This is a genomic window from Thermostichus sp. OS-CIW-32 (assembly GCF_054060415.1).
In genome coordinates this window covers 1-186,151 of sequence record NZ_JBSSDD010000006.1, presented here as the reverse complement: position 1 = coordinate 186,151, position 186,151 = coordinate 1, and the positions used below count along the sequence as shown (strand labels likewise).

Annotated in this window: 166 protein-coding genes, 2 tRNA genes, 1 other RNA gene, 2 pseudogenes and 1 CRISPR repeat array; of the genes and pseudogenes, 101 read left to right on the top strand and 70 right to left on the bottom strand. The window is 58.2% G+C overall.

Going from position 1 to position 186,151, the window contains the following annotated elements; translation table 11 throughout:
• Window positions 1-191: 191 nt before the first annotated feature.
• Window positions 192-665: pseudogene (locus ACVWY8_RS09320) on the top strand (amidohydrolase family protein); the annotation flags it as partial.
• An 80-nt stretch (window positions 666-745) separates the two neighbouring features.
• Complete coding sequence (locus ACVWY8_RS09315; protein ID WP_457397034.1) at window positions 746-955, top strand: amidohydrolase family protein; 210 nt, start codon at window positions 746-748, stop codon at window positions 953-955.
• A 210-nt stretch (window positions 956-1,165) separates the two neighbouring features.
• Here the strand turns inward: ACVWY8_RS09315 and ACVWY8_RS09310 are convergent, their stop codons facing one another.
• The 3 genes from ACVWY8_RS09310 to ACVWY8_RS09300 all read right to left on the bottom strand — a co-directional run bounded on the left by ACVWY8_RS09310 (window position 1,166) and on the right by ACVWY8_RS09300 (window position 4,428).
• Entirely contained in the window at window positions 1,166-1,969 is an 804-nt protein-coding gene (locus tag ACVWY8_RS09310) for a hypothetical protein (RefSeq protein WP_414328720.1), read from the bottom strand.
• 263 nt (window positions 1,970-2,232) lie between these two features.
• Window positions 2,233-2,775 (bottom strand): transcriptional regulator NrdR, encoded by a 543-nt coding sequence (gene nrdR, locus ACVWY8_RS09305; protein ID WP_414374563.1) that lies wholly within the window; start codon window positions 2,773-2,775, stop codon window positions 2,233-2,235.
• Between the two features lie 75 nt (window positions 2,776-2,850).
• A complete protein-coding gene (locus ACVWY8_RS09300) occupies window positions 2,851-4,428 on the bottom strand; it encodes a cryptochrome/photolyase family protein (protein ID WP_457393840.1) in 1,578 nt (525 codons plus the stop codon).
• Between the two features lie 129 nt (window positions 4,429-4,557).
• Here ACVWY8_RS09300 and ACVWY8_RS09295 point away from each other — a divergent pair, with 129 nt between their 5' ends.
• The gene (locus tag ACVWY8_RS09295) at window positions 4,558-6,972 is read left to right on the top strand and encodes an ArnT family glycosyltransferase (protein WP_457393843.1); all 2,415 of its coding nucleotides are present in this window, start codon (window positions 4,558-4,560) and stop codon (window positions 6,970-6,972) included.
• Here ACVWY8_RS09295 and ACVWY8_RS09290 read toward each other — a convergent pair.
• On the bottom strand, window positions 6,854-7,882 hold the full coding sequence (locus ACVWY8_RS09290; protein WP_457393846.1) for a LysR substrate-binding domain-containing protein: 1,029 nt from the start codon (window positions 7,880-7,882) through the stop codon (window positions 6,854-6,856). The two genes, ACVWY8_RS09295 and ACVWY8_RS09290, sit on opposite strands and share 119 nt — an antisense overlap.
• 567 nt (window positions 7,883-8,449) lie before the next feature.
• Here ACVWY8_RS09290 and ACVWY8_RS09285 point away from each other — a divergent pair.
• Both ACVWY8_RS09285 and ACVWY8_RS09280 read left to right on the top strand, forming a co-directional pair.
• Entirely contained in the window at window positions 8,450-10,126 is a 1,677-nt protein-coding gene (locus ACVWY8_RS09285) for a hypothetical protein (RefSeq protein ID WP_457393849.1), read from the top strand.
• Window positions 10,127-10,163: 37 nt separating this feature from the next.
• On the top strand, window positions 10,164-10,529 hold the full coding sequence (locus ACVWY8_RS09280) for a hypothetical protein (protein WP_011433539.1): 366 nt from the start codon (window positions 10,164-10,166) through the stop codon (window positions 10,527-10,529).
• A 283-nt stretch (window positions 10,530-10,812) separates the two neighbouring features.
• On the opposite strand, the gene argS is transcribed toward ACVWY8_RS09280, so the two are convergent.
• A complete protein-coding gene (argS, locus tag ACVWY8_RS09275; RefSeq protein WP_011433538.1) occupies window positions 10,813-12,609 on the bottom strand; it encodes an arginine--tRNA ligase in 1,797 nt (598 codons plus the stop codon).
• A 320-nt stretch (window positions 12,610-12,929) separates the two neighbouring features.
• Between argS and ACVWY8_RS09270 the strand changes: the two genes are divergently transcribed.
• The 3 genes from ACVWY8_RS09270 (at window position 12,930) to ACVWY8_RS09260 (ending at window position 16,637) form a co-directional block, all read left to right on the top strand.
• The gene (locus ACVWY8_RS09270) at window positions 12,930-14,012 is read left to right on the top strand and encodes an ABC transporter substrate-binding protein (RefSeq protein ID WP_457393851.1); all 1,083 of its coding nucleotides are present in this window, start codon (window positions 12,930-12,932) and stop codon (window positions 14,010-14,012) included.
• Between the two features lie 479 nt (window positions 14,013-14,491).
• Window positions 14,492-15,316 carry an electron transfer flavoprotein subunit beta/FixA family protein gene (locus ACVWY8_RS09265; protein ID WP_414390166.1) on the top strand — a complete coding sequence of 275 codons (825 nt, stop codon included), beginning with the start codon at window positions 14,492-14,494 and terminating at the stop codon, window positions 15,314-15,316.
• A gap of 202 nt (window positions 15,317-15,518) precedes the next feature.
• Entirely contained in the window at window positions 15,519-16,637 is a 1,119-nt protein-coding gene (locus ACVWY8_RS09260) for an electron transfer flavoprotein subunit alpha/FixB family protein (RefSeq protein WP_457393854.1), read from the top strand.
• Between the two features lie 22 nt (window positions 16,638-16,659).
• Here ACVWY8_RS09260 and ACVWY8_RS09255 read toward each other — a convergent pair whose 3' ends face one another.
• Window positions 16,660-16,944 carry a YggT family protein gene (locus tag ACVWY8_RS09255; protein WP_011433534.1) on the bottom strand — a complete coding sequence of 95 codons (285 nt, stop codon included), beginning with the start codon at window positions 16,942-16,944 and terminating at the stop codon, window positions 16,660-16,662.
• Between the two features lie 233 nt (window positions 16,945-17,177).
• Between ACVWY8_RS09255 and ACVWY8_RS09250 the strand changes: the two genes are divergently transcribed.
• The 6 genes from ACVWY8_RS09250 to ACVWY8_RS09225 all read left to right on the top strand — a co-directional run bounded on the left by ACVWY8_RS09250 (window position 17,178) and on the right by ACVWY8_RS09225 (window position 28,291).
• Window positions 17,178-18,320 carry a response regulator gene (locus tag ACVWY8_RS09250; RefSeq protein WP_414375292.1) on the top strand — a complete coding sequence of 381 codons (1,143 nt, stop codon included), beginning with the start codon at window positions 17,178-17,180 and terminating at the stop codon, window positions 18,318-18,320.
• A 188-nt stretch (window positions 18,321-18,508) separates the two neighbouring features.
• Window positions 18,509-18,886, top strand: coding sequence for a response regulator (locus ACVWY8_RS09245; protein WP_414375291.1), 378 nt, complete (start codon window positions 18,509-18,511; stop codon window positions 18,884-18,886).
• On the top strand, window positions 18,883-19,248 hold the full coding sequence (locus ACVWY8_RS09240) for a response regulator transcription factor (protein WP_414375290.1): 366 nt from the start codon (window positions 18,883-18,885) through the stop codon (window positions 19,246-19,248). Before ACVWY8_RS09245 ends, ACVWY8_RS09240 begins: the two co-directional genes overlap by 4 nt.
• 115 nt (window positions 19,249-19,363) lie before the next feature.
• A complete protein-coding gene (locus tag ACVWY8_RS09235; RefSeq protein WP_011433530.1) occupies window positions 19,364-19,882 on the top strand; it encodes a CheW domain-containing protein in 519 nt (172 codons plus the stop codon).
• A gap of 291 nt (window positions 19,883-20,173) precedes the next feature.
• Window positions 20,174-22,666: a methyl-accepting chemotaxis protein gene (locus ACVWY8_RS09230; RefSeq protein ID WP_457393857.1), complete on the top strand. Its 2,493-nt coding sequence runs from the start codon at window positions 20,174-20,176 to the stop codon at window positions 22,664-22,666.
• 192 nt (window positions 22,667-22,858) lie between these two features.
• Window positions 22,859-28,291, top strand: a complete 5,433-nt coding sequence (locus tag ACVWY8_RS09225) for a response regulator (protein ID WP_457393859.1) — start codon at window positions 22,859-22,861, stop codon at window positions 28,289-28,291.
• Between the two features lie 72 nt (window positions 28,292-28,363).
• Here ACVWY8_RS09225 and upp read toward each other — a convergent pair whose 3' ends face one another.
• Window positions 28,364-28,999, bottom strand: coding sequence for a uracil phosphoribosyltransferase (upp, locus tag ACVWY8_RS09220; RefSeq protein ID WP_457393862.1), 636 nt, complete (start codon window positions 28,997-28,999; stop codon window positions 28,364-28,366).
• 114 nt (window positions 29,000-29,113) lie between these two features.
• On the opposite strand from upp, the pseudogene ACVWY8_RS09215 reads away from it, so the two are divergent.
• A pseudogene (locus ACVWY8_RS09215) lies at window positions 29,114-29,767 on the top strand (metallophosphoesterase family protein); the annotation flags it as partial.
• Window positions 29,768-30,207: 440 nt separating this feature from the next.
• Window positions 30,208-32,697: a CRISPR direct-repeat array (repeat unit 36 nt; unit sequence GTTTCCAATTTCTAGGGATCCCCCCGAAGGGGGAAC).
• A gap of 271 nt (window positions 32,698-32,968) precedes the next feature.
• On the opposite strand, the gene ACVWY8_RS09210 reads toward ACVWY8_RS09215, so the two are convergent.
• Entirely contained in the window at window positions 32,969-33,874 is a 906-nt protein-coding gene (locus tag ACVWY8_RS09210) for a cation diffusion facilitator family transporter (protein ID WP_457393865.1), read from the bottom strand.
• A 135-nt stretch (window positions 33,875-34,009) separates the two neighbouring features.
• On the opposite strand from ACVWY8_RS09210, the gene ACVWY8_RS09205 reads away from it, so the two are divergent.
• Together ACVWY8_RS09205 and ACVWY8_RS09200 are read left to right on the top strand one after the other, a co-directional pair.
• Window positions 34,010-35,416, top strand: coding sequence for a UDP-glucose dehydrogenase family protein (locus tag ACVWY8_RS09205; protein WP_457393868.1), 1,407 nt, complete (start codon window positions 34,010-34,012; stop codon window positions 35,414-35,416).
• Between the two features lie 24 nt (window positions 35,417-35,440).
• Complete coding sequence (locus ACVWY8_RS09200; RefSeq protein ID WP_457393871.1) at window positions 35,441-36,388, top strand: UDP-glucuronic acid decarboxylase family protein; 948 nt, start codon at window positions 35,441-35,443, stop codon at window positions 36,386-36,388.
• 48 nt (window positions 36,389-36,436) lie between these two features.
• Here the strand turns inward: ACVWY8_RS09200 and ACVWY8_RS09195 are convergent, their stop codons facing one another.
• The gene (locus ACVWY8_RS09195; protein ID WP_457397025.1) at window positions 36,437-36,802 is read right to left on the bottom strand and encodes an ArsR/SmtB family transcription factor; all 366 of its coding nucleotides are present in this window, start codon (window positions 36,800-36,802) and stop codon (window positions 36,437-36,439) included.
• A gap of 144 nt (window positions 36,803-36,946) precedes the next feature.
• On the opposite strand from ACVWY8_RS09195, the gene ACVWY8_RS09190 reads away from it, so the two are divergent.
• From ACVWY8_RS09190 to ACVWY8_RS09175, 4 genes are all read left to right on the top strand, one after another.
• Window positions 36,947-37,663, top strand: coding sequence for an MBL fold metallo-hydrolase (locus tag ACVWY8_RS09190; RefSeq protein ID WP_457393874.1), 717 nt, complete (start codon window positions 36,947-36,949; stop codon window positions 37,661-37,663).
• Between the two features lie 116 nt (window positions 37,664-37,779).
• Window positions 37,780-38,262, top strand: a complete 483-nt coding sequence (locus ACVWY8_RS09185; protein ID WP_414352140.1) for a DUF29 domain-containing protein — start codon at window positions 37,780-37,782, stop codon at window positions 38,260-38,262.
• A gap of 56 nt (window positions 38,263-38,318) precedes the next feature.
• Window positions 38,319-38,900, top strand: a complete 582-nt coding sequence (locus tag ACVWY8_RS09180) for a rhodanese-like domain-containing protein (RefSeq protein ID WP_414344471.1) — start codon at window positions 38,319-38,321, stop codon at window positions 38,898-38,900.
• Window positions 38,897-40,711 (top strand): SulP family inorganic anion transporter, encoded by a 1,815-nt coding sequence (locus ACVWY8_RS09175; RefSeq protein ID WP_457393877.1) that lies wholly within the window; start codon window positions 38,897-38,899, stop codon window positions 40,709-40,711. Before ACVWY8_RS09180 ends, ACVWY8_RS09175 begins: the two co-directional genes overlap by 4 nt.
• On the opposite strand, the gene ACVWY8_RS09170 is transcribed toward ACVWY8_RS09175, so the two are convergent.
• Window positions 40,689-41,948: a hypothetical protein gene (locus ACVWY8_RS09170; protein WP_457393879.1), complete on the bottom strand. Its 1,260-nt coding sequence runs from the start codon at window positions 41,946-41,948 to the stop codon at window positions 40,689-40,691. The two genes, ACVWY8_RS09175 and ACVWY8_RS09170, sit on opposite strands and share 23 nt — an antisense overlap.
• A 227-nt stretch (window positions 41,949-42,175) precedes the next feature.
• Here ACVWY8_RS09170 and trxA point away from each other — a divergent pair, with 227 nt between their 5' ends.
• Both trxA and lipB read left to right on the top strand, forming a co-directional pair.
• On the top strand, window positions 42,176-42,508 hold the full coding sequence (gene trxA / locus ACVWY8_RS09165; protein ID WP_457393881.1) for a thioredoxin: 333 nt from the start codon (window positions 42,176-42,178) through the stop codon (window positions 42,506-42,508).
• Window positions 42,509-42,584: 76 nt separating this feature from the next.
• Window positions 42,585-43,379 (top strand): lipoyl(octanoyl) transferase LipB, encoded by a 795-nt coding sequence (gene lipB / locus ACVWY8_RS09160; RefSeq protein ID WP_457394081.1) that lies wholly within the window; start codon window positions 42,585-42,587, stop codon window positions 43,377-43,379.
• Window positions 43,380-43,439: 60 nt separating this feature from the next.
• Here the strand turns inward: lipB and ACVWY8_RS09155 are convergent, their stop codons facing one another.
• Entirely contained in the window at window positions 43,440-43,889 is a 450-nt protein-coding gene (locus ACVWY8_RS09155) for a tetratricopeptide repeat protein (protein WP_457393883.1), read from the bottom strand.
• A 291-nt stretch (window positions 43,890-44,180) separates the two neighbouring features.
• Complete coding sequence (locus tag ACVWY8_RS09150; RefSeq protein WP_457393886.1) at window positions 44,181-44,762, bottom strand: Uma2 family endonuclease; 582 nt, start codon at window positions 44,760-44,762, stop codon at window positions 44,181-44,183.
• Window positions 44,763-44,895: 133 nt separating this feature from the next.
• On the opposite strand from ACVWY8_RS09150, the gene purB reads away from it, so the two are divergent.
• From purB to ACVWY8_RS09110, 8 genes are all read left to right on the top strand, one after another.
• Window positions 44,896-46,191, top strand: coding sequence for an adenylosuccinate lyase (gene purB, locus ACVWY8_RS09145; protein ID WP_457393889.1), 1,296 nt, complete (start codon window positions 44,896-44,898; stop codon window positions 46,189-46,191).
• Window positions 46,192-46,200: 9 nt separating this feature from the next.
• Window positions 46,201-47,181, top strand: a complete 981-nt coding sequence (locus ACVWY8_RS09140; RefSeq protein ID WP_457393892.1) for an aspartate carbamoyltransferase catalytic subunit — start codon at window positions 46,201-46,203, stop codon at window positions 47,179-47,181.
• Window positions 47,182-47,689: 508 nt separating this feature from the next.
• Window positions 47,690-48,751, top strand: coding sequence for a phosphate ABC transporter substrate-binding protein PstS (gene pstS, locus ACVWY8_RS09135; protein ID WP_457393895.1), 1,062 nt, complete (start codon window positions 47,690-47,692; stop codon window positions 48,749-48,751).
• Between the two features lie 147 nt (window positions 48,752-48,898).
• Window positions 48,899-49,882 carry a phosphate ABC transporter permease subunit PstC gene (pstC, locus tag ACVWY8_RS09130; RefSeq protein WP_457393898.1) on the top strand — a complete coding sequence of 328 codons (984 nt, stop codon included), beginning with the start codon at window positions 48,899-48,901 and terminating at the stop codon, window positions 49,880-49,882.
• 38 nt (window positions 49,883-49,920) lie between these two features.
• Window positions 49,921-50,814, top strand: coding sequence for a phosphate ABC transporter permease PstA (gene pstA, locus ACVWY8_RS09125; RefSeq protein ID WP_414399765.1), 894 nt, complete (start codon window positions 49,921-49,923; stop codon window positions 50,812-50,814).
• Between the two features lie 70 nt (window positions 50,815-50,884).
• Complete coding sequence (gene pstB / locus ACVWY8_RS09120) at window positions 50,885-51,682, top strand: phosphate ABC transporter ATP-binding protein PstB (RefSeq protein WP_099883872.1); 798 nt, start codon at window positions 50,885-50,887, stop codon at window positions 51,680-51,682.
• A 112-nt stretch (window positions 51,683-51,794) separates the two neighbouring features.
• Window positions 51,795-53,162 (top strand): FAD-binding oxidoreductase, encoded by a 1,368-nt coding sequence (locus ACVWY8_RS09115; RefSeq protein ID WP_457393901.1) that lies wholly within the window; start codon window positions 51,795-51,797, stop codon window positions 53,160-53,162.
• Between the two features lie 191 nt (window positions 53,163-53,353).
• A complete protein-coding gene (locus ACVWY8_RS09110) occupies window positions 53,354-54,547 on the top strand; it encodes an RNA-guided endonuclease InsQ/TnpB family protein (protein WP_457394083.1) in 1,194 nt (397 codons plus the stop codon).
• Between the two features lie 69 nt (window positions 54,548-54,616).
• Here ACVWY8_RS09110 and ACVWY8_RS09105 read toward each other — a convergent pair whose 3' ends face one another.
• The 3 genes from ACVWY8_RS09105 to ACVWY8_RS09095 all read right to left on the bottom strand — a co-directional run bounded on the left by ACVWY8_RS09105 (window position 54,617) and on the right by ACVWY8_RS09095 (window position 57,678).
• The gene (locus ACVWY8_RS09105; protein ID WP_011433505.1) at window positions 54,617-55,051 is read right to left on the bottom strand and encodes a DUF29 domain-containing protein; all 435 of its coding nucleotides are present in this window, start codon (window positions 55,049-55,051) and stop codon (window positions 54,617-54,619) included.
• A 355-nt stretch (window positions 55,052-55,406) separates the two neighbouring features.
• Window positions 55,407-56,462, bottom strand: a complete 1,056-nt coding sequence (locus ACVWY8_RS09100; protein WP_457394086.1) for a permease — start codon at window positions 56,460-56,462, stop codon at window positions 55,407-55,409.
• Between the two features lie 79 nt (window positions 56,463-56,541).
• A complete protein-coding gene (locus tag ACVWY8_RS09095) occupies window positions 56,542-57,678 on the bottom strand; it encodes a citrate synthase (protein WP_457393904.1) in 1,137 nt (378 codons plus the stop codon).
• A 694-nt stretch (window positions 57,679-58,372) separates the two neighbouring features.
• On the opposite strand from ACVWY8_RS09095, the gene ACVWY8_RS09090 reads away from it, so the two are divergent.
• Window positions 58,373-58,864 (top strand): hypothetical protein, encoded by a 492-nt coding sequence (locus tag ACVWY8_RS09090; RefSeq protein WP_457393907.1) that lies wholly within the window; start codon window positions 58,373-58,375, stop codon window positions 58,862-58,864.
• Window positions 58,865-59,130: 266 nt separating this feature from the next.
• On the opposite strand, the gene ACVWY8_RS09085 is transcribed toward ACVWY8_RS09090, so the two are convergent.
• Window positions 59,131-59,859: an SDR family oxidoreductase gene (locus ACVWY8_RS09085; protein WP_011433499.1), complete on the bottom strand. Its 729-nt coding sequence runs from the start codon at window positions 59,857-59,859 to the stop codon at window positions 59,131-59,133.
• Window positions 59,860-59,943: 84 nt separating this feature from the next.
• Window positions 59,944-61,179 (bottom strand): anion transporter, encoded by a 1,236-nt coding sequence (locus tag ACVWY8_RS09080; protein ID WP_457393910.1) that lies wholly within the window; start codon window positions 61,177-61,179, stop codon window positions 59,944-59,946.
• Window positions 61,180-61,480: 301 nt separating this feature from the next.
• On the opposite strand from ACVWY8_RS09080, the gene thrB reads away from it, so the two are divergent.
• Complete coding sequence (thrB, locus tag ACVWY8_RS09075; RefSeq protein ID WP_414329601.1) at window positions 61,481-62,407, top strand: homoserine kinase; 927 nt, start codon at window positions 61,481-61,483, stop codon at window positions 62,405-62,407.
• 24 nt (window positions 62,408-62,431) lie between these two features.
• On the opposite strand, the gene ACVWY8_RS09070 is transcribed toward thrB, so the two are convergent.
• Genes ACVWY8_RS09070 through eda form a run of 3 tightly spaced genes read right to left on the bottom strand, consistent with a single transcriptional unit; the run spans window position 62,432 to window position 64,197 of the window.
• Entirely contained in the window at window positions 62,432-62,977 is a 546-nt protein-coding gene (locus tag ACVWY8_RS09070; protein WP_414329599.1) for a diacylglycerol kinase family protein, read from the bottom strand.
• Complete coding sequence (ybeY, locus tag ACVWY8_RS09065; RefSeq protein WP_457393913.1) at window positions 62,961-63,458, bottom strand: rRNA maturation RNase YbeY; 498 nt, start codon at window positions 63,456-63,458, stop codon at window positions 62,961-62,963. The genes ACVWY8_RS09070 and ybeY overlap by 17 nt, the downstream gene beginning before the upstream one ends.
• A 25-nt stretch (window positions 63,459-63,483) precedes the next feature.
• Entirely contained in the window at window positions 63,484-64,197 is a 714-nt protein-coding gene (gene eda, locus ACVWY8_RS09060; RefSeq protein WP_457393916.1) for a bifunctional 4-hydroxy-2-oxoglutarate aldolase/2-dehydro-3-deoxy-phosphogluconate aldolase, read from the bottom strand.
• Between the two features lie 686 nt (window positions 64,198-64,883).
• Here eda and ACVWY8_RS09055 point away from each other — a divergent pair.
• Window positions 64,884-66,008, top strand: coding sequence for a murein hydrolase activator EnvC family protein (locus tag ACVWY8_RS09055; protein ID WP_457393919.1), 1,125 nt, complete (start codon window positions 64,884-64,886; stop codon window positions 66,006-66,008).
• Here the strand turns inward: ACVWY8_RS09055 and ACVWY8_RS09050 are convergent.
• Window positions 65,999-66,649 carry an ABC transporter ATP-binding protein gene (locus ACVWY8_RS09050; protein ID WP_011433492.1) on the bottom strand — a complete coding sequence of 217 codons (651 nt, stop codon included), beginning with the start codon at window positions 66,647-66,649 and terminating at the stop codon, window positions 65,999-66,001. The genes ACVWY8_RS09055 and ACVWY8_RS09050 overlap by 10 nt on opposite strands.
• A gap of 168 nt (window positions 66,650-66,817) precedes the next feature.
• Between ACVWY8_RS09050 and ACVWY8_RS09045 the strand changes: the two genes are divergently transcribed.
• The gene (locus tag ACVWY8_RS09045) at window positions 66,818-67,000 is read left to right on the top strand and encodes a DUF3285 domain-containing protein (protein ID WP_414409480.1); all 183 of its coding nucleotides are present in this window, start codon (window positions 66,818-66,820) and stop codon (window positions 66,998-67,000) included.
• Between the two features lie 18 nt (window positions 67,001-67,018).
• Here the strand turns inward: ACVWY8_RS09045 and ACVWY8_RS09040 are convergent, their stop codons facing one another.
• Entirely contained in the window at window positions 67,019-68,236 is a 1,218-nt protein-coding gene (locus ACVWY8_RS09040; RefSeq protein WP_457394089.1) for an RNA-guided endonuclease InsQ/TnpB family protein, read from the bottom strand.
• Window positions 68,237-68,542: 306 nt separating this feature from the next.
• Between ACVWY8_RS09040 and ACVWY8_RS09035 the strand changes: the two genes are divergently transcribed.
• The 4 genes from ACVWY8_RS09035 to ACVWY8_RS09020 all read left to right on the top strand — a co-directional run bounded on the left by ACVWY8_RS09035 (window position 68,543) and on the right by ACVWY8_RS09020 (window position 73,162).
• A complete protein-coding gene (locus ACVWY8_RS09035) occupies window positions 68,543-69,700 on the top strand; it encodes a histidine kinase (protein ID WP_457393922.1) in 1,158 nt (385 codons plus the stop codon).
• Between the two features lie 571 nt (window positions 69,701-70,271).
• On the top strand, window positions 70,272-71,384 hold the full coding sequence (locus ACVWY8_RS09030) for a serine hydrolase (protein ID WP_457393926.1): 1,113 nt from the start codon (window positions 70,272-70,274) through the stop codon (window positions 71,382-71,384).
• Between the two features lie 129 nt (window positions 71,385-71,513).
• Window positions 71,514-72,920: an NAD-dependent succinate-semialdehyde dehydrogenase gene (locus tag ACVWY8_RS09025; RefSeq protein WP_457393928.1), complete on the top strand. Its 1,407-nt coding sequence runs from the start codon at window positions 71,514-71,516 to the stop codon at window positions 72,918-72,920.
• Complete coding sequence (locus tag ACVWY8_RS09020; protein ID WP_457393931.1) at window positions 72,920-73,162, top strand: RNA-binding S4 domain-containing protein; 243 nt, start codon at window positions 72,920-72,922, stop codon at window positions 73,160-73,162. The genes ACVWY8_RS09025 and ACVWY8_RS09020 overlap by 1 nt, the downstream gene beginning before the upstream one ends.
• A gap of 2 nt (window positions 73,163-73,164) precedes the next feature.
• Here the strand turns inward: ACVWY8_RS09020 and ACVWY8_RS09015 are convergent, their stop codons facing one another.
• From ACVWY8_RS09015 to ACVWY8_RS09005, 3 genes are all read right to left on the bottom strand, one after another.
• The gene (locus ACVWY8_RS09015) at window positions 73,165-73,692 is read right to left on the bottom strand and encodes a hypothetical protein (protein ID WP_457393934.1); all 528 of its coding nucleotides are present in this window, start codon (window positions 73,690-73,692) and stop codon (window positions 73,165-73,167) included.
• A 9-nt stretch (window positions 73,693-73,701) separates the two neighbouring features.
• A complete protein-coding gene (locus tag ACVWY8_RS09010) occupies window positions 73,702-74,088 on the bottom strand; it encodes a cupredoxin domain-containing protein (RefSeq protein ID WP_457393937.1) in 387 nt (128 codons plus the stop codon).
• A 170-nt stretch (window positions 74,089-74,258) separates the two neighbouring features.
• The gene (locus tag ACVWY8_RS09005; RefSeq protein WP_414329579.1) at window positions 74,259-74,924 is read right to left on the bottom strand and encodes a DUF4439 domain-containing protein; all 666 of its coding nucleotides are present in this window, start codon (window positions 74,922-74,924) and stop codon (window positions 74,259-74,261) included.
• A gap of 247 nt (window positions 74,925-75,171) precedes the next feature.
• On the opposite strand from ACVWY8_RS09005, the gene ACVWY8_RS09000 reads away from it, so the two are divergent.
• The 9 genes from ACVWY8_RS09000 (at window position 75,172) to ACVWY8_RS08960 (ending at window position 84,833) form a co-directional block, all read left to right on the top strand.
• Complete coding sequence (locus ACVWY8_RS09000) at window positions 75,172-75,921, top strand: WecB/TagA/CpsF family glycosyltransferase (protein WP_457397017.1); 750 nt, start codon at window positions 75,172-75,174, stop codon at window positions 75,919-75,921.
• Window positions 75,922-76,114: 193 nt separating this feature from the next.
• The gene (locus ACVWY8_RS08995; protein WP_457394092.1) at window positions 76,115-76,801 is read left to right on the top strand and encodes a cell division ATP-binding protein FtsE; all 687 of its coding nucleotides are present in this window, start codon (window positions 76,115-76,117) and stop codon (window positions 76,799-76,801) included.
• 93 nt (window positions 76,802-76,894) lie between these two features.
• Complete coding sequence (locus ACVWY8_RS08990; RefSeq protein WP_414373412.1) at window positions 76,895-77,806, top strand: cell division protein FtsX; 912 nt, start codon at window positions 76,895-76,897, stop codon at window positions 77,804-77,806.
• 61 nt (window positions 77,807-77,867) lie between these two features.
• A complete protein-coding gene (locus ACVWY8_RS08985; protein ID WP_414421531.1) occupies window positions 77,868-78,470 on the top strand; it encodes a hypothetical protein in 603 nt (200 codons plus the stop codon).
• A gap of 57 nt (window positions 78,471-78,527) precedes the next feature.
• Entirely contained in the window at window positions 78,528-79,712 is a 1,185-nt protein-coding gene (locus tag ACVWY8_RS08980) for a pyridoxal phosphate-dependent aminotransferase (protein WP_414351210.1), read from the top strand.
• A 158-nt stretch (window positions 79,713-79,870) separates the two neighbouring features.
• Window positions 79,871-80,671 carry a ParA family protein gene (locus ACVWY8_RS08975; protein WP_414351212.1) on the top strand — a complete coding sequence of 267 codons (801 nt, stop codon included), beginning with the start codon at window positions 79,871-79,873 and terminating at the stop codon, window positions 80,669-80,671.
• 1 nt (window position 80,672) lies between these two features.
• On the top strand, window positions 80,673-81,506 hold the full coding sequence (locus ACVWY8_RS08970) for a hypothetical protein (protein WP_457393943.1): 834 nt from the start codon (window positions 80,673-80,675) through the stop codon (window positions 81,504-81,506).
• A 294-nt stretch (window positions 81,507-81,800) separates the two neighbouring features.
• The gene (locus ACVWY8_RS08965; RefSeq protein ID WP_457393946.1) at window positions 81,801-83,426 is read left to right on the top strand and encodes a peptide chain release factor 3; all 1,626 of its coding nucleotides are present in this window, start codon (window positions 81,801-81,803) and stop codon (window positions 83,424-83,426) included.
• 270 nt (window positions 83,427-83,696) lie between these two features.
• On the top strand, window positions 83,697-84,833 hold the full coding sequence (locus ACVWY8_RS08960; protein ID WP_457394095.1) for an aminotransferase class V-fold PLP-dependent enzyme: 1,137 nt from the start codon (window positions 83,697-83,699) through the stop codon (window positions 84,831-84,833).
• A 422-nt stretch (window positions 84,834-85,255) separates the two neighbouring features.
• On the opposite strand, the gene ACVWY8_RS08955 is transcribed toward ACVWY8_RS08960, so the two are convergent.
• Window positions 85,256-86,251: a hypothetical protein gene (locus tag ACVWY8_RS08955; RefSeq protein WP_457393948.1), complete on the bottom strand. Its 996-nt coding sequence runs from the start codon at window positions 86,249-86,251 to the stop codon at window positions 85,256-85,258.
• 336 nt (window positions 86,252-86,587) lie between these two features.
• Between ACVWY8_RS08955 and ACVWY8_RS08950 the strand changes: the two genes are divergently transcribed.
• Window positions 86,588-87,601: an ATP-binding cassette domain-containing protein gene (locus ACVWY8_RS08950; RefSeq protein WP_457393951.1), complete on the top strand. Its 1,014-nt coding sequence runs from the start codon at window positions 86,588-86,590 to the stop codon at window positions 87,599-87,601.
• A gap of 112 nt (window positions 87,602-87,713) precedes the next feature.
• Window positions 87,714-88,568: an ABC transporter permease gene (locus ACVWY8_RS08945; RefSeq protein WP_457393953.1), complete on the top strand. Its 855-nt coding sequence runs from the start codon at window positions 87,714-87,716 to the stop codon at window positions 88,566-88,568.
• 24 nt (window positions 88,569-88,592) lie between these two features.
• On the opposite strand, the gene ACVWY8_RS08940 is transcribed toward ACVWY8_RS08945, so the two are convergent.
• Complete coding sequence (locus tag ACVWY8_RS08940) at window positions 88,593-88,808, bottom strand: hypothetical protein (protein WP_011433464.1); 216 nt, start codon at window positions 88,806-88,808, stop codon at window positions 88,593-88,595.
• Between the two features lie 116 nt (window positions 88,809-88,924).
• Between ACVWY8_RS08940 and ACVWY8_RS08935 the strand changes: the two genes are divergently transcribed.
• The 4 genes from ACVWY8_RS08935 (at window position 88,925) to ACVWY8_RS08920 (ending at window position 93,120) form a co-directional block, all read left to right on the top strand.
• Entirely contained in the window at window positions 88,925-89,575 is a 651-nt protein-coding gene (locus ACVWY8_RS08935) for a class I SAM-dependent methyltransferase (RefSeq protein ID WP_457394098.1), read from the top strand.
• 114 nt (window positions 89,576-89,689) lie between these two features.
• A complete protein-coding gene (thiL, locus tag ACVWY8_RS08930; RefSeq protein ID WP_414351227.1) occupies window positions 89,690-90,712 on the top strand; it encodes a thiamine-phosphate kinase in 1,023 nt (340 codons plus the stop codon).
• A gap of 206 nt (window positions 90,713-90,918) precedes the next feature.
• Window positions 90,919-91,512: a hypothetical protein gene (locus ACVWY8_RS08925; RefSeq protein WP_457393955.1), complete on the top strand. Its 594-nt coding sequence runs from the start codon at window positions 90,919-90,921 to the stop codon at window positions 91,510-91,512.
• 84 nt (window positions 91,513-91,596) lie between these two features.
• Window positions 91,597-93,120: a S10 family peptidase gene (locus tag ACVWY8_RS08920; protein WP_414343926.1), complete on the top strand. Its 1,524-nt coding sequence runs from the start codon at window positions 91,597-91,599 to the stop codon at window positions 93,118-93,120.
• A gap of 370 nt (window positions 93,121-93,490) precedes the next feature.
• Here the strand turns inward: ACVWY8_RS08920 and ACVWY8_RS08915 are convergent, their stop codons facing one another.
• Window positions 93,491-95,431, bottom strand: a complete 1,941-nt coding sequence (locus ACVWY8_RS08915; RefSeq protein WP_457393957.1) for a protein kinase domain-containing protein — start codon at window positions 95,429-95,431, stop codon at window positions 93,491-93,493.
• Window positions 95,432-95,572: 141 nt separating this feature from the next.
• Between ACVWY8_RS08915 and ACVWY8_RS08910 the strand changes: the two genes are divergently transcribed.
• Window positions 95,573-96,454: an inositol monophosphatase family protein gene (locus ACVWY8_RS08910; RefSeq protein ID WP_011433458.1), complete on the top strand. Its 882-nt coding sequence runs from the start codon at window positions 95,573-95,575 to the stop codon at window positions 96,452-96,454.
• Here ACVWY8_RS08910 and ACVWY8_RS08905 read toward each other — a convergent pair.
• A complete protein-coding gene (locus ACVWY8_RS08905) occupies window positions 96,409-97,392 on the bottom strand; it encodes a glycosyltransferase family 2 protein (RefSeq protein ID WP_414356280.1) in 984 nt (327 codons plus the stop codon). The two genes, ACVWY8_RS08910 and ACVWY8_RS08905, sit on opposite strands and share 46 nt — an antisense overlap.
• 77 nt (window positions 97,393-97,469) lie before the next feature.
• The gene (gene hemE, locus ACVWY8_RS08900; RefSeq protein WP_457393960.1) at window positions 97,470-98,570 is read right to left on the bottom strand and encodes a uroporphyrinogen decarboxylase; all 1,101 of its coding nucleotides are present in this window, start codon (window positions 98,568-98,570) and stop codon (window positions 97,470-97,472) included.
• Between the two features lie 243 nt (window positions 98,571-98,813).
• Between hemE and crtE the strand changes: the two genes are divergently transcribed.
• The 4 genes from crtE to ACVWY8_RS08880 are packed head-to-tail and all read left to right on the top strand — an operon-like array spanning window position 98,814 to window position 101,789.
• Window positions 98,814-99,707: a geranylgeranyl diphosphate synthase CrtE gene (gene crtE / locus ACVWY8_RS08895; RefSeq protein ID WP_414350897.1), complete on the top strand. Its 894-nt coding sequence runs from the start codon at window positions 98,814-98,816 to the stop codon at window positions 99,705-99,707.
• A gap of 50 nt (window positions 99,708-99,757) precedes the next feature.
• The gene (locus tag ACVWY8_RS08890; protein ID WP_414417982.1) at window positions 99,758-100,240 is read left to right on the top strand and encodes a divergent PAP2 family protein; all 483 of its coding nucleotides are present in this window, start codon (window positions 99,758-99,760) and stop codon (window positions 100,238-100,240) included.
• A gap of 13 nt (window positions 100,241-100,253) precedes the next feature.
• On the top strand, window positions 100,254-100,901 hold the full coding sequence (locus ACVWY8_RS08885) for a hypothetical protein (RefSeq protein WP_414407302.1): 648 nt from the start codon (window positions 100,254-100,256) through the stop codon (window positions 100,899-100,901).
• Between the two features lie 45 nt (window positions 100,902-100,946).
• Window positions 100,947-101,789: a SirB1 family protein gene (locus ACVWY8_RS08880; RefSeq protein ID WP_457393967.1), complete on the top strand. Its 843-nt coding sequence runs from the start codon at window positions 100,947-100,949 to the stop codon at window positions 101,787-101,789.
• A gap of 89 nt (window positions 101,790-101,878) precedes the next feature.
• Here the strand turns inward: ACVWY8_RS08880 and ACVWY8_RS08875 are convergent, their stop codons facing one another.
• Both ACVWY8_RS08875 and ACVWY8_RS08870 read right to left on the bottom strand, forming a co-directional pair.
• Window positions 101,879-102,061, bottom strand: coding sequence for a hypothetical protein (locus ACVWY8_RS08875; protein ID WP_414342619.1), 183 nt, complete (start codon window positions 102,059-102,061; stop codon window positions 101,879-101,881).
• Window positions 102,062-102,261: 200 nt separating this feature from the next.
• Window positions 102,262-103,317 (bottom strand): TauD/TfdA family dioxygenase, encoded by a 1,056-nt coding sequence (locus ACVWY8_RS08870; RefSeq protein WP_457393969.1) that lies wholly within the window; start codon window positions 103,315-103,317, stop codon window positions 102,262-102,264.
• 318 nt (window positions 103,318-103,635) lie between these two features.
• Here ACVWY8_RS08870 and ACVWY8_RS08865 point away from each other — a divergent pair, with 318 nt between their 5' ends.
• On the top strand, window positions 103,636-104,466 hold the full coding sequence (locus tag ACVWY8_RS08865; protein ID WP_457393972.1) for a DUF1350 family protein: 831 nt from the start codon (window positions 103,636-103,638) through the stop codon (window positions 104,464-104,466).
• 326 nt (window positions 104,467-104,792) lie between these two features.
• Here ACVWY8_RS08865 and ACVWY8_RS08860 read toward each other — a convergent pair whose 3' ends face one another.
• A complete protein-coding gene (locus tag ACVWY8_RS08860) occupies window positions 104,793-105,041 on the bottom strand; it encodes a hypothetical protein (protein WP_011433446.1) in 249 nt (82 codons plus the stop codon).
• An 82-nt stretch (window positions 105,042-105,123) separates the two neighbouring features.
• Between ACVWY8_RS08860 and ACVWY8_RS08855 the strand changes: the two genes are divergently transcribed.
• Window positions 105,124-105,504: an Npun_F0494 family protein gene (locus tag ACVWY8_RS08855; protein WP_457393974.1), complete on the top strand. Its 381-nt coding sequence runs from the start codon at window positions 105,124-105,126 to the stop codon at window positions 105,502-105,504.
• Window positions 105,505-105,571: 67 nt separating this feature from the next.
• A complete protein-coding gene (locus tag ACVWY8_RS08850) occupies window positions 105,572-105,793 on the top strand; it encodes a hypothetical protein (protein ID WP_414427606.1) in 222 nt (73 codons plus the stop codon).
• A gap of 114 nt (window positions 105,794-105,907) precedes the next feature.
• Here ACVWY8_RS08850 and ACVWY8_RS08845 read toward each other — a convergent pair whose 3' ends face one another.
• The 4 genes from ACVWY8_RS08845 to ACVWY8_RS08830 form a co-directional block, all read right to left on the bottom strand.
• Window positions 105,908-106,939 (bottom strand): hypothetical protein, encoded by a 1,032-nt coding sequence (locus ACVWY8_RS08845; protein ID WP_457393977.1) that lies wholly within the window; start codon window positions 106,937-106,939, stop codon window positions 105,908-105,910.
• A 342-nt stretch (window positions 106,940-107,281) separates the two neighbouring features.
• The gene (gene ribD, locus ACVWY8_RS08840) at window positions 107,282-108,394 is read right to left on the bottom strand and encodes a bifunctional diaminohydroxyphosphoribosylaminopyrimidine deaminase/5-amino-6-(5-phosphoribosylamino)uracil reductase RibD (protein ID WP_457393980.1); all 1,113 of its coding nucleotides are present in this window, start codon (window positions 108,392-108,394) and stop codon (window positions 107,282-107,284) included.
• Window positions 108,395-108,420: 26 nt separating this feature from the next.
• Window positions 108,421-108,615 carry a hypothetical protein gene (locus ACVWY8_RS08835; RefSeq protein WP_457393983.1) on the bottom strand — a complete coding sequence of 65 codons (195 nt, stop codon included), beginning with the start codon at window positions 108,613-108,615 and terminating at the stop codon, window positions 108,421-108,423.
• Window positions 108,612-108,962, bottom strand: a complete 351-nt coding sequence (locus ACVWY8_RS08830; protein ID WP_457393986.1) for a hypothetical protein — start codon at window positions 108,960-108,962, stop codon at window positions 108,612-108,614. The genes ACVWY8_RS08835 and ACVWY8_RS08830 overlap by 4 nt, the downstream gene beginning before the upstream one ends.
• Before the next feature lie 288 nt (window positions 108,963-109,250).
• On the opposite strand from ACVWY8_RS08830, the gene ppc reads away from it, so the two are divergent.
• Entirely contained in the window at window positions 109,251-112,187 is a 2,937-nt protein-coding gene (ppc, locus tag ACVWY8_RS08825) for a phosphoenolpyruvate carboxylase (protein WP_457393991.1), read from the top strand.
• A gap of 62 nt (window positions 112,188-112,249) precedes the next feature.
• Here ppc and ACVWY8_RS08820 read toward each other — a convergent pair whose 3' ends face one another.
• On the bottom strand, window positions 112,250-113,050 hold the full coding sequence (locus tag ACVWY8_RS08820; protein WP_414350922.1) for a Ycf66 family protein: 801 nt from the start codon (window positions 113,048-113,050) through the stop codon (window positions 112,250-112,252).
• Window positions 113,051-113,231: 181 nt separating this feature from the next.
• On the opposite strand from ACVWY8_RS08820, the gene ACVWY8_RS08815 reads away from it, so the two are divergent.
• Window positions 113,232-113,633, top strand: coding sequence for a hypothetical protein (locus tag ACVWY8_RS08815; RefSeq protein WP_414330894.1), 402 nt, complete (start codon window positions 113,232-113,234; stop codon window positions 113,631-113,633).
• Between the two features lie 384 nt (window positions 113,634-114,017).
• Here the strand turns inward: ACVWY8_RS08815 and aroH are convergent, their stop codons facing one another.
• The 6 genes from aroH to ACVWY8_RS08785 all read right to left on the bottom strand — a co-directional run bounded on the left by aroH (window position 114,018) and on the right by ACVWY8_RS08785 (window position 117,522).
• The gene (gene aroH / locus ACVWY8_RS08810; RefSeq protein WP_011433434.1) at window positions 114,018-114,392 is read right to left on the bottom strand and encodes a chorismate mutase; all 375 of its coding nucleotides are present in this window, start codon (window positions 114,390-114,392) and stop codon (window positions 114,018-114,020) included.
• Between the two features lie 103 nt (window positions 114,393-114,495).
• Window positions 114,496-115,182, bottom strand: coding sequence for a V4R domain-containing protein (locus ACVWY8_RS08805; RefSeq protein ID WP_414407007.1), 687 nt, complete (start codon window positions 115,180-115,182; stop codon window positions 114,496-114,498).
• Between the two features lie 269 nt (window positions 115,183-115,451).
• Entirely contained in the window at window positions 115,452-115,910 is a 459-nt protein-coding gene (locus tag ACVWY8_RS08800; RefSeq protein ID WP_041436599.1) for a globin family protein, read from the bottom strand.
• A gap of 36 nt (window positions 115,911-115,946) precedes the next feature.
• A complete protein-coding gene (locus ACVWY8_RS08795) occupies window positions 115,947-116,198 on the bottom strand; it encodes a hypothetical protein (RefSeq protein WP_414330906.1) in 252 nt (83 codons plus the stop codon).
• Entirely contained in the window at window positions 116,195-116,878 is a 684-nt protein-coding gene (locus ACVWY8_RS08790) for a V4R domain-containing protein (RefSeq protein WP_414407497.1), read from the bottom strand. The genes ACVWY8_RS08795 and ACVWY8_RS08790 overlap by 4 nt, the downstream gene beginning before the upstream one ends.
• A 323-nt stretch (window positions 116,879-117,201) precedes the next feature.
• Window positions 117,202-117,522, bottom strand: a complete 321-nt coding sequence (locus ACVWY8_RS08785; protein ID WP_414417969.1) for an Hfq-related RNA-binding protein — start codon at window positions 117,520-117,522, stop codon at window positions 117,202-117,204.
• Between the two features lie 304 nt (window positions 117,523-117,826).
• Here ACVWY8_RS08785 and gvpA point away from each other — a divergent pair, with 304 nt between their 5' ends.
• From gvpA to msrP, 6 genes are all read left to right on the top strand, one after another.
• Window positions 117,827-118,045, top strand: coding sequence for a gas vesicle structural protein GvpA (gene gvpA, locus ACVWY8_RS08780; protein WP_011429717.1), 219 nt, complete (start codon window positions 117,827-117,829; stop codon window positions 118,043-118,045).
• Window positions 118,046-118,334: 289 nt separating this feature from the next.
• Entirely contained in the window at window positions 118,335-119,351 is a 1,017-nt protein-coding gene (gene gvpC / locus ACVWY8_RS08775) for a gas vesicle protein GvpC (protein WP_457393993.1), read from the top strand.
• Window positions 119,352-119,430: 79 nt separating this feature from the next.
• A complete protein-coding gene (gene gvpN / locus ACVWY8_RS08770; RefSeq protein ID WP_011433426.1) occupies window positions 119,431-120,315 on the top strand; it encodes a gas vesicle protein GvpN in 885 nt (294 codons plus the stop codon).
• A 41-nt stretch (window positions 120,316-120,356) separates the two neighbouring features.
• The gene (locus tag ACVWY8_RS08765) at window positions 120,357-120,692 is read left to right on the top strand and encodes a gas vesicle protein (protein WP_011433425.1); all 336 of its coding nucleotides are present in this window, start codon (window positions 120,357-120,359) and stop codon (window positions 120,690-120,692) included.
• A gap of 74 nt (window positions 120,693-120,766) precedes the next feature.
• Window positions 120,767-121,186 carry an LptA/OstA family protein gene (locus ACVWY8_RS08760; protein WP_457393995.1) on the top strand — a complete coding sequence of 140 codons (420 nt, stop codon included), beginning with the start codon at window positions 120,767-120,769 and terminating at the stop codon, window positions 121,184-121,186.
• A 324-nt stretch (window positions 121,187-121,510) separates the two neighbouring features.
• Window positions 121,511-122,467: a protein-methionine-sulfoxide reductase catalytic subunit MsrP gene (gene msrP, locus ACVWY8_RS08755; RefSeq protein WP_457393997.1), complete on the top strand. Its 957-nt coding sequence runs from the start codon at window positions 121,511-121,513 to the stop codon at window positions 122,465-122,467.
• A gap of 17 nt (window positions 122,468-122,484) precedes the next feature.
• Here the strand turns inward: msrP and ACVWY8_RS08750 are convergent.
• From ACVWY8_RS08750 to cysS, 5 genes are all read right to left on the bottom strand, one after another.
• Window positions 122,485-122,558: transfer RNA gene (locus tag ACVWY8_RS08750), tRNA-Arg, on the bottom strand.
• A 12-nt stretch (window positions 122,559-122,570) separates the two neighbouring features.
• The gene (locus tag ACVWY8_RS08745; protein WP_011433421.1) at window positions 122,571-123,212 is read right to left on the bottom strand and encodes a ribonuclease HII; all 642 of its coding nucleotides are present in this window, start codon (window positions 123,210-123,212) and stop codon (window positions 122,571-122,573) included.
• Window positions 123,213-123,247: 35 nt separating this feature from the next.
• On the bottom strand, window positions 123,248-125,419 hold the full coding sequence (locus ACVWY8_RS08740) for an Rne/Rng family ribonuclease (protein WP_457394000.1): 2,172 nt from the start codon (window positions 125,417-125,419) through the stop codon (window positions 123,248-123,250).
• Window positions 125,420-126,185: 766 nt separating this feature from the next.
• Window positions 126,186-128,849 carry a TIGR03960 family B12-binding radical SAM protein gene (locus tag ACVWY8_RS08735; RefSeq protein ID WP_457394003.1) on the bottom strand — a complete coding sequence of 888 codons (2,664 nt, stop codon included), beginning with the start codon at window positions 128,847-128,849 and terminating at the stop codon, window positions 126,186-126,188.
• A gap of 152 nt (window positions 128,850-129,001) precedes the next feature.
• The gene (cysS, locus tag ACVWY8_RS08730; protein ID WP_457394005.1) at window positions 129,002-130,585 is read right to left on the bottom strand and encodes a cysteine--tRNA ligase; all 1,584 of its coding nucleotides are present in this window, start codon (window positions 130,583-130,585) and stop codon (window positions 129,002-129,004) included.
• A 340-nt stretch (window positions 130,586-130,925) separates the two neighbouring features.
• Between cysS and ACVWY8_RS08725 the strand changes: the two genes are divergently transcribed.
• The 4 genes from ACVWY8_RS08725 (at window position 130,926) to ACVWY8_RS08710 (ending at window position 136,832) form a co-directional block, all read left to right on the top strand.
• Window positions 130,926-132,635 (top strand): LysM peptidoglycan-binding domain-containing protein, encoded by a 1,710-nt coding sequence (locus ACVWY8_RS08725; RefSeq protein WP_457394008.1) that lies wholly within the window; start codon window positions 130,926-130,928, stop codon window positions 132,633-132,635.
• 92 nt (window positions 132,636-132,727) lie between these two features.
• A complete protein-coding gene (locus tag ACVWY8_RS08720; RefSeq protein WP_011433416.1) occupies window positions 132,728-134,053 on the top strand; it encodes an FIST signal transduction protein in 1,326 nt (441 codons plus the stop codon).
• Window positions 134,054-134,134: 81 nt separating this feature from the next.
• Window positions 134,135-135,667, top strand: coding sequence for a leucyl aminopeptidase (locus ACVWY8_RS08715; protein WP_457394011.1), 1,533 nt, complete (start codon window positions 134,135-134,137; stop codon window positions 135,665-135,667).
• Between the two features lie 202 nt (window positions 135,668-135,869).
• On the top strand, window positions 135,870-136,832 hold the full coding sequence (locus tag ACVWY8_RS08710) for a J domain-containing protein (protein ID WP_457394014.1): 963 nt from the start codon (window positions 135,870-135,872) through the stop codon (window positions 136,830-136,832).
• 3 nt (window positions 136,833-136,835) lie between these two features.
• On the opposite strand, the gene ACVWY8_RS08705 is transcribed toward ACVWY8_RS08710, so the two are convergent.
• From ACVWY8_RS08705 to ACVWY8_RS08695, 3 genes are all read right to left on the bottom strand, one after another.
• Window positions 136,836-138,359: an AAA family ATPase gene (locus ACVWY8_RS08705; protein WP_414350722.1), complete on the bottom strand. Its 1,524-nt coding sequence runs from the start codon at window positions 138,357-138,359 to the stop codon at window positions 136,836-136,838.
• A gap of 219 nt (window positions 138,360-138,578) precedes the next feature.
• Window positions 138,579-139,625, bottom strand: a complete 1,047-nt coding sequence (locus ACVWY8_RS08700) for a thiamine phosphate synthase (protein ID WP_457394017.1) — start codon at window positions 139,623-139,625, stop codon at window positions 138,579-138,581.
• 117 nt (window positions 139,626-139,742) lie between these two features.
• Window positions 139,743-140,078 (bottom strand): hypothetical protein, encoded by a 336-nt coding sequence (locus ACVWY8_RS08695; RefSeq protein WP_457394019.1) that lies wholly within the window; start codon window positions 140,076-140,078, stop codon window positions 139,743-139,745.
• A gap of 101 nt (window positions 140,079-140,179) precedes the next feature.
• Here ACVWY8_RS08695 and ACVWY8_RS08690 point away from each other — a divergent pair, with 101 nt between their 5' ends.
• From ACVWY8_RS08690 to ACVWY8_RS08660, 7 genes are all read left to right on the top strand, one after another.
• The gene (locus tag ACVWY8_RS08690; RefSeq protein ID WP_457394022.1) at window positions 140,180-141,397 is read left to right on the top strand and encodes a lipid-A-disaccharide synthase-related protein; all 1,218 of its coding nucleotides are present in this window, start codon (window positions 140,180-140,182) and stop codon (window positions 141,395-141,397) included.
• A gap of 98 nt (window positions 141,398-141,495) precedes the next feature.
• Complete coding sequence (locus ACVWY8_RS08685) at window positions 141,496-143,349, top strand: NAD(P)H-quinone oxidoreductase subunit F (protein ID WP_457397005.1); 1,854 nt, start codon at window positions 141,496-141,498, stop codon at window positions 143,347-143,349.
• 12 nt (window positions 143,350-143,361) lie between these two features.
• Complete coding sequence (locus ACVWY8_RS08680) at window positions 143,362-144,870, top strand: NADH-quinone oxidoreductase subunit M (RefSeq protein ID WP_414350719.1); 1,509 nt, start codon at window positions 143,362-143,364, stop codon at window positions 144,868-144,870.
• A gap of 36 nt (window positions 144,871-144,906) precedes the next feature.
• Entirely contained in the window at window positions 144,907-146,088 is a 1,182-nt protein-coding gene (locus ACVWY8_RS08675) for a CO2 hydration protein (protein WP_457394027.1), read from the top strand.
• 82 nt (window positions 146,089-146,170) lie between these two features.
• Window positions 146,171-146,242, top strand: a tRNA-Cys gene (locus tag ACVWY8_RS08670).
• 34 nt (window positions 146,243-146,276) lie between these two features.
• Window positions 146,277-147,440 (top strand): pyridoxal-phosphate-dependent aminotransferase family protein, encoded by a 1,164-nt coding sequence (locus tag ACVWY8_RS08665; RefSeq protein ID WP_414419384.1) that lies wholly within the window; start codon window positions 146,277-146,279, stop codon window positions 147,438-147,440.
• Between the two features lie 98 nt (window positions 147,441-147,538).
• Window positions 147,539-148,207, top strand: a complete 669-nt coding sequence (locus ACVWY8_RS08660; RefSeq protein ID WP_457394029.1) for a PHP domain-containing protein — start codon at window positions 147,539-147,541, stop codon at window positions 148,205-148,207.
• Window positions 148,208-148,230: 23 nt separating this feature from the next.
• On the opposite strand, the gene ACVWY8_RS08655 is transcribed toward ACVWY8_RS08660, so the two are convergent.
• Window positions 148,231-149,280: a potassium channel family protein gene (locus ACVWY8_RS08655; protein WP_457394032.1), complete on the bottom strand. Its 1,050-nt coding sequence runs from the start codon at window positions 149,278-149,280 to the stop codon at window positions 148,231-148,233.
• 88 nt (window positions 149,281-149,368) lie between these two features.
• Here ACVWY8_RS08655 and ACVWY8_RS08650 point away from each other — a divergent pair, with 88 nt between their 5' ends.
• Window positions 149,369-149,581: a DUF2997 domain-containing protein gene (locus ACVWY8_RS08650; RefSeq protein WP_011433403.1), complete on the top strand. Its 213-nt coding sequence runs from the start codon at window positions 149,369-149,371 to the stop codon at window positions 149,579-149,581.
• 36 nt (window positions 149,582-149,617) lie between these two features.
• Here the strand turns inward: ACVWY8_RS08650 and ACVWY8_RS08645 are convergent, their stop codons facing one another.
• Window positions 149,618-149,848, bottom strand: coding sequence for a hypothetical protein (locus tag ACVWY8_RS08645; RefSeq protein WP_011433402.1), 231 nt, complete (start codon window positions 149,846-149,848; stop codon window positions 149,618-149,620).
• A gap of 183 nt (window positions 149,849-150,031) precedes the next feature.
• Window positions 150,032-150,442, bottom strand: a complete 411-nt coding sequence (gene petE, locus ACVWY8_RS08640; protein WP_011433401.1) for a plastocyanin — start codon at window positions 150,440-150,442, stop codon at window positions 150,032-150,034.
• 1,277 nt (window positions 150,443-151,719) lie between these two features.
• Between petE and ACVWY8_RS08635 the strand changes: the two genes are divergently transcribed.
• The 12 genes from ACVWY8_RS08635 (at window position 151,720) to ACVWY8_RS08580 (ending at window position 159,812) form a co-directional block, all read left to right on the top strand.
• On the top strand, window positions 151,720-152,124 hold the full coding sequence (locus ACVWY8_RS08635) for a hypothetical protein (RefSeq protein ID WP_457394035.1): 405 nt from the start codon (window positions 151,720-151,722) through the stop codon (window positions 152,122-152,124).
• Between the two features lie 129 nt (window positions 152,125-152,253).
• A complete protein-coding gene (gene ndhO / locus ACVWY8_RS08630; RefSeq protein ID WP_011433398.1) occupies window positions 152,254-152,472 on the top strand; it encodes an NAD(P)H-quinone oxidoreductase subunit O in 219 nt (72 codons plus the stop codon).
• Window positions 152,473-152,529: 57 nt separating this feature from the next.
• Window positions 152,530-153,357, top strand: a complete 828-nt coding sequence (locus tag ACVWY8_RS08625) for a cell division protein FtsQ/DivIB (protein WP_414522134.1) — start codon at window positions 152,530-152,532, stop codon at window positions 153,355-153,357.
• A 7-nt stretch (window positions 153,358-153,364) separates the two neighbouring features.
• Entirely contained in the window at window positions 153,365-154,090 is a 726-nt protein-coding gene (locus ACVWY8_RS08620; protein ID WP_414399732.1) for an energy-coupling factor ABC transporter ATP-binding protein, read from the top strand.
• A gap of 526 nt (window positions 154,091-154,616) precedes the next feature.
• Window positions 154,617-154,925, top strand: a complete 309-nt coding sequence (locus ACVWY8_RS08615) for a carbon dioxide-concentrating mechanism protein CcmK (protein WP_011430450.1) — start codon at window positions 154,617-154,619, stop codon at window positions 154,923-154,925.
• Between the two features lie 71 nt (window positions 154,926-154,996).
• Window positions 154,997-155,338: a carbon dioxide-concentrating mechanism protein CcmK gene (locus ACVWY8_RS08610; RefSeq protein ID WP_011433395.1), complete on the top strand. Its 342-nt coding sequence runs from the start codon at window positions 154,997-154,999 to the stop codon at window positions 155,336-155,338.
• The gene (locus tag ACVWY8_RS08605) at window positions 155,338-155,637 is read left to right on the top strand and encodes a EutN/CcmL family microcompartment protein (protein WP_011433394.1); all 300 of its coding nucleotides are present in this window, start codon (window positions 155,338-155,340) and stop codon (window positions 155,635-155,637) included. The genes ACVWY8_RS08610 and ACVWY8_RS08605 overlap by 1 nt, the downstream gene beginning before the upstream one ends.
• Before the next feature lie 71 nt (window positions 155,638-155,708).
• Window positions 155,709-157,670: a ribulose bisphosphate carboxylase small subunit gene (locus ACVWY8_RS08600; RefSeq protein WP_457394037.1), complete on the top strand. Its 1,962-nt coding sequence runs from the start codon at window positions 155,709-155,711 to the stop codon at window positions 157,668-157,670.
• Window positions 157,671-157,736: 66 nt separating this feature from the next.
• Window positions 157,737-158,420, top strand: coding sequence for a hypothetical protein (locus tag ACVWY8_RS08595; protein ID WP_457397002.1), 684 nt, complete (start codon window positions 157,737-157,739; stop codon window positions 158,418-158,420).
• 32 nt (window positions 158,421-158,452) lie between these two features.
• Window positions 158,453-159,169, top strand: a complete 717-nt coding sequence (locus ACVWY8_RS08590) for a carbon dioxide-concentrating mechanism protein CcmK (RefSeq protein WP_457385246.1) — start codon at window positions 158,453-158,455, stop codon at window positions 159,167-159,169.
• Between the two features lie 72 nt (window positions 159,170-159,241).
• An RNA gene (ffs, locus tag ACVWY8_RS08585) (signal recognition particle sRNA small type) lies at window positions 159,242-159,339 on the top strand.
• A gap of 68 nt (window positions 159,340-159,407) precedes the next feature.
• Window positions 159,408-159,812 carry a hypothetical protein gene (locus ACVWY8_RS08580; protein ID WP_414419086.1) on the top strand — a complete coding sequence of 135 codons (405 nt, stop codon included), beginning with the start codon at window positions 159,408-159,410 and terminating at the stop codon, window positions 159,810-159,812.
• 302 nt (window positions 159,813-160,114) lie between these two features.
• On the opposite strand, the gene serS is transcribed toward ACVWY8_RS08580, so the two are convergent.
• The 4 genes from serS to ACVWY8_RS08560 all read right to left on the bottom strand — a co-directional run bounded on the left by serS (window position 160,115) and on the right by ACVWY8_RS08560 (window position 164,643).
• Window positions 160,115-161,422: a serine--tRNA ligase gene (serS, locus tag ACVWY8_RS08575; protein WP_457394042.1), complete on the bottom strand. Its 1,308-nt coding sequence runs from the start codon at window positions 161,420-161,422 to the stop codon at window positions 160,115-160,117.
• A 34-nt stretch (window positions 161,423-161,456) separates the two neighbouring features.
• Entirely contained in the window at window positions 161,457-162,449 is a 993-nt protein-coding gene (ilvC, locus tag ACVWY8_RS08570) for a ketol-acid reductoisomerase (RefSeq protein ID WP_457394045.1), read from the bottom strand.
• Between the two features lie 63 nt (window positions 162,450-162,512).
• Window positions 162,513-163,994, bottom strand: coding sequence for a glycosyltransferase (locus ACVWY8_RS08565; protein ID WP_457394047.1), 1,482 nt, complete (start codon window positions 163,992-163,994; stop codon window positions 162,513-162,515).
• A 187-nt stretch (window positions 163,995-164,181) separates the two neighbouring features.
• Window positions 164,182-164,643 carry a YlqD family protein gene (locus tag ACVWY8_RS08560; protein WP_011433386.1) on the bottom strand — a complete coding sequence of 154 codons (462 nt, stop codon included), beginning with the start codon at window positions 164,641-164,643 and terminating at the stop codon, window positions 164,182-164,184.
• Between the two features lie 278 nt (window positions 164,644-164,921).
• On the opposite strand from ACVWY8_RS08560, the gene hemC reads away from it, so the two are divergent.
• On the top strand, window positions 164,922-165,908 hold the full coding sequence (gene hemC / locus ACVWY8_RS08555; protein ID WP_457394050.1) for a hydroxymethylbilane synthase: 987 nt from the start codon (window positions 164,922-164,924) through the stop codon (window positions 165,906-165,908).
• A 1,074-nt stretch (window positions 165,909-166,982) separates the two neighbouring features.
• Here the strand turns inward: hemC and ACVWY8_RS08550 are convergent.
• The 9 genes from ACVWY8_RS08550 to ACVWY8_RS08510 form a co-directional block, all read right to left on the bottom strand.
• Window positions 166,983-168,326, bottom strand: a complete 1,344-nt coding sequence (locus tag ACVWY8_RS08550; protein WP_457394053.1) for a DUF2157 domain-containing protein — start codon at window positions 168,324-168,326, stop codon at window positions 166,983-166,985.
• Window positions 168,327-168,491: 165 nt separating this feature from the next.
• Entirely contained in the window at window positions 168,492-169,238 is a 747-nt protein-coding gene (purC, locus tag ACVWY8_RS08545) for a phosphoribosylaminoimidazolesuccinocarboxamide synthase (RefSeq protein WP_414344193.1), read from the bottom strand.
• Between the two features lie 10 nt (window positions 169,239-169,248).
• The gene (locus tag ACVWY8_RS08540; RefSeq protein WP_457394055.1) at window positions 169,249-170,808 is read right to left on the bottom strand and encodes a sugar transferase; all 1,560 of its coding nucleotides are present in this window, start codon (window positions 170,806-170,808) and stop codon (window positions 169,249-169,251) included.
• 353 nt (window positions 170,809-171,161) lie between these two features.
• Complete coding sequence (locus tag ACVWY8_RS08535; RefSeq protein WP_041436582.1) at window positions 171,162-171,899, bottom strand: class I SAM-dependent methyltransferase; 738 nt, start codon at window positions 171,897-171,899, stop codon at window positions 171,162-171,164.
• A 77-nt stretch (window positions 171,900-171,976) separates the two neighbouring features.
• Complete coding sequence (locus tag ACVWY8_RS08530; RefSeq protein ID WP_457396999.1) at window positions 171,977-172,828, bottom strand: FAD-dependent thymidylate synthase; 852 nt, start codon at window positions 172,826-172,828, stop codon at window positions 171,977-171,979.
• Between the two features lie 174 nt (window positions 172,829-173,002).
• Window positions 173,003-173,773 carry a DUF4397 domain-containing protein gene (locus ACVWY8_RS08525; RefSeq protein ID WP_457394059.1) on the bottom strand — a complete coding sequence of 257 codons (771 nt, stop codon included), beginning with the start codon at window positions 173,771-173,773 and terminating at the stop codon, window positions 173,003-173,005.
• A 183-nt stretch (window positions 173,774-173,956) separates the two neighbouring features.
• Complete coding sequence (locus ACVWY8_RS08520) at window positions 173,957-175,276, bottom strand: bifunctional sterol desaturase/short chain dehydrogenase (protein WP_457394100.1); 1,320 nt, start codon at window positions 175,274-175,276, stop codon at window positions 173,957-173,959.
• Between the two features lie 166 nt (window positions 175,277-175,442).
• Window positions 175,443-175,967 (bottom strand): DUF192 domain-containing protein, encoded by a 525-nt coding sequence (locus tag ACVWY8_RS08515; protein WP_457394061.1) that lies wholly within the window; start codon window positions 175,965-175,967, stop codon window positions 175,443-175,445.
• Window positions 175,968-176,039: 72 nt separating this feature from the next.
• A complete protein-coding gene (locus ACVWY8_RS08510) occupies window positions 176,040-176,216 on the bottom strand; it encodes a hypothetical protein (protein ID WP_457394064.1) in 177 nt (58 codons plus the stop codon).
• A gap of 21 nt (window positions 176,217-176,237) precedes the next feature.
• Between ACVWY8_RS08510 and ACVWY8_RS08505 the strand changes: the two genes are divergently transcribed.
• The 5 genes from ACVWY8_RS08505 to ACVWY8_RS08485 all read left to right on the top strand — a co-directional run bounded on the left by ACVWY8_RS08505 (window position 176,238) and on the right by ACVWY8_RS08485 (window position 183,508).
• Window positions 176,238-177,548 (top strand): serpin family protein, encoded by a 1,311-nt coding sequence (locus tag ACVWY8_RS08505; RefSeq protein ID WP_457394067.1) that lies wholly within the window; start codon window positions 176,238-176,240, stop codon window positions 177,546-177,548.
• Window positions 177,549-177,668: 120 nt separating this feature from the next.
• Window positions 177,669-178,283 carry a Uma2 family endonuclease gene (locus ACVWY8_RS08500; protein ID WP_457394103.1) on the top strand — a complete coding sequence of 205 codons (615 nt, stop codon included), beginning with the start codon at window positions 177,669-177,671 and terminating at the stop codon, window positions 178,281-178,283.
• Window positions 178,284-178,376: 93 nt separating this feature from the next.
• Window positions 178,377-178,964: a hypothetical protein gene (locus ACVWY8_RS08495; RefSeq protein WP_457394069.1), complete on the top strand. Its 588-nt coding sequence runs from the start codon at window positions 178,377-178,379 to the stop codon at window positions 178,962-178,964.
• Window positions 178,965-179,145: 181 nt separating this feature from the next.
• On the top strand, window positions 179,146-182,868 hold the full coding sequence (locus tag ACVWY8_RS08490) for a PAS domain S-box protein (protein WP_457394072.1): 3,723 nt from the start codon (window positions 179,146-179,148) through the stop codon (window positions 182,866-182,868).
• A 67-nt stretch (window positions 182,869-182,935) separates the two neighbouring features.
• Window positions 182,936-183,508 carry a Uma2 family endonuclease gene (locus ACVWY8_RS08485; RefSeq protein WP_457394073.1) on the top strand — a complete coding sequence of 191 codons (573 nt, stop codon included), beginning with the start codon at window positions 182,936-182,938 and terminating at the stop codon, window positions 183,506-183,508.
• Here the strand turns inward: ACVWY8_RS08485 and ACVWY8_RS08480 are convergent.
• On the bottom strand, window positions 183,486-185,264 hold the full coding sequence (locus ACVWY8_RS08480) for a flavin reductase (RefSeq protein WP_457394076.1): 1,779 nt from the start codon (window positions 185,262-185,264) through the stop codon (window positions 183,486-183,488). The genes ACVWY8_RS08485 and ACVWY8_RS08480 overlap by 23 nt on opposite strands.
• Before the next feature lie 237 nt (window positions 185,265-185,501).
• Here ACVWY8_RS08480 and ACVWY8_RS08475 point away from each other — a divergent pair, with 237 nt between their 5' ends.
• Entirely contained in the window at window positions 185,502-185,732 is a 231-nt protein-coding gene (locus ACVWY8_RS08475) for a DUF2555 domain-containing protein (protein ID WP_457385214.1), read from the top strand.
• A gap of 35 nt (window positions 185,733-185,767) precedes the next feature.
• Here the strand turns inward: ACVWY8_RS08475 and ACVWY8_RS08470 are convergent, their stop codons facing one another.
• A complete protein-coding gene (locus ACVWY8_RS08470) occupies window positions 185,768-186,145 on the bottom strand; it encodes a hypothetical protein (RefSeq protein ID WP_457397031.1) in 378 nt (125 codons plus the stop codon).
• Window positions 186,146-186,151: the final 6 nt, after the last annotated feature.

Here is a 186,151-nt window from a genome sequence, read left to right as displayed (position 1 = left end):
AACTCGGACGTGAAACGCATCAGCGGCGAACCTACTGGCAGGGCGACCTGCTGGCAACCTAGCTCGGTGCCAGGCCCACCACCCTAACCCAATCAAGAGGAACCCAATCAATAGGGGGGTTGGCTTCCGTCAAGCCTCTCTACCTGAAAGCTGACACCATTGGGTGAAGGCAAGCTAGTGAGGTAACAGTTTTGTCGACCATTAGCTTGCCATGTTACCTGCTCTACACCAGTTGGCTCGTTCTGCCAGAGCGGTCTTCGTGTACGGCATGGGAGAGGGGGGGATGTAATCCAACTTCACGATCCCTATCCGTAGTTACTCTTGGCATCTATCGACATCTAGCAGCAGCAGTGAGCTTGCAGTCGGGGTTACGAGGGATCCTCAGCCCACAGGTGATCGACGAACCGAGGGGAGTGGGAGAATCCCTGGCGGACACGGAGGCTTTGATCCAGGTTTGGCATGGACGCGGGGAGGGGCAAATTTACATCTGGGTCAGGTTCCATGCTCCTTATTCTGGCCATCCTGAGAGTTTTGTCCAGGGATCCGCTCTAGCCCAAAGGTATGGAGTGGGGCTGCACACCCACTTGGCGGAAACTCGCCGGGGAGTGGAAACTCTACAGGCTCGCTATGGATTGACCCCGGTGCAGTGTTTGAAACGCTGGGGATCCCTGAGTGCTCAGACCTTGGCCGCCCACTGTGTGCATGTGGGGGCTGAAGAAATCGAATCGAGGAGATGCGGTTGGCGGTGTTTCTGCAGCGGTTGGGATCGGGGGATGGAGCTGCTCTGCCGGCGCAACAGGCTTTGTGGATGGCTACACAAGGCAGTGCCGCCTGTCTGGGTCTGGAAGGGGAAATCGGCAGCTTGGAGGTGGGCAAAAAAGCGGATTTGATCTTGCTGGATTTGCGCGTGGGCACCGCTAACCGCTATGCCAAAAAGCTCGTCACCTGCTTGTGAGAACCTGTGGGCTGCATTTTGACCGTGACTCTATTGCACAGCTCAAAGCGGCCCTCGTCGGGCATATGCTCGAAGAATGTGTTAGGCGTCAGAGGAGCAGCGACAGCCTGGATCACAGATATAACCCCTGGTCATTCGTCAGTGGTGCGGAGCGCATTGGGGGCATCCTAACCCCGCCAGCGGGCTTTTGGAGCATCCTGTGAATAGCTCTCAGGGTGCTTGCACGGGCGGTGGGTTGTTGCGCAAAAATGGCTGTACGGCTACAAATCCCAACCCAAACGATCCAATGACTAAGACGACTGCAGCGGCCATCCAAAGTACGGCAGAGCCCTGGGATCCGTGATGTTGCTCCCGTACCCGCTGATAAATGCCGGTGGAATAGGCTGAGGAGTCTGCCTCGCCGAGATAGGGATCCGGGCCGCCCCTATCCTGCATCAACTCGTCCAGGGAAGGAACCTGGTAGCCAGTGCGGGGGTAGGGCTCGGCAGAGGTGTGGGTGGAAGGGTGGCGAAGGGAATCAAAGGAGGACGGGGCAAAGCCGTTGGATGAGAAGGAGGGGGTCTCGTTGCGGGCCTGTCGGCGCTTGAGGCGATTCAAAAAATCGTAGCTGGGAGGGGCTTCCGGTTGGCCGGGATTGGCAGTCGGGCTGTTCTGTTGGAAAGAGGCTTCAGAAGCTGCAGCAACTTGGGCAGCCTGGCCATTTGCGTCAGCAAGCCGTAGGCTGATTTGCTGCAGGCGCTTCAGGGTGTGGCCCAATTGCCCCTGGAACTCTCGGGTGATGGCAGCGAGCTCTCCAGACAACTGCTGATGCAGAGCGCGCAGGTGCTGGTTTTCCGAGGAAAGCAGGCTTACCTGCTGACGGGCAGACTCCAACTCTTCGGCCACTTGTTGATACACCTGAATCGGCACCACCCCTGGCCCCGTCTCCATTGCGGCAGGGGAGCGAAAGCCACTGGGGTTACTGTTGCTGTTGCGAGCGCCAGAGGGGCTAGAACCCCGAAAACCGTATTGCATAAATTGGGATCGACTCGGAAGGACAGGGGGCTGGGACAGCTTGACACAGAGGGATCCAAGATATCAGGGATCTCCAAGGATAGTGCTGAACACCGGCAACCTAAAGGCGTGCAGCTCTAGCTTTAGTGTAAGCCGCGATTGCTACCCCAAGCATACCGCTAAGCCTTTGGAATGGGCGATCTCTTCACAGCAATTTTTCCCGCCCACAAGCGCCATTTCCCCGCTGCTTCCAGGGAGGGCCGGCTTGCGCTGTCGTTCCCACGTCACGAATACTCTCCCACCAAGTCCGGGGAGCCTGAAGATTCGGAATCTGAGGCAGAGGAGTCCCGCAGCAGCCGCTCCAGATCCCGTCGCAGAGGTGGTTCCAACTGTTCCAGCTCATTGACAAAGTCTTTTATACCCTGAAACTGGCGATAAACGGAGGCAAAGCGCACGTAGGCCACCTCACTTAGGTGTTGCAGGCGCTCCAGCACCATCTCGCCGATGCGCAGGCTGGTTACCTCTTGGGCATCTTCCAATTGCAGTTTTTCTTCGATCTCATTGACCAGCTCTTCCATCTGTCTGACGGTGACGGGGGTTTTTTGGCAGGCACGCATCACCCCTTGCAGGATCTTGTTGCGGTTGAAACTTTCGCGGGATCCATCCCGTTTAATGACCATGATGGGCATGAACTCGATGCGCTCATAGGTGGTGAAGCGGTAGCCACAGGACATGCATTCTCGCCGCCGCCGCACACTCTGGCCACCTTCTGCCGAACGAGATTCCAAAACTCGGATTTCTTGTTTGCTGCAGCGGGGACATTTCATGGCTTGCAGTCCTTACAAAGCGACAGGTGGGTAGGAGGGTGCCTCAATTTTACCGGATGCTTAATCTTCTGGTGCTTAGACAGATTGCAAATGAGATGGACTCTGTTCGTCGAGTGCAGATTGCAAGGGATCCCACCAAGCAGCGGCTTGAGTCTGGATTTGGGCCTTTAGCTCTGGTTCCATGCGATCCAGATGGGCCAATACCCATTTCATTCTGCCCAAGGGGGCTAAGAGGGATCGCTGACGCAACAGGAAGTCCCAATACAACGTATTGATGGGGCAGGCTTGTTTGCCAACCTTTTCGCTGGGATTGTAGCGGCAATGGCGGCAGTAGTCACTCATTTTGCGGATGTACTGAGCAGAGGCGGCATAGGGTTTGGTGGAGAGCATGCCCCCATCGGCAAAAAGGCCCATGCCGATGACGTTGGGCTGCATCACCCAGTCGTAGCTGTCGATAAACACATCCTGAAACCACGCTTCTACTGCCTGGGGCTGAATGCCACTGATGAGGGCGAAATTGCTGAGCACCATTAGCCGCTGGATATGGTGGGCATAGCCATGGCGGCGAATCTGATCCAGGGTGTGCCGCAGACAGGCCATGTCGGTGTCGCCGGTCCAGAAGAAGTGGGGCAGGGGTCGGCGGTGGTCAAAAAAGTTGTTCTGGGCATAGCCGTTGGGCATTTGGTATTCGTAGAAGCCGCGCATGTACTCTCGCCAGCCCAGGATCTGGCGGATGAAGCCTTCGGCGGAGGACAGGGGGATCCCACCCTGATAGTAAGCCCGTTCGGCGGCGGCAATGACTTCGTGGGGGGTGAGCAGGCCCAAGTTGAGGTAGGGAGAAAGCAGCGAGTGGAAAAGGAAGTCTTCCCCGGCTTGCATGGCGTCTTGCCAGGGGCCGAAGTGGGGCAGGCGCTCGTGGATGAAGTGATCAAGCACTTGCAGGGCTTGGGCGCGGGTGACGGCCCAGCCAAATCCTTCTAAGGATCCGAAGTGATGGCCGTAGTGTTGCCTAACTTTTGCGATGACAGCCTGGGTAATGGCATCGGGGGAAAAGGTGAGGGGCCGAGGATAGCGCATTCCCGGTTTGGGAGGATGGCGGTTCTCCCGGTCGTAGTTCCAGCGCCCCCCCAGGGGCTTGGGGCCGTCCATGAGAATGCGAAAGCGTTTGCGCCCTTCGCGGTAAAAGTCTTCCAGGAGCAGGCGCTTGCGACCTGAGGCCCAGTCGATAAATTGACGAGTACTCCAGAGGAAGTGGTTGTTTTCCACAACCAAGAGGGGGCAGGGGAGGGTGGATCTCAGCTTTTCTATTTCATCTCGGACGGGAATATCGGCGGGCTGCATGAGGCGGATCTGCTGCAGTTGATGCTGCTTGGCCCAGGTTTGCAGCGGCTCGGCATAGCTGTCGGCTTCCACGTAGGTGACTGGGTAGCCCCGCTGTTGCAGTTCTTGGGCAAAGTGGCGCATGGCCGACCAGACCAGCACCAATTTCTGCTGATGGTGGTTGCGGGAGCTGGCCCACCGGTGAGATTCGATGAGAATGACGGGAACTCGGTCTGGGGATAGGGTCGAGAGGGAAGCGAGGGCGGATTGCTGTGGGTGGAGTTGATCCGCAAGGATCCAAACCCCTTCTGGGCCGGCAGATGGAGCGATCATGGGATGCTGAAGCTCTCGGTCTATGGGAGGAGCGCTGAGAATGACACAGGTTGAGTTTAGCTCTGGGGGGCAAGGCCAGGTGGCACCCAAATGTTTGCTGAATCTCGGTGGGACAGCTGAGGAGAGAGGATGATGCGGCAGACAGGGATCCCTTGCCTGCGGTGGTGGGCCGGCCTGGGGATGGTGGCCCTGCTGCTGCTGGTGATCTGGAATTGGACGGATCCCTTGCCGCCGGCGTGGGATGAGGCGCAGCATCTGCTGCAGGCGCAGGCGTTTGGGCTTCACCTGGGACGGTTTCGCTGGGATGGGCTGTGGAGGCAGCAGTTTTTGCATTTGAACCAGCGCTACCCCCCTTTGGCCTATTGGCTGGGGATCCCCTTGGCGGCTCTGCATCCCTTCAGCCGGGCGGACGGGCAGTTGCTCAACTTGGTGTTGCTGGGGGTTCTGGTTCTGGCAACCCAGCGGCTGGGACAGCGGGTCTATCGCTCCTGGGAAGTGGGCTGGCTGGCGGCGGCGCTGCTGCTCCTCTATCCGGGGATCACGGCTTTGGCCCACGTGTACATGTTGGAGTTGCCGCTGGTGGTGGCGGTGACGCTGGCGTTTTGGGCGCTGTGGGCCTATGGGGAGAAGCCTTCCTGGTGGGGGGCGGTGGGGGTGGGGGCGGGGGTGGCGGCGGTGCTGCTCACCAAGTGGACAGGGGTGCTGTTTTTGCTGCTGCCTTTGGTGGGAGTTGCAGGTCAGGCCCTCTGGCGCTCTGGGAAAGCGGTGGGGTGGTGGAAAGGGATCCCTTGGCCGGCGCGGCTGGCCCACTTGGCCTTGGGGATGGGTGTGATGCTGCTTTTGTGCTGGCCCTGGTATGGGGCCAATTGGCTGTTTGTGCTCAGCAATGGCTGGGCTTACGCCGAGACTGCCCACTACTACATCACTTGCCCAGCGGGATCCCTGTGCTGGTGGACTGCCTACTTGCGCCTTTTGCCCCTGCAGATGAGCCCTTTTTTGTGTGGGTTGCCGCTGCTGAGCGGGTGGGGATCCCTGGACAGGCGAGAGGCAGTCTTGTGGGCCACCTACGGTTCGGGCTACCTTCTCTACACCCTGGTGGACATCAAAGATGTGCGCTTCACCCTACCCCTGCTGCCTCTCTTGGCCGTGTTATCAGCAGGCGGGATCCAAAAGGCTTGCCGGTGGTTGGAGGAACGCTGGGGTGCGTGGGCTTTGCAAAGGGGAGTCTGTGCAGGGCTAGTTCTGGGCTGCTTGGCCTTGGCCAATTTGGGTCGGCCCCTCACCCCAGGGGTGGCCCCTCTGTGGACGGGGATCCAGATGCGCTGGCAGGGGAAGCACCCCACGCAGGAGCTGACCCAGTGGATCCAATCCTTGATCCAGCCAGGTTTGACCACCACGCTGGGGGTTCTCCCCAACACAGAGCTGATCTCTTCCGAAACCCTCACCTACTTGGTGGCTCTTCAGCGCTGGCCGGTTACATTCCGCGCTGCTGGGCAAACCCCCTGGCCGGAGCTGGAGCTATCCTTGCTGGATGGGTTTGTGGATGCCGAAGGGGAACAGGGAATTATTGGCCCTTATGGCCCGACTAAGGAGCAGATCCGGCAGCACCTGCGCAGCAGCCCAGACTGGCGACAAGATCCGGCGGTGGAGTTGCCTACGGTGGGTCGGCTGCACACTTACTTCCCTCGCTTTTCAAAGGTGACGGTACAGGAGTGGCCTCTTGAAGCTGAGGAGGTGGAGCTGGTGGAGGTTGAGGCGCTGTTGGAGCTGGGGATCCCGGCCTGGAAGTTGCGCTGGCAAGGCCCAGCTCAGAACTTGGCCCAGACGCTGGTTTGGGCGCGGCTGGAAGATGGGCAAGGACGGGTTTTGGAGAAGCGGGCCTGGGTGCTGGGGCAGAATCGCCTGCAGCTCAACTCAACAGGCGGCTGGCTGGTGGAAGAGATCTTGACGCTGCCCACAACCGACTTCCCAAGAGGTGGCCTTCTCCACCTGGAATGGCAGTCGCCCAAAGGGATCCGCCATTCCCTACACCAATCCTGGAGAGGATCCCTGTCGAGCTTCCCGAAGGAGGGATCCCCCCTTGTAACGGATCCCTTGTTTCCTCTCCGCGAGGCGGCCAGAGCTGCTGCCGCTGGGGATCTGCAGGCCCTCTCCCTTTACCTCAATGCCTGGACAACCCTGCAATACCCGACTTTTTTGACGGATCCAGATCGCATCCTGGTACGGCAACTGCTGGAGGGGGAACGGCAACAGGCTGCTGCCCAAGGCCAACCGAGCCAGCAAATCCAAAGCCACTACCAACTGGGCTTGCTGTTGGCGGCGCTGTTACAACCAGAAGCAGCTCAGTTGCATTTTCAACAGATCGTCGAGCTGGATCCGGAAGACGAGTGGGCGCGGGCTTACCTGGGGTTTTTGCGAGTATTGTTCACTCACGACTTTGAGGGGATCCGGGGGTTGCGACAAGAGCTCTCGGCTGTGCTTCAGCCTCTTTGCCAGAAAACAGTTCAGGATTGGGACTTGAATTGGATTTGTGGTGCCCTTTAGCCACAAAGTCCAGCTCCATTTGCGAAACCTGGGAAAGAAGAAAGTCGGCAAAAACTTTGGCCACCACCGAAAGACGCTTAGAGCGCAAATAGACCAAATGCCAGAACCCCCGAATGGGAAACTCTTCCACATCCAAAATAGCCAGATGATGCTGCCACCCCCCCAAGGCCAACACATGCTGAGACAAAACCGAAATGCCCAATCCACCCACAATGCCCTGGCGAATGGCTTCGCTGCTGCCTATCTCCATGCGAATGTTGAGCTTTAGGTTATGCTTCTCAAAAAGCCGCTCTACAGCCATGCGGGTGCCGGAGCCGGGTTCACGGGCTAAAAAAGGTTCTTGGGCAATGCGCGCCAGAGGGATCCGCTTTTGGCCCACCAGCGGATGATGAATGGGGGCCATCACCACCAAGGGATTTTCCAGAAAAGGTTGCGCCACCACGTCCAGATCTTCTGGCGGCATCCCCATCACGTAGAGATCGTCCATGTTGTTGCTCATCCGCTCCAAAACCTGCTGGCGGTTGAGCACCTTAAGAGCTACGTCAATGCCGGGATACTGCTGACAAAATGGCCCCAGCAGACGGGGTATAAAGTATTTGGCAGTGGTGACCACTCCAATGCTCAGCCGTCCCTGCTTTAGCCCCTTCAGGTCGGCAAGGGTCATCTCGAATTGATTCAATTGTTCAAAAATCTTCTCGCAGGTTTGGTGTAAAGCTTGCCCCGCTTCGGTGAGATACAGCCGCTTGCCCACCTGTTCAAACAACGGTAACCCCACGGCTTTGCTCAATTGCTTGATCTGCATGGAAATCGTGGGCTGGGTCAGGTAAAGCTCTTCGGCAGCGCGGGTAAAGCTCAGGTGGCGGGCGGCAACCTCGAAGATTTGCAGTTGGTGCAAGGTAATGGCCTTCATGGACAATCAAGAAAAGCTAAAGGTTTACTACTAAATCATAAGCGCTAATCTATGCCTTTTGGCGAGATCCCCATGAGAGCCTGGCTGACGGTCACAGTGGCGGAAGGGGCAAAACCGAAGAGCAACCCCCTACCACTCGGACTTAAGGTAGAGATCGACCAAGGGATTGCGCCGGTCTGGGCACAGGCGGCTGTTTTTTTCCAATAGCCGCTCTCTGGGCAGGAGAAGAGTACGATCGCAGACATTCTCGTGGAGCATGCCTCTAACCCCCAAAACCCTGAACTTTGCTGAATTTACTGAGCTTTAGGCGGTTTGGCAAAAGTCATTGAGAGGGATATAGTAGACCAGGTTTCCCCCTGATCCTTGAGTCCACCGCAACGGTTGCCGGGAAGTGAAGGGGGAAAGCGCTCGGGGGGTATTCCTCAGGGCTTTGCGGGATACCGCCTTCCTGCTCAGAGATAGGCAGGATGCGATCGCTTCTTTCCTGAACCATGTTCAGGAGAGTTCAGCGTGAATGTATCAGTGCTAAGACTGCCAAAAAACAAAGGGAGCCGCTGGCTTGCGGGTGTGCTGGGCGCGCTGATGTTGCTGGGATCCGGAATCACGGCCCAGGCTCAGTTCTTGTGGCCCGGCCATTCCCTTTTCCCCAGCTCTGGTTCCGTAGACAGTGCGGAACAGAGGGGATCCCACTTGGCTGCTCGGCTCGACGCCTACTGCCGACAGCCGCCCGAGGAGGTAGCGCGCAAGGCTCAACTGCGCCAGCAGGCTGCCCAGTCGAATGCTGCTTGGGCCGAGTACACCCAAGTTTTGGCCGAACATGGCGCTGCCTTGATCGCCTGCCGCAGCCAACGCTGGCCCCAGATCCAGGCCATTTGGGTACGTCTGCACCCTTGTGATGCCAATCCGGGCGTGTTGGATCAGGTATTCGACCAAGTAGTGAACCTGGGCTACAACCGCGTCTTTATCGAGACCTTTTACGATGGCCGCTCTATTTTGCCGGATGGCGCAGGGGGGATCTGGCCCAGCTTACAGCCCAACGCCGACTTGTTGGATCTGGCTCTGAAGGCGGCACGACGCCGCGGCTTATCTGCCTATGCCTGGGTGTTTTCCCTCAATTTCGGTTACAGCTACGGACAACGGCCCGATCGACAGGTGGCCCTGGCCCGCAACGGTCGCGGCATAACCACTGTTCTGGATCCGGCAACAGCCCTTGGGGAAGATTTGGGCAGCCCGGATGAGGTGTTTGTGGATCCCTTTCATCCCCTGGCACGGCGGGATTTTGCCGAGTTGGTCCGCCGCATTCTACAGCGACAGCCAGATGGGATCCTTTTCGACTACATTCGCTATCCGCGTGGCTCAGGGGGATCCAGCGTGGCAGCCACCGTCCGAGACTTGTGGATTCATGGAGAGGCCGCCCGGAAAGCCTACCTCAATTTGGCAGAAAACCCGGCGGGTCGGGCATTGCTGGAGCGCTACCTAAGCCAGGGCTACATTGCAGTGGCAGATGTTCTCCATCTGGATGCCACCTATGCCGAAGAGCCCAGGTGGCGGCAGCCAGGGGATCCCTGGCCCAGCCCGACCGAGAAATGGGCGCTTTCCCCAGAGTTACTGGACTGGGCTGCCCAAGACATGGCCAGCAGGAATTGGCAGGGGGATCAGCTTTCCTCTGCAAAAGATTTACCAGAGAGTCTGGAGAAACCGGCGGATTCCAGTTCTGAGGCAGCAGCACCAACTCCTGCCCCTTCCCCCACCCCCAGCGCCGCCGTTCGCCAAGAACGTTGGCAGCAGCAGCTTTGGCAGCTGAGCGTCGAGTTTGCCCGCCACGGCGTTCTCGATTATCTACAGCAGGCCGCCCAACCCGCCCAGAGGCTGGGGATCCCGGTGGGGGCTGTCTTCTTCCCAGAAGGCAACCAAGCAGTAGGAGAAGGGTTTGACGCTCGTCTGCAACCCTGGGACCGCTTTGATCCGGGTATGGAATGGCACCCAATGGCCTATGCCAAGTGCGAGGATAGCTCCTGTGTGGCGCAGCAGGTGGAGCAGGTCCTGGCTGTGGCCTCTCCCCAAACCTTTGTCTGCCCGGCCATTGCCGGTCTATGGGGACAAGCCCAGCGGCAACGCCCCAGCCTGGAAACCCAAACAGCAGAGCTGGCCCGCCGCTTCCCGCAGTTGCCCTGTGTGAGTCACTTCGCCCTCTCCTGGATCGAGCCGGAGCTGGAGCGCAGCCGTCGCACCTGTCAACTCTAACGCCCATCCCAATCTGAAAGTTAGGAATTCTGAACTTATGAGCCCTGAGCAATTTGATCTGATTAACCGCCTGTTTCAACTGACCTTTCAGATCGGGGATCGCTTGGGCTGTGAATCCTCAGATCCTGCTCAATTGTTGCTGACCAACCGGCCCAGCCTGGAATCCAGTTGCACATTCTTTCCTTCCGATTTCACCTACGAAGCCTTGGATCCCCAAGTGTGGGCCGACTACATGGCGGAAGTTCCGGCCTTAGCGCAGATGGCGAATATTTTGCAACCTTATCCTTTCACCTGTGGCATTTATCGCCAAGACGAGGTTTCGTGGTGGATTTGCGCCTTTTGGGCAGCCCAAGAGGACTTGGGAACCAACTTGCTCTTGCGCGCCCACAGAGTCGAAACTTAGGCGCTTGAGCCCTATCTCCTCTCCCTCATCGAGACGGGGATCGGCGTTACCGGAATCAAAGGGGCTGATAGCAGTCGTGGTTTTTATTACCATCTATTTCAACTGATCGCGCTAGCGGGCCAGAGGCCTTAGCAGGAAGCAACCGGTCGTTTGTTTCACCTTGACGGTGAGATAAATGACTATGCGTTGTGGAACGGTTTATTGCAATTGACCTACTCGCGACCGCTATAGCTGGCTTCCGCCCAGAGCGTGAGCTGGGGGCCTTACGGCACTCCTTCGTAAATCACATAGACTCCGGCGCGCTCAGGCCGAGAATGCCGGTGAGGACGTTAAACAAAACCTGCTGCGTGGCCTGCACCAATTGGATGCGGGCTTGGGCCAAAAGGGGATCCTCTTTCAAGAGCGGCAAAATACGGCAGTTGTCGTAAAACTTGTTGAAATCGGCGGCGATGGCTTCTGCATAGCGGATGATCTTGTGGGGAGCGCGCTCTTCGGCGGCGGCGATCAGCTCATCCGGCAAGGCCAACAAGCGCAGCAGCAGGGCCCGCTCTTCTGGCTCTTTGTAGGGCAGTTTTTGTTGCTCCGTCAAAGGGACTTTGTTGGTCAGTTCAACCTTTTCTTCTTCCTGTAGCCGCCGCAGCAGAGTGCAACAGCGGGCATGGCTGTAGTGAACATACACGACCGGGTTATCGAAAGTTTGCTTGACGGCCAAATCCAAATCGAAGTTGATGGGGCTGTCCATGCTGCTGCTAAGCAAAAACCAGCGGGCTGCATCGACCCCCACGCCAATTTCTGGATCTTCGATCAGGTCATTGAGTGAGACAAAGTTGCCGGTGCGCTTGGACATGCGCACTTCGGTTTTCTCACCGGTTTGCGGGTCGGTTTTGAACAATTTGACAAATTGTCCAATCAAGATTTCCAGCTTGACATCTGGGCTGAAGGCACCCACCGCCGCCTTTAAGCGGCCGATATAGCCATGGTGATCCGAGCCAAGAATGTTGATCAGCCGGTGATATCCCCGCTGCACTTTATCCCGGTGGTAGGCAATATCGGCGGCTAGATAAGTGAACGAACCATCGGCCTTTTGCACCACCCGATCCTTGTCGTCGCCAAATTCTTGGGTTTTGAAATAGACGGCCTCTTCGGCCCCTGGCTTGGGATCCTCACCCCGCGGCGCTTTGGCTTTGTAGAGAAAGCCGCGCTCTTGCAGCTCCTGCAAAGCTTGCTGGATGGCGCTCAGGCCTGTCTGGGGATCGGGGGTATGCAGGCGGCGCTCGCTAAACCAGTGATCAAACTCGGTGCGTAGTTGTTGCAGGGTCTGCTTTTGCCAGGCCAGCATTTCCCCGTAGGCAAAATCGGTGTACTCCTCTAGGGTGGTGGGCAGAGGGCGGATCCCGGCCTTGACCTGACCCAACAGCCGCCGGGCAATATCGACCAAGTAACTGCCATGGTAGGCATCTTCGGGCAGAGCCACCTCTTCCCCCTGCAGTTGCCGCACCCGCACCTCCAGAGACTGGCCCAAGAGCCGCATCTGGTTGCCGGCATCGTTGATGTAAAACTCCCGCTCCACCTGGTGGCCCGTCCAGTGCAGCAAGTTGGCCAACGTAGAGCCAACGGCAGCCCAGCGCCCATGGCCGACGTGCAAAGGCCCCGTCGGGTTGGCGGAGACAAACTCCAGCAGAATGCGCTCAGGATGGGGAATGGCTGTTTTGCCGAAGTTTTCTCCCAGATGCAGCAGCTCTTGCAAGCGCTTGGCCAAAAAGGGATCCCCCAGCCGGAAGTTGAGATACCCTCCTCCCGCCACCTGAGTTTCGATGTCCGGCAGATCCAAGTGTTTTTGCAGGGTTTGGGCGATCTGGGCCGGTGCTAGGCGGCAGAGCTTGGCCATGCCCAGGGGGGTGGGACAGGCGTAATCGCCGTAGCGAGGGTCGCTGGGGATCTGGATCACGGGGGCAATCGCTGTGGCTTGCTGGGGGGCCAGGGATCCCAGTTGCCCCGCCTCTGAGGCCCGTCGAATGCTCTCGGCTACGGCGGCGGTGAGAAACCGAATCAGCGAGGTGGATACGGGTTGAGTGGCCATGGCTGTTCGTGTCGGCAGACGTCGAGAGAGGTTCCAGGGATGCCTGGGGCAGTAAGAGCATCATCATATCGACAGCCAACCGGCTCTGACAAAATCTGACAAAAGAATAGATGCTCCTCCAGCCAAACTTTGCTTTTGCTCGCCTGCTTTGCGAAGATGGCTCTGACAAATTGACGGGACAGAGCTTTAGGCCAAGCTTTTGGGTACAAAGTATCACCGAATACAAAAGTTTAACTCTGCTTTGCTAAGTTGTTTGGCGGTAATGCTCGCCTTCCCGCTTGCGGATTTCTGCTGAGACAGCTGCTGTGGAGTTTACTAGTATGTCCATCCGGAAATCGTCGCGTCGTCAATTCCTTCAATCTGCTGCTGCGGCTGCCTCTTGGGTTGCCGTTGGAGGGCTAAAGGCGAGGGCTCAGAGCCGCGGGCCGCTTCTGGTTTCCCAGGGACTGACGCCCCTGAAGTTTACCCTCTCTTGGTTGCCCTCTTCGATGGATACCCCCCTTGTAACGGCGATCTTGAAGGGCTACTTCGCCGAAGAGGGGCTGGAGGTCACCTACGAGCGCGGCTATGGCTCCGCCGATTCCATCACCAAGATTGCCGCTGGCCAGTACGACCTGGGGGAAGGGGATCCCTACTCCATGATCGAGTTCAATGCCAAAAATCCGGACGTGCCCTTGGTAGCGATCTATGTCCACTTCAATCGCTCTCCCTTTGGCATCTACACCTTGAAAGATAAGGGCATTGGGGAGCCGGCCCAACTGGCGGGCAAGAAGCTAGGAGCACCGGCAGGGGATGCGCCGCGTCGGCTCTGGCCGGTCTTTGCCAAGCAAGTCGGCATCGATCCGGGCTCGGTGGAGTGGGTAACTATGGAGCCGCAGTTGCGCGAACCTTTCCTCATCCAAGGTCGGGTGGATGCCATCAGCGGCTTTATGACCTCAGCCATGCCCAATCTGGTGCGGGGCGGCGTCAGCTTGGAGGACATCACGGCTTTCCTTTACAACGACTATGGCCTTGAGCTGTATGGCAATGCCGTCATCACCCGTGTGCAATTGCTGCGTGAGAAGCCTGAGCAATTCAAAGCTTTCTTGCGGGCCTATGTCAAGGGTTGGCAAGACACTATTCGTGATACCGATGGCAATATGTTGGCCCTTCTGGACAAAGCCAAGGCCGACGGACAAGTGCTGGATACGGCAATTGAGAAATTGCGCCTTACCCTGGCAATGCCGCGCCTGTTTGTTACCGATGAGGTGCGACAAATTGGTTTGGGGGATGTAGTGCCTGCTCGTATGGAAACCTCGATTGCTCAGGTGGTGGATGGCTTTGGCTTGCCCACTAAGCCCTCTCTAGAGCAAGTGTTTGATGGAAGTCTGCTCCCACCCAAGTCTGAGCGGATGATTGGATAATCTGGGTTAGGCCAGCAACGATTTTGAAGCCTCTGTCTATTGGCTTGCCGGTGCAGGCCAACTTATCCTGCTTGCTGGGAGGCTATTTCTGGCTGCAGGTGCAGTCTGCGTCCTTATTGGATCCCTCATCCGCGAAGTATCCCCAAAGCTTTTCGTGGCAGGGATCCCAGGCTGCTCCTGAAAGAGGCCGACGGGAGACCTGTTCGCGTTGGTGGATGGGAGACCGGAAGCGGCATGGAGCAGTAGGGGAGTGTCTCGAACTTTGTTTAGGGTTACCCAAGAACGCCGTAAGGCCCCTGCCTTTGGGCATGGGGAGCATGTCAATGAAATCAAACCTGAGAAACAGATGTATTGGGAAGAGTAGCTTAGGGGTGCTTGAAGTCGAGATAGCTTTTCCGATCCCGAAAAAAAGCTGAATAAGTTTGTGGTGCTCAGGGATCCCTTTTAACCTGGAGGGGATCACTAGGGAGTTTAGGCCCTTGGAAACTTTTGTTCTGATTAAGCAAGTTCCTGATCAAAACGCCAAGGCCGGCATCAACAGTGACGGCACGATCGATCGCGCCAAGGCCAAGCGGATGTTAAACCCTTTTGATCGCTATGCACTGGAAGCAGCTCTGCAAACCAAACGGCAACACGGGGCGAGAGTAACGGCAATTACAATGGGGCCACCCCCGGCCATTGAGGTGCTCTACGAGGCCATTGCCCACGGGGTGGATCGGGGCATTTTGATGACCGACCGCCGCTTGGCCGCTTCCGATACCCTAGCCACTGCCTATACTCTGGCCCAGACGGTTCGCTATGCTGGCCGGCCCGATGTGATCTTCTGCGGGCTCCAGACCACCGACGGCGATACGGCCCAGGTGGGGCCGCAGTTGGCGGAGCGGTTGGGGATCCCTCAGGTCACCTATTGCGAAGCCTTCGAGATTCGGGATGGGATCCTGGTGGCGCGGCGGGCCATCGAAGGGGGATCCCAAATCGTAATGGTGCCCCTGCCGGTTTTGATTACGGTGGCCAATTCCGCTCGGCGTTTGGCCTACCCCACTCTACGGGGTGTGCAGCGGGTGCAGCGGCTAATGCGGGATGAAATGGCACGGGCCGAGGCAATCCAGATCCTCAACTTGGACGATGTGGGGGCAGACCCGGAGCGCTGCGGTCTCAAGGGATCCCCAACCATCGTGGCTGCCACCGAAAAAGTGGGGGAAATTGGCGGCAACTGTCAGATCTTTCAAGGACAATCCGTCCCCCAACTGGTCAACCAACTGACCCAGGCCGTTGACCTCTTCCGCTACGCCGCAACCTCCTAGATCTTCTGCCTTGCATCCCTCTGGCCAATTCTTATCTCCATCACCTTTCAATCCTCATCGTCTCATCTATCGATCCCAGGGTGGCTAGCCGGCGAAAGCTCCCGGTTTTGGGCAGTGAAAAGTTAACTCAGAAAGACTCTGCTGACATCGTCGCAACCCCAACCCGATTCAATCCCGATCTCAACCCAGGAGTCACAGTTTTATGGATCGCAAGCGGATAGTGGTCTTCGCCGAGCAGGTGAACGGGGAACTGCAGCCCATTGGCTTAGAGTTGTTGGGGGCCGGGCGGCGGCTGGCCGATAAGCTGGGAGCCACCCTGAGTGCCCTTGTTCTTGGACACAACATTGCCCACTTGCCCCCAATTCTGATCGGCCACGGGGCAGATCAAGTCTTCATCGCCGATCACCCCGAGTTGGCCGAATACCGCACCCTGCCCTACCGCCGGGTGATCACAGACTTGATCAAAAGCTGGCCCCAACCACCCCACACCATCCTGCTGGGATCCACCACCACCGGGCGAGATCTGGCCCCCCGCTTGGCCGCCCACCTGGAGACCGGCCTGACGGCAGACTGCACCGAGCTGGACATTGGCCCCTTCGAGTACACCAATAGCAAAGATCCGAGCAAGTCTGGCCTCTTCCCCGACTGCCTCTACGCCATCCGGCCCAGCTTTGGCGAATCTCTCAAGGCCCGCATCCTCGGCCCGTGGAAAAACCCCCAAATGGCCACGGTGCGCCCAGGGGTGATGGTGCCTCTGCCCTGGGATGGATCCCGCCAGGGGGACGTGATCCCGGTGCCGGTCAACTTGGATCCCGGCGACCTGAGCCTGCAGATTGTGGAAACGGTGCGCAACCTGTCCCAGGCGGTGGATCTCACCCGCGCCAAGGTGATCGTTTCCGGCGGCTACGGGCTGGGATCCCCAGAGGGATTTGAGCTGTTGAGGGAGTTGGCCGCTTGTTTTCCCAACAGCGCTGTCGGCTCCTCCCGCAAGGCCGTGGATTCTGGGTGGATCCCCTATGCCCACCAGGTGGGCCAAACCGGCAAGACCGTCCGCCCCCAGCTCTACATCGCCTGCGGCATTTCTGGGGCCATTCAACATCGCGTGGGCATGGACAAATCCCAGACGATCATTGCCATCAACAAAGACAGCGCCGCTCCTATCTTCAAATTTGCCCACTACGGCATTGTCGGGGATCTCTACCAGGTGGTGCCGGAGCTGATCCGGCAACTGCGACAGAGACAGGAGGAGCTCCGAGAAGGCGCCGAGGGCCAGCCTTTCCAGAGCCTCGGCGAGCGGATCCCAATTTTGCAGAGTCGATGAGAGATGGTTGGCAAAAACGCTCTCAGTGCAGGGCCATTGTCAGCAGCCCCTGCTGCCCCAGCAACACCTCCCGCAACAGGGTAACCAGGCCCACCCAAACCACAGGGGCCATGTCCACACCTCCCAGAGGCGGGATCAGGCGACGGGTCGGGCGCAACAGAAACTCCGTCAGGCCGACCACCAACGAGTAGGGCAACCGAGAAGTATCCAGTTGCGGATACCACGACAGAAAGATGCGCAGCACAAACAGGAGGGTGTAGAGCGCCAACAGTGGGCCAAGCACCCAAGAGGTGAGAATTGGCAGCATAGGTTACTCAAAGAACAGGTTTACTGGTGGCAGTTCTCTCCATTTTGCTCTAATTGGGAGGGTCTGCTGGAGTCCAGAGATACCTCGGGGAATGCAGGCGCTCGGCCCAAGTCAAACCCCAACTTTTTTAAACTTTAACCCTCTTCCCGAAAATGGCCTTACCGGCGGGGCAGCAACAGTTAAAGACTAGCGTCATAATAGACGTATCTTGCTGGACTGCAGGCAGGGATCCCATGCAGGGAAAACTACAAGAGATCGATATCCGCAGCATCCTTCAGCTCATCGAGCTGGGCCAGCGCACCGGTGAGCTTTTCGTAGAGGCCAGCCCCTCTGCCTACTGGTTTGTCTTTTTCCTGAATGGACGAATCATCTACGCCTCTGAAGCAGAAGGGAACATCGCCCGCCTCAAAGACTACTTGCGCCGGTTCAAGGTGGAAGCTGCCCTTGAGGAAATTCAAATTCCCCACAAAGCTGCAGTCAACGCTCCCGAATACAACCGCCTCTGGTCTTTGCTGGAAAACCACAAGCTCAACCCCAACCAAGGCAAGCAAATCCTGCTGGGCATGGTGCGGGAAGTCCTCTTCGACCTGCTTAGCCTCCACCACGGCTCCTTCATTTTCGAGGCTGGATCCCCCCTGGCCCCCCAGTTGACCACCTTCCCCGTCACCCCCCTGCTCACCGAGATCGTAGCCCAAGTGCAGGAGTGGAAAAAACTGCACCCCTACATCCAAGCTCCCAACCAAGCTCCCACCATTCTCAACCCCATTCCTCTGCAGCAACACTTGCCGGCCCCCGTCTTCAAGGCCCTAAGCGAATGGTCGGATGGCAAAACCAGCATTCGCCAGATGAGCCGCTACTTGGGCCGAGATACCCTCACAGTGGCCAAGGCCATCTATCCCTACGTCCGCCAAGGGGTCATTCAACTGTCCGAGCCCGTCTTGATCGTGGAGCCCAAGCCCAGCCGTCCCCTCAAACCCAGCGATAAGCCCAGCCACATCCTTTGCATCGACGATTCTATGGCCATCCAAAAAACCGTAGAGTTCATCCTGCAAAACGAGGGCTACCAGGTCACCACCATCGGCAATCCTCTCAAAGCCTTGGGACAGGTGTTTCTCCTCAACCCAGATATGATCCTCTGTGATGTGGCCATGCCCAAATTGGATGGGTATGAGCTGTGCGCCATGTTGCGCAAGTCCAGCCAGTTTCGCGAAACCCCCATGATCATGCTGACCGGCAAGGATGGCTTCACCGATCGGATTAAGGCCCGCATGGCCGGAGCCAACGAGTTTTTGAGCAAACCCTTTGCGGAAAAGGAGTTGTTGACCATTGTTGAATCCTACGTAGGCCCTCCCCCCAAACGGGGCGGTGGCGAATAGGCGTTGGGGCAGCCAAAATGTTGGCACAGAGGACTGTGGGCGGGGTACTGGACAGAAGAGTGGCCTCACCGAAACAATAGGGGTAGCATGGCCGACTTGGAGCCATGGAGCCGGGTGAGGTTAGAAGGCGAAATCTCAGTCAAAGCAGCCCGACGGTTGCGCGGGAGTGCAAAAGGAGCAAGACGGCGATGAGCAAAGTGCTGGTGGTGGATGACAACCGTACCTACCTGGAGACCATTTCCAGCTTGCTTTCCGAGAACGGTTTGGAAGTCTCCACAGCAACAGACGGCGTAGAGGCGATGGAGCTCATTCGTCAGCAAAAGCCTGATGTGGTGGTGCTGGATATTGTCATGCCGCGCATGAACGGCTATGAGGTGTGCCGGGAAGTGAAGGGGGATGAGAGCACCAAGCACATTCGCATCGTCGTGTGTTCCACCAAAGACCAGACCTTTGATATCGAGTGGGCCAGGCGCAATCAGGCGGATGCCTATGTAACCAAGCCCTTCAAGCCCCAAGAGCTCCTGGCGACCATCAAACATCAATTGCGGGAGATGAATCGGAAATGAGTCGCGTTTTGGTGGTGGAAGACAGCCAATCCCAGCGGGAGATGATCAGCAAGCTGCTGCAGGAGAACGGCTTGGAGGTGACGGTGGTGGGGGATGGCGTGGAAGCCATCGAAGCCGTGAAGCAGAGCAAACCCGATCTGATCGTGCTGGATATTGTCATGCCGCGCATGAATGGGTATGAGGTGTGCCGCCTTCTGAAAGCCGATCCCCTCACCCAGAAAACCCCGATCGTCATGTGTTCCTCCAAGGGCGAAGAATTTGACCGCTACTGGGGGATCCGCCAGGGAGCGGATGCCTACATTGCCAAACCTTTCCAGCCCCAGGAACTGGTGGGTACGATTAAGCAATTACTGAGAGGCTGAGAGCTGCCCCTTCTGCTTCCACGCCTTTCGGTAGGTCCTGAAAACGACTCTGCGTTTTAAGCAGGGAGGGGGGCGGGATCAACAGTCCACAAGACTATCCATGCGGGGGAGCATCATGCTGGGGGATCTGGATTTATTGATGGGGGATGAGACCCAAGAGTTGCGGGAGATGGAGGCTCCCGAAGGTGAGCTATTCCTAAAGTTCAAGATTGCCACCGGGGAGGAATTTGCGCTGCCAGCGGTATCGGTTGTGGAGGTGATGAGCATTGGCCCAGAGAAAATCACCCCCATGCCCAATGTGGCCCCAGTTTTGCTGGGCACGCTGAATTTGCGGGGCGAGATCATCTGGGTTGCAGACCTGGGGCAATTTTTGGGGATCAGCCCGCCCCTGAACATCGACCGAGCCGAGATTCCTGTGGTGGCCGTGATGGATCAACAGGATTTGCTCATGGGCTTGGCTGTGGATTTAATTGTAGGCATGGAGTGGCTGAAGACTGAATTGGTGCGGCCTGCCCTCACGGCTCCTGAGTCCATGGCTCCTTTTTTGCGAGGGGAATGGGTGGTGCCCGGAACGGGATCGCGCTTGCCATTGCTGGATCAGTCGGCCATCCTGCGATCCAATCGTTGGGGTTGACAGACGGCCCCCTGGGAGCTCAGCGGGAGGAAAGTGTATAGTTCCTATCAAAGATCCAAGCTAACTCCAGCCACAATGGGGAAAGTTGGACCAAATCTATCCCCTACCGATGCGTGTCGAGGCTGTTGAGGGTAAGCCCTGAGACGGCGGCAGAAAGGCCCACTCTTGCTTGACTGAATGTGGAAAAGGGGGGATAGCCTGCATCCATGGGGTTTTGAGGTGTTGGGGGCGTTCCGTTTGCATCTGTGTTGACGCGTGAACAGAGGTAGGCAAGCAGTGAAGGGAGGATCCATGGTTCCGAGCGCGAACAGTCAGAGAGACTACACCGATGCGATGGCCGCCTTTTGGCAGGGAGACTACGTCCGGGCGGTGCGGTTGTTCAACCAAGTGGCCGCTGCTGAACCGCAAGATACTGCTGTCAAGCTGCTGCTGGCTTTGGCACAAAAACAAGCTGGGCAGTTGTTGGAAGCTCGCCAAACCTACAACACCATTTTACAAACAGCCAGTGATCCCGATGAGCTGGAGTCGGCCCGGAAGGGTCTAGAAGAGCTGTTGCAAATGGCACCGGAGCTGGCGGATCTTCCCGATTCCCCAGAAGCGGACGAGTTTCGCTCTCCAGATGAGTTTGCACCTGGGTCGGATGCCTTTTCGGAAGAGGCTTTCTCTGCTCCCGATCCCTTCTTGCAGTTCGAGGAGATGGGGGAAGAGGAGGCGGATCCCTTTGCTCAGAATCCCTTTCCACTGGAGGCAGACAGCCTTGGCAGCGATTTCATGGGGGAAGAGAGATTCAGGGATCCCTTGGAGACCGGGCTGCAAATGCCGGAGGCTGATCCGCTGGGTTTATCTCACCCGATGCCGACCCATCCTCGGGTAACACCACCGGCCCTCTCGCGACGGGTAGGCTCGGAAGAGGGCGGGCCTCAAACCGATCCGGTGGTCGAAGATGACTTTGCCTTCCTCAACGAGTTCGATCGAGAGCATCTGGAAGCCCTAGAAGGCGACTCCGACTCCATTACGCAGTTGGCCGGCGATGCCGATTTTCCCGATGAGATGGGCTTCTCCCTGCCCGGTCTTGAGGAAGAGGAGGGGGGATCCCTGGAAGAAGGCCTGCCGACCGAATTGGCTGCCCCCATGAGTGAGCCGATCCCTGCCCCCGATGAAGATACTGCCAGTCCCGGCTCTGCCCTCTTCGAGCTTGACGAGCTAGACAGCCTGGATCGCGAACTTGCCGGCATGGATGGCGGTGAGCCGGTGGGTGCCTTCCGCCCAGATGAGGGGGCGACCGGGGGGATGAGCCCAATGGCGGAGACCGGTAGCGGAGCGGCCCAAGTTCTGCTGCCCACGGCCTCCCTCCCTATTCCCAGTGTAGGTGAACAAGGGGCAAGAACCTCTGCTGGGATCGCCAACCGACCGATTGGGGATCGGCAATTGGCCATAGCGCTTATCCAAGGAGCTGTGAGTTTGGCTGCCGGCTTGGCGATTGGCCTTGGGATCCCGGCCAATGGGGGAGCTCGCTTGATTGCCGGGGTGATTGGAGGCGGGCTGATCGGCACAGGAGCAGGGGTTATCCTCGGGGCCAGCAGTGCCAAACAAATTCGCTCCACCGCCCAAGAGCTGGCCGGCCACTTTGCCGCCTTGGCCCAGGGGAATTATTCAGTACGAGCCACAGTCAACACCCACGATGAGCTGGGGCGCTTGGCCGACAGCTTTAACCAGATGGCGGCTGCCCTTGAAGCCAACTTCGCCGAACTGAGCCAGCGGGCTGCCGAGCAAGGGCAAGCTAAGGAAGATCTACAGCGCCAGGTGATTCGCCTGCTGGACGACGTGGAAGGGGCTGCCCGTGGAGACCTGACGGTGCGGGCAGAGGTGACTGCCGACGTGCTGGGGGCTGTGGCCGACTCCTTTAACCTGACCATTCGCAGTCTGCGAGACATTGTCAGCCAGGTGAAGCGGGCCGCCGCCGCCGTGAACGATGCCGCCTTGCAGAACGAGGACTTTGCCCGCAGCCTCTCTGCCGACGCCTTGCGCCAGGCGGAGGAGATTTCCAACTCCCTCAACTCCATTCAGGAGATGACGGACTCCATTCAAGAGGTGGCCAGCAACGCCCGCGAAGCGGCCAACGTGACTGCCCAAGCCACAGAAGCAGCCGCTCGGGGTGGAGAAGCTGTGGATCGCACGGTAAGTGGCATCCTGGAAATTCGCGAAACCGTGGCAGAAACCACCCGCAAAGTGAAGCGATTGGCGGAATCCTCGCAGGAAATTTCCAAAATTGTGGCTTTGATCTCTCAAATTGCCTCGCGCACCAACCTGCTTGCCCTCAACGCCAGCATCGAGGCGGCACGAGCCGGGGAATCGGGACGGGGCTTTGCCATCGTGGCCGATGAGGTGCGACAACTGGCCGACCGAGCTGCCAAAGCCTCGAAGGAGATCGAGCAGATCGTGTTGCAGATTCAATCGGAAACCGGCAACGTGATGACGGCTATGGAAGAAGGCACCCAACTGGTGATCGAGGGGACGCGGCGGGCCGAGCAGGCCAAGAACAGCCTGGACGAGATTATCGAGGTCAGTCGCCGGATCGACGAGTTGGTGCGGGCGATCTCTCAGGCCACCGTGCAACAAACGGAAACCTCTCGCTCTGTGGCGCAGGTGATGCAATCGGTGGAGTTGACCGCCAACGAGACCTCTAAGGAGGCGCAGAAGGTGGCAGCTTCGCTCCAACAGTTGGTGAGCATCGCCCGCGAGTTGCAAACTTCTGTCGGTCGCTTCCGGGTTGGGGATGAATGAGCAAATCTGCTGTTTTGAGGGCATTCTAGGGACAAGGATCCCCATGCAGGAGACGTTATCGATCCTTAGCAAATGCCACTGGGATCCCCCTGTTGCAACTGTTGGCCGGACTCTTCGCTCAGGCGAGCCTCACCCTGTCCGGTCTGTTATTACTGAATGAAAACTTGTGGGCTGTAGGAAGGGCCTCCTGCCATGAATGAAGAAGCACAGAAGCGGATCCTCAGTTATTTCATCGAAGAAGCCCGCGACCACTTGGCAACGATTGAACAAGTGCTCCTCAGCCTGCGGGACAGCATGAGCGATCCCGAGCTGATCAACGAGCTGTTCCGAGCTGCTCACTCCATCAAGGGGGGAGCTGCCATGCTGGGCCTCACCAGCATCCAACGGACGGCCCACCGCATGGAAGATTTTTTCAACATCTTTCGCTCCCGTCCAGGCGGAGTGCCTGTCGATCAGCACCTGGAAACCCTGCTGCTGCGGGCTTTTGATGGGCTTTCGATGTTGTTGGAGGAGCTGCAGAGCCCCCGCGGCCTCACCCAAGAAGTCAGCAACACCACCCTGGCGGAATTGGAGCCGGTTTTTCAAGAGACCGAAAGGCACATTCAAAATCTTCTCGGCGAGGGCCCTGTCTCAGCTCCCGTCTCGCCGCCGGCGGTTCGCACCCTACAGCAGGACATGGCGGAGGTGGTGCCGCAGCAGTTGCGCCAGATGCTGGAGCTGTTTAAACAACGGGATCAGCCAGATGTCCGAGAGCGTTTGGTGGCGGCGAACGCCGTTCTCAAGGAGATCGGGCAAGTCCATCATCTGGCGGGCTGGCAACAGTTGACGGAAACTTTCGAGCAAGCTCTGGGCAACCCCGATGCCGACCTGCGTGCTCTGGCTTTGGTCGCCCTGCGGGATTTGAAGCAGGGACAGCAGCTCATCCTAGACGGCAAGGCCGAACAGGTTGCCCCTTCTTCAGAACTGCAACAATTGGCTCGCCCTGCCGCCCCTCCTGCCCCACCGGATCCTCTTGAGGTGGTGGTGCATCAGCAGATCCCGGCCCTGCTGCGCCAGATGCTGGAGCTGTTCAAACGTCCTGACGACCCGGCCACTCGACCGGCTCTGCAAGCTCTGGCCCAATCTTTGCAGGATTTGGGGCAATCTTCGGCTCTGGAACTGGGGGGCTGGACAGATTTGACCCGCTTGATCGGCGAGATTTTGGCGGATCCCAGCCAGGATTTGCGGCAGTTGGCCCTGCCGGTGCTGCGAGATCTGAAGCAAGCCCACCAGGCTCTGGCCAATGGAGCGGCAAACACCATTCAGCCCTCGGCTGAGCTGCTGGCTTTCCGCCCTGTTCCGGCAGCCCCTGAAGAGCCAGAAGTCCCTGAGCCCTTCGACCTTGGCCTTGCTTGGGGGTCTGAGGCAGAGCCGTCATTCCCAGAACCTGGGGGTGCCCCAGAGGATTGGGCTGCGGCTGCTGGGATCCCTGCGGAGGAAGGCGCTACCCCCGATCTGAGCTGGGAAGCTGAGCCGGTGCCAGAGGCGGTAACCCTCGCCGAGACCTCTTTTGATGGAGATGAGCTCGGAGCCGACCGGTTGCCGGAGCAGGAGAGCGCAGAGACAAGCTGGGATCTGGTGGCAGAGCAGACCTCATCCCTTGGGGAAGCGGGCACTGCTGAGGACTCCGTCCCGCTGGCGGGAACAGATTCAGAGCACCGATCTGCTCCCGCGGAAGAGGGGGATCTGGATCTGAGTTGGCCAGGGATCCGAGCCGAAGCGGCTTGGGAGGAAGACTGGAGGACAGCTGCCGTGCCGGCAGAAAGCCCAGAAGAGGACGGGCAGGGAGCTGACTTGGCCTCTGTTGCGGACGACTTCGGTCGCGTTAGCGGAGCGGAGCTCTATGCCACTCCCTTGGATCTGGAGGAAGAAGCCACCTCGGCCTTTGACGAGCTGTTTGCCAACGCAGAAGCGCTATCCGATATTGAAGAATTCCCAACGGAGCTGATCCCCTCCTCTCCTGAGCCCCTCTTGCAGACCTTTGAGGATCTGAGCCCAAGGTTGGATGAGGAGAGAGCCGAGGCCGATCTGGCGGAGCTGTTTGCCGAAGTGGTGGGTGAAGGGGCAGAGGGGTTTGTCTCTGCTGAGCCTGCCTGGGATGCTGAACAGGAGCCGACTGCCCAGAGCGTTGCTGCGGAAATGGGCGAGGGATCCGGCTTTGTCCCAGACGAAGCCGCAAGTGCCGGGGTAGAGGCCCTATTTGAGCTGGAGGAACTTCCCGTAGAGAGTGCTTTCCGGCAGGAAGGGTCTCAGCTTCCGGACTTGGAGGCCGTTCCCGCTGGTGAGCCGGAGGCCGATCCTTGGGCGGCTGAACCGTCCCCACCCCTTCAGGAAGCCCTTGAGGACGGGGAAATCGCAGCAGACCTTTGGGCTGAATTTCCCGCAGATATCCAGCTAGAGGATTTTTCCATCCCAGCAGATTATCTGGCAGAGTCGGGATCCGACGAGGTGGGATCCTCAGAGTTCGCCGACTCTGCTGCCTTCGATACTGCCGAAGACAGCCTGGAGAGCTTTTTTTCCACCCCTGCGGCAGAAGCCGATCCGGCTTGGTCGATGCCGGAAGCAAGTGAACCTTCCGTATTTTTGGATCCCTCTTTTGGCCCATCCCTGGACATCGCTGAGGCTGATGCTGCCGAAGCTGAGCAACTGGGGGATCTCTTTATCGGCGAACCCTTCCCCACGTCGCCCGACATGGCCAATGAGCCGAGGGAATCGCCAATTCCAGACTTCGGAGCCGAGCTGAGCCTAGGGGATCTCTTTGCCGGTGAGACCCTCGAGGAGGCGTCCGATGGGGACTCCATCCCCCTGACCCAATCAGCAGCTGGGGACACAGCAGAAGCCCAGGAGTGGGCGCTTCTGGAGGATCTGTTCCCGGTCCAGGAGGAGTCTTTCGCAGACCTGCAACCCACGGCTGAGGAGGCAGTCGCCCCTTCCCCCGAGCTCTCCTTCGACCGTCTCGATGCCCTATTCACCCAGGAATCCGACCCAGAAGAACTGAGCCTGGGGGCCAGGGGATCCCTCTCGGCCATGGATAGCGACAGCCAGGTGGATCTGGATGAGTTGAGCCAGTTCTTTGCAGAAGGGGAAGCGCCCCAAGAAGAACCCCCCTTGGATCTTGCCACCTTCCTGGAGGACACAGAAGCTTTGCAAGCGAGCAGCCTGGCGGAAGTGCCCGTGTCTGAGCCAGAGCCGCCGGTTGCCGCACTGGAGGAAGAAAATGCCCTCCAGCCTGCGGAGGACGATCTGGAAAGCCAGTTGGCCAGCCTGTTTGCAGAGGATGAATCCTTAGCCGTTCCTGTTGGCGAGGCCGAGACCCCAGAGGAAGAGGCGCTGGAAGCTGCTCCGGCTCCCCGTTTGGACGATTTGGCCGCCCTCTTCGACGCTGCCGAGCCGGCGGTAACCCCTGAGCTAGAAAAGGCTATCGCCCCCCTTGTGGGATCCCCTGCAGCCGCGAGCGGCGAGGCTGCTGACGACTTTGCAGCCCAGCTGGAATCGCTCCTGGGCGATCTCGAGGTTCCTGCCCAAGCACCTGCCGCTGCTCCTACACCTTCACCATCTGTTGCTGCTCCCGCTCCGGCGGCAACTGGGCCGACTTCACGGCGAACTGCTGCCCTCAGCAACCCTGTGATGCGGGTGGAGGTGCGCCACCTCGACTCCATCAACAACCTGGTGGGAGAGTTGGTGGTCATCCGCAACAGCATGGAGCAAAACCAAACCCGTCTGCGCCAGTTTCTGGATGGCCTGTTGGGCCGTGTGCAACAGCTAGGGGATCTGGGCCAGCGCATGCGGGATCAGTATGACCGCTCCTTGCTGGAATCGGCTTTGTTCTCCAGCCGCAGCAGCTCAGCCTATGGCGGCACGGTAACGGTGGGCTTCGGTCGAAATGGGGAGGGGTCCAGCCGAGGAAGGCGGAGTCATTCCTCCGGCCAAGAGTTCGACAAGCTGGAGATGGATCAGTTTACGGCCTTCCACGCTCTGGCCCAGGAGATCATTGAGCTCATCGTGCGGGTGCGCGAGTCCTCCTCCGACATCGAGTTTGCCGTGGATGAGGCCGAGCAGATCACCCGCCAATTCCGGCAGGTAACCACCCAACTGCAAGAGGGCCTGAACCGGGCGCGCATGGTGCCCTTCTCGCAAGTTGCCGATCGGTTGCCCCGCGCCATTCGGGATCTCTCCATCAAAACGGGCAAGCAGGCCAGCCTGGTGGTGGAAGGCCGTGACACGCTCATCGACAAGGCCATCCTGGAGGAGCTCTATGACCCCATGACCCACTTGGTGAACAACGCCCTGGTACACGGGATCGAGACCCCTGAGGAGCGGCGGCGGGCGGGCAAGCCCCCTGAGGGCAAGATCACCGTCAAGGCCTTCTATCAGGGCAACCAAACCATCATCATCGTCTCGGACGATGGCGCCGGGATCCCGGTGGAGAAGGTCAAGGCCAAGGCCCAAAGGCTGGGGCTGCTGTCGGAGCAAGCCGACGAGGACGAAGTGTTCAACGTTCTCTTCCACCCCGGCTTCAGCGTTCGCGAGGCCAGCGAAGTGGACGATCTGGCCGGTCGGGGGGTTGGCTTGGATGTGGTGCGCCGCAACATCACCGATCTGCGCGGCAGTATCCAAGTGGATTCTGTGCGGGGCAAAGGAACCACCTTCACCATCCGTCTCCCCCTCACCCTGAGCATTTCCAAGGCCATGGTGTGTGTCAGCGACAAAGCCCTGATCGCCTTCCCCCTGGATGGCGTGGAGGAGATGCTGGATGTTCCTGCCGACGAAGTTCAGCCGGATGAGCAGGGGCGGCCCTCGATTCTCTGGCGGGATCAGCGTCTTCACTTCCAGCCCCTCTCAAATCTGCTGGCCTACAGCCGCAGCCACAGCCGCAGCCGTTCCGAGGTGTACAGCATCACCCAGGATGAGGGCATTATTCCCATTGTCATCCTGCAAAGTGCCGGCCAGTATGTTGCCCTGCAGGTGGACAGCTTCGTGGAAGAGCAGGAAATCGTGATCAAGCAACTGCGCGGGCCTGTGCCCAAGCCACTGGGCATTTCTGGGGCAACGGTGTTGGGGAACGGGCGGGTCCTGCCGATTGCCGACATCATCGAGCTGGTGGACATAGCCCACGGTCGCCGTCGGGATCTCAACCGCTTCTGGCTGGATCACCGGGATGAGGAGCCAACCCCAGAAGAGGTGCGCCAGACCACGGTGCTGATCGTGGACGACTCGATCACCGTTCGGGAGCTGCTCTCGATGTCTTTCCAGAAGGTGGGCTACCGGGTGGAACAGGCGCGGGATGGCCAGGATGCCTGGGAAAAGCTGCGCGGCGGCCTGCCCTGCGACCTCATCTTCTGCGACATCGAGATGCCGCGGATGGACGGCCTAGAACTGCTCACCCGCCTGCGGGAAGACAGCAACTTCAAGCATCTCCCGGTTGCCATGCTCACCTCGCGGGGGGCAGAACGGCACCGGCAAACAGCACGGGAGCTGGGAGCAACTGCCTACTTCACCAAGCCCTATCTGGAAGAGGAGCTGCTCAGCGCTGCTGCCCGCATGTTGAGGGGGGAACAGTTGTTGGCGCCCAACCCAACTTCCTAATCGCGACAGCGGTGCGGTTCCCGTTCAGTGTGGCGCAGCAACATAGGGTGCTGTAGGCATGGCACTCTCCCATCAGCGGGTGCCGAACAGGCGATCCCCTGCATCTCCTAGGCCGGGGAGGATGTAGCCGTGCTCGTCTAGGCCATCGTCTACAGCAGCGGTATAGATTGGCACATCTGGGTTCTGTTCGTGGAAATACCGGATCCCTTCTGGGGCGGCCACCAGGCAGATGAAGCGGATCGACTTGGGTCGGGTTTGGCGTAGGCGCGCTACAGCCGCTGCTGCCGAATGGCCGGTGGCCAACATTGGATCCACCACCAGCACCTCACGATCTTCGATATCGGTGGGCACCTTGAAGTAGTACTCGATGGGGATCAGGGTATGGGGATCCCGATATAGGCCGATATGCCCCACCCGTGCTGATGGGATCAGCTCCAGCATGCCGTCGAGGAGCCCTTGGCCGGCCCGCAGGATGGAGACAAGCACCAACTTTTTCTCTGCCGCCAACATCGGCGCCAACATTGGGGCCATCGGGGTTTGAATGGGCTGTAGCTTGAGGGGCAGATCGCGGGTCACCTCGTAGGCCATCAAGAGGCTGATCTCCCGCATCAGCGCTCGGAAGTCGGCGGTTGTAGTTTCAACACGGCGCATGAGGCTGAGCTTGTGCTGCACCAGAGGGTGATCGATGGTAATCACCTGGGCCACCATGCTGTGCTCCTGAGATAATCGGGATCCCGTGATGGATGCCAGAATAGCAGAAGCGCTTGTCCCCCCGGTGGGCCGAAGGCTCTATCTGCTTGCTGTTGTCAAGGGGAGTAATCCGTGCAGATCCGCTTTGCTGTGGTGAGCGATCCCCACGTCGCCCTCCCTTCCACCCTTTGGGATCACCCCAGCCGATTTCACCTGGTAGAGGTGAGCATTCCGGCTCTGGAACAGGTTTTGCAGCATCTGGTGCAGTTGCCTCTGGATTTTCTGCTGTTGCCGGGGGATCTGACCCAGCATGGGGAGCCGGAAAACCATGCATGGCTGGCAGAGCGGCTGGCTCGGCTGCCCTTTCCGGCTTTTGTGGTGCCCGGCAACCACGATGTGCCCCAGCCCAAGGCCAGCGGGCGCTCTATTGGTTTGGCGGATTTTCCCCGCTACTACCGAGCTTTTGGCTACGAGGATGGGCAGTCTTTGGATTACAGCCGGGTTCTGCGGCCAGGGATCCGTTTGATCGGCCTCAATTCCAACCATTTTGATGCTCAGGGTCAATTGGTGGGGTGTCTAACCCCAGAACAACTGACCTGGCTGGAGAAAGAATTGGCGGCAGCCGAGGAAGAGCTGGTGCTGCTGATGGTGCACCATAATGTGGTCGAGCATCTGCGCGGCCAGTCTCTCCATCCCTGGGGGCGTCGCTACATGCTGGAGAATGCCTCTCAGTTGCGGCGGCTGCTGCAAGCTCATGGGGTGCAACTGGTGTTCACCGGACATCTGCACATCCAGCACATCGCCCGACGAGGGGGGGTTTACGACATTACCACCGGCTCTTTGGTCAGCTTTCCCCACCCCTACCGCCTTGTCGAGATCCGGTCGGATCGAGAGACCGGAATCCAAGTCCATATCCAGAGCTACCGGGTGGGATCCCTGCCCGACTGGCCCGATTTGCAAGCGTTCTCCCGGGAGTGGATGGCCCAGCGCAGCGAACCAGCGGTGGTTAAGTTTTTAACCTCCGCACCGCTGAATCTGCCTCTGGAACAGGCACAAGCCTTGGCCCCACAATTGCGCTACTTTTGGGCAGCGGTGGCTGCCGGGGATCCAGACCTCACTTTCCCAGACTTTCCCCAGCCAGCAGGCCGATTTCTGGAGCGTTTCAGCCGTTGTTTTCGCTGCCCGCCTGATAACCAGGCCCAGTTTCGTTTGATTTCGATTTTCTCTTTTCCAGTTTCTAAGGATCCCCCCCAAGGGGGAACCCTCAACTTGAGTTCAAGGGAAAACGCCAGATCTCAAGCTGTTTCCAATTTCTAGGGATCCCCCCGAAGGGGGAACGAAGATTTGAACAGGGCTGTGGCGGAGGTTTTTGGCCGTTTCCAATTTCTAGGGATCCCCCCGAAGGGGGAACCTGACTTTCGTTGATAGGGATGAATACCTCCTAAACTGGTTTCCAATTTCTAGGGATCCCCCCGAAGGGGGAACTTTTGCTTCGCACATTTCTCTAATTTGTCGCCAGCCTACTGTTTCCAATTTCTAGGGATCCCCCCGAAGGGGGAACGATCGTTTCCGTCGAGATAGGGTTCGAAAAAGACCCGTTTCCAATTTCTAGGGATCCCCCCGAAGGGGGAACCATTCCTGGCCAAGCCCTTAGGCAGTGGGATGTGGGAGTTTCCAATTTCTAGGGATCCCCCCGAAGGGGGAACAAGATGCAGTGATTGTCTGGGGCCGAGGAAAGTGGACGGTTTCCAATTTCTAGGGATCCCCCCGAAGGGGGAACAAGAAGTTCTCTCCATCCTGGAAGAAGAGGGTAGCGTGTTTCCAATTTCTAGGGATCCCCCCGAAGGGGGAACTTGGGAATTTAGTGTAACCTTGGCCGGATAGTATCCACCCAGTTTCCAATTTCTAGGGATCCCCCCGAAGGGGGAACGTTCACGAAGTCCGACCTGATCCGCTATGCGTATGTGTTTCCAATTTCTAGGGATCCCCCCGAAGGGGGAACTGGAAGCGTCTAACACGACGCTGCCCCTACCTCTAGTTTCCAATTTCTAGGGATCCCCCCGAAGGGGGAACAGTCTCCATGTTTTCCTGCAGTGGTCTATCTACAGCTGTTTCCAATTTCTAGGGATCCCCCCGAAGGGGGAACTTTACGCAGAAGGGAGTCCGCTTAACTTACAACGACTGGGTTTCCAATTTCTAGGGATCCCCCCGAAGGGGGAACCCCGGCAATTTGCCGGATTACCAGAGGCTTGGGTTCGAGTTTCCAATTTCTAGGGATCCCCCCGAAGGGGGAACAAGTTGAATTAAACATAATCCAACTCTCGCAATTCATGTTTCCAATTTCTAGGGATCCCCCCGAAGGGGGAACTCGAAGAGAATTCAATTCATCAAGAACGGCGTCCGGTTTCCAATTTCTAGAGATCCCCCCGAAGGGGGAACACTCTCCCTTCCGACGTCGGAAGGCAGAGCTAACACCGAGTTTCCAATTTCTAGGGATCCCCCCGAAGGGGGAACAACTAGGTCCTCCCCCACCAAGACACCCAGGTATGAAGTTTCCAATTTCTAGGGATCCCCCCGAAGGGGGAACCTCATGAATGCATCGGATGTCACCCAAATGGGTGGCGATGTTTCCAATTTCTAGGGATCCCCCCGAAGGGGGAACCCGCCCATCACCTGCCAGTCGGCTGCGTTGATGTAAAGTTTCCAATTTCTAGGGATCCCCCCGAAGGGGGAACAAGTTCGAAGAAGTGCTCAAAGAGCTGGGCTTCACAGGTGCGGGTTTCCAATTTCTAGGGATCCCCCCGAAGGGGGAACGTTCTTTTAGCCCTGCAAAGGGAGGCTACCATGGAGCGTTTCCAATTTCTAGGGATCCCCCCGAAGGGGGAACAACACCGGACAGTCTTAAGTCTCTTCGTATCGAAGAAGTTTCCAATTTCTAGGGATCCCCCCGAAGGGGGAACACACCCAGGTATGAACCTGGGTGTTCTTTCTATCCCGTAGTTTCCAATTTCTAGGGATCCCCCCGAAGGGGGAACTTGAACGACAACCAAGTCGAACTTGCCAAAACCTGGTTGTTGTTTCCAATTTCTAGGGATCCCCCCGAAGGGGGAACCAGAGGTAGGTGTTCTTGACCAATGGACCACGCCTTACTGGTTTCCAATTTCTAGGGATCCCCCCGAAGGGGGAACCGAGTCTCCTAGACACCAAGGAAGGAACACGAAAAGCAGTTTCCAATTTCTAGGGATCCCCCCGAAGGGGGAACGGGCAGTCAAGGATCGGAAATGTTATTTGGCTCCTCAAGTTTCCAATTTCTAGGGATCCCCCCGAAGGGGGAACTCCGGGGAGCTCGAGGTTCACACCGAGAGCTTAAAGAGCCGGATGTTTCCAATTTCTAGGGATCCCCCCGAAGGGGGAACAGTACACTGATCGGGGGGTTCGCTACCTTTATGGTGATGTTTCCAATTTCTAGGGATCCCCCCGAAGGGGGAACAGCCCCGAGGTGGCAGCGATGGTACCCGCCATGTTCGCGGGTTTCCAATTTCTAGGGATCCCCCCGAAGGGGGAACTGGAAAAAACAGATCGAGGACGTAATCGCCGCAAAGGCGGTTTCCAATTTCTAGGGATCCCCCCGAAGGGGGAACGGTCTAGTCTAACCTCCCCCACTAAAGCACCCAGGAGATGTTTCCAATTTCTAGGGATCCCCCCGAAGGGGGAACTCCACCCCTATTAAAGCCAAGCAGGGCAAGGGATGCAAGACCCGTTTGCGAGGGATCCGGAAAAAAGGGGGCAAAAAGAGTTTCGGCGAGGGGGTTTTGGGGCCGGAAAGCCTTGTGGCACAAGGCGTCGAGGGATCCGACGAAAGAATGGGCTTTTCCGAGATTTTGAGGGACGCTCGCAGAGGCGTTGATACCGTTTTGGTGTTCTTTTGGAAACATCAGGATTCCTGAGGTTTGGCTAGGCTATCTGTTGGCAGGTGGCAAGCTCTCGCTAGGGTTGTTCGATATGGGAGCGGGGCTCCAGGTGGATGAGGATCCGCGCCGGCCCGTAGCGCCCTTGCAGGAGGTGTTCGACTTCCTCAGTGAGGCGGTGGGCGGACTCAATGTCCTGTGGCTCCACCACCAGGTGCATCTCGATAAAGACCATTTCCCCGGGGATGCCGCGGGAAGTGATGTCATGACAGTCAAGCACGCCTGGCACGCTCAGGATGAGATCCCGCAGGGCCTCGGCAGGGATCGCCACCCGGTCGGTGAGGTAGGGAAGATTCTCCTGCAGCACTTCCCAGCCGCTTCGGAGCACCAGCAGCGCCACCGGCAAAGCCAGGGCTTGATCCAACCAAGGGATCCCCCAATAATGCATGCCGGCCAACCCCAGCAACACCGTCAGCGTCACCCCAACGTCGCTGAGGGTATGGCGCGCATCGGCCAACAGCAGCGAGCTGGACAGAGCTTTGCCCCAGCGGTGCTCGTAGAGGGTGACAAAGACATTAATGCCCAGCACGCCCACCATCATCCCCAAGGTCAGCTCATCGATCTGCAGGTGGGGCTGGGGCTCCCAAAACCGCTCCACGGCTGTGCGCAGGATCTCCAGGCTGGCCATCCCCAAAAAGGCGGCGATCCCCAGCGCTCCAATGGCTTCAAACTTGCGATGGCCGTAGGGATGGTCGTCATCGGGCTCTGGCGAAGAAAAGCGCATGGCCACCAAGCCCAAAATGTTGCTGGCGCTGTCGGTGGAGCTGTGCAGGGCATCGGCAATTAGGCTTAGGGATCCCGTCGTCAGCCCCAGGATTAACTTGATCAGAAACACCAGGACATTTAGCCCTAGCGTGACGTACAGCACCCTCTGCACTTGGCGCTGACGGCGGCTGGCTATGGCAGCAGAATCCAGAAAGCTCACTGCAGCTTGGGCGGGGATCCACAGATATCCTGCTTTATTCTGTCACCGACCTCAATAGGGGTAAGGGAGGGTACCCTAAAAGCAAGCTGCTAAGGCTTAGTCAAGTGGCCGCCGATTGGGGAGCGAACTCTGAGTATGCACGTTGCTGTGGTAGGCGCTGGCTATGTGGGCCTGGTAACAGGGGCTTGCCTGGCTCACCTAGGAAATAGCGTTATCTGTGTGGACAACAACCCCGCCAAGATTGAAGGGCTGCAGCGGGGTCGCCTGCCCATCTACGAGCCCGGCCTGGAAGAGCTGGTGCGGGAGGGAACTGCGGCGGGTCGGCTGCACTTTAGCACCGATCTGGGCTCTGGGATCCAGGCCAGCGAGGTGGTGTTTATTGCCGTGGGCACCCCGGCCCTGCCCAGCGGGGATCCCGATCTGCGCTACGTGGAAGCAGTGGCGCGGGAAATTGGCCAGCATCTGGACGAGCACTATCGAGTCATTGTCAACAAATCCACTGTGCCCATTGGCTCTGGGGACTGGGTGCGCATGCTCATTTTGGACGGGGCCGCCGAAGCCGCCAAGCAGCGGCTGAGCAGCCGAGAAGTGGGGAGAGATCCAGAGGCCAGATCCCTGACCTTGGAGCTCTCGCCTTGGACGCCGCAGTTTGACGTGGTGAGCAACCCCGAGTTCCTACGGGAGGGCAGTGCCATCCAAGATACCTTCTACCCGGATCGCATTGTGATTGGCTCCAACAGCCCCCGCGCCATTGAAATCATGCGGCAGCTGTATGAACCCATCCTCAGTCGCCAGCAGGGTCTGGGCGGGGATCCCGTGCCTTTGCTGGTGACCGACCTGGCTTCTGCCGAAATGATCAAGTATGCCGCCAACGCCTTCCTGGCCACCAAGATTAGCTTCATCAACGAAATGGCCAACATCTGCGAGCGCACCGGCGCCGACATCACCCAGGTGGCAGAAGGGATCGGCCTAGATAGGCGCATTGGCCGCGCCTTTCTCAACGCCGGCATAGGGTGGGGCGGAAGCTGCTTCCCCAAAGATCTGGCGGCTCTCATTCAAACCGCTGCTGACTATGGCTATGAGGCCAAGCTGTTGCGGGCCACGGTGGAGGTCAACCGAGAACAGCGGCAACGTTTGGTGGAAAAGCTGCAGCAAGCCCTCAAGGTGCTCAAGGGAAAAACCATTGGCCTACTGGGTCTGACGTTTAAACCCCACACCGACGACCTGCGGGATGCCCCTTCCCTGACCTTAATCGAGCAGCTCCACCGCCTTGGGGCAAAGGTGAAGGCGTATGATCCCGTTGTGTCCGCTTCAGGGATGCGGGAGGGGTTGGCCCATGTGGTGGTGGAAACGGATGTGTTTCGCCTGGCCCAAGATTGCGATGCCCTGGTGCTGGTGACGGAGTGGCCGGAGTTTTTGTCGCTGGATTACCGACGGATTGCAGAGCTGATGCGGCGGCCCTTGCTCATCGATGGCCGTAACTGTCTGGATCGGGAGGCGGTGCGGCAGGCGGACATAACCCTCATTGGAGTGGGCTGGTAGGTGCTGGGGAAATCAGGGGAAATCATGAAGATCCTGGTTACGGGTGGCCTCGGATTTATCGGATCCCACTTGGTAACCCGCCTTCTGCAAGAAGGCCACTGGGTCATTTGTCTAGATAACGGCTACACGGGCCGGCAGCTGAATGTCCAAGCTCATCTGGACAACCCAGCCTTTCAGTTCATTTGGCACGACGTTGCCGAGCCCCTGCCGCCCGCTTTGGCAGAGGCCGGGATCCAGCAGATCTACCACCTGGCCTGCCCCGCTTCCCCCCCCCACTACCAAGCGGATCCCATCCGCACCATCCGCACCAGCGTCTGGGGCACCTATCACCTGCTGCAACTGGCCCAGAAAACAGGGGCTAGGTTCCTGCTGGCCTCGACTTCAGAAGTGTACGGGGATCCCCAAGTGCATCCCCAACCGGAAGACTACTGGGGCCACGTCAACCCCATCGGCCCGCGGGCCTGCTACGACGAATCCAAGCGCTTGGCAGAAACCCTCACCTTCGACTGGCAGCGGCAATACCAGACGGAGATCCGGGTGGCCCGCATCTTCAACACCTACGGCCCCGCCATGCGGGAGGACGATGGCCGCGTGGTGAGCAACTTTATCGTCCAGGCCCTGCGCGGGGATCCCTTAACAGTTTATGGGGATGGATCCCAGACCCGCAGCTTTTGCTACATCTCCGACCTGGTGGAAGGCTTGATCCGGCTGATGAACAGCCCCTACCCCGGACCCTTTAACTTGGGCAACCCAGAGGAGTTCACGATCCTGGAGCTGGCCCAGCAGGTGCTCGCCCTCACCGGCAGCCCTTCTCCCATCGTTTACCGGCCTCTGCCGACGGACGATCCCAGACAACGGCAGCCGGATATTGGCAAAGCCCGCGCCCTCTTGGGTTGGGAGCCTCGGATCCCGCTGCAAGTTGGGCTGCAACAGACCATCCCTTACTTTCGTCGGCGGCTGGGGCTGGAATAACCTTCGGGTGCTCGCGAAATCCCAACCTACTTGAGAACCCTTTCCGCCTCAGCTCGGTTGACCTGGGTGAATGGCTGCCAGCGGCTCCAGTTGGCGGGCTTGCTGTTGCAGCCGACTCACCAACTGCCGACATACCATTTCACACAGCTCAAAGCACATGGGATCCGCAATTTGGTAATAAACACTCACCCCCTTGGGCTGACGGCTGACGATCCCTGCCTGGGTCAGGATCTTGAGGTGCTTGGAAACATTGGCCTGGCCCATACCCGTAGCTTCCAAGATTTGGGTGACGTTCTTGGGCCCCGAGCGCAACTGACACAGGATCTGCAGGCGGTTGGGTTCCGCCAAAACCTTGAAGTACTCTGCCACGCTGTCGAGAACCTGCGGCGTCAGGATTGTGCGACACTCATTCACATCCGCTCTGCTCACCGACTTTTCCCCAATCAACAAACCTGCTTGCGCCGTCCATGCAACTTGATTTTAACACTAGATAGTTATATAGTGTTCCTAGAAAGTCCAAGTTCACGTCGGGCTTTCGATACCAGACAGGAGGGCACTATGCTATTTCGCCAACTGTTCGACGCAGAAACAAGCACCTACACCTATTTAATCGCGGATCCGACAACTCGCGAGGCCGCCCTGGTGGATCCAGTGCTGGAGCAGGTGGAGCGGGATTTGAAGCTGATTCGGGAATTGGGTCTAACCTTGAAGTACTGCCTGGAAACCCACGTTCACGCGGATCACATCACGGGAACCGGGAAGCTGCGGGAACTGACCGGTTGCCAAGGGGTGGTGCCAGTACAGGCCAAGGCTCAATGTGCAGATCGTTTCATCGGTCATGGGGAAACGCTGCAAGTGGGATCCGTCGTCATTGAAGCCATCGCTACCCTGGGCCACACCGACAGCCACATGACCTACCGCGTGAATGGGGATCGCGTCCTTACCGGAGATGCCCTGCTGATCCGCGGCTGTGGGCGCACGGATTTCCAAAGCGGGGATCCCGGCCTGATGTACGACCATGTTACCCAGTACTTGTTTACGCTGCCCGATGAGACGCTGGTCTATCCTGGCCACGACTATCGCGGGCACACCGTCTCCACCATTGGCGAGGAGAAGCGCTGGAACCCGCGCTTTGTGGATCCGGAAACGGGCAACCTGCGTTCCCGTGAGAGCTTCATTGCCCTGATGAACAGCCTCAACCTGCCCCAGCCGAAGAAGATCCAGGAAGCGGTGCCGGCCAACGAGCAGTGCGGCCAAGTGGCAGCAGCGGTTTAATTCCTTCTGGGCAGCGAGGTGCAGGGTAAGCCCCCGCCGGCTGGGGAGCCCATGTGAAACTCCGATGGTGAGGGCCCGCTGCTCTGGGTAACCTTCTCTCAATTGGCTTGCCAGAAATGGAGAGTTTGAGCGTGGATCGAGAAAGTCTCTATGAGAGCGATTTCTACGCTTGGATCCAGCAACAAGCTCAATTTCTGCGGGATCGGGCCTGGGAGAAGCTGGATCTGCCCAATTTAGTCGAGGAGATTGAATCGTTGGGCAGGCAACAGCGGCAGGAACTGCGAAACCGACTTGCAGTTTTGGTTGGGCATCTCCTCAAGTGGGAGTACCAGCCAGAGGGGAGATCCGCAAGCTGGCTCCTCACCCTCCAGCTGCAGCGGCAGGAAGTTCTGGAGCTTCTTGAAGAAAGCCCAAGTCTCAAGCCCTATTTGCCAGAGGCCATCTCCAAGTCTTACTTGGGGGCGCTGAAGCTGGCCCTGGAGGAGACCAAGCTGCCCAGAAAGATTTTCCCCAAAACCTGCCCTTATTCCTCAGAGCAAATCCTGGATAGCCGGTTTTACCCCGGTGAGCCCAGTCATTTGCTTGAGGAGGGGGATTAATCCCAAAAATCGCTGCATTTTGCATTTTAGACAACGCTGGAAGCAAGGAGACAACCATGACCGTAACCCAACAAAACCCTATCCCTTCCGCTTCGCAAGAACGGGATCCCCGTCTCAAGGAGATCGATGCCCTGACCTTAAAACAGTGGCTGGATCAGGGGCGAGTCCAGCTCATTGATGTGCGGGAGCCGGGAGAATATGCCGATGAGCGGATCCCGGGGGCCATCAACATGCCCCTATCTACCTTTGACCCGGCCAAAGTGCCCGCCTCTACGCCAGAAAAGCCAGTGGTGTTGCAGTGCCGCATGGGCAGCCGCTCCATCCGCGCCGGTTGCCAGTTGCTAGACCGCGGTTGGCCGGAGGTGATTAGCCTTAAGGGAGGGATCGAGGCTTGGAAAGCGGCCAAGCTGCCCGTTACCCGCACCCAAAATGCGCCCATCTCCATCATGCGGCAGGTGCAGATTGCAGCGGGATCCCTGGTGCTCACCGGAACCCTTCTGGGGGCCTTTGTCAACCCCTGGTGGCTGCTGCTGAGTGGCTTTGTGGGCGCTGGGCTGGTGTTTGCGGGTGTAACCAACACCTGTGGCATGGCTCTGCTCTTGGCTCGCATGCCCTGGAACCGAGGTCAGGCGCTATGAGTGGGATCCCTTCTGCTTCCTCTTCGGGGCAAGGGATCCTGGCACGGTACCTGCCCTTTGCTAAGGAGTCCCTTTGGGTCTTCCACTATCAGCGATCGGATTTGCCGGGAGATCTGATCGCTGGCCTTGTGGTGGCTATTCTGCTGGTGCCTCAGAGCATGGCCTATGCCCTGTTGGCGGGGTTGCCTCCCCAGGTGGGCCTATACGCCAGCATTTTGCCAGTGATCGTCTATGGGCTACTGGGATCCAGCCGTGCCCTGGCGGTAGGGCCAGTGGCCATCATCTCCCTCTTGGTGGCGGCAGGGTTAGAGCCGCTGGCCGGTCGCGTCAGCGGGACGGAGTCCTTGCCGGGCAGCCCGGAGTATGGACAGTTGGCTTTGGGGCTGGCCTTGGAGGTGGGTCTGGTCCAGGGGGCTATGGGACTGCTGCGGCTGGGATTTTTGGCTAACTTTCTCAGCCATGCAGTGGTGACTGCCTTTGGCAGCGCGGCGGCCTTGATCATCGGCTTCAGCCAGCTCCGCCACCTCCTGGGGGTCAAGATCGCCAATACGGAGTCCTTCTTGCTGTTGGTGCAGCGGCTGTGGCAGAGCCTGGATAAGGTAAACTGGGTAACCTTTGGCTTGGGGCTGCTGGCCGTATCCCTGCTGGTGTACGCTCAGCGAAAGTTGCCCCACCAACTGCGGCGTTGGGGTGTGCCTCCAGGTTGGGCCTTGATTTTGACCAAGGGGGCACCGCTAGCGGCTGTGCTCGTGACCAGCCTGTTGGTCTGGGGCCTAAACCTCTCGGAGAGGGCAGGGGTATCCGTTGTTGGCTCCATTCCTTCCGGGTTGCCCCCCTTGGGCTTTCCCTCGTTGAGCTGGGGACAGTGGACAGCGCTTCTGCCCACCGCCTTGGCCATCAGCTTGGTGGGCTTCACGGAGAGCTATGCCGTGGGGCAGTCCTTGGCCAGCCAGCGGCGGCAGAAGGTGGATCCCAACCAAGATCTGGTGGCTTTGGGGGCAGCCAACTTGGCAGCAGCCTGCAGTGGCGGCTATCCGGTAACGGGCGGCATTAGCCGGTCGGTGGTGAACTTTCAAGCGGGAGCCAACAGCGGCCTGGCCTCCCTAATCACCGGCCTGTTGGTGGCTTTGACGGTCATCTGGCTGATGCCCCTGTTCACCTTCTTGCCCCAGACCACCCTGGCGGCCATCGTTCTGGTAGCAGTGCTGGCACTGGTGGATTTTCACCCCCTGCTGCAAAGCTGGCGCTACGACCGCGGCGATGCCCTGGTTTGGTTGGTAACCTTTGCCAGTGTGCTGGGGATCGGAGTGGAGCAGGGGATCGGAATAGGGGTGTTAGTCTCCATCCTGCTCTTTCTTTGGCGGGCTAGCCGTCCTCACATTGCCATCGTGGGTCAGGTGCCCGGTACGGAGCACTACCGCAACGTGCAGCGCCATGAGGTGATTACCGATCCCCGTATCTTGGCAGTGCGGGTGGACGAGAGCCTGTTTTTTGCCAACGCAGCCTACTTGCAGGAGTATCTGCTGCGAGAGGTGGCGGCGCGACCCACAGTGGAGCAGGTGCTGCTCGTTGCCAGCGCCATCAACTTCATCGACGGCAGCGCTTTGGAAGTGCTGACCCAGTTGGTGGAACGTTTGCAGCAGGCAGGGGTGGGCTTTGCCATGGCCGAGGTGAAGGGGCCGGTAATGGATCGCCTCCAAAAGGCTGGGTTTGTGGAGAAAGTGGGCGCTGAGCGCTTCTTCCTCTCCACTCACCAGGCGATGCAAGCCCTCGGATCCCAGCAGAGCCTCAGTCAGGTGTCATCTTCCTGATCAGCACAAGGGGGGTTTGTTCAGCGGCATTGCCGGCGGGGTTCTTGCCCAGGGCTTGCTCCACCAGCTCCCGCTCTACGCCGGGGCTGGCTGCCAGGATCTTGACCTGCCCCAGATCGTTGGCATCCACGATGGCCACTTCGTAGCCCGTCTGCCGATGCAGATCCCCCACCAACTTGGCCGGATCCCGCGGCCCCAGCACGATGAACTGGTCATAGGGAGGCAGGGTGCCAGTAACGTCGTCGATGAGATCGGCCTGCTCCCCCGCCAGGACATAAAAGACCCCCGGGATCCCCAGCAGTTTGGCCAGGGATCCCACCACAAAAGCCCACACCACCCGCCAGGCCCCGGAGCAGTCAATCAAAGTCTGCATCCCGTAGCAGCTTGAAAGACTGGTCTTGGAGGGGAAGAAGTAGCACAGGGTGCGGGCCAGCCAGCCGGGCTGCACCTGCAGGGGATGGCGGAAGTTGCCCTGCACAATGGCCACGGCACTCTCGGAAATAGCCACCACATCCCCAGGCTGGACGTGAGGGCTCACGTACCGCTGCAGCACCTCGGCCAAGTCATCGCTGGGGGTCAGCAGATGGGTGGGAACGGCGGCCCAAAGGAGGGATCCCTGCTTCTGCCAGTTCAGCTCCGGCAAGGGCTCCACCTCCTGCAACGGCAGGATGAGATGGCTGGTCTTGAGGGTGCGCCGCTGCCGCCCGTACTGGATGTAGTCCAACTCCAGCCAGGCCGAGCGCAAATGGGCCAGCCCTTCCCCCTTCAGCTCGATCTCAACCTCTAGGCCAGTCTGGTTCTGGGGGGTGATGATGTAGGCCTGCCAGTAGTTGTCTTGGCGGGGGGGAAGATCCGGATGGCGAGAGCGCAGGCGTAGGCGGGTGTGAATGCCTTCTAGGGATCCGGCGCTGAGCAAATGCAGTCGCGGCTGCACCTGGGCCAAGGTGACCTCAAAGAGGGGGTTGAGGTTGCGAGCCACAAACTCCGCTTGAATGACCCAGTGCTCGGGGGTGTGGCGGCTGATGCGCCAGCCTTGGGGCTCCACCACCAGGTGATCGGCGGGGCGGGTCTTGAGCCAGTAGAGCAAGCTGCCCAAACTCAGCAGCAACCCGGCCACTACCTGAGCCCAGCCCCAGGGATCCCACAGCCAACGCCAAGCCCCCCATAGGCTGAGTCCTACCCCGGCCAGCACTGTGGCCAACACGCCACGATTCACCATGCTGCTGCTTGTTGCCATCGGGATCCCACTCCTCCAAGTCCTTAAACCCTGCTAAAGTCTGCCCCTTTGTCCACCACAACACCCTAGACTACGGGTACGCTCTAGCTCTTCTCCTGAACCCTAGCCATCCTACCGGGAAACCGAAGCAGGCTGCGGCGAGATCTCCACACCAATTTTTAATCTCAAACAGTTAGCTTACAAATAGATTTCATCTCAGGCTTTTCAGAACACCCTTGGAGTTTCCTATGGCGCACAAACAGCAATTCAAAAGCTTTGACGACATGATTCAGGGATCCAAAACCCCCATCCTGGTGGATTTTTACGCCACTTGGTGTGGTCCCTGTCAGGTGATGGCCCAGGTGCTGGAGCAGGTGAAGCCGCAGGTGGGTGACGCCATCTCTTTCGTAAAGATTGACACAGAAAAGTACCCCAATATTGCTGCCCGCTGGGGTATCTACGCCGTGCCAACCCTCATTCTGTTCAAAGATGGGAAGCCGATTGACCGCATTGAGGGGCTGTTGCAGCCGCGGGCCCTGTTGGAGCGGTTGCGGGCGCAGGTCAACCTGCCGGTAGGCTAGGTGGACGTTGCTGGGATGGGGTCTTTTGGTCATCTTCTGGTGGCACAGCGAGCTCTCCAGCAAAACCGCCTTTGAGATGTCCTCGCAGGTGTTTGAGCGCTCTTTGGGATCTCCGCCTCTGGAGGTTCACCTGGCGGGAGAGGTGCCCTATCGCACCGCTTGGGCTTGGCAGCAAGCCAGGGTGGCTCGCCTGATCTGCAATCCGCAGCTGCCAGATGGGCTCCTACTGCTCACCCACCCGCCGGTCTACACCCTGGGGGCAGGGGCGGATCCCAAGTTCCTCAAGAGCTTGGCTGGACAGATAGGATCCCCAGCTGCCCGCCCAGAATTCCTCTCTGGACAAGGGCCAGAAATCCTGCGGGTAGAGCGCGGCGGCGAAGTCACTTACCACGGGCCAGGCCAGTGGGTTGGTTATGCGATCCTCAACCTCAGGCGCCACCGTCTGGATCTCCACTGGTACCTGCGCCAACTGGAGCAGGTGCTTATTGAAACTGTGGCCCACTTTGGCCTGCGGGGGGAGCGGATCCCTGGCCTCACAGGGGTTTGGGTGGAGGGGCGCAAAGTGGCGGCCATCGGCATCAAGGTCTCCCGCTGGGTGACCTACCACGGCTTTGCCCTCAACGTCTGCCCGGATCTAGCTGCCTTCGAGGCCATCGTGCCCTGTGGGATCCCTGATCGCCCGGTGGGATCCCTGGTGCACTTTTGTCCGGAGGTAACGATGGCTGCCGTAGCTCCGGTGCTGGTGGAGTCGTTCTGTCAGGTCTTTGGGCTGCAGGCTCAGGCAGTTTCCCTGGCCGAGTGGTTGGGAGAGCCTCGGCTTTCTGACAAGTTGCTGGGAGAATCAACCGCTCAGACGCCTAAGCGCAAGTGAGGGGAAAGACCAGACAGGTTACCCAACTTCGAGGTGGCCCTAGGTTTAATCCAAGGGCGGCTACTCCACCCCCAACTGGCGCAGCAGTTGCTGCAGGATGGCCTGGTTGGCAAAGTTGCCACTCTTGGAGAAGAGAGCCAACGCCTGGCGAAAGTCGGCCATCGCCGCTTCTCGATCCCCCAACTGAAGATAGGCCACCCCGCGGCTAAAGTAGGCTTCTGGGATCCCTGCATTCAACTGAATGGCCCGCTCCGCATCGGCCAGAGCTTCTTCCGGCTGGCGCAACTGGTTGTAGACGTAGCTGCGGTTCACATAGGCCGGCGCATAGGTGGGATCCAACTGCACCGCCCGATCCAGATCCGACAGGGCAGCCACGGGATCCCCCCGCAGCAACTTGAGGGATCCCTGCCAGTTGAGCTCGGAAGCGGTGTTTGGGGCCGAGGTCTTCTCAGGAGGAGGTGGGAAGGCAGGCAAAGAGATGGCAGGGGCAGGAGCGAGGAATGCTGCCAAGAAACCTATCAGAGCTATCCTTCCCCATCGACACTTGATTGTGCTCCGCACCGCTAATGACGTCCTCTTCGGATCCCGAACTAGTTCAATATAGACCGTCGGCGAGAGGGGCAACCCCCTGCACTTAACTTGCAAGGGGTGCGGGGAGCTACAAGTTCCGCGCTCTGGCGGGAAAGTCAGGGTCGAGATACCGACTCCTCTGCCAAGTCGTTCTGTGACGCGGGGCAGGAATGCCCAATGGCAAGGTTGGGAGGCCCAAGCTCTATTGGCTAGAGTGAGGGCGGGGGGATGTTACAAGGAAAGCTTCTGGAATAGATGAGCCACCGGCAGGGCAAATCCTGGAATAACCTCTTCACCTTCTAGAAGATCAACCGATTTCAGGAGGCAGTCAGGCTCTTGAGAGCTGCGATACACCAGGACGTAGTGCTCGCTGGGGTGAACCAGCCAAACCAGGCGGCTGCCATTTTCAAAGTACTCCACCAGCTTGTCATGAATTTCTTCAACCGTATTGCGGGGGGAAAGCACTTCAACAGCCAGATCTGGAGCGCCTTCCAAAAATCCTGTGGGCAGTTCAGCCATGCCCTGCAAGCGTTCTTTAGCAAAAAAAGAGATGTCAGGGGAGCGCCAATTTCCACTCTTCATCTTAAAAGCAGTGCTGGAATCTAAAACGATCCCCAGCTTGTTGGACAAAACGTAGGGGGTCAAAGCTGCCAATAGGAGGCTGCAGACATAACCATGGAGTGCCCCCGCGCTTCCCATATCAATTGGCTTCCCATCAACAATCTCGTAGCGATGTCCCTCCCTGGACAACGCCATGAATTCTTCGGCTGTCCAAGCTCTTTTTCCCTGAGTTGGCACAGCTCCGACGGTCATCTGCAAACTCCTTGCTGCTCCTTCGACACCGCAAGCCAAGCCCGCAGGGATCCCCCAGCGGCTTTTCCTCGAGGGGGGACGCCAAAGGCTAAAATAGCCTAGCTCATCCTACTGTACCGACGGAAAAGGCACCTTGATCGAGCGCTACACTCTGCCCGAAATGGGCCAGATTTGGTCCACTGCCCACAAGCTCCAGACCTGGCTGCAGGTGGAGCTGGCTGTCTGTGAAGCGCAAGCGGAGCTGGGGCGGATCCCGCAAGAAGCCCTGCAGGAGATCAGAGCCAAAGCCGCCTTTGACCCGGCGCGGGTTTTGGAAATTGAGGCGGAAGTGAAGCACGATGTTATTGCCTTCTTAACCAACCTCAACGAGCACGTGGGCGAGGCAGGGCGCTACATCCACCTGGGCCTGACCAGCTCGGACGTGTTGGATACCGCTCTGGCCGTGCAGCTTGTGGCCTCGGTGGAGATCTTGCAAGCCCGCCTGGCCGACCTCATCGCTGCTATCCGCGACCAAGCTCGGCAGTACCGCTACACCCTCATGATCGGCCGCACCCACGGTGTTCACGCCGAGCCGATTACCTTTGGCTTTAAGCTGGCAGGGTGGCTGGCCGAGTGCCTGCGCCACCAAGAGCGCCTAGCTCGCCTGCGGGAAGTGGTGGCGGTGGGCAAGATCTCTGGCGCCGTGGGCACCTACGCCAACGTGCCTCCCCAGGTGGAGCAGTTGGCCTGCGCTCGCCTGGGCCTGAAGCCCGATACAGCCTCGACACAGGTAATCTCGCGGGATCGCCATGCGGAATATGTGCAGACTTTGGCTTTGATTGGCTCTTCGCTGGAGCGCTTTGCTACCGAGATCCGCAATCTGCAGCGGACGGACGTGCTGGAGGTGGAAGAATACTTTGCCCCCAGCCAAAAGGGATCCTCTGCCATGCCCCACAAGCGCAACCCCATCAAATCTGAACAGCTAACCGGGATTTCCCGCCTCCTGCGGGGGTATGCCCTTCCGGCTCTGGAAAACATCCCCCTTTGGCATGAGCGAGACATCTCCCACAGCTCGGTGGAGCGGGTTATCCTGCCCGATGCCTCCATTCTCTGCCACTATCTGTTGGTCAACATGGCCGACCTGGTGCGCCACCTGCAGGTTCACACCGGCAACATGGAGCGCAACCTCAACCTCTACGGCGGCGTCATCTTCAGCCAGCAGGTGCTGCTGGCTTTGGTGGAGAAGGGCCTTAGCCGCGAGGAAGCCTACCGCCTGGTGCAGGAAAATGCTCACCGCGCCTGGAACCAGCCGCAGGGGGACTTTCGCGCCAATCTGCTGGCGGATCCCCGAGTGATGGCTCACCTGAGCGAGGCAGAACTGCAGGCTTGTTTTGATCCCCAGCGCCACCTAACCCATTTGGACGAGATCTTTGCCCGCCTGGGCATTTGAGGATCCCCTATGGTTTGGCAGCGGCAGCACGTCTTGGGCTTGGCGGATTTTACTCCCGAAGAATACCAGATGGTTTTGCAGACCAGCGCCAGTTTCCAGGAGGTGTTGACGCGGCGGTTGCCCAAGGTGCCCACCTTGCAGGGGAAGGTGGTGGTGACGCTGTTCTTCGAGCCTTCCACCCGCACTCGTTCCAGTTTTGAGCTGGCGGCCAAGCGCCTTTCGGCCGATGTGCTTAACTTTTCCCCTGGCACTTCTTCCTTGGGCAAGGGGGAGACGCTTTTGGATACGGCCCGCACCTTTCTGGCCATGGGATCCGATCTCTTAATCGTTCGCCATGCCCAGGCAGGAGTGCCCCAACAATTAGCTGCCGAGATCGACCGCCGCGGATCCCCTGTGGGCGTTCTCAATGCCGGGGATGGACTGCACGAACATCCCACCCAAGGTTTGCTGGATTTGTTTACCCTCTGCAGCCATCTGGATCCCCGGCGTCCCCGTCTGGAGTTGCTGCAAGGGATCAAAATTGCCATTGTCGGCGATATTCTCCACTCGCGGGTGGCCCGCTCCGATATCTATGCCTTGGTGGCTGCCGGAGCTGAGGTTCACTTAGCCGGCCCTCCCACCCTGTTGCCCAAGGATTTTGCCCAGTTTGTACCCGGCCATACGCTCCCTGTCCATTGGCAGCTAGAGCCTGCCCTCGAAGGGTCGCGTTTTGTTATCACCCTACGCCTGCAGCAGGAGCGCATGGGCGAGTTCCTTCTCCCCAGCTTGCAGGAGTACCATCACTTCTTCGGCCTCACGCGGCAGCGGCTGCGCCTGTGCCACCCGGATGTCAAGCTTCTGCACCCCGGCCCGGTCAATCGCGGTGTGGAACTCAGCTCCGAGGTGATGGAGGATCCCGGCTTGAACCTGATTGAGCAGCAGGTCACCCACGGCGTGGCGGTGCGCATGGCCCTGCTGTACCTCATGGGGGGCGGGCGGATCCCAGCTTAGAGCCCAGATCTTTCTCTGCTCGGGGAACATGTAGAGCTGCCCCACGTCTAGAAGGTTGGAGTCTATCTTCTAACCAATTCTCTCTGCCAAAAGCCGAAAGAATCTCTGGGCGGGGCTTTTCCCGCCCTGCTGAAATCATGTCCAAGCTTGCCGAGAGGTGAGCAACATCTTTGTCTCAAATTTTACACATCTTGGATCTGGATCGAGTTTTTTTGCAGCCGTCTAAGCTTAGCTCTTATTCAAGTTGTGTCCGTTTGATTGGTTGTCAAATGAGATAGAAGTTCAGCAGTATAAGCCTTTTCGCGGATCCTGGGCTCCAGGATCCTGATTTTGCTGAAATCCAAACTGGCCAAAACCACCAGATGGAAAATCGAGGTTTGGAAACGAGCCAGCACACTCAAAAATATCGATTTTTCTCTTGACTTAACCCAAAGTTAACCTTTAGATATCCCTCCGTTAACTTTGAGGTTATAGGGTTGAAGATGTTGATTTGCCACAGATATTACCTATGCGAACCCTGCTTTCTGCTTTCTCCCTCACCGCTCTAACAGTAGGATTTCTAACAGCGACCTCGGCTCAAGCCCAAACCGTGCAAATCTCCGGGGCGGGCGCGACCTTTGCGGCTCCTTTGCTGCAACGTTGGTTTGACGCCTACAACCGCACCGTAGACCCCACTGTGCAAGTCAGCTATCAGTCTGTCGGTAGTGGTGCTGGCCTAGAGCAGGTGATCAATGGCACTGTGGACTTCGGCGCTTCCGAGGCGCCTTTCTCCGGTGCTCGCCTGGAAAGCTTCCGAGCTAAATACGGCTATGATCCCCTACAGTTGCCTCTGGCGGGAGGGGCCATCGAGTTTGCCTATAACCTGCCCGGCATTGAAGACGGAGAGCTCATCCTGAAGCGGAAAACCTACTGCGGCATCGTGACCGGCGAGATCACTCGCTGGGACGACATTCGCATCAAGGCCGAGAACCCACGTATAGCAAACAAGCTGCCACCCCTGGACATCACCTGGGTACACCGCTCTGATGGTTCTGGGACTACCTTTGTGTTCACCAACCACATCAGAACTGTCTGCCCTAATTGGACAGCCGGTGCTGGTACTTCTGTCGAGTGGCCTGTTGGCATTGGAGCCCAAGGGAATGAGGGCGTAGCCGCCACCATCAAGCAGGAGCCAGGGGCAATTGGCTACGTGAACCAGTCCTATGCCAAGCTGGAAAAGATGACCACTGCTCGCATGGAAAACAAAGCGGGCAACATTGTTGAGTTCTCGACTGAGGCAGCTACCTCGGCGCTGAATGCTCCCATTCCTGATAACTTTGCGCTGTTGGTGCCCGACCCTGAAGGGCCAAATGACTACCCAATCGTGGGCTTGTTCTGGGTGATGCTGTACCGCGAGTATCCCGATCAGCAGAAGCTGACCAAGCTGGTGGAGGCTCTGAAGTGGACCCAGGGGCCAGAGGGTCAAGCCATCACCAAGGAGCTGGACTACATCCCTATGCCTGAGGCGGCTATCCAGCGGATCTTTGCAGAGCTGGATGCCATCACCGTTAACCCCAAGGCGGTGCGATGACTGGGTTGCAGCCTGAACTCCACTAGAGTGGAGCTGGTGGCCGGCTGAGGAGGCAGATGAGGCTTTCTCGGTCGGCTGCTGGGCTTACCTTGCACGGTGGGATTTTTAGGAAAGTTTTGAACCGAAGATGATCATGGGAGAGAGGCTATGACTTCAGCGGCTACGGGTTATGGTTCACCACCAAACCCGGATATCGATGTTGACATTGAGAAAAAGGCGAGCCTGTCTCGGGCTGTTGATGTGGGCTTTGTCCGCCTGACGCTGGCCTTGGCAGGGTTTGCCGGCATTATCCTCATCTGGGTGATTCTTCAAACCACCGAAGCGGCTCTGCCGGCGATTCAGCAGTTTGGCTTGGGCTTCCTGGTTACTGCCCGCTGGAACCCGGTGGAAAACATCTACGGGGTGCTACCACAGATTTATGGCAGTTTGGTGACCTCTCTGGTGGCTTTGATTTTTGCCATCCCTCTGGGCATTGGCACTGCCATCTTCCTGACGGAAGGTTTTGCCCCCAAGTGGGTAACGGAGCCGATTAGCTTTGCCATTGAGCTGATCGTGGCCACTCCCAGTGTGGTGCTGGGGCTGTGGGGGATCTTTGTGCTGATTCCAGCAGTGCGGCCCATCTTTCGAGCCATTAACCAGACGCTGGGTTGGATCCCTTTCTTGGGTGGCCCGGCTCCGCGGGGGCCCAGCTTGTTGATAGTGGCTATGGTGCTGGGGATCATGATCTCTCCCATCATCATCTCCATTACCCGCAGTACCCTTGAATCTCTGCCACGCAGCCTAAAAGAGGGCGCTTTGGCTCTGGGGGCAACCCGCTGGGAGACCCTCTTAACGGTGATGATCCCTGCCGGCCTGTCGGGCATTGTCAGCTCGATCATGCTGGCGCTGGGGCGGGCCCTGGGAGAGACCATGGTGGCGGCCATGCTTTCCGGCAACGCCAACCGCATCAATATCTCCCTAATGCAGCCGGGATCCACCATTACTGGCTTGATTGCCTCTCAGTTTGGCGAGGCAGGACGCTTGCAGGTTTCGGCTCTCATGTATGCCGGCGTGGTGCTGATGGTGCTGACGTTATTGGTCAACATTGTTGCCGAGATCATCATCCGCAAGTTTCAAAACTTGGAGCAGTAACTTGGGAAGCAGAAAGAAGATAAAGGAGCACTGTTATCATGTCCGACTCAGCACAGCTTGCCCCTGAGAAGGTTGACATCGACATTACTCGTGCCGCCATTGCCCCTGTCCGCAATTACACAGGCATTGTCCTAACCCTGCTGAGTGGCCTCTTTGTGGCGGTGATCATAGCTTCCCTATCTTGGGTGCTGTGGGATGTGGGCAAGGAAGGCATCCAGCGGATAAATTGGGATGTCCTCACCCAGACCCGCTACCCTGCCCCTGGCCTGGCGGAAGGGGGCTTTGGTCACGCAATTGTCGGCAATTTAATGGTGCTGGCTACGGGGGCGGCTTTGAGCTTTCCCTTCGGCATCTTGGCGGCAGTGTACTTGTCTGAATTCGGTCGCGGCACCCGCTTGGCTTATCTGGTTAAGTTTTCCTGCAATGTGCTCACGGGGGTACCGGCCATTCTCTGCGGCCTGTTTGCCTATGCTGTGGTGGTGAGGGGATCCGGCTTTTCGGCTTTCTCGGGAGGGGTGGCTTTTGGCGTGCTGATGCTGCCGATTGTCATCCGCTCCACCGAGGAGGCGTTGCTGCTGGTTTCGCCCGACATGCGCTTGGCTTCCCTTGGCCTGGGCTCAAATCGCTTTCAGACCACAATGCGCGTTGTTTTGCCGGCAGCGGCACCGGCCATCGTAACCGGGCTAATCCTGGCTTTGGCCCGAGCGGCAGGCGAGGCTGCACCTCTGCTCTTTACCGCCTTCAACAACAATTTCTGGTCTACTGATCTCTTTGGCCCGGTGGCTACCTTGCCGGTGATGGTCTACTTTTTCTCCATCATTCCCTACAGGGTGCAGCAGGAGCTGGCTTGGGCGGGCGCTTTGGTTTTGTTAGCCATTGTTTTGGCGGCCAGCTTGACCGCTCGCTTTTTGGTGTACAAGACCAGGAAATAGCCTGAGGATTCTCAACAAAGTCTTGAATCGAACTCTTCGTCGAACTCTAGCTCTTTTTGTGAGTGCTGCCATGCAAACTCAATCTCTTAACCAGACCTCTTACGTTTTCAGGACCGAGAACCTGAATGTCTACTATGGCTCCAATCTGGCGGTAAAAAATGTTACTCTGGACATCCCAGCCCGACAGATTACTGCGTTTATCGGCCCTTCCGGCTGTGGCAAAAGCACGATCCTACGTTGCTTCAACCGCACCAACGATTTGATCCCCGGTGCTCGTGTAGAGGGCAAGCTCACCTACCACGGCAAGGATCTCTACGCCAAAGAAGTCGATCCGGTGGCGGTGCGGCGGCGTATCGGCATGGTCTTCCAAAAACCCAATCCCTTCCCCAAAAGCATTTACGACAACGTGGCCTACGGCCCGCGGGTGCTGGGGATGAAGGTAGACTTGGACGAGGTGGTGGAAACCTCGCTGAAACGGGCTGCCCTCTGGGATGAAGTCAAAGACAAGTTGAAAGAAAATGGTCAGTCGCTGTCGGGAGGGCAGCAGCAGCGCTTGTGTATTGCCCGCGCTCTGGCGGTACAGCCGGATGTGATTTTGATGGATGAGCCCTGTTCGGCACTGGATCCCATTTCCACCCGCCGTATCGAAGAGCTGATGAAGGAGCTGGAGGAGGAATATACCATCATCATCGTCACCCACAACATGCAGCAGGCCAGCCGCGTCTCGGATATGACGGCTTTCTTCAGCGTGGAGCTGGTGGGATCCAACCGTGTGGGCGAGCTGATTGAATTTGACAGAACTGAAGTCATCTTCAACAGCCCCACCAAGCAAGCCACAAGAGATTATGTGGAGGGCCGCTTCGGCTAATCGACCTGGCCGGACAGGGATCCTTCCCATACTGTTCTCGGCAAACCCTTTTGCAGGCAATTTCTGCCGATGATGGGGTCTGAAGAACCGTTGCACCCAAATACGGATACCTATGATCGTTGCCGCTCCTGACAAGCTGCAGGCTTTGCGTTCTGACTTAGAGGGTATTGAGATCATCACTGATCCGGCTCAGGTGGCCAAGTTGTCGTTGGATTTTTACCACTACAGCCCCGTGCTGAGCCGACAACTGAGCGACAAGCGGGGAGATTTGGTGGTGCGCCCCGCCGATGAGGCCGAGGTGATGCGGGTGGCGGCGGCCTGTGCCAGGCTGCGGATCCCGGTTACGGTGCGCGGTGCCGGTACCGGTAATTACGGCCAATGTATCCCGCTGGCCGGGGGTGTGATCCTGGACATGGGCAAGCTCAACCAGGTGCTTTGGGCAAAGCCGGGCTTGGCGCGGGTGCAGGCGGGGGCCAAGTTGATGGCCATAGACAAACACACCCGGGAGATGGGCTGGGAGATCCGCATGGCTCCTTCCACCTATCGCACGGCCACCATCGGGGGGTTCATTGCTGGCGGCAGTGGTGGCATTGGCTCTGTGACTTACGGCCAACTGCGGGATCGGGGCAACATCTTGGGGCTGCGGGTGGTCACCCTGGAGGAAGAGCCCCGGGTGCTGGAGCTGCGGGGAGATGAGGTATTCAAAGTAAGCCATGCCTGGGGCCTCAATGGGATCATCACCGAGGTGGAGATCCCGCTGGCGCCTGCTTATCCTTGGGCGGAGCTGGTGGTGGCCTTTCCCCCTGAAGTGGGCTTTATGCCCTGTGCCCATTTTGGCCAAGCCCTGGGAGATGCCGATGGGATCCTCAAGAAATTGGTCAGCCTGCACGCTTGGCCGATCCCCAGCTACTTTGCACCGCTGCGGGGTCATTTGCCAGAAGGATCCGCTGTGGCCCTGTTGATGGTGGCCGAATGCAGCCTGGAGCCGCTGTTGGAGCTTGTCCGGGAACATGGGGGCCAAGTGGTTTACAACAAAACTGCCCAGGAGGCCAGCAAAGGGATCTCGCTGGGGGAATTTTCTTGGAACCACACCACTTTGCACTGCCGCGGCGTGGATCCCAGCCTTACCTATTTACAATCGGCTTTTCCCGCCGACCGGGAGCTGAGGCTGGTGCAGCACATGTACGAGTATTTTGGCGACGAAGTGCTGATGCACCTGGAGTGGATTCGCATCAACGGGCAAGCTACCCCCGTCGGCCTGCAAATTGTCCGCTTTACCACCGAAGAGCGTCTAAACGAGATCATGCGCTACCACGAAGAGCAGGGAGTATTTATTGCCAACCCCCACACTTTCATCATCGAAGACGGCGGGCGCAAAGTGATGGATCCGCGCCAGATTCGTTTTAAAGAAGAAGTGGATCCCTATGGCCTGCTCAATCCGGGCAAGATGCGCACCTGGCAGGAGCGCGCCTCTGCTTGAGGAATAGCAACAGTAGCACAGCAATTGGCCTTGGTCTATCTGTATTGCCCATGTTTAATCCCTGATGGATTGTCTGGGCAGGACAACACCAGTCCAAAGCTCTACAGTCAGCTAGAAATCGCAGGAGCCCCGCACTGTACCCGTAGAGTCGGTGTCGGGAGGAATGCGCTTTGATGAAGTACAATGAACTTATGAGCCAAGTCCTGACCATATCCTGCAAGCTCAAGGTGTCCCCGTCGCAAGCCGCCAAATTGGACGCGACGATGGAGGCTTTTGGCCAAGCCTTGAATTGGGTCAACCAGAACACGCCGGAGAAGATCGTCAACGCGGTCAAACTGCAATCCCTTTGCTACTACGAGATTCGAGCCCGGTTTGGCTTGTCCAGTAACTTGGCTCAACAGGTGTGCAGACGGGTAGCGGGTTCCCGCAAAGTGGCTAAGCAGAAAAAGCGTCCCGTCAAGGGGTTTAAGAGCGGCTTTGTTACCTACGACGCTCGCATCTTTTCGTTCCGTCAAAAAGACTGGACGGTGTCGCTGACTACGGTGGAAGGGAGAGAACGCTTTGAACTAGCCATTGGCAACTACCAGCGTGGGATGCTGGCTGGTTCCAACCCCAAATCTGCCACCCTGGTCAAGCGCAAAGATGGCTCCTACTACATCCAGATTTGCGTAGAGAAAAAGCCACCCAAGCAACAAGATACCGACAGGGTGATCGGGGTGGACTTGGGCAGGACGGATATCGCCCATACGTCAGAGGGGGACAATTGGAATGGACAGCAGTTGAACCGAGTCCGCGACCACTACTCCCGGTTGAGGGCGGTACTCCAACGCAAAGCCAGTAAGGGCACCCGCAGTTCGCGGCGCAGATGCAGAGAACTGCTGCAACGGCTGTCTGGCAAGGAGAGACGCTTTCAGACGTGGGTCAATCATCGCATCTCTAAAGCTATTGTCTCTAGGGCAAAGACCACAAACAGCGCTATTGCCCTGGAAGACTTGACAGGGATCCGGGAAAGGGTCAATCAACAACCCCGCAGCAAAACCGAAAGGCGCAGAACCAACAGTTGGGCGTTCTACCAGCTACGCCAGTTTCTGGAATACAAGGCGAGAGTTGCAGGGGTTTCTCTGATTCTTGTTCCGCCCGCCTACACGTCGCAGACCTGTCACAAGTGTTTACACATCCATCCCGATCCTGCGCAATCCTACCGCAGTGGTAAGTCGTTCAAGTGTGGGCACTGTGGATGGGAAGGAGATGCGGACTTGAATGGTGCAAACGTAATTGCGCTCTTGGGGGCTGCCGTAAACCAGCCTGGAGGTCCGGGCTTGTTTTGTTCTCTGGTAGAGCAGAGCAGGCTCAGGGCTACTGAAAGCCCGCTCCGTACCGCTTAGCGGTCGGAGCCGGGTAGTTTACTACTGTGGGAATGCTGTCCACCGTTAAATGCTTTGTGGTGTGGACTGTCAAACTTCCGGCAGCCAGTCCTCTGCAAGCACCAACTCTGGAGAGTAGGGACAGACATCTGGAAATGTCGAGATTTCTATCCCCGTTTGCCTGGCTGCTTGGCGGCGCGCCCGTTGATAACTCTCTTCAAGTTGCTCTACCAGATAACCTTTTAGGCTAGGGCTATCTTCTATGGCCAATCCGATTTGGGTTCGTGCATCTGTAATGGAATCTAGCCAGCTATCTGAACGGCGCTGAGGTTGATATTGCCACTTGAGTAGATGCAGCAGAAGGCGAGTTAATTGACTGGTAATCCCTCGTCGTTCGCTCTTACCCAAATTCTCAACCTCTTCAATTAAGTGTGTTAGGTCAATTTCATGCCAGCGCCTTTCCCGCAATAGCCGGGTTGTTCGGTCAATCCACAAGTTAAAGTCTGTCGAGTATAGATTGCTCATAGCTTTGTCCTGCTGAAAAATAGGGTCGCGATAATTATGAAATCCAGACTACGTCCTTCTTGAGTTTACTACAATAAAACCTGTAACACCTGAGTTCTCAACCGTCTGGGAGCAGAGTCCTCTGGTGACAAACCTTATCCAGGCAACTCTTTCTATAGTCATTTCGATTTAAAGCAGGACACTGCACCCACACTTAAAGTGCACCGAGCCGGAAGGCTTTTCAAGGACTCCGTCCCGCTGGCGCGATCAGGAGCCCAGGCGTCTTACCCTAAACTGAAGCAACTATATTTGACGAATATTTGACGGAGAGTGGATGGAGAGGGTGTCCCTGTGGAGAAAGGTTCAAACAAACGCTTTAACTGCCATAGTAGTTGATGGCTAAAGCTCCCACCAGAGTAAGCTGAAAGACCAAGATCACGAAGTAGAAAATGGCGCGGGGCTTGAACAGAGTGAGCATCAAGCCTATGGCTTTCAAGTCTACTATCGGCCCAAACACCATAAAAGCCAACAGGGATCCCGGCGTAAAGGTGGCCGCAAAGGAGAGGGCGAAAAAGGCATCCACCGTCGAGCAGATGGAGATGATCCCGGCCAGGGCCATCATGATCAGGATTGAGAGCAATGCATCTTGGCCATAATCCAGCACAAACGAACGCGGGATCACCGTTTGAATCAGGGCCGCCATCGCCGAGCCCAAGATGAGCACGGATCCCAATTCGCGGATCTCCCTGGCCCAGGTCTGCAGCAGGAGAACTCCTTTTTGTTCCCTGGAGGGAGAAGGCGCAGCGGCCAGAGCAGAGCGATACACATCTTCAGCCGTTTGTAAAGTGGCCAGGGATCCGCCAGAGGCCCCTTGAGCAGGGCTCTGGGATCCAATCCAGAAGGTGCCCCCCTGCAACAACGGCGAGCGGGAGATGTTCTTCGGATCAGCTTCTTGGGAGCAATTGCGCTGCAGCTCCCGCCAGACTGACGGCTGCAACAGAGGCTGGAAATCCTTTTGCAGGCTGAAGATCAAGCCGACGACAACCGCAATGCCGAAGGAAAAGAGAACTCGGTAGATCACCAGCTCCGGCATGGAGCGAAAGGCAATCCAAGTAGAAAAGATCACCACCGGGTTAAACACCGGCGCCGCCAATAAAAAAGCCACCGCCACGTGGGGTGGGATCCCTTTGATCACCAGTTGACGGGCCACCGGCAGGTTGCCGCACTCGCACACCGGGAAAAAGAATCCTAAAGCGCCACCGGCCACCGCGCTGCCGATTTTGCCTTTGGGCAGGAAACGGGCCAACTGGGATCCCTCGACAAACACCGCCAGCAGCCCCGATAGAAACACCCCCAGCAGCAGAAATGGCATGGCCTGCACCACAAGGCTCAGAAACAGGGTGAATCCGTCTCGCCAAAGGGGAGAGTCCAAGAGGCTCAACACACCACCTCACGCACGACTTGGGCCTTACTGAGTTTGGATCTCGGCCCAGCGCCCTGTCAAACGGCTCTCAACCTCGCTCTTCTATGGGGATATAGCGTTGCTGGCGTTCACCTGTGTACACCTGGGTGGGTCGGAAAAGCCGATTATCGGACAACTGCTCCCGCCAATGGGCCAGCCAACCCGCCGCTCGGGCAATGGCAAACACCGGTGTAAACAAATCTTCTGGGATCCCCAGCTTGGCGTAGACCAACCCTGAGTAGAAGTCCACATTCGGGTAGATCCCCTTCGGCCCTAGCAACTCCTCACACACCCGCTCCACCTCCAGGGCAATGTCGTAGTACTTGTCGTGGCCGTAGCGCTCAAACAGCTCCTCAGCCAGCCGCTGCAGGATAGTGGCCCGCGGATCCTTCACCTTATAAACCCGGTGACCCATGCCCATGATGCGCTGTTTTTTGGCCAGTTTCTCCTCGATAAACGAGCGCACATTTTCCACCGAGCCAATTTGCCGCAGCAGCATCATCACCTGTTGGTTGGCCCCCCCGTGCAACAGCCCCGAAAGGGTACCCACCGCCGTGGCCAGGCTGCTGTAAGGGTTAGCCAGCGTGGAAGCGCTCACCAGAAGGGCAAACGTGGAGGCATTGACTGTGTGCTCGGCGTGCAAGATGAGACAGGTATCGAAAATGCGGGCCAACCAGGGATCCGGCTTCTTGCCCGAGAGCATGTATAGGAAATTGGCAGCATGATCCAGGTTGTCGTCCGGGGGAATGGGATCATTGCCCTGTCGCATCTGGTGGAACATGGCCACCATGGTCGGCAGCTTGGAGAGCAAGCGGGTGACGGTGCCGAATACATAGTCGGGATCCATCTCCCGCAGCGGGTAAAACAGCCCCAAGCCCGCCACACAGGTTTGCAGAGCATCCATCGGGTTGCCCGACTCTGGAAACGACTTGATCATGTCGCGGATGCGGTATTTCACCCGTCGATGACTGCGGATTGCCTGATCAAAGTTGTCCAGCTCCGATTGGGTCGGCAGCTTTCCAAAGATCAGCAAGTAGGCTGTCTCCAGAAAGGTACTGTGGGCGGTCAATTCCTCGATGGGGATGCCCCGATATTCCAGGATCCCCGCCTGGCCATCCACAAAACTAATGTTGGAGCGTGTGGCCGGAACGCCTTCCAAGCCTGGTCTGTATTCGCCATCCGCCATGGTCGGATCCTTAGAGCAAGTATTTCCTAGATAATGATGAATCAAGGGTTGCCAAAGGTGCCTGGAACCCAACCCCTTGTTCCTCTTGGGCAGCACTGACCCCGCTTTGCCCCATTGACATGCTCCCTGCTCTAGAGGGCGAGGATTCCAGTTACTGGTTCCGTGACAGCACTTACCGTAAAGGACTCCGTCTCGCTTTCGCAAGAAGGTTTCCCCTCTACGACAGCGGCGCTTGTCTCCCCAGTGGTTTTCTTTTTCAAGGCGGCTTCCCCCTGCCCTAGGGTGTTGTTGCAGACAACAAAAAACTATTACAAAACTATTTATTTATTATTTGTTTGGGTTTGACCCAGTCGTTAAACCGTTGGGCTTCTGCAGCGGTTGACTACCCTGCCGCTGCCGGCAGCATAGCACAAAGCCGCTCCCTACTGCTCCGCAAGCTGTCGCGACTGCGTCAGCGAGCCGTGAGCCTTGAGGGCCCAGTTTTTGGGTAAAGCAAAGTTTGGATCCCTGCAGCCAAGTGCCGCCCTTGCCATCCTTTACAGAGAGCTGGGCTGGGATCTGCCTTCTATCTTGCAACAGCTCCCGCTGCCCGACGCAAAAATTGTTGCTATGGTGAGAACTGCGCCCGGCTTGAGGGATCTTGGCGCCTGCCGGAGCCGTGAAAGTTCGCTCCCCCGCTTGGAGATCGGCATCGATGTCCGATACTGCTCAAACTCACCTTGGCTCCAGCCCAGTGCAAGGACCGGAGTACGTGGTGCTGGGAGTGGCCACTTGCTTCCAGCAGGATCAGGAAGGTCGCCTGGTAGAGGTTTTGGTGGCCGAGCCGGTGCCTGCTGCCGATTTGGACTGCCTGGCCCAAGAACGCCGCAGCACTTCCTATGTTCTCCTCTACGCCACAACCTACGCCGAGATCGTGAACAACGGGATCCCAACTTTGCCTGCCGAGGTTTTCCCGCCAGGGGTGTTGTTGGGAGAAGACTTCGTGGAACGGGTGCAGGCAGCGGCCCGCACCTATCGCAGCAAGCCCCAGTTTCGCCATATCCCCCTGCACCAAACCTGCACTCCAGAGCGGGGGGTGTTTAAGCTCAATCACAGCGTTGATCCCCGACGGATCCTCAACGCGGTTGTGGAGGTGAAGGATGCCGACAACATCAAACAGCACCCCCACACCCATCAACGGCTCTGACTCACTGGGTTGTACGGGTCAGACGTGCCCTGGAAAGCAGGTTGAACCGCCACTCTGGGCTAGGCTTCGGGATCCCTCTACCCTTCTGGAGCAGGTACGCAGCGGTCAGGTTTGGCTGGTTAAGGGAATGGGATCCCATGGGCTGTTGCTGGAGAAAGCTCATAATTGAGACGGGGGGAGCCCAAGAGAGAAACTCGAGCGCTTGTTTCACCAAAAGACAAGCTGCTGCCGCCTCAACCCCAGCAAAAGGACGGCAAAACACTTGGTCAAAGGAATTGGTGGCTTTCCGGCTGCAACACTATCTCGCTCGGTACAGCACCAGCGGGCGCTGTAAGGGCAAAGCAGATGGCTTCCGCAGCCGTGGCAGGGCTGAGCATCTTGTCTCGTTGCACCTTCAGGCTGATGGGATCCCAGAAGGGTGAGTCGATGCCCCCGAAGTAAAACAGCGTAAATCTGACCCCAAAGCGCTTCAGCTCATCGGCCATGCACTTGCTAAACCCGACCACCCCAAACTTGGCCGCACAGTAAGCAGAGGCCATCGCCATGGGATAACGTCCAAGGACGCCGGGAAAATTGAGGATGTGGCCGGATTTTTGCTCCCGCATGGGGTTGGCAGCCAGTTGGCTGGTGTAGAAGCTGCCCTTCAGGTTGACCGCCAGCATTCGCTCCAGGTCTGCGGGGGTTAGCTGGGGAGCAGGCTTCAGGATCCCGGCCCCGGCCAGGTTAATCAGCACGTCAATGCGCCCATGCTTTTGCACCGTTTGGTTGACCAGGGCCTCTACCTGGGCATAGTCCGTCACATCAGTGGGGATCCCCAATCCAGAGGCAGCCCCCAAAGAGGCTGATTTCTCCACTAGAGCTCGCAGGGGCTCTTCTCGCCGAGCGGCCAACACCAGATGGGATCCGGCCTGAGCCAGCATGGGCACCAGGACGCTGCCGATACCCCCTGTTGCCCCTGTGATCAAAATAACTGCCTGCGATAGCGGAGAAGACACGTTACGTTTCTTAAACTCTTTTTCCCATCATACACAGGGATCCCGACAAGCCAGTCACAGCCCCACTGGATCCCTCGACAGAGGTCATCTGAGCGATGGGGAAGACAGAAAGGGCTGGCACAGCCACAACCCACTGAACCCCAAAGTCAGCAGAGTGAGGGGCAGGCCAAAGCGCAGATGTTCCCCAAACGAGAGCACGTAGCCTTTTTTGGCCGCTGCCTCAACCGTGATCAGATTGGCCACCGCCCCAAATAGAGTCAAATTGCCCGCCAAAGTGGAGCCGGCAGCCAGCAACAGCCAAGCAGTGGTCTCCTGCCGAGGCAGGAACGATTGCAGCAACAGCACCGCCGGCACATTGGAGATGATGTTGGACAAAACGGCCACACTACTCAGCAGGGCAAGAGGGGATCCCGCCAGACTCTCTGCCAAGGATCCCAAGCTCATCCCCCAAGCAGTTACCAGCTCTCCCGTTGCCCGCGTCAGGATAAATAGCCCGGAAAACATCACCAGCAGATTCCAGTCCACCTGCCCCAAAAATCGCTCTGGCTTCAGCCTACGGGTAATCAACAACAGGGCCGCCGCCACCAAAGCCGATTCTGCCAAGGGAAGTCCGGCTACAAAGGCCACAAACAGCCCCCCCGTAATCACCACGCTCTTGCGCAACAGGGGCGGGTAGAGCCGCAGCGGCAGCCAAGGCACCCGAGCAAAGGGTTTCAACGAGCGCACCTCAGGGTAGTACAGCCACAGCAACCCCACTTCCAGCAGCAGCCCCACCACGGCAATGGGGGTCATCTGGGCAGCAAACTCCAGATAGCCGATCCCAGAGAAGGAGCCGATCAGGATATTCTGCGGGTTGCCGCTCAGGGTGGCGACGGATCCCAGGTTGGTGGCTGCCGCCAAGCCCAGCAGATAGGGAATCGGGTTTAACCCCAGCACCGTTGTGACCTGCAAAGTCAGGGGAGTAAACACCAGCGCCAGCGTGTCGTTGAGCAGGAAAGCCGAGAGCAGCCCGCTGCCGAACACCAGCATGATCAACAGACCAAAGGGGCTGCGGCTCACCCGAATCAAGCCCAGCAAAGCCAACTGAAAAGCCCCCCCATAGGACAAGCTGGCATTTACCACCATCATGCTCAGGAGAAACACAATCGTGGTCGGGTCAATGGCTTCCCAAGCCTGCCGTAGCGACAAGGTCCCCAAGCCAATCAACAGGGCGGATCCCACCAGGGCGATGGTGGCCCGGTTCATACGCAACCTAGGCAGGGATCCCAGTCCCAACCCGACATAGCTCAAACCCAACACCAACCAAGACAGCCCCTGCACCCCCCGATCCCTCCCGCACTTCTTTCAGGATCCCTGATGGGTTCAGCCAATGGCAAAGGCTGGAGTTGAAACAGGCCCAACATTCCCGATACTCAATAAGTCACAAATTAAGTCACAAGAACCAATCATGGTCAGAAACCTTTCGGGATAGTCCAAAAGCTCCGCTGGATCAGCGCGTTTGCCTCGGCGAGCTGCAGACCGAGCAGAGGTGGCGAGAATATCCAAGGTCTGGCCATCGTTCGTAGGATAATGGGAGCCCGCAGACATTGAGTTACCCACCGTTCACTGAGGAGTTGTCCCCTTGGTCAAAGAACGCGTAGAGGTCATCGTCCCGGCCACCACCGCCAACTTGGGGCCAGGGTTCGACTGCATCGGTGCAGCCCTAGAGCTCTACAATCACTTCCATTTTCGCGAGATCCCTTCCGGCCTCAGCATCCACTACCGCGGCAGCGACCACATCAGCCAAAGCAAGGACAACCTGGTGTACCGGGCTTTTTGCCGCGCCTTTGAGTTGCTGAGTAAGCCTGTGCCGGGGGTAGAAATCGAAATTACCCTCAACGTGCCCCTGGCGCGGGGGTTGGGCAGTTCTGCCACCGCCATTGTCGGCGGCTTGCTGGGGGCCAATGCCATTGGAGCACTCAACTTAGCTCCCGAAACCCTTCTACAACTGGCTATTGCCTTGGAGGGCCACCCAGACAATGTGGTGCCCGCCCTGCAGGGCAGTTGTCAGCTTTGTGTGCAGGGACAGCAGGGGCAATGGGTGTTCTGTCCGGTGGAGTGGCATGAGAGCATTGGCATCCTGGCCGTAGTGCCCAACTTTAAGCTTTCCACCCAAGCGGCCCGCGAGATCCTGCCCAAATCCGTCAGCTTGGCGGATGCGGTTTTTTCCAGCAGCCATCTGGGCCTGCTCATTCGCAGCTTGCAGTCGGGGCGGGTGGACTGGCTGAAAGTGGCTCTGCAGGATCGGCTGCACCAGCCGGCGCGTATGGAGCTGATCACCGGGTTCAAAACGGTTCAAGCTGCAGCCATGGCTGCCGGAGCCTATGGGGTGGTGATCAGCGGAGCCGGCCCCACTCTTCTGGCCCTCTGTGCTCCCGAGAATCGGGAACGGGTGGGATCCGCGATGGTCAGCGCTTGGGCGCAGTTGGATATTGAAGCGGAGGCCAAACTGCTCAACCTGGACCGGCAGGGAGGACGGGTGGTGATCCACTCCCAGCCGTCTGGATAGGAAACTCCCTCTCCAGTCGGGGAGCTACCCTGCTGCCGGGAAGCCATCTTGCAGCAGCAACACCAAGGGCGGAAGAAATAGCCAAGCCGCCACCATCAAGGACGCCACTGCCGCCATCAACACCGCTGCCGCCGCGCAATCTTTGGCGATCTCGGCCAGGAGATGGTACTTGCTGCCCAGGGTGAGATCCACCACTGCTTCCAGAGCGGTATTCACCAGCTCCAGCGCCATCACCAAACCGCTGGTTAGGCTAATCACGGCCATTTCCAGGGCGCTCAGCTGCAGGCCCAGCCCAAGGCCAAAGGCCATCACCGCCATCACCATGTGAATGCGCAAGTTGCGCTGGGTGCGGATGGCATAGACCAAGCCCTTGCCCGCGTAGTAGAAACTTTTGCCCAAGTTGTCGGCCACTTGCCAAGAGGGGGGGCGTCGCCAGGGATCCCTTCCCAAAGGCTCGGCACTGGCTGCCCGATCCGCCTCAGATGGCTGCGCTGGGTCTCTGGAATGGACGCGCCGCCGGAACACCGCCAGGCGAGAACGCTCCGGCAACCGACTAGGGCTGTTGGCCATGGGCCACCTCCCCATCCAGTTGGATGGCGGCAAGCAACTGTCGCTGTTGCTGCAACATGCGCTGTAGGGACAGTTCATCCGGGTGATCCCACCCCAGCAGATGGAGCAACCCGTGGCTGGCCAACCAGGCCAACTCTTGCGAAAGACGATGCCCCTGCGCCTTGGCTTGTGCGCGGGCGGTGGGCACCGAAATCACAATATCCCCCAGTAGGCGTACCCCCGTTACGTCTTGGATCTCAAAGGGGGCAAACATCTCCTGCGCGGCAAAGGCCAGCACGTCGGTAGGCTCGTCGAGGTGGCGAAACTCGCGGTTGAGCTGGCGGATGTGCTCATCGGAAGTGAGGCAAAGGCTGAGCTCGCATGGCTCCTGGACTCCCAGCTCTTTCAGCCAGATCTCAAACCAATGACGCCAAGTGGCTTCTTCAACCGGGCTGGGGATGTTGAATTGCAGATAGAGATCTAGATCTAGAGATCCATCCATGCGGGCCTCACTCACACCACGCCCCCTATTCTACTAGTTTGCCCGGATTGGGCCAGGTTTTGTTTCTCTGCTCCGCAAGCTGCTGCAGCACCTGTCGCAGTCGATTCTCCAACAGATGGCAGCCTGAGTCCAAATCCTCTGTCGGGAACAGATCCCCGGCAATGCCCACTGCCCAGGCCCCTGCTTGCAGGTATTCCGCTGCCCCGGCCAAGGTGACTCCCCCTGTGGGGATCAACGGCAGGGATCCCAGCACCGATTGTAGATGGCGCAGGTAGCGGGATCCCCCCATGCTCTCCACCGGAAACACCTTTACTGCCGTTGCCCCCGCCTGCCACGCCCTCCAGATCTCGCTGGGGGTGAGGGCACCGGGCACGATGGGCAGCCCCACCTCCCGACCCCAGCGGATAACTTGCTCATCGGTGAAGGGGCAAACGCAAAACTGGGCTCCTGCCTGCCAAGCCTGCTCCGCCACCTGCCGATCGAGAACAGTGCCCACCCCTATCCAACACTGCGGGTGGTCTTGCCGCAGTTGGGCAATCAACTCCAGGTATTGGGGAACTTGCGTGGTGATTTCAATGTGGCGGATCCCGGCCCGGATGGCCAGCATGGATCCCTCTAGGGCCTGGGCTGGGCTGGCACAGAGGCGGATCACGGCAATCAGCGGCTGCTGCCACAGATGGAGTAACCAGGGGTGCTGTGACCCTTTTCTAAAACTGCACTCAGCATCCTCGAATGCCATCTGTAGGAAAATACCCGCTCAGTGTTTTGCAGTTGCTTGGGTTTAGCTTAAGTTTAATTGCAATCCAAAAACGAAAAAGTCAGCCTGCCAATGAAATAATGACAAACCATAAAGCCTAAACGTCTTTTCTTTCAAGGGAAAGCCTAGCAGATGACTCAGGAACAAGCAAAGCCGGTGTTTTATAGGGGCAACTGTTTGCGCGTTCGTGGCCTTTGCCGGAGTGTTTGCTTTTCCCAGCTTTTCACGGCGTTGCTGGTTCCTGCTCTGGCCTTGTTGTCTCCCTAACCGGTGCTGAACTCAGCAGAGAAGAGGAGGAAGATTCCTCAAACCAAAGGTGCCGCAAGGTATCCCGTCTGTATGAGGCAACTTTTTGGTTGGCCTTCTAAGCGTGAGGTTTGCCAGCAGGTGAGCGGCCAGTTTATCGTCATTTCCTAGTTTTTCTAGTCCGTTGAGGTTGCTGCCGCTTGAGTTGCATGCCGTCAGGCCTGTGGGATCCGGAGGTGGAGTCGCTACTGTCTGGCTCTTCTGTTGCTGTTCGGAGTAGCCCTAAATAGCCAGCTCAGGCCCGATTCAGATCCGTGGGGATCTTTGTATCCTTAGGGTCGATGGGTCAGTCGCAGAGGGTGTGAGGAGTGACGAGTCTCAGTCGTGGGGCACACAGGCTAAAAGGGTGGATAGCGCTCGGATTGCTCACCCTCTTGCTGTTGGGGGGACTGGGGGGGGTTGCTCCGTCTCAGGCGCAGAATGTCAACCAATTGCAACAGCGGCAGCAGCAGATCCAGCAACAAATCCAGAGCACTCAGCGCCGCTTGGGAGAACTGCGCCAAGCAGAAGAAGAAGCCCGCCGCCGCATGGGATCCCTGCAGCAAAACATTCGACAGACCGAATCCAGCCTTCGCGACAATCAGTATCGTCTGGAACAAGCTCAGAAAGCGCTGGAGCAAGCTCAAAAGGAGCTACAGGAGCTGGAAGACCGCCTGAGACGGCAGAAACAGGGCACGGCTGCCCGTTTGCGCTACATGCAGCGGCAGGGGGCCGAACATTGGTGGGCTTTGCTGCTCACCAGCCGTGACTTAAACGAGTTTTTTGACCGCCGCCACCAACTGCAACTGTTGATCGAGGCGGATCGGCAGTTGATCCAAGAGCTGCAAGCAATGGCCAAGGAGGTGGATCAACAGCGCATTGCTCTGGAGATGCAGCGCAACGAGATTTCCTTGATTTTGCAGGAGCTGGCCGCCCAGAAGAATCAACTGCAGCAGCAGGCTGCCGCCCAAGAGCAACTGGTGGGCCGCTTGGCCAACGAACGCGCGGCCTATGAAGCAGCCCAACGGCGGCTGGAAGCCGATTCCCAACAGTTGACTCTCCTCATCCAGCAACTGATCGCCCAGCAGGCCCAACAGCAAGGGGGCAGGGATCCCGTTCAAGGGACGGGCCGATTCATCGCTCCGGTGCGCGGGCCGATCACCAGTGGCTTTGGCTGGCGGGTTCACCCCATCTACCGCAGTCGCCGCTTTCATGCGGGGATCGATTTTGGTGTGCCCACCGGCACTGCGGTGAGAGCCTCCGACCGGGGCACCGTCATCTACGCCGGCTGGTACGGCGGCTATGGCTACACGGTGATTGTGAATCACGGGGGCGGCATCACCACCCTGTACGCCCACAACAGCCGCGTTGCCGTTGGGGTAGGCCAGCAGGTACAGCGGGGGCAAGCAATTGCTGCTTCCGGCTCCACCGGCCTCTCCACCGGGCCCCATGTTCACTTTGAAGTGCGCGTCAATGGCCAACCGGTGGATCCCCGCCGCTACCTGTGAAGCAAAGCCTCCGTCGGCAACAGCTTCAGGGATCCCGCCTGCAATGTCCACCGCACATCGGCAATGGAGGACAGCTCCTCCGGGTCGTGGGAAACCACCAACACCGTCCAGGTGGACTTTAGCCGAGCCAACAGCTCGATCAACTGCCGTCGCACCGACCAATCCAATCCTGCCGTCGGCTCATCCAGCAACAGCAAAAACGGGCCACGGATCAACTGGACGGCCAGGGCCAAGCGCCGCTGTTGCCCGCCGCTGAGGCGGTTTGGGGAGGTATGTAGAGGGATCCCTTCCAATCCCACCTGTCTGAGGGCGTTTTCGATCTCTTTTCTCTGTAGCTCTGGATAACCAAAGCGCATTTCCTCCAGCACCGTCAAGCCGCAAAAGTGGCGCTCTGGAAACTGAAACACCAACCCCGCCATGCTGCGCAAGCGGTTGGGGGAAAGTTCTGCCCCTCCCCAGGTAATCCGTCCTTGGGTGGGCCGCGCCAAGCCAGCCAAAATCTCCAGCAGGGTGCTCTTGCCCGCCCCACTTTTGCCCACGATCAGCCCCAACTGGTTCAGGCCCAACTCAAAGGAAAGATCGTTGAGAATGGGCTGGGAAACGCCTGCCGGATGGTAGGAAAGATGCTGAACTTGCAACATGGGGGGCAAAAGAGGGGGATGCTGTCGTTATTTTGGCACCGGAAGATCCCCGCGCGACAGCTATGGCCCTTCTTCAGCGGGAAGGTCGAAGCTTGGGAAACACCTCTATCCGGAGGAGCAGATTAAGCTAGCCTGAAGGTAGGGTAAATTATCGCTCTGGTTATCCTGATGGCGCAGCCTTCTTCTGCAGATTCTCCTTCGGTTGGGGCGGGATCCCCCCCCCAGCTGAGTTACACCCGCCTGGCCATGCGCAACATGGTGCGCAAAGGCAAGACTTCCCTGCTTCACTTCACCCTGACAGCGGTGGGGTTGGTGGCCCTGCTGGTGGGGCTGGCCTACCTGTTTCAGTAAACTACCCGGCTCCGACCGCTAAGCGGTACGGAGCGGGCTTTCAGTAGCCCTGGGCCTGCTCTGCTCTACCAGAGAACAAAACAAGCCCGGACCTCCAGGCTGGTTTACGGCAGCCCCCAAGAGCGCAATCACATTCGCACCATTCAAATCCGCATCCCCTTCCCATCCACAGTGCCCACACTTGAACGACTTACCACTGCGGTAGGATTGCGCAGGATCGGGATGGATGTGCAAACACTTGTGGCAGGTCTGCGACGTGTAGGCAGGCGGCACAAGAACCAGAGAAACCCCTGCAACCCTCGCCTTGTATTCCAGAAACTGGCGTAGTTGGTAGAACGCCCAACTGTTGGCCCTGCGCCGCTCGGCTTTGCTGCGGGGTTGTTGATTGACTCTTTTCCGGATCCCTGTCAGGTCTTCCAGGGCGATAGCGCTGTTGGTAGCTTTTGCCCTAGAGACAATAGCTTTAGAGATGCGATGATTGACCCACGTTTTTGCTACGCAACGCTGACGCGACTGAAAGCGTCTCTCCTTGCCAGACAGCCGTTGCAGCAGTTGACGGCATCTGCGCCGCGAACTGCGTGTGCCCTTACTGGCTTTGCGTTGGAGTACCGCCCTCAACCGGGAGTAGTGGTCTCGGACTCTGTTCAACTGCTGTCCATTCCAATTGTCCCCGTCTGATGTATGGGCAATATCCGTCCTCCCCAAGTCCACCCCCAGCACTCTGCCCGTGCGTTGCGGTGGGGATGGCTCCGCTTCCACACAGATTTGAATGGAGTAGGAGCCGTCTTTACGCTTGACCAGAGTGGCAGATTTGGGATTGGAGCCCGCCAGCCGTTCTCTCTGGTAGCGGCCAATCGCCAGCCCAAAGCGCTCCCGACCCTCCACCGTGGTCAGCGACACCGTCCAGTCTTTCTCGCGGAACGAAAAGATACGAGCGTCGTAGGTAGCGAAGCCCCCTTTGAACGCTTTGACGGGGCGGTTTTTCTGTCGGGCAACTTTACGGGCACCGGCCAGCCGTCTGCAGACCTGTTGAGCCAAGTTACTGGACAAGCCAAACCGGGCACGGATTTCGCGGTAGCATAGAGACTGGAGCTTAACGGCGTTGACGACTTTCTCCGGCGTGTTCTGGTTCACCCAGTTCAACGCCTGCACAAAGGCATCCAAGGTCGCGTCCAACTTTGCGGCCTGCGACTGGGACACCTTGAGCTTGCAGGAAATGGTCAGGACTTGACTCATAAGTTCATTGTACTTCATCAAAGCGCATTCCTCCCGACACCGACCCTACGGGTACAGTGCGGGGCTCCTGCGATTTCTAGCTGAAAGGTCTTTCTTGTTACACCCCATGTCGCTTCTTAAGCTTTTCCCAAGATTAGGTGTTAGGAAGGAACAAGCAGCAATGGCTCCTACGGTTGGACCTACGGTCCGCTTCCGCGAACGAGCGCACGGCAATCCCGGCTGCTGAAACGCCAACCTTTGGCTTTAATGCTACGCAATGTGCTCCGCACCACTAACGTGAACGCTAACGCGACTGGACTTTGGCCTATGCAGACTTCGCCAGACCTCACCTCCGCTCGTTCTGTCATTCGCCTGCTGTTGTTTGCCAAGAGTCGAGCTGTCGTTGCCGAACTTGAGGAACATCTGCGCCAGCACATCCAGGGGTTGCCCGGCCAATACCCTGCCCAACTGGAAGTGGTGCCGCTGGAGGAGCACCCCTACCTGGCGGAGCATTACAAGCTGGTGGTGACCCCGGCTCTGGTCAAGGCTGAACCCTTGCCTGCTCAGGTTTTGGCAGGCGAAGACTTGGCGACGCAGTTGGAAGTGTGGTGGCCCCGTTGGCAAGGCCAGGCGGCTTTGGCTTCCCATGGACCTACGGTCCGCTTCCGCGAACAAGAGGGGGCAGGACAGGATCCCACCTCCCCTCCAACCACTGAGGCACTGTTGCAAATGTCGGAAGAGGTGTTTTTGCTGCGTCAGGAGCGGGCCCAATTGCGGGAGCAGTTGGACTTCAAAGATCGCGTTCTGGCCATGCTGGTGCATGATTTGCGCAGTCCCCTGACGGCCACGGCTCTGGCGGTCGAAACCCTGCAGCAGGGGCGCGAGGGATCCCTGGACAAAGCGCTGGAACGGCAGTTGTTCGACCATGCCCGCCAGCAACTGCGCAAGATGGACAGCATGATCACCGATATCCTGGAGTCGGCCCGTGGCGCTGCCTCGGAGCTGAGGATTCGAGCCGTAGAAACCCAGTTGCCCGGCTTGTGTCAGGCGGTGATCGAGGAGCTATGGCCGCGCATTCAAGGCAAGCGGCTGCAGTTTCAAGCGGATATTCCCGTGGATCTGCCCTCTGTTCACGTGGATCCCGACAAGATCCGCCAAGTTCTGTTCAACCTGCTGGACAACGCCATCAAGTACACCCCCGCCGGGGGATCCATCCGCCTCGATGTCCTCCATCGCACCAGCCAAAAGGTGCAGGTGACCGTCAGCGATACTGGCCCTGGGATCCCGGAAGCCGACCAAGAGAGCATCTTCTCCGATTCCGTCCGTCTGTCCCGGGATCAACAGCAGGAGGGCTATGGCATCGGCCTTTCCCTCTGCCGACGGATCGTGCGCGCTCACTACGGCCAGATTTGGGTGGAGTCTTCCTTGGGCAAAGGCAGCAGCTTTCATTTCACTTTGCCCGTGTATCGGCTCTGCAAGCGCTAGCCGGGAGCTGGCTCCCCATGGGTGTGAGCCCCCTCAGAGAGAACAGATCTGACGGTTTTCCTGGACTTGGCAAAAGCGCTCTGCGCCGCTTCCGCGACTATTCCCAGCCCCTCTTCCAGAGGGAAAGGAGGGTCACGGATCAACCTAAGTTTTTAAAACGACTCCGAGTGGATGCTCTGGCAACAGGGACTCATCCTGCCTTTGGCGGGGTTGTTGCTAGGCTTCGTGTCGCGAGGACGGTTTGATGGGCGTTTTGCAATCGTAGGTCAGGTTGGTCAATTTGTGGGTTTAATTAAGCCAAGCTCACCGAAGTTGAGTCGGTGAAACGGTCAGCATTGTCTGTTAGGAGCATGGCGTTAGTACTCCGCACCGCTGTCGGGAAAAGGCAATCGTTCTTATGACCAGAGCAAGGGAGAGGAAAGGCACCGATCCATCCGCGCTAGCGGGCCGTAGGCCTTTGCCAGAGAAGTCTCGGGATCCCCGCCGCCCTCCACAACCTGCCAAGAACGCCGTCCCGCCTCCAGAGGGGTCAAAGCCGCAAACAGGTTCTGGTCGCCTGCTTCCTGCCCCTATGGGATCCCTGTCGGTTTCCCCTCCTCAACCGCTGCGTCTTGCTCGCCAGAAAGCCATTGCTCGTCTGCGCCAACGGGCTGCCCGGCCTCGCCGCTTGAGACGTTCTCCATCTCTCGGGCAAGTGTTGCTCAGGGGACTGAGCTTAAGTCTCATCCTGGGCCTGACGATGGCGGGCCTCTCGCAACTGCTGCAATCGACCACCGCTGGCCGGACAGAACAGTCCACGACGCAGCTTGGGGATCCTCCCCCGCCGGCATTGCCAAGTGACATTCTGCGGGGAGAAGCGATCCCGGCTTTGCAGGAGCGCTTGGCCGCTTTGGCCGACCAACCGGGTTTGACGGCAGGAGCCCTGTTTTGGGAGGTGGAAACCGGCGCCTTTGCCGGGGTTAGGCCGGATCAGGCTTTTCCTGCCGCCAGCGTGATCAAGATCCCCATTCTCTTGGCTTTTTTCCAGGCTGTGGAAACCGGGCAGGTGCGGCTGGATGAGAGGCTCACCCTGCGGGAAGATCTCAAGGGAGGGGGGGCAGGCGTGCTGCAAACCCGCCCGCTGGGATCCCAGGTTTCTGCTTTGGAAGCGGCCACCCTGATGATCACCCTCAGCGACAACTTCGCCACCAATCTGATCATCGATCGCCTGGGTGGGCAGGAGGCTCTCAACCAAAAATTTCGCCAGTGGGGGCTACAACACACGCAAATTTCATGGTGGCTACCGGATCTGGAGGGCACCAACACCAGCAGCCCGCGCGACATGGTTTGGTTGCTCAGCCAGGTGGAACAGGGGCGCATGCTCAGCCGCCGCAGCCGCGACCGTTTTCTGGACATTCTCTGGCGCACCCAACGGCCCTCCTATTTCCGGCCCAACTTGGGTCAAGAGGTGCGCATTGCCCACAAAACGGGAACCTTGAGCTCCGTGGTGGGGGATGCCGGGATCCTGGATTTGCCCAACGGTCGGCGCTATGTGGCGGCGGTGTGGGTGAAGCGAGAAACCCCCAACGATCCCAGAGCCGAAGGGCTGATCGCCAGCTTGTCGCAAGCAGCCTATGAGTTCTGGTCTGCTCCTGGATCCGCCCCGCCATCCCGAACAGACACCACCGGCAGCCCGCAACCCTGAGTCCCCCACTCCGCAAATCTTTCCATATTGCTACGCAACGCTTACGCGAACGCAGTAGCAGTGCGGAGCACTATTCCAGGCAGAGCACAAATGCCAGAGTGGAGAAACAGGCGTTGAGGGAAAACGATATTGCTACGCAACGCTTACGCGAAGGGGCACCTGGTCAGCATCAACCCCGCCACCGGAGAGGAATTGGCTCGCTACCCCGTTTTCGACGCTGGGCAGATCCAGAGCTGTATCGCCCAAGCCCACGAGCGGTTTCAGAGCTATCGTCGGATCCCGTTTGCTCAACGATCCGCCTGGCTGAAGCGGGTGGCAGGGATCCTGGAGGGGCGCAAAGCGGAGTTTGGCCGCCTGATCAGCTTGGAGATGGGCAAAACCTTGGCCTCTGCCGTTGCGGAAGTGGAAAAATCCGCTTGGGTTTGTCGCTACTATGCCGAGGAGGCAGAGGGATTCTTGGCCGAGCGCTCCATATTGCTACGCAACGCTTACGCGAACGCCAGCGATGCCAGCCGCAGCGGGATCCGCTACCAGCCGCTGGGGGTGATTTTGGCGGTGATGCCCTGGAACTTTCCCTTTTGGCAGGTGTTTCGCTGTGCCGCCCCGGCCCTGATGGCGGGCAACACCCTCTTGCTGAAACATGCTTCCAACGTGCCCCAATCGGCTTTGACCCTAGAGCAGATCTTTCGGGAGGGGGGATTTCCGCCAGGGGTCTTTCAAACCCTGCTGATCACAGCAGCCCAGGTGGCAGAGGTGGTGGCGGATGAACGGGTGCGGGGGGCCGCCCTCACCGGGAGCGAAGCCGCCGGCTCCAGCCTGGCCCGTTTGGCCGGTCAATATCTGAAAAAAACGGTGTTGGAACTGGGAGGGAGCGATCCCTTCATCGTGCTGCCCAGCGCCGATCTGGAGGCAGCAGTCGCCACAGCGGTCACGGCCCGTCTGATCAACAACGGCCAGTCCTGCATTGCCGCCAAACGATTTATCTTGCACAGGGCTATCGCTGAACCTTTCACGGCTGCCATGACGGAGCGATTTCGCCGGCTCAAGGTAGGGGATCCCTTGGATCCGCAAACGGACGTGGGGCCTCTGGCTACCCCCAGCATCCTGCAAGAGGTGGACGGACAGGTGCAGGCTTTGGTGCAAGCAGGAGCCAAAGTCCATATCGGCGGATCCCCCTTGGGAGGGAATTTTTACCCGCCCACAATCCTGAGCGACATCCCCCCGGATCATCCGGTGGCCCACCAGGAGGTGTTCGGGCCGGTGGCGCTGCTGTTCACCGTCCCGGATGTGTCGGCAGCCATTGAGCTGGCCAACAACACGCCCTTTGGCCTGGGCGCCAGCGCCTGGACAACCGATCCAGAGGAACAAGAGCGCCTGCTGGAGGAGCTGGAGGCGGGATCCGTATTCATCAATGGTCTGGTCAAGTCCGACCCGCGCCTTCCCTTCGGTGGCATCAAACGCTCAGGATATGGACGGGAACTGAGTCGGGAAGGGATCCTGGAATTTGTAAATGTCAAAACCTTTTGGGTGAAGTGATGGCGGAGACTCCTCAAAGGGATCCCCAGCCGGCGACGGATCCTGTAATCAAGCTGGATCAATTCCTCAAGCTGGCGGGGGTTGTTCCCACCGGCGGGCAGGCCAAGCAGCTCATCCAAGCGGGGCAAGTGCGGGTGAATGGTGAGGTGGAAACCCGGCGGGGACGCAAGCTGCGCCCTGGGGATGAAGTGGCCGTGGGAGGTGGAGTTTGGCGGGTGCACCTGGGTGAGGCCCCGAAGTGAAATCAATGCAATGGGATCAAGAAAAGCATGGCCAAAGCCCCGATTCCCCCTGCCACCGCAAACTGCCATTCCAGCCCCCACAGCAGGCAGGCAACTCCGGCCAGGATCTGGATCCCACCGGTCATCCAGTAGGGGAGGCGCGGCGGATCCACCAAGCCGTTGAGCCAGTGACCCAGCCCCATTTGCCACAGCCAAAACACCCCCAGGTATGGGCTCAAAGCTGCCAAAGGGGTACGCCCGACAAAGGGCAGCACCGAGAGGATCATGCCCTGGGCGATCACCAACGTCCACACCAAACCCACAAAGTAGAGGTGGGCCAGTCCGGCTGTTCGAAACTCCGGCAAGCTAGTCTGCCGCACCATGTAGCCCAACCCAATCAGGGAAATCACCAGCCACAGCCAGTTGATGTTGGCCTCTTGGTGAAACTGGGTGGCAGCAAACCCAATCCCCAAAAGGACGGCCCAAACCAGGTACACCCGCCGACAAATGTTCCAGAAGGGAAGAGGGGATCCCAGGGGTTCCATTTGCATGGCCTTCACCTAATCGACGACGACAATGCGGCCCACCATGCTGGGGTGGATATCGCAGAAATAGTCCTGGATCCCAGCTACTTCGAACACCACCGCTTTGCTCTCGTTGCGACTTAGCCGTCCCGTCCCTTGAAACTGCGCTCCCTCCACAGGAGTAGCCGTGTGGGGGGTGGAATCCAGGTTGGTGAAGGTCACCTTGCCCCCCCGCTTGAGGGTAACCTCCGAGGGCAGGTATTGAAACCCCCGAATGATTACCTCTGCTGCCGCCTTTGCTTCGACAGGATCCCGCTCCGCAACGGAGCTGGCTTGTCGCCACCGATCCACGGCCAAGATGGCCCCCACATTGAGCAGGGATCCCAGTCCACTCAGCAACAGCAGCCGCCGCGTCATCGGCATAGGACTTTCTCCACACAGGTTTAGGAAGAGAGCAAAGGCTGAGGCGCTCAGAAGAAGGCGATTGCGACAGCAGTGCAGAGCACTTGGATCTCCAAGCCCCAAGTCCTACAGAGGACGTTGGAAGGCTTTGCAGATCATCGCCTCATCGCCGGCAGGGGTTACCAACAGCTCTACACCTTCAGGATCCAGCGCTCCCGAGTCTCGGCGCTGACAAAGGGGGCAGGCACCACCAGAATGCTGGGATCAAGGCTGTGGAACACGGCCCGGATTGCAGTGGCATGGGCAACTTCGTTGGGGCCAATGGTGCTGGCGGCAGCCACCAGGTCTTTGTTGGAAAGCTGGGTAAACGCGTCGTTGTAAGCCAAGGCTGCATCAAACTCCAGAGCCAGGGCCAGCTTGGCAATGTTGGCATCGGAGTCGAGATTGCCTTCTTTGTTGTCGATGTAGGTGGAAAGGTCGTAGCTATCCCGGGCCCGAGAGGGGATCCCCCCCAGTTGCCGCACGGCGCCCGCCAGCAGATCCCGGTGCTGTTCGTGATCCTTCAGGTTCTTGGTGGCCACTTCCAACACGATCTTGCCCACCTCGGTGTTGCTCAACTTGCCGGCAGCGGTTTTGTAGGCCCAGATTGCCTGCTGTTCCAAGTCAATGGCCGCGTTGAGGATGGCAATATCAGCAGTGTTGGACTGAGCGGCACCGGGCAGGGTGCGCAATCCAATTGCTCCACCTACGCCCGCCAGCAAACCAGCCAACAACAAGCTGCGGCGGGAGGTTGCAGGGCTGGGATCCCATTCGGCGGCCAATTGAGGCAGAGCGAAGGGAGTCTTTGCAGTCTTCATCTCAAGTCTCCTGTCTCGAAAGATGGCAACCAACCTTCAGGGGCTTGCTCTGGGTCGGGCAATTCCCTCTGGCCTGGTCTGATGGAGATACGCCGTGGATGCCGCCGCGGATGCCTGAGGGAAGAGATTTTCGTGGTCAAATAGCCATGAAATGCCTCCTCGAACTCCCCTCTCCCTCTGGGAGAAGGTCCGGGCTATCTTAAAAGCGTGTCCAACGGCTCCAGTGGGGGCCAGCATTCGGTCGGTAGTGTCGTTATCCATCCATGCGATTCTGGGCGTGAACCTGCACCTTGCTCTGCCGGAGGCCAGCCTACAGAGCTACGCCACCTGGATTGAGGCGCGTATTCGGGAGGGTCAGGGCGCTCAGGTGGTTACCTGCAACCCGGAAATGATCATGCAGGCGCAGCGGGATCTGGCCTTTGCCCAGGTGCTGCAAGCGGCGGAGCTGGTGATCCCCGATGGCATTGGGGTGGTGTGGGCCCTGCGGCGGCAGGGGATCCGCGTCCAGCGGGTGCCGGGGATCGAGCTGGCAGAGGCCCTGATCCCGTTGGCGGCAGAACGGGGGTGGCGCTTGGCCCTGGTGGGGGGAAGGCCGGAAGTCAACCGGGCAGCGATTCGATATTGGCAAGCCCAGTGTCCTGCTTTGGCCCTCTGGGGCCACCACGGCTACTTCTCTAGCGAGGAAGAAAAAGAGCTTCTGCAAGCTCTCCAGGAATTTCGACCGCAACTGGTGTGGGTGGGGCTGGGATCCCCGCGGCAGGAGCTGTGGATCCAAAAGTGGCGTCCCCTTTTGCCCCAAGCCATCTGGATGGGGGTGGGGGGCAGCTTGGACATTTGGGCCGGCCAAAAACGGCGAGCGCCCCGTTGGTGGCGTGACCATCACCTGGAATGGTTGTATCGTCTCTATCAGGAACCCTGGCGCTGGCGACGCATGTTAGCTCTGCCCAGCTTTGTCTGGCGAGTGCTGTGGGATCCCTCTTCTCGTTTGCGCCCCTAGTCTGCCGGCGCTCTCTCCCTCCTCTGTCTAGGCGCTTACTATGGTGATCGGTCAGCACATCGGCTATCCTCCTCGCTTACACCGTTGGGCGGGTACGGCTCCGACCCCTCATCCCCCTGCCCCAGCCCATCCAGAGGCCACCCTGGGCTTTTACAGCAGCACCCAATCCGGATCCCTGGAAACCCCGGCCAGCATGGTGTCCTTGCGGGGCGTGAGCAAAGTCTTTCCCAACGGCAACTTAATTTTTCAGGATGTGAACTTGGAGGTGCGCCGCGGCGAGTTCGTGTTCGTAACGGGGGTCTCCGGGGCGGGCAAGTCCACCCTGCTGCGGCTACTCTACGGGGCGGAACAGGCCACCGAGGGCACGGTCATCGTCGATCAAGTCTGTCTCTTTTCTTCTGAAGGGCGGCGGCGACCCTACCGCATCCCACCGCGTCCGCTGGCCATGTTGCGGCGGCGCTTGGGGGTGGTCTTCCAAGACTATCGCCTTTTGGCCAACCGCACCCTGGCAGAAAATGTGGCCTTCGTGCTGCGCGCCCAAGGGCTGTCCCCCGCAGAAATCCGCCGTCGCATCGGGCCGACCCTAAAGATGGTGGGGCTGACCGAAAAGCGAGATCTCTTTCCCCATGAGCTTTCGGGGGGGGAACAGCAGCGCCTCAGCCTGGCCCGTGCCATTGTCAACATGCCGGTGCTGCTGCTGGCGGACGAGCCGACGGGGAATCTGGATCCGGAAAACTCGCTCTTGGTTCTCCAGATTTTGGAGCGGCTCAATTCCTTTGGGGTGACCGTCATCATGACCAGCCATGACCCCTATCTGGTGGAGCGGGCCGGCCACCGGGTGGTGCGCATGGAGGGAGGGCGCCTGTATGATCTGCGCTGAGGGCTGCCGGGATCCCTATTTTGCTCTCCACAGGCTCTGTTGAGCTCCAGGGGGCAAGGGTCTGAGCCCATTGATTGTTGGATGGAGAACAGCATGCAATCTCTCTCCCGACTTCTCAATAAAATTCGCTATCTCCTACAGGAGACTTTTTTGGGGTTGCGGCGGGGGGGCTGGCTGAACTGGGCCGCTGTGAGCACCCTGCTGGTGTTGCTGTTCTTGGTGGGGATCGGCGTTGAGCTGTCCTGGGGCGTGGATGCCACGGTGCAGTCGCTGGGAGGACAACTGGAGATCTCCGTCTACTTGGAGCCGGAACGGCAGGGGGTGGAGCTGCAACCCCAGGTCGCCCAACTGCCTCATGTGGCCGAGGTGAAGGTCATCACCAAAGACCAGGCTTGGCGCAACCTTTTGCTGGAAATGGGGATCCAAGACGAGGCGGCCATGGAAACCCAGTTGGGGGAGAACCCCTTGGTGGATGCTCTGCGGGTTAAGGCGGATTCCACCGAAGCCTTGGGGGAAGTGGCGGAGCAGATTCGCCAACTGGAAGGGGTGGATGAGGTCTACTACGGCGACCGCATTGTGGAGCAACTGGCCCAGCTCCAGGACATGCTACGGCTGGGATCCCTGACCATTACCGGCGTGTTGGCCCTGACAGCGGTGGCGGTCATCACCACCACCATTCGCCTCATCGTCATGGCGCGGCGGCGGGAGATCGAGGTGATGCAATTGGTGGGGGCGACGGCAGCCTGGATTTACTTGCCCTTTATTTTGCAAGGGTGCCTGTTTGGGGTGATCAGCGCAGTGGGAGCTTGGGGATTGATCTTGGGATCCCAGCAGTTGCTGCAGGAGCTGCTGGAGCAGTTGATTGCCTTGCCCTTCCTCAAGGTGATGCAGGCAGATCGCAGCCAACTGGAGTTTTGGCTCTTGCCGTCGATGTTGTTGGGGATGGGGGTTTTTCTGGGCACCACCAGCAGCTTGATCGCGGTGCGCAAGTCGGCAGGGCGATGAGCTGGAGGCGATGCTGAGGAAAGCCCTGGATATTCCAATCTGAGGATCGCCATAGGATAAGATGATGGACTCTACTTCCCTGGCTTTCCAAGATCTGGCCGCCATGAACCCATTGCCTCCTCCCGCCCACCCCTACCAGTTCCGCGCTTTGGGCCTGATTAAGGGATCCCTGAAATCGATCCCCAAGACTTATGCGCAGGCAATTTTGGTTGCCTCTGACGGAGCAGAATATCCGGCTACCCCCGGACGCGCCGAGCTTCTCGGCCCCTTCGAGCACTGCATCAAGAGCGGCCATACCTACTGGTACTACGTGCAGCCGCAGCCGCGTTCAGGGGGGGCTTTGGGCTTGAGCATCATCCGCATCCTGGCCCTGCCGGAAGAGGAGCAAGACCCAGAGTGGGAAGAAGAACCGTTTTTGCCTGCCCCTGAGGACACAGAGGAAGGCTTTAACATCCGCGGCATTGTCGAGCCCCACGATGGCTTTGTTGAGGTGACCGTGCGGCGCAAGCCCCAGGGAACCAAGCAATTTGCTCCTCTGCAATTGCGCTTGGAAGGGTTCTTGCCCGGAGCTGTGGCGGGCGAGTTTTGGGATCTGTTGGCAGAGCGAGAGGGCAACAAACTGCTGTTGGTGGATGGTACCCGCCTGTTGACCGCAGTAGCCTAGCTATCTAGATTGGCCCTGCTTGAGAACCTTAAAATAAAACAAAGAGCTTCCCAACCGATGGTGTCTGCTGCCGGCTTGTCCCAACGGGTCGCCCATCTATCCCCTTCCCCCACGCTATCCATTTCGGCTCTGGCTAAAGCCATGCAGGCAGAGGGGCTGGATGTGTGTAGCTTGAGCGCAGGCGAGCCGGATTTCGATACACCTGACCACATTCGGGCCGCGGCCATCCGTGCTCTGGAAGAGGGCAAAACCCGCTACGGCCCCACCGCTGGGATCCCCGCCCTTCGCCAAGCAGTGGCCGATAAGCTGCGGCAGGAAAACGGCCTGCAGTTCAGCCACGACCAAATCCTGATCAGCAACGGCGGCAAGCAAACCCTGTTTAACCTGGCCATGGTGCTGCTGGATCCCGGCGATGAAGTGATCCTGCCTGTTCCCTACTGGGTCAGCTACCCCGAAATTGCCATTTTGGCAGGGGCAAAGGTTGTGCAGGTGCAGACGGAAGAGGCCCAGGGGTTCAAGCTCACCGCCGCCCAACTGCGCCAGGCCCTCACCCCCCGCAGCAAGCTGCTGATTCTCAACTCGCCGGCCAACCCCACCGGAGCCGTTTACCACCAGCACGAGCTGGCAGCTCTGGCAGAGGTGATCCTCTCCGCCCCCCATCTGTACGTGATCTGCGACGAGATCTACGAAAAGCTGGTTTATGGACAAGCCCGCCACATCAGCCTGGGATCCCTTTGCCCTGACTTGATGCCGCGCCTGATTCTCAGCAGTGGCTTCGCCAAAGCTTACGCCATGACCGGCTGGCGGGTGGGCTACTTGGCCGGGCCCAAGCCCATCATTGAGGCGGCCATCAACCTGCAAAGCCACAGCACCTCCAATGTCTGCACCTTCGCCCAGTACGGTGCTCTGGAAGCCCTGACCAGCCCCCTATCGGCAGCGGCTGTGGAAAAAATGCGCCAAGAATTCTGGCAGCGGCGAGATCTGATGCTGGACGGGATCCGCACCTTGCCGGGGGTGACTTGCCCGGAGCCGGAGGGCGCATTTTATGTGTTTGTCAACATCGGCCAAACCGGGTTAAGTTCGGTGGAGTTTTGCCGGCAGCTGCTCAAGGAACACCACGTGGCTGCTGTGCCGGGGGTAGCCTTTGGGGCAGATTCCTACATTCGCCTTTCCTACGCTGCCGACCGCACCACCCTCGAAAAAGGGCTGCAGCGGCTGCACCGGTTTGTGTCTTCCCTCTGAGAATTCAATCCGAGGATCGAAAAGAACTGAGGAAGCTCAGCTCCCAGCGGATGGATCCCTGTAGGCCATTCCCAGCGGCGGGATCCCTATCTGAAGTGTGAACACTATTGCTTAACCCTAGCTATAGTGTTAGGGGATGGGCTACGAGGGGATAACTCATGTCTGGCAGAACGGCGCTTGTCATCACCGTTGCCTGTTTGAGTGGGGGATCCGGAAAGACCACAGCCGCCCTCAACCTGGCCATCATGTTGGCCGAGCATGGCAAGACGCTGGCCGTTGACTTTGATCCGCAGGGCAACTTAAGCCAGTGGATGGGCTGGACGGATCTGTCGGAGTCGGCCACCATTGCCGAGACGATTTTGCCGGGGGCGGATCGGGTTCACATTCGGGAGATTATCCGTCCGCCGTTGAATGAGGATCGCCAGGAGCGGCTGTGGTTGGCCCCCAGCGATTACAGTCTCTCGCGGGCTATGGATGCGATCGTGATGGAGCCGGGGCGGGAGCTGTTTTTGAAGCGGGCTTTGCGACCGATTTTGCCGGAGTATGACTTTTTGGTCATCGACAGCCCCCCCTCGAAAGGGTTGCTCACCTACAACAGCATTCTCAGTGCCGATCTGCTGGTGGTGCCGACGGAATGTACCCAAAAGGGGGTGATGGGGGCCCTAAGTACCCTGGTGCTGTTGAAAGAATTGGAAGAGCTGGATTTTCATGTGCCCAAGTTTTTGGGGGTGCTCCCCACACGGGAACAGTGGGTGGGCAACAACCGCACCAAAATGTCGCGGGCCGCGGTGGAAGCCTTGGCGGAAATGATGCAAGGGATCCCCATTTTTACGCCGGTGCGGCAAAGTACGGTCGTTCAGCAAACCAACAGCATGGGCTGGTCCTTGGCGGAGGCGGGGGAAGATCTCCTGGCCCAACCTTATCGCGAGATCCTCAAGGCTGTGCTGGAGGCCCGCTAACATGGCTACTGCCAAGAAGCCTCCCAAAAAAAAATTGCCCACCGGCCCCACCAAGGCGGATCTGCTCTCGCGCATGGGGGTGAATAAGCAGCCAGAGCCGATGGAACCTGCACCTACGGCTGCCGATGGCGTTGAGGCTCCGCACCGTCCAGAGGACAACAGGGGAACGGATTCCCTGGATCTGCCTCACCCTGCGGCATTAGATGTTGAGCCCGATCCATCTGCCGCCGCCTCGTCCCCTCTGTGCCAGGTTGCCACAACCCCACCAGAGGCAGGACGGATGCCTCTCCTGGCCAGTGTGCTCTCCACACCTGAAGCTCCTTCTCGGGATGCGGATCCCTTGTCCAACTTGTCGCCCGCTCCGGTCCAGGTGGAAAGGGTTGTCTCCCCACCCCAGGTCAGTCCGGCCAAATGGGCCAATACTTCGCTGCCAACTGAAAAGCCAGCCGAGCTTTTGCCCCCTGCTACTGCTTGCACCGACAATGGGGTTCGCCGCAATGGCACCCCCAATGGGCAGGGTGCCCAGTCGGATCCCCGCGAGGCTCTGGATGCACAACTGGGCCTGCAAAAGCTTACCCTCAAATGGTCTGCCGAGAGGGTAGAAAAGCTGGGATCCCTGGAAAGCGCCACCGGGCTACCGGGCGAGATTTTGCTGGAAGTCCTGCTGGATCATTGGGAACAATTGCCCAAGCCCTTGCAGCAAGATTGCCTCCTGCAAGCCCACCGCATTCGCGTCGAGCGGCTGGTGATCAGCCAAAACTTCACCATTGCCACGATTGAGCAACTGCTCTTCACGTCAGCGTTGCGCAACAACAACGAGCAGCATCTGCTTTGAGTTCTGGCCGGTTGGCCTGGGAAATTCCCCCTCAAGATCTCCGCCAGTATGCCAGACAACAGGGATCCCTGTTCCTGTGCTAGGGTCAAAATGGTTCTGTTGGCTTTTCGCGCTTTTCGGCCTGTGCTCTCTCCCCCTCGCTACCTGGCGGCAACCCAACCTCATTATTCTCAAGCGTATTTCCCACTGATTTTCTATTTTTTCCTTCTCCGTATTTCTCCCATCCTTTAGGGGACAACATCGCGGCGGAATCTTCTTTAAGGCGACCAGGTTGTAGTGGAGCGGCAACAGTTGATGAAAGAACTTGATTTGGCCAAAGCTGTAGAGCAACGGCGCACCTTTGCCATTATTTCCCATCCCGATGCGGGGAAGACCACCCTCACCGAAAAGCTGCTGTTGTACGGGGGGGCCATTCAAGAAGCGGGAGCTGTGAAGGCCCGTCGGGCGCAAAAGCGGGCCACTTCCGACTGGATGGAACTGGAAAAGCAGCGGGGTATTTCCATCACCTCTACCGTCCTGCAATTTGATTACCGCAACATTCGTCTCAATCTGCTGGATACTCCCGGCCACCAGGACTTCAGCGAAGACACCTATCGCACCCTGGCAGCGGCTGACAATGCCGTGATGCTGGAAGATGCCGGCAAAGGGTTGGAAACCCAGACCCGCAAGCTGTTTGAAGTGTGTCAGATGCGGGGGCTGCCGATTTTTACCTTTATCAACAAGATGGATCGCCCAAGTCGGGATCCCTTGGAGCTGATGGATGAAATTGAGACAGAACTGGGCCTCAAGCCCTATCCTGTCAACTGGCCAATTGGCTCAGGCGAGCGGTTTACTGCGCTATTTGACCGCCGAACTCAGGAGTTTCATTTCTTTGAGCGGGTATCTGGGGGGCGGCTAAGAGTTCAAGATACCGTCATTAAACTTGGGGATCCGCAAATTGAGGAGTTGATCGACAAGGACTTGTATTACCAATTCAAGGAAGAGCTGGAACTGCTGGATGGTCTCATGCCCAGCTTGGATCTAAAACAAGTGCATTCCGGCAAACAAACCCCGGTCTTTTTCGGCAGCGCCATGACCAATTTTGGGGTGGAGCTTTTTCTCAATGCGTTTTTGGAGTATTCCTTACCGCCAATGCCTCACGAGAGCACTGCCGGACTGATCCCGCCCGAACATCCTGAGTTTACGGGCTTCGTCTTTAAACTGCAGGCCAACATGGATCCCCGCCATCGGGATCGCGTTGCTTTTGTGCGCATCTGTTCCGGCAAGTTTGAGAAGGATATGGTGGTCAACCATGCCCGCCTCAATCGTCCCATTCGCCTATCTTATCCCCAGAAGTTGTTTGCTCAAGAGCGCATCTCCATCGATGAAGCTTACCCTGGGGATGTGATCGGCCTGAATAATCCCGGCATCTTCACCATTGGGGATACCATCTACACCGGCCCGAAGCTGCGCTACGCCGGGATCCCTAGCTTTTCTCCTGAGCTGTTTGCCTACTTGAAGAATCCCAATCCTTCCAAGTTTAAGCAGTTCCAGAAAGGGGTAGCGGAACTGCGGGAAGAAGGGGCTGTACAAATCATGTACTCTATCGACGATTCCAAACGGGATCCGATTGTGGCAGCGGTGGGCCAGTTGCAGTTTGAGGTTTTGCAGTATCGCCTTGAAAGTGAATACAACGTCGAAACCCGACTGGAGATGTTGCCCTACACACTGGCTCGCTGGGTCGAGAATGGCTGGAAGGCGCTGGAGAATATTCCCAGCTTGTTTAACACCCTAGTTGTTAAAGACATTCAAGACAGGCCCGTTCTTCTGTTTAAGAACGAGTGGACTTTACAGCAATTTGCTGCCAGCAACCCTAAAATCAAGCTCAGCAAAATTGCCCCTCTCTCGGATCTCGGCCCAGAATTGGGTGACGGCCAATAGATCAACCTAAGAGAATCCGTCTCAAAGAGCCTTAGGTTCTGACATTCAGTCGAGATGCCATTGGTCTCCACATCAGCGGTGTTGATAGGTGTTGATATCTTCGGATTTCTGAGCAAACCCTTCATGCAGATCGCAGCAATTCCCCCATCTTTTTCCTGCATCGTCCAGGGACAGAGGGAGTGAACCATGCCTTTCTTCTCCAACCTGGGATCCGATTCTCCCCACTTTGGCGCTGCCCTCAGTGCTTGTGCGCCACTTTGCGAACGCTCCTTGTGGGAACTGGATCCGCAAGCCGTTTTTTTGAATCACGGCTCCTACGGCGCGACCCCGAAAAAGGTGTTGCAAGCCCAGAGTGTATGGCGGGAACGCCTGGAGGCTCAGCCGGTGCAGTTTATGGGAGAGGAACTTCCTCGAGCCTTGCGGGCGGCGGCAGCAGAACTGGCCCATTTCGTCGGGGCCGAACCCGAAAATTTGGTGTTTGTGGAAAATGCCACCAGCGGGGTCAATGCCGTTTTGCGCTCGCTGCGGTTCCGGCCAGAGGATCAGATCGCCTGCACCAATCACGGTTACGGGGCCGTTCGTCAGGCATTGCAGTACATCTATGCCCAGTGGGGAGCCATCCCAGTTGAGGCGCAGATCCCTTTCCCCATTGCGGGGCCAGAGCAGGTTATCGCGGCCTTCGAGGCCATCCTCACTCCCCAAACTCGCCTGGCGGTGTTGGATCACCTCACCTCGCCTACGGCTCTGATCTACCCCCTGCCTGAGCTGATCGGCCTCTGTCGGGAGCGCGGGATCCCGGTTTTGGTGGATGGCGCCCATGCCCCTGGGGTTCTCCCCTTGGAGTTGGAAAAGCTAGGAGCCGATTGGTACACCGGCAATGCCCACAAGTGGCTGTTTGCCCCGAAAGGCTGTGCCTTTTTGTGGGTGGCCCCCTATCGACAGGCCCAAACTCATCCTACGGTGATCTCCCACGGCTATAGGCAAGGGTTCACAGCGGAGTTCGACTGGGTGGGCACACGGGATCCCAGCGCTTGGTTGGCCATTTCAGCAGCCCTGGCGTTTATCCAAGGGGTGGGACTGGACAACATCCGTCAGCACAACCACACTCTGCTGCTGCAGGCGCGGCAGTTGCTCTTGGAGGCTCTTGAGGGGATCCCGCCCGCCCCCGAAAAGATGTTGGGCTTTATGGCCACCCTACCCTTGCCGCCATTTTGGCAGCAGTGGATCCCTGAGCTGCCTCTTGAGGAGCGCGCCCGTCGGCTTCACGATTACCTCTGGTACAAGTACCGCATTGAGGTTCCGATCATCCCCTTCGCCGGGCAGCTTTGGGTACGCATCTCGGCCCAGGTCTACAACCGTTTGGCAGAGTACGAACAGTTGGCGCTGGCCTTGCAGCATCTGCCCTGAGGTTTTGTCGGTTGAGCCGCTTTCACGACATTGCAAGTATAGTTGCTTCGCACATCAGTAAAACGATTCCAGATCTATGGTCAATTCAGTTGAGGATGAGATGACGTTACAGGTAGGATGGCATGCCAGTAGACCTCAGAAAGAAGCCTTGACCTGAGAGAGAGTCGTAGGGCATGTCCAGGAAGGGAGCAGACCCACAGACGTACAAAGCCGGTCATACAGCGGAAGGGAAGGGTATGGGAGTCGGTAAAAGCAGCGCGGAACGCTTGGGGAGCGTCTCAATCTAGTTTGAAGCGACCGCAGTGCTTTCAAGAGGGCAAGGATGCATGCAGATGGAGGAACTTCTGTTGATGAAGTGACAAGGCCTGCTTTTGCGAGTCGGACTATTCTACTGGCCAGTGTCTCATTGCTATTTGAATTGACTATCTGAAAAAGTCAGAAAACGTATCCCGCAGATCCGAAAGCCGATCGTTGAAGCAGGTAAGCCGATCCCCTACAGAGTTCACCAGCGTCAGATCTGCCCGACCGGTTGTCCCTTCAAATCCCAGTAGAGGAACGCTCATGCGGCTGGGATCCGTGGGATTCTGGGAAACGCGGATGACGGCTCGATCGCGGTTAAATTGATAAGCCTCGGCCACATAGCGGATGGGCTCGCTCAAGGTGGGATCCACCGGCAGCCCTGGGGCCGGCAGGAGATCCACCAGCTCGGTGAACGTGCCACTCCGCAGGCCCACCACGGCAGCAGCTCCCAACTGGTTACAAATGGCAATGAGAACCGGCTCTTGGGCAGTGGCGGTGAGGTTGGCCAAGGTAACCGTGACCGTGGCGCGGCTGGCTGCCGGCGGGTAGGTGACCTCAAAGGTGCGGGCAAAGGCATTGCCCAGCTCGTCGCGGGCGCGAAAGCGAAGCTGCCCGGTGTAGGGCAGGATGGAAGAAAAGTAGATGCCAAAGCGGTCGCTGGGGCCCCGTCCGGGGATATTGGCCTGTCCGGGGACATAGGCAAGGGCAGCCCGGCTTTGCCACTGATTGGGCGGGGTGTAGGGCAGCAGCGGGCCACTGGTGAAGTTGGGGGGTTCTTTGGGGGGCAGATCCGGCTGGCCATCTCTGTTCAGATCCAGCCCATTGCCCAAGAAGGCCACCGAGCGCTGTAAGAGAATAGGACGGTTTTGGTTATCCAAAAGGGGATTCCGCCTTTCTGCCAGCCCGGCATTGTCCACATAGACATTAAGGGGGCGATTTAGGATTTGGTTATCCCGCTGCCGCCGCATGTTGAACTGTAGGTAGGGCCCCACTGCGCCCGCTGCCGGGGATCCTCCTGTGATTTCAAAATCATCCGCCCGCAGGAAGACATTTTCCAGGGGGCCCAGAGGAGTTGTTCCCTCGCCGCAACCGACCAAGCCAAGCGCTAAAATGGCCAAGGCTGTATAAGCTACAACAGAGCATCCTTTTTCGATAGGGGAATCCGAGCTCCCACAAGTCGGCAGCAGGGGCCGGCAGGCATGCTTTGGCTTCAGCATTCATCTCCTCTCCACAACAGACACCTTGGCGAGGGTTAAACCCAACCGGACTGAGTTGAGGATGGGCGGGGATCCCTCTGCACTCATCGGATTCGCCTGAACCACTATACCGTGAGCCTCGGTTCAGCTCCCACCATCCCTAGGGGGCTGGCGGCAACGAGCAAGAAATGGTGGCGATCCCTGGCCTCATCTCCCGAACAGGCTTGATAGCCTAGAGGAAGCGAGATGTGGATACCCATGTCAGATACTCCTGCGGTCTTGGTAGAGCAACTTCAAAAGCGCTACGGATCCACAGTGGCCGTGGCGGACGTCTCGTTTCAGGTGGAACCCGGCCAGATCTACGGCATTCTCGGCCCCAATGGAGCGGGCAAGACCACCACTTTGCATTGCCTCTGCACCTTGCTCCGTCCCGACTCAGGCCGGATAGAGGTGTACGGGATCCCAGCCAGCGAAAACCCCAAAGCGGTACGAGAAAAACTGGGGTTTGTTGCCCAAGAGGTGGCTTTGGATAAGGTGCTGACCGGGCGAGAATTGTTGCAGTTGCAGGCCGATCTCCACCACCTGCCTCGCCCCTTGGCTCAAGAGCGAATCGTTGCCGTCCTGGAACTGCTGGGGCTGACCGACCGCGCCGACCAACTCATCGGTACCTACTCCGGCGGGCTGCGCAAACGCTTGGATCTGGCGGCAGGACTGCTCCATCAACCCCAGGTGCTGGTCTTGGACGAGCCCACGGTGGGCCTGGACATTCCCAGTCGGCTGGCCATCTGGGATTTTTTGCGCCAACTCAAGAACACAGGGATCACAGTGGTGCTCAGCAGCCACTACCTGGAGGAGATCGACCTGCTGGCGGATCGGGTGGCCATCATCGACCGGGGCAAGGTGATTGCCGAGGGAACCCCCGAGGAGCTGAAAACCCGCGTCGGCGGCGAGCGCATCACCGTCAAGCTGCAGGAATTTGCCCCGGCGGAACTGGCCCAACGGGGTGCCCAACTGCTGGGATCCCTGCCCTTTGTCCAGAAGGTGGTGATCAACAGCGCCCAGGGCAACGCCCTGAACCTGGTGGTGCAGCGGAATGGGGAGGATCCCCTCAGCCAGATTCGCGCCCACTTGCAGGCTCATGGGCTAGAGGTGTTCAGCAGCACCCAGTCTCGTCCCAGCTTGGATGATGTGTATTTGGCGGCAACCGGGCAAACCCTGATGGATGCGGAGCTGGCCGCTGCCGAGGCCAATCTGGGCAAAAAGAAAAAGTAACTTCATCCCCTCATGCTCGAGCCCCATTGATCCCTGTACAAAGGCACATCGAGGTATTTGGTAGATGGATTTGGAATGGATTGATTGATCGCAACCCTACAGGAGCTTTGGTATGAACTCTGCCTCTTCCTCGGTTCAACCCAACCCGATCCCCCTTTTGACGGCTGACTTTTGGCAGGAGACCTTCGCCCTCACGCGCCGCTTGTTTATCCAACTGAAGCGTCGCCCCACAACCTTGCTGGTTGGCATTATCCAGCCGTTGCTCTGGCTAATTTTGTTTGGGGCTTTGTTTCAGAATGCTCCTGCCGGCATTTTCGGGGCCGGACAAAACTACACCCAGTTTTTGGGGGCGGGAGTCATTGTGTTTACGGCTTTTGGTGGAGCCTTGAATGCTGGGGTGCCGGTGATTTTCGACCGAGAATTTGGCTTTTTGAACCGGCTGTTGGTGGCTCCCCTCACCTCTCGTTTTTCCATTGTTCTCGCCTCTAGCCTGTTCATCGTCAGCTTGGCGCTGCTGCAGACGGCGGTGATTGTGGGGGCAGATTACGCCCTTGGGGCCGGGATCCCCGACGGGCCAGGCTTGGCGGTGGTGGCCTTGATCGTGGGCCTGTTGGTCTTGGGCTTCACGGCCCTGAGCTTGGGCTTGGCCTTTGCCATGCCGGGGCACCAGCAATTGCTGGCTTTCATCTTTTTGGTCAACTTGCCCCTGATCTTTTCCAGCACGGCCTTGGCTCCCCTGAGCTTTATGCCCACCTGGCTGCGTTGGGTGGCCAGCCTCAACCCCCTCACCTTTGCCATCGAGCCCATTCGCCATGTCTACCGCAGCAGCCATTGGAGCTGGGCCGATGTGGTGCTGCAGGCTCCCTGGGGCGATCTCACCCTGGCGGGATCCCTGGGCCTTTTGACGGGGTTTGTGGGGGTGTCGGTTCTACTGGTGCAGGGGGTGTTGCGCAAAAGCTTGGCCTGAGCATCTCTGCCCAGGCTGTGCCGCTCAAAGCCACTGGCGGGAAACGGACTTCTCCATAGCTGCCTGTGCCCGCTGCACCAGAGCCAGGGGGCTGTCCTGGGCTGGGGAAACGCTGAGAGAAGGAGTAAGGCTGCGAGCCTGCAGAGCCATGTGGAGCTGCAGTTCGGTTACGTACTCCCGCAGGCCAAAGTTAGACCCAGAAGAAGAAGGAGCCGCTGAAGAGGGGTGAGACACAGACATCACGGCAAAGAGTCCTTCGCGAAATGGCCACTGTTGCTCTGCTAAGGTATCACGCCCACCCCTTTTCCGAAGCTTCCAAAATGTTAGCTTTGATTAAGATTTGCAACCGTTTGGCCATGGTGGTGCTCAAGGATTGGCAGCGCTCCAAGTTGGATCCCAGCGACGATGCCCTCTTTTACAGCTATCCTCGCTTCGTGACTCATGTGGATTCTGGCTTCATCGGCCAGCTCACCGATCTATACCGCGAGCATTTGCGGCCCCAGACCCGCATTCTCGATCTGATGAGCAGTTGGGTCTCCCATTTGCCACCTGAGATGGAGTTTGCCCATGTGGAGGGGCATGGGATGAACCCTGAGGAACTGGCGGCCAACCCCCGGCTGGATCACTTCTTCATCCAAAACTTGAACCAAAACCCAAGTCTGCCCTTCCCTGATCAATCCTTCGACGCGGTGCTAAACACGGTCTCGGTGCAATATCTGCAGCAGCCAGAGCAGGTGTTTGCAGAGGTGTATCGCATCCTAAAGCCCCAGGGCCTGTTCATCGTCAGCTTCTCCAATCGCATGTTTTTCCAGAAGGCGATCCAGGCTTGGCGGGACAACTCCGAGGCGGGGCGGGTGGAGTTGGTCAGGCGCTATTTTGAGTCAGTGCCGGGGTTTGCGGTGGTGAAAGTGATCCAGCGGCCTGCCCCTATGGGTTGGCTGGGCTTTTGGGCAGGCGGAGGCGGGGATCCCTTCTATGCCCTAATTGGACAGCGGGCGGCGGGGTAGAATTCTCCAGCTTGCCTGTGGCGTGCAGGCGGGATCCTTGGAAATATCCAACAAGACTCCAGCATCCACCAGATCTTGCAGCTGTGTTATCCTCGCTACCCTCAGAGGTCTGTCTTGTTCTCCGGTCTTTCTGACAGTTCTTCCCCACAAAACGGCAATCCTTCCCCCCTACCCATCTCGGCAATTGGGGAGGCAGGGCTGCTGCAGATCGTGCAGCGCTACTGTCCGGCCCAGGTGGTGGGAGACGATGCGGCGGTGTTAGCTGCTCCGGAGGGGCAGTTGGTGGTGACAACCGATGTGTTGGTGGAGGGAGTTCACTTCAGCGATCTGACGACCCCGGCCCATGCGGTGGGCTGGCGCGCGGTGGCCGCCAATCTGTCGGATCTGGCCGCGATGGGATCCCGTCCGCAGGCGTTGGTGGTGGGTTTGGGCTTGCCGGGCTCCACGCCGGTTGCTTGGGTGGAGGAGCTTTATCAAGGGATGCGGGACTGTTGCGCCCGCTGGGAATGCCAACTGGTGGGAGGGGATCTGTGTCGGTCGCCGCATCGATTTGTGGCAATCACGGCCCTGGGATCGGTGCAGCCGGGGCGGGCCATTCAGCGCAGACGGGCTCAACCCGGCGATTGGCTGGTGGTAACAGGGCCCCACGGAGATGCGCGGGCAGGCTTGGAGCTGCTTCTCCATCCTGAACAGGGATCCTCAGCTACGGCGGCCGAGCGCGAGCAGTTGATCAGGGCTCACCAATACCCACGCCCGCGCCTGGATCTGGTGCCCCTCTTGGAAGGGATCCCGGATCCCTTGCGCGTTGCCGGTATGGATACCAGCGACGGTTTGGCAGATGCCCTGGTGCAGGTGTGTCAGGCCAGTGGGGTGGAGGCAAGGATTGCCGTGGAGCGGATCCCGATTTCAAAAGCTTTGCGGCAGGCTTTTCCGGCCCAAGCCTTGGAATGGGCGCTCTATGGAGGCGAAGATTTTGAGCTGCTCCTCAGTGCCGAGGTGTCGGTGGCCAAGCATCTGTTGGAAAGATTGCCGGGGGCCGTTTGGATTGGAGAAGTGACAGGCTGGGATCCGCAGGGAACCGTCTGGCTGAAGGACGGGCAGGCCCTCAGCCGTCAACAAGCCTTCCAGCATTTCTGAGAGAAGTTGTGCTGCAGGATGGCCACCCAAACTGCCAACAGTTGAAGACAAATCTACTTGTGGGGGAAAACAAGCCCTAGGAAGGATTCGGTAACCTAGAAGCGGAGAGAAGTTGAGATAAGGAAGCAAATTGACCTGGAACAGCTTCAGGCAACTGCTGAGAACTCCGCAGAACTTGGATTGGAGAAGCATTGGAGACTCTACTCATGAAAGCTATCTTAACAGCAGCCCTTATTGGCCTGGCCGGGATCCCTGCGTTGGCCCCCTTGCCCAGTTCGGCTCAGCCGCTTTTTGAATTGGGTGCCTACCGCCTTGAGCAGGGGACGATTATCCCGGTCGGCAGCCTGAGTAGCGAAGGGCCGCAATACTTTTATCCCGACACCGTCTATCCCCTGGAAGTGGCCGTTACTCAGAACATTTTTGACAGCCAGGGGCGCTTGGTGATCCCGGCGGGTAGCCGCATTTTTGGACAGATGGAACCTGCACCGGGCGGATCCCGCTTTGTCGGCACTTCCATTGTTCTCGGCGGTCGTACCTACAGCCTGCGGGCTTCCTCCAACATCCTCCACGACGAAAAGGATCCCCGTCAGTATTCGGCTGAGGCCATCGCTCAGGATGCAGCCATTGGGGCAGCCGCGGGAGCCATTTTGGGGGCGATCACGGGCGGAGTCTCGGTGGGCAATGTCCTGGGAGGTGCCGTGACCGGAGTGGTGGTGGGCAATGTTACCGCTCCGCAGGTGGTGGTGCTGCGCCCCGGCCAATCTTTCAATCTAACTTTGGAAGCTCCGCTGACTTTGTGAGGTGCCGTTTGGAGATTCCTCTGGGAGTGTTGAGGGTCGGCAACTTGTGATTCACTGGGGATCAGACTGCGGATCCCTGTTTTCATGGCTACTGAATCTAAGCCCACTTCCCCCCTCTCCTCCACCGAGCACAGGTTTACGGCTGGAGAGGAGAGCTTTACCTACAGAGCGCTGGCCGGTTGGCAGACCCTTTTCCAGCGGGAAAAGCCGGTGGCCGAGATCTTTCACGTCGCCTATCTAAAGCAAGACTCCGCCTCTCAGCACCGCCCTCTCACTTTTGTGTTCAACGGTGGGCCTGGGGCAGCTTCTGCCTACCTGCACATGGGAGCGCTGGGGCCCAAACGGATTTGCTTCGGGCCCAACGGCAGTTTGCCCCCCTCCCCGGTGCGGCTGGTGGACAATGCCGAAAGTTGGTTGCCCTTTTCCGACCTGGTCTTTGTCGATCCGGTGGGGACGGGGTTCAGCCGCGCCCTGCCCAAGGATTCTCAAGACCCCAAAGATTCCCGGGAGAAATCCGATCCGGCATCCAAGCCCCCTCAGCCGGATGCTAAGGCGGAGGAGCCTCCTAAGGAATCGCCCTTCTGGGATGTGGAGCGGGATTTGCAATCCTTGGGAGAATTCATTCAGGGCTTTCTTTCCCGATACAAACGCTGGCTCTCCCCCATTTTCATTGCCGGCGAGAGTTACGGTGGGTTTCGGGTGGCGCGGCTGGCCAAGGAGCTGCAATCCAAGTTTGGCGTGGGCCTGTCGGGGGCCATTCTCATCTCGCCTGCGATTGAGTTTGGGTTGCTGGAGACCAACGATTACAACCTCAGCACCTGGGCAGCCCTTTTCCCTTCCTATGTGGCCACAGCAGCCCATCATGGACGGTGTGGCTGGGGGGAGGATTTGCAGATCCTGCTGCCCAAAGCAGAACACTTTGCCCGACAACGTCTGCTGCCCCTCTTGGCCATGGGGGAGGCAATGCCAGAGGCAGAACGGCAAGCGGTGTATCAGGAAATGGCAGCAGGGATCGGCCTATCTCCAGAATATGTAGCCCACAAAGGCGGGCGGATCGATATCGCCAGTTTTGCCCGCGAGCTGTTGCGGTCGCAGCGACTGGTGCTGGGGCTCTACGATGCTTCTGTAACCACGGTGGATCCCTTTCCGGATCGGCCTACCTTCGAGGGATCCGATCCCACCTTGGATGGGATCGATCGCCTGTTCACGGCAGCCATCAACAGCCACTTGCGAGAGACCTTGCAGGTGGAAACGGAGTTGACCTATCACCTACTGAACCTGGAGGTGTTCAAGTCCTGGCGGTTCACCCCAAAAGGAGAGTTTAAGCAAGGATTCATCGGGGCAATGGACGAGCTGCGCAGCAGCATGGCCCTCAACCCCCACATGCGGGTGAGCATTCATCATGGCTTTTACGACCTGGTCACGCCCTACTTTGCCTCGAATCACCTGGTGGATTTGATGAAGTTGGATCCGCGGTTGAAGGCCAACCTCACCCTACGTCATTATCGCGGCGGACACATGTTCTACACCTGGGATCCCTCGCGATTGGAGTGGTTTACAGAAATGCGTGAGTTTTACTCGAAAACAGCTTCCAGCTCAGAGTCATAACATACTCGCCGGGCGAGGATTCTGGTTCGTGGTTTTGCAGCAGCACTTATAGTCAATTCAAATGGCAATGAGACACTAGCCGGTGCAATAGCTCCGCTAGAAAGTTCCTCTATAGCGTGCATCCTTGCCCTCTTGAAATTTAGGCCAGGACAGTGGCCCACACCCAAAACGTTGCATGCACAGGGCCATAGGGCTTTTCTCAGTAGCTCAAACGACTCTACTCCCTACAACCAGTCGCGTAGCTCTGAGCTGGGGATCTCACGGCGCTCCCCGGTAACCGTGAGAAAAATCGTGAGAAAAATAATGAGCGGTTTTGATTCCTGTCTTTCCCTCTTCTTGAGAGAGAGAACTCAGATGGGATCCCTGGGGCCTAAGAGGCTTGTTGTTGATTTTGAACAGTAGGGATCCGGCGCAAATTCAAAAGCACCATTGCGCTAAGGGGGCGCGTGTTGGCCAGTAGCCCCACGATCAGCAGCAGCCAACTGTTCAAGGTAGTATTGTCCAGCAGCCAACCCATCAACAGAGCCGATCCTGCCCCTTCGGCAACTGCCGCCAAGATCCAAGCCCGGCTACCTTTCCAGCGCTGAGACCACAAGGCCCATTGCAGCCCACCAACGCCGACCCCCACCAGCAAACCGCGCAGCGCATCTCCCATTGCCTGCAAGACATTTTGGAGCCAGGGATCCGTCGGGTTAAAAGCAGAGGTTGCCACCCCCACCTGGGGAGCGAGGAAATCCGCCGCCGCCCAGCCCAAAGCCGTGGCCAGCAAAGTTGCAGCCACCCATCCCACCGAAACCTGCCGCCGCAACACCAGCCACTGCAGCAGCCCCATCAGGAAGCCAAGGCCGGCCCCGGCCACCGCTCCTTGGAGCGAACCCAAAGCAGCCAGCAGGGGAGCTGCCGCCCCCAGCCCCAGATAGCCGATCCCAGCCGCCGCCCAATTGGCCAGGAGCCAGCCCAGGGCCAATCCTTTGCTCTGGCGGGGCTTGCCTGAGGTGGGGAGGGTGGGCTTCTGGTGGGGGCTAACCTGTTCCTGGCCGACCTGCTGTTCGACCTCGCGCAGCCCCTGTTCTGCCGAGGGGTTACCCGGCTCCAGCCGCAGCACTCCTTGATAGTCCATCTGGGCAAGGCCCCAATGGCCCTGCCGCTGGTGGGCCAGGCCGCGGTATAGGTAGTAGCGGGCTTCGTTGGGGGCACTCTGGATCAGCTTGTTAAGCAGGTGGACAGCCATTTTGTATTCGCCTGCCTCGATCAAACGCACCGCCCGCTGCAGCTCTTCTTCCTTAGCTTCCGAAACAGGGGCGGCTCGGCTCTGCTGGGTGGCTTGCTGGCCAAAGCCGGCAGGGATCCGCTGCAGAGGAGCCTTTTGAGGGGGAGGCGGGATCTTGTCCCCATAGACGGCTCGGAGCTGCTGGGCCAGCTCCTCCATGGTGGCCGGGCGAAGGGCAGGGTCTTTCTCCAAGCAACGCAGCACCACCTTTTCTAGGGCCTCAGGGATGGGGTGGGGCAGCGGATGGTCTTGAAAAGGGCGGGGCTTTTGAAAGTTGTGGACGTGGTACCAGCCTTGCAAGGTGTCGGTATCCGGCTCGAAGGGCAACGCACCAGTTAACAGCTCGTACAGCACCACCCCCAGGGAATAGATGTCGGAGCGGCCATCCAGCTTTTCTCCGCGCATTTGCTCGGGCGAGGCATAGACCATCGTGCCCAAAAAATAGCCCGTCTGCGTCAGGCCACGAGAGGTCTCCCCCATGAGCTTGGAAATGCCGAAGTCCAGGATCTTGACCCGCTCTTTCCCATCGGGCCCTTTCTGCACAAAGATGTTGCTGGGTTTAATGTCGCGGTGGATGACGCCGCGAATGGAGTGCTTGCCCAGATCCATCTGAAAGTTGTGGGCGTGGTGCAGGGCAGAGCAAATTTGCAGAGCCAAGTTCACCACTCGCTCTGGGTGCAGGGGGCCTTCCCGAGCCAGCACATAGTCCAACCCCTGGCCGCTGTAGGGTTTGGCATTCAGGTACTCCATCACCAGATAGGGCTGGTTTTGGTACAGGCCGTAAGAGCGCACCTGCACGATGTTGGGGTGCTCGCCCAACAGAGCGCTGACCCTGGCCTCATCCATGAAGCGTTGCTGCAGTTGCTGGTAGTACTCTGGGCCCATGTCCGGGGGCGGCGGGCGCAACAACTTGACGGCCACCAGCTCGTCATTGAGCTGGGTATCCACCGCCTCGAACACATTGCCGTAGCCACCCTCGCTGATGTGGCGGGTCAGCCGGTAGCGGTTGCCAATCAGTTGTCCAATCAGGCGCTGGTTCATGGAGGAGGGTGGCCAGCTGGGGAGTTTACCTATGATTTGATTCTATTCAGCTTATGGGCCTAGAACCTGCTTGTGAGGGATCCGCTGCCATTGCGACCCCTTTTCCACCCCAAAAGCCAGGGATCCCGCTAGGATTGGGGCATGAGTGCTCCTTCTGCAACTGCTGCTCTATCCCCTTTCTGGCTGGAGGTTACCGAGTTTGCCTTGCAGGCTACGGCCAGCGTGGGATCCCAGCTCTTGGCAGACTTTGGCCAGGCCCACCCTACGGTTCGCGCCAGCGGGACGGAGTCCTTAAAAGCCGACGGCAGCTTGGTAACCTCTTCTGACCAGTGGGCGGATCGCGCTTTTCAAGGGGCCATTGCCGCTGCCTACCCCGATCACGGTTATCTGAGCGAGGAATCCAACCACATTTTTCCCGAGAAGGAGTGGTGTTGGGTAGTGGATCCTTTGGATGGCACCACCAATTTTGCCCGTGGGATCCCCATTTGGGGCAGCTCCTTGGCTTTGCTGCATTGGGGCGTGCCGGTGTTTGGCTGTGTCCATCTGCCGCCCATCCGCCAGACTTTTTACGGTTATTGGCCTCGGTTTCCTGGGGATGCAGCAGCAGGAGCTTTTCTCACCCGCCACGACCGGGATCCCGCCTGTCCCCAGCCAATCCGTCCTAGCACCGCCTCACCCGGCCCCAACCAATTGTTCAATTTCTGTTCCCGCAGCAGCCATTGGATTAGCCCGCAATTCCCTTGCAAAGCGCGGATGTTGGGGGGCGCTGCCTACAACCTGCTGGCGGTGGCCGGTGGCAGCCTTTTGGGGGCGGTAGAACGCTCGCCCAAGATCTGGGATGTGGCGGCAGTGTGGGCCATTGTCAAGGGGGCCGGCGCCGTTTGGGAACCCCTGAGCTGTGCCGATCCGGATCCCGGCCAGCCTCTCATTCCCGGCAAGGATTATGGCCGACTCACTTACCCCGCCCTGGTGGCAGCTCAAGCCGAGTGGATCCCCTTATTTCGCGCCTTCATCGCTCTGTAGCCTTCGTAAACGGCCTGCACGTTGTACCAGTTGAGGAAAAAAATCCGGCACAGCTCCAAGGCCAACTGCGAGCGGCCATGCCGGATCAACCAGCGCAGCAGCGGTTCCACCCGCTTCTCGTTCAGCCAGCCCCCCAGGGATAAAAGGCCCCACAGGAATTGGTGCAGGGGCGTCAGTTGGATCATCAGGCGCACGGCCCAGGTGGGGTGTTTTTGGTAAAAGAGAATGCCCATGCGGCCCCGCTGCCGTTCCCGCTCAATCAATCCTGGGATCTGCTGCAGCTCAAAGGGCGGATGCCAGTGGTAGCCGGTGGCCTGGGGGCACTTGACCAGGCGCAGGCCCAAACGTTTTAGCCGCACCCCCAGCTCCAGGTCTTCCCAGCCGTAGAGGTGAAACCGCTCGTCAAAGGGGCCGGCGGGGGTTTCGCAGGCCAGCTCCAACCAATGGCGGGCAATGGCCACGTTGCCGGTGGCGAAAAAGGCTGCCGAAAAATCGGTGGGCTTGAAGGGTTCGGAGCGGGGATCCTGAAAATTGCTCGTGTTGATCACCCGCCCGTAGGTGAAGACCTTGGCCTCATGGGGGGAGCGGGGATCCCCTGTAACGCCGTGCCGCCGCAGCATCTGGGCGTGGCTGGCCAAGAAGTGATCCACCACCACCAGGTCGCTGTCGATAAAGACGATGAGGGATCCCTGGGCGTGGCGAAACCCCAGGTTGCGGGCAGCGGCGGGGCCGCGGTGCTCCTGCTGCAACAGTTTCCACTGGGGCAAGCCAACGGGGTTGTTCTGCAGCCATTCCACTGTGCCATCGGTGGAGCCATCGTCCACCACCACCACCTCGTAGCCCTCGTAGGGGCCGGGCTGCTGCTGCGCCAGGGCCCGCAGACACTGCTCCAAAATGGGACGGCGGTTGTAGGTGGGAATGATGACGCTGATGTACACCGGGGATCCCTAGGGATGGCTGTACAGCCCTTGAGCAAAAACACCTCAGGGAAGAGGGGTTCCCACTGCCTGTTGGGCTAGAGGGCTTTTAGGAGCTCTGCCGACTGGCGCACCGTCTCGAAAAAGTAATGGACATTGGCCTCTGGAGTGCTTTGGTGAATGCCGTGGCCCAGGTTCATGATATGCCCACGGGATCCGGCTTTTCGAATCACCTCTAGGGTGCGCTGCCGGATGAACTCCGGGGATCCCAGCAACACCATCGGATCCAGATTGCCCTGCACCGCCAGGGATCCCAGGCGGGCCCTGGCCTCTGCCATATCGCTCATCCAATCGAGGCTGAACACGTCGATGCCGGCTTTGCCCACTCGCTCCAGCAAAGCGGCGCTGCCGTTGATGTAGAGGATCAGCGGCACCTGCGGATACCGAGCTTTCACCTGATCCACAATTTGCTTTTGGTAGGGCAAGGCCCAACACTCGTAATCGGCTGGGCTGAGCTGGCCGGCCCAAGTATCGAACAACTGCACCACCTGGGCGCCGCACTCGATCTGGTAGATCACGTAGCGGGCAATGCTGTCGGCCAGCTTACTCAGCAACTGATGCAGCAATGGCGGCTGTGTAAAGGCCAAGCTCTTGATGTGGGCGTAATCTTTGGAGCTGCGCCCTTCCACGGCATAGCAGGCCAGAGTCCAGGGGGAGCCGACAAATCCCAGCAGCGTTGCTTTTCCTTCCACCTCGCGGCGCAGGGTGCTGAGAATGGTCTTGATAAAGGGCAGACTTTCTTCCGGTTCCAGGAGGCGGATGCGTTCAATTTGGGCTTGGGAACGAATCGGCGGGTCGATGATTGGCCCCTGATGCTCCACCAGCTCAAAGGGGATGCCCATGCCCTCAAGGGGGGTGAGGATATCGCTGAACAGGATCACCCCATCAGGGGCAAAGGCCCGAAACGGTTGCAACGAGATCTCGACGGCCAGCTCCGGGATCTCGCAACGCTGCTTAAAGGTGTACTTGCTTTGCAGCTCGCGGTAGGCCGCCATGTAGCGACCCGCCTGGCGCATCATCCAAACTGGAGGGCGATCCAGCACTTCCCCTCGGGCCGCCCGCAGCAAACGGTCACCCAAGTGCTCCGCACCGCTGGCGGTGGAGGAGGTGGCGCTGAGCTGAACAGGCGAGTGGGACATAGGAGGGCAATCCGGCTAAAGATCCTTATGAATCCTGACATTGTGGCGACAGCAACCGCAAGTTGGCGGCTCAGGATCCCTGCAGTTTCTTCATCGGCTGCAACTTGCTGTTACTTCTTACCCTTTTGGCCTCTGGGCTGGGATCCCCAATTAAAGTGGACATGAGATAATGACACCTGACAAGTCTGTTGAAGAACGGCTCGACAAGGATCCCCCCATTGCCGAGTTGAGAGGAAACCCCGCTTGGTTGCCCAAACCTTTAACCTGAAAGCCTACCTGAGCCAGCGTCAGCAACAGGTGGAAGAAGCTCTCTCTGCAGCTTTGGTTCCCGCCTATCCGGAGCGCATTTACGAGGCGATGCGCTACAGCCTATTGGCAGGGGGGAAGCGCCTCAGGCCCATCCTCTGTCTGGCTGCTTGCGAGTTGGCCGGCGGCACTGTGGAGCAGGCTCTGCCTACCGCCTGTGCCCTGGAAATGATCCACACCATGTCGCTGATCCATGACGATCTGCCGGCCATGGACAATGACGACTTTCGCCGCGGCAAACCCACCAACCACAAGGTGTTCGGCGAAGACATTGCCATCTTGGCGGGAGATGCTCTGCTGGCTTTTGCCTTTGAGCACATTGCTAGCCAAACTCAGGGGGTACCGCCGCAGTTGGTGTTACAGGTGATCGCCCGCATTGGCCATGCTGTGGCGGCAACCGGTTTGGTGGGGGGACAGGTGGTGGATCTGGAGTCGGAGGGCAAAGCCATTTCCCTGGAAACTCTGGAGTACATTCACAGCCACAAGACCGGCGCTCTATTGGAAGTCTCGGTGGTTTCGGGAGGGATCCTGGCGGGGGGAGATGAGGAGCTGCTGGACCGCCTGAGCCGCTACGCCCGCGATATTGGCTTGGCCTTTCAGATTGTGGACGACATTTTGGACATCACCGCCACCAGCGAGCAACTGGGCAAAACGGCAGGAAAGGATCAAGCTGCCGCCAAAGCCACCTATCCCAGCTTGTTGGGCCTAGAGGCCTCCCGGCAAAAAGCCGAGGAGCTGATTCAATCGGCCAAGGAAACGTTGCGCCCCTATGGATCGCGGGCAGAGCCGCTGTTGGCCCTGGCAGATTTCATCACTCGCCGTCAGCATTAGGACAGGACAAGGGGACAAGATCAGATGGGATCCCTGGAGACCCTGCTCGCATGTCTGTGCTGGAGAGCCGTATGCTGCAACAGTTGATGGCCAATCATGTCCTCTGGGTTGCTTTGCTGGCCAGTGTGTTGGCCCAAGCCATCAAGCTGATCCTTTCCTATGTGCGGTCAGGCAAGGTTAACCTGCGAGTCTTGGTGGAAACCGGGGGAATGCCCAGCTCCCACGCAGCGTTGGTGACGGCTTTGTCCATTGGGGTGGGGATGCAGGAAGGCTGGGACAGCCTGCTGTTTGCCGCGACGGTGGTTTTCGCATTGGTGGTGATGTACGATGCCGCGGGGATCCGCCAAGCCGCTGGAAAACAGGCGCAGGTGCTGAATCGCCTCCTGGAAGAATGGTTTGAAGAAAAGGGCGCCGACCGTTTTCCAGAACCCTACCTGAAAGAATTGCTGGGGCACACTCCCGTTCAGGTCATGGCCGGCGCGGCTTTGGGGGCAGCCTGTATTACATTGTCGTTTGCCCTGGGAGTAAACTGAGAGCCATTGGGGCATGCTAAGGCAGAAGTACCGCGGGGTGGTCATGGCTTCCAGTTCTCAACCTCGTCCGATCCAACGTTGCCCTTCCTGTGGCAAGCCGATCCCAGCCTACCGGTTCAAGTCTCCCTACTGCGACCACTGCGGTTGGCGGGCGGCTCCGGCAGCGCAAACCCCTCAAAAAGGTGGATCCCTGGGCCAGAAAATTGCAGCTCAGGTAAACGGGATCGGATCCCAAGGTCAACGCCTCAAGGTGCCCCCTCTGCTACAGCCGCTGCTGAACTTCAACTTTTACCTCTATCTGCTCTGGGGGATCAGCCCTCTGTTTCCGCTGGTGGTGGATCGACCCCTGCTGGCCGAATCCAACTATCTGCTCCTAATCCCGCTTTTGTTGAGCTGGGGGCTGCTTTATTTGGCGGTGCGAGATCTGCCGCTGCCGGACAATTTGCGGCTGCCGCGCCTGTTGTTGGATGTATCGTTCATCCTGCTGCCCTTCTTCCAGAAAATTAATGTGTCCAAAGCCCCCAACCGACCCTATTGGAATGCTCTGCTGATTTGGGTGATCGGGATCCTGCTGCTTGCCGCTTTGCGGCTTTGGAGCTTTAGCCTGCTCCTGACGGCGGTGACCTTGCTGTTGACCAGCTTTTGCACGCTGCTGTTCTAACCGAGATCCTTGCAAAGAACCTCAATATTTAATATTTAACATTTCATGAGCATTCCTGCTGCCCGTCAACGCTTTGCCCTTGAAATCCAATCGGAGCCCATCGATCTGAGTCGGGCGGCCCTCTGGATTGCCCAAGAAGCCTATCCCGATCTGGAGGTGGAAGAGTATGTGGCCGCTCTGGATGAGATGGCCGCAGAGGTGCAAGAGCGCCTTCCCCCGGAGCGTTATCCCCTGCGGGTCATCAAGATCTTGAATCACTATCTCTTTGAGGATCTGGGCTTTCGTGGCAATCGCGAAGATTATTACGACCCACGCAACAGCTTTTTGAACGAAGTGATCGATCGGCGCACCGGGATCCCGATTACGCTGTCGCTGATCTATCTAGAGCTGGCGCGGCGGATCGATTTTCCCATGGCAGGAGTGGGCATGCCCGGCCACTTTTTAATCCGGCCCCTGTTTGCAGGCGCCGAGATTTTTGTGGATCCCTTTCAGCAGGGGGAGATTTTATTTCCAGAAGATTGTCAAGAGCTTTTGTCGCAAATCTACGGGCCTGGGATCCCTTTCCAAGAACACCACCTACGCCCCACCCCTCCCCGCCTGATCTTGGTACGCTTGCTCAACAACCTCAAGCAAATTTATCTGAGCCGCGCCGAACTGGAACCCGCTTTGGCAGCAGCGGAACGGATCTTGTTGTTGATCCCTGAATCCTTGCCCCACCTAAGGGATCGCGGGCTGTTGTATTATCAGTTGGGCCGTTGGCAGCAAGCCTGCCAGGATCTCAAGCGCTACTTAAAACAGGCGCCTTTCCACCCCGAGATCAATCGCTCTGATGAGCATTTAATCCGGGAAATTATCGAGAGATTGGAATCTCATCCCGACTCATGCTAGGGGCATGCACAATTGCTCTCAGTTGTGCGTTGTGTAAGTGTGTAAGTTTTGAGCAAGATCTGCCGTCGTTTGCAAGCAAGGCTAGGTTTCTAGCAGGGATCGGAAGCAGCCCTTACCTCTTGGCGCAAAATGGCTTCCACCAGCTTATCCAAAGCCTCTAGATCAGATAGATCATAGTTTTTTTCCCAGAGGATTTGGTTAATGCTGGACTCCTGCTGCAGAGTTAAAACCGAAGATTGTAAAACCTCATCGATGATCTGGCGAATGCTCATCTTAACCTCGCAATCGTGAGAAGAATTGATGGCTTTGGCTCATAAGCCTAGAATGCTGGAAACGCTCTGCGATAGCCATCGTGAGGATCACGTATTTTGACATCAGAATCTGGGGCGACTCATCCAAACCCTTTCGGGGAAATCGCCAATAGTACTTTTACGGACTTGAGCTATGGATGGCGCTGAAGTCTGCGAACTTCTCAGGATCTTCTGAGACAGACCTGCTCCCCATTGAGGGCAGCTTGGGCCTCATCATCTGTTGCGAAGGCGGTGCGAATGATGCGCTCACCGGGATGGCGATCCCCTGCCGAAAGGCCGAGATCCCGCACCACAAATGAGCGCTGGATCCAGCGGTCGAAGCCATCGTAGCGGGGAGAGAAGGCAGTCCGTCCGTGGACGGTGCGGCGATTGTCAATACAGAGCAGATCCCCTGTTTCCAGCTTGATGCCTCGGTAGACAGCGTGGATTCCCTTCCTAAGGGCTTCTAGAGCCAGACTGGCTTCGGGGGTGAGCCCCACCATCAGGTCTTCGTCGTAGTTCCAGAAGGGATCCTCTCGACGGCCATACAGCACCGGCAAAATGGGTCCATTGATCAGGGCTTGCCGGTTGCCGAAGGAGTAGTCGATGCCAGTGCGATACAGGGGTTCAAACAGCAGCTCCCGCTCTCGCTCTCCTAGCAGAGGCAGGACATGACGGATGCTGGCGTAGGTGGTTTCCGCCACACGATCATGGTCGGGGCGCAGGCAAAACAGCAGCAAAAACTCCGGTGAGTGGGGATGAAAAACCGTCTCGCGGTGAAACTGTAGCCGAGTGCGGGATCCCTCAGAAGATTGCACTTCTTCGCTGCCGGGAGTAGGCACCAAGTTTTGAAACAAATCCCCGTTTTTTTCTTGGATGTAGGAGACCAAATGCCCCAAGCGGCTGCCGATCATTGCCAAGCAGCGTTCGCTGACAAAAGTGGTTTTCTCCTCAGAGCGCTGCGCCAGAGCCGGTGTGCGGGTATGGTCTAGTCCGGGATCCACGGGCAAACCCCGCAGCAGCAGGATCCCTTCCGAATTGGAATACAACTGAAACTCCAGCAAGGCCCGCCGCAGATAACGGGGCAGCTCATCTGCCCGCATCTCGCAGTCCAGGAGAAATTCTTCTGTTTCCCGATAGGGATCGGGCCCAGGTGCCAAAAACAGGTTTATCGTCTTTTCATCAAAGCCCCGACAATCGATCAGCAGGCATCCTTTTGCAAGCTGTGAAGTCTTCATCACGATCCCTCACCACCCACTGCCCTAGTCATAGCAGCCACAGCAACTTTTGAGCAGGGATCCTACACTCAAAACCCAATCTCGGCGAGTGTAGCGCACTACCCTTCGGTGCTAGAACCTCAGTCTGAGGCGGGGCAGAGTTTTGCCTGCTGCATCAGAAGTTAACTGGGGATCCCCATGTCTGGGCAAGATGTCCATTAGGATGAGTTCCAGGGGCTGGCCAGCGCGGGGAACCGGCGTGAGGTGGGCAAGTGGGATCTGCCGAGCGCTGGGTTATGGGGAAAGCTTCAACAAACTCGCAGGCGAGGTTGCAACACCATGGCACCAACTTGGCAAACCGATGGGCATACTTGGTTCCTTCTGCCCCCTCAACCCCGCGCCGTCGTTCACTTTCTGGGTGGAGCTTTTGTGGGAGCTGCCCCGCAAGTGTTCTACAGCCGCCTGCTGGAAGAACTGGCCCGTATGGGCATGGCCGTTGTTGCCACCCCCTACACCACCGATATCGATCACGCCCAACTGGCGCTCAACGCAGCCCAATCTTTGCACAGAAGCCTGCAAAGCAAGGGTTTGCTGGAGTTGCCCCTGTTTGGTTTGGGTCATAGCCTGGGCTGTAAGTTGCAGATCCTCTCTTGTCTAGCCGTTCCTTCTCTGGGATCCCAGCGGCGAGGCAATATTTTCCTGGCCTACAGCAATGCCGGGCTAGATCGGGCTTTGCCATTGCTGCGGCTGTTGGCTCAAGCTTGGCCTCAACAACAGCTTGCCGATCTGTGGCGGATGTGGATGGGATCCTCCTCGCCACCTGTGAATCTGTGGTTAGAGTTCGAGCCTTCCCCGACAGAAACCAACCGCTTAATTGAGGAGCAGTATCCGGTTAGACACAACCTGCTTGTGGAATTTCGACAGGATGATATTGACGACATTCCTCTGCTCTACCAACAGCTTTGCCGCAAGTATCAAGGCCACACCGAGTGGCAGCATCTCGAGGGGGATCACCTCACTCCACTGGGTTTTAGCTACCCTTTCCAAGTCGGGGAGGAGTTCAGCCCCATCGATGCTTTTGGACAGTTGATCTACCAGAACCTACTGGCCCCCAACCACCAAATGATCCGAAGCATCCGAGCCTGGCTGGCAACCCAATTGGCCCATTGACATTCTTCCCACGGCTCAAGTCAACGGATTTTTTCACAGCTTGCAGGATTTCTCCCGCTCACTGTTGGCAAGCGGGCGGCAGGTCTTGCTACTCCATCCTTGCGGATGCAGGAGGATGCCATAACCCCAGATACTTTGGCCTTCCATTTCAAACTAGATTGAAACACTCCCTAAGCGTTCTCCGCTGCCGCCCTACCCCCAGCAAGAGAGGGGAGCTAGATGGAAATGTTTCATTCCGGCTTAAAACGACTATAAAAGCTGCGTCACAACCTCGCTAGCGGAGCTACTGCATTGGTGTAGCTCAGGTGTAGCTCATGACCGCCCATTTACTGATCAAGCCAGCTCAAATCGGAGAGCAGATCTTGAGAGTAGGAAGAGGGGGACTGCGCTTGCAGATGAAACAACATCTGAAGGGTATCGCTCATCAGAAAGTAACAGGTCAAGACGCCGCCGGCAGCCACAGCCACCAGTGTCCCTGCCAACATGCGCGAGAACTCCTGACTCTGAAAAGCCTGCTCCATCAAGCGCAGCGCCCAGAATCCCAGGAGGACAACAATGGCAAGGATGATCAACATATCGTAATTTATTGTAACAAGCCTGCTGCTCAACGGCCATTGACAGAATTGAATAAGAACATAAGGACTCCCCTTGTCCCTCATGCTCCATGACTCTGAGTCAGTGTACAGAAGGGCTTGGCGTGCCTGGATTTGCAGCCCTTTTCGGTTGCCCTTGCTGCAGGCCATGAGCACAAAAGGGATCCCGCCGGCAAAGATTGCAGGTTGGGCGGGCGTTCAAGCGGGCTACACCCGGCGTCCTTTATCGGAAATGCGGGCGGATCAGGAGCTGATGTGGCTGATTCAGGTGGGGCTGTTGCGGCGGGAAGTGGATGGGCAGGGGATCACGGATCGGTATCGTCTGGCACCTCTGGGTCGGCAGTTGCTGCAAGATCTGGAGAGGGATGAAGCTTTTGCCGGGATCTCGGCAAGCTGGGCAGACCGCCTGCGCAATAGGCTGACCCGCTGGCGGCTGCTCCCCTGAGGATCCCCTACACTGGATCCAACGTTCAACGCCGCTCTCGAGGGGGGATATGGTACGGCCAAGGTTGATGCGTGTGCCCGGATCCCTGGCACTCCAACGTCCACTCCAAACCTCTTTGCAGCGGCGCAGCCAAGCAATTAACCGGCGCAGCAAGTCTATCTACCGCAAAACCCGCTCCCTCTACCGACGCAACTTGCCCCTTTATCTGCGTAATTTGCTTTTGCAATACCGCACCAGCCTTATCTACAACCTCAAAGTCAGGCCCATATGCAGAACTCGTCGAGGATAGCAAGCCCCCCTCTGGATCCCAGCACAACAGTCTTCACCCCGTCGGAGTTGGTGATGGAGATTGTCCACCCCCAAGCCTGTGTAACCCCGTAGGAGGGGTACTTCTTGCAGGAGACTATTGGATTGTGAAGCGGCCAACTCCCACCTTCTCGCCGTTGACATGAATCTCGACGCGGTAGCGGCCGGTGTAGGGCTGGCTGAAGCTCAGAAAGCCTCGCACGGTATCGGCCAAGGGATCCCAGGGAACATCGAGCTTGCGGATTAGTTGCTCGCCCCCAGCTTCTCCGCCCTCGTAGTACCAGAGCATCTCCACCTTGGCGTTGACAGGAAGGTTGCCCACCGGCAAGATGGCCCAGATCAACGTGTCGGTGGTCTTGAACTCGGTTGTGGCCTCGCCAGGGCTGCCGTCCCCCCGACCTCGGTACAGGCCGATTGTCCTTAGCCCCGCCTCTTTGGGGGTTCCTTGGCTGTAGGCACGGGCATCCGCCTGCGCTTCCTGACCTAGGCGATCCAGCTCGGCCAGCAAATCTTCCTGCTGCTTCAGGGCATCGGTTGCTTCCTGCAGCCACTGGGCGATCTGCCGCTCTGAGGTTGGGACTTCTGAAGCCGGGGAAGAAGGCTGTGCAGCCGCCCCGCTGAGGTTGCGAATGGGAAAACCCTGAGCTGTCCCCACCTCGCTGCCCAGTAAGTTCAGCCAGCGGCTTCGCACTTCGGACGTCATCTCTGGCTTTGCGGCATAGGCAATGCGCACACTGCCGCTTGGGCCTCGGGTGATCCGGCCAATCTCATGTTCCTCAACTCCACTCACCGTCCCACGGCAACCAGCACTGCGGAACTCGTAGAGCACATCTTCTTCGCTCTCCCGATGAAACTCCCAAGTCGTTTGGGGGCAGCTAGCCAGGATGTTGTCCCGCATGTGGTTGGCGAGAAAGCGCGGCGATCCCTGGACATGAACGTCCATGACGGAGAGCATTTCTCTCCAAGAGGCCAAGCTCTCTCCAGGCCGTATGAGAAGGGTTAGAGTAAGCCCTTCTAGGACTTGATGATCGGCGAAAACCCATTCCCCCGAATCCCCTTCGATAACAACGTTTCCCGAGGGGCTGATGAAAGCGGATGCAAACAGCAGGCCGGCAAAAAGATTCAACACAATGCCCTTCCTTATCCTGGGATTTGCACCTGAAAACGGGACAGGAGAGCTTTCAAACTGCTCACTGGGCAAGCAAAGAAGGGCTGAACAAGGTCGTTGCCGTTTACAAGGCTCACCTCAGAAGAATCTTGATAGATCCCTACAGCTTGATTTTGCTGACCTTACCAAAACGTCAATTGACCCCCCCAAAACATTGACCAGCCTAGCACAATTGAGCTCAATTCTGAACCCCACTTTGCAGAAATGCCGTGTTTTTCTGATGAGTATATCCATTTACATTGAACAGATATCAGCCTGTTCGTTCAGAAACCTGAAGCTCCCTGTATGGCAATCGAAAGCTGGTCACTTTAGTAGGTTACTGTGGCCAACTGAAGAGGAGATCTTTCCGATGATCAACCAGTTATCCCCCAAGGTCTCCAGCCGGGGCTCCACCAGTTGCCAGCTCTGGTTTACATCAGGGATCCCCTCGCCTGCTACCGGGGTTGGCGCAGCGGCTCCGCCTAGGATCTTGGGAGCGATGAAGGCGGCTACTTTCTGGATCGCCCCATCTTTGAGGGCTGCCCAGGCCAGCGTGCCCCCGCATTCCCAGAGGGCACTCAGACACCCCCGCTGAAAGAGCACCTGTGCCGCCCGCGAGGGGGTTACTTGGGGCAGATGCAGCAGCTCCACCCCCTGCTTGGCCAGGGATCCCCACAAAGGATGGGTTGCCACAGCTTCTGTGATCACCAACGTCGGCGCTTCTTCCACCTGCCACAGATGGGCGACGGGAGGTAGGTTCAGGGAACGGCTGAGGACCACCCGCAACGGCTGGGATCCCTGCAACTCCGCCAGACGACAGGTGAGGCGCGGATTATCCTGCCAAACGGTTCGGGATCCAACGATGACGGCATCATGCCAGGCCCGCTGTTGGTGTACCCACTGCCGCGCCGGAGAGTTGCTGATCCAGCGGCTGTGGCCGGTGGCGGCGGCGCTCTTGCCATCCAGGGTCATGGCGTATTTCAGCAGGCCGAAACACTGTTGCCGCACAATGGCGAAGGCAAACCCCTCGTTCAGCTCCTGGCACTCCCGCTCCAGCACTCCCACCGTCACGTCGATCCCCGCCTCCTGCAGGCGGCGGATCCCTTTGCCAGCCACCAAGGGATTGGGATCCTGCATCCCCACCACAACCCGCCGGATCCCGGCAGCTAGGATGGCCTCGGTACAGGGAGGGGTACGGCCATAGTGGTTGCAGGGCTCCAGGTTGACGTAGAGCGTTGCCCCTCTGGCCAGGGATCCCGCCTGTTGCAGAGCCAACACCTCCGCATGGGGCTGCCCTGCCCCCGGATGAACGCCTTCCCCCACCACCCGATCCCCCTGCACGATCACGCAGCCCACCCGTGGATTGGGAGAGGGACGCTGAGGTGTGGAACGGGCCAGGGATAGACACCGTTCCATCCACTGCTGATCCGAAATCATAAAATGGGCATCCGCTCCAGAGCGGCTCAAGCCGGTGACAAGGCTGCCAACTTGCGGTTGAAAGCTGCAATTGCCTTGGATTCTAGCTCTGCCACCTGCAATGCGTAGTCGCGGGCACGGGCCTTTTGTTCGTCGCTGACAATCTCTCCCGAACGCAGGCGATCCAACAAATCGAAGGGATCCAACACCTCATCCATCGGGAAGCGGCCCAGATGAATCATGATCGGCAGGCATATTCTTCGCCAAGAATCAGAGCGGAAGTGAGCGTGGGTGATTCCCTCTCTCCCAGCTTGAGGGTGGGACGAGCCTTGCGGCCAACCACCACCTGGCGATGGGTCTCGATCACTGCTCTGGCCCGATCCAGATCTTGATTTTTCCAATCCACAGCCAACCTGAGGCGGTGGGCGATGAAATCCGCAGTGGCGATGTAGAGGAGAGAGGGATCGATGAAAGCATAAGCCCGCGTCTGGGCAGTTGACACCACCGTTGCACAAAACGCCGGGAAGGTGATCCCCGCCTCCACCACCGTGGTCACCCCTGAGCGGATCCCCACCTCATCCGCAGGCAAACAAAAATCCCCCACCGACGTGAAAACCCAGTTGCCCGATTTTGTCCAATCCCTGGTCGGGATCCAGCAGATGTGCGTTGATAAACAGGGTGGCAGCCACCAGAACTCCTGTCAACAAGGCGTTAGACCGGTATTGCGGCAAGGTAAAACACTTTTTTCTTGCAATTTGTAGGCTCAACTACAAAATCCGACGCGGAGAAGACCGCAATCTGAGCGTGATACCTGCTACATCTGCCGTTTCGACAAACAGGCTCTAATATTGGGATGGTTATTCTAGGAGCTGCCTTCATGACCTCTTCCCCCCACCTGACCGCTGCAGAGGGGGCAGCGGGTTCTGCCAACGGGCTGAAGGAGGCATCCCTGTTTGGGGAACGGGATCCCTTGGCCCATTCCCTTCAAGTCAACGAAGCCTTCAACCGCAGGAACAACCTGTTGAACCGTCGCCTGCAATTGGTGGAAGAACTCTGGGAATCGGTGATCCTGCAGGAGTGCGGTCAGTCTCTGGTGGATCTGTTGCAGCGACTGCGTTCCATGTGTTCCCCAGAAGGACAAGCCCTGGAGTACCCGATCCCAGAGGTACTACAAATTATCGAGTACCTCAGCCTCGACGCCACCATCCAAACGGCACGGGCCTTTGCCCTCTTCTTCCAGTTGATCAACATTGTTGAACAGCACTACGAACGGGCAGAAGACTCGGACATGCGCATGGTGGATAGCCAACAACGTACCGTGCGAGAAAACGAAAAATTTGAACGGCTGTTCCCTTACCTGCGGGCTCAAGGGGTGCCGCCGGGCCTACTGCGCAGATTGCTGGAGCAGTTGCACATTCGCATGGTCTTTACCGCCCACCCCACCGAGATCGTCCGCCACACCATCCGCGAGAAGCAACGGGCCTTCTCTCGCCTGCTCAGCCAACTGGATTGGGCAGAACAAACCCAGCCTTTGCAGGCCCAGATGATAAAAGAACAGATGGCGGAAGAAGTTTTGCTTTGGTGGCGCACCGACGAGTTGCATCAGTCCAAGCCGACTGTTTTGAACGAAGTCGATTACACCTTGCACTATTTTGAAGAGGTGTTGTTTCAGGCCATCCCCCTGCTGCACGAGTACCTCAGCCGCAGCTTGAAAAAGGCTTTTCCCAGCGTCGAGCCGCCGCCGGCAGGATTTTGCAACTTCGGCTCATGGGTAGGCGGGGATCGGGATGGCAACCCTTCCGTTACCGCCGATGTGACTTGGCAAACGGCCCGCTATCAGCGCAACCTCATCCTGGGCAAGTACATCGAATCGGTGAAGGCTCTCACCAAAACCTTGAGCATTTCCCTGCATTGGGGGGATGTGGACAGCCAACTGCTGGATGCCCTTGAGCAGGATCACCGCCTCATGCCCGAGGTTTACGAATCGTTTTCGCTGCAATATCGCCAGGAGCCTTACCGCCTCAAGCTCAGCTACATTCAGCGGCGGCTGGAGTTAACGCGGGAGCGCAATCGCAACTTGGCCGACTCCGCTTGTTTGCCCACCCCTCCCCCCGTGGACAACGCCTATGCCAACGCAGAAGAATTTCTGGCCGACTTGCAGCTTATCCAGAAAAGCTTGAAAAACAGCGGCCTTTCCTGCCGTCAGTTGGATCATCTCATTCAACAGGTACAGGTGTTTGGCTTTCACCTGGCCCATCTGGATATCCGCCAAGACAGCAGCTACCACGAAGCCGCTCTCACGGAGATTTTCGAGTACTTGCGCATTTTGCCGCGCCCCTACAGCGAGATGACGGAAGAGGAAAAAACCGCCTTTCTCCTGCAGGAGCTGCAAACCCGTCGGCCTCTGATACCGCTGGAGATCGCCTTTTCCGAGAAAACGGCAGAGCTGATCGCCACCTTTCGCACCCTGCGCCGCATGCAGCAGGAATTCGGCTTGGCCATTTGCCAAACCTATGTGATCAGCATGAGCCGCCAGTTGAGCGACCTGTTGGAGGTGCTGCTGATGGCCAAGGAGGTGGGGCTCTACGATCCCATCAGTGGTCGCGGATCCCTGGCGGTGGTGCCGCTGTTCGAGACCGTCGAAGACCTGAAGCGGGCCCCGGAAGTTTTGCGGCAGTTGCTGGAGATCCCTTTCTATCGCCAGTACTTGGCTCAGCAGGGGAATCTACAGGAGGTGATGCTGGGCTACTCCGATAGCAACAAAGATTCCGGCTTTTTGAGCAGCAACTGGGAGATTTACAAGGCTCAACAACGCCTGCAGACGGTGGCCGAATCCTACGGGGTGAAGCTGCAGATCTTCCATGGCCGGGGCGGTTCGGTGGGCCGTGGAGGGGGCCCGGCTTACGAGGCCATCTTGGCTCAGCCAGGGCGCAGTGTGGGGGGCCGCATCAAAATTACCGAACAGGGAGAGGTGTTGGCCTCCAAGTATTCCCTCCAGGATCTGGCCATTTTTAACCTGGAAACCGTCACCAGCGCCGTGATCCAGGCCAGCCTACTGCGCACCTACCCCAACGATCTGCACGAGTGGTCGCGCCTGATGGAATCCTTGGCGGAGCGCTCCCGGCAGGTGTACCGTAACCTGGTCTACGAGCAGGAGGGCTTTGTGGAGTTTTTCCACGAGGTCACCCCCATTGAAGAGATCAGCCAACTGCAGATCAGCTCCCGTCCCGCCCGCCGCAGCGGTAGCCAAAAAGACATCGGATCCCTGCGGGCCATTCCCTGGGTATTCAGTTGGACGCAAAGCCGCTTTCTCTTGCCGGCCTGGTATGGGGTTGGCACCGCCCTACAAGAATACGTGGCCAGGGGCGAGCACAACCTCAACCACCTGCAGCACCTGTATCGCGAATGGCCTTTCTTCCGCATGGTGATCTCCAAAGTGGAGATGACTCTGGCCAAAGTGGATCTGCAAATAGCGCGTCACTACGTGCGGGAGATGAGCTCTCCAGAGCGTCTAGAGCGGGCGATGGAGCTGTTTGAGTGTATTGCCCAAGAAATGCACCGTACTCGCACAATAGTGTTGCAGATTACGGGCCACAGGGAACTGTTGGAGAACGACCCTTATTTGAAGCGCTCGGTGCAGTTGCGCAACCGCTCTATTGTGCCCTTGGGCTTTATTCAAGTCTCTCTCCTCAAGCGCCTGCGGGAGCGTCAGGGATCCCGCACCGGACGAACACGCTACGACCGAGCTGAACTTCTGCGTGGAGCTTTACTTACCATTAACGGCATTGCCGCCGGGATGCGCAACACAGGCTGAGGGATCCGACTAATTGACCCTGGCGCTGCTTCTATCAAGTTCAGATCGGCATTGAGAGCCTATCAGAACAGATCGTCATCATACTCTTCTGGCTCCACCTCTACTGGCTCTACTTCGACAACGCGGCGGGAAGGACGGCGGGGGGGTTCATCTGCGTAGCTTTCCCCTTGGTCTTGGGGCAACCGTGGGGGACGGCGACGAGTAGCTGTACCTGTGCTGCGCTCTTCCTGCACATCCACATCCTCTGGATACTCTTCGGTGGCAGGACGACGGGGGCGGCGGGCCTCTGGCGGCGGTGCTGGTTCATCGTAGTCCGTATCCTGACGCGGGCGGACCCCTGGCTCCTCGTAATACTCATCCCCTTCGGGTCGGCGGCGGGGACGCACACGGGTATCGCTGGTCAGTTGGGGCCGCGGGCGACGGCTCGGCTCTGCGCTGCCTTCGGGAATGGAGCGGGTGGAGGAGGTGTCGCGAATACGGGATCCCTCAGCCCGGGTGGAAACCGTGCGCCCTTGGGCATAGCCGCCCGGTGGATAGGTGCGGACAAAGCCTTGCCGCCGAGTAGTCGGACGAGCCCCGCCCACCTGCCGTGCCTTTTCACTCAAGAGGATGCGCAACCGGAAAGTTTCGAGGGCAAACCAGCCGGCCATCACCGCCAACAGCACCTGGGCAAAGAACAGCAACGGAATGAGCCGCTGACCTTCCAAGAGCAAACAGACGGAATAGATCAGGCCCATCGTGGCAAAAATCACGTCGTACTCAGCGGAGGCCTCGCGCTTGATGAACCGAACCGCGAAGATGGCTCCACTGGCAATCGCCACCAGCGCTGCCATCAAAAAGTAGGGGCTTTGGGTGAGAAACATGCCAGGGATCCCTAAACGATGAAGACGGGAGAGCGTTGAGCCTTATCCATTCCACAGCCGATCCTAGCATTGATCCTCCTGGTGGCACGGACAACAAAACCCAGGTTTGGGTGTAGGGACGGGATCCCTCTTCAATAAAAGGGATCGGTGCTAAAATCGGCAGCATCTTCCTGCATGTTCCATGCTGTATCTGGCACGGGTACACAAAAAAAGTCTCTTCGGCCAGGGGGAGCTGCAGCTCTTGGCCCGGCAGGCCGAGGACGGGGTTTGGATGCCGCTGCGCAAGCCAGAAGGGGTCACCTGCAAAGAGGTTGGCCCTTACAACATTGGGGTGTTGCTGCTGGTTGAGCTTTCGGAAGAGCGGCAGGTACGGCGGGTGGAAGAGGCAGCCATGAAGCTGGTGGAGATGTTGCACAACCTATCCCGAACCCACAGTCTGGTGGATCTGTCGGAGATTGAAAGCTGGCGGCAATCCTTGACTCGGCAAAGCCAAGAGCTGAGCCGTCGCGAAGCAGAGGTGGCCGCTCGCCAAGAGCAACTGCAACAGTGGGAAAACCGTCTGCGAGAAAAGCTGTCTCCTTGAGCTCTCAGATCTACTCTTATCTTAAGTAGAGTCATTTTAAGCTAATTGAGAAGCCCCCCAAGTGCTCTGTGCCGCTGCCATCACCTCATCTCCCAAAAAGAAAGGGGAGCTGGATGGAAATGTTTCATACCTGTTTAAAATGACTGTAAGTCCAAGTAAGTCTATGAGTGAATCTGGATGTTCTGCGCCTTCCCAAATCAGTAGTGATACGACCCGGATCAACTTGAGTTAAGCCATTCTTTTCCCCCAGAATAAGCGGGGCAAATCCGGGATCCATCATGCCCCATGTTGCCCATGGCAACAGACTGTCCCACCTCCAGTGTAGAAATCCCCCGACTTTAGTCGGTGAGAGTGTCAACCCTGTGCTGGTGCTGTATGGATCGATCAAACAGTGCTGAGATCTGGCCTTAACTCGCGGGCACCTCGCAGATAAACATGCTGCATGTCCGCTTGAGCAAGTGGAGTATTCAACTGGATCAAAACACGAATGCAACGGGGTAAGTCGCCGCTCACCTCCATCTGTTGCACATCCAACAGAGGCACCGACTCCCAACCGGGGCGACGACGAGCAAACTGGGCGGGAAAAGCTGCATTTAAATCAGGGGTAACGGAAAAAATAACGCTGACTAGTTCAGCCGGATCGAGGGCGTTGCGGTGCTCTAGCGTATCCAGCAGCTCAGCCACCGCCGCGCCAATGGCCTCGGCACTGTTTGTAGGTACGGTGATGGCTCCCCGAATTGCTCTGACTCGCCACCCCAATGGCCACACCCTCGCGCGCTTGAGCTCGCCTTGCTTCCAGAAAATTATACAGACTCATCCCTGTTGGGATCCCATCCCTCTGGGGAAAACCAGCCCCCATCGCCTAGCTGGGCTGCAGGAGCTTTTCCAGGATCTGCTCGTGGCTGAGGCCGGAGTCCACCCAGGCTTCTCCCTCTTTGAGGCGGGCAGCAGCGGTTACGACAAACAAATTGCTCTTCGCTCCCAAAGCCTCGCTGGCGGTTTGCACGCAGAGCAAATCCTGGCCGGTTAGCTGGCTAAACCAGGTGGCCAACAGCCCTGCCTCCAGAAAGCCCATCGGCCGCTTGAAATGGGGAGGCGTGACGGCAGCGAAGGGGGAATTGCGAATCGACACCACCAGCACTCCTTGATCTTTGTAAGTCCAGTCGATCTCGATCAATCCCCAGCCATGAGTTTTCCAAGCTTGTCTCAGACTTTGCAGGAAAAGGCCCATCTCCAGCTCGGCCAAAGGCTTCTGGTAGTAGTCGGAGAGTTCTTGGGCAAAACGGCGGAAAAACTCCTTGCCCCACATCCGACCACAGTTGCGCAACACCAAACGAGCAGCCTGGCCAGTCTCGTATTCCAGGCCCGTGTAGATGCCCCGCAGCAATGCTTCTGGAAGGGCCAAGAGACGTTCACCGTGGCGACTTTCCAGTAAGCCCGATTCCAAATCGCTTCGCAGATAAGCGCTGGGTGTGTAGTAGTTGGCCAAAACGGGCGTGTAGGGATCAAAGGTGACTGAGCCATTGGAGATAGAGCTAGTGCCGGTCATAAGGGATCCCCTGGTTATCCAATCCAAGTCGTTATTGAGCTTTAAGCATCCAAATAGGAGCAGGGTGCAGTTGACAGTTCGTTGGTTGTTGAGCTGGGAGAACGGTTGTTTACGCTCCAAATCTTATGGCGATCCCTCCAGCAATTGAATACCCCTTGGGCAGATTTACTACAACGCTAACATTAACTCCAACGACACTGAAGTCTCCGGCTAGTTGAGATAGAGCGCTCTAGCACCGAAAAATGCAAAAAGCAAAAAAGTATCTAGCTCTAAAACAGCAAGGCCACCTGTACCTGGGTGATCAAAGGGCGGATAAACTCCAACTCTCCAGGGGCCAGATGGTCTCTCAGCTCCTGCTGGAAAATCCGATAGGCAACCTCATAAACCCTCTGCAGTCCGTACAGGCGCACCTCTTCCTCCATCCACTCGAGCAGCCGCTCTTTCAGGAGGTTTTCGTCCTGCAGCAACATGGCCATAGCGCTGTGACGCAGCAGCAACAGCAGGTGTCGCCGGCACAGATCCAACACTTGGGGAGAAAGGTCGGGCATCTCCTTTTGCAGGGCATCTAGGGTTTTGCTCACCACCTGGCTCTCCCGTTCCCGCAAAACTCGGTACACATGTTGTCGTTTTGGCCAGCCGAGAACATAGGCCTTCAGATGCTCCAGCTCCTCTGGCTTGAGGTAGCGGGCTTCCGACTCGATCAGCATCTGCTCCAAGGGGCTTACCATCTCGCTTCTTCCGGATGTCAGTGGGTGCTAGGAGACTCAAAACAAGCTGAACAGATCTGCCAAGGTGATCTGTTCTTCTGCCGGCTCGGGTTCTGGTGCTGCCGACAGGGATCCCAGAGAATGCGCAGCCAAACTCAGGGGATCCCCCGCCCAGGGGATGGAACCAAAATGCTCCCGCACTTGCAGAAAAGGCATCGGCAGAGAGCGCATCTGTAGGGGGCGGTTATCCCAATTTAGACGGGCAAAAAAGCTCTGCACCGAATCCTCTAAAGTAATCTTCCAGGTCATGCCTTAGCTACTCCCTGACCTGAACGCAATTTTTGGGCAATTTCACCAGCACTGGCCCCTTCGTTCAGCCAGAAGGCAGCCGCATCGATGCGATCTTTGCTGCCGAGCAAAAACTTGCAGTAGCTTTCTCCCATGGAGTAGCACTGGATCTCGATGCAGTTCAGTTGCCGTTCCACCATGGTGCTAAAAAAGCCGGCAAATAATCCGGCGTAAAGATGACAGACAGGTTTACCGACATCCCCCAGGGTGCGGGCCACGGCGGAGTCAAAGAGGTTGATGAAAATAAACCCTTGCCGCCGACTCTCGGTCTCCACCTCCCAGCGCCCCCATCCTTGGGAGGTCAGAGGCCACCACCAGGTTTCCAAGAGAAACATTAGATTACTCTGCTTGGGGTGGCGCCGATATTCCTCCTCAAACCAGCGGGAAAAATGGACAGCATCGTTGCGTCCCCACTCTTGACCGATGGTGTACATCAGAGAAGCTGAGGCATCTCCCACTTCTTCTTCCAGGCCCTGCTGTAAACCCAGGATAAAGTCTTCGCTCACCAAGACATTACGGGCACCCGTCCAGTCCACAAGGGATCCCTGGGAGAGGTCAAAGCGAAAAAAGTCTTCGCGGCTGTAGTGGTTATGCCGTTGGGCGGCAGGCTGAAGAGGTATCTCAATGGGGGCAGTCGTCATGGTTGGGTGAGGAGAGATCAGATTTTTTAACACTCCTTATCATACCCTTCTTAATTGGCATTTTTACCAAAAAACTGGGTCTAAAGCCTCGTCCTTAAGGCCTACGGCCCGCTGACGCAGTTGCAACAGCGTTGCGGAGCAATGGGGGACGGCTTTGGGATAGACTCAGGGCGACGGCAGGGTAGTCAACCGCTCCAAAAACCCAGCAGGAGTGGGTCAACTGGAGAAAACTGCCCTCAGAGGGAGACAGAAAAGCCCTGAGTTGTTGTAAAGATTTATTCAAAAATTGGGAAGAAGAGCTGTACAGGGATCCGGAGCAGTACTTAAGACTGAGGCCTGACCTTGATGAAAGCAATGGCAGACCGCCACAGCAGCGACTCCCGCCCCTCGGCATCGGCTAAACAGAGGCAATCGGGATCCTGCCAGCGCAACTGGCCGACGAAGACATCCCCCGTACTGAGCTTAATTTCGAAGGTTTCTCGATCCTTGATCCCCTTCTGCAGGCGACGCACGCTCGGGATCCCGGTGTTGAAATCGGTCACGACAGCCCTATCAGCCAGCGAGAAACGGTATGTCAGCAAGCCCACTGCCCCCAGTATAGGGGATCCCTGCCGCTTCCCACTGCCCCTCCACCACACTTCCACAACTTGGGCTCAAAACTCGCCCTCATCTTTGCCCATTTTTTCTGCTGGCGAGTACTATGTAGGGGGGATGGCGCTTAGAAAAGCGGTAAACCTTTCGAGTTCGCCGTCTTTTTTAAGCGAATCTACGGGTGTTCTCCCCGAAAAAAGCCAGCACAATAGGGCTAGGGTGATAGAGGGTGCGGCTGTCGCCCTAGGGAAGGTGAATCCTCAGCTGGGATCCCTTCTACATGCCATTTTGCCGCCGAGTTGTCTGTCCTTTTCAACCCTCATCAGTATCAGCAGTATCAGTGCAGGAGAGATCGTTATGGCAGTTGAGAAAGTGAACTCTTCTTCCAGCTTGGCCGAAGTGATCGATCGCATCTTGGACAAAGGTATCGTGGTCGATGCCTGGGTGCGGGTTTCTTTGGTTGGGATCGAGCTGTTGGCCATTGAAGCCCGCGTCGTTGTGGCTTCTGTGGAAACCTACCTGAAGTACGCTGAGGCTGTGGGTCTGACGGCTACTGCTGCTGCTCCTGCCGTCTAAATCTGCCTAACCAAAATCACTCAACCAAGGAAAGTGCCCACAACCCTCTCGCCTTGAGCATCGCAATGGTTGGATGAGTTATGCTCTCTGGGCGGAGGCGTAGGAAGCTAGCCGTCGGAAAGCGAGGCAGGGATCCACCGCCGGTCTCTGCCTTGCTTCTGCGGGTTTTGTTCGAGGATTGAGTCTTGCAGCCGCACTGAGCTACAGGTTGGCAGTGCCATCGAGTTGGGAACAGGCAGAGAAGCTGTATCCACCCAAGCATTGAAAACGACGTGAGGGATTGGAGATCATGAGTTTGCAGGAACAATGGGCCATGGCCCGCAGCCGGCGGGTGGCTCAGAATCGAAGTTTGTTAAGCCGATCCCGGCAGCAGCGCCTAGAGCAGCACCAAGCCCTGATGGTTGAGCTGGGGCAGCGCCGCCAGCAACGACAAGAAGCAATACGGCACCAGACGGAGCAAACCCGCAGCCAATTGCAGAAACTGAGGCAGGAGCGGGCTGTGAGGCGATCCCTGGACGAATGCTCCCGTTCGGAAGCGGCGGCTCAGCGGGCCAAGTCGGTGGCAGAGAGTCTGGCTCGCCTGGAGCAGGAACGAGCTGCTCAATTGGAAGTCAGCCGGCAGCAATTGCAGGCTTTCCGGGCTAACTTGACTGCGGCTGTGGAGCATTTGCTGAGCACCTATACGCAGGCTCGGCAGGCGATGGCCGACAAAACTCAGCAAGCGCGGCAGTCTTTTTGCGCCGATTTGCGGCAGTGGGTACAGGCTCTCCGGCAAATGGCTCGACAGGAGCTGGCTCAGATGGCTCAGGAACAGCAAGCCCAGGCCCAGGCCCTGCGGGGATCCCTGGCCACTTTCCGGGCGGAGTTGCATAAGCAGGTGTGGGGCAATGGGATCCCTGACCTCATCCCAGAACCTGAAGTCTCCACTTCCAGTGCAAGCTCTAACAGTGCCGTTGCGACTGCCGGTGAGACTGCTTCCGACTCAACGCCTGTAGCCGAAGGTCAAACCCCGGTGGAGCCGTCCGCCCCGGTCTCTGTTTCCCAACCCCCAGGGGGTTTGACAACGCTCGAACCCCCTGAAGTTCCGCCTACTGTTGAGAAACAGGTGGATCCCATCCTTGACTATGTCAACAAGTATGTGAGTGATCTACAAGCGCAGGATCCCAACTTGACCCTGCTGCAGGTAATTGGGGATCGGGAACGGGTGCGGGATTTGTTGGCCCGCGGCGCGGTGGATCTGGGGTTGGATCCCTCGGAAATCTTGGCTACGCTGCGGCGCATGGTGTCGGGGACGGTCGCAGTTTAGTTGTGCCGAGCGCAGGAAGAACATCCGGGCTATAGTCAAGGCAAAGGAGTCTAGGGCAGCAAAGAGGTTGAGTATCTCCATGGCCACGGTTCTGCAGGCGCGTCCCCGCCAGTTCGTGAACACCCCCTACATTGAGCGGATTACCCGCCGCGCTTTGCGCTATTTGCAATCGGGCTTTGCGGTGCATTTGCGGGGGCCTTCGGGTACGGGCAAAACCACTTTGGCGATGCATCTGGCCAGCCTGCTGGGCCGCCCCATCATGCTGATCTATGGGGATGACCGCTTCGATTCTTCCGACCTCATCGGGGGGCGCACCGGTTTTACCCATCGGCGGGTGGTGGACAACTTCATTCACTCGGTGGTGAAGACGGAGGAGGATGTGCAGCAGCGCTGGGTGGATGCCCGCCTCACCTTGGCTTGCCGAGAGGGGTTTACCCTCATCTACGACGAGTTCAATCGCTCCCGCCCTGAGGCCAACAATGCTCTCCTGAGTGCTCTGGAGGAGAGGCTGCTGGTGTTGCCGCCGGACAGCAACCGCTCGGAATATCTGCGGGTGCATCCCCAGTTCCGGGCCATTTTTACCTCTAACCCGGAGGAATATACCGGGGTTCACAGGGCCCAAGATGCGCTGCTGGATCGGATGATCACCATCGATATGGGGGAGCCGGACATCGAGACCGAAAAGGAGATTCTCACCTCGCGAATAGGCTTATCCGGCCCCGACGCCCTCAAGATCGTCCACATTGTGCGGGCTTTTCGCCGCAAGTTGGATCTGACGCGCCACCCCAGCCTGCGCAGTTGTTTGATGATCGGGCGCATTGTCAAGGAACATGAGCTGGCAGTTAGCAAAGAGAATGCCGATTTTCGCGCTTTGTGTGCGGATGTGCTGTTGCCCCGGGCTGGCAAGCGCTATGAAGAGGGATCCCAGCTGCTGAATTATCTGCTAGACCAACTGCCTGGCTGAGTCTTTTGCCTGTTGGTACACTTTGGAGGTCGATTAACCCTGTGCCGATTAGCTCTCAACCCTTGACCACGGCTACTCATGGCTCCTCGCTGGCCGATGTGCTGGAGCGGGTGCTGGACAAGGGCATTGTGATCGCCGGAGACATCACCGTTTCGGTGGGCAATGTGGAGTTGCTGAATGTGCGCATTCGCCTGCTGATTTCTTCGGTGGATAAGGCCAAGGAGATCGGCATCAATTGGTGGGAATCGGATCCCTACCTCAACAGCCAGGCGCGGGAGCTGCTGGAAGCCAACCGACAGCTCATGCAGCGGGTTGCCGAATTGGAAAGACAGCTTGCCCAAGCTCTGCCCCAGGGGGGAAAGGGAACGGACCCATAGGCTGCCCCCCGCCATTGTGACCTGGATTGACGGGCTAGACTGGCTGCTGGGGTGGTTTGACGGGTTGATGGGGCATGACTTTGGAGATAACGCTTGACCGGAAGGGTTGGAAGCGGCTGAAGACACTGGGCTGGGCTGTGGGTGTGGTGCTGGCCCTTGGGATCCCGGCCTGGGGTCAAAATCCTCGTGCCATCAGCATCAGCGCCGATGTGCAGGAGGCCAACGCCAACACAGGGGTTTTTACGGCCATCGGCAATGTCACCCTCAGTTTTCCTGCCGAGCGGCTGACGGCCCGTGCCCAAAGAGCTGTGTATTACAGCCAGGAGCAACGCATTGAGCTGGAGGGCCAGGTCATCATCAACCAAGGGGAAAATCAGTTGCAAGCAGAGAAGGTCATCTACCACATCGACAAGGGCACCATCCAAGCAGTGCCATCGGCAGGGCGGCAGGTGGAGTCTATTTACGTTTTGCCGGAACCCAGCTCAAGTCCTTAGCTGATCCCCACACTTTTTTCCAGCAGCACGGACTCAGCCAACACGGCTATACCGTGATTTCGTCACCGATCATCCCAGCCTGCAGGGTTTCCCTCACCCCCAACCCCTCTCTCAAAAGGAGAGGGGAGCCAGGGACAGACATAACAAATCGTTTCATTGCTGTTTGAAATGACTACATTTGAAATGACTACACATGGGGCAGCGCTGGAAACGAGCTCGGGGAATGTCGGCTTAGATCCGTTTAGGATGTAGTAATTCATTTAGGATGTAGTAGTTCGGGCGGCAGACTTTTTCCCTGACTCTGAATCAAAGGATGGCTGATGGATGTTCGGGATCCGAGTTCCTCACCCCTGGCAACGAGAGGCACAGGTCACTCCAGAAGAGATGTTTTTCAGCCGGCGGCAATTTCTAGCGCAACTGGGATCCGTTGGGGTGGGAGCCAGTTTTTCTATTTTTGGGTTTGGCAGCAGGGGAGCTGCTCCCTCGGTAGAACGAGAGCTGAGGGGGATCCCGCTCAACCCCCACTTTTCGGATGTGGGCAGGCCCGTCACCGAGGAGATTGTAGCTGCTCGTTACAACAACTTTTACGAGTTTGGCTCCGGAAAGCGCGTCTGGCGGGCTGCACAGGCTTTGCCCACGGATCCCTGGACTGTCGAGATTACCGGGCTGGTGCGGCATCCTCAGCGGTTGGGCCTGGAAGATCTGTTTAACTTCCCCCTCGAAGAGCGCATCTATCGCTTTCGCTGTGTGGAAGCCTGGGCGATGGTGGTGCCGTGGTTGGGCTTTCCGATGCGGCTGTTGCTGGAACGGGTGGATCCTTTGCCGACGGCTCGATTTGTCCGCTTCACTTCCTTTTACGATCCGGAAATTATGCCTGGCCCAATCTGGCCCCCCAACTTGCCTTGGCCCTACACGGAAGGGTTGCGGATCGAGGAAATGGCCAACGAGTTGGCCTTTTTTGCCCTCGGCATCTATGGCAAGCCGTTGCCCAAACAGCACGGAGCGCCAATTCGCATGGTAGTTCCCTGGAAGTATGGCTTTAAGGGGGGAAAATCCATCGTCAAAATCGAGCTTTTGGCCCGTCAACCCTCCACGTTTTGGAATACCCTCGCCCCTGAGGAGTATGGATTTGAGGCCAATGTGGATCCTAGGGTGCCCCACCCCCGCTGGTCACAGGAGCAGGAAGTCTTGATCGGTTTCGGATCCCGTTCCCAGTGGCAAATCGTTCCCACCTTGCCCTACAACGGGTACGGAGAGTATGTTGCCCACTTATATGGCTGAACTTATATGCCTGAAGACGCCCACGAAAGGATTCGAACCTCCGACACCTGGGACCGGAACCCAGTGCTCTAGTCCACTGAGCTACGTGGGCAATGCAACTGCATTAACCATCATATCTGCTGACTTTCAGTTCTGCCAAGGGGGCAAAGCTGCGGCGGTGCTGCGGGGTGGGCCCCAAGTTCTGCAACGCCAGTCGGTGCTCCCGCGTGCCATAGCCAGCGTTGGTGCGCCAGCCGTAGCCGGGGTACTGCCGATCCCAGCTCTGCATCAAGGCATCTCGCCAGACTTTGGCCACAACTGAAGCAGCGGCAATGGAGAGGCTGATGTGATCCCCCTTGACCAGGGCCGTTTGCCGGGATCCCAGCTCGGCCAGCGGCAATCCATCCAGCAAAATGTGTTCGATTGGATCCAACTTGGCCAAAGCCCGCTGCATGGCTAGCACCGTGGCCTGGCGAATGTTGAGCCGGTCGATCTCAGCAGCAGAGGCACTGCCAACGCCCACAGCCAAAGCCACCTGCCGAATCCGTTCCGCCCATTGAGCGCGTTGCTGCGGACGCAGTTGTTTGGAATCCCTCACTCCCTCCAGTTCTTTGGGATCCATCTGGGCGGGCAAAATCACCGCCGCCGCCACCACTGGCCCAGCCAGGGCTCCCCGCCCCACCTCATCCACCCCCGCCACCCGCAGGATCCCCTGCTGCCAAAGGGATCCCTCCCAGATCAAACTCGGCCTTGCCCGCTCCACCATACTCCCATGCCTGCCCCTGGGCTTGAGAGCAGCGCCTAACTGCTGCGGGAGCGCCGTCGCCTGGAGGCTGCTGGAGATTGCTGGGCAGGGCTGATCCCCAGTTCCGCCGCTGGCTCGGCCAAGCTGCTCTGCACGGCTGACGGGAACGATTCAGCAGAGGAGATTTCGGGTTCCGAGGGTTCGGGTGGAGAAACGGTATCCAGCGGCTCCTTCTCCTGCAAGGCATCCGGTTCGGGCGCCAACTCCTCCGCCTGAGAAGTTGCCTCAGTCTCCACCTCTGGGCTACTTTCCACCTCGAGAGTTCCCGGCAGAACCACCCTAACCGCCGTGTCTCGGCCCCAAGGCGGCGGCTGGTCAAGCAGCAACAGCGGCGACAGCCCCAACTCCGAGTAGACCCGTTGTTGTAACGGGGTCATCTCCACGGTGACGGTTTGCCGTACCGGAGCCGGACGGCCTTCTGAGGACTCCGTCCCGCTGGCGCGAACGGTGCGGGCTGGGGAAGTGTGATCTTTGCGTGAGGCGGATTCTGCCTCTTCCCCAGGGCCAGAACGGCGGGGTTCTTGACGCTTTAGGTCTGCTCCGCCCCCTGGCAGTTGCATCGGCTCTGGGGCTTCCTCTTCTACAGAAGTATCCAGGCTCCGGGCAACGAGGCGCTGGCCAGTGCGGGGATCCCCCCAGTCTTCACGGGGACGCTTGCGTCCCGTTTCAACCCGTGGCTCTTCCTCCAGATCGTCTGAAGTCGTAAAGGGATCCGGGCTGGGGCGTCGTTGTCCGGGGGCAGAGCGCGACCGCCGCAGCAGCGCACGGCTATCGCCTCGAGACAGCCCATCGCTCCCCACTCGCAGGCGTGCCCGTTGGGGGTTGCCATCGCGGGGCAGGATCGGGCCGGCCTCTTCCTCATCCCCTCCTTCCGCCTCGGTGGGTAGCGTTACCGTCAGGCCGCTTTCTATTGTTAACAGATGCCCTGGCTCGGCCCCCGGCAAGCGGGCTAGGATCCCCAGCCCCTCACAGGTGGGGCAAGAATAGCCGAAGATCTCGTAAAGGCTTTGCCCCTGCCGTTTGCGGGTGAGCTCCACCAGCCCCAATTCCGACAGTTGGACCACCTGTGGGCGAGCTTTGTCGCTGGAGAGGGCCTTGTTAAAATGCTCCAAAACCAGCAACTGGTCGCGGCGGGAATCCATATCGATGAAGTCCACCACAATCACACCGGCAATGTTGCGCAGCCTCAATTGGCGGGCAATCTCGGTAGCCGCCTCACAGTTTGTCCACAGCACTGTCTCCCGAGAAGTGGCCGATTGGGTGAAGGAGCCCGAGTTAACATCAATTACCGTCAGGGCCTCGGTGGGCTCGATGATGATGTAGCCGCCAGAGGGCAAATCCACCCGCGGACGCAGCGCCTGACGAATAACCGCGTTGACCCGAAAATACTCCAGAATGGGGGTGGGCTCGCGGTGGGCATCGACAACGACACCGGGGGGCATTTGGCCCTTGTTCCAGCCCTGCAGATAGCTACGGACTCGCTTCGCTCCCGCCGCAGAGTCGGTTACAATGCGGTTCACATCGTCGGAGTAAACATCCCGCAGCACCCGCTGAATAAAGTCGTCATCCCGGTTGAGTAGCCCCGGCCCCCGTGCTGCCTGATACTGCTGTTGAATATCTTCCCAGAGTTTCTTCAATTGCTCCAGGTCGTCGATCATCGCTTCTTCGGACACACCTTCCGCTTCGGTGCGCACCAACAGGCCCATCTGCGGGGGTTTAATCAAAATGGCCAGCGACTTCAAACGGTTGCGTTCTTCTCGATCCTCGATGCGGCGGGACAGATGAACGCCTTTTCCGTAGGGTCGCAACACCAAATACCGCCCTGGAAAGGCCAAATCTCCGGTAAGCCTTGGCCCTTTGTTGCCGGTAGGCTCTTTCATCACCTGTACCAGCACCTTTTGCTGCGGCAAGACCAGCTCAGAAATCGAGGCATGACTTCGCTTGAGGCGCAGCGGGCCCAGGTCGCTGACGTGGATAAACCCATTGCGCTCTGCAGGGCCGATGTTGACGAAAGCGGCATCGATGCTGGGCAGAACGTTCTCGATGATTCCGACGTAAACGTCTCCCACTTGGTGAGCGCCGCTGGCGACGATCAGCTCCTGCACTTGATCTTCGGCGAAGACGGCTGCCACTCGATGTTGCTCGGCAATGACAATCTGCCTGGGCATTAACTTCCCTCCCCGCCCCAAGGGCACGCGGTTACGGGTTGAACCCTCATTCTGGCGAGGTGTTGTCCTTTTGCTGGGATCCGCTTAAGTTTCTTTGACCAGGATTGACTCATCATGGGGCTGTCCATTACCCTCAGCTCTACTTTGACGCTTGGCTTTGTTTCCTCTCCAATGGGTGAGGTGAGTTTAAGTGCATGTGAACTACCCAATGCTGGCTCTGGTGGGTACAGCGGGGGGCTTCTGCTGATTGGAAGGAAAACTCATCGGATGGGATGAATGGATTCGGTGAGGTTTGCATGGAGATTCATGGATGGGCTCAATCGATAGGCTCAGGGAGCAAGACGGCTCCGCCTCGGGAGATCGAACGCTGGCCCATTGCAGAACCCCAGTTGTGCGGCCCAGCCTGTTCGCGAAAGCGTCGCGTAGCGATAGTCCACAACAAGACAGGGTTTGCGCGCGGAAAGAAGCACCTTCTCAGGGTAAAATTTTCTGGTTAGATCTGGGCTAGGTCGAAGAGGCACACTTTTCTGTTGCGCCTATCGACTCGACCCCATCACGCCTGTTACCTGCCCTGGGTACTGAGTTAAGAGTGTCTCCATTCCAAAATCCGGCCCAGCTTTTGCCTGCTGCTCACCCCGCCTTTGGTCAAGTTGATGCCTGGCGAGCCCCACAGCGGCAGGAGCCAGCAATAGCAGCATTATAGCGCTTGTGGGATCCCTCAGCCCAGACAGACCCTTAGCCCTTGGGTTGCTCCCAGAGGAAGTGCTCAATCTGGATCGGCTAGGGGGTTCTCCCACAACAGACGCAGCCGCTTTGCCGTCTGCAATGTCCAGCGGGGCAACCCCAATGACTCGGCCATTTGAACCAGATGGGTGGGCCGCAGGTAGGCACCGTCGTTGCGGCAACTGCCCCGGTAAAGGAGGCAAGCGCTGCCCTCGGGGGTCAGGCCCTGAAACTCTAGGTAGTAAAGCAGGGCGCGGGCATTGAAGGGAGAGGACTTGCCAGACTTGGAGGTTTTTTCAATCCAGATTTCCTGCGCGTCTAGGATCTGGGTGACCCAGGCAGGCCAAGAGGACTCCGTCCCGCTGCCGTGAACGGCTTTGGGCAACTCGCAGCTCACCGTGAGCTGATATTCGGCGGCGTAAACGGCTTCGGTGGCAGAGGGATCCCGAAGGCTAATTTCTTGGACGGCTTGGATGGGGATCTCCGGGGGCAGCTGTTCGCTCAGAAGGGCGCGCAGTTTCTCAGGCGTCAGAGGACCTTCAGGCCGATCCAGCAGCTCCAGATCCAGGATTTCGCCATAGCCTTCCTGGCCGATGGGCAGAGCGTTGGCGTTGGCCAGGCGGGGCATGGGGTGGTAGCCGCCGCTGAAGGCCAGAGGTAACCCCGCTCGCCGACAGGCCCGTTCCCACAGGCGCATGAGATCCAAGTGGCCCAGCCAGCGCAGATCCCCGGTTTTGCCGTAGGTGATGCGGAAACGCTGGGCAGGTGGCTCCGGCTCCAGGGGATCCGGGGTGGGGGTGGGTTTGCTCTGCAGGGGCGGGACGGGCGGAGGGGGAATGACGATGTTGTGGCCGAAGCCGGGGCCGCAGATGCCGCAGGCGGAGCAGCCCTCGAAGGAGCAGTCTTCCACGGTGAGGGCTTCCAGGGCGCGGCGGTAGTCTTTTTGCAGCCATTTTTTGTCGATGCCGGTATCGATGTGATCCCAGGGCAAGGGATCCTCCAGGCCCAATTCCCGGATGGGGAGATGGGCGCAGAGGGCGACCGGATCGGCGGCAGGATCCACCTCTTCGCCGCAGTAGGCCCTCACCCAGGCAGCATAGGCGGTGTCGATGTTTTCCCACCAGGCATCCATGCCGGCACCGGCCCGCCAAGCCCGCTCGATCATGCGGCCTAGGGAACGATCCCCTTTGCCGATAAAGTCTTCCAGGATGCTGAAGCGGATGTCGGTGAAGTGGGCTTTGACGCCCCGCAGCCGCCGCAGCTCTTTCTGCAGCAGGGTTTGCTTGCGCTGCACGTCGGCGTAGTCCACCCGGTGCCACTGGAAGGGGGTGTGGGGCTTGGGGGTGAAGTTGGAGAGGGTGAGGGTAAACTCCACCCGCTTGCGACCCAGGGCTGCACATTCTCGCTGCAGCATCTCGACGGTGCGGGCGATCCCCAGGACATCGGCGTCGGTCTCGCCGGGCAGGCCAATCATGAAATAGAGCTTGATTTTGTCCCAGCCCTCTTGGACGGCGGTGCGAATGCCGCGAATCAAGTCGGCATCGGTGAGGCCCTTGTTGATGATGTCCCGCAGCCGTTGCGTGCCAGCTTCGGGGGCAAAGGTGAGGCCGGAGCGGCGGGATCCCTTCATGATGGCGGCAATTTGCCCATCAAAACGATCCACCCGCTGGCTGGGCAGGGAAAGGGCAATGTGTTCTCTGAGGAGACGGTTGTGCAGCTCCGCTCCCACCGCCGGCAGGGAAAGGTAGTCGGAGCAACTGAGAGAAGAGAGGGAAAATTCGTTGTAACCTGTTCTCCGCAAGCCCTGCACCACAGCCTCCACCACTGCTTCCGGATCCACATCCCGCGCTGGGCGGGTAAGCATTCCCGGCTGGCAAAATCGGCAGCCCCGTGTGCAGCCCCGCCGCACTTCCATCACCAGGCGGTCGTGGACGGTTTCCACCAAAGGCACCAGGCCGACGGAGTATTGGGGTTGAGGCAGGGCCACCCGACGGCGGATGCGCTCCGGCACCCCAGGCACGATGGGCCGCGGTGGGATCCCCTCGTAAAACTGGGGCACGTACACCCCCGGCACCTGGGCCAGCTCCAGCAAGACCTCTCGGCGGGGCTTGGACAGGGATCCGGCCAGCACTTGGCCAATTTCCGGCAGCACCTCTTCCCCATCTCCGAAGACGAAGAAATCGAAAAAGTCGGCAAAAGGCTCTGGGTTGGAGGTGGCGGTTGGCCCGCCGGCAAAGATCAGAGGGCACTCTTCCGGGGTAAAGGGCTGCCGCTCCCACCACTTGAGCGGGATCCCGGCTAGGTCCAGCATCTCCAGGATGTTGGTGCCCCCCAGCTCGTAAGCCAGGCTGAAGCCGATGATGTGAAAGGCGCGCAGAGGACGGCGGGATTCCACGGCAAACAGCGGGATCCCCAACTGCCGCAGGCGGGCCGCCAGATCCGGGCCTGGCAAGTAGGTGCGGTCACACAGTTGATCCGGCTGGGCGTTGAGGATGTTGTAAAGGATGAGGTGGCCTAGGTTGGAAGCTCCCACCTCGTACAACTCTGGATAGCTCAGCACCCAACGCACCCGTGCCGAATCCCAAGGACGGTGGACGGCGCCAAACTCTTTGCCCAAGTAGCGGGCCGGCCGCTGAATCTCAGGGGTGAGCAGGCGATCCAGATCGATGGGACTCAGATCAGTTTGCGCGGTAGCTGGAGAAAGCATTGAGATCCGCCGAGACGTTGACACAGTCACTGATCTGACTCTAGCCGAACTTTTCCAGCAACCCAAACGAAGGGAGAAGTACTTTGCCCCTCTGAGCCCCTAGGTTACAGCCATATCCATTTTGAATGAGCCCGAGGAATGCTCCTCAACCCCTATTCTCGCAGCCAACGGGTGGTGCCATCTTTTTGATCGATGAGGGTGATGCCCAGGGCTTTCAACTGATCCCGAATGCGATCGGCTTCGGCAAAGTTTTTGGCCTTGCGGGCTGCCGAGCGCTGCGCGATCAGCTCCTCGATTTTTTTAAAGTTAAGTTCCCCATTTGTAGCTGCTTCTTTGGATCCCTCGAATTCAGAGAATGAGGGCCAACAGAATCCCAAAGTAGCCAAAATCTCCAGCAAGGCAGCGCTTTTTTGTTTGAGGGCCTGGGGCTCCAGATGGGTTTGGCCTTGATGGGTGAACAGGTTGTGTTCGCGGGTGAGTTCTTTGGCCAATTCAAAGGCGATAGCCAGCGCTTCAGGGGTGCCAAAATCATTGTCCATAGCAGCTTGAAAGGCTTGCATGGCCTCAGCATCAGGGGATCCCTTTTCTTCTTTGCAGAAGTGCTGGGCACAGTGGATCCCTTTCTGGAGGGTTTCCCAGCCACGGCTGGCTGCCTGCATGGCTGCCTCGGTGAGGTCAATCGGGCTGCGGTAGTGGGTCTGCAACAGGAACAGCCGCAAGGCCATGGGGTGATAGACGGCGAGGGCCTGTCGCAGGGTGGTGAAGTTGCCCAAAGATTTGGACATTTTCTCGCCGTTGATGTTGAGAAAACCGTTGTGCATCCAGTATTTGGCCATCGGCTTGCCGGTGATTGGCTCCGATTGGGCCAGCTCATTTTCGTGGTGGGGGAAAATCAAATCTGCCCCGCCGGCGTGAATGTCGATGTGATCTCCTAGGGTCTCTCGCACCATGGCGGAACATTCGATGTGCCAGCCCGGTCGCCCCCAACCCCAAGGGGAGGCAAACCCCGGCTCAGAAGGGGGGGCCGCTTTCCAAAGGGCAAAGTCGAAGGGATCCTGTTTGTCGGCTCCTTCTTCTCCTACCCGGCCACTGGCTCCCGCCTCCATCTCCTCCAGTTTTCGACCGGATAGCTGGCCGTAATCCGGGAATTTGCGGACAGAGTAGTAAACAGAGTACTGAACAGAGGCGGGGGTCTCTGGCTGGTGTCCCGCTTGCAGGAGGGAAGACGGGTCGGTCTGGTGTCGAATCGGATCCCGTACCCGGTAGGCAAAGCCTTTGAGCTCCAAAGATTGGATCAACTGGAACATGGCTTGCAGCGATTGGGTTGCCCTCGGGTAGAGATCGGCCCGCTTGATGTTCAGGCAATCCATATCTCGGAAATACTCGGCGATGAAGCGCTCCGCCACCGCCTGCATCGATTCGCCACGTTCCAACGCCCGCTTGAGGATCTTGTCGTCCACATCGGTAAAGTTCTGCACATACTTCACTCGGTAGCCGCGCCACTCCAAGTAGCGACGCACCATGTCCCAAACCACGTAGGTACGCGCATGGCCGAGGTGGCAGAGGTCGTAAACCGTTACACCACAGACATACATCCGCACCAGGGGCTTCTCCTCCGCAACTGGAGCTGCAGATCCCTGGGAATTGCCGACGGAAACGGATTGAGATCCACCTGCTGCCAGCGGCTGAAACACTTCCTTGCGGCGAGTCAATGTGTTATAGACAACCAAATCCATGGGTATCCCTAGTTTGTAGTTTCAGCTACAGCAAAACAGGCTTTGTCTTCCAAAAAAAGACGATGGCGCACTTTGTCTTGAATCGGATGAGGCTCGACAAAATCTCAACGAGCCAAGGGCTGGAACCATTGTGAGGCAAGCATTGTGGCTGAAATTACCTGCCAAGACTTGTCTAGATTTGTTAACTACGGTACTCTAACCTGAGTGCGAGTCAGCCTGTTCATTAGCGAACTCCACTCCGGCTTGAGTCACCCCAGGGGTGCTCGGTGCCAAGGGGCTTGTGCCCCTCATTTTGACATCTTCTTCTCTTGCACTCTAGTGTCAGCCTGTTGGTGTGAGGATGCCTTTAAAACCCACTTTCCCCAATCCCCAAAACGGGGAGCTGGATTTCCGCGGTGCTGCCGTGAGCACCCTTTCCCCCCCACCCCCAAAGGGCTCGGCAGGGATCCCTTCAGAACAGTCCTGGACTTCTGCGGATTCATCTGCCGAGGAAGCCTATCTTCTGGAGTGGGCTCCAGCCCCTCTCTCTGGGCGGTCGAAGCCAAGATGGGTTGGTTTGGCCCTCTCTCTCAGCTTAACGGGCCTGGTATGGCTTCTGAAGCTGGAGGCGGATCCCTGCGCAGAAGCTGGGGAAGAGCAGCTGCCGGCCACCCCCAAGTGCCCAACCGAGCCTGAGACAGCCCATCCAGAGCCGGGGGATTCTGCTCCTGCGCGTCGGGGATATCCGGCTTGGGCCACTGGTCTTTTGCTGATGCTGGGCTTGGCCGGAGTCGCTACCCTACAGCAGCGACAGTTGAATCGCCCCCTGTCTCCGGCGGTAGAGCCGATCCCACCCTCTGTGCATACGCTATCTGGCGCTCTGCAGCAAAACTACGAGCGGAAAAAGGAGCAGCTGCGCCAAGCCTTCGCAGAAGGGCGAATCCCGACAGGAGAAGGGCCCAGAGGCATTCTGGAGCATGAAATTCAGCCGGGGGAAACCCTCTGGCAACTGACCCAGATGTATCAGCTCGACGCGGCTGCCATCACCGTCTCCAATGGTATTCAGGCCAGTACTGAGCTGAAGCCGGGGCAAGTTCTCCTCATCCCCAGCCAGCCGGGATTGATCTACACCGTCAAGCAGGGAGACACACTGGAGGACATTGCCAACCGCTACCGAGTTCCCCAGCAGCGGATTATCGAAGCGACTCCTCTGGATCGCCCGGAATATCTGCGCATTGGCCAACGCCTGCTCATCCCCGGCGATGTGGGCGAGTTGATCCAGCGTCAGAAGGAGATGATCGCTGCCCAGAAAGCTCGCGAAGAGGAAGAGCGCCGCCAGCAAGAGGAGGAAGCCCAACGCCAAGCCGAAGCCCAAGCTCGATTACAGGCGGAGCAGCAACGCCGGGCCCAGCAAATGGAACAAGAACGGCAGGCCCTCTTGGCCGGTGGATCCCTGACCCACACAGTTGGAGCCGGTGACACCATCGAACGGATCGCCGCCCGCTATGGGGTAACTCAGCGATCCATTATTCAAGCCAACAACTTGCGCAATCCCCACTGGCTGCGCATTGGCCAACGCCTTACGATTCCGGCGCCGGGTACGCAGCCCACCCCTGCTCCTGCCCGACGAGCTCAGAGCCAGCCACAAGCTCGGCCAGCGCCGCCAGCGCCTCCTCCAGCTCCTCCTCAGGCCCGCAGCAGTGGGTTTATCTGGCCGGTCTCCGGGCAAATCACCTCTGGCTTTGGCTACCGTCGCGGTCGCCTTCATGCAGGGGTAGATATTCCTGGCCCCGTGGGATCCCCTATTGTAGCCGTTCAGGAGGGAGTGGTGATCTTCGCGGGGAATGCTGGGGATGGCTACGGCAATCGAGTGGACATTCGCCATCCCAACGGAATTGTTACTCGCTATGCCCACGGCCATCAGATTTACGTTTCCACAGGCCAGTACGTGCAGCAGGGGCAGACAATCATGAGCCGCGGCAGCACTGGCTGGAGCACAGGGCCGCATCTGCACTTTGAAGTCCGCCCCGGCGGGGGCGCGCCTGTGGATCCCCGGCCCTATCTGCCCTGATCCTGTCCCAAAGCGAGACTACACAGAACAGCCAGCCTGGCCATAAATTGCTAGCCTAAAAACAGCAAACTCCAGACCGTAGGAACACGCCGATGCAGTGGGTGAACGCGCTCTCCCAGCTCCCTTCCCTAGAAGCGGCTCTGCGGCAGGTGGTGGAGGAAGCCAAGGCCAAGCTTCAGGCGGCCCAGCTGAAAAGTGCCTTGAGTCGGCAGGTGCAGACGGTGGGATCCGGCAGCTTGCCGGGGCTGCTGACAGGGTATGTTCCCTCTCAGCCTCTGCGGCCCAACCTGGGGGTTTTGTTTGTGTCGGCGGCCTTTGCCAGCGAATACATCCGGGTGTTGCCATTGCTGTCGGGGCTGCTGGAGGTGGACGTTTTGATCGGCTGCTCCGGGGGTGGCATTGTGGGTGGCGGGCATGAAATTGAGGATGGCCCGGCTCTCTCCTTGTCTTTGGCGGTCATGCCGGAGGTGGTGCTGCATCCTTTTCATCTGCGGGGGAACCAATTGCCAGACTTGGATGCGGCTCCTTCTGCCTGGGTCGATTGTGTTGGGGTTTCGCCGCAGAGCAAGCCTCATTTTCTGCTCTTGGCCGATGGATTTTCCTCTGGCATCTCAGAGCTGCTGCAGGGGTTGGATTTCGCCTATCCGGGATCAGTCAAAGTGGGGGGATTGGCCAGTGGGGGCCGCGGCCCTCGGGGCAATGCTCTGTTTTTGCTGGATGCGCGTACCCTCACACCTCGGCGGGAGCTGTATCGAGAGGGCACAGTGGGGCTAGCGCTCTACGGCAATGTGGTGCTGGATGCAGTGGTGGCCCAGGGGTGTCGCCCCATTGGGGATCCCTTGCGGGTGACGGAAGCAGAGGGGAATGTGATTCTTGGCTTGGAGGGTCGCCCTCCTCTAGCGGTTTTGCAGGACTTGGCAGAGCGGCTCAGTCCCGTGGATCAGCGATTGGCCCGCCACTCTCTCTTCATCGGCCTGCTGATGGATGAGTTCAAGTCGGAGCCGACGCCGGGAGATTTCCTCATTCGCGTAATCTTGGGCGTTGATCCGCGCGTGGGGGCGCTGGCCATCGGGGATCAGGTGCGCCCTGGCCAGACGGTGCAATTTCATCTGCGGGATGCCCAGACTTCGGCAGAAGATCTGCGTTGGGCCCTCAGCCGCTATTGTGCCGAGCGCAACTTGAGGCAAAGCCCCTCTCAACCGAGGCCGGAGCCTTGTGGGGCGTTGATGTTCTCCTGTTTGGGGCGAGGCAAGGGCCTGTACGGCACTCCCGATTTTGACTCGCAACGGTTTCGGGAATTGCTTGGAGAGCTGCCCTTGGGGGGGTTCTTTTGCAATGGTGAGATCGGCCCCGTTGGGGGATCCACCTTTTTACACGGCTACACTTCCTGCTTCGGGATCTTCCGGCCCGCCCACTAGAGGGGGGATCCCTTGCCCTAAGAGCCGGCGAAATTGGATAGACTGGGGATCCCATGTCAACAGCTTGGTCAAGGGTTTCTCATGCAGCTTCATCTTAGCGAGCCGCCACTCACTCAAGGGGAATGTGCCCTGGTCTATTGCTTTGCCGCTTCCGGCGGGAATGGCCGCTTTCCTCTGCCCCCTGAGATCGCCTCTTGGGATGAAAAGGCGTGGTCAGGGCTGGTGGCGGAAACCGTTCAGGAGCAGGGGTTTCAGGGGAAGCCGAATAGCAGTGTTGCCCTGCGCCTGACAGGAGAGATCCGCAAACTGGTGTTGGTGGGGCTAGGGGATCCCGCCGCCCTAACGCTAGAAGCCATACGACGGGCCACAGCCAACGGCCTGCGCCAGGCTCACAGCCTAAAAGCCAAGCAGGTGATGCTGTCTTTGCCGGAGACGGGGTTGGATCGGGTGCGTGGGGTTCAGGCGGTGGCCGAAGCCTGCCTACTGGTGGCGCACCGGGACAATCGGTTCAAATCCTCAGCCAAAGGGGAAGAGGAAAACAGCTTTTCTGTGCAGGAAGTAACTCTCTTGGTGCCGGGGTTGGCCCAGGCTCGCCCCGATTACGAAGTCGCGCTGCAGCGGGCCATTGAGATGGCCGCAGGAACCATCTTGGCTCGGGAATTGGTGGCTGCCCCCGCCAACATTGTGACTCCTCTCGCCCTGGCCGATACCGCCCGCCAACTGGCCCAGGAATATGGTCTAGAGGTGGAGATTTTGGGACAGGAAGAATGCGAGGCTCTGGGGATGGGGGCTTTTTTGGGTGTGGCCAAAGCCTCTGACCTGCCGCCCCAGTTTATCCACCTCACCTACAAGCCGCCACAAGGGGATCCTGTTACCAAATTGGCCCTGGTGGGCAAGGGGCTGACCTTTGATTCCGGTGGGCTGAACATCAAAACCGACTCCCGCAGCATCGCCATGATGAAAACCGACATGGGGGGAGCAGCGGCAGTTTTGGGAGCTGCACGGGCCCTAGCCGCCCTCAAGCCGCAAGTGGAGCTGCACTTCATCGTCGCTGCCACGGAAAACATGATCAGCGGCCATGCCATCCACCCAGGGGATATCCTCACCGCTTCTAACCAGAAGACCATTGAGGTCAACAACACCGATGCAGAAGGCCGCCTCACCTTGGCGGATGCCCTGGTGTTTGCGGAAAAGCTGGGCGTTGATGCCATCCTCGATCTGGCTACCCTGACCGGTGCTTGTGTGATTGCTCTGGGGGAAGAAATTGCCGGCTTGTTCACCCCAGATGAGACGCTGGCCCAGGAGCTACAGCAGGCTGCCAATCTTTCCGGCGAAAAAATCTGGCGCCTGCCGCTGGAAGAAGGCTACTTCGAGGGTCTCAGCTCCATTGTGGCCGACATGAAAAACACTGGTCCCCGCTCAGGGGGATCCATCACCGCTGCCCTGTTCCTGAAGCAGTTTGTGGAGAAAACCCCTTGGGCCCACCTGGATATAGCAGGCCCCGTTTGGACAGAGAAGGATGCAGGCTACAACAACAAAGGGGCCACCGGTTATGGGGTGCGCACCCTGGTGGAGTGGGTCTTGGCGCGGCAAGCCGCAGCAGCTTGCTCATAACCCCGCCTTTCTGGACGTTGGGCCTTGAAAAAGCATCTACTGAGGGAGGAGCCAAGGGCTGCTTGGCTGGAGCTGTCCGATCCCTAAAATAGGCTTAAAAAAGAGGCCAGGTATCGATTAGCACTTTGCAAGGCTTCCCCTCAGGGAATAGGATCCCCGCATCAAAGTAGCTGGCACAAGGCCCCCTGCGCCAGATCCTCCCATGAAAGACCTTTACCGCGAGCTGGAATTACAGCCCAATGCAACTCTAGAAGAAATTAAAGAGAGCTACAGGCGGCTTGCCAAAGAATACCATCCCGATAAACTTCACCCAGATACACCTGTTAAGGGGCGGCAGTACATTGAGGAAAAGTTTAAGTCTATTCAGGAAGCATACTCGGTCCTGAGTGATCCTGTGAAGCGAAAAGCCTATGACTCCCAAAGACTTTCCCAGGCTTCGCCCACAAAAGGGAGCGGGTATGACCAAGACTTAAAAGCAGAACGCGGTTACAGCACACAAGATGGCAAACCTTGGCCCTTTGACTTCGACAAGATAAAGGAAGCTGCAGAAGAGATAGAACGTCGCAAGAAAAATATCGAGGCTAACTATAACCAGAAAATAGAGCAAGTTAAGTCTGAACTCAAGAAGAACTTAATCGCTATTGGAGTAAGGGAGGAAGATGCCAGAATTGACTACAGATTTATTACGAAGGACGACAACATACAATCTTGTTTAACCTTTCTCTTGCTCGGTGTTTTGGCTCTCTCGATTGGCTGGGAGCTTGTTGGTGTCATACTTATTCTCTTTTCATTTCTTGCTGGCTGGTCAGCAGTCCTTGACTCCAAATACAGTAAGGATCAAGTAGAAAGGGCTAAAAAGCTCCAAGGAGAGGCAACATCAGCAATAGCCCAGATGGAGAAAGACAGAGACTCGGAGCTTTCCCAGCTTCAGCTCTACTGTAGAAGCAGGATCGATCATTTTAAAACCGTCCCTATCGAATCTATATCCCCGGATTTTATAAGTGGGCTGAGTGGGGAGGATCAGCTATTTTTGCTAACTGCAATGAAGGAAAAGGCAGATGCTAAAAGCCTAGAAGAAAACTTGAAGATAGCGGCTGGAGTTGCTGTGGGTATTGGCATACTAGCCGCCTTATTTGGGCTGGGAGGTGGATTTCACCCATTCTGAATCTCAAGAAGAGGCAAAACACTGCTTCATCTCCTGCAGCACCTGGGCATCTTGAGAGGCCGTTCTCGCGCCCGCTTGAGCAGCCCAGCACTTAAGACTCTCGATTTGGTCGCGGGCAATCGAGGCCAAAGGCACGGTTTCGCGGATGGCCTGCAGGATATCCTCTTGGGTAAAGTCCCGCCGGGCGCCGCTGCCACTGCCCCCAAAGGCGTTGTACATGGCATCTACAATGGCTTGCTCGATCTCGGCCCCGCTGAAGTCCTGAGCTGCGGCTGCCAAAGCTTCCAGGTCAAATTCTCGCAGGCGGCTGGGGCGCAACCGCTGCAAATGCACCCGGAAGATCTCTTTGCGCTCAGCGTGGGTGGGCAGGTTCAAGAAGAAAATCTCGTCAAAGCGGCCCTTGCGCAAAAGCTCCGGCGGCAGCAGAGGCACGTTGTTGGCGGTGGCCACAATGAAAACGGGGCTGGTCTTCTCCTGCATCCAGGTAATCAGGCTGCCAAACACCCGGCGGCTGGTACCAGAATCTCCATCGGCACTGCTGGTGATGTTGCCAAAGGCTTTGTCGATCTCGTCGATCCAAAGCACGCAGGGGGCCATCGCCTCTGCCAGTTGGATCATCTGCCGCACCCGGCTTTCCGACTCGCCGACGATGCCGGCAAACAGCCGCCCGGCATCCAATCTCAGCAGGGGCAGCCGCCACTCATTGGCGATGGTCTTGGCGGAGAGGGATTTGCCGGTGCCCTGGATCCCGACCAGCAGCACGCCTTTGGGGTTGGGCAGGCCATAGCGCCGCGCCTCTTCGGTAAAGGCTTCCTGGCGCACCCGCACCCAGGCCTTGAGGTTATCCAGGCCCCCCACGCTTTTGAGGGTCTCGCGGGCGGTGAAAAACTCCAGGATGCCGGTTTGGCGGATGGCCTGCTTTTTCTCCTCCAGCACCAGGTCGATATCGGCTTCGTTGACCTCCTGCTTGGCGGCCAAAGCGCGGGCCAAAACGCGGCGGATACGTTCTCGGCTCAGTCCCTGACAAGCTTTGACCAGTTGCTCGCGGGCCAGAGGGGTGAGCTTGAGTTTATCTGGGGCCACGTAGAGCTGGATGAGGCGGCTGATCTCTTCGCTATTGGGCAAGGGAATATCGACGACGGTGACCTCCTCTGCCAGGTCGCTGGGCACTTCCAGGGTGTGGCTGAGCAGGATCAGCATCTTGCGGGTGCGTTTTAGCTCGCGGCTGAGGTTTTTCAGCTCCCGGATGATGGGAGCGTTTTTGTCGCTGCTGGCGTTGCGCAACACAAAGTGCAGATCCCGCAGCACAAAGAGAGTGTCCTCGTTGGGGGCAGAGCGCCACACCCGCCCCAGAGCTGCCATGATGGAGCCCCGATCCTCGCCTGTATCTTGCCAGCCCCGCACCAAGTCCCAGAACAACAATTGCCGCGGTGGGTCTGTCCGTCTGGCTACTTGGGTTAGCACGGCATCGGCAGGCTCTTCTTCTGGAGAGACCAAGTAAACCAGGGGGTAGCGGGCCCGGATCATCAAATCCAGCTCTGTCACCAGCCCTGCTTGCAGCTCCGCCGGGATCTCGACCAGGGCAGGATCCCTGCTGTCTGGATTTGTTTTTCTTGCGGCTTCTGTCATCGCCTCTGGAGTTTAGAACATCCTTACTTCATCTTCCTCTCACTTGTTCAGAAACCATTTGGATTGGAACAGCCAATAAGCAGCAAAATGCTCACGGTTGAGCTTCACGGTTGATCTTTAGGATAGGGCAGGGATCCCTTGCAGTTCGGCCAGCATGGCGCGGGCTGTCTGGGTGGGATCGGCAGCTTCCATCAAAGCCCGCACCACAGCTACACGGGTGGCCCCAGCTCGACGCACCTCGGGTAGGTTGTGGGGATCGATGCCGCCGATGGCAAACCAGGGCAGGTGGGCTTTCTCGGCAGCCAGGCGCACGTACTCCAGGCCGGCAGGGGGTTTCTCCGCTTTGGTGGGGGTGGGGTAAACGGGGCCGACGCCGATGTAGTCCACGTCGCTGTTCAGGGCTTGGGCCAGCTCTTCGGCGTTGGTGGTGGACAGGCCAATGAGCCGCTGGGATCCCAGGAGGTGCCGAGCTTGGGCGACCGGCAGATCCGTCTGGCCCAGGTGAACCCCATCAGCCTGGCTGACCAGAGCCAAGTCCACCCGGTCGTTGACGATCATCAGCGCCTGGTAGCGGTCGCACAGCTGCCGCAGCTGTTTGAGATCCCGCAGCATCTCGCCGTCGGGGAGGTTTTTGCGGCGATATTGCACCAGGGTCACCCCGCCCCGCAGGGATTTTTCCACCACCTCTAGCCAGTGGGGCACAGGGCTGGTCACCAAATAAAGATGGGCTGCCAGGAGACGCTGCCGCAGGGATCCGCCCAGCAGTTCACTTTCCAAGACGTAGAGCCGATAGCGCATGTCTTTGGCCAGCTTGGCCAGGCCAGGGGCCACCCAGTGGTGGGATTCGGCCAACTTGCCGTATTCTTCTAACACCCGCAGGGCTTCTTGCACACGGCTGCAATTGGCTTGCAAGAGGTGGCGGAGATCCCGCCGTTGCTCCTCTTGGGGGTGGGAGATCTGGGTGCCTGGATCGGCGGGGGTATCGCGGGCCAAACGCAGGGGATCGCTGTGCCAGCGGGCTAGGGCTTGGCGCATGGCCTTGCATTCGGCAGAGAGCTCTCCCTCTTCCAGGCCGAAACGAAACCATTCTTCCAATACCCGTAGTCCTTCACGAGCTCGATCGAGGTTGGCATCCAGAATACGGGCGACGGCCTGGGGTTTCATGTTCCCTATACGTGGGAAGAGAGTTGCTTAATTTTTTAATTTTTACCAAAAAAATGCGCCTAAAGCCCCGTCCTACCCTTAGCCGGAAGCAAGTCAGTAGGGTGGAGAGTAGTCAATTCACTGTAAATCGGAATGGTTTCCCTGAGGCTGTCCTTGGCCCTGAGGAGAAAGAGGGTGATGCCATAAGGCGTTAAGAAAGGCTTGCTGCGGCGTGTGTCCCCAGGCGAAGGCCCGTGGGCCGGCCCCTTCCGGAAGGTAGGCCCAAGCGTAGCGCTCGCAGGCGGGAAAGTAGCGGATCTCCCACCAAGTTCCCCCTACAGGCACATCTTTCACTGCCCGCAAGAAAGGGCCGCGATGGCGGGTGAGGCGCTCTTCCACAAAATAGGGGCCTTCCAGCTGAAGGGCCTCTACCGCTGCAATCAGTTCGGCTCGTTGTCGCTCATTTCGGATCATCTCCCCGGTTCCCCTCTTGGATTGGCTCTATTCTATGAGGAGATTTCTGGTGAGCTGGGGGATCCCTCTTGATTCAGCCCAGATTGCGCCTACGGCAAGCTATGGGAACCCAATGGAATCCAACGAATCCACCGCAGGTGCTGTGTCTGAGCAATGGACACGGGGAAGATGAGGTGGGCAGTCGCCTTGCTGTTGCCCTAGTCCAACTGGGGATCCCGGTGCAAGCCTTGCCGATTGTGGGAGAAGGGACAGCCTACCAACGCCAAGGGATCCCCCTGCTGCCCATTGCCCAGGTGATGCCGTCGGGGGGGTTTATTTATCAGGATTGGCGGCAGTTGTGGCGGGATTTGCGGGCCGGTTTGCTGGGGCTGACGGGGCGGCAATTGGCGTTGGTTCGCCGGGCAGCAGCCCAGAGGAACCTGGTGCTGGCGGTGGGGGATATTGTGCCCTTGCTGATGGCATGGTGGAGTGGGATCCCCTACGCCTTTGTGGGCACGGCCAAGTCGGACTATTACTGGCGGGATGAAGGGGGTCCCTACCGACACCCCTGGATCCCTTTTGGGCAGCCGATTTCCGATTACCTGCCCTGGGAGCGCTGGCTGATGGCCCACCGACGCTGCCTGGGTTCTTTTTTGCGGGATGAGCTGACGGCTACAGCTTTGCAAAAACGGGGCCTAAGGGCCTTTTACCTGGGCAACCCGATGATGGATGGCCTAGAGCCACGCGGGACATTGCCTTTGGATCCCCACCGGCCGGCCTTGCTGCTCTTGCCCGGATCCCGTCCGCCGGAAGCCTATCGCAACTGGGCTCTGATGATGCAGGTGGTGGAGCGGCTCCCAAAGGAGCTGCAAGTCTATGCTGCCCTCAGCCCCAACCTGGAGCGAGACCCGCTTCAGGCTTGGATCCCATCTCAGCGCAGCGATGTACTTCTGGTTTGGGGGGACTTCGGGGCCTGTGCCCAACGAGCAACGGTGGTGCTGGCCATGGCGGGAACGGCTACCGAGCAATGTGTAGGCTTGGGAAAACCGGTGGTAACCCTGCCGGGAGAAGGGCCCCAGTTTACCCCGCGCTTTGCCGAAGCACAGACTCGTCTTTTGGGATCCGCCGTCCACCTGACCTCAGTGGAGCAGGCTCCCGCCGTGGTTGGCCGGATTCTGGAACGCCTGGCCGCCGATCCCAACTACGCGGCTGAGTTGCGGGCCCATGGACGCCGCCGCATGGGATCCCCAGGGGCCGCCCGGCGCATTGCCGCTCAACTTCGAGATTGGCTCAAGCCATCCGGCCCGGTTTTGGAACCGTTCGAGCCAGACACATTGTGAGCCAGACACATTGTGAAATATATTGTGAAATGGGGAGCAGGTCGTTAAAAGGCCCGACTTATTGCTGTTAAGTTTAGTTTTCCGTTTTTAAGTATTTGATGGCCTTGAACCTTCTTTTGGGGTTAGAGAGCAGTTGGTGGATCCCTTGCTATGGGTGGGCGGGAACAGCTTTGGCCATTCCCTGGGCAACGGGGTGGGTCAAGGGCAGTGGCCCGCGCCCGGCAGCTTACCTCAACATCCTTCTGACTTTTGCCGCCTTTGCCCATGGCCTTTGGCTGTTGCGGCAGGTTTGGGGTCGGGATCCCCAGATCCTGAACTACCCCTGGTTTCGGGTGGCCGATCTGGATTTGACCCTGTCTTTGGAGATCTCGCCCCTGACAATGGGGGCCGTCGTCTGGATCAGCGGTTTGAGCTTGCTGGCCCAGATCTATGCGCTGGGGTATTTGGATAGGGACTGGGGCCTGGGTCGCTTTGCCGCCCTGATGGGCTTTTTCGAGGGGGGAATGACAGGGATCGCCCTCAGCGACTCGCTGTTTTTCAGCTATGCCCTGCTGGAGATGCTCACCCTTTCCACCTATTTGCTGGTGGGCTTTTGGTACGCCCAGCCTCTAGTGGTGACGGCGGCGCGGGATGCGTTTTTAACCAAGCGGGTAGGAGATCTGCTGCTGCTGATGGGGGTGGTGGCAATTTCCAACTTTTCTGGGGACTTGACGTTTTCCGACCTGCGGGACTGGGCGGCTACGACTAGCTTGGATCCGGCTTGGGCGGCTTTGATGGGGTTGGCTTTGATTGCAGGGCCTTTGGGGAAATGCGCCCAGTTTCCGCTGCACCTGTGGCTGGATGAGGCGATGGAAGCGCCCAACCCGGCTTCGATTTTGCGCAATTCGGCAGTGGTGGCCTGCGGGGCTTTTGTGCTGATTAAGCTGCAACCGCTACTGGCCCTGTCGCCGATTACGAATGGGGTCTTGGTGGCCATCGGCACGATCACAGCCCTGGGCGGATCCCTGGTGGCCTTGGCGCAAATCGATATCAAACGCACCTTCTCCTACTCCACGAGTGCCTACTTGGGGTTGGTGTTTATGGCAGTGGGGATGCAGCAGCCGGATTTGGCCCTGGAGCTGCTGCTCATGCACGGCTTGGCTAAGGCGCTGCTGTTTATGGGGGTGGGATCCCTCATCTACACCACCTCTACCCAAGATTTGACAGAGCTGGGGGGCCTGCGCAGCCGCATGCCGGCCACGGTGGCCGCTTTTGCCGTGGGATCCCTGGGGATGGTGGCTCTGCTGCCCCTAGGGTGCTTTTGGACGCTGACCCGCCTGGCGCTGGTCTACAGCGGGGTGCAGCCGGCCCTGGTGGGGGTGCTGCTGCTGGTGAATGGGCTGACGGCTCTCAACCTGGCGCGGGTGTTTGGCCTGGTCTTTTTGGGATCCCCGCAACCCAAAACCCGCCGGGCCCCTGAGGTGGGCTGGTTGATGGCTCTGCCCATGGGCATCCTGACGGTGCAAACCTTGCTCATGCCCTGGCTGTTGGGGCGCTGGGGGCTCTATCCCGACTGGAACCCGCAGCTGAGGTGGATGGCGGCTCTGCTGACGGCTGCTGGGCTGGTGGGGGCAGCCATTGGCGGCTGGCTGTACTGGGGGGACCAACGGAGGGTATATCTGCCCTGGCCGGAGTTGCAGGATCTGCTGGCCCACGACTTTTACACGGGTCACCTCTACCAAGCCCTGGTGGTGCAACCGGTCAGCGCCCTCTCCCGCGGATTAGAGTGGCTGGATCGCAACGGAGTGGACGGCTTGGTGAACGGGGTGAGCCTGGCCTTTTTCTTCAGCGGCGAAGCCCTCAAGTACACCCTGTCGGGGCGGATGCAACTCTATGTGCTGGTGATTGTCATCGGGATGGTGTTGGTTACAGCTTGGCTACTGCGTTCGCCCCATTTGGGGTTGGCCTATTGATGGGAGAGAGCCATGTTGAGCCTTTTGATTGGGATCCCGTTGTTGGGGAGCATCTTGATTGGGTTGATTCCCGAGCAGGCGGGGAAGGGCTTGCACCGGGCTTTGGCCTTGGGGTTTGGGTGGGTTTTGTTTGGCCTGAGCGCGGGGCTGTTGCTGATCTTTGACCCCCACCTTGGATCCCTGCAATTGGCGGAAAGGATGGCCTGGATCCCCCAGTTGGGCTTGGTTTATGAGGTGGGAGTGGATGGGATCTCTCTGCCTTTGGTGGTGATGACCGGGCTGCTGGTGCTGATGGCCATTTGGGCCAGTGGCCAGGTGGAGCGGCCCCGCCTCTACTACAGCTTGGTGCTTATGCTGGCGGCAGCGGTGGCCGGAGCTTTTTTGGCTCAGAATTTGCTGCTGTTTTTCCTGTTCTATGAAGTCGAGCTGATCCCCCTGTATTTGCTCATCGCCATCTGGGGAGGGCCGCGCCGCACCTATGCCGCCACCAAGTTCTTGATTTACACAGCTCTGTCAGGGATCCTGCTGTTGGTAGGCTTTTTCGGCCTCAGTTGGCTGAGCGATGCCCACAGCTTTACCTATACCGTCCTGCAGGCTCACCCCTTGCCCCTGGTGCAACAAACCCTGTTGCTTATTCCCATTCTGCTGGGGCTGGCCATCAAGATCCCCTTGGTTCCCTTCCACACTTGGCTGCCAGATGCCCATGTGGAGGCTTCCACTCCCATTTCCGTGTTGCTGGCGGGTTTGCTTTTGAAGTTGGGCACCTACGGCCTGGTGCGCTTTGGCCTGCAGCTCTTGCCGGATGCCTGGGATCAAGCCGGGCCTTGGCTGGCCGGTTGGGCGGTGGTTAACGTGCTCTATGGATCCCTGAACGCCTTGGTGCAGCAGGATATGAAAAAGCTGGTGGCCTACAGCTCCATTGCCCACATGGGCTACATCCTCTTGGCTGTAGCAGCAGCCACTCCCCTCTCCCTGGTGGGATCCATCTTTCAGATGGTCAGCCATGGCCTCATCTCCTCGCTGCTGTTTCTTCTGGTGGGAGCCGTCTATGCCAACACCGGCACACGGGATCTCAAGCTGCTGCGGGGATTGCTCAACCCGGAGCGGGGCTTACCGCTTATTGGCAGCTTGATGGTGCTAGGGGTGATGGCCAGTGGCGGCACACCGGGCATGGTGGGCTTTATAGCTGAGTTCACCCTCTTTCGGGGCAGCTTTGCCGTCTTTCCCCTGCAAACGCTCCTGTGCATGGTGGGGACGGGATTGACGGCGGCCTATTTTCTGCTGATGGTGAACCGTGTCTTTTTTGGGCGCCTCTCGCAAGTGGCCATAGCCATGCAACGCCACGCCACTGAAGAGCGCCTGCCTGCTGTTGTTTTGGCAACGCTGGTGGTTTTACTGGGCCTGCAGCCTAGCTGGGCAACCCGCTGGGTGGAGTCCACCACCTTGGCCTTGGCCAAGGCTAACCTAGCTGGTGTTGCAGGACTGGTCACTGCCTTTCAGTTTGGGTTGTCTTCCTTTTGATGATTTGATGAGATCGACGGAGTTTCTTTTGCTCCCATGACTGCCACTCTTGCTCCTGCTCCTTCCTGCTTCTTTCTGGCCGGCTTATCTCCTCTGGAGCAACTGCAACTGGCTCCTATTGTCCAGCGCCTAGAGGCAGGGGGAGCCCTTGTGCCGGATGCCCCTGCCAATCGCCTAGAGGTCATTGGCATCCTGCATAGCTACGGCGAGGTGCTGGATGCCTATTCGCGCAATTTGATCTTTATTGCCGACCACCAATTTTTGGAGCTTTTTCCGGCGTTCAAGTATTTCAACGGCGAGATTACCCTGGGCAAATGGCTGCGCTACCTGTGGCATGACCGCATCAACTACGAGTTTGCCGAATACTGCATGAAGGCTATGCTCTGGCATGGGGGAGGGGGGCTAGACCGCTACCTGGATACCCCTGAATTTGTCGAGCGGGCCAAGAGAGCCATCCGGGCCAAAATCCGCTTCAATCCCTTCTTGCAGGGCTTGGGGATCTTGTTTCCCGACTTTGCTCTAGAACAGGTGCGCATGCTGGCTATGTACAGCGGCTTGGGCCAGTTTTGGCGGGTGATGAGCGATATTTTCCTGGCGCTGGCCAAGCGCTCTAAGACAGAACCCCACCTCACCATTCCCGACGTGGTGGCTCACATCCAGCAGGGGTTGGTGGCAGCTGCCGACAAGCCTATCACCTACGCTCCCTGCATCTGGGGCCGCCGCTACGAGATCATCCCTCTCTCGGCGGGTCTGACTTTCCTATCAGATACGGCTATCCCCTATGTGGAAGCGGTGTTTTTCCGCTCCTTTCCCTTTATGGGCACGGTTTCCTACAACGCCCAGGCCCACCAGATCCCGGCTGAGCAGGCTGACTTTGCCTACGGCGCCCTCTACGCCGATCCGCTGCCGGTAGGCAGCGCTGGGATCCCGCCTACCCTGTTGATGCAGGATATGATGCGCCACCTGCCCCCCTACTTGCGAGAGCACTACCGCCGCCAGCCTCGCGGGGATGATGACCTGCGGGTGAAAATCTGCCTTAGCTTCCAAAAGGCCATGTTCTGTGTTACCACTGCCGCCCTGCGGGCTCTTGCCCCCTTCCCTCTGGAAACTCAGGATCCCCAGCAGCAGTTGGCCAACCGCAAGTTTCTGGCTCCTTGGCTGCAGCGCCTGCTGGGATCCCGTCTGTTAAAGGTGCAGGAAGAAAGGGTTGAGGCCTAGCTGAGCTGGGAACTGCTACTTTTGGTTACTGGAAGGGGGATCCCCTTTTCGGATACAATATCTGCGCCCAGTTGAGCAATGGGGTGGCGTAGCCAAGTGGTAAGGCAGAGGTCTGCAAAACCTCTATGCGCCAGTTCGAATCTGGCCGCCACCTTTCAAACCTCACTTGCATCCCAAGCAGGGCAAGCATGAAAGACAAGCTGATATTGATGATCCCCGGCCCCACTCCCGTTCCCGAGAGTGCGCTGCTGGCGATGGCACGGGGGCCCATCGAGCACCGCAGCAAAGAGTTCACCGCCATTTTGGAAGAGGTCACCGATGGGTTGCGCTGGCTGCACCAAACCACCTCCGATGTGTTTGTCTTTTCCGCCAGTGGCACCGGCGCTATGGAAGCCGGGATCCTCAACACCCTCAGCCCTGGGGATCGGGTTTTGGTGGGGGTGAACGGCAAGTTTGGGGAGCGCTGGGCGGAAATGTCCGAGCAGTTTGGCCTTCAGTGTGAGCGGGTGGAAACCCCCTGGGGGATCCCTTACCCCGTCGAGATCTTCCAAGAAAAGCTGGCTGCCGACCGGGAAAAAACCATCAAAGCCGTCATCCTCACCCACTCGGAGACTTCCAGCGGCGTAGCCAACGATGTCCAAGCCATTGCTGCTGCTGCCCGCGAGCACGGGGAAGCCCTCGTCCTGGTGGATGGGGTCACCAGCGTGGGGGCAATGCCGGTGTTAATGGACGAATGGGGCTTGGATGTGGTGGCCTCGGGATCCCAGAAGGGCTATATGATCCCACCAGGGCTGGGATTTGTGGCCGTCAGCCCGCGGGCCATGGCCGCTACGGAGCGCTCTAGGTTTCCCAAGTACTACTGGAGCTTTAAGCTGGCGCAAAAGGCCCTGCGCCAAGGCACCACTCCCTTTACACCGGCGGTGAACCTGTTTTACGCCCTGCAGGTTACCCTGCGCATGATGCGCGCAGAAGGGTTGGAAGCCATCTACCGGCGTCATGCCAAGCTGGCCCAGGCCACCCGTGCTGGCGTCAAGGCTCTGGGGCTAAAGCTCTTGGTTGATCCAGAGTCAGCGGCCAGTCCTTCGGTAACAGCTGTACTCGCTCCCGAAGGGATCAACGCTGACACCATCCGCAGCACCTTGAAGAAACACTTCGACATCGCCCTTGCCGCTGGACAAGACCACCTCAAGGGCAAAATCTTCCGCATTGGCCATTTGGGCTTTATCAGCGACCGCGATGTGCTGATGACCTTGGCTGCTCTGGAGTCAGCTTTACACACCGTGGGCTACAGCGACTTCACCCCAGGGGCGGGAACTCGCGCCGCCGAGGAAGTATTGGCCCACGGCTTCTGAGCCCCCAGCTCAGTAGTCTTTGACCCATAGCACTGACCCTTGCCCCTGGCTACAATGGGGGGACATGCTTAATAAAACTTCAGAACCCAAGGGTGGCTATGGTTGTCAGCTTGGAACGGGATCCCTGCGTGGTGCCTTCTGCTGGGGAGTTGCGGCAGGTGCTACAGGGGGTTGGCCCTCGTTCTTGTCCCTTGCAGTACAACTTTCACCTACACACTCGTTGTTCGGATGGGCAGATGGATCCCGTGGATCTGGCGGAGCAAGCACGCCGGCACGGTCTGAAGGGACTGGCCATCACCGATCACCACACCCTGAAGGGCTACGAGCGAGCCCGCGCCCACCTGGATCGTCCCGACGACCCCATCCTGTGGCCGGGGATCGAGATCACAGCCAACCTGTTGGGCTGTGAAGTGCATATTCTGGGCTACGGCTTCGATCCCACCGATGGTGTCCTGGATCCCTTTGCCCAAGGGGAGCAGGTTCCCGGCTTGCCCGCCGCCGACGGCATTCAGGCCATTCATGCAGCGGGAGGCTTAGCGGTGTTGGCCCACCCCTTTCGCTATTGCCTGCCCGCAGAGGAAATCGTCCCAGCCGCAGCGGAGTTGGGAGTAGACGGCCTTGAGGTCTACTACGCCTACAAAAACCCGGAGATTTGGATCCCTAGCCCAGAAGTGACGGAGAAAGCGGAAGAGTTGGCCGAGGCCTACGGACTTTTGAAAACCTGTGGCACCGACTCTCATGGCCCCAGTATTCTGAGGCGGATTTGAGCCAGGCTACCCAGAACAAGCTGCTACGGGCGTGGATAGAGCAACTGTCCAAGCCGACGCAACTGCTCTGCGGTGCCCATGCACAACAGCAGATCCCCCGGCTGCAACAGGGTTTCTCCGCTGGGGCCACCAATCAACTGGCCATCGGCCCGCCGGATTGCCACCACTAAAGCTCCGGATCGGTTGCGCAAATCGGCTTTCCGTAGGGTTTGCCCGACATAAGGACATTCTTGGGCTGCCAGCTCGTACTCCTCTAGGTAGAAAGTGCGATCCCGACCGACAAGGATGCCATCCACAAAGTCCACAACCCGGGGGCGTAAGGCAGCCGCCGCCATGCGTTTTCCGCCCGTGATGTAAGGAGAAATGGCATGGGCAACGCCCGCCCGCTGCAGTTTTTGCAAAGCCTCCTCCGTATTGGCGCGGGCAATGGTGCGAATGCGGGGGTTCAAGGTGCGGGCCGACAAGACCACGTAGAGGTTCTCGGCATCGGAAGACAGGGCGGCAATCAGTCCCTCCGCCTGTTGCACCCGCGCTTCCAGCAAAGTGGCATCTAGAGTACTATCCCCCTGGAGAGCCACATATCCCAGCTCTTGAGCCACCTGAATGGCCTCGGCAGACTGATCGATCACCAAAAATGGCACCCCTTCTGCTCGAAACTCTTGGGCCACCTGCCGCCCAATGCGCCCAAAACCGCAAATGATGTAGTGGTTGTTCAGCGCTTCCATCTGTTTCTTCCATTTCCGTTGCCGGATCCCTTCCTGAAAATGTCCCTGGATGAGGGCCTCTGTAAAGCGATTCACCATGAACCCAATGCTCAAGACCCCCATCAGGATCAAGGCCACCGTAAACAAACGCCCCCGATCCCCCAGCGGCTCCACCTCCATAAAGCCAACAGTGGTCAGGGTGATGATGGTCATGTAAAAAGCCTCCACCCACGGCCACTGCTCCACCCCGTGGTACCAGAGGGTGCCGATCAGCACCACACACACCAATGCCCCCACGCCCAAGCCGAGGTCTCGCCGGATTCCGGGATCCCTTTTGGCAGCCTGGAAGGGGGGACGAGCAGAAGCCATAGAGCCCAGCCAGATTTAGCCCAGGAAAAGGAAGCAAGAACTAGAATGGGGAAGAACCCGTTGTTGTTCGGTAACAAGCGGAGTGCGGATGCCTGAGTACATCAAAGTGGAATATCGGATCGACAAAAACGGACAGGTCACCGAGACCGTACTGAATGGTTCTGGCTCCAGTTGTACCCTAGCTACCGCCGGCTTGGAATCGGCTCTCGGAACTGTGCAGAAACGGGAGCTCTTGCCGGAGTTTCACCAACTGACTGAAATCGAGAGGGAGTCAGAAGTCTCTTTGAAGCAAACCCGCTGACTCCATATCCATTTGCCTAGGGTTCTCACCATCTCCTCATTTTTTCTTTTTGCTCCCCTTTCCGGCCGTATTGCCGGCCCGTGCCGCTCCAACCGCAGCCTGAAACAGCCAAACAGCCAATGGAGCAGCGACAACCAAGATGATGCTGGTGGGGCCGACGCCAAAATCCGGCTCGCCAGAAGCCAACTCGAAAATTGAGCCAACAGCAGCAATGGCGCTGAGGCAGGAAACGGCCAAGAGCAGGTAACCTTTAACGCTGGTGGTCATAGAGAACCCGTTTGAGAACTACACTTGCGCAGTACAGGGCAAGCCGGTCGAATGCGTATTCATTCACCAAAAAGCCCTCCCACTCCTGAGAGGGCTACCTTTCATGCTAAGAGCAGGGATCCCTGTCCAGCAAGGCAAAACCAAAAGTGGGATCCCTAGAAGTTCAGCACTTGGGGTGTGGATTTAGCCGTTCACGATGATCTTGCCGACCATTCCGGCCCCACGGTGGGGCGTGCAGTAGTAGGTGTACTCACCTGGAGGAACATCAACAAAAGCCGACTCCACCACCTGCTTGGGAGCAGTGAGCAGTGCCTTGTGGGAGAGCTTGGCGGCCAGAGCCGCATCTCCACCGGGCACCTTGTCGAAGACAACATTGTGGGGGTAGACCTTGTTGTTCACCCACTGAACGGTATCCCCTTGGTTGATGGTGAGAGAAGGCGGATCGTAGACCAACTGGGCCTTGTCAGATCCCATTTTGACGATGTAGGTCTCGGCAGCAGCAGGGTTGGACAAGAACGCCACAGCCAATCCCCCAACCACAAGGCTGAGCAGGATGAGCTGCAAACGCTTCACCAGGTTAAAAACTAGAGACATGGATTCCTCTCAAAACGCAACAGCAGTTATCCCAGACTTTGCGGCTCGGTTGTTCCCTTGTATGCAGTGAAGAGAACCCAGCCAGGCGGAGGGACAGCAGGGACACTTGGATTCCCAATGTTTATTATAAGGGGGCTCATCCCAAAATAGAGCATGCCCACCCATGGAGCGGTAGCATCCGTTCTTTAACAGAAGGCCACAGCAGACCGAACCCGTCAAACAACAGAACTCTCTCGCGGGTCTATGGCAACACTTCTGCTGGGCAACCCGATGCGGCTGGATCCCCAACCACTTGGGGTAGAGCATCTTGGCAGTTGGCGAGCGTGCGCAGGGAACCGAGAGCCAGTTTTCCGGGTCGTCCTCATCTCTACCCAAAAGTGCTTCGCAAAGTTTCGCAAAGTAGAGATTCTTTTTCCGTGGGATCCCTTAAAGTCCAAGAGTGTCTTGCCTAACAAATCCGTAGGGTTGTCGATGCACAAGAAGGGCAAATCATCCTAATCTCAAAGAGCAGGTTCTTGGATGCTGCTGGTCGGTATTCCTTTGAGATTCCTCAATAACATCACCTGAAAGTCAGTTGGTTGTTCAGCCCTCACCAAAATAGGGAGTCTGTTAAGATGAGCGTACAGCGTTCACCCGTAGTTGGTCCAAGCAAGAGTCGGCTTGCAACAAGTTTAGAATCGACGGATCAGCGGCTTAACGTTCAAATCCTGGCCCGTTGCATCGGCAGTGCCTTGAACCTGGGCGCTCCCCTCAGGGTTGAAGTACACTACACCTCAAAAGTGCAGCAGTAAGGTTTTCTTACCAGGCCGATCTGGAGGCCCAGCTTCATACTGCAGTTTTTACTTATCTGAGCCTGGAGTGAGTTTTTGGACTTCTTACTTCACTGTATAGCCATATAGCCACTGCTAGCTAAGACAACGCATCTAGCGTATGAGGAAACTCCTCTGGCTCTCTAGAAGAGAGGAGCGAGCGTAAGCCAATTTCTCGGCCAGAAGGTTGTATGGCAGTCGGCTACAGGGATCCCTGAACTTCCTGATCCTGAGATGCTTTGGGGATGAGTTACATTGCCATCGGCCAAACCCTTTGCCAGAGGTTGAAACTCTCTCCCTCTGAGGTGCGGGATCCAGAAACCCTTCTGCCCCGGAGGGCAGGGTGCTCTAAGTTGGCTTAACATTATTTCATGACCGGGCCTGGCCCTCACCTTGCCAAGGGCGGGTGGCCAATATCAGTGCCTAGGGATCCGGCTCAACTTCCTTCCCATTGCAGGCAAAACGACCATGGTAGGCATCTTCAAGCGCTTGTTCGGCTCGCGCGGCAAAGCTGCGGCCACGTCCTCACCGGAAACTGTTGCTAAGCCAACCCCAAAGAAAGCGAAAAACGACAATACTTTTTTTCTCGACCCAGATGAAGCCAAAACCCTTGGCAACATCGAGTATATGCGCACCCCCAGGATTGTGAAGCACACCTTCCAGGATTTCGGCAGCAAGGAGAAGGTGGAGGTGGTGGAGCAGGTCTCTTCCCTCGGTAAAGTTAAGTTGTCCACAGAGGCAGCCAAAACTCCTGAAACTGCTGCTGAGCAGGGATCCTCCGCTTCAAGCAGCAGCGGAGTAAGCCCACGCCGTCAAGGGGGATCGGACATGGATACCTTCCGCAATATGGCCCGCAGCCTAAAACGCAAATAAGCCAAACTCAGGTTGATCCCTGTCAGAGCCAACCAGAGGCTGGATCCCAGCTTTCCTCTTCGCAGCAGCGACAGGCGTGATACAACTGCTATCGAACCGGCTAATCTGCGACTGAACTGAGGAGGAGCAATGGCGATTAAGCGAGGCACCTTGGTGCGGGCTATCCGCGAGAAACTGGAGGGTAGCTTAGAAGCGCAGGCAAGCGATCCTTTTATTCCCAACTACGTTTTCGAGACCCCCGGAGAAGTCGTGGATATCAAGGGTGACTACCTGCAGATTAAGTTTGGGGCTGTTCCCACCCCTACGGTTTGGCTGCGGGCGGATCAGGTTCAGGAGATGGCGGGTTGAGTAGAAGCACGGAATGTTCCCCATCTGCATACCCCGTGATGGGGTGAAGGGGGATCCATGGCACTCCTGGCTGCTCCCAACCGTGAACAAATCCTGCAGCGTAGGCAGCTTTTGCGTCGGCAACGGCGCAGCCGATTCTGGCAGGGATCCTGGCGCCTGACCGGTTCGATGACCCTCTTGGCGCTGCTGGTGCTGGGCCTACGGCAGCCCCACTGGCAAATTCGTCAGCCAGAACAGATTCAGGTAAAGGGTGCCCACTGGGTCGATCCCGCCTGGATACGGGCACAATTGCCCCTGCAGTATCCCCTCAACATTTGGCAGGTGCAACCGGCTGTTTTGGAAAGGGCTTTGCTGGGATCCCCGACCCGCCCCTCTCCCATCGAAAGCGTCCAGGTGCAGCGACGGCTGCTGCCGGTGGGTGTCATCGTCCAGGTGCGAGAACGGCAACCTGTGGCGCGGGCGCGATGGGGCAACCAACTGGGCTGGGTGGATGTCCAGGGCAACTGGCTGTCTCCGGATCCCTACCGTTCCCCCGCGTCTTGGCCTGAGCTGGAGCTGCTGGGCTGGGAGAACCACACCCCAGAGCAATGGGCGCTGTTGCTCAGGGCTTTACAGCAGTCTGAAATTCAGATCAGGGCAGTGGATTGGCAATCTGGAGCGGGAATTACCCTGCATACTGAGCTGGGCAACGTCTACCTGGGGCCGATTTCCGACCGCTTGCCCTTGCAAATTCAGACCCTCAACCAAATGCGGGATCTGCGCCGCTACTGCGAGTGTACGCCCGACGACATCGTCCAGATTGACCTCACCAGCCCCAGTGTGCCCACCTTGCAACTTACCCCCACGGCCACCCAGGAGCGCTGGAAAGACGTGCGGATGCCCTAGCTTTGCTATGAACCCGGTGCCGGCGGTGGAGGTGAACCAATTGTGGACAGCTTATCCCGGTCATCCGCCGGTGCTGCAAGGGCTGGATCTACGGGTCGAGGTTGGGCAACATCTGGGGGTGATCGGCCCCAATGGCGCGGGTAAAACTACCCTGTTCCTCACCCTCTGCGGCCTGTTGCCCCCCTGCTCTGGCCAGGTGAGTTTGTTTGGCCAGCCGCTGCGGCCCGGCCAGTTTCGCCCTGAGGTGGGGTTGGTGTTTCAGGATCCCAACGACCAACTGTTTGCCCCATCGGTGGCCGAAGATGTGGCCTTCGGACTGCGCAATTTGGCCCGTCCTGAGGGGGAGATTGCGGCTGCGGTTCGAGCGGCCTTGCACCTGACCGGCACCCTGCACTTGGCTGATCGTCCCCCCCATCACCTCTCCGGTGGGGAAAAGCGCATGGTCGCCATTGCCGGGATCCTGGCGATGAAACCCCAGTTGGTGCTCTACGATGAGCCGACGGCCAACCTCGATTTGCGAGCCCGGCGCCGGTTGATAGTTTTTTTGCAGCAGGCTGCCCACACTTTTCTGCTGGCTTCCCACGATCTGGAGCTGATCTTGGAGGTGTGCGATCAGGTCATCCTGTTGGATCAAGGGCGGATCTGGGCCCAGGGATCCCCAGCCCACCTGATGGGCCGAGCCGACCTCATGGAAGCCCACGGCCTGGAAGTGCCCCCCTCGCTGCGCCGATGATCCAGGAGTCGATGAGCGGTGAAAGTTGAAAAGATGTCAAGAATTATTTTTGAATTGATAACAATTTTGCCTCTCTTAATAAAAAGCTATCGTGCTAATTAAAAATATTGATTTTCGTCCAGGATTAAATAGGGATATCATTTTGTTAAGTCGGGGATCCCTTCTCTGAGCTGTCCTAGTCAATTTTGTATGATCGATTTTGTACAAGAAAGATGTGGACTTAGCTCAGAGTTGGCAGCTTTGCCCGCCTGAGTGACAGTTGCGGTTAACCCTGATGGCTCCTACAACCTGTTCTGACTTCAGTCGGAGGTCTGTGGCTCAGAGCCTTCTCCCCTCAGAGGGGGGTCTCTGGTGGCTGGGGTAGGTGTCGCCGGGAAAAGCTGTCAATCGAGATTTGGGCAGAGGATCTCTCTGATGAAATCGAAAGGAGATTGCATGAGCGAACCCAATAAGCGAGATCAATTTGCCTTGCTACTGGGTTCGACAGCGTTCAGGAACTGAGTGTGTTCAAAAGTGGAGAGTTGATATGCCTATTGCAGTTGGAATGATCGAAACCCGCGGGTTCCCGGCAGTGGTAGAAGCTGCCGACGCCATGGTCAAGGCAGCCCGCGTTACCCTGGTGGGTTACGAAAAAATCGGCAGCGGTCGGGTCACCGTGATCGTGCGGGGGGATGTCTCGGAGGTGCAAGCCTCGGTGGCTGCCGGTTTGGAGTCTGCCAAGCGGGTGAGCGGGGGTGAGATTCTCTCCCACCACATCATTGCCCGTCCCCACGAGAACCTGGAGTTTGTGTTGCCCATCCGCTATACCGAGGCGGTAGAGCAGTTCCGCACCTAGTCCCCACTTCAGTAAAGTTCGCACCCCAGAAAGTTCGCACCCCACTTTCACTTTCAGCGTAAGGAGTACCTATGGCTATTGCAGTTGGAATGATCGAAACCCTGGGCTTCCCGGCAGTGGTAGAAGCTGCCGACGCCATGGTCAAGGCAGCCCGCGTTACCCTGGTGGGTTACGAGAAAATCAGCAGCGGTCGGGTCACCGTGATCGTGCGGGGGGATGTCTCGGAGGTGCAAGCCTCGGTGGCTGCCGGCATTGACTCGGTGAAGCGGGTGAACGGCGGCCAGTTGTTGTCTTGGCACATTATCGCCCGTCCCCACGAGAACCTGGAGTACGTGTTGCCCATTCGCTACACCGAGGATGTGGCTCAGTTCCGCGAAGGGGTCAATGCCATCCGTCCCTTCACCCGTCCCTGATGCGTATTGCCATTGTGCGGGGCACCGTCACCAGCACTCAAAAGGATCCCAGCTTGACGGGCGTGAAGTTTTTGTTGGTGCAGTACGTCGATCTCGAGGGCCAGCCGCAACCCGATTACGCTGTGGCTGCCGATCCGGTGGGGGCCGGCATTGACGAGTGGGTGCTGGTTAGCCAAGGCAGTGCCGCTCGCCAGCCGCAAGGAAACCAGACTCGCCCGCTGGATGCAGTGGTGATGGCGATTATCGATACGGTCAGCGTTGGCGGTCGCTCTCTCTACAACAAGCGCGATCAACGCTAGCTGGGATCCCTTCCCTTCTCATCTCTCTTGCTGCCCTTGTCCGCCCTACTGCGTTCTAGAGGCTCACGGTTATGCCTGCTCACACCTATGCTGCACCGCCAACGCCCTGGTCTCGCCGACTGGCGGAGCCCAAGATCGATCCCACAGCCTACGTGCATTCTTTCTCCAACCTCATTGGGGATGTGCGGGTGGAAGCGGAGGTGCTGATCGCCCCGGGAACTTCCATTCGCGCTGACGAGGGATCCCCCTTCCACATTGGCGCCAGATCCAACATTCAGGATGGGGTGGTCATCCACGGCCTGGAACAGGGGCGGGTGATAGGAGAAGACGGCCAACCCTACTCCGTTTGGATTGGCAGAAACACTTCCATTGCCCACATGGCTCTGATCCACGGGCCGGCCTACGTGGGCAACGACTGCTTTATTGGCTTCCGCTCGACGGTGTTCAACGCTCGGGTTGGGGATGGCTGCATCATCATGTTGCATTGCCTGATCCAGGATGTGGAGATCCCCCCAGGCAAGTACGTGCCTTCTGGATCCATCATCACCACCCAGGCCGAGGCCGACCGGCTGCCCGACGTCCAGGATAGCGATGCCAAGTTTGCCCAACACGTGATCGGCATCAACCAAGCCCTGCGAGAGGGCTACCAGTGCAGCGAAAACCTCGTCTGTATCGCTCCCATCCGCAACGAACTGCAGCGCACCTCTAACTCAACGGCTACGGAGACGGCACCCATGACTCATTCTTCCCATCGCGGCAATGGCCGGAACGGCGGCGGATCCCCTCTCAAGCCGGAGGTGGTGGAGCAAATTCGTGCCCTGTTGGCCCAAGGCTATCGCGTGGGGCTAGAGTATGCCGATGCTCGCCGCTTCAAAACCTCTTCCTGGCAAAGCGAAAGCCCAATCGCCAGCACCCACGAGGCGGAGGTGGTGCGATCGCTGGGGGCCATCCTGGCGGAGCACCAGGGAGAATATGTGCGCCTACTGGGGATCGATCCCAAGGCTAAACGGCGGGTGCTGGAGCAAATCATCCAAACCCCCGATGGGCCGGCGCTGGTCTCTGGGATGCCCAGCCGCGTCTCGGCAGCCGCTGCTCCGGGTTCTGGGGCGGTCGGCTCTCGCTCTGGCTCAGGGCTGGAGGAGGAGATCCGGACTTTGTTGGCGCAGGGGTATCGCGTTGGCCTGGAGGTGGCTGATGCCCGCCGCTACCGCACCTCTTCTTGGCAGACCTTGAGCAATTTGAGCGGTCAGCCGCAGGAGATCCTGGCCGCTGTTCAGGCTGCCCTAGCAGAGCACCAGGGAGAATATGTGCGCCTGTTGGGGATCGATCCCAAAGGCAAACGGCGGGTGCTGGAGAAGGTCATTCAAACCCCGCAAGGCCAGGTGAGCAGCAGTCCTGCAGGAACCGGCGTGGTGGCAGATACGGCTCCTGCGGCAGGGGGCAGTGCCGGCCTGGATCTGGAGGTGCAGGAGGAGGTGCATCGGCTGCTGGCTCAGGGCTATCGCATCGGCTACGAATATGCCGACGAGCGCCGCTTCAAAACCTCTTCCTGGCAGAGTGGGCCGGCCATTCGCGCCACCCGCGGGCCAGAGGTGTTGGCTAAGCTGACGGCTGCCCTGGCGGAGCACCAGGGAGAATATGTGCGCCTGCTGGGGATCGATCCCAAAGGCAAACGGCGGGTCTATGAGCGCATCATCCAAACCCCTAGCGGAAAATCTGCTGCTGCTGCCGCGGCTCCCGCTTCTGCCCCCAAGGGATCCCCTTCTGGCACCCGCCTCAGCGCCGAGGTGGTGGCTCAGGTGCAGCAGTTGCTCAGCCAAGGCTACCGCATCGGCACCGAACATGCGGACAAGCGCCGTTTTCGCACCTCTTCTTGGCAAAGCTGTAGCCCCATCGAGGCCACCCAAGTGCCGCAAGTGGTGGCAGCTCTGGAAGCCTGTCTGGAGGAACATCGCGGCGAATACGTCCGCCTGCTGGGTATTGACCCAAAAGCCAAACGGCGAGTGCTGGAGCAGATCATCCAAACCCCTTGAGGGATCCCAGCTTTTTTTGACCTCTGTTGGTTCAAGCCCAACCCCCCAGCGATGAGGAGCACTTTGTTGGCCTCTACTTTGCCCAACTCCATGACGCTCCGCGCCTTGCCTGGCCAGAACGACGAAACTCGCTATTTTGTCAGTGGTGAGGTACAGGTGGAAGCCGGGGCGGGGATTGGGGCAGGGGTGCTGCTGCGGGCCAACCCCGGCTGTCGAATTCACATCGGGCGCGGCGCGTGTATCGGCATGGGATCCGTTCTGCACGCCTGTGGGGGATCCCTCATCGTGGAGGCGGGAGCAACCTTGGGAATGGGGGTGCTGGTGATCGGGCAGGGCACCATCGGCAAAAACGCCTGCATCGGCTCAGAAACCACAGTGCTGAATTGTTCGGTGCTCAGCCAAGCAGTCATTCCCCCCGGCTCGCTGCTCGGGGATCCCACCTATGGTTTCGATCTCCAGGAGGCGGGCGGCAGCAAGCTCACCCCGGCAGAACCCTCGCCGGCGGAAGTGGAAGGGGCTCAAAAGACGCTGCCTGAGTCAGCCCCCCCGCCCAGTTCTCCGGTGGCCAATGTTGAAAAGCAAACCCGCCGCTGGCAGGAAGCTGCCGAGCAAACCCAAGAAAAGTCCGGTTCCCCAAGGACCAAAACGCGCAACCTCAACGGGATCCCTGGCCATTCGGAATTGGATCGCCTCTTGAGCAAGATTTATCCCTATCGACAGGTGCTCTCCTCTGGGGATGGCCGGCTCTGATGGCTAAACTGGCGTGAGTAGTTAGGATGCCGATGTCAACCTCCCTGGGCCTGATTCAGACGCGCAGCTTTCCGGTCATCGTGCGCATTGCCGACGCTATGACCAAGTCGGCAGGCGTGACGCTGATCGGCTTTGAGAAAACCTCGGGGGGCTACTGCACAGCCATTGTGCGGGGGGGAATTGCCGATGTGCGCATTGCCATTGAGGAGGGCATTGAGCTGGCCCGCCAGTTTGACCAAGAGGAGATCTCCAGTTTGGTGATCCCGCGCCCCCTGCCCAACTTGGAAGTGGTACTGCCGATCAGCAGCAAGCTGTCTCAACTGGCACAAAACCGCGGCTACAGCCGCCTCAGTAACTTGGCCGTGGGCCTGCTGGAAACTCGCGGCTTCCCGGCAATGGTGGGAGCTGCCGATGTCATGCTCAAAACCGCGGATGTCCAACTGGCGGCCTACGAGACCATTGGGGATGGCCTATGTACGGCCATTATCCGCGGTACAGTGGCCAACGTGGCCATTGCCATCGATGCCGGCATGTACGAAGCAGAGCGCATTGGGGAATTGCACGCGGTGGCAGTGATCCCCCGCCCTCTGGACGAACTGGAGCAAGCGCTGCCCGTGGCCAGTTGTTTTGTTGCTCAACCGGTTACCCTGCCGGTAACCCTTCCTCAAGTTCAGGAACAGGAGGTGCAGCGCAGCGATACAGCCGTAGAGCGGATCCCTGTTTATCTGGAGCCGCCTGAAACTCCCTAGCCCCCTGAGAAACCCATCTGTTGCCCAAGAAAGCCGAGCAGGGCAGAGGGGAAAAATGCTAGGCTACTGGAAGACCTGGGTCCGTGCAGCTCCGACGCCCAAACCGTGTCAGGATCGGAAGATAGCAGCACCACGGGATGCTCTGAGCAGGCGCGTCAACCCGGGTCGCCCTTTGCTACCCCACTTTCCTCTCTGCTGGGTCATTCCCCTTCTCGCCTTTCTCCCCCTTGTCCTAGCAATGTCCGAGACAGACAATCCCCTCGCCAACTGGGCTCAAAAGGCTTTCTACCTCGGCATGGGTTTGGCGGCTGTGGCGGCGGATAATGCTGCCAAGGTGGCCAGCAAAGCGGGTATCCGTCTGATGGAGTTGCGCAAGCAGGCGCAAGCTTTGGTGGACGAGCTGGTGGAGCGGGGGGCGATGACCGCTGAAGAGGCGCGGGCTTACATGGATGCCATCGCCGCCAACGCCAACCGCAAGGGAGAAGACAGACAAACTGCCGGTCCCCGCAAGATCACCATTGATGACATTAGCGATACCGAGGGCGAGGCAGGCACGGCCATCGAACTTTCGGAAGCGGCCCGTCTGCGCCAGAAGATTGCCGAATTGCAAGCTGAGTTGGATCGCCTCAAGGGCAAATCTTGAGCGGAAGGACAGCCCGGCAGGAAGGTAGGAATGCATTGCTTCCTAGCGCCTCTCCCCTTTTGCATAGCGGAAGCGGTACCGCAGAGCACTTGGGAAGTGTCTCAACCTAACTTGAAATGACCCTAAAGATTGAGGCTACCGTCAGGTGGATCGTCTCTGTGAAGTGTTAGGGATCCTCATCCTTGTAGAGCGAGGAGCAGGTCAAGCTGATTCATTTCCAAACTGCAGAAAAGATAAGGGCGTCTGCCGGGTGGGCAGGAGCGTCTCAATCGAGTCTCAATCAAACTGGGTTGAGTTTGAGCTCAGGCAGCAGGAATGAGGATCCCGTCTTCCGAGAGAAACCGGGAGCTGAGAAAGGGACGCAGCGCCTTGGGAATGCGAATCGAGCCATCCGGCTGTTGGTGATTTTCCAGCAGGGCAGCCAGAGAGCGCCCCACCGCCAAGCCAGATCCGTTCAGGGTGTGGACAAACTGGGTGCCTTTCTGGCCGGCTTCTTTGTAGCGCAGGTTAGCACGGCGGGCCTGAAAGTCCCAGCAGTTGGAGCAACTGGAGATCTCGCGGTATTGATTTTGGGAGGGGAACCACACCTCCAAGTCAAAGCAGCGGGCTGCCGCAAAGCCCAAATCGCCGCTACACAGCTCCACCACCCGGTAGGGCAGCTCCAGCATCTGTAAGATGGCCTCGGCATCCTGCACCAGCTTCTCGTGTTCGGCTTCCGATTGATCTGGGCGAGTGACCTTGACCAGCTCCACTTTTTGAAACTGGTGCAACCGGATCAGCCCCTTGGTGTCGCGGCCATAGCTGCCCGCCTCACGGCGAAAACAAGGGGTGTAAGCACAGAAGTAAAGAGGGAGGGACTCCGCAGGGATCACCTCATCCCGGTACAGATTGGTGAGGGGAACTTCCGCCGTCGGGATCAGCCACAGGTCGTCGTCAGCACAGCGAAAGCTGTCTTCGGCGAACTTGGGCAACTGCCCCGTCCCCTGCAAAGCGGCGCTGTTGACCAAAAAGGGTGGGATCACCTCGGTGTAGCCGGCTGCAACGTGGCGCTCCAGCATCATGGCAATCAAAGCCCGTTCCAGGGCCGCGCCCGCCCCTACCATAGCCACAAAGCGGCTTTGGGCCACTTTGACCGCACGGCCAATCTCCAGCAACCCTAGTTTTTCGGCAATCTCGTCATGGGGAAGGACAGGATGGGCCGGCTTTAGCTCCTCACCCCAGCGGCGCACCTCTACATTGTCGGTCTCATCTCGGCCAACCGGCACGCTGGGCAGGGGCAAATTGGGCAGGGTAAGCAGCCGAGCACGAATCTCCTCTTCCAGCTCCCGTTCCTGCTGCTCCAGTTGGGCAATCTCGGCCTTGAGATCCACCCCCCGCTGCCGCAGGGCAGCCACTTCGGGACCCTGGGGATCCGCCCCCTGGCGGAGGATCTCGCCGACTTTTTTGCCGAGACTGTTGCTTTCAGCCTGCAGGGATCCCTTGCGGGTCTCCAACTGCCGCCGCTCCCGATCCAACTGCAGGATCCCGTCCAGATCGACTGTGGCCCGGCGGTTTTGCAGGGCTTGGCGTACTTGTTCAGGGCGATCCCGCAGCAGCTTCAGATCCAGCACAGAGATGGTCTACCCTCAGCTCCAGATATCCGACCTATTTCTTTAGCCAGCTAAACATGGCCCGCAGCTCCCTGCCCACCTGTTCAATGGGGTGTTCGGCCTCGCGGCGCCGCATCGCAGTAAGCCCTGGCTTGCCGGCCTGATTTTCCAAGACAAATTCACGGGCAAATTGGCCGCTTTGAATCTCGGCGAGGATGCGTTTCATCTCGGCGCGGGTTTGCTCCGTGATGATGCGGGGGCCACGGGTGTAGTCGCCGTATTCTGCCGTGTTGGAGATGCTGTGGCGCATTTTCTCCAAGCCCCCCTCGACAATGAGATCCACGATCAGCTTCACCTCGTGCAGGCACTCGAAGTAGGCCAGTTCCGGCTGGTAGCCCGCTTCCACCAAGGTTTCAAACCCCGCTTTGATCAGAGCCGTCAGCCCACCGCAGAGCACCACCTGCTCGCCAAAGAGGTCGGTTTCGGTCTCTTCCCGGAAGGTGGTTTCCAAAATGCCGGCCCGCGTGCCACCGATGGCTTTGGCATAGGCCATGGCCCGCTCCCGTGCCATTCCCGAGGCATCTTGATAGACGGCAAACAGGCAGGGCACCCCTTCCCCCGCTTGGTAGGTGCGCCGCACCAAGTGCCCAGGGCCTTTGGGGGCAACCATGATGACATCCACGTCTGCCGGCGGCTGGATCTGCCCGAAGTGAATGTTGAAGCCGTGGGCAAAGAGGAGCACGTTCCCCGGCTGCAGGTGGGGACGGATTTCGCCCTGGAAAACGGCCTTTTGCACTTCATCGGGCAGTAAAATCATCACCCAGTCGGCGGCAGCGGCAGCATCCGCCACCGTTTTGACCATTAAGCCGTCTTGCTCGGCTTTGGGCCAGGAAGGGCTGCCAGGGTAAAGGCCAACGATGACCTGGACACCGCTATCGCGCAAATTGAGGGCGTGGGCGTGGCCTTGGCTGCCATAGCCGATGATGGCAACGGTTTTATCGGCCAAAGGCTCCAGGTTGGCGTCGGTGTCGTAGTAGAGGCGGGCCATGGTCGAGCAGGGCGTGAGCAGGTGCTTGACTAGGATAGCAGGATTGGATCCAACTTGCTGACCTCAAGCGCCGTGATGAACAGTTTTCACCCACCTTAGGCGCTTGGGCTGTACACACATGCGAGCGGTTGTGGCGATCATAACCGGCAGCCAGTGGAGCATGTAGACCAAGCCCAGGGCGGTGTGCCACCAAAGTCGCCGTCCGCGCAAGCCCTCCACCTGGCGTAGCCCCCGGTAAAAAGCCACCGTCAAGCAGCCCATCACCAGAGCGTTCAAGGGGAGCAGCACCGAGGAGTGGCCCGTCAACAGCACCCAGAGGGTATCGGGAACCAAGGCCATCGGCAGCAAGTACTGAGAAATAAAGAAGGCCCAGAGATCTACTGTTTTGGCCATCCCCATGCGGCGACTGAGGATCCCTGGCCAGTAGTCGAGATAGCGCTGGTAGCCCCCTTCTGCCCAGCGGCAGCGCTGGTGCCAGAGGCTTTTCCAAGAGGTGACCCCTTCTTCGACGATGGCCGGCTCTGGCAGAAAGGCGATATCTACGCCCGCCAGGTGCAGCTTAAAGGTGAGATCCAAGTCGTCGGTGAGGGTGGCCTCGTTCCAGCCGCCGCACTTTTCCAAAACATCTCGCCGCACCAGTTGGCCGTTGCCACGTAGCTCGCCAATACCCCTCACAGCCACGCGCTGCTGCTGGAAGTAAGCATCAGAGGCCATTTCCGCCACCTGCCCCAGAGTCCAGAAGTTGACCTTGGGGTTGCTCAGGGCCTTGCGCACCTGGACAGCGCCTACCGTCCGTCTGCTGAAACGGCTGCGCAGGCTTCCCACTTGAACAAACAAGGGCAGAGTGCGGGCAAGAAAATCCGAAGGCACCACAGCATCGGCATCGCAGACCAGGATGATCTCCCCTTGGGTGAGGGGCAGTACCTCGTTGAGGGCGCCGGACTTACCCCCGCCCCGCCCCGGCTGCCGCCGGTAAACCCGCAGATGGGGGATCCACTTTTGGGCTTCCCGCAGAACGTCAGGGGTGGCATCGCTGCTGTTGTCGTCGATGGCCCACAGCTCCAGATGGCTGGTGGGGTAACGGAGCTGGGTCAAGCTGTGCAACAGCCGTGGGAGCACTGCGCTCTCATTCTTGGCTGGGATCAACACAGCCACACGGGGCAAGGCCAGCCCGCCCAACTCAGAAAGCCCGCTCTGCCCATCCCGTTGCATTGGCAGGACAGAGTCATTGTTGTTAGGGTCATCGCTGTTATCTGTTGACCTGGGATCCCGGCGGGTCGCAGCGGCAGGAGGAAGTCTCAGAGGGGGCAGGGAGGTCGCCGGTTGCAGGCGAAATAAGCGGCTAATGTGGATCACCATGAACGTGGCCAAACCAACGGTGATCCAACGGGCCGTCGGCACCACATGCATCAGGCTGACCAACCCCCACACCATGGCCAGAACCAGCAGAGCCTTGAGACGGCGGCGCTGGGCCGAGGTGAGCAACCAATCGGGAAGATGAAGATCCTCGAGAGGCTCTGGCTCTGACCAGACGAACTCAGACATGGGAATCCTCCCCCGGCCGGCAATGTTACCCAACCTCGCCAGCCTGTGCGAGCGTTAACCCAAAGGCTGTTAAGAGGTTGTTACCTATTGTCACCCATTGTGTTGGCGAAACGGAGTTCTCGAGAACCTACAGGCGAGAAAAATTGGGGATCCCGACTGCCGCTTCTCCGGCAAGGGGGTGAGCGGCCTATGGGTTACCGCGAATCTCTTTGATCACCCCATCTTCCAGAAGGATCTCGACCTGCATTTTCTGGATCAGGTTGTCTCCTTTTTGGACTCGGAAGAAGCTCTCCACATTGCCCTGCAGCACTTCTTGGTTAAGCTCCAGGGTGCTCAGTTGGTTGATCTGCTGCAACAATTGGTTTTTCTGATCCAAGAGGCGGATTTTCTGCTCGTTCACGCGGCTTTTCACCGCTTCCACCTGTTGGAGCACTTGGGGGCTGTTGGGGTTGGGGCTCTGTTTCTCCAGTTCGGCAATAGCCCGCTTGCCCTGAAACTCCAGCTGTTGCATCTGAGCATCGGTGGCTTCGATCTGCCGCTCTAATTGCTCCTGCATTTCCTTTTTCCAAAGGGGTGTGACCACCACCTTAACGGGAATGTTGCGTTTGAGCAGTAATTGAGTGCCGTTGCTGACGTTGTTTTCTTCCATAAGACTCATCCAGGCAGACGACCAACCAAACCAGGGGCTTGTGCCCATTGTAGAAAGCTCCCCTCAAAAGCTCTGGGGTTGGGGAAGAGGAGCTTGACAGACCGGATCCTCCCCCGCCGAGCCGGAGAATCCATCTACTTATCCTACCGGCTGGGATCCCTGCGGTAAAGTCTTGATTTCGGGAAACTGCAATTTTGGTTAAGGATCTTAAAGGCCGCCGCCTTGCCCTGGCACAGATTCGGCTAGCGTGAGAGACAGTGTTCTTTTTTGCGGCAGCCATGAGTGAACGGGCCTCGACCCCTTCCAAGCCCTCTGCTGGGATCACCAAGCCGGTGCGGATCGCCTCTCGAAAAAGCGAGTTGGCTTTGGTGCAGACCCAGTGGGTGATGGGTCAGTTGCAAGAACACCATCCGGGATTACCTCTGGAGCTCAACACCCTCTCCACCCAGGGAGACATCATCCTGGATGTAGCCCTGGCCAAAATTGGAGACAAAGGTCTCTTTACCAAGGAATTGGAGGTTAGCCTGCTCAACGGCAGCAGCGACTTGGCGGTACACAGCCTTAAAGACTTGCCCACCCGCCTGCCGGAGGGCTTGATGTTGGGAGCAATTACGCAGCGGGAGGATCCGTTGGACGCTTTGGTGCTGCGAGAGGAGCTGCGCAGCTACCAACTGGCCACCCTGCCCGAAGGAACAGTGATTGGCACCTCCTCGCTGCGGCGACTGGCCCAACTGCGCCATGCCTTTCCCTACTTGCACTTTAAGGATGTGCGGGGCAACCTCAACACCCGCTTGGCCAAGCTGGAGAGGGGAGAGTACGACGGCCTTATTTTGGCGGTGGCCGGGTTGAAGCGCCTGGGCAAAGCCGACCGGATCCACGAGGTGCTGGATCCCGGCGTGTCTCTGTACGCGGTTGGGCAGGGATCCCTGGGAATCGAGTGTCGGCAGGGAGATGAGCGGATTCTGGAGCTTATCCGACCCTTGGCCGATGCAGAGGCCACAGCCCGCTGCTTGGCAGAGCGAGCTTTCCTGCGGGCTTTGGAAGGAGGGTGTCAAGTGCCCATTGGCGTTCACAGCCAAGTCCAAGGGGAGGCGCTGCACCTAACCGGTATGGTGGCCGACCTGGATGGCCGGCGGCTCATCCGCGATACTCAGACGGGATCCACCGCCGATCCCGAGGCAGTGGGGATGGCTCTTGCAGAAAAGCTAAAACGGCAGGGGGCCGACGAGATTTTGCAAGCCATTTTTGCCCAGGCCCGCCGTTAGGCTTTTCCATCCTTTCTGAGTAAGCTTTGAGGTCTGCAGCCAGGGGGAGTTGAAGAAAAGGGGGGCACGGAAGTCCCCCCTAAGGCAAATTTCACTCAACTTCAAATGGGAAACTCGCATTCACAGCAGCAGTATCTAAGCTCTAGCTTAGCTTCCAAAACCGCCGTATCATCTTGAACTACTAAGGTCACTCGGTTGTTGGCAATCTCTGCCGGCGAGAGGGTTAGAGTTTTGGTGAAGGTTTGGCCAGGCGGAATTGGGGTAGGCGGACTTGAGAAAGTATACAAAAACCCCGCTTGAGTTGAAGTCCCGCCGTTGAATAGGTAGTACCTGTCGTTCCCGGCATTAGGAGCTGTGTTACTTGTTGCCTGCAAGTTATTGCGATAGGTAAACGTAAGGGTGCCTCCCATCCGGCAGCCTATTCTACAAGGGGGGCTCCATTGGAAGGTATGAGCAAAGAGTTTATTGGCTTGGCGCTCTCCCCAGTTGACTGTCCCGAAAGGGCCCTGGAGAGTTGTCCAAATGTTGGGGTGAAGCTCCGATTGCAGGGGGGAAGCAGGGTTTGGCGGAGGAGCGCTGAGGGTTACTGAGCGCAACACCATGGGTCTCGAGCACGGAAGGCCAGGCAGAGGTCTTTGCGAAGGGGGGAAAGGAACCTGGCGGAATAGCTCATCTACAGTTTCTGAGGATTCTGCCGGAGCTATGGGAACTGGGGAGGGTATCGATCTAGGCACAGAAGGCATAGGCTGCCTAGCTGGCTCCGGGGCCTGAGCCACTAAAAGATGATCTTCAGCCAAGGCAACACCCGAAAGAGAACCACTCTCCCAAAGGGGCGTAAGTAGCAAAGCCAAAATGCCCAAACGCAGTCCTACTTTCATTTGTATTCTCCAAATCTTGATAGAGATGCCCACTTCCTTCTCAGCTCAAGCCAAAGCTGAGAATATACTGGCAAAGACGTTGGGGAATACAAGCAGGTTCCTTAAACTTTGTAAATTCTTGTGAATTCCAGCTCAATTCCAGCTTTTTCCTTTGCTTGATCATGTAGCGGGGCTTGGCTTCCTAGAAGGGCAAGAATTAGAGACGGGAGAAAATCCGCCGCTCAAACTTCAGCCCCAGCCAGATCACGCCGATCCCACAGACCACCAGCACCGCCGATTTGGTCATCAGGTTGGTCTGGTACTCGAAAAAGCGGGTCAGCACCACCAAGGTCAGGCCCAATAGCCCCTGCCAGAAGCGGCTCCGCCGCCTCCGCTGCAGCCCTTCCCAGCAGAGCACCACCGACAATCCCACGAGCAAAAGGGTCACGATCCAGGGAGCAAAGAAGGCCAAGGCTACCTTTGCGGTTAGGTTCAAAGGCACAGCGCTGCCGATCCCCAGCAAAAGCGCCAAGGCAACCAGAGAAATCAGAACAGCAGCATCCTTCAGCCAAGACGAAACGGGCTGGGATCTCTTCTCCTGCCAACCCTGCCACCAGCCCCAGCCCGTCAGCAGCAGCAACCCCACTGCCGACAAGCTCGCCCAGGGATCCCCAACGTTCCAGAGGGGATCCTCGGAAAGATCGACCCACGTCCCGACAAAGCTCCAGACATAGAGCAGGACACCCAGCCCCAGCAGAGCCAAGTTCTGGGCTGTCGGGGCCAAATCCAAGCCTTGCTCCAGCCCGCCGGGAAGCTCTGGATCCCTTCCTTCAGTTAAAACCCGGCTTAGCCAAGGCTTATGGCGTTGGTGCCACAGACCCAACCCCCACACAACTGCAACACCAAGCAGATGCAAAAGGGTTAAACCTTGGAAAGAGCTGCCCAAACGCTCGGCTAACCCTTGCAACGCCAGGCCAAAGTTCACCACGGCCAGGGCAAAAACCCAGCGAGAGCAACACCAATAGGCCAGAGGAACCAGCAGGCCCAGGGTCAACCAAGGATAGAGGAAGTTGACAGTCCCCCAATCCACGAAGTCGGCTACCATCCCCAAGCCCAGCAGAAGGCAGGCCAGTACACCACTGGGGCTGTGACGCAAGCCGTAGGCCATGGCCAAACCGCCCATCCCCCAGGCCCAAAACAGGCCTGCCGCGGATCCGCCAAGCTGAACCCACTGCGCCATCAGGCCAATACAGGCTCCCAGGGTCAGTTCACCGGCTATCAGCAGGGCGCTGCCCAGCCGTCGGGATCCCTGCTGCCAAGCCTGGAAGCCCGCCACCTGCAGCCCTACCATGAGGGCCAAGCACCCCCAGGCTCTTGCCCAGCGGGGAATAGCAGCCCAGTTGGCCGCCACAAAGGAGATCACCCCTAGGCCCACCAGAACTGCGCCAAACAGCAGCAGCACCAGGGCAAATCGCCCGCCGGCTGAGCGTTGCAAACTCTCCAGTTGGTAATACTCCCGCAGGCGATCCCGCTGCTCAGGTTCAATCAACCCCTGCTCCACCCAGGCATCCAGCAGGTCGGCCAGTTGGCGGCGGAAACGCTCGCCGGGGTGGGGGGGGGCGGGGAGAGGTCATGGCGGGATCCCGACAAGCGAAAGGAGGCTCGGGCGTTAAAGGAGTGGGATCGCTGAGGCGATTATAGTCCCTCACCCCTGGCTCCTCTCCCTCTAGGAGAGAAGGAATTGGGATCCCACTGCCTGAAGCACCCGCTGCAACACCTCTTGATAGCCAGCCACCGGATCCCCCAGATCAAAGCGAAAGAGATCTTTATCCAGCACCCGCGGCTCAGATCCCCCCCGATCCCAAAGACGGCAGGTATCGGGGCTAATCTCGTCGGCTAGCAGGATCTCTCCCTTCTCGTCCAGGCCAAACTCCAGCTTAAAGTCCACCAACTCTAGGCGGCAGCTTCGCCAGAAAGCCTGCAGATGGTTGTTGATGGCCAAAGCCAGGGATCCCAAGCGCTCCACCTGCTCCGGCGTGGCCAACTGCAATAGGCGGATGTGATCTGGGGTCACCAAGGGATCCCCCAAGGCATCGTTTTTGTAATAGAACTCCACCAGCGGCGGCTCGATGGGAAGGCCCTGCTCCAGGCCCAGCCGTCGGCAGAGGCTACCCGCTGTGCGGTTGCGCACCACCACTTCCAAAGGCAGGATGTGCAAGGCTCGCACCTGCATCTCGGTGGGGCCGGTTTGGGCCAAGAAATGGTTGGGGATCCCTTGCTGCGCCAGGTAGGCAAACACATGGCTGGAGACGGTGCAATTCACCTCTCCCTTGCCGGCGATGGATCCCCGCTTTTGGGCGTTGAAGGCCGTGGCGTCGTCTTTGTATTGGCAAAGATAAACCCTGGGATCGGCAGTGCGGTAGATGCGCTTGGCCTTGCCCTCGTAGAGCAGCTCTTGGGGGGAGAATGGCATACGCTAACCCCTAGTATCCGGCCAGCCGTCCGCGGATCCCTTGCCAGAAGGTGATGGCCAGGATGCGCAGATCCAGCCACAGCGACCAGTTTTGCACGTAATAGAGATCATACTGGGTGCGGCGGGCAATGCTGGTATCTCCCCGCAGGCCGTGGATCTGGGCCCAGCCGGTGAGGCCACTTTTTACCAAATGCCGATCCGGATACTTGGGGATCTCCTGGCTAAACTGCTCGACAAAGTAGGGCCGCTCTGGGCGGGGGCCCACTAGGCTCATTTCCCCTTTCAGGACGTTCCACAGTTGGGGCAGCTCGTCCAGGTTGGTGCGGCGCAAAAAGGCTCCTATCTTGGTTCGGCGCGGATCCCCGGGGCGCGTCCAGCCCGGCTGGCCGGCTGCCTCAGCATCCACTCGCATGGTGCGGAACTTGGCAATCCAAAAGCGACGCCCGTCCAAGCTCACCCGCTCTTGCCAATACAGAATGGGGCCAGGACTGCTGCAGGCTACCAGCAGGGCAATAATCAAAAACAGAGGGCTAAGCAAGATCAGGCCCAGGGAAGCTCCTAGGATGTCTACAGCTCGCTTGAGGAACCGGTTGTGGGCGTAGCGCAAAGGGGGCTGACGCAGAGTTAGCAGCGGGATCCCGTCGAGAGACTGCAGGCTGAAGTTCACCGTTAAAAAACTTAAGATATCCGGCACCAAGCGCACCTGCACCGACAATGTTTGCAAACTGAGCAACAGAGGAGCAGTTGCCAGCTCCGGTTGCCCAAACCACACCTCCTGCACTTCTGGGTGGGCTTGCAGATAGGCAATCAAATGGACCAGATCCAGACGCTCAAGAGCCGACCAGGAAGGCTCAAGCTGACTGCACAAGCAGGAGAGGGTTCCTCGGGATGAGCCGGACAGAGTCCTGTCGGCAGACTCAACCCCGCCAGAGGTAGGGCGGGCGGTGTTTAGTACTGGATATGAATCTTGACAGGGATCCCCATTTTGAGATGGGGGATCTTCCTCAAAAGAGCCTTGCCCCACGCCTGCCCAGGCGACTACCTGAAAGCCCAACTGCGGGGATCGCTGCAATCGCTCCAACACTTCCGCCAACACCGACCAGGATCCCACCCAGATGACCTGCCGCCGACCGTAGCCCCTAGAGCACAACCAGCCCATGCCCAGCCGCAACCCCACCCGTACCAAAGTCAAACTCAGCAGAGCCAACAAGCCGGCGTAGCCCACCACCAGCCGCGACAAAGAGACCGAGCGAACGAAAAAGGCCCCTGCCAGCACCAAACCAAACGTCAATCCCAACCCCACCAGCAAACTGGCCCATTCTTCAAAGCGAGACAAGCGCTTCGACTCACCGTATCCGCCTAAGCCCGCCTGAATGCCCCAATAACTGAGGGCGGTCAACAATCCCAAGGCCGCGTAGACATCCCAAGGCAAGAGCTGATGAGGACGCAAGCTGCGCAGCCAGTAGCCCGCCCCAAAGGCCAACCAAATACAAAGGCCATCGCCAAAACAGGCCAAGGGCACCCACAAACGATGCAGATCCAGACGAGTTTTATAGCCGCGTTCGGCCAAGGGTTATCTCCTTCGGCATCAAGACTGTTGACAATCTTACAGAAAAGATTGTGCATCTGAGGCTATTGGACAAGATCAGTGTTGACCAAAACTTGAATGGGTAGCCCTCACCAGATAATTCTATTGACGGCCCTTCCCAGCTTCAAAGGACTTCATGCTGCTGACACAAAATAAGTTCTTTAAGTAATTGGGATCCTCATCATGCAAGAGATAAAAATCCCTGTTGAGTGGGTTAAGTACCGTCGGAAAAGGCTGTTGTAGAAACTACCAGAATTGCAGACATTGGATGTCGAAACATGAGAGTTTAAGCAATGATCAAAGTGCAGTCTGAGAACAGCAATGATGACAGGATACTACGATTTCGTTGCCGGGCCGGCTACTGCCAGCAGAGATACACCAAAGGGCAGAGAAAACTTAGGTATCAGATAGGCTTCTGCAGCAAAAATACCCGTCAGCAGTCGATTGAGCCAAAGCGGCGGCATTTTCAGATCTTGGCTTTCCCTCAGGCGAAGCACTTTCTGCATTATGCGGATCCCTGAAATGATTGGGAAAAGAAAACTGTTGAAGAAAACAAGGGTATAAACTTCTAGACCTGAGCTTTTAAGCAACGACAAAAGTTGCCCGCGGGTATATCGTCTCTTGTGATGATTAAGCTCATCATGTAAACTCCACAGCCACGGATAAGCCGGAACAGTTACAACTAAGTAGCCAGATGGGGTTAACCTTTGACTGAGGGCTAGGAGAGCTTCTTTGTCATTCTCCAGATGCTCCAGCACATCCAGCAAAGCAATCAAATCAAATCGTTGAGAACCAAAGGGGATCCGGTTTGGCAACTCCCCCTCTGCCACGATCCCAATACCGCGAGCTTGGGCCAGCGGCAGTGCAATTTCACTCTTTTCCATAGCCCAAACTTTGCCAAATCTGGACAACATCTCCAGGTTGCCGCCGCTACCACAGCCAGCTTCCAAAATATAAGCAGAGGGGGGAAGCGACAGGGATCCAATAACCCGACTCAGAATGTGACGGCGACCCAAAAACCACCAATGCCGGTCTTCCAAGCCTGCCATTTGCTCATAAGCTTCGGGATCCATACCCGTAACCCAACAAAAGATCAAAAACAGGATTAGCCGCAGAAGGGGTTAGCAGAGCATATCTATCTAAACTAAGTTTAGGGGGATAATCGAGCCTTTCCCCAGCGATGCTTACGATACCAGGCCGCCACGTGGGGACACCACGCTTCAAAGTGGGGCCAAATCAGTTCACACAGATGTTGAATTTCTCGTTGAGCATCTTCTTTGGCTCGTAAATCCAAAAAATGCATTAGACTACGGCAATTGAAAGAGACCACGAAGTGTTGTCGGATCCCGTAGCCAATGATGTTGCGAGCATCTTCATAGGGCAATCCGCACTCTTCTACCAGGCGATAATAAGCAATGGCCTGGCTGCGATATTGCGCAAGAATGATATCCAAAGCTGCGGGGGAGATGGGCTTGCAGCCCTGGCGGGTTTTGGCTTTGCCCTCCTTGACGCTGGCAGGAACGTAAAACAAAGTTTCCAGCTCTTGCAAAGACAAGGAGGACTCCGTCCCGCCACTGTGCTCCGCATCGCTGACGCAACCGTAGCCGGTCTCGCCAACAGGAGCAGCAGTCTCGGTTGTGCTCCGCACCGCTGACGCGAACAAGAGCTTTTTGCCCAAATCGGCAATTTGCTGGCCTGTATATCGGAAGGATTGAACATCAAAAGAAATTCCCACCCGATGAGTACGGGCCTGTTGCATGACGGCGTGGGGAAAATAGCCCACCCCAAAGGTGATCTGAGGATGCTCTAGAGGCCCATAGTGGCCACGGTTGCCCTCCAGCAAATGCCGCACCACGGCCTCTCCATACTTTTCCGGGATCCGGCTTTCTGAGGTGACAAAATCAGGGCTGTAATCCTGGTGCATGGCCTGGTAGATGACCCGTTCTGGATCTGGGGTTTGATTCAGCACCACAACTTGAAACAAAGCATCCACAGGCTGCATCCCCTAGTGCTTCGCACCGCATGTTAGGATTTTGAGATCCTTGTAAGATCATATTGGCAGCGGAGAACGCCAACGGCATTGGCCTGCTCCACCACAGAGCATATTCCCTATCTGCCCCCACCCTGAGGTATTCCTTAACTCAGTGTAAGGAGAAGAGAGACCGAAACACCTTGGCTATAGGAGCCTGCGAGCTCGAGTTTCCTCTGCCAGCACCAGGCTTAGGGCCGGATTGCTGCGCAACAATCCCGCTACATAGAGGGTATAGACTTTCCCCGCCTCCAGCTGCAGGTCAAACCGCTGCAGGGGAATGCTCCGGCTGGGAGCCGACTGCACACCTGGCGCGGAGGCTGAAGGGGCTATGGCCACTTGAATTTGGGTAAAGCCGGGGCGCATAGCTTGAAAGGTGGATACTTGTCCAAACGCCAACTGGGGCAGCAGTACCCGCCCTTGCTCCCCTTGCCATTGCAGGGCCGGCGCATCAGGGGCAGCGTGGACAAACCGCACCAGGGCTTGATCAAAGGGCGGATGGATGTTGTCTTCCAGCACCAGGGCCGTCATGCGATTCGGCTCGTTGGCAGCAACCACCGAGAATACTCCCCCGCCCCTGAGATTGGCTACGGTTCTGGCCGCAACCAAAGAACTCGCAGGCTGGCCAGGGTTCTCAGGCGTTGAAAACAAAACAATGTCGTACTCGCCCGCCGGTATGCGCACGTACTCGCTCACCGAGCCATAGGCTATGCCCCGAGCAGCTCTCACCCCTCCCACTTCCAAGTCGATCCGAGGGGCATTGGGGGCCACATGCACCAAGCGCACCTGCACTTCAGAAACCCCTGCAGATGCCGAAGGCATCGGGATGGCACAACCGGACAACAGCCCCGGCATCAACGACCCACCCACCACGCAGAGCACTGCGCCCACCCACCGTCGCACCATGTTCACGCTCACTCCTACTCCTCACACCCAACGCTCATCAGGGATCGAACTGCTGTATTTCTGCAAACCCAAGGAGGGCACTCTCGCTCCCCAAAAGTTCCCATTGGCACGCCAAGGAACCTGCTCTTGTCTTACTCCACTTTTGCGCCCAATGCCATAGAGCTATGGGACGGGTTGGGATCTCGTTCCTTTTAACTAAACCAAAGGCAAATCACCGGACTTGGCCCCACCTGCAGGATCTGGGTTGGGGGCAGGGATCCCTGTCTGTTCGCGCTCGCGGGACGGAGTCCTTGGAGACCGACGGCTAAACAAGCGGAAATAGGTGCTCACAGCCAGCTCTTTGAGCGGGAAAAGCAAGTAGGTCAGGGGGTTGATGGTGACGATGATGTTGCGGCAGTCTCGCTTGGCCTGGGCCAAGATCTGAGCGGCCACCCAATCTCCCGACATAACCCCAATGGGATTGAGCTGGCTCTTGAAGGGGCCGAGGATGAGCTTGCGCACCACACAGGGGGCATCCAGACGGCGCAGAGTAACCAGATCGCCTAGGGCCCGCTTGGAGAGCTCGTAGAGGGGACTGAAAGCAGGGCTAGCCTCAGCCTCTGAGGTGTTCACCCACACCTCTTTGGTGGCCATCTCAGGGTTGCCGCGCACCGTCTGGAAGAACAGCTCCATTAGGCGCCAACTGGAGAAGGTATTGACGGCGTAAGACTGGCGAATGGCCTCGGGATCCCGATCCCCATGAACATTGAAGCCGTGGTTGAGCACCAAGATATCCACCCGCTCCAGCAGCTCAGCCAGGGATCCCTCTTGCCCCACCTGCCAGCGAACGGTCTCCACCGGCTGGATCTGGCCGTCCACTTCGATGTGAACCGAATCCGAATGGGAGCTGAGGGCGATGACTTTGGCCCCCTGCTGGTGAAAATGCTTGAGCAAGGCCCGGCCCAGGGTGCCGGAGGCGCCGGTGACGGCTACTCGCTTGCCTTTCAAGGAGAGACTGGTGCCCATGAGCCGATCTACGAGAGTCAGGGTGCCGCAAAAATAGGCGTTGGTATCGTCGAAGTGGTGCCGCCAGTGGTAGGCGCGGTTGACATGCCATTGGCTGGGAGGAACGGGGAAAGGCCCCGGCTGGTGGGTGATATCCGTCTGCAGGGCCAGCCCCCAACCCCGCAGCATACCAGCCACCCAGAAACTGGCCGAGTAGACCACCCCCACCGCTGCCGCCAGGCCGTACAGCCAGGATCCCTGGCCCAACACCACCACCCAAGGGATCCCGGCCAGGATCATCGTCGCCGCTTCGGGAACGTCGTGGTGCCACTGGGATTCTCGGTACAGCTGTGCATCCACCACGCTAAGGTCGGGGCGGAACAGGCGGTGGTGCAGGATGTGTTTGGGCATCAGCCAGGGCCACCGGTGGGCCAGCCAATGGCGCACATCCCGCACGATCTCAGCCCAAAGGATGGAGGCTAGGGCGACAGCCCCCACCCCTATCCAATGACTCGCGCTGCCGACATCCATAGGCTCGCTCGCAGTAGCCAAACCAATCCTGAGCTCGCGGTCGCCTCTTTTATGGACTCAGTTGGCGACTCTCAAAAATCATCGCAAAAATTCTTCAAAAGATCATCTTCGAGCCTGTCTTCCCTCACCCCCGGCCCCTCTCCCTCAGGGAGAGGGGAGGTAGAAATCAAGGGGCTACGGGCTGAAGCTCTCGGATCTCGACCGGATCTCCAACGGCCAAACCCAAAGCAGCAGCCGTCCCGCCGCGGAACTCCAGCACACCGTCCACCAACTGGGAAGGAGGCGGCCCATAGGTGGGGCAGGGTCGGGCGGGGCAGCCGGGCACATCGGCGGCAATGTACACCACCTTGCCTTGGTGAAGGAAAATGATGTCCAGGTTAATCAGAGTGTTGAACATCCAAAAAGAAGCTGGCTGGGGCGGATCAAAGGGAAACCACATGCCCCGATCCGGCGGCAAGTCGGTGCGAAACATCAGGCCCAAGCGCTGCTGCTCAGGCGTGCGGGCCACCTCTAACTCAAAGCGTTGGCCGGCAAGGGTGACTTCCGCTTCAACCGGCAGTTGCTGGGGCTGCCCTATGGCTGGGGGGGATGGAGAGATGGCTTCGGTTACCTGAGTTTGTGAGGCGGGAGATCTCTCCGTGGCAGCAGTACACCCCAAGCCGGATCCCAGGAGCAGTAGAGCCAGGCCCAAGGCGACTCTGCACCCTTTTGGAACGTGTATCGTGAACAGAACCATGTGGCGCTCTCCTGTGCAGGCTTCATCCTATCGCGCCGGACGCTGCTGCCGCGACTTGGCCAACCGGATGCAGAAAGTTCCCCCCTGGGAGGGCCTTGCCAATTCTTGCTTGCCGGAAGCTGCCTGTGCTTTTCCCCCTTGAGCGCAGCCGGAATGGCGGCCCTGGGCAAGGGAAGTCCACAACCGACCCGATAGCATAGCCATAGACTCTGCCAGGAGAGCCCTATGAAAGACCTGTTTAATCGATCCTTGGTGAGCCGGATCCCTCTTCTGGCTCTGCTGGGTTTACTGAGCCTGGGCCTCTGGCCCACTCACGGGATGGGATCCCGTTCACAGGAAACCCCGGTGCGGATTCCCTTTGAGCCAACGGTGACCTATGGGGAAGGGTATGGGGAAAAGACCGTGGCCCAACAAGCCCAAAGCCGCTTTGCGCTGAAACTGTTTGATCACCTGCTCCGTCAGCAGCCCCAAGAGAACCTCTTTTTCTCCCCCTTGAGCATCCGCCTGGCCCTGAGCATGCTCTACAACGGCGCCTCTGGGGAGACCCAAACGGCAATGGCCGAGGTGCTGGAGGCACAGGACCTTTCCCTCAATGAGTTGAACTGGAGCAATGCCCAAATGGTGGGCTGGCTGGCGGAGGGATCCCCGGCAGGAGGGCCAGTCCAGGTGCAAATGGCCAACGGCCTCTGGGTGGATCAAACCCTCACCTTACAGCCCCAGTTTTTGCAGGCTTTAGCCACCTACTACCAAGCGGTGGTGAATCGGGTGAATTTGGGATCCCGGCAAACGGTGAACCAGATCAACGGCTGGGTGGCCGAGCGCACCCAGGGCAAGATCAACCGCATTGTGGATCGCCTCAGCCGCGAGGATTTGATGGTTTTGCTCAATGCCATCTACTTCAAAGGCGAGTGGACTCAGCCCTTCGATCCGGAGCGCACCCAAATTCAGCCCTTTACTCGGTTGGATGGCCGCCGCGTCCGAGTACCCATGATGGTTCAATCAGGTCGTTACGACTACCTGGAAACCGAGCAGTTGCAGGTGGTGAGCCTGCCCTACGGGGAAGGAGAACTGGAAATGCTGATCCTGCTGCCCAAGAAGGGAGTGAAGCTGGAGTCGCTGCGGGCAGAGCTGAGCCCGGAAACTTGGCAAGAATGGACGGGATCCCTGCGCCCCCGTGCAGGTTCGGTGCGGATCCCGAGATTTGAATTGGCTTATGAAACGGATCTCACTTCCGTTCTGCAGCAGTTGGGCCTGGGGATTGCCTTTTCCAACCGAGCCGACTTCAGCCAGATGACCCCAGAGCCAGCGCGGATCAGCAAAGTCCTGCACAAAGCAGCAATTGAAGTGAACGAAGAGGGATCCGAGGCGGCAGCCGCTACTGGGGTGATCGTCTCCCGGACTGCTGTCGACCGGCAAGAGCCATTTCAATTTGTGGCAGATCGGCCCTTCTGGTTTGCCATTGTGGCCTCCGGATCCGGCGGCAACCCAGCGGCCCAAACCGTGTTGTTCATGGGATCCCTGGTGGATCCTAAATAAGGGGATCCCTCAGGGCAGCTTGCTGACTTCTTACCGGGCGTGCAGATCGCTCTTCAGGATGTGTTGACCCCAGACCGGCTCCCTTGGTTGGTTTAGCCGTTTTTCATTGCGGAGGTCATGATGGTCGAGGTTTTGGAAAGAGAAAAATTGGCTGAGGCACCTGCTGATAGTTCTCCGGCAGCTTCTCGAAAAATTTGGACTGACGAAGAGTTTATGGCTTTACCGGAGGATGGCAATCGCTATGAGGTTGTGAATGGAGAACTGGTTACTGTGGGCTCGGCAGGTGCAAAGCATGGGTACTACGTAAGTTTGATTCATATCATTCTGGGCTCCTACGTTCGCAGTCAAAGGATTGGATTTACCTTCGATTCCGATACTTCCTTCAAAATGAAATCCGGTAATCGCCGCTCTCCGGATTGTTCTTTTTTTTCCAAAGAACGACTGCAATCTCTGGGCGGGATCCCAAGGGGTTATATTGAGGGATCCCCAGACTTGGCTGTAGAAGTTCTCTCGGATGCCAACACCATTGGAGAGATCCACGACAAGGTTGTTGAGTATTTCGAGAATGGATCCCGGCTGGTCTGGATCATTCATCCTGAAGAGAAATACGTTCTGGTCTATCGCCGGCCTGAGCCTGAAGCATTGAAGAAACCCGGCGACATCCTGGAAGGTGGAGAGGTGATCCCTGGATTTGCGCTGGATTTATCAGAGTTTTTTGCCGAGCCGGAGTTGTAGTTTTTCACCAACGCAATGTACGGATAAGATGCCTTCAGCGCCTAGGGAAAAGCAACCCCTGTTAAGCTAGCCTAAGCAGTGGGATCCCATTTCATGGCATTGGTTTATCCGCAGGTTCTGGAGCGCAATCCCAAACGGCTGCGCATTGCCCTACAACGGTTCACTTCCCAGCAACTGGCTTGGCGGGCGGCAGCAGGCTTGGTGCTGCTGATTGTGGGATCCCAACTGTGGGCTCGTTCGCCGCTGTTGGGTTTGGTGGCTGTGGGGATGGGCCTGTGGGCTGGGATCCCTTGGGGGTTGGGGCAGATCCTGAATCTAGATTGCCAAAGCCAACGGGTGACCTTGACCCGGCTGGGTGGCCCTTGGGGCTTTTGGCGGCAGCAGGTGTTTTCCTATCCCTTGGCTCAGTTGCAAGGAGTGCGGCTGCATCGAGTGGGTCAGGAAGTTTTGGATAACCAAGCTCAAGAGAGTTTTCAGGTCCAAAGCCAAGTGCGGCTGCAGTTTCACAGCGATCCTTCTAAACCGGAGCTGAACGAGGAGGTCATCGCCTGCTTTAGCAGCCAAGTCGGCATCAAAGGGGACGAACCAGAAGCTTTCGTGCTCTCTCAGCGGCTGGTGCGCTGGATTCAGAACTATCTATCCGAACACTCAGGAAACCTAAGAAACAACTCTTCACCCTGAAAGCCCCCTTTTCGAGGATACTGCCCCACCGTTCCAGTAGACTCAAACTTTGCTCTCCTTTTCGGGGAGAGGGGGAATTGTTGGCACAGTGCTTGATCCTGGGCTAGAAATACTACCGAAAAGCAGTGTACTCCAGTGTACTCCTTGACACTTTCTAAACTTAACTTAATCGACAACCTTCATGAGCGCCTCCTGGGATCTGGTCAACCTGCTTACCTTACTCAACTGGAACACTCTGCCCGGATGGCTTTGGCTGCTCCTTTGGGGATCCTCACTGGCCGTGGTGATGTACTGGCAAAGGCGCTGGCTGCAGCGGGATCAGGTGGGTTTTCCCGATGTCATCATGCTGGCGCGTGCAGATACGACGGTGGTGGAATGTAACGAAGCTTGCCAGAAAATCTTGGGGGATTGGCGGGGCAGGCGCTGGATCGACGTGCTGCTGGCAGAAGAGCAGGAGCAGGCGCAGCAAAAGATAGCCCACCTTACCCCTCAGCAGCCCACCTTTACCCGGATTAGCAGAGTGGCGGATGCAGCGGGGCAGGTGCGGTGGTTTGAGTGGATCAACCAAGGCATTTTTGACCGGCGGGGCCGCTTGCAGTTCATTCGCGGGGTGGGCCGAGACATTACCGAGAAGAAACAGTTGGAAGAAAACCTGCGGCTGCGGGAGGCCCAACTGCGCACCTTGTTGGATGCCCTGCCATTGGCGGTGTGGGCCAGGGATCCCCAGGGAGTGCTAATTTTGCAAAATGCCACTGACCGCGCCTGGTTTGGCGATCTGCTGGGTACTTCTCTGGAGGAGGCAGCTCGAGAATATCCTCACTGGCTGGAGTACACCTCTCAAGTTCTATCCGACGTAGAGCGGCAAGGGTTTTGCCAATTCGAAGGTAAGGAAATGATTCAAGGTCAGGAGCGCTATACTTATCGCCTGGCCGTAAAGCTTCAGGATCAGTCTAAAGGTTTGGGACTTCTCGGCATTGTCCTAGATATCACCGAACAAAAGCGCCTGCAACGAGAGCTAACAGATCAACAAGAACGCTTTCGCGCCTTTATCAACAACAGCCACGACATCTTGCACCGGGTTGATGCCCAGGGCCGGCTGTATTGCCTTAATCCCCCGGTGGCGGAGAAGATTCTAGGTCTTACCCCCCAGCCAGGAGAGCCTCAACCCCTGGAGCTGGTTCATCCCGAAGACCGCGAGGCCATCGCGTCTGCCTACGAGCAACTCCTGTCCCAGCCCGGCCAGACTCTCTGCTTTGTCTATCGGATGCAACATGCCGACGGCCATTGGGTGTGGCTGGAGAGCCTCTGCACCAATCTCTTGGATGATCCTTTGGTTCAGGGGATGGTTGCCAGCACCCGCGACATTACCCAACAAAAGCAGGTGGAACTGGCCCTGCGAGAGAGCGAGGCCCGCTTTCGGGAAATTGCAGAGGCTGTACCGGTGACTTTCTTCCTACAGTCGGCAGACTTTAGCCGCGCTCTTTACAAAAGTCCTCGTTGTGAACAGATTTTCGGATATACACCAGAGGAGCTTTATCGCCAGCCGGATCTGTGGAAGGAAAGGATCCACCCAGAGGATCTGCCAAGAGTGATGGAAACCCTGTCTCTTGCCACCCAAGGCAAAATGTCAGTTACCTATCGGATTTTCCACCCAGATGGCAGGCTGCGCTGGTTGCGTACCTCTTGTTACCCTGTCTTGAACGAGCAGCAGGAAGTCGTTCACATCGCAGGCATTACCGAAGATATTACGGAGCAGAAAGAAGCAGAGCTGGCTCTACAAGAAAGTGAAGCCCGGCTTAGGGCCATTCTGGACGGGATCCCTTTTCCCATCTTTCTCAAAGATTTGGAGGGGCGCTACTTACAGGTAAACACTGCCTATTTGCAGCAAGGGTGTAACCAGGAAGAGATCCTCGGCAAAACCGATGCCGAACTCTTTCCGCCAGAAGATGCCCTCAAGTTTCGAGAGCAAGATCAAAGGGCTATCCAGTCCCCTGATCCGATTAGCTGTGAGAGTGTCGTTTCTCGTAACGGTCGAGAAATATCGAGGTGGGTCACCAAATTTGCCCTGCGGGATCAGCAAGGGGATCCCTATGCCGTTTGCGGTGTTGTTGTGGACATCACCCCCCTCAAAGAAGCTCAAGAAGTGCTTCGGCAAGAGGCAGAGCGGGAGCGACTGTTGGGGGCCTTATTGCGGCGGATCCGCCAAGCTTTGGACTTGCAAACCCTCTTGGAAACAACGGTTGCGGAAGTGCGAGAGTTTCTCCAGGTAGATCGGGTGATGATCTATCAGTTGCAGGAAGGTGTAGGGGGGTTTGTAGCTGCTGAGTCGGTGGCGGATCCCTGGCCCAGCCACCTGGGCCGCTACGTGTGGGATGAGTATTTCCAAAGGGATCCGTGCTATCGCAAGTACCAAGAGGGCTTTGTCCAGGCAGTGGGGGATGTAGCAATAGCCGATTTGGATCCTTGCTATCGGGAGTTGCTGGAGTCTTTCCAAGCCCAAGCCAACTTGGTGATCCCAATTCGGCGGGGAGAGGATCTCTGGGGCCTTCTGGTGGCACAGCACTGCCAATCCAGCCGCCCTTGGCAAGAGTGGGAAATCCGGCTTTTACAAGAGCTGAGCGATCAATTAGCCATCGCGTTGCAACAGGCCCAGTTATATGAACAACTGCAAGCCCTCAATCAAACCTTGGAAGAAAAGGTTCGGCAACGCACCTCTGAGTTGCAGCGATCCCTGCAATTTGAGGCCCTGCTGAAACGCATCACTGACCGGGTGCGCGACTCTCTGGATGAAGCTGAAATTCTCAACACCGCTCTGCGCGAGCTGGGAGAAAACCTAAATGCAGATGGCTGCGATATTGGCCTTTACAACGCCGATCTCACCCTTTCCGCCATCAGCTACGAGTATTGTCCTCGCTTGGGGTCGGCCTTGCATACTTGTATTCCCTTTGCCCAATATCCAGATCTCTACGCCCAGTTGTTGCGAGGAGAGCCCTGCATATTTTGTTTACTTCCTGACGACCCCCGCCAAGGATCAGTCTTGGTCTGCCCTCTGCGGGATGGGGAGCAAGTCTTGGGGGATCTGTGGGTTTTTCGCAGCAGCGAGGAAAGTTTTGATGAGCAGGAAATGAATCTCGTAGCTCAAGTGGCCAATCAATGTGCTATCGGCCTAAGGCAGGCGCGCCTATTCCGAGCTGCCCAAGAGCAGGTGCAAGCCCTGGAGCGCCTTAACCGCCTCAAAGATGACTTTATCAGCACCGTCAGCCACGAGTTGCGCACTCCTCTAGCCAGCATGAAAATGGCCCTGAAAATGTTGCAGATGGCTCCCACTGGGGAGAAACGAGCTCAATACTTAGCCATTGCAGAGCGAGAATGCCAGCGGGAAATCGAGCTCATCAACGACCTGTTGGATCTGCAGCGGTTGCAGTCCGGGACCTACGCTCTAAGTGTGCAAACCCTCACCTGGCGGGAGCTGCTAGGGGATCTGTTAGCCATTGCCGAAGAGCAGGCCCGCGCCAAAGGGCAAACCTTTCAAGCCAGTGTCCCTCTGGAGAGCACCCTCACGACGGATCCCTTGCTGTTGGGACGCATCCTGCGGGAGCTCCTGCACAACGCGGTGAAATACACCCCCGGCCAGGGATCCATCCGCCTAGAAGTCAGGGTTGAGGCCAACCGAACTCGCATCCAAGTCAGGAATAGCCAAGAGATCCCGGCTGAGGAACTCACCCGCATTTTCGATCGTTTTTACCGGATCCCCAGCCATGATCCTTGGAAAGAAGGGGGCACCGGTCTGGGCTTGGCTTTGGTGAAACAAATGGTGGATCAACTGAGGGGATCCATTGAGGTCAACAGCTCTGCTGGTTGGACGACTTTTACGCTACATCTACCCGAATTGCCGCAATTTTAATTCCACTTCTTCCCCTCGCTTTGGGATACATTACTGGCAGGGATCCGGGGGGGCTTTGCCTAAACCTATGACAACTCGCCTAGATTTGGCTCTCACTCTTGAAGACTTCCTCAAGTTGCCTCACATAGAAGAGTCTCCGGCATGGGAGTACGTGGATGGAGTTGCCATTCAAAAACCGCTGCCCAAAGTCCGCCATTCCATTTTGCAAAAACGCCTCGTGGCTGAGGTTGACGGCAGCACCACCGACTATACTGCCCTGCCCGAACTGCGTTGCACTTTTTCCGGTCGTTCCATTGTTCCCGATATTGCTGTAATTGCGTGGGATCGAACTCGCCTAAGTGAAACAGGCGAGCCAGAGGATGACTTCACCGCAGCACCCGACTGGATTATCGAAATTCTTTCGCCGGGTCAAAGGGTAAGCCGTGTAATCGATAATATCCTGCATTGTCTAAAGCACGGCAGCAAATTAGGGTGGATGGTGGATTTAGACGATTACTCTGTTTTGATATTTGCCCCTCAACAAGAGCCGGAAATTTGCCGAGCAGATCGTCAGCTCAAGGTGATCGATGGGATCCAGTTAGCATTGACTCCACAACAAATCTTTGTTCTCCAATACACTACCCCCGCCGCATGGCCGTAACCCCCGTGGGATCCAGCACCTTGCCCCGTTCCACCTCGGCATAGACCAGGTAGCGATCCCCGCAGTCCATCCAAGTTTTCACACGGCACTCCAGGTAAGCTAAGGCATCCAACAAAATGGGGCAGCCATTTTCGGCAGTGGCCGTGGCCAAGCCGGCAAACCGATCTTCTCCAGGGCGCTGGGGCCGCTGAAAGTGCCGCTGCAAGTTGCTGCCCTTGCCTTCCCGCAAGATGTTGAGCACAAAGGGTGCCTGGGGATAGGTCAGCAGTTCGGCTTCTTGGTCCTTGCTCACCGATAGAGTTAGCCCCGGCGGATTGAAGCTGGCCTGGGCCACCGACCAGGTGAGAAAGCCACGGCGGGTCTCTCCTTGCAGGGCGGTGACTACACACAGGGATCCCACCACCCGGCTCAGGGCTTGCCCAACCCGATCCGCCTGAGTTTCGCTGCTGGTTTGGCGAGGGGCGCGGGCTCGTTTGGCTTTGCGCAGGGCCTGAGCAAACTGGGATCCCGCCTCTTGACAGGCTTCCAGGATTTCAGGGGTGGGCTTAAACTTGGCGCGGATCGTCTCAAACCCCAAGGAAAAGCCGGCATTGAGCAACTTACTCTCGATGAGATCCACCGCTTCTCCGCTCCAGCCGTAGGAGCCGAAAACCCCGGCTAACCGGGTGGTGGGAACTGAAGAAAGGATGATGCCAAGGGCGGTTTGGATCTGCACAGGAGGATGGCCGGCCAAGGTCGGGGATCCGATAACAAAACCTTGGCAGCGCTCCAGAGCCTGGGCGATCTCCTCCGGAGTGGCCCATTCGCAGTTGATCCGCTCCACCTTAACGCCGGCTCGCTCCAACCCTTGGGCTATGGCCATGGCCATCAAACCTGTATTCCCGTAAGCAGAAGTGTACAGAAGAGCTACCCGCTGCTCGCCGGGATCCTCCTCGCACCAAGTGTGGTAGTCCAACCGCAACCGCCGCAGGCTGTGGCGCACCAAGGGGCCGTGGGCAGGGGCATAGATTTGGGCGGGAAATTCTTCCAACTTGGCCAGGGCTGCCTTCACCTGGGGCAATTGGTTGCGGTGCAAGCAGTCGAAGTAGTAGCGACGGTCTTCGCTGAGCTGCCGCCAATGCTCGTCAAACACCTGCTCATCGCACACATGGGCACCGAACAACTTATCGGTGTAGAGGATCCCGGTGGCCGGATCGTAGGCACAGAGGGCATCTGGGTGGCGGGGCGTGGGCACGGTGCGAAAGTGCAACTCATGCCCTTCCCCCAGATCCAGGCGATCCCCATCTCGGATGACCCGCAAACGGAAAGACTGGTCGCCATTGTAGAAAATGCCCAGATCGGCGGCTTCCTCTTCGTCGCGACTGCGGGGCAAGGGATCCATCTCTTCAAAGGCAGCCCGCAGCGTAATGGATCCCGGCTTGGAGCAGAGCACCATCGCGTAGGGAGCCAGAGGCAATAGGGCCTTGAGAGTGGCAATGCGGTTAAAGTTGACGTGGCTGAGCAAAATAAAGTCCAACCGCTGCAGGTACTGGTGTTGGGCCAGCTCTTCTAAAAAGATGCTGGTGAACGATTCCCCCGGAGGATCGATGAGGAGGGTTTGGCGGGCCTGGATGAGGTAGCTATTGGCAGTGGTGCCCCGTTGCCGGGCGTATTCCAGCTCAAACTTCAGGCGATCCCAGGTGCGGGAGCGGAGAACCAGCGTGGACGGGCCGATAAGGGCAACTTGGACATCGCGGGCGGGGATCTTGCTCTCCATAGCAGCCTCCGATGCGGTATCTGTCCTCACCTTGCCACGAAACTGGAGGAATGGGGATCCCTTTTCAGAGTTTCGGGAGAACAGGGGTTGGCTTACCCAAAAGTTGGGTCTGAGGCCCCGTCCTCACAACTGCGCAAGAAGCAAGCGATTGAGGTGGGGAGTGTGTCAAGTTTTTTCAAAGTCGGCCGGGCAAAAAGGAAGAGGCTAAGATCGGCTTGTAGCGTGTTCAGGCTGCCTATGTCTGCCCGATCCAAGTCCAAAGTGGAAGCCCCTACCAAGGGGATGGATCCCCGCCAGTTTACCGAAGCTGAGGTGGCGGCAATTGCAGAGCGGTTGGAGCGCAATGAGTATCCGACCGTCTTTGGCTGCTTGGAAGACTGGCATGCCCTTCGAGCCATCGCCTTTTACGCCCCCGACTTGGTGGCCCCTTATGCACATCTGTTGGAGTGGGAAGTGGATGAAGATTAGGGCTGTCCTTGCAGTTCTTAAAGGGATCCCAGTGCTCAGGGCAACGAGGGGGGAGGATTTCCGTCAGAGCCTTGCCGGCGAATCAGATAGCGCACTTCTTCAAGGAGAACGTTGAACCTCTGATCCGTTTCCGCCTGCCGTTGGTTGATGGCCTGAATGGCGCGTTCGTGCTCTCGTTGTAGGGCGGTGAGGGTAACCAGAGCTTGAGTCACTTCCTCTGCCCACTCGGCAAGGTGAGCTAAGTCAGAGCGGGTCTCGCTGACAACTTGCTGTAGCTCTCGCAAGCTTTGAGCCTGAGCAGCAGCTTGTTCAGCAAATTCGGCACGGCTTTCTTGGATGGACTGACGCAGCTCCTCGATTTCCCGCAGACGGGCGGCGTTCTCCTCGGCAGACTGGGTGCGGCTTTCTTGGATGGACTG

What these genes read in the sequence shown, in the direction of transcription:
- ACVWY8_RS09310 (WP_414328720.1), bottom strand. Translation starts at nt 1,969, where the DNA reads ATGCAATACGGTTTTCGGGGTTCTAGCCCCTCTGGCGCTCGCAACAGC.
- nrdR (WP_414374563.1), bottom strand. Translation starts at nt 2,775, where the DNA reads ATGAAATGTCCCCGCTGCAGCAAACAAGAAATCCGAGTTTTGGAATCT.
- ACVWY8_RS09300 (WP_457393840.1), bottom strand. Translation starts at nt 4,428, where the DNA reads ATGATCGCTCCATCTGCCGGCCCAGAAGGGGTTTGGATCCTTGCGGAT.
- ACVWY8_RS09295 (WP_457393843.1), top strand. Translation starts at nt 4,558, where the DNA reads ATGATGCGGCAGACAGGGATCCCTTGCCTGCGGTGGTGGGCCGGCCTG.
- ACVWY8_RS09290 (WP_457393846.1), bottom strand. Translation starts at nt 7,882, where the DNA reads ATGAAGGCCATTACCTTGCACCAACTGCAAATCTTCGAGGTTGCCGCC.
- ACVWY8_RS09280 (WP_011433539.1), top strand. Translation starts at nt 10,164, where the DNA reads ATGAGCCCTGAGCAATTTGATCTGATTAACCGCCTGTTTCAACTGACC.
- argS (WP_011433538.1), bottom strand. Translation starts at nt 12,609, where the DNA reads ATGGCCACTCAACCCGTATCCACCTCGCTGATTCGGTTTCTCACCGCC.
- ACVWY8_RS09270 (WP_457393851.1), top strand. Translation starts at nt 12,930, where the DNA reads ATGTCCATCCGGAAATCGTCGCGTCGTCAATTCCTTCAATCTGCTGCT.
- ACVWY8_RS09260 (WP_457393854.1), top strand. Translation starts at nt 15,519, where the DNA reads ATGGATCGCAAGCGGATAGTGGTCTTCGCCGAGCAGGTGAACGGGGAA.
- ACVWY8_RS09255 (WP_011433534.1), bottom strand. Translation starts at nt 16,944, where the DNA reads ATGCTGCCAATTCTCACCTCTTGGGTGCTTGGCCCACTGTTGGCGCTC.
- ACVWY8_RS09250 (WP_414375292.1), top strand. Translation starts at nt 17,178, where the DNA reads ATGCAGGGAAAACTACAAGAGATCGATATCCGCAGCATCCTTCAGCTC.
- ACVWY8_RS09245 (WP_414375291.1), top strand. Translation starts at nt 18,509, where the DNA reads ATGAGCAAAGTGCTGGTGGTGGATGACAACCGTACCTACCTGGAGACC.
- ACVWY8_RS09240 (WP_414375290.1), top strand. Translation starts at nt 18,883, where the DNA reads ATGAGTCGCGTTTTGGTGGTGGAAGACAGCCAATCCCAGCGGGAGATG.
- ACVWY8_RS09235 (WP_011433530.1), top strand. Translation starts at nt 19,364, where the DNA reads ATGCTGGGGGATCTGGATTTATTGATGGGGGATGAGACCCAAGAGTTG.
- ACVWY8_RS09230 (WP_457393857.1), top strand. Translation starts at nt 20,174, where the DNA reads ATGGTTCCGAGCGCGAACAGTCAGAGAGACTACACCGATGCGATGGCC.
- ACVWY8_RS09225 (WP_457393859.1), top strand. Translation starts at nt 22,859, where the DNA reads ATGAATGAAGAAGCACAGAAGCGGATCCTCAGTTATTTCATCGAAGAA.
- upp (WP_457393862.1), bottom strand. Translation starts at nt 28,999, where the DNA reads ATGGTGGCCCAGGTGATTACCATCGATCACCCTCTGGTGCAGCACAAG.
- ACVWY8_RS09205 (WP_457393868.1), top strand. Translation starts at nt 34,010, where the DNA reads ATGCACGTTGCTGTGGTAGGCGCTGGCTATGTGGGCCTGGTAACAGGG.
- ACVWY8_RS09200 (WP_457393871.1), top strand. Translation starts at nt 35,441, where the DNA reads ATGAAGATCCTGGTTACGGGTGGCCTCGGATTTATCGGATCCCACTTG.
- ACVWY8_RS09190 (WP_457393874.1), top strand. Translation starts at nt 36,947, where the DNA reads ATGCTATTTCGCCAACTGTTCGACGCAGAAACAAGCACCTACACCTAT.
- ACVWY8_RS09185 (WP_414352140.1), top strand. Translation starts at nt 37,780, where the DNA reads ATGGAGAGTTTGAGCGTGGATCGAGAAAGTCTCTATGAGAGCGATTTC.
- ACVWY8_RS09180 (WP_414344471.1), top strand. Translation starts at nt 38,319, where the DNA reads ATGACCGTAACCCAACAAAACCCTATCCCTTCCGCTTCGCAAGAACGG.
- ACVWY8_RS09175 (WP_457393877.1), top strand. Translation starts at nt 38,897, where the DNA reads ATGAGTGGGATCCCTTCTGCTTCCTCTTCGGGGCAAGGGATCCTGGCA.
- ACVWY8_RS09170 (WP_457393879.1), bottom strand. Translation starts at nt 41,948, where the DNA reads ATGGCAACAAGCAGCAGCATGGTGAATCGTGGCGTGTTGGCCACAGTG.
- trxA (WP_457393881.1), top strand. Translation starts at nt 42,176, where the DNA reads ATGGCGCACAAACAGCAATTCAAAAGCTTTGACGACATGATTCAGGGA.
- lipB (WP_457394081.1), top strand. Translation starts at nt 42,585, where the DNA reads ATGTCCTCGCAGGTGTTTGAGCGCTCTTTGGGATCTCCGCCTCTGGAG.
- ACVWY8_RS09150 (WP_457393886.1), bottom strand. Translation starts at nt 44,762, where the DNA reads ATGACCGTCGGAGCTGTGCCAACTCAGGGAAAAAGAGCTTGGACAGCC.
- ACVWY8_RS09140 (WP_457393892.1), top strand. Translation starts at nt 46,201, where the DNA reads ATGGTTTGGCAGCGGCAGCACGTCTTGGGCTTGGCGGATTTTACTCCC.
- pstS (WP_457393895.1), top strand. Translation starts at nt 47,690, where the DNA reads ATGCGAACCCTGCTTTCTGCTTTCTCCCTCACCGCTCTAACAGTAGGA.
- pstC (WP_457393898.1), top strand. Translation starts at nt 48,899, where the DNA reads ATGACTTCAGCGGCTACGGGTTATGGTTCACCACCAAACCCGGATATC.
- pstA (WP_414399765.1), top strand. Translation starts at nt 49,921, where the DNA reads ATGTCCGACTCAGCACAGCTTGCCCCTGAGAAGGTTGACATCGACATT.
- pstB (WP_099883872.1), top strand. Translation starts at nt 50,885, where the DNA reads ATGCAAACTCAATCTCTTAACCAGACCTCTTACGTTTTCAGGACCGAG.
- ACVWY8_RS09115 (WP_457393901.1), top strand. Translation starts at nt 51,795, where the DNA reads ATGATCGTTGCCGCTCCTGACAAGCTGCAGGCTTTGCGTTCTGACTTA.
- ACVWY8_RS09110 (WP_457394083.1), top strand. Translation starts at nt 53,354, where the DNA reads ATGAGCCAAGTCCTGACCATATCCTGCAAGCTCAAGGTGTCCCCGTCG.
- ACVWY8_RS09105 (WP_011433505.1), bottom strand. Translation starts at nt 55,051, where the DNA reads ATGAGCAATCTATACTCGACAGACTTTAACTTGTGGATTGACCGAACA.
- ACVWY8_RS09095 (WP_457393904.1), bottom strand. Translation starts at nt 57,678, where the DNA reads ATGGCGGATGGCGAATACAGACCAGGCTTGGAAGGCGTTCCGGCCACA.
- ACVWY8_RS09090 (WP_457393907.1), top strand. Translation starts at nt 58,373, where the DNA reads ATGTCCGATACTGCTCAAACTCACCTTGGCTCCAGCCCAGTGCAAGGA.
- ACVWY8_RS09070 (WP_414329599.1), bottom strand. Translation starts at nt 62,977, where the DNA reads ATGGCCAACAGCCCTAGTCGGTTGCCGGAGCGTTCTCGCCTGGCGGTG.
- ybeY (WP_457393913.1), bottom strand. Translation starts at nt 63,458, where the DNA reads ATGGATGGATCTCTAGATCTAGATCTCTATCTGCAATTCAACATCCCC.
- eda (WP_457393916.1), bottom strand. Translation starts at nt 64,197, where the DNA reads ATGGCATTCGAGGATGCTGAGTGCAGTTTTAGAAAAGGGTCACAGCAC.
- ACVWY8_RS09050 (WP_011433492.1), bottom strand. Translation starts at nt 66,649, where the DNA reads ATGTTGCAAGTTCAGCATCTTTCCTACCATCCGGCAGGCGTTTCCCAG.
- ACVWY8_RS09045 (WP_414409480.1), top strand. Translation starts at nt 66,818, where the DNA reads ATGGCGCAGCCTTCTTCTGCAGATTCTCCTTCGGTTGGGGCGGGATCC.
- ACVWY8_RS09040 (WP_457394089.1), bottom strand. Translation starts at nt 68,236, where the DNA reads ATGAGTCAAGTCCTGACCATTTCCTGCAAGCTCAAGGTGTCCCAGTCG.
- ACVWY8_RS09035 (WP_457393922.1), top strand. Translation starts at nt 68,543, where the DNA reads ATGCAGACTTCGCCAGACCTCACCTCCGCTCGTTCTGTCATTCGCCTG.
- ACVWY8_RS09030 (WP_457393926.1), top strand. Translation starts at nt 70,272, where the DNA reads ATGGGATCCCTGTCGGTTTCCCCTCCTCAACCGCTGCGTCTTGCTCGC.
- ACVWY8_RS09020 (WP_457393931.1), top strand. Translation starts at nt 72,920, where the DNA reads ATGGCGGAGACTCCTCAAAGGGATCCCCAGCCGGCGACGGATCCTGTA.
- ACVWY8_RS09015 (WP_457393934.1), bottom strand. Translation starts at nt 73,692, where the DNA reads ATGCAAATGGAACCCCTGGGATCCCCTCTTCCCTTCTGGAACATTTGT.
- ACVWY8_RS09010 (WP_457393937.1), bottom strand. Translation starts at nt 74,088, where the DNA reads ATGCCGATGACGCGGCGGCTGCTGTTGCTGAGTGGACTGGGATCCCTG.
- ACVWY8_RS09005 (WP_414329579.1), bottom strand. Translation starts at nt 74,924, where the DNA reads ATGAAGACTGCAAAGACTCCCTTCGCTCTGCCTCAATTGGCCGCCGAA.
- ACVWY8_RS08995 (WP_457394092.1), top strand. Translation starts at nt 76,115, where the DNA reads ATGGTGTCCTTGCGGGGCGTGAGCAAAGTCTTTCCCAACGGCAACTTA.
- ACVWY8_RS08990 (WP_414373412.1), top strand. Translation starts at nt 76,895, where the DNA reads ATGCAATCTCTCTCCCGACTTCTCAATAAAATTCGCTATCTCCTACAG.
- ACVWY8_RS08985 (WP_414421531.1), top strand. Translation starts at nt 77,868, where the DNA reads ATGATGGACTCTACTTCCCTGGCTTTCCAAGATCTGGCCGCCATGAAC.
- ACVWY8_RS08980 (WP_414351210.1), top strand. Translation starts at nt 78,528, where the DNA reads ATGGTGTCTGCTGCCGGCTTGTCCCAACGGGTCGCCCATCTATCCCCT.
- ACVWY8_RS08975 (WP_414351212.1), top strand. Translation starts at nt 79,871, where the DNA reads ATGTCTGGCAGAACGGCGCTTGTCATCACCGTTGCCTGTTTGAGTGGG.
- ACVWY8_RS08970 (WP_457393943.1), top strand. Translation starts at nt 80,673, where the DNA reads ATGGCTACTGCCAAGAAGCCTCCCAAAAAAAAATTGCCCACCGGCCCC.
- ACVWY8_RS08965 (WP_457393946.1), top strand. Translation starts at nt 81,801, where the DNA reads ATGAAAGAACTTGATTTGGCCAAAGCTGTAGAGCAACGGCGCACCTTT.
- ACVWY8_RS08950 (WP_457393951.1), top strand. Translation starts at nt 86,588, where the DNA reads ATGTCAGATACTCCTGCGGTCTTGGTAGAGCAACTTCAAAAGCGCTAC.
- ACVWY8_RS08945 (WP_457393953.1), top strand. Translation starts at nt 87,714, where the DNA reads ATGAACTCTGCCTCTTCCTCGGTTCAACCCAACCCGATCCCCCTTTTG.
- ACVWY8_RS08940 (WP_011433464.1), bottom strand. Translation starts at nt 88,808, where the DNA reads ATGTCTGTGTCTCACCCCTCTTCAGCGGCTCCTTCTTCTTCTGGGTCT.
- ACVWY8_RS08935 (WP_457394098.1), top strand. Translation starts at nt 88,925, where the DNA reads ATGGTGGTGCTCAAGGATTGGCAGCGCTCCAAGTTGGATCCCAGCGAC.
- ACVWY8_RS08925 (WP_457393955.1), top strand. Translation starts at nt 90,919, where the DNA reads ATGAAAGCTATCTTAACAGCAGCCCTTATTGGCCTGGCCGGGATCCCT.
- ACVWY8_RS08920 (WP_414343926.1), top strand. Translation starts at nt 91,597, where the DNA reads ATGGCTACTGAATCTAAGCCCACTTCCCCCCTCTCCTCCACCGAGCAC.
- ACVWY8_RS08915 (WP_457393957.1), bottom strand. Translation starts at nt 95,431, where the DNA reads ATGAACCAGCGCCTGATTGGACAACTGATTGGCAACCGCTACCGGCTG.
- ACVWY8_RS08910 (WP_011433458.1), top strand. Translation starts at nt 95,573, where the DNA reads ATGAGTGCTCCTTCTGCAACTGCTGCTCTATCCCCTTTCTGGCTGGAG.
- hemE (WP_457393960.1), bottom strand. Translation starts at nt 98,570, where the DNA reads ATGTCCCACTCGCCTGTTCAGCTCAGCGCCACCTCCTCCACCGCCAGC.
- ACVWY8_RS08890 (WP_414417982.1), top strand. Translation starts at nt 99,758, where the DNA reads ATGTCTGTGCTGGAGAGCCGTATGCTGCAACAGTTGATGGCCAATCAT.
- ACVWY8_RS08885 (WP_414407302.1), top strand. Translation starts at nt 100,254, where the DNA reads ATGCTAAGGCAGAAGTACCGCGGGGTGGTCATGGCTTCCAGTTCTCAA.
- ACVWY8_RS08880 (WP_457393967.1), top strand. Translation starts at nt 100,947, where the DNA reads ATGAGCATTCCTGCTGCCCGTCAACGCTTTGCCCTTGAAATCCAATCG.
- ACVWY8_RS08875 (WP_414342619.1), bottom strand. Translation starts at nt 102,061, where the DNA reads ATGAGCATTCGCCAGATCATCGATGAGGTTTTACAATCTTCGGTTTTA.
- ACVWY8_RS08870 (WP_457393969.1), bottom strand. Translation starts at nt 103,317, where the DNA reads ATGAAGACTTCACAGCTTGCAAAAGGATGCCTGCTGATCGATTGTCGG.
- ACVWY8_RS08865 (WP_457393972.1), top strand. Translation starts at nt 103,636, where the DNA reads ATGGCACCAACTTGGCAAACCGATGGGCATACTTGGTTCCTTCTGCCC.
- ACVWY8_RS08860 (WP_011433446.1), bottom strand. Translation starts at nt 105,041, where the DNA reads ATGTTGATCATCCTTGCCATTGTTGTCCTCCTGGGATTCTGGGCGCTG.
- ACVWY8_RS08855 (WP_457393974.1), top strand. Translation starts at nt 105,124, where the DNA reads ATGCTCCATGACTCTGAGTCAGTGTACAGAAGGGCTTGGCGTGCCTGG.
- ACVWY8_RS08850 (WP_414427606.1), top strand. Translation starts at nt 105,572, where the DNA reads ATGCGTGTGCCCGGATCCCTGGCACTCCAACGTCCACTCCAAACCTCT.
- ribD (WP_457393980.1), bottom strand. Translation starts at nt 108,394, where the DNA reads ATGATTTCGGATCAGCAGTGGATGGAACGGTGTCTATCCCTGGCCCGT.
- ACVWY8_RS08835 (WP_457393983.1), bottom strand. Translation starts at nt 108,615, where the DNA reads ATGATTCATCTGGGCCGCTTCCCGATGGATGAGGTGTTGGATCCCTTC.
- ppc (WP_457393991.1), top strand. Translation starts at nt 109,251, where the DNA reads ATGACCTCTTCCCCCCACCTGACCGCTGCAGAGGGGGCAGCGGGTTCT.
- ACVWY8_RS08820 (WP_414350922.1), bottom strand. Translation starts at nt 113,050, where the DNA reads ATGTTTCTCACCCAAAGCCCCTACTTTTTGATGGCAGCGCTGGTGGCG.
- ACVWY8_RS08815 (WP_414330894.1), top strand. Translation starts at nt 113,232, where the DNA reads ATGCTGTATCTGGCACGGGTACACAAAAAAAGTCTCTTCGGCCAGGGG.
- ACVWY8_RS08805 (WP_414407007.1), bottom strand. Translation starts at nt 115,182, where the DNA reads ATGACCGGCACTAGCTCTATCTCCAATGGCTCAGTCACCTTTGATCCC.
- ACVWY8_RS08800 (WP_041436599.1), bottom strand. Translation starts at nt 115,910, where the DNA reads ATGGTAAGCCCCTTGGAGCAGATGCTGATCGAGTCGGAAGCCCGCTAC.
- ACVWY8_RS08795 (WP_414330906.1), bottom strand. Translation starts at nt 116,198, where the DNA reads ATGACCTGGAAGATTACTTTAGAGGATTCGGTGCAGAGCTTTTTTGCC.
- ACVWY8_RS08790 (WP_414407497.1), bottom strand. Translation starts at nt 116,878, where the DNA reads ATGACGACTGCCCCCATTGAGATACCTCTTCAGCCTGCCGCCCAACGG.
- gvpA (WP_011429717.1), top strand. Translation starts at nt 117,827, where the DNA reads ATGGCAGTTGAGAAAGTGAACTCTTCTTCCAGCTTGGCCGAAGTGATC.
- gvpC (WP_457393993.1), top strand. Translation starts at nt 118,335, where the DNA reads ATGAGTTTGCAGGAACAATGGGCCATGGCCCGCAGCCGGCGGGTGGCT.
- gvpN (WP_011433426.1), top strand. Translation starts at nt 119,431, where the DNA reads ATGGCCACGGTTCTGCAGGCGCGTCCCCGCCAGTTCGTGAACACCCCC.
- ACVWY8_RS08760 (WP_457393995.1), top strand. Translation starts at nt 120,767, where the DNA reads ATGACTTTGGAGATAACGCTTGACCGGAAGGGTTGGAAGCGGCTGAAG.
- msrP (WP_457393997.1), top strand. Translation starts at nt 121,511, where the DNA reads ATGTTCGGGATCCGAGTTCCTCACCCCTGGCAACGAGAGGCACAGGTC.
- ACVWY8_RS08745 (WP_011433421.1), bottom strand. Translation starts at nt 123,212, where the DNA reads ATGGTGGAGCGGGCAAGGCCGAGTTTGATCTGGGAGGGATCCCTTTGG.
- ACVWY8_RS08740 (WP_457394000.1), bottom strand. Translation starts at nt 125,419, where the DNA reads ATGCCCAGGCAGATTGTCATTGCCGAGCAACATCGAGTGGCAGCCGTC.
- ACVWY8_RS08735 (WP_457394003.1), bottom strand. Translation starts at nt 128,849, where the DNA reads ATGCTTTCTCCAGCTACCGCGCAAACTGATCTGAGTCCCATCGATCTG.
- cysS (WP_457394005.1), bottom strand. Translation starts at nt 130,585, where the DNA reads ATGGATTTGGTTGTCTATAACACATTGACTCGCCGCAAGGAAGTGTTT.
- ACVWY8_RS08725 (WP_457394008.1), top strand. Translation starts at nt 130,926, where the DNA reads ATGCCTTTAAAACCCACTTTCCCCAATCCCCAAAACGGGGAGCTGGAT.
- ACVWY8_RS08720 (WP_011433416.1), top strand. Translation starts at nt 132,728, where the DNA reads ATGCAGTGGGTGAACGCGCTCTCCCAGCTCCCTTCCCTAGAAGCGGCT.
- ACVWY8_RS08715 (WP_457394011.1), top strand. Translation starts at nt 134,135, where the DNA reads ATGCAGCTTCATCTTAGCGAGCCGCCACTCACTCAAGGGGAATGTGCC.
- ACVWY8_RS08710 (WP_457394014.1), top strand. Translation starts at nt 135,870, where the DNA reads ATGAAAGACCTTTACCGCGAGCTGGAATTACAGCCCAATGCAACTCTA.
- ACVWY8_RS08705 (WP_414350722.1), bottom strand. Translation starts at nt 138,359, where the DNA reads ATGATCCGGGCCCGCTACCCCCTGGTTTACTTGGTCTCTCCAGAAGAA.
- ACVWY8_RS08700 (WP_457394017.1), bottom strand. Translation starts at nt 139,625, where the DNA reads ATGAAACCCCAGGCCGTCGCCCGTATTCTGGATGCCAACCTCGATCGA.
- ACVWY8_RS08695 (WP_457394019.1), bottom strand. Translation starts at nt 140,078, where the DNA reads ATGATCCGAAATGAGCGACAACGAGCCGAACTGATTGCAGCGGTAGAG.
- ACVWY8_RS08690 (WP_457394022.1), top strand. Translation starts at nt 140,180, where the DNA reads ATGGGAACCCAATGGAATCCAACGAATCCACCGCAGGTGCTGTGTCTG.
- ACVWY8_RS08685 (WP_457397005.1), top strand. Translation starts at nt 141,496, where the DNA reads ATGGCCTTGAACCTTCTTTTGGGGTTAGAGAGCAGTTGGTGGATCCCT.
- ACVWY8_RS08680 (WP_414350719.1), top strand. Translation starts at nt 143,362, where the DNA reads ATGTTGAGCCTTTTGATTGGGATCCCGTTGTTGGGGAGCATCTTGATT.
- ACVWY8_RS08675 (WP_457394027.1), top strand. Translation starts at nt 144,907, where the DNA reads ATGACTGCCACTCTTGCTCCTGCTCCTTCCTGCTTCTTTCTGGCCGGC.
- ACVWY8_RS08665 (WP_414419384.1), top strand. Translation starts at nt 146,277, where the DNA reads ATGAAAGACAAGCTGATATTGATGATCCCCGGCCCCACTCCCGTTCCC.
- ACVWY8_RS08660 (WP_457394029.1), top strand. Translation starts at nt 147,539, where the DNA reads ATGGTTGTCAGCTTGGAACGGGATCCCTGCGTGGTGCCTTCTGCTGGG.
- ACVWY8_RS08655 (WP_457394032.1), bottom strand. Translation starts at nt 149,280, where the DNA reads ATGGCTTCTGCTCGTCCCCCCTTCCAGGCTGCCAAAAGGGATCCCGGA.
- ACVWY8_RS08650 (WP_011433403.1), top strand. Translation starts at nt 149,369, where the DNA reads ATGCCTGAGTACATCAAAGTGGAATATCGGATCGACAAAAACGGACAG.
- ACVWY8_RS08645 (WP_011433402.1), bottom strand. Translation starts at nt 149,848, where the DNA reads ATGACCACCAGCGTTAAAGGTTACCTGCTCTTGGCCGTTTCCTGCCTC.
- petE (WP_011433401.1), bottom strand. Translation starts at nt 150,442, where the DNA reads ATGTCTCTAGTTTTTAACCTGGTGAAGCGTTTGCAGCTCATCCTGCTC.
- ACVWY8_RS08635 (WP_457394035.1), top strand. Translation starts at nt 151,720, where the DNA reads ATGGTAGGCATCTTCAAGCGCTTGTTCGGCTCGCGCGGCAAAGCTGCG.
- ndhO (WP_011433398.1), top strand. Translation starts at nt 152,254, where the DNA reads ATGGCGATTAAGCGAGGCACCTTGGTGCGGGCTATCCGCGAGAAACTG.
- ACVWY8_RS08625 (WP_414522134.1), top strand. Translation starts at nt 152,530, where the DNA reads ATGGCACTCCTGGCTGCTCCCAACCGTGAACAAATCCTGCAGCGTAGG.
- ACVWY8_RS08620 (WP_414399732.1), top strand. Translation starts at nt 153,365, where the DNA reads ATGAACCCGGTGCCGGCGGTGGAGGTGAACCAATTGTGGACAGCTTAT.
- ACVWY8_RS08615 (WP_011430450.1), top strand. Translation starts at nt 154,617, where the DNA reads ATGCCTATTGCAGTTGGAATGATCGAAACCCGCGGGTTCCCGGCAGTG.
- ACVWY8_RS08610 (WP_011433395.1), top strand. Translation starts at nt 154,997, where the DNA reads ATGGCTATTGCAGTTGGAATGATCGAAACCCTGGGCTTCCCGGCAGTG.
- ACVWY8_RS08605 (WP_011433394.1), top strand. Translation starts at nt 155,338, where the DNA reads ATGCGTATTGCCATTGTGCGGGGCACCGTCACCAGCACTCAAAAGGAT.
- ACVWY8_RS08600 (WP_457394037.1), top strand. Translation starts at nt 155,709, where the DNA reads ATGCCTGCTCACACCTATGCTGCACCGCCAACGCCCTGGTCTCGCCGA.
- ACVWY8_RS08590 (WP_457385246.1), top strand. Translation starts at nt 158,453, where the DNA reads ATGTCAACCTCCCTGGGCCTGATTCAGACGCGCAGCTTTCCGGTCATC.
- ACVWY8_RS08580 (WP_414419086.1), top strand. Translation starts at nt 159,408, where the DNA reads ATGTCCGAGACAGACAATCCCCTCGCCAACTGGGCTCAAAAGGCTTTC.
- ilvC (WP_457394045.1), bottom strand. Translation starts at nt 162,449, where the DNA reads ATGGCCCGCCTCTACTACGACACCGACGCCAACCTGGAGCCTTTGGCC.
- ACVWY8_RS08565 (WP_457394047.1), bottom strand. Translation starts at nt 163,994, where the DNA reads ATGTCTGAGTTCGTCTGGTCAGAGCCAGAGCCTCTCGAGGATCTTCAT.
- ACVWY8_RS08560 (WP_011433386.1), bottom strand. Translation starts at nt 164,643, where the DNA reads ATGGAAGAAAACAACGTCAGCAACGGCACTCAATTACTGCTCAAACGC.
- hemC (WP_457394050.1), top strand. Translation starts at nt 164,922, where the DNA reads ATGAGTGAACGGGCCTCGACCCCTTCCAAGCCCTCTGCTGGGATCACC.
- purC (WP_414344193.1), bottom strand. Translation starts at nt 169,238, where the DNA reads ATGCCATTCTCCCCCCAAGAGCTGCTCTACGAGGGCAAGGCCAAGCGC.
- ACVWY8_RS08535 (WP_041436582.1), bottom strand. Translation starts at nt 171,899, where the DNA reads ATGGATCCCGAAGCTTATGAGCAAATGGCAGGCTTGGAAGACCGGCAT.
- ACVWY8_RS08530 (WP_457396999.1), bottom strand. Translation starts at nt 172,828, where the DNA reads ATGCAGCCTGTGGATGCTTTGTTTCAAGTTGTGGTGCTGAATCAAACC.
- ACVWY8_RS08520 (WP_457394100.1), bottom strand. Translation starts at nt 175,276, where the DNA reads ATGGATGTCGGCAGCGCGAGTCATTGGATAGGGGTGGGGGCTGTCGCC.
- ACVWY8_RS08510 (WP_457394064.1), bottom strand. Translation starts at nt 176,216, where the DNA reads ATGGCTATGCTATCGGGTCGGTTGTGGACTTCCCTTGCCCAGGGCCGC.
- ACVWY8_RS08505 (WP_457394067.1), top strand. Translation starts at nt 176,238, where the DNA reads ATGAAAGACCTGTTTAATCGATCCTTGGTGAGCCGGATCCCTCTTCTG.
- ACVWY8_RS08500 (WP_457394103.1), top strand. Translation starts at nt 177,669, where the DNA reads ATGGTCGAGGTTTTGGAAAGAGAAAAATTGGCTGAGGCACCTGCTGAT.
- ACVWY8_RS08495 (WP_457394069.1), top strand. Translation starts at nt 178,377, where the DNA reads ATGGCATTGGTTTATCCGCAGGTTCTGGAGCGCAATCCCAAACGGCTG.
- ACVWY8_RS08490 (WP_457394072.1), top strand. Translation starts at nt 179,146, where the DNA reads ATGAGCGCCTCCTGGGATCTGGTCAACCTGCTTACCTTACTCAACTGG.
- ACVWY8_RS08485 (WP_457394073.1), top strand. Translation starts at nt 182,936, where the DNA reads ATGACAACTCGCCTAGATTTGGCTCTCACTCTTGAAGACTTCCTCAAG.
- ACVWY8_RS08480 (WP_457394076.1), bottom strand. Translation starts at nt 185,264, where the DNA reads ATGGAGAGCAAGATCCCCGCCCGCGATGTCCAAGTTGCCCTTATCGGC.
- ACVWY8_RS08475 (WP_457385214.1), top strand. Translation starts at nt 185,502, where the DNA reads ATGTCTGCCCGATCCAAGTCCAAAGTGGAAGCCCCTACCAAGGGGATG.